A 229,701-nucleotide genomic window follows, 5' to 3' on the forward strand; every position below is an offset into this window, starting at 1 on the left:
CCGCCGCGCCGCGAGCCACGCGTTCGTCGCCGCCATCGAGGACGAGGCCGTCATGCTCGCTGCGTCGGTCCGTGACGCGGTCGTGCAGCGGGTGCTCATCGAGATGGCCCTGGTGCTGATCACCCTGGTGCTGGCGGTGCTGCTGGCGCTGGTCATCGCCCGGTCCATGGCGCTGAGCCTCCGGCAGTTGCGTGAGGGCGCCCTGGAGGTGGCCCACGTGAGCCTGCCCCAGGCGGTCCAGGCGATGCGGGACTCGGACGGCCTCGGCCAGCGCACGCCCGAGGAGATCATCGCCGAACTCGACGACCCGCTGCAGATGGACAACCGCGACGAGGTCGGCACCGTGGCCGGTGCCTTCAACCTGGTCCACCGGGAGGCCGTCCGCACCGCCGCCGAACAGGCGACCCTACAGGCGTCGGTGTCGCAGATGTACGTCAACCTCGCCCGCCGGAGCCAGAACCTGGTCGACCGCCTGATCGGTCACCTCGACCGGTTGGAGCGCGGCGAGGAGGACCCGGACCGGCTGGCCGAACTGTTCCAGCTCGACCACCTCGCGACCCGGATGCGCCGCAACGACGAGAACCTGCTGGTGCTCGCCGGCGCCGACTCCACCCGCGTGGAGCGCAACTCCGCCCAGATCGGTGACGTGCTCCGCGCCGCCCAGTCAGAGGTGGAGCAGTACACGCGGATCGAGTTCGGCACGGTACTGGCCGATTCCGAGGTCGAGGCCGCCGCGGTCAACGACATCGTGCACCTCATCGCCGAGTTGCTGGACAACGCCACCGCGTTCTCCCCGCCGGACACGGCCGTCATCGCCGAGGCGCGCCAGGTCGGGGCCGAGATCCTGGTCCGGATCACCGACCGGGGCATCGGCATGTCGCCGAGCCAGCTCGACGACCTCAACGCCCAGTTGGCCGACATGCCGTCCGTGGGCATCTCCGCGTCACGGATGATGGGTCTGGTCGTGGTCGGGCGGCTGTCGCACCGCCACAACCTGAAGGTCACCCTGCAGGAGGCACCCGGACGCGGCACTGTCGCCGAGGTCGTGTTGACACCGCAGGTGCTCACCGGCGGCGTCGGCGGCCGCATGTTGAACGCCGCGCCCGCACCGGCCGCCGAACTGCCGCCGTACGGCGGGTTCGCGGCGGCCGGCCCGGCCGACTCCTCCCGCAGCCTGTTCGAACCGCTCGACCTGCCTGACACCCCGCAGGTCAAGCCGTTCAGCCCGGACTCCTACCCGACTCAGCCGCCCAACGGCGCCGGAGAACTGCCGCGCCGTGACCGTGACCCGGCCCCGTCCATGGCGGGCTCCTCCGGTGTCTCGTTCGTTCCGGGTGACACGTCGGACGCCGGCGGCCTGCCGCGCCGCAAGATCATGGAGGTCACCGGCGAGATCGTCGCCGAGGGTGCCGCCGATTCCGGAGCCGTGGCCCTGCCGATGATCCGGTTGGACGCGGCGCCGCTGCCGGGGCCGGCCCCGGAGATCCCGTCACCGCGCGGTGGCGACGGGCCGCCGTCCTGGCCGACCGGCGCCAACGGCGCCCGCACCGCCGATCCGGTGGCGCAGGCGGCGGCCAGGTTCCCGGCCATGGACGAGACGATGGAGTTGCCGATCTTCCGCGAGGTCGAGTCGGCGTGGTTCAAGACGAGTACACCACCGCCGCGTCCGGCATCGGCGGACACCGAGTCCGTCGGTTACGGTGGACTCGGCGACAGCATTGGAACGGGGACGCCGGAGTCGTTCCCGGGCAACGAATCGGGGCTCGTCGAGGATTCATCGGCCACCTCCGGTCCGGAACCCGCCGCCGGCGGGTCGGACTCGGGTGGTTGGCGTCCTCCGCCGGACCCGGGGGCGGGGCTGCCTCGGAGGCAGATCGGCACTCCACCGGAGATGCCGGACGTCCCCGAGTTCGACCCGGTCGTCAACCGGCCGGAACCGTCCTATGACGAGAACCGGTGGCGGACGGCCGCCGACCAGGGTTGGCGGATCGCCGCCGAGCTGACCGAGCTCGCACCGGAGGAGTCGACCAGCGCGGGGCTTCCCAAGCGGCGGCCGATGGAGCGCCTGGTGCCGGGTTCGGTGGACAACGGCCCAGAGCCGATGGCCAAGCCGACGCGGCGCGATCCCGAGAACGTACGCGGACTGTTGGCCGCATACCACCGGGGTGTACAGCGTGGACGAGGCAACGACACTTCGATGACGAGCAACCTGAGGAACAGGTCTGACAAGGAGCGCAACTGATGACGACGCAGACGGGCGTGCAGGATCTCGGCTGGCTGCTGGCCGGATTTGCCGAACGTGTGCCAGGAGTGGCGCACGCGGTGGCGGTGTCGGCCGACGGTCTGTTGATGGCCGCGTCCCGCAACCTGCCCCGGGACCGGGCCGATCAACTGGCGGCGGTGGCCTCGGGCATGGTGAGCCTGACTCAGGGCGCGTCCCGCTGCTTCGAGGGCGGCGCGGTGCTCCAGACGGTGGTGGAGATGGACAACGGATTCCTGTTCCTGATGTCCATCAGCGACGGTTCATCGTTCGCGGTGCTGGCGTCGCGCACCTGTGACGTCGGCCAGGTGGGTTACGAGATGGCCCTGTTGGTCGACCGGGTGGGTGCGGCGTTGACGCCAGAGGTCCGCGGCGCCTCCGGCGGAGGGGGTGCGTGAATCGCCCCGGCGCGGTAGAGTCCTTGACGGCTCGCGCGTGGCCGAACGACAACGGAATAACTAGGAATTCAGACATATGTGGCAATTAATGCCAGTTACCTCGTCGTCCTGGACGGATGACAGCGTTGGGAGTAGCGATGGTTCTCGATCGTGATGATTCGATCGGCGTGGGCGCCCTGGTACGTCCATATGCGGTTACACGCGGTCGTACCCGGCCCCGGCTGGATATCGCCATGGAAGCGTTGGTAGAAACGACCGCGAGAGGTCGTTCCGGTGGATTCCTTGCCGGACAAGAACAACAAACGATCGCCGGGATGTGTGGTGTGGGTTTGCAGTCGATGGCGGAGATAGCCGCCCGAATGCAGATGCCGCTTGGAGTCGCGCGGGTGCTGGTGGCCGACATGGCCGCCGACGGCCTGCTGGCTGTGCACGAACCGGCGGGTATTTCCGACGGTGACGATGTGGTCGGCACCGAACTGCTCGAAAGAGTGCTCAGTGGACTTCGGAGGCTTTGAACGTGGCTGACCGCCCTACAAACGGACGGGTAACCTCGGCGAAGATCGTCATCGCCGGTGGGTTTGGCGTAGGTAAGACCACATTGGTGGGTTCGGTTTCGGAGATCACTCCGTTGACGACCGAGGCCATCATGGCCTCCGCGTCGGAGGGGGTGGACAACAACGACCTCGTCACGCAGAAGACCACCACCACCGTCGCCATGGACTTCGGCCGCATCACCATCGACAACGACCTGATCCTGTACCTGTTCGGTACGCCCGGACAGACCCGTTTCTGGTTCATGTGGGACGAACTGGTCCGCGGCGCGATCGGCGCCGTCGTCATCGTGGACACCCGGCGGCTGGCCGACTCCTTCGCCGCGATCGACTTCTTCGAGCACCGTCGCCTGCCCTACCTGGTCGCCGTCAACCAGTTCGACGGTAAGCAGTTCCACGACATCGAAGACGTCCGCGAAGCCCTCGCCGTCGCCCCCCAGACCCCGATCGTGCCCTGCGACGCCCGCCAGCGGGAGTCCACGAAGGCCGTGTTGATCAACCTGGTCGAGTACGTGCTGTCCATGCACCGCTCCCGGACCGCCGGAGCCGGCGTCCAGTAGCCCCGCCGCGGAGGACCGCAGTACCGACGACAGACGTGACCCGACCACCGACCCCACGGTGGTCCGGGTGCCGAGGACCAGCGCCACACCAGGGCCGCTGGTCCTCGGCGTATCACCGCCGGCCGGATCCCGGGAGGGCCGTATGACCGCCGAATCGCCCGTCGCCCCCGACGGCTCACCCGTCGAGGTCTATCTCCACCTGTCCGCCGAACCGGAGTTCACGCCGCTGTTGAGCCGGTTGACGCCACCGGGAAGCGTGCTCGACCTCGGCTGTGGAGTCGGACGGCTCGCCAACCCGTTGGCCGCCAGGGGTTTCGACGTGACCGGCGTGGACGATTCCTCGGACATGCTCGCCCGTCTGGACGCGCGGGTGAACCCGGTCCTCGCGGAACTGGGATCGCTGCGCCTGTCGGCGACCTTCGACCACGTCGTGTTGGCGAGCCACTTCGTCAACGAGGCCGACGCGGTGCAGCGCAACACGTTCCTCACGGCCGCGAGCCGGCATCTCGCCGCCGACGGCCGCGTGTACATAGGACATTATGACGTGGGGCGGATGCGTGGGATCGAGGCCGCCGACGGTGTCAGCGGTGAGGTGAACACCTCATTCCTGGTGCTGGACCGCGACGGCGACCGGTTCCGGGGACGTGTCGAGTACCGGCTCGGCGGCCGGACGTGGCGCCAGGAGTTCGACGCCGAACTGCTCGACGAGACCGCGATGGACCGGGTCCTCGCCGAAGCCGGGCTCGTCGCCGTGGAACGCTGGAGCCCCACCTGGACCGTCGCCGCCCGCGCCTTAGAGGCGAGCCGTCAGAGGCCGCGTCCCCGGCGGTGCAGCAGGCTCAGTACGGTCGGCACCCTGACCAGCCCCAGCGCCGCAGCGGCGCCGATGACCGCCCGCGGCTCCTTCCACTGGGAACGGGTCGCCCGGCCCGCCCACCGCAACGCCGCCCGGCGGTCACCCACCGCAGCGTGCCAACAGGACAACTGGCCGTACACCCGTGCCGCGCCCACCGGTGACCCGTGCAGTTCGGGGTGGCGGTCCAGCATCCACCGCAACGACGAGATCTTGGTGTCGTACCGGGTCTCGAAGTGCGAACCACCCCAGTGGATCTTGGCGTAGGGGGAGTCGACGTGGACGATCGGTCGGCGCCGTGCCGCCCGCAGCAGCAGGTCCCAGTCCTCGTTCTGGCTGCCCGGCGCGTCCTCGGCGACCATCCCGAGCCCGCCCAGCAGGGCATCGCGTCGCAACAGGAACGTCGAGGAGTGCAGCATCATCATCCGGGACCGCAACAGGTCCGACTGCCGGACCCGGGTCTTGCCCGCCAACCGCGGTGTCGTCCTGCCCCGGTAGGCGACGCTGATCGCACAGGTGGTCATCTCGGTACCCGGTTCCATCGCGGCGACCTGCGCGGTGAGCTTGCCGGGCAACCACACGTCGTCGTCGTCGCAGAAGGCAACCAGATCCGTGTCCACGGCGTCGATCCCGGTGTTGCGGGCACCGGCCAGGCCGGGGGTGCGCCGGTTCTTCGAGACCCGGACCGGCCGGTCGCCGTCGCACTCCAGTGAGGTGTCCGGCTTCGCCCGGTCGAACACCACGATCACCGACATCCGGCCCGGATAGCGCTGCGCGAGCACCGAGTCCAGTGCGGCTCGCATCAGGTCGGGACGGTCGTGCGTGGGTATCACCACGCCGATCGACGGCCAGTCGGTCATCGTGCGCTCCATATCGTTCGTGCGGACGTCGTCTGTCGCGGCCGTCGCCGGGACGCCTCGGCGGGCCGTACCGGGGCCGGAGCCGGGTGACTCGGGCCGGATGGTGGGAGGCCGCGTGCGGGAGGACGCCCCGCACGCGCCGGCGTCACTCCGATCGGTAGGCGGTGTGCGGATTGGCCACGCACCGCGACGGCAGCACCTCCTCGGAACCGGCGTCGCCGGACTGCCGTGGGAACGCCGAGTCCCGGCGGACGTCCGAACCCGGTTCCCGGTCGAGGTATCCGTAGCGGCCCAGCAGCGGCCGGGTGATCGCCTCCACGAGCCGCCGGTGGGAGGCCGGAAGCGCGGTCGTCCACGCGTCGTCGTGGCGTAGCGGGATACGCCCCACCGTGAACCGCATCGGGTTCCCGGCGGCGGAGTGACTGGGCCCCAGATCCGCGTAGTCGTCGCCGATGTAGCGCAGCTGCGCGGGCGTCACGGGTATCTCCGCCCACTCCGCCAGCCGCGCCACGACGCCGCGCGGATCCGACATGAGCCGTTCGTACCTGACCCGCCGCACCGGTACGCCCCTCCGCCGCAGCAGGCCGAACGCGGCGTTCTGGGCGTTCCACAGCAGGGCCGCGCGGGTGGGTGAGTAGCGGGTCATCTGGTCGCGGCTGCCGGACTCCGGGCGGGTCACCTCCTTGGTCCACGAGTAGGCGACGCCGCGCGAGTCGCGGACCACGTGGAGGACCCGCAGGTCGATGTCCGGGCACCACCGCAGGACGTACGCCAGCGACGCGTGCTTGGAGGAGTCGATGATGACGCGCGCCCGGGCGTCGGCGGCGGCGGCCGTGTAGATCCGCCGGTAGTAGTCGGCGTACTCGGTGACGAGTGAGTGTTGCTGCGGTTTGAGCTGCCTGGCGGCGAGCGCCGGGATGTGCCGGGTGCGGTCCACCGTGGCCTTGAGCCGGCAGACCCGGTCGAGGTCGAGCCGGTCCCAACCGCCGAAGGCGGTGCGCCCGATCCGCTGCCAGAACTCACACGCCGAGAACGACGCGCCGCACGCGCAGCACTCGTCGTCGCGGACGTCCCGCTCCCACAGGTGCGCCACCTCACCGAGTGGCCAGGCCCCCGGTAGCTGGCCGAGCAGTCGTTCCAGCAGTGTGGTCCCGCTGCGGCCCAGCCCTCCGATGAAGAGCACCTTGGTACGTTCTCTCGCCACTGTCATCTCGATCTTCGCCCCCGGTCGAATTCCGTCACTGTGTATAACGGCGGCGGGTACCCGATAGGACACGCCCACCGGACCGATGATTTCACCGCGGCCGCAGGTGACACGGCTTTTCACGGCGGTGTCGGGATCGGTTGGCCCGAAATCACTCCGTCACGGTGTTCCGGCGGCTAGCGTCATGCGGCGTGAGTGATACGACTACCCGAAGTGGCCACACCCTCACCAGGGTCGTGGTGGGCGGGCTGGCCTTCGACGCGGTGACCCAGGCGGAGGTCGTCGACCGGGTGCGCGCCGAGCTGCGCCGAGGTCGGGGCGGCCGGATCGTCACCCCCAACGTGGACATCCTGCGGCAGACCCGTAGGTCCCCCGAGTCGCGAGACCACGTGACGGCGGGCGACCTGGTGGTGGCGGACGGGGCTCCGCTGGTGTGGGCGTCGCGGCTGGCCGGTTCGGCACTGCCGGAGCGGGTCGCGGGTTCGGACCTGATCTGGAGCCTGAGCCGGGCGGCGGCCGAGGACGGCCGCCGGGTGTTCCTGTTGGGGGGTGCGCCCGGTGGAGACCGCGCCACGGCGGCGAGGGCGGCGGACCGGTTGATCGCGACGCTTCCCGGCCTGCACGTGGTGGGTGCGTGCAGCCCGCCCATGGGTTTCGACGCCGATCCGGCGGTTCTGCGGTCGCTGGTCGACGACATGGTGTCGGCGCGACCGGACGTGGTGTTCGTGGGCCTGGGATTCCCCAAGCAGGAGCGGGTGATCGCGCGGTTGGCGGGCGCGTTGCCGAGGGCGTGGTTCCTGGGTTGCGGTGCGGCCGTCGACTTCGTGGCGGGCAACCGGCGCCGGGCACCCCGTTGGATGCAGCGTGGTGGCCTGGAGTGGCTGCACCGGTTGGCGGCGGAACCGCGCCGGATGTTCACCCGGTACATGGTGCACGACGCGCCGGTGGCGGCGGGTCTGTTGCTCAGTAGCGGGATGCACGGGTTGCGCCGGGGCGGGCGTCCTGCCACGAGAGATTGACACATGTCCATTGATTAAGTAACCTTCTCATGGCAACTGAAAGACTTCTTAACGATTGTTTGGAAGTAACGTCATGCGAAGACTCATCCGTGCCCTCCTCATCATCGGAACCGTGCTGGTGACGGCACTCGGCCTCACCACCACCGCCCACGCCCAGACCGGACTCACCGCCGAGTTCCGTCCCGGCCCCGACTGGGGCACCGGCTACGCCGCCGACTACGTCATCACCAACGACTCCGCCGCCACGGTCTCCGGCTGGACCCTGGCCTTCACCCTGCCCGACGGCCACCGTGTCAGCGCACTGTGGAACGCCTCCTACACCGTCTCCGGACAACGCGTCACCGTCACCAACACCAGTTGGAACGGCGATATCGCACCCGGCGGCTCGCTCACCATCGGCTTCAACGTCGCCTACTCCGGGACCAACTCCCCACCCGTCGACTGCCGGATAAACGACGGCGACTGCACCGGTGGACAGGGACCCGGCGACGACACCGAACCCCCGAGCGCACCCGGAACGCCCACCGTCACCGGCACCACCGCCCGCACCGTCTCACTCCAGTGGACCGCCGCCACCGACAACGTCGGCGTCACCGGATACCAGGTCCACGTGAACGGGCAGGCCGCCACCGAGACCTCCGGCACCACCGCCACCCTCACCGGACTCACACCCGACACGTCCTACCAGGTCACGGTGCGGGCCGTCGACGCGGCCGGGAACCTCTCCCCGTTCAGCGCCGCCGCCACCGCCCGGACCGGCCCCGACTCCGGTGAACCCGGCGGCGAATACCGCAAGGTCGGCTACTTCACCCAGTGGGGCATCTACGGCCGTAACTACCTGGTCAAGGACATGGTCATCACCGGCGCCGCCGCCGACCTCACCCACATCAACTACGCCTTCGGCAACGTCAACCAGCAGGGCCGCTGCTTCATGGCCAACCAGACCGGCGTCGGCGACGCCTGGGCCGACTACCAGCGCCGGTTCACCGCCGCCGAGTCCGTCGACGGCGTCGGCGACGTGTACAACCAACCGCTGGCCGGCAACTTCAACCAGCTCAAGGAACTCAAGGAGCTCTACCCCGACCTGAAGATCATGATGTCGCTGGGCGGCTGGACCTGGTCGAAGTACTTCTCCGACGCCGCGCTCCCACAGAACCGGCAGGCGTTCGTCGCCAGCTGCATCGACCTGTTCATCAAGGGCAACCTGCCGTGCATCGGAGGCGAACCGCAGTGCGGTACCGGTGTCGCGGCGGGCGTCTTCGACGGCATCGACCTCGACTGGGAGTGGCCCGGCAGCGAAGGCAACACCGGCAACGTCATCCGCCCCGAGGACAAACAGAACTTCACCGCCCTGGTACAGGAGTTCCGAACCCAACTCGACGCACTGAGCCGACAGACCGGAGACACCTACGAACTGTCCGCCTTCCTGCCCGCCGACCCCGCCAAGATCGACGCCGGAATCGAGGTCGCCGAGGTCATGGCCGACTTCGACTTCGTCACCGTCCAGGGCTACGACCTGTACGGCGCGTGGGGCAACACCACCAACCACCAGGCGCAGATCTACTCGCCGCCGGACGACCCGTCACCCACCGGCTGGAGCGGCGACCAGGCGATCGGCACCTACCTCGCCCAGGGCGCACCCGCCGACAAACTCGTACTCGGCGTACCCGCCTACGGCCGCGGCTGGGCCGGAGTACCCAGCACCAACAACGGCCTCTACCAGACCGCGACCGGACCTGCACCCGGAACCTGGGAGAACGGCATCGAGGACTACGACGTCCTCAAGAACCGCCCCGGAACCCGGTACACCGACGCCGAGGCGATGGCCGTCTGGTTGTACGTCAACGGCCAGTTCTGGTCCTACGACGACGAGGCCACCATCCTCCAGAAGATGGACTACGTCAAGGCCAACGGCCTCGGCGGCGCCATGATCTGGTCACTCGACGGCGACGACGGCACACTGACCGGGGCCATGGCCACCGGACTCGCCTGATCCCCGCCACCACGTGCGTGGGCGGGTGCCGCACGGAGGCGCCCGCCCACGCCGCTCAACGCCTGCGCCGCGCCACGTACAACACGTCCGACGCCGCCGCCGCGCTCCACCGCCGCCGCGACGCCAGATCGTCCAGCGGCGGCGCCAGCCACGACAACGGGGCACGACTGTAGAAACCCTGCGTCAGCATCGTGAAGCCCTGCCGGGCGACCAGCTCGAAACCGTGCCGGGCGAACAGTTCCATGACGTCGGCGTGACTCAACTCCGCGAACCACCGTTTGGAGTCCGGCCGCCCGAACACCGCCTTCAGATGCCGGATCGACCCCGCGTTGCCGTGGTTCTCGCACACCAGTAGTCCGGCGTCGGCGTCGGGCAGCATCCCGGCGGCGAAGTCCATCGCCCGGTCCCGCACCGACGGGCTCGCGTTGAGCAGCAACCGGAACACCGTCACCAGCGCCGGGCGCCGGTCGTCCACCGGCAGCTCCCCGGTCGCGCCGACCAGGTGCAACCGCGCGGGAGTACGCAACTCCGCCGCCTTGGCGAGCATCGCCTCGGAGGTGTCGTAGCCGTGGGCCTCGGCCACCATCCCCGCCAGCATGCGGATCGCGCGACCCGTGCCGCACGCGAAGTCGTGCTGCACCGGCGGCTCAGGGAACGCCTCGGACACGAACCCCCGCAACCACTGCCGCTGCCGCTCCGACACCCGGGACGAGAACGTGCCCGTCGCGTAGGTCTCCTCGGAGTACTTCGCGACCGCCCCCGGATCCTTGAACACGTCGGTGTAATCGGCCCGCATCTCTTCACTCACTTCCATATCGGAGGGTTCCGGGTGGTCACGACGCCTCACGCCCCCGCATCGCCGTCACCCCTCGGTCGGACAAGACGACGCCGCGACACCAGCGCCGTGGCCGCCGTGGCCACCGCCGACACCGCGAGCGTCTCCGGCAGCGCGGTCGGGCCCCACCACGCCAGCGACACCGCCGGAACCGCGCCGAACCAGAACGCCGCGACCGCCGCCGCGAGCCCGGTACCGGTGCCGAACGGATGCAGCCGGTGCCCGGCCGCGAGCTGTACCAGCGGCACCACGTTGTTCAGCGCCAACGACACCGCCCACGCCACGGCCGCGCCCACCACGCCGTGAGCCGGGATCAGCCACAGGTTCAACACGACGTTCACCGCCAGCGCGGTGACCACGTTGTACAGTTGCCACCGCCCCCGGCCCGCCATCACCAGGACACTGTCGACGACACCGCAGCCGGTCGCCACCAGCATCCCGGCCACCAGCAGCCACACGACCGCGACACCCTGCCAGGACACGTACTCGGCACCGAACACCGACAGGTACCACGGCGCCGACCACCCCACGGCCAACAACAGCGGCCAGCAGACCAGGACGATCCAGCCCGTGGTCACCTGATACAGCGTCCGGGCGGTGGCCAGGTCACCACCGGACATGCTCGTGGCCAGCCGGGGCTGCACCGCACTGCCCACCGCCCCCGACACCAGTTGCGCCACCGTCACGAAGCGGGTCGCCACGGTGTACAACGCCGCCTCCGAGAAGCCCAGCATCGCCGCGACCAACAGGATGTCGATCCGTTGCAGCAGGAGATGCGCGGTACCCGCCACCGCCCGCGGCGAGGTGTACCGCCAGAACGCCGCCGGTGTGACCGGCGCCGACACCGGCCCCGGCGCGACGGTCCGCCGCGACCGGTCACGACGCAGCCCACGCCACCACCATCCCGCCGCCACCGCCGCAGGGACGTAGGGCAGCGCCCACGCCAGGGCCACGCCCAGCGGACCCGTCTCCAGCCACCACACCGTGACCGCCAACAGCACCAACTGGGCGAGGGTGCGGCCCAACTTGTCGACAACGACCGTCGCGCGCATCCGCTGGAAACCGCGGGTCGCGGCCAGCAGCAACTCCATCGCCACCGCCGCCGGGACGAACACCGCCAGCGCCCGCAGCACCGCCGTGTACTCCGGCCCGCCGCCCGCCTTCCAACCCGACAGCACCGGCGCGGCCGTGAACGCCACCACCGCCGTCACCGTCGAGGCCACCGCCACCGGGACCACCGCCGACCGCAACACCGTGTCCAGCCCGGCGGGGTCACCGGTACGGCACCTGGCGATCCAGTAGACCAGGCCGGTGGGGGTGCCCAGCCGCGCGAACGCGACCGCCACCAGGAACGCCGCGGTGGCCGCGAAGAACTGCCCGGCGCCGGTGGCACCCAGCCCGGCCGCCGCCAGCCAGGTGATCGCCAACCCCCCGCCACCGGCGACGGCGGCCCCCAACAGGTTGAGCAGGCCGCCCCGCGCCGTGCCGCGCAACGCCCGGTCCCGGGCGGCACGCGCGGTACGGGCGGCGGTGGCGGTCACGTCCGCCACGAAGGCGGCCCTCCCAGCCATTCGGCCAGCCGTGCGTCGTGGGGAGCGAACTCGCGCCGCAACCTGTCGTCCACCGCCTTGTTCGACGGCGCCGTGCGCGGCCGCGCGTTGTGCCTGGCGAACACCGGGTCGCCCAGCCACGGCAACCCCAGGAAGCGCAACACCCGGTCGTACACCGGTTCCGGGTCGGCGAAGAACTCGCCGCTGTCGACGACGAGGATCCGTTCCCGGGCGATAACCCGTGCGATGCGGTCGAGATGGTCGGCGTACCGGCCGCGCAGCGTGTACGCGTGATGCTGGTGGCTGAAGCTGTAATGGTGCGGATCGCGTTGCAACCGGTCGACCTCGCCGGCGAGTCGTTCCTCCTCCGCCGCCAGCGCCGCCTCGAAACTCGTCAGTTCCTCGAACCCCCGTGCCACCTCGTGGGCGTACTGGGAACGGGCCCGCTCCACCGGGTCGCGGACCAGCACGATCAGCCTCACACCCGGCAGGTCACGGGCGAAGCGTTCGGCGGCCAGCGGGTGGTACAGGTAGTACGGGCTGGACTCGAACGCCTGCGCGGCCAGGCCGGTGTGCTCGCTGATGCGCACCGCCGCCGCCCGGGTCGGGAAGTGGGCGCGATACCAGGTGATCCCGTTGTGGTAGCCGGTGTCGAAGTAGTGGATCCCCTTGTGCAGTATCGGTTTCATGATCGCCGGATGCGTGGACAGTGCCCGGTAAAGCGACGTCGTCCCGCACCGCTGCCCGCCGCACAGCAGGAAACCGGGGAGCAGCCTGCCCTGCGCGGTCATCCTCCCGTACGTGCGGGTACCCGAGTGGATGATCCGCTTCACCGGGGCGGGAACCCGTTCGGCCAGTTTCACAGCACAACGCCTCCTTCGGCCGCGACGTGACGCAGCAGCGTGGGCAGCAGCCAGCGGCCCAGCGCGCCGAGCGCCGCCCCCGCCTCTGCCTGCCGATCGGTCAGGTAACGCACCGCCAGGTCCACCAGGTACAGCAGGGCGCTGACCCGGGCGGCGGCCTCCTCGACGTCGAAGTGCCGCAACAGGTGCGGCGCCTCGGCCAGTACGGCGGCGACCGCCGTCGCCGGATCGCCCCCGGCGGTGACCATGTCGCGTTGCAGCCGGTAGTGCAACGCGTCGAATCCCATCGGGACGTCCTCGGTGAACCGTTCCAGGTCCCACAGCAGGATCTCGTCGGGGAACACCGCCATGTTCCAGGGCGTCCAGTCGCCGTGCCAGCTCCCGAACGCCAGTTCCCGGTCGGCGTGCCGCGACAGGAGCCGGGACCCGGCGTCCAGGAGTGCGGTGGCGTCGGAGTCGGTGCGCGCGGTCAGCGCGTCGAGCCGGGAACGCAACCGCTCGTGGTACCGACTGGCGCCCAGTGTGGAGCGCCGCACGCCGCGGCACTCGGCGAACTCCCGCATCGCGGCGGCGAGCCGGTCCCTCCCCGGTGGGGTCGGGCGCCGCCAACCCGGCAACGCCTCCTGCACCAGGACGGTGTTGTCGCGCCACGTCCCCGCGTGCAGGACGGCGGGCACCCGCACCCGCCGCAGATCCGCGCGCGCCAGTTCCCGCAACGCCGCCGTCTCCGCGCCGACCAGCCGGCGGGTCAGCCCGTTGACGCCCAGCTTCGCGAAACCGACGGTGGTGGCCTCGCAGTTGAGGAGCTGAAGTACCGGCTTACGGTTCGCCCGGGCCGGACCGATGTGGATGCACAGGTGGACGTCGGTGCCCAGCGCCGCCCGCAGGTACCCGTTGACGTCGCCGCAACCCGGCCCGGCGGCCACCGTGAGCCGGTCGGGCAGCAGCAGCCGGTCCACCCCGGTGACGATCGCCGACACCGCGGCGTCGCGTTTCCAGCGGGCCGACCGGCTGGCCGGCCGCGCGTAGTGCCGCAGCGCCGTCGCCGCCAGCCGCCGCGACGCCGAGGGCACCAGCACCCGGGGGCGGCGGATGTCGGGTACCGCGATGTACTCGATGGGAGTGCCGCCGGAACGGGCCGGGTACAGCGCCGTCAGCACCTCGGCGAGGTACGCGGCCCGCCGCCGTTCGTCGTCGTCGGTGGAGATCCGTTCGCTCATCGTGCCTTCCCCTCCATGGCGCGATCCCGGACGTTCCGCCACATCAACGCGTAGACCAGCATCGTGATGACCAGCGGTGCCACCAGTGCGTTGTAGTAGAACATCGATGTCAGTGACAGGACCATCACTACCGATCCAACGATCCCGACGGCGGTGTGGTCGCGGCGGAACCGCCACAGAACGGTGGCGAAGAAACCGAGATAGGCCACCGTTCCCGCGATCCCGTGGGCGAACAGCACCTGCCACAGTTGCCCGTTGCCGCCGAGGGTGCGCCCGCCGCAGCGCGGGCACTCCGGGGTCGGGCCGACCGCGATGGACTCACCGGAACCGATCGTCTTGCGGGTGGAACCGAATCCCAGGACCGGTGACTCGCCGACCGCCTCCACCGCCTCCGCGGTGGCGAAGCCCCGGCCGTCGTCGGAGTGCCCGTTGTCGAGCCGGGCCCGCACCACCTCGCCCAGCGGTGTCGTGACGATCACGCCGACCGCGAGGACGCCCGCCAGCGCCAGTACACCGATCGTCCACAACTGACCGATCACCGCGAGCCGGATCGCGACGACGACCGCGCCCACCGCCAGGTTGAACCACAGGCCCCGGTTCATCGACTGGATCACCGGGACGATCGCGACCGCCAGCAGCGCCACCGCCGCGATCCGCCACCGCCACCGCACCGGGAAGCAGAACGCCGCGACCACGACCCAGCCGACGCAGACGGCCAGGACGTTGCCCCACGTGTTGGTGTAACCCCACGGCGCGGCCGGACGGGGCGTCTCGTATCCGAGGAAGTCCATGACCTGCGCCGCCTGCGGGTGTACGAGGGACTGCACGAAGCCGTCCCGCGCGACCTTGGGCGGCAACAGGGCCTCCACCGGCGAGGTGAACTCCAGGTGCCCGGCGAAGGTGCCGAGCAGGCCGCCCGCGACGGTGACCACGGCGAGCCAGCACAACAGGTTGACCATCCGCCGGCGTGGGAACTCCCGCTCGGACAGGTTGACGGCGTACAACGCGATGACGGTGACGCATCCGTAGCCGGTCGCGCGGTACAGCGCCCCCGGCAACCGGCCCCACCAGCCCTCGGCGACGGTTCCGGCCGGGTCGACGTCCAGGGCCGACAGGCTCAACAGGACCAACAGGCAGAACACCAGCCAGACCGCGAAGCCCGGTGGCACCTCGACGTGCCGCCGCCGCCACAGCGACACCGCCATGGGGATGGCGACGATCGGGAAGATCAACGCCCCCAGGCCCAGCGCCCACCACACCGGATAGAACACGATCAGCCAGGTCAGCAGACTGCCCGGCCCGGTCAGCAGCGTGGCCGCCGACCCCGCCGGGGCACCGCCCGGCACCGGGCGCATTCCCGGTCGCGGGGCGAGGTCAGTGGTCATCGGCCGTGCCGGAACCGGCCGGGGCGCCCTGCGCGTCGACGACGGGCATCGTCTCCGTCGGGGTGTCGTCCGGCGACGGCATCACGTCACGCGGCCGGGGCCGTGGCGCCGGCCGCCGCGCGCCCTGCCGCCGGGACTGGTCCTCGTGCCGGGGCACCGTCAACGGGGCCTCGGTGGGCACACTCGAACGCGGCAGTACCACCGCGCCCAGCAGCGGGACACCGATCCGGTGCACGGCCTGGACCGCGTCGAGCACCTCGTCGACCCGGTCACGTCCACACTCGACGGCGAGGATCACGGCGTCGGCGGGACCCGCCATGAACTGGGCGTCCGCCGAGATCGACAGGGGAGCGGCGTCCACCACGACCCAGTCGGCCCGGTCCTTCAGGCGCGCGTACACCTCGCTCACCATGTCCCCGGTGGGACCGGTGGCCGTCGCGCAGCCGCCGGGGCCGATCACGTGCAGGAGCGGTTGGCGCGCCGCCGGATGCAGCGCCGCCGTCAACCGCGCCCGGTCGGCGAACACGTCGGACAGGCCCGGCACCGCGGGCACGCCGAGTTGCGAGGGCAGCGTGACGGGCCCGCCCGGGTGACTCGCCACCGCCACCACCGGATCACCGGCCCTGGCAAGGGCCGCCGCCAGGTTCGCCGACACCACGCTGGACGCGGAGCCCGGTGCGACCCCGGCGACGACGATGACCCGTGTCGTGTCGCCCATCGCCGCGGCCACCTCGTGGCGCAGCTTCCCGAACACCCGCCCGACCGGGCCGAAGGCGCCGAAGACGTCGGTCGGCTTGATCCTGAGCCGGCCCGGGAGCGTGGTCAACACCTCGACGTCGCAGCGGCGGGTGACGTCGCCCGGGTGCCATATCCGGACCGCGAACCGCATCCGGACCGCCATGACCAGCAGCGCCGCCAACAGCCCGATCGTCGCGCCGCCCGCCATGTTGACGAGGCGGTGCGGGGACGCCGCGGTGGACGGCACGTCTGCCTCGCTGATGATCTTCCCCGAGCCGACCGACTCCGCGGCGGTGCGCAACCGGCTGTTGCGGGCGGTCAGGTCGGCGATCTCGTTGTCGAGGATGTCGCGGTCGTTCTTCAGGGCCGCGTACCGGGAACTCGTGGGCTTGAGCTCGTCCATGGCGGCGCTGAGTTCGTCGCGCTGACCGCGTAGCTCGGTGAGCTCCGTGGCGGTGGCTCCGGCCTGTTCGGACAGACGGGTGTACGCCGACGTGGCGCGGTGTTCGAGGTACGCCGTCGCGAACGCCTGGGCACCGGCCCGGGCGGCACGCGGTTCGGACGCGACGAAGGTGATGTCGAGGATCGACGTGTTGGGCGGCACGGTGACCCTCACCTGGCGGGAGAGCTCGGCCGGCTCGGCGGCGCCCTCGCCCAGCCGGGTCGCGGCCAGCACCGCGACCTCGGTGGACTTGACCAGTTGCGCCTCGGTGTCCAGGTTGATCTCACCCCTGGTGCGGCCCTGCGCCAGGGAGCCCTCCTCCGCGCCGGTCGGTTGCACCAGTACCGAGGTCACGGCCTCGTACTTCTTGGGCGCCAGCGCCGAATAGCCGGCCCCGCACGCGAGCCCGACGACGGTGGCGCCGATCAGCAGCCACCGGTGACGTTTGAGGACGTCGACGTAGTCGCCGAGCGTGCGGCCGGGAACAGGGGCGGCAGTCAACGAACCCGTGGCCTTTCGTGAGGAGATGGCGAGCGAGGGCGTCGAAGGACCAACGACCTCCCACCGGCACGGACACGGCCGGATCGGCATATTGTGTCCGAACATTCACCCAAGGTCACCTATTTGGTCGGCGTGTCGGCTTGCCGACACTTGTCTGCGCCGTGTGTGCCCCGCGGGCATCCGAATGCGACGAATATCGACACTTTCGGGGTGTCGGCGTCACGAAGCCGCATATCAATGGGGTAATAGACGCAGCGAATCCGGCAACCGGCGCAGGGGGCGGCCATGGTGAGGATCGGACGGAGACGGCGCATCGCCATCGGAGCGGGCGCGGCGGCAGTCGTGCTGGCGGTGGTCACGGCCGGCTACGGGCTCGGCCTGTTCGGCGACGGCTTCGTCGCCGAGGCCGACGAGAACGGCGCCCCGGCACGCGGCGACGCCTACACCGTGAGCGGGAGACCCGAGGCGAACACCGGTGAGGCCACCGAACTGCACGTCGGCGTGTCGGAGGCGGGCGTCTCGGTCACGTACCTGCGGTTCGCGGTCGCCGACGCCGGTGTGCCCACGGCGGCCCGGCTGCGACTGGAACTCGTGGAACCCGCCGGGCACGGCCTGCTGGAGGTCACGCAGGTTGATTCGGGGTGGACGGAGACGGCGATCAACCTGCTGGAGGCGCCGCCCTTCGGCAAGGTCCTCGACACCCGCCGGGTGTCGCCGGAGACCACCACCGTCGCCTTCGACGTCACCGAGGCGGTCGTGCCCGGCCGCACGGTGGCGTTCGCGGTGACGACACCCGCCACCGGGGAGTTGTGGCGGCTGCACTCCAGGGAGGCCGACACCGGTGTCCCCCGGCTGCAACTCGAACTGCCGCCGCAGGGTGCCAGGTCCCCGGTGCCGCAGCCGTCGTCGACCACGCAGCCGACCGTCCGGCCGACCGTGCCGCCGGACGGGTTCGACGCCGAGTCCCGCGCCACCGACCAGCAGGCCGCGGCCGGCTGCGTCACCGACGCGCTGCTCGTCCCCACCTGTGGATCCCTGCTGGGCGTCGCCCCCGGCGCGCACTCCCGGGAGGACAAGACCAAGGCGTTGCTGCGGTTCGAGGCCGACACCGGCCGCCACCAGCACATCTACCACGGGTACCACCGTGGACGCGGCGAGGTGTTCCCGACCGCCGCCGAGATCGCCCTGGCGAGCGACCCGGAGCACCCCCGGGTGCTGTTCCTGAACTGGAAACCGGCAGGCGCGAGCTGGGCCGAGATCGCGGCGGGCGACCCCGCGACCGACGAGTACCTCGACGAGCTCGCCGCGCACATCGCCGAGAACTTCGACCGTCCGATGTTCTTCACGGTCCATCACGAGCCGGAGGACGACGTGCGCGACCGCGAGGGCTCCGGATACACCGCCGACGACTACGCCGCGATGTACCGCCACGTCGTCGAGCGACTGCGCGCCGGAGGGGCCGACCGGCTCGTCACCGTCATGGTCTACATGGCGTACCTGAAGTGGACGGACATGCCGTGGCACTCGCGGTTGTATCCGGGCGACGACGTGGTCGACTGGGTCGGTTGGGACACCTACGGGTACAGCGACCCCGGCCACGGACACGGCGACTTCGCCGAACTGGTGAACCGGGTCTCCGACGCCGATCCCGACTGGCCAGGCTTCTACAACTGGGCCGCCACGACGTACCCCGACAAGCCGCTGATGATCGCGGAGTGGGGGGTCTGGTACTCCGAGGACAACCCGCTGCACCAGGCCGCCGTGTTCGAGGACGCGATAGCCCAGATGTCGCACTTTCCGAGATTGAAGGCGATGGTGTACTTCGAGTCGGAGAACGCCGAGGGCCGGGACTCCCGGGTCGACGTGGAGCCGGAGGGCCTCGACTCCTACCGCAGGTTCGTCGGATCCAAACACTTCGCGGTGGACCTGCGCTGGTGACGGGCCTCGCGCCGGGACGTGTGCGGCGTCCGCACACGTCCCGATCGTCGACGGCGGGGCCTCTATAGCCGTTCGATCACCATCGCCATGCCCTGGCCGCCACCGACGCACATGGTCTCCAGCCCGTAACGGCCTCCGGTGCGCTGCAGGCCGTGCAGCAGCGTCCCGGTGATGCGCGCGCCGGTCATCCCGAACGGGTGACCGACGGCGATCGCGCCACCGTGGACGTTCAACTTCTCCAAGGGCACACCCAGGTCCCGGTAGGACGGGATCACCTGGGCCGCGAACGCCTCGTTGATCTCCACCAGGTCCATGTCGTCGACGGTGAGTCCCGCCCGGGCCAGCGCCTGCCGCGACGCCTCCACGGGGCCGATGCCCATGATCTCCGGGGACATCGCCGTCACGCCGGTCGACACGATCCTGGCCAGTGGCGTGATGCCCAGTTCGGCGGCCCTGGTGTCGCTCATGACGACGACGGCGGCGGCACCGTCGTTCAACGGGCAGCAGTTCCCGGCCGTCACCAGGCCGTTGGGCCGGAACACCGGCTTGAGGCCCGCGACGCCCTCCATCGTGACACCGGGCCGGGGGCCGTCGTCGGCGGAGACGACGGAACCGTCCGGCAGGGTGACCGGCGTGATCTCCTCGGCCCAGAAGCCGTCCGCGACGGCCTTCTCCGCGAGGTTCTGCGACCGCACCCCGAACTCGTCCATCTCCTCGCGCGTGACACCGCGCGCCCGCGCCAGGTTCTCGGCGGTCTGGCCCATCGCCAGGTAGATGTCGGGTAGTCCGCCGGCCTCGCGGGGGTCGGTCCACTCGGTGGCGCCCTCGGTGGCCTGCCGCGCGGTGCGGTGGTGCGCGTCGGCGAACACCGGGTTCTGCCAGCCGCCGCCGACCGCCTCCTGCGCCTCCGCGGGGAGGGCGTCGGAGTTGCCGCGCGAGTACCGCGACACGGTCTCCACTCCCGCCGATATGAAGACGTCGCCCTCGCCGGCCTTGATGGCGTGGAACGCCATGCGCGTGGTCTGCAGCGACGAGGCGCAGTACCGGGTGAGGGTGGCCGCGGGGAGGTGGTCGTAACCGAGCATCACGGCCACGACCCGCGCCATGTTGAACCCGGCCTCGCCGCCCGGCAGGCCGCATCCCAGATACAGGTCGTCGATGAGGGCCGGATCCAGGTCGGGCACCTTGTCGAGGGCGGCGCGTACGGCGGTGGCCGCCAGGTCGTCGGGCCGCATGTCCTTCAACGAGCCCTTGACGGCCCGTCCTATCGGAGTGCGGGCGGTGGCCACGATCACGGCTTCAGTCATGCCGCCGACTCTACCGGTGGGTAACCCGACGGTGCGTGGTACCGGCGGCCCCGGCCGGGGCGAGTGGCGACGCCGGCCGGGGCACGCACCGTTCGGTAGTCCTTCACGTCGATGCCGTTCACGGCGGCGGCCATCAGCTCGGGAACGGGGGAGTTGTCGGGGTTGCGCTCCACCGCGAGCCGCTGGTTCAGCCGGACGTACTCGCGCATCTCGGTCTCGTAGGCGCGCAGTCCCGCCGGGTCGCCCGCCGCGGCGGCCAGTTCACCGGCCGGCACGTACCCGCCCACCAGGGCGAGGCTGGTGCCCTGCCCGGTCAACGGCGAACCGCAGTAGGCGGCGTCACCGACCAGGCCGACCCGTCCGGTGCTCCACGCGGGCATGTGGATCTGCGCCATCGTGTCGAAGTAGAAGTCGGGTGCCTCGGCGGCCAGTTCCAGCAGCCGGGGGACCTCCCAGCCGATGCCGGCGAAGCCCGCGGCCAGCAGGCGCCGTTGCAGTGCGACGTCGCGGTGGTCGTATTCGAGGTCCTCGTCCTTGAATCCGATGATGGCGCGGGCCCCGCCGGGCCTGCGGGTGGTGTAGACCATCGCGGTGGTGTCGCCGAGGTGTTGCATCACCTGCCAGCGGTCCAGTCCCAGGTAGTTCGGAATGCTGAAGATGCCGATGTGGGCGTGCAGGGAGCGGATGTAGTCGGATTCGGGGCCGAACGCGATCCGCCGGGTGTGGGAGTGGAGCCCGTCGGCGCCGACGACGATGTCGAAGTCCCGCCGCAGTCCCGATTCGAAGGTGACGTGGGTACGCGAACCGGTCTGCGTGATGGCGGCGATCGAGTCGGCGAAGCGGAACTCGATCCCGTCGTCGAGTGTGCCGTGGATGATCTCGTTCAGGTCGTCGCGGAACAGTTCGAGGTCCTCGCCGTCGAGGCGTCCGCCGGAGAAGGTCTCCTCGGTGGTGCTCATCAGTTCGCGGCCGTCGGCGTCCACCACGGTCATGCCGCGGAATCCGGTGACGTGTTGCCTGATCTGCTCCAGGATGCCCATCCGTTCCACCACTGTCAGGGCGACGCCGCGGATGTCGATCGCCTGGCCGCCGGACCGCAGGCCGGGTGCCTTCTCGACGACGGTGACGGTGAAGCCGTGGCGGCGGAGCCAGTGGGCGGTGGTGAGTCCTGCGATGCTCGCGCCGGAGACGAGTACGTGTGTCATGGGTTCCCTTCCAGGTACGCCGTACGGAGCCTGTCGTCCGTGGTGGCGTCGTCGTCTGTCGTGTACACGCTACGGCGGTGAATAAGCTGGGTATCGGCATCCCTGCACTAGTACAGACGAGAGGGTTTCCGGGGCGACTTGCTGCGAAATCCGCCGTGGCGCTACGCTCTCCGCATCATCTGTACTAGTGCAGGAGTCGGCATGGAGCCACCGCCGTACCGGCGCATCGCCGCCGAGATCGCCCGCCGGGTCGCCGAGGGCGAGCTACGACCCGGCGACCGCGTCCCGTCCGTCCGGCGGATCGCCACCGAGTGGGGCGTCGCCATGGCGACCGCGACCCGGGTACTGCAGGCGTTGCGCGACGACGGGGTCGTCCGCACGGTCCCCCGGGTCGGTACCGTCGTCGCCGAACCCGCGCGGCGGCGCAGTGTGACACCCCGCCCGGCTCCGCCACCGAGGGACACGTCCGACCGGGACCGCGTCGTGCGGGCCGCCGTGGACATCGCCGACTCGGAGGGATGGGAGGCAGTGTCGATGCGCACGTTGGCGGCCCACCTCGGAATGGCCACCATGTCGCTGTACCGGCACGTCGGTAACAAGGACGACCTGCTGCTCCAGATGATCGACCACTGCTTCGCCGACTTCGCCGCACCCGTGCCGCCGCCCCGGGACTGGCGGGCGGGGCTGGTCGCGGCGGCACACCGGCTGTGGGGACTGTTCCGGGACCACCCGTGGCTGGCCTCGGTCGTGACGCTGAGCCGCGTGCAGTCGGTGCCGAACCTGTTCGGCTACACCGAGCAGGTCATGCGGGCACTCCATGAGACCACACTGGACTCCGACACCAAGCTGCTGGTCCACCTGACCGTCTACGGCTACGTCAGCGGACTCGCCGGAAGCCGGGAGGCCGAGGCCCGGGCCGAGGACGTCACGGGAGTCGACGGCGACGAGTGGATGGCAGTGCAGGAGCCCGCGATGGAGGCGCTGCTGACGTCCGGCCGGTTCCCCTGCTTCACGGAGGTCGTCGGCGGACTCGACGGCGGCTACGACCACGACCTGGACCGGATGTTCTCACTCGGCCTGGAGTCGATGCTCGACGGGATGGCCGCCCGGCTGCCCGGACTCCACCGCTGACGCACATCCGGCCCGACCGCCGCTCGCGACGAACGAGGCCCGAGAAGCCAGCGAGACCGCGTCGGACCCGCTGTTCTGTCGCGCGACGAACGAGGCCCGAGGACAGCCTCTAAGCTCATACGGTGCGTTACTCCAACACAGTCATTGACCTGATCGGCGACACCCCACTGGTGAAGCTGAACAAGGTCACCGAGGGCATCGACGCCCTCGTCCTGGCCAAGGTCGAATACGTCAATCCCGGTGGCAGCGTGAAGGACCGCATCGCCACCCGGATGATCGAAGACGCCGAGGCGGCCGGTCTGCTCAGACCCGGCGGCACCATCGTCGAGCCCACCAGCGGCAACACCGGTGTCGGCCTGGCGATGGTCGCGCAGCAGAAGGGATACGACTGCGTCTTCGTCTGCCCCGACAAGGTCTCCGAGGACAAGCAGAACGTGCTGCGGGCGTACGGCGCCCGGGTCGAGGTCTGCCCGACCGCGGTCGCGCCCGAGGACCCCCGCTCGTACTACAGCGTCTCGGACCGGCTGGTCAAGGAGATCCCCGGAGCCTGGAAGCCCGACCAGTACTCCAACCCCGCCAACCCGCGTTCCCACTACGAGACCACCGGTCCGGAACTGTGGGACCAGACCGAGGGGCGGATCACCCACTTCGTCGCCGGCGTCGGCACCGGCGGGACGATCTCCGGCACCGGCCGGTACCTGAAGGACCAGGGCGACGTCAAGGTCATCGGCGCCGACCCGGAGGGCTCGGTGTACTCCGGCGGCACCGGCCGGCCCTACCTGGTCGAGGGCGTCGGTGAGGACTTCTGGCCCGCCAACTACGACCGCGACATCTGCGACCGGATCATCGAGGTGACCGACGCGGACTCCTTCGCCATGACCCGCCGCCTCGCCCGCGAGGAGGGGCTGCTGGTCGGCGGCTCCTGCGGCATGGCGGTCGTCGCGGCACTGGAGGTCGCGCGGGAGGCCGGACCCGACGACGTCGTCGTGGTGCTCCTGCCCGACGGCGGCCGAGGCTACCTGTCGAAGATCTTCAACGACGGCTGGCTCACCGAGTACGGCTTCATGACCGCCGGGAACGTGGACACCACGGTCTCGGACGTGCTGGCGGGCAAGAGCAGCAGCCTGCCCGAGCTGGTCCACGTCCACCCCAACGACACCGTCCGGGACGCCATCGGCATCCTGCGCGAGTACGGGGTGTCCCAGATGCCGGTCCTGAAGGCCGAACCGCCCGTGGTGACGGGGGAGATCGCCGGGGCCGTCGCCGAACGGGACCTGTTGGACGCGTTGTTCTCCGGCGCGGCGGCGCTCCACGACCCGGTCGAGCGGCACATCGGCGCGGCGTTGCCGATGATCGGCGGCGGTGAGCCGGTCGGGCGTGCCGTCGACCTGCTGGCGAAGGACGACGCGGCGGTGGTGCTGGTGGACGGCAAGCCGCGCGGCATCGTCACCCGCCAGGACCTGCTGACCTACCTGCAGGGCCGCTGACCCGCCGTCCTCGGCCGGTCGCACCCGCGTGACGGCTCGGCGGCCCGGTCTCGGCCGGGCCGCCCTGCCGTCACAGACGGTCGAGCCAGTCACCTTCACCGAAGGCGCGCAGGGCCGCGACGCCGGTCGCGATCGCGGCCTTGTCCCGCACCGCGACCGCCCGGTACAGCGCGAAGTACGCGGCGGTCGTCTCACCGTCGGTCCCGGCCGGCTTCCCGGACGGCGCGGGCACGACCTGGGACGGTTCGTACGTGGTGCCGCGCCGGAACCGGGATCGCCGCACGCCGCAGAGCAGGATCGCCTTGCGCAGCAGCAGTCGCGCCTCCTCGTGCCGGCCCGCGACGGCCGCGGCGCGTGCCAGCACGGCCACGGCCGTGGGCATCTGGTGGCAGCTCTTCGGACTGTCCAGCCACAGTTGACCGATCCGTTCACGGTCGGCGGGATCGTCGGGCAGTTCGGCCAACTCCCGCCACAGCTCGACGTGACGCCACAGGCCCGCCCGCAGCGAGTCCTCCAGCACCGCCGCGGCGGCGTCCCGGCCGCCGTCCCGTAGGGCGGTGCGGGCCAGTTCGAGCCTGGCCTCGGCGAGTCGCCGCCGGGGTTCGCCCGGTTCCGGAAGCGGAATCAGGCTGGTGTCGGTCATCTGGTAGCCGGTCATTCTCCGCCCTCCCGTGGTTGCGCGGTGAGATCGATTCGATGTGGAAGGCCCGGCCGGGGGGTTCCGGTCGTCGGGTCGATGGGCGCGGAACCGCCGTGAACGGGCTGGTCGTACCGGACGGGCGATGGCACGACCGCGTGGCCGGGTGCCGGCGGCCGGGCTCTACGGTACGGCATATCGTCCTCAATGGGTTGAACCATCCGGCGCCCGGTGGCCCGGTCGGGGGCTTCTGCATTACAGACAGGTTCGGGACGCCGGGAGGTAATCGTCCGAACCGGTGGTGTATCCCGGCTGAACAGTCGTTGACCGGTCGGGTGCCGCCCGCCGTGGGCACGCGGGAATCCGCGTTCATCGATGTATCGGGAATCGCCGGGCCGCCCGCCGGCCGCCCGTCACGGGTGGACGACCGCCTCGGCCAACCGGGAGGACAACGCCGCCGCGGTCTGTTGCGCCGTCTCCCCGGTGGAGTCCCACCACAACCCCCACCGTGGTGTCTCCTCGCGCAACGCCGACATCAGCAGTTCCGGCGTGATCCGGTCGGTGTACCCGGTCTTGTCGCGGGCCGTCTCTCGCGCGACCACGGTGGCGTGGTCCGGGTCGAGCACGATGAGGTGGACCGGGCCGGCGGCCATCTCCAGCACGTCCGGCAGGGTTGCGCCGAAGATGTTGTCGGTGAAGACCGCGTCGAAACCCGCGTCCCGGTACACCCGCGCCACCGCCAGGCTCCCCCGGTACCGCAGGTACAACTGCTCGGTCGCGCCGGGCGGCGGTGGGACGTCGTAGGGAATCTCCCCCGAGACCACGAAACGGTGCACCGCGTCGCCGTCGACGTGTACCGCCCGGGGAAGCAGCCCCGCCAGCGCACGCCCCACCGTCGTCTTGCCCGCCGCCTGTACGCCCGTGATGATGATCAACCGTCCGGTCACCGCTAGACCATACGAGAACGGTGACCGGACGGGCCAACCGTTATCCGGTGAACGCCGCGGCGTGACGCGCCGCCCAGTCGGCGAACCGGTTCGCGGGCCGCCCCGTCACCCGCGCGACCGTGGGGGACACCGTGTACGCCTCCGGTGGCGGATCGGCGTGCCAACCCACCACGAACTCGGCGTTCTCGCGGTCCACGCCCTCGTCCAGCAACCGTCGCAGCGCCTGTCCCCGGTCGAGTTCGACGAATCGGATCGGCCGACCGACCGCCTCACTCAGGATCCGCACCCTGTCGGGGACGGTCAACGGCTCCGGACCGGTCATCGTGTACCGCCTGCCGTGGTGCCCCGGTTCGGTCAGCGCCTTCGCCGCGACGGCCGCGATGTCGGCCTCGTCGATCACCGCGCTGCGCACCTCGGGGAACGCCTCACGTACCGTGCCGTCCCGCCGGACCGAATCCGCCCAGGTCAACGCGTTCGACATGAACTCCTGCGGTTGCAGCATCGTCCACTCCATACCGGACGCCTCCACCGCGGCCTCGACGCCGCCGGAGAAGCCGCTCCACAGCACCGTCACACGCTCCACCCCGGAACGCTCCGCGAGCGCCGCGATCTCGGGGCCGGTCCGCAGGGGAGTGCCCTCCTCGCCCGAGAGCGTGATCAGGTGCAGCGCGGTCACGCCGTCGAACGCGGCGGCCAGGCCGTCCGGCCGGGTCAGGTCGCCGCCGACCACCTCCACCCCCTCGGGTGGCACCGCGCGGGACGGGTCGCGGGTGAGTGCCCGAACCCGTCGCCCCTCGGCGGCCAGCCGTGCCACCAGTTCCCGCCCCACGTTGCCGGTCGCCCCGGCCACCAGAATCGTCATCTCGACCTCCGAATCTCGTCCCGGCGTCCGCCGGTGACTCCACCATGCGGGCGGGGGGTTCCGGTCGGGTTCCGGTCCGGCACCCGGATCCGGCCCACCGCGCCCGGCGTGTGGCAGGCTGAGGTCACCATCGTGGAAGGGCATCCGATGATCTTCATCGTCGTCAAGTTCACCGTCCGCCCGGAGTTCCGGGACCAGTGGCTGGACCGGCTGTCCGGCTTCACCGAGGCGACCCGCCGGGAGCCGGGCAACCTGTGGTTCGAGTGGTCTCGCAGCGTCGACGACCCGGACAGGTTCGTGCTCCTGGAGGCGTTCCACGAGGACGCGGCGGCGGCGCACGTCGAATCCGACCACTTCGCCGAGGCGATGCGGATCATGCCGACGATGCTGGCCGAGACGCCCGACATCGTGAACGTGACGACACCCGGCGAGGGCTGGTCGAAGATGGCGGAGTTGACGGTGACGCCCGGTTAGCGGCGGCCGGTGGGCGTGACACCCGGCGGGAACGGGTAGGCACAGGCATCCCGACGACGAGACGGAGGTGCCATGGCCGTCGGACTGGCGTTGGCCTCGGCGGCCGTGTACGGGCTCGTCGACTTCTTCTCGGGCGTGCTGTCGCGGCGGGCGAGCCCCGCGTTCATCGCGGTCGTCGGTCAGGGCGGCGCCTTCGCGGTGGGGTGCCTCGTCGCGCTGCTCCTACCGGCCACCGAGGTGGGATGGCCCGACCTGGCCTGGGGTGTCGCGTCCGGGATCGGATCCGGCTTCGGGATGCTGTTCCTGATGCGCGGGACCCGCCGGGGCGCGGTGAGTGTGGTGGTCGCGTTGAGCGCCGTCGGCGGAATCACGCTTCCGGTGCTGGCCGGTGTCCTGCTGCTGGGTGACCGTCCCTCGATCACCGCGTGGCTGGGCATCCTCGCCGCCCTGCCGGCACTGTGGCTGGTGTCCCGGACCGGCGACGACCCCGCCGGCGCGGCCGGCGTCCCCGACGCACTCGTCGCGGCGGCCGCCTTCGCCCTGCAGTACTTCGCGTTGGCGCAGGCCGACGCCGCCGCCGGCCTGTGGCCGGTGGTGGTGGGAAGACTGGCGGCCGCGGTGGCACTGACCCCGACCCTGCGTTCCGTCCGCGCCGACGGCGGTGCCGACCGCGTGACCGCACTGTGGGCGGTCCTGGTGGGCGTGGGAGCGGCCGTCGGACTGGCCCTGTACATGGTGGCGAGCCAGGTGGGCATGCTGTCGATCGTGGTGGTGCTCGCGTCGCTGTACCCGGTGCTTCCGGTGCTTTTGGGCGTGGTGGTCCTGCGGGAGCGGCTGCGCTGGCCGCAACGGCTGGGCCTGGTGGCGGCCCTCGCCGCGACGGTGTTGCTCGGCCTCGGGTGACTGCCGGTCAGCCGAGCCGGGCCGGCGGCCGGATCCGGCGGCGGTCGCCCGGCGCCGGCAGGTGGAGCCGTCGTCCCGGCGCACCGGCACGGCCGAGGTCCCTGCGGTCGAACTCCACCGGCAAGGCGGTGAGGCCCCGCAGTACGAAGTTCTCCCGGTACGTGACCGGACCCGCCAGCCGCCCGCCCATGCGCGCCAGCGCGGTGAAGGCGATCCTGCCCTCCATCCTGGCCAGCGCGGCACCGACGCAGAAGTGCGGCCCGTAACCGAAACCCAGTGTCGGGCGGGCGGCTCGCCGGATGTCGAGCCGGTGCGGTTCCGGGACGCGCCTCGGATCGTGGTTGGCGGCGGCGATCATCACCGTCACCGGTTCCCCCGCCGGTGCGATCAGGTCACCGACGACGGTGTCACGCTGCGGAACCCGGAACGCGACCTGCGCGGGACCGTCGAAACGCAACAACTCCTCGACGGCGTTGCCGACGACGTCGGGTCGTTCGGTCAGCAGCCGCAACTGGCCGGGGTGCCGCAACAACGCGAGGTAGCCGTTGCCGATCAGGTTGGCGACGGTCTCGTGACCGGCGCTCATGATCAACGTGCACAGGCCGGGGAGCCTCGCCACCGGCAGCTCCGGGTCGGCGGCCAGCGCCGATATGAGGTCGTCGGCGGGTCGTCGCCGCCGGAACCTCGCGAGTTCCCGGAAGTACGCGAACGCGGACTCCCGGGCGTCGTCGCGCGCGTCGCGTTGCGTGGGCGTCAACAGGACGTCGGGGTCCAGGCCGCGTGCCAGCGCCTCGGTCCAGCCGCGCAGCATCGCGTGGTCACCCTCGGGCAGGCCGAGCAGTTCACCGATCACGGCCAGCGGCAACCTGAACGCGAACTCCGACATGAGTTCCACCCTGCCGTGCAGCGGCGCCAGCAGATCGGTGACGTGATGGCGTACCCGCGCCTCCAGTCTGGCGACCACGCGGGGTGTGAACGCGCCGGTCACGACACGGCGAAGCCGGTCGTGCTGCGGCGGATTCATGAACAGGAACGACAGCGCGGGCGTGTGCCTGACGAGGCGGCGCACGTCGGTGGTCAACTGCCGCATCCCACCGGTGTGCACGTGCGGGTCGCGAAGCAGCGCCGCCGACTCCTCGTAACCCACGGTGTACAGCCATCCGCCCGGAGCCCGGCCGACCGGCCCCTTCTCGTGCAGCCGCCGGTAATGCGGGTAGGGGTCGCGGACGAACCCCGGATCGAACGGGTCGAACGGCAGGCTCTCCCGGTACCCCGGCTCGCAGGTGACGGTCATGCCGGGGTCTCCGCGGGCCGGCGGCGGTGTGACCGCAGGGCGTAGTCGACGTCCTTCCGCAGGAACCGGCGCAGTGCCCCGGCGTCCGGTGCGGCGGGCGTGCCGGGGACGGTGCCCAGCGAGGTGGGGAACGGCGTGTCACTCAACGGGAGCGCGCCGGCGAACATGTTGCCCAGCCCCCGCCGGGTGCGGGCGTCCAGCGAGTCCCACCCCGGGTAGTCCCGCGCGTCGGTGCCGAACGGGTCGAGGAACCGCGGCGTGGTGAACCGGCCGCCGGAGGCGGTGACGGAGGCGCCGATCTCGGCGACGACCTCCGCCGCGGTCAGTGCGGCCGGTCCGGCGGTCGCCCAGTACTCGGTCGGGACGCGTTCTCCCGCCGCCGCCGCCGACACCAACCCCGTCAACGCCGCCGCCAGGACGTCTCGCGGGATCATGTCGACCCGGTGATCGGGCCGCAGGAACACCGCGGGGAGGTCGCCGGTGGCGATCATCCGCAGTACGAGGTGCGCGTTCTGGGTGGCGGGCATGTCACCTTCGACGGTGTCGGCCATGACCGCCGAGGGACGCACCACACAGTACGGTCGCCCGCACCGGCGGACGACCTCCTCGGCGGCGGCCTTGGACGCCAGGTAGACCGACGGTCGCGCGTCACCGGCGGGGACCGCCGGTTCCCGCGCGGCGGCGGCCTCCCGGTCTCGGACGTAGGCCGACGACACGTACACCAGGGGACACCCGGCGGCCTCGGCCAGCGCCGTCAGCTCGGCGGTGCCGCCGACGTTGACCGCCGTCAACTCCGGCTCCGGTGCCGTGTAGCGGACGTCGCCGGCGGCGTGCAGGACGACGTCGGCGCGTGCGGCGAGCCGGTCGCGGACGGCCTCGGTCAGGCCGAGCCCGGTGACGGACAGGTCGATGGGGATCTGTTCGCAGTCGGCGTCGAGGACTCGCCTGCCGCGCAGCGCGATCACCTCGAACCGCGTGGCCAGCAGCCGGTACAGGGCCGATCCGACGACACCGGACAAGCCGGTGACCACAATGGTGGGACGCATTCGGTGGATCCTCGTGTTCTTCGCGGACGGGCGGGGCCGGGCGGCCCCTCCCCGGTGCGACCCGGGGCGGGGCGGCCCGGAGCGGATCACGCCGCGACGGACTCCCAGGCGCGCCCGAAGAGGAAGTTGCCGGGGGCGTCGGGGTCGGTTCCGGTGTAGTACTGGGAGATCGCCTCACGCAGCTCGTCGGTGGTGATGTGGCCGTCGCGGTCGGTGTCGAGCAGCCGGAAGCTCTCCTCGGCCTCGTCCCGGCGGACGCCGAACGCGTCGCCGGAGCCGATGAACTCCTCGCGTGAGATCCGGTCGTCGCCGTCGGTGTCGATCAACCGGACGCTGGCCTCCGCCATGGCCCGGAAACCGTCCTCCAGCTTCGCCGGGTTGGCGATGGCGGCCCGCATGCCCCGGATGTACTCCTCGGCGGTGATCCGACCGTCGGCGTCGGTGTCGCACTCGGAGGAGACGGCCTCCCAGAACCGGATCAGGCCGTCACGGTACGCGCGGGCCTGCGGAGCGTCGGCGGGGACGCCGAACCTGGCGGGAAGCCGCTCGGCGAGCCGGTCGATGTCGCTGCGTTCCACGGCGCCGTTGCGGTCGGCGTCCAGGTGCGAGAAGCAGACGGCGAACTTGCGATCGAGCAGGTCCATGATGATTACCCCCGTGTGTCAGGATGTGGTTACACGGCAACTATGCCCCAATTCGTCCGGATTCTGCGGAGACGCGCGGGAAATCCTCACGGGAACCGCGACCGTGCCGATGTCCGATCGAGGACGCGGCAAGGCAGCCGTGAGGACCGGGTGCGCCACAGTCAGACATCGCCGTGCGCACGGAGTCCGTGACGGTACGACAGTGCCCCGTCCTCGGACGGACCCGTGCGGGATGTCCGAGACGTAAGGGGTAACGACATGGCCGACCTCGCCTGTGACGGCGTGCCGCACGCGCGCCGCGTGGTCCTACACGGCCACCCGGTGTTCGTCGCCGGGCTCGACTGGCTCCTGCGGCACGACGACGCGGTGTCGGTCACCGCCACCAGCACCACCACGGCGGAACTGGCCGCGCTACTGGCCACGCACCGCCCCGACGCGGTCGTCGCCGACTACGACCGCCCCGGCGGCCCCGCGCTGGACATGTTGCGTACCTGCCGGAACCGCCCCGCCGGGGTCCGGATCCTGCTGATGTCGGCGCACGCCGATCCCGGCGTCCTCATGACCGCCATCCGGCACGGCGCGGACGGGTACCTCCTCAAGAACGCCGAACCGGCGGAGATCCTGTCGGCGGTCCGTTCCACCGCGTGCGGCTCCACGGTGTTCTGCTCCGGCGCGATGGCGGTCATCTCGGCCGGCCTGCTCGCGGCGGCGCGGCCGGTCGTGTTCCCGCTGCTCACCGAACGGGAACACGAGGTCCTGGAACTACTCGCCGTCGGTCTCGACAACCGCGACATCGCGCGCAGGCTGCGGGTGGCCGCCAAGACCGTCCGCAACCACGTGTCCAACATCCTCGGCAAGCTCCAGGTCGCCGACCGGGCGCAGGCGATCGTGCGGGCACACCAGCAGGGCATCGGTGTACCCGCCCGCGACGAGCTCAGTCCTCCCCGGATGTGGCCGGTCGCACATCCAAACCGGGCAGCATGAGCGCGCACAACGCCACGACGCCGAAACCCACCGCCAGGATCCACTGCACGACCGTCGGGGCGTACGCCGCCAGCAGGAAGCCGGCCAGCAGCGGCGCCAGCGGTTGCAGCGCGCTGCCGACGAACGCCGAGGAACTGGACGCCCTGCCCAGCACGTCACCCGGCACCAGCAGCAGCGTCGCCGCCGCCAGGGCCGCCCGCACCACCGGACCGAGCAGCATCACCACCGCCAAGGTCGCCGCGAACAGGAGTTCACTGCCCGAGACCGCCGCGGCGGCCAGGCAACCGCCCCGCACCAACGCGGTGGCGACCAGCAGCGCCCGCAGGCCGATCCGGCGTTGCAGGTACGGCGAGATCAGCGAACCGATGAGACCGGCGCCGGCGGCGGCGCTCATCGCGACACCGAGGACGACGCTCTCGTCGGCCTTGCCGATGATCAACGTGTACATCAACGCCGACACGGCCACGTTCGTCACCGTCGAGTACACCGTCCTGGCGCGGAGGAACCTGTTGCGCCACAGTTCCCTCCAGCCCTCACCCACGTCGGGCAGCAACCGGCGCACGCTGGGCCGCCTCGACGGACGCAGCGGTGTGCGCAGCCGCCCGACGAACCACATCGAGAACAGGTACGACAGCGAGTCGACGGCGAACGGCACGACCCGGCCGGCCGCGTACAGCACACCGCCCACCGAGGGACCGATCACCGAGACCGCGAAGCCGCGTGCCTGGGTGAGGCTGACCGCCTCCGGGATCTGGTCGCGCGGCACGATCTGGCGCACCGCCTGGCTGTGCGAGGCGTTGAACACCACCATCAGGGCTCCACTGACGACGGTCAGCACGAACAGCATCCACACCGAGGCGGCACCCAGCAGCAGACAGACCGTGACGGCGCCGAACAGCACCGCCCGGATCCCGTCGCACCACAGCATCACCGCCCGCCGGTCGCACATGTCGGCCAGGTAGCCGCCGGGCAACTGGGCCAGCCACATCGCGACGAACCCGACCGATCCCAGCAGGCCGGCCACCACCTCCGACCCGGTCAACGCCACCGCCAACAGCGGCACCGCCAGGGTCGTGAGCGACCCGCCGAAGTCCGACGCCGCCTGGCCCAGCCACAGCGACCGGAAGTCCCGGTTGCCGCCCAGCGTCGCCAGCCGCGAACCGGTCCGCGCCGACGTCGTCGTCATGACACGTCCCCCGATCCGGGAAGCAGGTCGTCGAGGACGAGGTTGAACCCGGTCCGGGTGCCGGGGCCGGTCTTGAGCAGCCGGTCGAGGAACAGGCCGACACCGGCGGATCCGGTGGCGAAGTCGGCGGACTCCCGCAGCCCCTGCTCACCGGGGAAGACCACGCCCTCGGGTGCGTCGACGCGGAACAGCAGCACGCCCTCGGCGGTGCGCCACGCCTCGGCCAGGACGTCGGGGCGGCCGGTCAGCTCCGCGACGTCGATCAACACGTCGCCCATGCCCGCCAGTCCGTGGAACAGTTGCGGCATCACCGCGTACTTGCGGGACACGTCGGGCAGCAGCCGGTCGATCCACCCGTCCAGGACTCGGTCCTCCGGGGACACCGCCGCGTACCGGGCCACCGCCGCCAGGACGCCGGCGGTACCGGCGTCCCAGTAGCTGCGGACCGTCGGCACGCCGTCGGGGTCGGCGTCGGCGCGGAACGCGGTCATGAAGTCGTTGTGCCGCACCGCCTGCGCCAACTCGAAGTCCAGCGCCGCCCGTCCCAGGTCGAGGACGTCGGCGCGGCCGGTCGCGAGGTGGTGGTACAGCAGGAAGGACGCCACACCGCTGCCACCGTGGCCGTAGCCCACCGGCAGGTGCGGTTCGCCGTCCGGTCCGACGGTGGACCAGTGGGCACCACGGTCGTCGATCACCGCCCGGTCGGCGAGGTGCGCGGCGATGCCGTCCGCCGTCTCCAGGAACTCCGGGTCCGTGGTGGCCCGCCACAGCCGCAACGCCGCCATGCCGATCCCGGCCGCGCCGTGCAGGACACCGTGTCCCTCCCGCGCCAACGGGTGGTCGGCTGCCCGGCGCAGCAACCGCCCCGCGTACTCGGTGTACCCCAGTTCCGCGAGCACCCAGGCGATCCCCGCCTGACCGAAGTAGAGCCCCGGTGGGCAGGTGCGGTCGTCGATCTCGGGCCGGACCAGCCACGACAGGAACCTGCCGGGAACCTCACCGGTGACCCGGTGCAACGCGAGCAGGCCGCCCGCCGCGCCGTGCGCCACATTGAACGGATTGGTCTCGAACACGCCGACGTCGCCGGGGAACAACCGGTCGGTGCGTTCGGGCGTCGCCGTGGCGCGCAGGTAGTCGACGACACCGGACACCGCCTCGGCGGTGTCGCGGCGGACCCGTTCCGCCCGTTCACCGACCATCACCTCGTGGGCGGGCCTCGACAGCGGGATCACCGCCGGCCACGCCGTCACCGCGCCGACCGGGAGTTCCGCGAGCCGCTTCCCCACCACACCGGCGTCGGGATCGACCGGGGTGGTGTGGTCGGTCAGTTCGGCGACCAGGGAACGCAACTCCGCCGGCAACCCCAGGTCGGCCGACAACGAGTCCAGGAACCGCCCGATCGCGTCCGGCCGGTAACCGAGGAAGCCGTTGGCCAGCACGATCGCGCCGAACATCATGGCGCCCACCGAGTAGTAGTCGTCGGCGGGTGCCGCCACGCCGCTGCGGATGAACCGGGGGCTGGACACCCCCTTGGTGTACATCTGGAGCGGCGGGTCGACGCCCTTCTCGACCGCGGCCTCCAGGTCGATGATGACGAGCCGCCCGGTGTCCTCGTCGACGAGCAGGTTCGTCCAGGACAGGTCGCCCAGCACGACGTCGCGGCGGTGGGCCTCGCCGATGGCGGCGACCAGTTCACCGAACAGGTCGCGCATCCGCCCCCAGTACCCGGCCATCCGCTCGGGCGTCAACTCCAGTGTGTACACCGGATTGTCGCTGATGGACAGTGTGCTCATCTGTGGTCCGGTGACGGCCTCCTCCGCCAGGAACGAGTGCTCCCACTCACGGAACAACGCGACCGGCCGGACGAACCGGCCCGAGTCGGCCAGCGCCGTCAACAACCGGTGCTCCTTGGCGAGGATGTCCACATAGTCCTGATTCCCGGTCGCGGCGTACGAGCCGATGTGCGGTCGCACCTCCTTCAGGATCACCGGCCGGCCGGTGTGCAGGTCGGTCGCCCGGTACACGCCGCCGCGGTTGGAGAACTGCAGGGCCTCGGTCACCTCGAACCGGCCGCCCAACGGCTCGTCGGTGTCGTCGGCGGCCTCGTCGTCGTGGGCGGGCAACCCGAAGGGATCGACGTCTATCCACTCGGGAGCCGTCCAGTAGGGCGCCCGGACGTCGGTCAGCAGAGTCCCGTCGGGCGCGGTGATCACCATGTCGACCGCGCCGTCGTCACGGACCCTCGGCTTGCCGACGAAACCGCCGTAGCGGTAGAACACCGAACGGGAGTCGGGCACCCGGCGGTCGGAGAGGATGTACGGTCCCTCGAACCCGGCCAGCGCCTCCCGCAGACCGGACGCCACGCGGTGGAACACCGTCTCGTCCCGGGGATAGACGGTGATGAACTTGCCACTGGAGCCGCGCGGCCACAGTTTGCCGCCCGACATCATCACCGACTTGGGATCGATGAGGAACTTGAAGTGGACGCCCGCGTCCCGCAGCACCGGCAGCGCCGCGCGCAGCACGGCGACACTCTCCTCGGCCCGCGTCGAGACGTGCAGCTTCCATCCCTGCGCGGTCATCTTCGGGCCGTCCGGCCAGTCGGCCACGAACCACAGGCCCTGCCGCCGCAGCGGTCTTCCCGGCGGCATGAGTTCCCGGTAGACCAGGATGTGGTCCGGTTCCGGGGTGTAGCGGTTCAACGGCTCGAACCAGCGGGGGTGCTGCTGGCAGTAGATGTAGAACGTCTCCCAGGCGTACATGACGGCCCTTTCCGCGGTGTCCGTCGGCGGCCGTCGACCGGTCGCCGTGCTGTAGTGGTCGGAACCGTCCACATGCCGCAGGGGAGACGCCGGCCCCCGGATGGAGGCCGGCGCACACGGCTACTCGATCTCGCTGTTGCAGCTGTGGGAGTCGCAGGAGCCGGAGCTGATGGCGACGACGCTGGGCGTGGTCGCCGAGGCCAGCTTCTGGAGCTTCAGGATCTTCGACATGATGTCCTCCTCTCGGTGCTCGTGGGCGGACGGTCCGGTGTGACCGGACCGGGTCGGTAAACCGACGTTGCGGGCGGTTCCGGAACCGATACTGGCCGTCCCGGTGTCCCGGGCGCATGGGCCGGTGAACCCGGCGGCCCGGGTTTCCCGCCCGGGCCGCAGGATGCGCGGGCCTCATACGATGTGGAGGTGATCGACTTCGCCAACGGATCGTTGTTCAAGCTGTCCGCCGCCAACCCGAAGGACCTGGCGCCCGCCGTCGCGCCACTGCTGATCGAGCACGAGCGCATCGTCGCGTGCTTCAAGTCGGTGCGGGACTTCGTGGTGTTCACCGACAAGCGGCTCATCGCCTGCAACGTGCAGGGGATGACCGGCAGGAAACGCGACTACTCGTCACTGCCGTACCGCAAGGTGCAGGCGTTCTCCGTGGAGACCGCCGGGCACTTCGACATGGACGCCGAACTGGAGCTGTACTTCAGCGGCCTGGGCAAGGTCAGGTTCGAGTTCAAGGGCGCGGTCGACATCCGCCCGCTGGCCCAACTCATCGCCCACTACGCACTCTGACCCCCACCCCACCGCCGCCCCGGGCCCGGCCGTCATTCGCGCTACGGTGGAAGTGGAAGCATGCTGCCCGGTCTTCCTCCCCCCGGTGGTGAGAAGTGGAGCGAGGCATGTGGAAATCGCTGCTCGGTTGGGTGTCGAGGCGCAAACCGGGCTTCTGGATCGCCATGGGTGTCGGGGTCTTCGTCTTCATCGTGGTGGCCAACACTCCACCCACCGAGGATTCCCCGGCTCCGGGCTTCTGGGACGGAGCCGCCGCGGCACTGTTGTTCGGTGGAACGACGATGCTCATCGTGGTGGGGTGCCGCAGAGTCACGTCCTTCGTGCGGGGACGAGGGGGCGATGTCGACGGTGGCGAACCGAAGGCGATCGTCGCGGGAGAGAAGCCGCCCGACAGCCCGGCTGAGTCGATGCCCAAGCCGGTATCGGCCGCGCGGGTTCCCGGTGTTCTCGAGGAGGACGACGATGACGACCGGCTCCACCCGTGGGTGTCGGAGCCGGCGGAGAGGCTTCTGGCTCACGGACACGGTCAAGACGCGGTGCTGGCCGCCGCCCGCTCCATAAACGCTCACGACCAGGAGAAGTTGCGCAGATTCGACAAATCGGACCGCAATCTGTTGGAGGAGGCGTTCGCGGAGACCGAACCGAAAGCGGGTTCGCCGCGACTTCGATTCCCCGGTGATCCGCAAACGGTCAGTTGGAGAAATCGGATGACCGGAGTCAGGAGCCTGGTGGCGGCCAGCTTCGCGGGATTGCGCAACGTATCGGCTCACGATCACGATCTCGACTGGGACCAGGAGACCGCCGGTCAGTACCTGGCCATGTTGAGTGTGCTCGCCCGTTGGATCGAGGAGTGCGAGGTGCACAGGGTCACGCTGGTGCGTGAGTCCAGCGACCAGGCGTCCATCCTCCCGGCGACCAAACGACCAGGTTCATAGCGACCAGACGTCCACGGAGTGAGCGACCAGACGTCCAAGCCCTGGTAGGGGCCTGGCGAAATGACATTCCGGTCGCTCACCCCATATGGTGGCCTTCCCGGAAATCCGTGGAGTGGCGACCGGCCGGGAGACATACCGTTACCGGGCCGATCCGGCCTTCGGATACACCGCAGACACGGGTCACACGGTTCCCGGCGGTACCACCCATTCGGTCTTCTGGCCGGTGACCGCGGCGATGGTGTCGAAGTCCTTGTCGTAGTGCAGCAGGATGAGTCCCTCCTGCATCGCCACCACGGAGAGCAGTAGGTCGACCATTGACGCTGCTCGATGCCGACCGTGCTCGGCCAGCCCGCGTCGGATTCGGAGCGCCGCCTCCCAGGGATCGTCTCCCATCGACGCCCATGGGAACGCGGGAAGGAGGACCTCCCGTATCCGGTCGTAGTCCTGAAGGTTCTTGGCCGAGTACAACAGTTCGTATTCCGTTGCCGCGCATACCGATACGAGGCCACGGGTGATCAATGGTTCGAGCCGTTCACGGACCGGTTCCAGATGTAGCCGTGCCAACGCGCTCTTGTCGGCCAGGTACCGGGTCACGCCCACATCTTTCGCTCTACCTCAGGATCCGTGAGTTCAGAGAACGCCCCGCTCGCGGCGATCTCCACGAACTCCTTGCGGGCGGACTCGGCGACGACTCGCCGCAGAGCCACGTCGATCGTCTCCTTGATGGTCGACGTTCCGAGGATCTCCTGAACCTTTGCGAGTCTGCCCGGGTCGAGATCGACTGTCGTCTTGGCCATGAAAACCTCCGCTTTGTGCGACTACCCGCAAGTATTTCCGGGATCTGCGATTCCGTATGGCGGGAGTCGGCGGAGGAGTATGTCTTCCGCGTGGTCGAACATGCGGCGGGCCTCTAACGCGAAGGCGGGGAGGTGACACCATGCCCCCCGGGGCCGACGGCGATGCACGGGAGCCGGCAGACTCGCAAATCCGTAGCGGTAGCCCTCGGCCGCAGGCGATGTCGTGTGGGGCGGCCGGGAATCGGGGGTGCGGTCAGCGGGGTGGGGCGATGTCCCGTTGGGCGGGGAGTTCGTCCTGCCGCAGGATCCCCACGGGGCAGGTGAGGCCGTTGGGGCCGTGGTTGCAGTAGCCGCCCGGGTTGTGGTGCAGGTACTGCTGGTGCTCGTCCTCGGCGTAGTGGAACGGTCCCGCGTCGACGATCTGCGTGGTGATCGGCCCGTACCCGGCCGCCGCCACCACCGGCGCGAAGGCGTCACGTGAGGCCACCGCCTCGGTCCGCTGCGCGGGGGTGGTGGTCAGGATGATCGAGCGGTACTGGCTTCCGACGTCGTTGCCCTGCCGGTCGCCCTGCGTCGGGTCGTGGTTCTCCCAGAACGTCTTGAGCAGCTGCCCGTAGCCGATCGCGGCCGGGTCGTAGACGACCTGGACGACCTCCGCGTGGCCGGTGGTGCCGGTGCAGACCCGGCGGTAGGTGGGCGCGGGATCGGTGCCGCCCGCGTAACCCGCGGCCGTGGAGTACACCCCCGGCAGCCGCCAGAACAGCCGTTCGGCGCCCCAGAAACACCCCATGCCGAACAGTGCCCGTTCGAGGCCCTGCGGCCACGGGCCGTGCAGCGGGGTTCCCAGTACCGGATGCGTCGTGACGGTCATGCCCCGATTATGACGCGAACCCCGGCCACCGGCGAGTGAGTCCGCGTGAGACCGCGGGCACGGGAACGGGCGGACCCGAAGGTCCGCCCGTTGCCGGGAACGATGCCCAGCGTTCCCGGCGAGGTCGCCCCGGCCGACCGGGTCAGGCCGTCGCGGCAGACCCGGTGGCGGTGCTCACCCCGGAATCAAGCATTCGCGTACGGGTCGTCCGCCACGCCGTCGCCGTCCATGTCGGTGACGGTGGTGTCGATGACGCCGTCGTAGTCCACATCGGCTTCCCAGGTGTCGGTGACGCCGTCCCCGTTGGCGTCGTACGCCTGGACGTCGGCGGTGCCGTCGCCGTCGGTGTCCACGTACATCTCCTCGACGACGCCGTCCCCGTTGCCGTCGATAAACTCCGCGTCGCCGTCACCGTCGGAGTCCAGGTCCACGACCCAGTTGTCCTCCATGCCGTCGCCGTCGGTGTCGGAACCGTAGACGGTGTCGAGGTCGCCGTCACCGTCGAAGTCCTCGGTCCATTCGCTCATTGTGGATTCCTCTTCCCGGAGGTGAAAGTCTGTCTCGTTCTGACGGATACGACGATACGAGGTCGTCCACGCCGCTTGAATCACGGATTCGTGCCACCGTCCACCGGTCCACCAGCGGTCACCGACACGCCACGTCGGGTGCGTGCCACCGGCCCGGCCCCGCACGTGGTGTCGGTTAGCGTAGTGGGCATGACAGCTGATTCCCAGGGCTTCTCGACCCGGGCCATCCACGCCGGGCAGCCCGCCGACCCCACCACGGGTGCCGTGGTCACCCCGATCTACGCGACGTCCACCTACCTCCAGGACGGCGTGGGACGGATGCGGGGCGGTTACGAGTACTCGCGCACCAAGAACCCGACCCGTCGGGCGTTGGAGGAATGCCTTGCCGCACTTGAGGAGGGGCGTCACGGGTTCGCGTTCGCCTCCGGCCTCGCGGCCGAGGACACGCTGTTGCGCGCCGTGTGCGCCCCCGGCGACCACGTCGTCATCCCCGACGACGCCTACGGCGGCACCTTCCGGTTGTTCGACAAGGTCGCGTCCCGGTGGGGACTGGACTACACCCCGGCGAAGATCTCCGACGTCGCGGCGGTGCGCGCCGCCGTCACGCCCCGCACCAGGATCGTCTGGGTCGAGACCCCCACCAACCCTCTGCTGGGAATCGCCGACATCGCGGCGCTGGCGCAGTTGGCGCACGACGCCGGCGCACTCCTGGTGGTGGACAACACCTTCGCCTCCCCGTACCTCCAGCAGCCGTTGGTGCTGGGCGCCGACGTCGTGGTCCACTCCACCACCAAGTACCTCGGCGGTCACTCCGATGTGGTCGGTGGTGCCCTCGTCGTCGACGACGACTCGCTCGCCGATGAACTCGCGTTCCACTCCAACTCCATGGGTGCCATCAGCGGCCCCTTCGACGCCTGGCTGACCCTGCGCGGCGCCAAGACCCTCGCCGTCCGCATGGAACGCCACTGCGACAACGCCGAACGCATCGTCGAATGGCTCGGCGGCCGTGACGAGATCTCACACATCCTCTACCCGGGACTGGAGACCCACTCCGGCCACGAGGTCGCCGCCAAGCAGATGCGCCGGTTCGGCGGCATGGTCAGCTTCCGGATGCGCGCCGGCGAGGAGGCGGCGGTCGCGGTGTGCGACCGCGCCGAACTGTTCACACTCGGCGAATCCCTGGGCGGCGTGGAATCGCTCATCGAACACCCCGGCCGGATGACCCACGCCTCCGCGGCCGGTTCGCCGCTGGAGGTCCCCGGAGACCTCGTCAGGCTGTCGGTCGGCATCGAGGACGTCGAGGACCTGATCGCCGACCTCGCCCGGGCCTTCGGCGGGTGACACGTTGAGCTGGCCCGGCGCCACCGCCCGCCAGATCGCCAGGGCGGTGCGACGCGGCGACGCCACGGCGACCACCGTCGTCGCCGAGCACATCGCCGACCTGACCGCCGACCCGGCCGACGCGACCGCGTTCGGCGCGACCCGGGAGGCGACCGCCCTGGCGGAGGCGGCCATCGTCGACGAACTGCCCGACCTGGCGAGCCTCCCGCTCGCGGGCGTGCCCGTCGCGGTGTGCGAACGGTTCGCCGTCACCGGCGGCCGGGCCCGGCTGGGTTCGGCCGCCACGACACTGCCGGTCGCCGCGGACGACGAGGAACTGGTACGCAGGCTCCGGGGCGCCGGGGCCGTCATCGTCGGCACCACCCGCAGCAGCGAGCTCGGCCTGTGGCCGACCACCGACGACGGCGGAGTGGTACCGGTCAACCCGTGGCGGTCCGACCGCGGCGTCGGGGGGCCGTCGGGAGGCGCCGGTCTGGCGGTCGCCTCCGGCGCGGTACCGCTGGCGATCGGCCAGGACGGTCCCGGCATGGCCGGCGGGGTGCGTACCGTCGCCGCGGCGTGCGGCGTGGTCGGGTTCAGCCCCGAACACGACCCCACCCTGCACGACGACGACGTGACCCGTTGGCTGGCCGGGACGCCGGGCCTGTTGGCCACCACGGTGTCCGACGTCGCCGAGGCGTACGCGGTATTGACCCGTTCGGCGGCGCCCGAGATCGGCGACCCGCCCCGGCTGCGCATCGCCGCCAGCGACCGGCCGTTGATCCCGCCGGTCCCCGGACTCCGCGGGCCGCTCGCCACACCCGACGACGAGACCCGCACCCGGCTGCTGGAGGTGGTCCGCACCCTCACCGACGCCGGGCACGACACCCACCGGGCGACTCCGGGGCTCGGCCCGCGCGCGGCCACCGCCTCCTTCTCGGCGTGGGCCGCCGCGGCGCACCTGCGTGCCCGCCGGTTCGACCGGGACCGCCTGCAGCGCCGCACCCGGCGGCTCGCCGCCATCGGTGAACGGTCGGTCCAGGGCCACTGGTACGGCGGGCTGCTGGGCGACGGCGTCCGCACCCGCGAACACGCCCTGGAGTGGTTCGCGTCCGGAGGTTTCGACGTCCTGGTGACACCGGCGCTGCCGGGTCCGCCGCCGGCCGCGGCGGGCTGGTCCGCGCGGGGATTCCGCGACAACCTGCGCTCCGGCGCCAGGACCGCCGCGTACACCGCGCCGTGGGGCCTCATCGGCCTGCCCGCCGTCGTGGTGCCGGTCGGTGTCCGCGACGACGGCCTGCCCGCGGTGGTGCAACTCGTCGGCAGGCCCGGCCACGTCTCCCTGCTGTTCGACGTGGCGGCGCAGGTGGTGGAGCGGATGAAACCGCGCCGCTACCCGCCGGTCGCCGGACGGGTCGCCTGACCCGCGCACGCCGTCCGGGCGCACCGCCGTGTCGGCCGTCACGTGGCTACCTTGGTGACACCGGTACACCCGCCGGCGGGTCACTCAGGAAGGCGGACGTCGTGGCGCAGTCGAAGATGGAACGCGCGGTGCGCAGAGCACAGGCCGAGGGACGTATCCCGGCGGTCGCGGTGGCGGTACACCGCGCCGACCGGCCGCTGTGGACGTTCCAGGTCGGTACCGCCGGTGACGGGCCGGAACTGGACGCCGACACCCGTTTCCGCTACGGGTCGGTCACCAAGACCTTCACCGCCGTGCTGGTCCTGCAGTGCCGCGACGCCGGGCTCCTGGAACTGGACGACCCGATCGGCAGGCACCTGGCGCTGCCGCGCCACGGCGAGCACACCGTGCGGGACCTGCTCGCGCACCGTTCCGGTCTGCAACGGGAACCCCACGGCGACGTCTGGGACCTCCACACCGGACCGGACACCGAACGGCTGCTGGCCGACCTCGCCAAGGCGGAGCGGGTCCTTCCGCCACAGCGGCGCTTTCACTACTCCAACCTCGGCTTCGCGCTGCTGGGCCACCTCGCCGCCGCCAAACGCGGCGGCGAGTGGGGCGAGGTCCTCCGGGAGTACGTGCTGGACCCGCTGGGCCTGTCCGGCACGTCGTGCGAACCGGGTCCGCGCGCCGCGACCGGTTACCTCGTGTCGGCCTACTCCGACCACGCCAGGCCCGAACCCGCGACCGACTGCGGAGGCATCGCCCCCGCCGCGCAATTGTGGGGCACCGCCTCCGACGTGGCCAGGTGGGCGGCCTTCCTCGCCGACCCGGCGGCCGTCGACCCGGCCGGTGAGGTCCTGTCGGCGGACACGATGGCCGAGGCGCGGCACCCGCACACCGTCCGCGACGAGTCGGTGTGGGCCGGCGGTTTCGGGCTCGGCCTGATGCTGGAACCGCAACCCGAGCGGGTCGTGCACGTCGGGCACTACGGGGCCATGTTCGGTTTCCTGGCCGCCGCGTTCGGGCGCACCGGACCCGACCAGCCCGCCGGTTTCGGCGCGGCGGTGCTCGGTTCCTCCGGCACCGGCGTCGAGGTCAACACACTGGTCCACGAACTGCTGCGGCTGAGCGCCACGGACGACCCCGCCGACATCCCGGTGTGGACGCCGGGGGAGGCACCGCCCGCCGACGTCGCGCCGCTGCTGGGCCGGTGGTGGTCGGAGGGCTTCGGTTTCACGTTCAGCTGGCGGGACGGTGCGCTCCAGGCGCGCGGCGACGGGGCACCGCGCCACGCACCCCCGTCGGTGTTCGCCAGGGTCGGAGAGGACCGGTTCACCACGGTGTCGGGCCGGGAGGCCGGTGAGACGCTGGAACTCCTCCGGGACGGCGACGGCCGGGTCACGGCCATGCGGTGGGCCACCTACCCGGTGACCCGGGGACAGGAGACACCACTGCTCGGCGACTGACCGCCATTCCCGCCCTGAGGCCCACACCCGACCGGACACATCGGTGCGGAACGGGCGCGAAAACGCGCCCGCGGCCACCCGAGGCGCGGAATGTGGGGGTGGTGTCGCGGGGCGTGACGTGCCCGGCCGCCCCGTCACCACGGCTCGGATAAGGCAGAATCGGCAACCGTGGGTCAATCGATGCGGCACCCGGCACGGGTCGTCCCCATGGTGTTCCTGGGGGCGGTGCTGGTGGGTACCGCCCTGTTGCTGCTGCCGATAGCCCGGCAGGGCGACGCCGAGGCGCCCGTGGTCACCGCGTTGTTCACCGCCACCTCGGCCGTGTGCATCACGGGCCTGGCGGTGGTCGACACCGCCGGTTACTGGTCCTGGTTCGGCGAGGGCGTCATCGCAAGCCTGATCCAGCTCGGCGGCTTCGGCATCATGACGATGGCGTCGCTGCTGGGACTGGTCGTGGCGGGCCGCCTGGGGTTGCGGGAACGGCTCGTCGCGCAGGCCGAGAACAAGACGCTCGGCCTCGGTGACGTCCGGCAGGTCATGATCCGGGTGGCGGTCATGTCGATCAGCGTCGAGTTGATCCTGGCGATCATCCTGTTCGCACGGTTCCGGTTCGCCTACGACTACGAATTCGGGGAGGCGGTCTGGCACGGGGTGTTCCACTCGGTGTCGGCCTTCAACAACGCCGGTTTCGCGTTGTACCCCGACAGCCTGGAGGGCTTCGTCACCGACCCGATCGTGATGCTTCCCATCGCGTTGGCCGTCATCATCGGCGGCATCGGTTCACCGGTGATCCTGGAACTGTCGCGGCGGATGCGGCACCCGTCGCGCTGGTCGGTCCACACCAAGCTCACGATCCTGGGCACGGCGATCCTGCTGCCGCTCGGTTTCGTCGCCTACCTCGTGTTCGAGTGGAACAACCCCGCCACGATGGGGCCGCTGGGCTTCGGGGACAAGTTGTCGGCCGCGTTCTTCTCCAGCGTCATGCCGCGCAGCGCCGGGTACAACGCGATACCGATGGGCGAGGTCCAGCCCGAGACCCAGATGATCACGATGGCGTTGATGTTCATCGGCGGCGGCTCGGCCAGTACCGCGGGCGGCATCAAGGTCACCACGTTCATCCTGTTGGCGTTCGTGATCTGGGCGGAGATCCGGGGGGAACCCGACGTGTCGGTGTTCGGCCGGACCATCCCCCACGCCGTGCAGCGGCAGGCGTTGACGATCGCGCTGCTGGGCGTGGCGGCGGTCGCCTCCGGGACGGTGGTCCTGGAACTGACCACGGAGTTCCCGATGAACGACGTGATGTTCGAGACCGTGTCGGCGTTCGGTCCCGTCGGGTTGTCCACCGGCATCACGCCGGATCTGCCGCCGGTCAGCCAACTCGTGCTGGTGGTCCTGATGTTCACCGGCCGGGTCGGCACGGTCGCGGTCGGCACGGCGTTGGCGCTGCGCAGCCGTCGCCGCCGGTTCTCCTACCCCGAGGACCGGCCGATCGTCGGGTGACCACGGCAGAACACGATCTCCCGCCGCCCCGCGACGTGTGGCGTCGGCCGAGCCCTAGAGAACTGGAGTGGAGACAGTGAACAGACGTAGGCGCTCGTTCGCCAGCGACAGTGTCGCGGTGATCGGGCTGGGACGGTTCGGCGGCGCGGTCGCCGAGTCGCTGGTGCGGTTGGGTCACGAGGTCCTGGCGATCGACGAACGTGCCGAGGTCGTGCAGCGTTGGGCCGACACCCTCACCCACGTGGTGCAGGCCGACTCCACCGACACCACGGTGCTGGACCAGCTCGGCATCGGCGAGTTCCACCGGGTCGTGGTCGCGATCGGCACCGACATCGAGGCCAGCGTCCTGACGGTCCTGGCGGTGGAGGAGGCGGGGGTGCCCGAGATATGGGCCAAGGCGATCACCTCCAAGCACGGCCGCATCCTGCACCGGGTCGGCGCGCACCACGTGGTGTACCCGGAGGCGGCGATGGGGGAGCGGGTGGCGCATCTGGTCACCGGCAAGATGATCGACTTCATGGAGTTCGACGACGGTTTCGCCATCGTCAAGACCCGGGCACCCGTTGAGGCGATAGGAAAAACCCTTGCGGAGGCTGGCCTACGGACCCGCTATGGCGTTACAGTCGTCGGCGTCAAACGGCCCGAGGAGGATTTCACCTACGCCCGTCCGGAAACCCTTGTGGAGGCCGGGGATCTGCTGATCGTATCCGGGCCGACACTGAAGGTGGAGGCATTCGCCGCCATAACGTGATCGCGCACGGTTGACGCGCGGTCACGTAGCGACAAAGATGACACCCGGGCTTGGCGAGACCCACCCCGACACGTCAGGATGTCTCGACGAGCCGTCATGCTATGCGCATCGGTTCACCGCTCACGGTGTAGAACATCGTGAACCATTTAAGTATGTGAAAGGCCCACTCCATCATGGCAAATGGCGAGGCCCCCCAGCGCCGCAGCTCATCGGTGCGCCTGCGGCTCATGCTGCCAATCGTCGCCGCGATCGCCGGAGTCCTCACCCTGGGGGTCATCCAGGTCAGCTCCGCGCTCGCCGCCGACACCGACGCGGGACACGCCCGCGTGCTCGCCAACCTGTCCAACGCCACGGCGAAGATCCTTCACGTCGGCCAGGACGAGGTAGCCGAGGCGACCTACAGCCACGAGAGCGACGGCCGCGAATACCACGGCCGCTACGGCGACCAGCTCGCCCGCACCAACGAGTTCGTCGACGTCTTCAACGACGCCGCCGACCAGGCGCGCGAAGCCGTCCCCGCGCTCGACGCGGTCCTCACGACCGCCGCCTCCGCCCTCGACCGGCTCCCCCAGGCCCGAGAACTACTCGACCCCTACGCGAAGTCCTCCAAGGTGTCACTGGAGGACCCCGCCGTCACCCAGGCACTCCAGATCTACCGGGACATCGCCTACCGGATCCTCGACGTCGCCGACGAGATCCACACCCACATCGCCGACCAGAACCTCGCCAACCAGGCACGGTCCGTCGCCGCCCTCGCCGGCGCGAAACAGGCCGCCGCCGACCAGCGGTTCCTGGTGCGCAACATCCTGTCCACCCTCGAGGACACCGGCGACGACATCCCGACCAGCCGGGTCGCCGAACTCGCGGAGTTCCAGGGCGTCGAGAAGCAACGCCTCGGCGAGTTCTACCGTTCCGCCACCGCCCGGGCCAAGGGCTTCTACGCGACCATCGTCGTCGGCCCCTCCCTCGACCAGTCGGCCCTGATCGTCAACCAACTCCTCAACGAACGCGCCGTCGAGTACAGCGCCCGCGACTGGGACTACTCGCAGGCCTACCGGATCAACAAGCTCCACGAGGTCGAGACGGCCATCACCGAAGACCTCGAGAACTCCGCGATCGACCTCAAGAACGCCTCGCAGCAGGACGCCATCGTCACCGGTGCCGCCGTCCTGCTCATCACCGTCCTGTCCGGTGGTGCCGCCGTCATCATGGCGGTCCGGATCAGCCGCCGACTGCGGTCGCTGCGCCGTGAGGCACTGGTCGCCGCCGAGGACACCCTCCCGACCGCCGTGGCCGCGATGACCGACGCCCGAAGCGAACGACAGGTCAACGACGCCGTCGCCGAGGCCGAGGAGGCCGCCCCCACCGAACAGTCCGGACCCAACGACGAGGTCGGCGCGGTGTCCCAGGCGTTCACCGTCGTCCACAAGCAGGCACTGCGGCTCGCCGCCGACCAGGCCATGCTGCGCCTCGACGTCGCGGCCATGATGATCGCCCTCGCCCGCCGAGGCCAGAGCCTCGTACAACGACAGCTGTACATGCTCGACGAGTTCGCCGGAGTCGAACGCGACCCCGAGAGCATCTCGCGCATGAACCAGCTCAACCACCTCGCCTCCCGCATGCGGCGGAACGAGGAGAACCTGCTGCTGCTCGCCGGCGGAGACCCCGGCCGACGCCACAACACCGCGACCTCGGTCGCCAAGGCGGTCAGCGAGGCCGCGGCCGAGATCGAGGACTCCGACCGCGTCGTCGTGGTGGACGCCGCCGAGGCGCCCGTCGTCGCCAACGTCGTCGGCGACGTCGTCCACCTCCTCGCGGAGCTGCTGGAGAACGCCGCGGTGTTCTCGCCGCCCAGCACCAAGGTCCGGGTCGCGACCCGGCACACCGTCCACGAGATCGTCATCAGCATCGCCGACGAGGGCATCGGCCTGCCACCAGAACAGGTCGACGAGATCAACGCCCGGCTCGCCGAGCCGTCGGCACTGACCTCCTCGCTCGCCGGGACGATGGGTCTCCTCGTGGTGGCCCGGCTCGCCGCACGGCACAACATCGACGTGCAGCTCCACTCGACCCCCGGAAAGGGCACGCTCGCGGTCGTCAGGCTCCCCGAGACCCTGATCGCCAAGGAGGCCCTGCCGCCGGCGCGGGTACCCGGCTCCTCGTTCGCCGGAGCCGACCGCACCCGCCACGGCGCCGACACCGGCCGAGGCGGCCCGTTGGCGTTGACCGCCGAACCCTCCGCCCCCCGGACCGGAACCGGCGAACGCCCCGGCGCGCAACCGATGGGCGCGATCGTCCCCCACCAGCGGCAGGCGTACCAGCCGACCCGGTCGGCGCCCGCCCGCCCACAGTCCTCTTACAGCTCCGGCTGGTTCATGCCCGCCACCGGCTCCGGCGACTTCCCGTCGCAACCGCCCGGCTCGCTGAGCTGGCGGCAGGGTGCCGGCGACGTCGCGTACGACCGCACCCGCAAGGCGATCGCGGAGGCCGAGGCCGCCGCGGCGGCGGCGACCAGGCCCATGAGCGCACCGCCGTCGGCACCCCCGCCGCCGGTCGCGCCCGTCCGGACCGCCCCGGCTCCCGTGGCCTCGCAGGAGAACGGCACCGGCGCACTGCCCCGCCGCAGTCCGGGCGCACGCCTGTTGCCCGGTTCGGTCGAGACACCGTCCGAAGCACCCAGTCCCCGCCGCGGCACCGGCGACGGAATCGATCCCGACGAGATACGAAGTCGACTGGCCGGTTTTGCCGGAGGCATCGCCGCCGCGAGCCAGTCATCTCACCTCGACGGCCATGGCGGCTGACCTCCATGGCCGATACCGCCCCCCTCGCGAGTGAAGAAGGACTGTGCACCCGATGACGACATCACACCAGACCGGCCAGATCGGTGAACTCGACTGGCTGCTGACCTCCTTCGTCCAGAAGATCCCCGACGTCGCGCACGCGTTGACGGTCTCCGTCGACGGCCTCGCCCTGGCCGTCTCCGCCGGACTCCCCGGCGACCGGGCGGACCAGCTCGCCGCCATCACCAGCGGACTCGCCAGCCTCACCACCGGTGCCGCCAAGGTGCTCACCGCGGGCAGGGTCCGGCAGTCGGTCGTCGACATGGACGAGGGCGTGCTGCTGCTCATGGCCGTCGGTGACCGCGCCCAGGTCGCCGTGCTGGCCCAGGCCGGGTGCGACCTCGGCCTGGTCGGCTACGAGACCGCCCTGCTGGTGAAGCGGGTCGCGGCCGCGTTGGAGCCCGCCGCCCGCCGCAGCCACCTCAGGTGACCGTCCCGGACCGATCCGGCGCCGCCCCCGCCGGACCGGTCGGCCGTCACCTCTCCGCCCCGGCCGGTCGCCGAGCCGCGACGACCGGCCCATCCGGTGGTACGCGGCGCCGCCCGGCCGTGCCGGACACCGGCGTCACCCGGCGATCCCGTGGAGACGCCCCCGGCGTGCGGTACCGCGACCACGCGACGCGACGACCCCGCGCGGTCGCGTGCGTCGCCGCGGCCTGCCCGCCACCCGCGACCTAACTGCGCCACGCGGCGGTGATCGCCTCCCGGCGGCGCCACGTCGCCGCCGTACCGTCCCTGCGGCGGGACGCCTTCTCCCACATCCACCGGCACTTGGCCACCATCGCCGCCCGCCGCGCCGCCCACGGCGGCATCGCGCCGCCGTACCCGTGATAGAGGTGCGGCAACGCGTCCAGGCAGTCGGGGTGACGGGTACGCACCCGCCACTCACACCAGGCGAGGTCCTCCAACGGCCGCCCGAGATGCGCGAAACCCCAACCCACCACACCGGTGACCGTCAGGGAGTCGGACGCGAACCAGATGCGGTGCGGGCCGAAGTCGCCGTGGACGAGGACGCCCCCGACGCGCGCCGGACCGCCCAACGCCACCTCCGCGTCCACCCGGTGCACGGCGGCCAGAGTCCGCCCGCACGCCGCCAGCACGGCCGCCGCCGTGTCGCCGTCGCACAGCACGGCACCGTTGCGGCCCTCCACCGGATCGCACCTCACCTCGTCCGCCACCACCGCGCGGACCCGGGGCACCGGCACCGAGGGCCACAGTGTCCGGAGCAGCCGGGCGTGCCCCGCCGCGTCGGCGGCCGCGTCCGCCCCACCGAAACGCAGCCGCAGTTCGCCGTCGGTGTGGTCTCCGTTACCCGGGGCCGGTTCGCCGGGGGCCGTGTAGTCCATGTCACGCATCAGATCGGATGGTGCCACACCCCGGCCACTCTCAGCCACGGCCGGATCCGGCCCCGGGAACCGGCGGCCGGCACCGGTTCACCGCGCGTGCCTGGATGTTCGGCCCGCGACCCGCCACGACGACCCCGGACGGACCCACGTGGCCGCGACGCCACGCCGAGTCGCCGTCCACACCCCGTCAATCGGGGAGGAGTCTGGAAGGCTATCCTGCGATCGCCAGACTTGACGTGGCCACTTCCAGGGTGTCCATATCGCTCGACCAGCGACTGGCGATGAGAGTTCAGGAGGCCAACAGGTGACAACGGTTTCGCCGAAGCCGATCGTCGCGCGCCCATGGCCGGTGCGCCGGGAGCCGAAGGGCTCGTGGCTCGCCCGCACACTGCGCACGACCGACGCCAAGCAAATCGGCTTGATGTACCTGGTGACGTCGTTCGCGTTCTTCATGATCGGCGGCCTGCTGGCGTTGCTGATGCGGGCGGAGCTGGCCCGGCCCGGAATGCAGTTCCTGTCGGTGGAGCAGTTCAACCAGCTCTTCACCATGCACGGCACCATCATGCTGCTGATGTTCGCCACCCCGGTGGTGTTCGCGTTCGGCAACTACATCGTGCCGATCCAGATCGGCGCGCCCGACGTGTCGTTCCCCCGCCTCAACGCCTTCGCGTACTGGCTGTACCTGTTCGGTTCCTCGCTGGCGGTGGCGGGTTTCCTCACCCCCGGCGGCGCCGCCGACTTCGGATGGTTCGCCTACCAGCCGCTGTCGGACGTGGTGAACTCTCCCGGCGTCGGCGCCGACATGTGGTTCATCGGCCTGGTCATCTCCGGTCTGGGCACCATCCTCGGTGCCGTCAACATGATCACCACGATCCTGACGCTCCGCGCCCCCGGAATGACCATGTTCCGGATGCCGGTGTTCACCTGGAACATTCTGATCACCAGCCTCCTGGTGCTGCTGGTCTTCCCGATCCTGGCCGCCGCCCTGCTGGCCGTCATGGCCGACCGCACGCTCGGCGCCCACGTCTTCGACAGCGCCACCGGCGGCGCCATGCTCTGGCAGCACCTCTTCTGGTTCTTCGGCCACCCCGAGGTGTACATCGTCGCGCTGCCGTTCTTCGGGATCGTGTCCGAGGTCATCCCGGTGTTCAGCCGCAAGCCGATCTTCGGTTACAAGACCCTGATCGCCGCGACCATCGGCATCGCGGCCCTGTCGATGGCGGTGTGGGCGCACCACATGTTCGCCACCGGTCAGGTGCTGCTGCCGTTCTTCTCGTTCATGAGCTTCCTGATCGCGGTCCCGACCGGCATCAAGTTCTTCAACTGGATCGGCACGATGTGGCGGGGCCAGCTCACCTTCGAGGCCCCGATGCTGTTCTCCATCGGCTTCCTGGTGACGTTCCTGTTCGGCGGCCTGTCGGGCGTGCTGCTGGCCAGCCCGCCGATCGACTTCCACGTGTCCGACACGTACTTCGTCGTCGCCCACTTCCACTACGTGCTGTTCGGCACCATCGTGTTCGCCGTCTACGCGGGCATCTACTTCTGGTTCCCGAAGGCCACCGGCCGCATGTACGACGAACGCCTCGCCAAACTGCACTTCTGGTTGACGTTCCTCGGATTCCACGCGACGTTCCTGGTCCAGCACTGGCTCGGCAACGAGGGCATGCCCCGCCGTTACGCCGACTACCAGGTCGCGGACGGTTTCACGACGCTCAACACGATCTCCACGATCGGCGCGTTCATCCTGGGCGCCTCCACGCTGCCGTTCCTGTGGAACGTCTACAAGTCCTTCAAGGCCGGTCGCGTCGTCACCGCGAACGACCCGTGGGGTCACGGCGGCTCCCTGGAGTGGGCCACCAGCTCCCCGCCGCCGCTGCGCAACTTCGACCGGATGCCCCGCATTCGCAGCGAACGCCCCGCCTTCGACGAGAAGTTCGGGCACCTGCTGGAGGGCAACGGGAAACTCGACGTCCTGGAGGCGTCCGACCTCGGCGAACGCGACACGCCGTCGGAGGAGCCGCCCAGCGTCGAAGACCAGACCGAGGCCAAGCGCCGGGACGAGGAGTCCTGACCGACCGCCGAACGGCCGGACCCGCACGGGTCCGGCCGTTCGCGTGTCCGGAGGTGACCGGGCGCCGGACGTGCCCGCACCCACTAAGAGCTCCTGAATCGTTGAACTGTCTGGCTCGGAACGCTCAGGCGGCGACTGGCGGCGTTGTCGGGTCTTCTGCGTACAACACCGGTACGCACAAGACCCTCCGCCTTGCCATTCATCCACCTGAGGCGCCCCTCCCTGATCAGACGCCAACAATTCAGGAGCTCTAAGCTGACGGCATGGCGCGCGCACTCATCATCGTGGACGTGCAGAAGGACTTCTGCGAAGGCGGCTCACTCGCCGTGGTCGGCGGCACCGCCGTCGCCTCGGGCATCTCCGACCTGGTGGCACGGGAACGGGACCGCTGGGAACACGTCGTGGCCACCCGCGACTACCACATAGACCCGGGACACCACTTCTCCACCGAACCCGACTACGTCGACTCGTGGCCGGTGCACTGCGTCGCGGGGACGCCCGGAGCCGAGATCCACCCCGACATGACCGCCACACCGGAGGCAGTCTTCGACAAGGGCGCCTACGCCGCCGCCTACTCCGGCTTCGAGGGCAGCAGCGGTGACACCTCGCTCGCTGGGTGGCTCCGTGATCACGAGGTCGACGCCGTGGACGTCGTCGGCATCGCCACCGACCACTGCGTGAAGGCCACCGCGCTCGACGCCGCCCGGGAGGGCTTCGACACGACCGTACTGCTCGACCTGACGGCGGGCGTGTCCCAGACGACGGTGGACGCCGCACTCGACGCCCTCCGCGAGGCCGGGGTGACGCTCCGGGGCACCCCCCGCGTCGGCTGACCACCGACGAACAGCCCGACTGCATTCAGCCTGACCCCATTCCGGCTAGTATGCTGCCTGCATGGTGGTAGCCAAGCCCGCCGAGGTGTTCGCGCGCGACCACGAGTGGGACGCACTGTGCCGATTCGTGCAAAGCGACAAACCCGGGTTGACCATCGGCATCGTCCGGGGACGCCGCCGGCACGGGAAGTCGTGGCTACTGGAACACGCCTGCGCCGCCATGTCCGGGGTCTACACACTGGCGCTACGGCAGAGCCGGAAACCGGCACTACGACGATTCGCAGAACAACTGTCACAAGCGGTCGGTCACGAGCTGGGGGAGTTCACATCCTGGACCCAGGCGTTGAACACCGCCGTCACGGCCCTCGCCAGGACCGCTACCGGGAACCCGCTGCTCGTACTGGACGAGTTCCCCTACCTGGTGGCGCACTCACCGGAACTACCCAGCGTGATCCAGGCACTCTACGACGAACACGCGCCGGGCAAGAACGGTCCCCCGTTCCGGCTGATCCTCTGCGGATCGGCGGTCTCGGTGATGTCGACACTGGCACGCGGCGACCAGGCCCTGCGCGGACGCACGATCCTGGACCTGCGCGTGGAGCGATTCGATTTCCGCGAGTCGGCGCGATACTGGGACGTCACACCCGATGTCGGTTTCCTCATCGACTCCGTTCTCGGCGGGGCCGCCGGGTACCGCGACATCGTGGACGGCGTTCCCGCCGATGATGACGCCGACGGATTCTTCTCCTGGCTCGCCACCGGCGTCCTCGACCCGTCCCACGTGTTGTTCACCGAACCCGACTACCTCCTCTCGGAGGACCCGCGAATCGGTGACCGCGCCGTCTACCACTCCATATGGGAGTCCGCGGCCGCCGGCGCCTCCACACCCACCCGGATCGGCGGCGACGTCGGAATGGAGGCGAAGACACTCTCGTACCACCTCGGCATCATGCGAGACGCCGCCTTCCTCCGGTACGAACAGGACATGCTGCTGCAACGCAAACCGGTGATCACGGTCGCCGATCCCGTCGTCCGGTTCCACAACCTGATCGTGCGGCCGCAACTGGCCGCCCTGGAGGCCCGCCACACCGCCCGCGTCTGGGAGAGTGCCGAAGACGTGTTCCGGGCGAAGGTCCTCGGCCCCCACTTCGAACAGATCGCCAGGGACTGGGTATACCGGTACGGTCAATGGGAGGGACTGGCCGACATCGGTCAGGTCGGTACGACACAGGTGCCGTGCCGCCGGCACCGCGGGCATCAAGTCGACGTCCTCGCGCTGAACGCCGGCGGGATCGCCCGCAGCAAGAGCAGCCGCATCACCGTCATCGGCGAGGCGAAGTGCACTCGTGCCGGCTGCGGCACGACCGAGCTGGCGCGGCTCGAACACATCCGGGAGACGCTCGTCGACCAAGGCTGGAACGCCGCCGAAGCCCGGTTGGTGTTGTTCTCTCGCAACGGGTTCGGCGACGAGCTGCGCGGGACCGAGGCCGTGCTCGTCGACCTCGCGACGCTCTACGGGAGGGCGGGCGTGGCCGGCACGCCCGGCAGCAGGTAGGCTGCGTCGGGCAGCGACCTTCGGACTCAGGAGAGGCCATGCGGTGCACCGAACCGGTCACCGGCACGGAGAACACACGGCGGGAACACTGACCCCCACCGTCCGGTGACGACGACTCGACCGTCTCATCATGGCTTCGCCATGCACACCGGAAGGCTTCACCCGAAGTGTCCATCGCAATCCAGGACTACGCCCGCGCCGCCATCGTCAAAGGCGGCCACTCCCACCGGATCGGACCGTTCACCGTCCGCTTCGACCCCGACACCGACCACCCGTTCCTCAACTACGCCATCCCCGACAACGAGGCGCGACCCACCACCGCCGAAGTCGACGCGCTGGTCACCGCCTTCACCACCCGGGGACTCCGGCCCCGCGCCGAACTGCTCCCCGAAGCCGCCCCGGCGGTCGAGGCCGCACTCGCCGCCGCCGGACTCGTCGTCGAGGCCAGGAGCCCACTCATGACCTGCGCCCCCGGGGAGGCCGTGACGGCCGAACCCGCCGGTGTCCGGCTCTACCGCCCCACCCGATCCGACGAATACCTCGACGCCGTCACGATCCAGTACGCCGCCTTCGGAGAGACCGACACACCCGGCGAGGCCGAAGCCCACGCGCAACTGGCCGGACCCGCCGAACGCGGTGCCGTCGTGGTCGTCGCCGCCGTCGACGACCGGATCACCGGGGTCGGACTCTACGGCGCACCCGTCGACGGGATCGCCGAAGTCGCCGGAATCGCCGTCGCACCTTCCCACCAGGGCCGCGGCATCGGGGCCGCCATCACCGGCTGGCTCACCCGCCACGCCCACGACGCCGGGGTGCACACCGCATGGCTCGACCCCTCGGGCGACACCGCGCAACGGCTGTACCGACGCGCCGGCTACCGGGTGTCCGGGACCAAGCTCCACATGTCCGTACCCGCCTGACGGCGACGGGTCGGCGGCCCACCTCGACGGACCGCCGACCCGGCTCCGGCTATGGCAACATCACCACCGGGACCGTCGGGTCACCCGGCGACAGCTTCAAACCCTCCCACGGGATCGCGATCAGGCCCTGCCGCAGCAGGTCACGCGACTCCGTCAACGACGGCAGATCCGCGACGATCTCACCACCCCGCACCAACGGCCGCTGCAACTCACGGTCACCCGGCATCGACTCCGGGCGGCCCTGCGACACCACGACCTCCTCCACGACCGTCCCCGTCGGCTTGTGCCGCCGCACCGCCGTCTTACGGCCCCCCACGGTCCGCTTGTGCTCCGAACGCTTCACCACCGGCCGCCCCGCGACCTCCACGAGCTTGTAGACCAGGTTCGCCGTCGGCGCGCCCGAACCGGTCACCACGGCGGTTCCCGCCCCGTACACGTCCACCGGGGCCGCCGCCAACGCCGCGATCGCGTACTCGTCGAGGTCACCCGACACCACGATCGCCGTGTCGGTGGCGCCCAGCGAGTTCAACAACTCCCGCGACTGCTGCGCCATCACGTCCAGGTCACCCGAATCGATCCGGATCGCACGCAATCCCGGTCCCGCCACCGCGATCGCGTTACGGATCCCCTGGCTGATGTCGTAGGTGTCGACCAGCAACGTGGTGTCGGTCCCCAACATCGCCACCTGAGAGGCGAACGCCGCCGGCTCGTCGGAGTGCAGCAACGTGAACGCGTGCGCCGACGTACCGCCGGTCGGAATGCCGTAGGCGCGGCCCGCCGCCAGATTCGACGTCGACGCGAACCCCGCCAGGTACGCCGCCCTCGCCGCCGCCACCGCGGCGTCCTCGTGAGTCCGGCGCGAACCCATCTCGATGATGGGACGGCCACGCGCCGCCGTCACCATCCGCGCCGCCCCCGCCGCGATCGCGCAGTCGTGGTTGAGGATCGACAGGATCACCGTCTCCAACAGGACACACTCGGCGAAACTGCCCGACACCGTCAGTATCGGCGAACCCGGGAAGAACAGGTCACCCTCGGCGTAGCAGTCGATGTCGCCGCTGAACCGGTACCGGCGCAACCACTCGGCGGTGTCGGCGTCCACCACGCCGTTGCCCCGCAGGAAGTCGACGTCCTCCTCGGCGAACCGGAAACCGGCGAGCCGCTCCACGAGCCTGCCGATGCCCGCGACCACCCCGTACCGGCGTCCGTTCGGCAGCCGGCGCGCGAACACCTCGAACACGCACGGCCGTTCGGCGGTGCCGTCGGCCAACGCCGCCGACACCATCGTGTACTCGTAATGGTCGGTCAGCAGCGGCACCGACGTCGTCGCCCGGCCCGCCGGTACTGCGTCACGCATGACGGGAAGCCTACTGTGCGACCGCACCGCCCACGACCGGTATCGCTCCCCGGCCCCCGCACCGCGACGCCACAATGGACCTCACGTGGCCGATTCCGTTGACCGGATTGGTCACGGCGGAGAACGTCGCAGCCGTTGACACCCCGTGACGGCTGTGGAATATTTCCCCGCGTCAAGATCAGCGCAACAGTGAAGGGGTTCCCATGCGCAAGATCACGAAGGCCGTGGACCGGGTACTGGACCGCATGCTCAACACCGGCAAGGCCCAGGCCAAGCCGTGCGGTGAATGCTGGAACGTCGGCGACTGCCTGGTGTGCAGCCACCCGATCACCTGCGTCGAGACCATCCACTGCGGTCCCTGACCGCGCCCCGCCGGGCTCGGCCCGGAACGACAGTCCCGAGAGCGCCGGAGCCGTCAGGCCCCGGCGCTCTCGCCACGTGCGGAACCCTCACCACACCCGCACCGCCACCACCTCGGGCCCCGGGCACTCCCGGCGACGGTGTTACCGTCCGACGTCAAGGAAGCAACGACAGGAGCGCCAATGACCCTCGAACGTCCGACCGTGACCCCCGACCCCGGACCACCTCCGGCCGAACTCACCGTCACCGACATCACCGTCGGCGACGGCGAGGAGGCCACCACCGGCCGCGAAGTGGAGGTCCACTACGTCGGCGTGTCCCACTCCACCGGCACCGAGTTCGACGCGAGCTGGAACCGCAACAGCGCCTTCCGCTTCCCGCTCGGCGGCGGCATGGTCATCAAGGGCTGGGACGACGGCGTCGCCGGAATGCGCGTCGGTGGCCGACGCCGACTCGTCATCCCGCCGCACCTGGCATACGGCGACCGCAGCCCCACACCGGCCATCAAGCCCGGCGAGACCCTCGTCTTCGTCGTGGACCTGATCGGCGTGCGCTAGACCATCCCGTGGCCGCCCGGAGCCCCGGGCGGCCACGGCACGTCCCCGCGCCGGTCACCACGGGCGCCCACGCGACACCACTCCCAGGGGCCTTACTCCGGCGAACGAATCGCCGAGGTGACGGGGTTTCAAGTGCGGCCCGCGACGCCCCCCCTCCCGTACCCGCAATGCCTCTCACACGGGGATGGCGTTCCGCACCATCCCTGCAATGCCTCTCACAGGGACTGGCGCGTTCCGCGCCACCCCCTGCAATGCCGCTCACACAGGGATGGCGCGTTCCGCACCATCCCTGTAGTGTTGTCGCCGTGTTGCGGATCGACCATGCGCTAGTCAAGGCGATGGTCGCGCATGCCCGCGCCGACCACCCCGACGAGGCCTGCGGCGTCATCGCAGGACCGGCGGACACCGGTACGCCCGTTCGCCACATCCCCATGCTCAACGCCGAACGCAGCACCACGTTCTACCGCTTCGACTCGATCGAACAGCTCAAGGTCTGGCGCGAGATGGACGACGCCGACGAGATCCCCGTCGTCATCTACCACTCTCACACCGCCACCGAGGCATACCCGTCCCGCACCGACGTCAAGTTCGCGGGCGAACCCGATGCCCACTACGTCCTGGTGTCCACTCGACACCCCCAGGTCGCCGAGATCCGGTCATTCCGCATCGTCGACGGCCAGATCACCGAGGAACCCGTCGAGCCGACCGGCGATGCCCGGCTTACGGCGACACAGCACCGGGGCGACGCCGACGCCGTGCAGTCGTACAAGTTCGGGCACAGCCCGGACGCGTTGATCTACGACTGTCAGTAGCGCCGCGTCCCACGACGCGGCGGCTCCGCGCATCCCGCTGAACCTTGAGTGACGAAGGAACCATCATGTCTGTACAAGTGCGTATCCCCACGATCCTGCGCCAGCACACCGGCGGCCAGAAGACCGTCGAAGGCACCGGAACCACACTGGACGAACTCTTCCAGGACCTCGACGGCCGCCACAACGGGCTGCGCGCCCGCGTCGTCACCGACGAGGGCGCCCTCCACCGGTTCGTCAACGTCTACGTCAACGACGAGGACGTCCGCTTCACCGGTGGACTCAAGACCCCGGTCGGTGACGGCGACTCGGTCACCATCCTGCCCGCCGTCGCCGGCGGCTGACCGCCCAGATCGACCGGCACCGCCGGCCGCCCCGCCGGCGGTGCCGCCCACGCCACCGCGACCCGCCCGCCACACGGAGAACAACATGGCACGGTTCGACAGCCTCGCCGACACCGTCGGGGACACGCCACTCGTCGGCCTCCCCAGGCTCTCACCCGGCCCACGTGTCCGCCTGTGGGCCAAACTCGAAGACCGCAACCCCACCGGCAGCGTCAAGGACCGCGCCGCCCGGTACATCATCGACGAGGCCGTCAAGGACGGCCGACTCACCGACGGCGCCACCATCCTCGAACCCACCAGCGGAAACACCGGTATCGCCCTGGCCATGGCGGCCCGGCAACGCGGCTACCACCTCGTGTGCGTCATGCCCGAGAACACCTCGGAGGAACGCCGCCAACTCCTCGCCGCGTTCGGCGCCGAAGTCGTCGACTCCCCGGCCGCCGGAGGCTCCAACGCCGCCGTCGCCAAAGCCCGCCGCATGGCCGCCGAACACCCCGACTGGGTCATGCTCGACCAGTACTCCAACCCCGCCAACGCCCGCGCCCACTACGAGACCACCGGCCCCGAGATCTGGCGCGACCTTCCCACCGTCACCCACTTCGTCGCCGGCCTCGGTACCACCGGCACCCTGATGGGAACCGGGCGTTACCTGCGGGAACGCAACCCCGCCATCGAGATCGTCGCCGCCGAACCCCGTTACGGCGAACTCGTGTACGGCCTGCGCAACATCGACGAGGGCTTCGTCCCCGAACTCTACGACGAATCCGTCCTCACCCGACGGTTCTCGGTCGGCTCCACTGACGCGCTCACCCGCACCCGCGAACTCCTTCACGCCGAGGGACTCTTCGCCGGGCTCTCCAGCGGTGCCGTCACCCACGCCGCCCTCGCCATCGCCGCCGAAGCCGTCCGCCGCGACCGGGAGGCCGACATCGTCATACTCGTGGCCGACGCCGGATGGAAGTACCTCTCCACCGGCGCCTACACCGGAGACGCCGAGGCCACCGCCGAGACCCTCGACGGGCAACTGTGGGCCTGAACCGCGAGAAATATCCCCGCCGAAACACCAGCTCAACCCGCACCCACTCGCGAACCGGGCCGGAAATGTCCTATTTGAGGGTTTCCTCCGCACCGTCTAGTTGGTAGAGTCGGCCAACGTGGGCAACGTACAGACAACACACCAGGCGACGCAGCCGGTCATCACCGTTCCGGCTCACGACCAGGCCGTTCCGGCCCCGCACGCGACCGTCCCCTCGCAACAACACCAGCCACCACCCCCACGACAGGACACCGCCGCGCCCACCGTCAAGGCGTTCCCCGACCTGAGGATGCGCCGCCTCATGGGCGTCAGCGCCTGGGCGCTCGCCCTCGCCGTCACCGGATTCGTCGTCGGAGCCATCGCCCTCATCCGGCTCATGGGCGACATGCCCGGCTGGTTCGAACCCGTCTTCGCCGCCACCGGCGTCTTCGGGCTCCTCCTCATCGTCGCGGCCTTCGTCACCGTCCAGTACCGCCGCATCCCGTGGCTGCTGCTCGGCGCGAGCAGCGTCACACTCGTCGCCGGCATCATCATGCTCGGCAACGCCTGACCAGGTCAGAGGGCTACGGGCCATCGACGAACGTCCACGTGTCGCGCGACACGGTGTCGGGTTCCCGACAAACCCGCCGGAACCTGCCCGGTTACCGCGCCATCACCGCGTAACCTGGCCTGTCATGACGGCTGCCCCGATCGGGATATTCGACTCAGGAGTCGGTGGACTCACGGTCGCCCGCGCGATACACGACCTGCTGCCCGGCGAACCCCTCCTGTACCTCGCCGACACCGCCCACGTCCCCTACGGGCCACGTCCCCTCGCCGAAGTACGCCGTTACACCCTCGCCGCCTGCGACCACCTCGCCGCACAGGGCGCCAAACTCATCGTCATCGCCTGCAACACCAGCAGCGCCGCCAGCACCGCCGACATCCGGGAACGCTTCGACATCCCCGTCGTCGAGGTCATCCGCCCCACCGCCCGCCGCGCCGCCACCGCCACCCGTACCGGCCGGGTCGGCGTGATCGGCACCACTGCGACCATCACCAGCGGCGCCTATGCTGATGCCTTCCACGCCTCACCCGGGATAACCGTCTCGACCGCCGCATGCCCCGCATTCGTCGACTTCGTCGAACGCGGAGTGACAACTGGACGACAGTTGTTGGGCCTCGCGGAGGGCTACCTTGAGCCGCTACAGCGCAACCAGGTGGACACATTGGTGTTGGGCTGTACGCACTACCCGCTGCTGACCGGACTCATCGGCCTGGTGATGGGAGACGAAGTGACACTCGTGTCCAGCGCGGAATCCACCGCGCAGGAGGTCTACCGCCTCCTCACCGAGCGAGACCTGCTGTCCGACGCCGACCACACGACCGTCGCGCACCGCTACCTCGCCACCGGCGACCCCGCCCGCTTCGCCCGGACAGCACGCCGCTTCCTCGGCCCCCAGCCCGCCCGGCTGCGGGTCGAGGCCGTCCCACACGGACGGCATGGACTCGTGGAGGTGGTCACGTGACCGAACGACACACAACCGGGAAGACCGACACCACAAGGCGGTGGCGCCAGTGAAACTCACCGTCATAGGCTGCGCCGGAAGCTTCCCCGGCCCCGACTCGCCCTGCTCCGCATACCTCGTCCAAGCCGAGGACTACACCCTGCTGCTCGACTTCGGCTCCGGATCACTCGGCGCACTCCAACGCCACATCGACCCGTACCGGATCGACGCCATCATCCTCACCCACCTCCACGCCGACCACATCATGGACGCCTGCCCCTACGTCGTCATGCGGCGATACGCCCCCGGAGGTCCCCTCCCACAGATACCCCTCTACGGCCCCACCGGCACCGAGACCCGCCTCGCCACCGCATACGGCGGCGCCGGCGAAACCGGCTGCCCCTCACTGTCCGACGTATACCGCTTCCACACCCTCACACCCGGACAACTCGACATCGGCCCCTTCCACGTCACCGTCGACGAAGTCGCCCACCCCGTCCAGACCTTCGGCGTCCGCCTCGAACACGGCGGCCGCTCCCTCACCTACTCCAGCGACACCGGCACCTGCGAACCACTCCGCCGGCTCGCCAACCACTGCGACGTCTTCCTCTGCGAAGCCTCATACCTCGAAGGAAGACCCAACCCACCCGGCGTACACCTCACCGGCCGAGAAGCCGGCGAGACCGCCACCAAGGCCGGCGCCGGCCGGCTCCTGCTCACCCACCTCGTACGGCGATGGGGCGACCCCGAACGCACCCTCGCCGAAGCCACCGCCGCATACGCCGGTCCCGTGGAACTCGTCGAATCCGGCGCCGTCTACCACATCTGACCGAAACCGCGGACCGGTTGCCCGCCGGAGGCGGCGGGCGACCGGATCATGCCCCCAACAACTCCGCGACCGCCCGGAACGCCTTCCCCCGATGCGAGATCGCGTCCTTCTCGTCCGCCGACATCTCCGCCGTCGATATCTCGAAACCATCCGGCACGAAGACCGGGTCGTACCCGAAACCGTTCACACCACGCGGCTCCCGCAACACCCTGCCACGCACCTCACCCCGCACCACGTGCTCACGTCCGTCCGGGAACACCAGCGCCGCCGCGCACACGAACGCCCCACCCCGGTCCTCGTCGCCGACGTCACCCAACTGCCCCAGCAGCAACGCCAGGTTCGCCGCGTCGTCACCGTGCCGCCCCGACCAACGCGCCGAGAACACCCCCGGCATCCCGTTCAACGCGTCCACCGTGAGACCCGAATCGTCCGCCACACACGGCAGACCCGTGTGCCGCACACCGTCCCGCGCCTTCGCCAGCGCGTTGCCCTCGAACGTCAACGCCGTCTCCGGCTCCTCCGGATACGGCGGCACGTCGTCGAGCCCCACCAACTCCACCGACGTGGACTCCGCCAGGATCCGCCGCAACTCCACCAGCTTCTTCGCGTTCCGCGTCGCCAACAACAACCTCATGACAGCAACGCCCTCACCTGCATGCCCGTCAACTCCTTGCAGCCCTTCGCCGCCAGGTCCAACATCGCGTCCAGCCGCGCCCGGTCGAACACCGCGTTCTCGCCGGTGCCCTGCACCTCGACGAAGTCACCGTCACCGGTGCACACCACGTTCATGTCCACGTCCGCGGCGGCGTCCTCCTCGTAACACAGGTCCAGCAGCGGGACGCCCTTGACCACGCCCACACTCACCGCCGACACCGACCGGGTCAGGATCCGGTCCGGTTTGCGGGCGATCTTCTTGTCCGTGATCCACGAGACCGCGTCCTGCAACGCCACGTACCCGCCGGTGATCGCCGCCGTCCGGGTGCCGCCGTCGGCCTGCAGCACGTCGCAGTCGATCATGATGGTGTTCTCACCGAGAGCCTTGAAGTCCAGGCAGGACCGCAACGCCCGCCCGATCAACCGGGAGATCTCGTGGGTCCGGCCGCCCACCTTGCCACGCACCGCCTCGCGGTCGCCGCGGGTCGTGGTGGCCCGGGGCAGCATCGAGTACTCCGCTGTGACCCAGCCGGCGCCGCTGCCCCGCCGCCACCGGGGGACACCGGTCTCGACGGACGCGGTGCACAGCACCCGGGTGGCGCCGAACTCGACCAGCACGGAGCCCTCCGCGTGCATGGTCCAGTTCCGCTTGAAGGTCACGGGGCGTAGCGCGTCAGCGGCGCGATTATCGGGTCGAGTCACCCGGCCAAGGTTATACGCGGCGGTTCCGGCGGCCTCGCCTGGCCGTGCCGCGAGTAATGCGATGGAGGCGAGACCGGGCCGCCGACTATACTCGGAGCGTCACTCGGCGGGAGTGGTGGAATGGCAGTCACGAAGCGCTTAGGTCGCTTTGCCCGAAAGGGCGTGGGGGTTCGACTCCCCCCTCCCGCACTCGGTCCGCCACCGGTGGATCACTGTCGCGCCAGCCCACGACTGTCGGACCCGCGACGGGTGTCGAATCGACTCCTCCCCGTTGATGTGATCCATGTGGAGCGTCAAGGGATTTCCCGTCGTGCCGGGCCTAGGCCGCGTCCTTCGTTGGCATACGGCCGCCCGCACTCCACCGGTGGAGTCGCCGGCGGTTTCGGCGAGTGGTTCACGTGTGTCCTTCATGGATGGCGGGCTGACCGGTCGGTACCTTCCGCAATGCCTTTAGTCATGTCTATGGCGTCGCCCCGGCCGGGTCCCGGTGCGGGAGGGCGTGGCGGTGTCCCGCCGGTCGGTCGGTGGTTCCGGTCCGGTGCCCCCGGTCACGGTCGGTCGTTTCGCAGGCGCATGAGCATGGCCTGGGCTATGGGGAGTTGTCCTGCGGCGGCGTAGTAGCCGGTGGCGCGTAGTCCGACGGCGAGTAGGTAGCAGCGGATGCGGTGGACGGCGTCGGGTTCGGTGAGGTGGGCCTCCATGTGGTCGGCCTGGGCCTTCATGCAGGGGAGGAACGGCGCCCAGAACCGGAGGTTGGCGAGGTCGTAGAGGGGGTCGCCGATCATGGCGGCCTCCCAGTCGATGACGCCGCTGACGTGTCCGTGGTGGATGAGGAGGTTGTCGGCTCCGTAGTCGCCGTGGATGAGGCGGCGGTGGGTGGGGAGTCCGGTGGCGAGGTCGTGGAGTTCGGTGTGGTGTCGCCGGGCGAGCGCGACGTCGAGGTGTCCCTCGTGGGGTGTGAGGTCGGGGGCGTGGCCGGTGACGACGTCGCGCCAGTGGCGGTGGCTGGTCTCGCCGGTGAGTGGGTCGAAGTCGCCGTAGCCGTCGAAGTGGCTCATGTCGACGGCGTTGACGTGGTGGAGTGCTTCGGTGGCGCGCGGCGTGACGGCTGCCAGAGTGGTGGGGTCGGTGACGTCCTTGACGGTGTGGCCGGGGAGCCGCAGGCTGACGCACATGTGGTGTTCGCCGACGGCGGCGATGTGGTCGACGGCGGGTACGGGGATGCGGTGGCCGAGATGCCGGGCGGCCCAGGCGTCCTTGTGGAATCCCCTGGCGCGCGGATTGACGCGCACGACGTGCGGCGTGTCGTGGTGGTCGAAGGAGAAGGCCTGGGATTCCTCGCCTTCGACCATGGGTGTGAGGGTGACGGGTCCGTAGCGGTCTTCCAGGGCGGCCTGGACGGTGTGCCGGTCGAGACGTGGTTTGGTCACCGGCGGAGGTTATCGCCCGGCGGGGTTGGTTGTCGGCCGGTTTTCGCTGTGGGTGTGTGCAGCCGGTGGTCTGGGTCGAGTGTGGTGTCGATGAACGCCTGGACGGCGGCGCCGGTGGCGTTGCGGTGGGGTGACTCCCCGGAGGCGGCGCGCGGCGATGGAGCGGGCGGTCGGGTTCGTGACGGGTGGGACGGAAACTGTCGGCGGTGGCGGTTAACCTGGCCGGGTCCGTGGTGGCCGTCGGGAGGCGGTCGGGCGTGGGGCGTACCCGCCCCGGGGATGCGGTGCCGTGTCCCGGTTCCAGACGGGGCCGGTGCGGACCGCGGGGGTCCGACGTGGTGTGCGATGCCGCAGGAGGGCACATGGCTGTGGAGGTTCACTTCGCCGTTCCGGCGGTTCGGCGTGCGGTGGTGCGGAACGCCGAGGCGCCGGGGGTCGACGGTTCCAGGGCGGCGGCGGGCTGGTGGTCGGCCCGGCCCGGGCTGGAGTGGCTGCGGGACGGCCTGTTGGTGTCGCTTCCGCTGGTGGTCGCCGGTGTGGTGACGGCCGCAGTGGGATTCGGGGCCGATCGGTGGTGGCTGCCGGCGGCGGCGTTGTTCCAGTCGGCGGCGTTGGTGTTGTGCCGGCGGTATCCGCTTCCCGCCCTGGTGGCGGTGGCGGCGTCCGAGGCGGCGCTGGCGTGGACGGGCTGGTCGTTGTTCGTGGCGGTGCTGGTGGCCGCGATCGGGTTGGGCCGGTGGGGCAGGCGCGGTCAGCGCCGTGCCGGTGCGGTGTTCGGTGTGGCGGTGCCCGCGGTGTTGTCGGTGGCGGGCGTGGTGGCGGGCATGGTGTCGCCGTGGCGCGCGGTGGTGGTGCAGGCGGTGATCACCGTGGTCGTGGCCGGTTGCTGGTGGGTGAGCCGGTGGGACGCCCGGCGGCGCGGCAGGCTGGAACGCGCGGAGGCGCGGGCGCGGGAACGGGAGCGCCGGTTGGTGGCCGATCGCGCGGCGGTCCGGGAACGGGAGTTGTTGGCGGCGGAGCTGCACGACCTGTTGGACGAGGCGGTCGCGGCGATCGTCGCGGACGCGGAGTCGGCCGCCGTGTACAGCGGTGACGACGCGGCGCGTTCGGCGTTGTGGCGGGTGGCGCGTACCGGTCGGGAGTCGTTGGCGGAGTTGCGCCGGTTGCTGCGGGTGGTGGGGCCGGAGCGGGACGCGGCGTCGGCGGGCCTGGCGGGTGTGGACCGGTTGGTGGCGCAGGCGCGTGGCGGTGGGCGGCGGGTCCGGTTGCTGCGGTGCGGGAGGTTGCCGGCGGTGCCGGTGGCGGTGGAGCGGGTGGTGTTCCGGGTCGTGGCGGCCGGGTTGGCGGCGGCGCCGGCGGGGGACGTGTCGGTGTCGGTGACCTGCGTGGGTGACGGGGTGTCGGTGAGAGTGCGGAGCGGGGACGTGGTGCCACCGGACGACGCCGGTGAGTGGGCGGCGGTGCGGGAGCGGGTGCGGCTGTTGGGTGGCGACTGGGCGTGCGATTCCACGGTGGATGGTGTGGTGTTGTCGGTGCTGCTTCCGGTGCGGAGGGTCGCCGCGGTGGCGGGGTGACGGTGACCTCGCCGGCGGCGTGCCCGCCACCGGTGACGGGGCCGGGTGTGGAGAATCGAGGCGTGGCGTCGTTTCCGGAGTTCAGTACCGCTCGGCTGCGGTTGCGGCCGTTCCTGGCCGGGGACGTGTCGGCGCGGCACCGGTATCAGGGGTTGCCGGAGGTGAGCCGGTTCCTGTATCGGCCGCCGTTGACGCGGGACCAGGTCGCCGTCTCGGTGTGGGACGGAGTGACGCCGCACCGGTTCCGGTGTGACGGGGACCGTCTGTTGTTGGCGGTGGAGGAGCCCGGCGGTGAGGTCGCCGGTGAGGTCGTGTTGACCCTGGTGAACGCGGCGGCGGGGCAGGGCGAGATCGGTTGGGTGTTCGATCCGGCGTTCGCGGGCAGGGGTTTCGCCACCGAGGCGGCGCGGGGCCTCGCCGGGTGGGGGTTCTCGCGGGGGCTGCATCGGATCTTCGCGCGCCTGGACGTGCTGAACACGGCGTCGGCGCGGGTGTGTGAGCGGCTGGGGATGCGGCGTGAGGCGCACCTGGTGGAGAACGACCGCGACGGTGACCGGTGGGGGTCGGAGTACGTGTACGCGTTCCTGGCGCGGGAGTTCGGGGCGGCATAGCGGCGGCTCCGCCGCGTGCGTCCCGTGTGGACCAGAGCACGTCGGCCGGATATTCGTTCGCGTCCGGAGGCTGCCGGTCCTACAGTTGTCGCCATGTCGAGTCCCGAGGCGTCCAGACACTAGCCACCGGCCGTGTCCCGGTGGCTTTCTCGGCACCCCGCCGGCGTTCGCCGACGGGTTGATCGCCGTCCACCGTCACGGTCGTCGCCTCGGGCCGACCGTCGTGTGTGCGTCCACGCCGCATCGGCCGGTTCACCTTCTCCGTTTCCCCGCGTCTCGGAGGCCGGCCTCGATCCTCGTTCGACGCGCGGCAGAACAGCGGGATCGCAGCCGGCCTCTCAGGAGGTCTCACCGTGCCGGTGACCGTCTATCTGCTCGCCCTGGCCGTGTTCGCCCAGGGAACTTCCGAATTCATGCTCTCGGGTCTGGGGCCGCGCATCGCCGCCGACCTCGACGTGTCGATCGCGTCGACCGGGTTGCTGACCACCGGGTTCGCCGCCGGGATGGTCGTGGGCGCCCCGGTCATGGCGGCGTTGGCGGGGCGGTGGCCCCGGCGCGCCGCGTTGACGGCGTTCCTGTCGCTGTTCGTGGTGGCGCACCTGGCCGCCGCCGTCGCCGACGACCTGTGGTCGCTGGTGGCGTTGCGCGTGGTGGGTGCGCTCGCCAACGCGGGTTTCCTGGCGGTCGCGTTGACGACGGTGGCCGAGTTGGCGGGTCCGGCGCGGCAGGGCCGCGCGACGGCGGTCCTGTTGGGCGGGGTCACCACCGCGTGCGTGGCCGGGGTGCCCGCCGGTGCCGTGTTGGCGCAGGAATGGGGGTGGCGTGCGTCGTTCCTGGCCGTGGCGGTGCTGGCGTCGCCGGTGTTGTGGGCGATCCGCGTCGGGGTTCCGGCGGGCGGCGCGGCGCGTGCGGCGGGCACGCTGGGACCGGAACTGCGGGCGCTGGCGGACCGGCGTCTGATCGCGGTCCTGGTGTCGGGTGCGGCGGTCAACGGGGCGACGTTCTGCACGTTCACGTACGTGGCGCCCATGGTCACCGGGGTGTGGTCGTCGCCGGAGTGGTTGACGGCCCCGGTGTTGGCGCTGTTCGGTGCCGGTGCGTTCACCGGGGTGGCGGTGGCGGGCCGGTTCGCCGACCGGTTCCCGGCCCGGTTGGCCGTCGCCGGCGCGTGGTGGCTGCCGGTGGGCTGGGCGTCGTTGGCGTGGGCCGGTGACCGCCCCGCCGTGGCGTTGCCGGTGTTGTTCGTCCAGGCCGTCGTGTCGTTCGCGGTGGGTTCGACGTTGATATCACAGACGTTGCACGTCGCCCGGAGTGCCCCGACGTTGGCGGGCGGGTACGCGACCGCCGCGTTCAACGTGGGTGCGGCGGTCGGCCCGGCACTGGGTGGCGCGGCCATCGCGGTGTGGCACTCCGTGGCGGTGGTGCCGTGGACGAGTGCGGGCCTGGCGGTGGTGGCGGTGGTGTCGCTTCCGGTGGCGCGGCGTGCCTTCTCGCGGCCGGGGACGCTGGTGGCGTGACGCGGCCGGTGCCGCCGGGGCGTCAAGAGAACGTCAACGTCGCACTCACCGGGGTCAGGGAACCGTCAAGGACGTGGCAGGCGTGGGCCGGGCCGGTCTTGACTTGTTCACCGTCCCCTTCCGGCGATCGAGACGAGTTCCCCCGTGCCCCTTCCCGCGGCCGCTCCGGTGGGTGCGGCGCGGCGGTTCCGGCCGCCGCGCCGTGCCGGGTTCCGGCGTCCCCCGGCGCATCCGGTCCGCCGGATCCCGTTGGCGTTCCTCGCGGCGATCGTGGTCGGCGCCGGCCTGTTGGCGACTCCGGCGGCGCGCACCGACCCGGGCGACTTCGACGTCATGCCGGCGTTGTTCACGGCCGTGTCGGCGGTGTGTGTCACGGGGTTGGCGACGGTCGACACCGCCACGTACTGGACCGGTTTCGGGCAGGTCGTGATCCTGGCGTTGATCCAGGCGGGTGGTTTCGGGATCATGACCTTGGCGACGATGGCCGCGTCCGCGGTGGGCGCCCGCCTGGGGTTGCGTTCCCGGTTGGTGGCGCAGACGGAGTCGCGCAGTACCGGCATCGGCGAGGTGGCGGTCGTGGTGCGGCGGGTGCTGGTGGTGTCGGTGACCGTGGAGGCCGTGGTGGCGGTGGTCCTGGCCTGCCGGTTCGCCTTCGGTTACGGCTACGACTGGCCGACGGCGTGGTGGCACGGTGTGTTCCATTCGGTGTCGGCGTTCAACAACGCCGGATTCGCGTTGTACGGCGACAGCCTCACGCGGTTCGCGACCGATCCGTGGGTGACGTTGCCGATCGGTGCCGCGGTCATCCTGGGGGGCCTGGGTTTCCCGGTGGTGGCGGCGCTGTGGGCGTGGCGGAGGCGGAGCCCGGGGTTGCACGCCCGCATGTCGCTGTGGGGGACGGCGGTGCTGCTGCTGGTGGGTTTCGTGACGTACCTGGGTTTCGAATGGGACAACCCGGCGACGCTGGGCGGGTTGGCGTGGTGGGACAAGGCCCAGTTGGCGTGGTTCAGCGGGCTGGTGCCGCGTACCGCCGGGTTCAACGCGCTCCCGGTGGGGGAGTTGACCTCGGAGACGCTGCTGGTGACCGACGTGTTGATGTTGGTCGGTGGCGCGCCGGCCGGGACGGCGGGCGGCCTCAAGGTCACCACGGTGATGCTGTTGGGCGCCGTGATCTGGTCGGAACTCCGGGGCCGCCCCGACGTGTCGGTGTTCCGGCGGTCGATCGGCGCGGCGACGCAGCGGCAGGCGTTGACGGTGGTCCTGTCCGGTGTCGCGGTGGTGGGGGTGACGACCTTGGCGCTGTCGGTGTCGACCCCGTACGACTTCGAGGCGGTGTCGTTCGAGGCGGTGTCGGCGTTCGCGACGGTCGGGTTGTCCACCGGGATCACACCGGAGCTGTCGGCCGTCGCGCAGGTGGTCCTGATGGTGGCGATGTTCCTGGGGAGGGTGGGGACGGTCGTGGTGGCGACGGCGCTGGTGCTGCGGGCACGGCGCACCCGGTACCGGTTCCCCGAGGAGAGCCTGTCGGTGGGTTGACGTCAGTCGGGTAGCCGCCGGGCGGCGGCCGCGACGGCGGCGGCGTGTTCCCGGTCGGTGTCGGCGTACCGGGTGGAGAGTGCGACGGCGGTGTCCCGTAGCTCCTGCAGCCGGGCCCGGATCCGGTCCAGTGCCGCCAGGTGGGTGTCGATCCGGTCGTCGAGGAGCCGCGCGGCGGCGTCGCCGGGGGTGGGCGGCCCGGTGACGGGCCGCGGTTCGGGCCGGTGGCGGGTGATCCCGTCGGCCAACGCGGACGCGGCGGTGCCGGCGGCCCGGGTGACGATGTCGCGGATCGCGGCCGGGTCGACGTGGAGCCGGTCGGTCGTCACCGGGACGCCGCCTCCTTCTCCGGTGTGTCGTGCCAGTCGACGGGGGTGGTGATTCCGGTGGACCAGTCGTGGCGCAGCATCGCGTACCCGACCGAGTCGTGGCGGACGCCGTCGGGCGCGGGCCAGGCGCGGCGGTAGTGGGCCTCCTTGACGTAGCCGCAGACCGTCAGGACCCGCCGCATCGCCCGGTTGTCCTGCCGAGTGGTGGCCTCCAGCCGGGTCACGGTGGGGAAGTCGGTGAAGACGCGGCCGGTCAGCCAGGTGACGGCGTCGCGTCCCCGGCCTCGGCCTCGCGCGTTCCGGGTCAGTCGCAGGTCGAACATGGCGGTGTCGTCGGTCAGGTCGTACAGCCGGATCAGGCCGGTGCGTCCGGCCGGGGTCACCTGCCAGTAGGTGCGGGTCTGCGCGTCGTCGAATCCTCCGGCGTCGAACCGTTCCCGCAGCCGGGTGGGGTCGGGGCGTCCTCCGGTGTGGAAGGGCCAGTCCTCGCCGGTGAGGAAGTCGACGAGTGCGTCGCCGTCGTCGGTGGTCAGCCGCGCGTATCGGATGGTCACGGGGGCACCTTAGAGCTCCTGAATCGTCGGCGTCTGATCAGGGAGGGGTGCCTCGGGTGGATGAATGGCAAGGCGGAGGGTCTTGTGCGTACCGGTGTGGTACGCGGGAGGCCCGACAACGCGGCCGGTCGCCGCCTGAGCGTTCCGAGCCGGACAGTTCGATGATTCAGGAGCTTTCAACCGGCGGTGACGCGGGTGACGACCCGGTTTCGTCCGGGTCCCGTGGCCCGGGCGGAGCCGTGAATTCGCAGTGACGCCGCACCGGAGTGGGAACGTGTGGCCCGCTGGTGAGGCACAATGCAGGGACCCGTGTGCCGGCCGACCCTCCCGTGCACGCGTCCACCCCGGTAACGCGGAGGCGTCCCATGTCCGGCAATCCCGACCGCCCCTTGATGCTCGGTGGTCAGCCCATGTACGAGGTCGTGCGGGCGCAGGCCCGTCGGCTCGCGCATCACCTGACCGACATCATCGCGTCGCAGGTCGAGACGTACCGCCGGATGCCGCAACTGGACCTGCACCGCGACATCGTGGCCATAGTGGAGCAGAACCTGTTGCACCTGGCGGACATGTTCGAGCGGCGCCGGGCGCCGACCGCCACCGAGATGGAGTCGCTGAGTCAGGCCGCCGGGCGGGGCGCCAGGGACGAGGTGCCGTTGGAGGACATCCTCGCGGCGTACCACCTGGGCGGGAAGCAGGCGATCAGCATCCTGTTCGCCGACTGCGACCCGGAGGACTACGGCGACGTCGTCGCCGCCTACAACCTGCTGCTGGACTACAACCAGATCGTGTCGGCCGTGGTGTGCAACGGGTACAGCGCGGTCAGGGAGTCGATGCGCAGCCAGGAGCAGGACGCCCGGCACTCGGTGGTGACGGCGTTGTTGAACGGTCAGCGCCCGGCCGACCCGGCGATGCTGGCGGGGGTGCGGCTCGCCGACCGGTACCTGGTGATGTCGACGGCGGTCGGCAGGCATCCCGACGAGGGCGCCGACAACTCCTACGGCGTGCACGCCGGGCGCAGCAAACTCGACCGGATCCGGGTGGCCCTGGACGGGTACGGCCCCGAGCCGGTGCTCACGGTGTTGGACACCGCGGGCGGCCTGTTGCTGGTCCCGGCCGCCGACCCGGAGCGGGACGAGTCCTCCACGGCGCAGTTGGTGTCGGAGTTGACGGCGGCGGCGGGGGCGGGGATCTGGGCGGTGGTGGAGCCCGCCGACTCGATCGGGCAGATCGCCGGCGCGGCGCGGCTGACGCAGGAGGTGTTGGCGGTGGTCCAGTCGTTCGGGCACGGCCCGGGCGTGTACCGGTTGTCGGACGTGTTGTTGGAGTACCAGTTGACGCGGCCGTCGAAGGCGTTGGACGAGTTGGCGAGGCTGCTGGATCCGTTGGAGGACAACCCGGATCTGTTGCAGACGTTGCGGGTGTACATCGACTGCAGCCTGGACCGGCGTGCCGCGGCGGCGCGGCTCCACGTCCATCCGAACACCGTGGACTACCGGTTGCGGCGGGCGGTGCAGTTGACGGGGCTGGATCCGATGGTCCCCGGTCAGTTGCAGCGGATCGGCGCGGCGTTGACCGCGCGGCGGGCGCAGACGACCGGTTGAGCCGGTACGGTGCCGCGCCCCGGCGGCACCCGGCGACCGGTCGTGCGCGTCCGTCTCCGGTACATGATGGCCGGTGGCGTGTGAGAATGCTTGAGCGCGTGGATTTCCGTGGGATACCGCATGATCGATGGTGGAAAATGTGTGAATGCACGTGCATTTGCACCGGGCGCCCCGGCGGGTGAAGATCCAACCGGGGGCCTTACCCTGCAAAGGGGAGCGACGACGCTTCCGTCGCCGGATCCGTTCGGCGACACGGGAAGGACCCACCGGCGGCTACCGATGGGTCCTCGAAGGAGACCCCCCGTACAGATTCCAGTCGACAGAAAGGTCTCGCACGTGACGATACAAGGCCACGACGGCCACCGGCCGCACCGCCGTCTACTTCGGGTACTGTCACATCCCGCGTGGGGCGGCATCGCCGCGCTCGCCGCGGTGATCGCCGCCATGGCGCGGGTCATCGCGATCGGCTGACCGTGGGTGCCGTCCCCGGTCGCGGCGACGGCACCGTCTCAATGCCCCGTGGTGATGGGGACGTACTCACCGCAGAAGCGGCACACGCTGCCCCGATCGGGGCCGCCCTTGACACACGGACAGTGGACCCGGTGCCGGTGCGCGAAGTCCACCAGGTGGTTCAGTTCGCGCCACCGCGCGTCGATCGACGCCGCCATGGCCTCTGACAGGAGATGGTCCGGATCGAGCACGTACTCGTCGTAGGTCCACTCGGCGGGAGCCGGGCAGCGGCCGAACAGCAACCGGTCGGTGCACACCGAACCACCGGGCCGCCGGGCCGGACCGATCACGACGTCCCGTTCGGTCCGGCCGCACCAGTCACAGGTCCCGACCACCCAGCCGTCCTGGTCGCGTACCGCCATGCCACCGTCTTTACCCGACGCTCACGGCGGTACACGCGCCGATGCCGATTCGTGACCGAGTCGTCGGCGAGTCGCCACCCCGGCTCGTGCGGTAGCATCGGCGACGTGAAGCGTGCCGCCATGACGACGACGCCGGAGACCGTCCCGGCGCGCTGAGCGATGTCTTGAACAAGCCCCGGGGCGAGCGCCCCGGGGCTTCGCCGTGTGGTCGCTCGTCCCCTTCCCGAAGGAGACACCATGCGAGACCACCGCAGAATCGGACGCGAACTGGAGATGTTCGACACCGATCCGCTCATCGGCGCGGGACTGCCGTTCTGGCTGCCGGCGGGGGCGACCGTCCGGCATGCCCTGGAGGAGTACATCCGGTCGGTGGAGCGCGCGGCCGGATACCGGCACGTGTACTCGCCGGTGCTCGGCAAACGCGAGTTGTACGAGCTGTCCGGACACTGGTCGCACTACCGCGACGACATGTACCCGCCCATGGACGTCGGTGGGGAGCAGTTCGTGCTGCGGCCGAGCATCTGCCCACACCACGCCGTCATGTTCCGGTCCCGGGCACGCAGTTACCGGGAGCTGCCGCTGCGGATGGCCGAGCTGGGCGGCATGTACCGGGCGGAGCTGTCCGGTGTGCTCGGCGGCCTGACCCGGGTGCGGGCGATCCAGCTCAACGACGCGCACGTCTTCTGCGCCCTCGACCAGGTGCACGACGAGGTCGCCGCCGCGCTCGACCTGATCCGCGACGCCTACCACGCCATGGGTATCGCCCCGGCCAGGTACCGGTTGTCGTTGCCGGGGGAGGGCGGGAAGTACGTGGACGCGCCGGAGGCGTGGCGGCGTTCCGTCGACATGCTCACCGAGGTGTTGCGCGCCTCCGGCCTGCCCTACGACGCCGAACCCGGCGAGGCCGCCTTCTACGGACCGAAGATCGACGTGCAGGTCGCCGACGAGGGCGGCAGGGAGGCGACCCTGTCCACCGTGCAGATCGACTTCCACCAGCCCGAGCGGTTCGGGCTGCGGTACGTGGGGGCGGACGGGCGGCGGCACCGACCGGTCATGATCCATCGCAGCATCATCGGCAGCGTGGAGCGCGCGGTGGCGCAGCTCCTCGAACGGCACGAGGGCGCGCTGCCCGCGTGGCTCGCCCCGGTGCAGGTGGTGGTGTTGCCGGTGTCCGACGCCGAGTGGGACGCCGCCGCCGCGTTCGCCGATCGGTGCGCGGCACTGGGACTGCGGGCCGAGATCGCGCCACCGGAGCACGGTGCGCTGGGTGCCCGGATCCGGGCCGCGCGGCTGGTCCCGTACCAGTGCGTCATCGGGTCCAGGGAGGCCGACGCCGGCCTGGTGTCGGTGCGGTTGCGTGACGGGCGGCGACTGGATCCGATGCCGGCCGGGGAGCTGGCGGCCCGGTTCGCAGACCTGACCGGCGCGCACCGCCCCGAACTGTGGCCCGCCGACTGACCCGCCTCTCGGATCGGCGCGGTTGGCCGAAACGCCGAAAGGGGGGCGGTTAACCTCCGGGAGCCGCCTCAGCCCCCACCCCCCAGGAGGTCAGCGTGATAACGGTGACACCCGTGCTCGCCCTCGTACTGGCGGCGCTGCTGCTGCTCGCCGTGACCGTGGCCGCCTGGTGCCGGTTGTCGCCGGACACCGGCGCGCCCAGGTGGCGGGAGATCCTGGTGGCGGGGCTGCGGGCGGCGGCCCAACTGGCGGCGGTCTCGCTGGTCGTCGTGTGGGCGTTGGAGTCGGCGGCGGTCCTGGCCGGTTTCCTGGTGGTGATGCTCGGTGTCGCGGTCCGCACCGCCGGCCGCCGTATCACGCCGGGGCCGGGATGGTGGTTCACGGCCGTCCCGATCGGGGTCTCGGTGGTGCCGGTGGTGGCCGGGCTCCTCGCCACCGGCGTCGTGCCGTTGCGGGGTATCACCTTGATCCCGGTCACGGGAATCCTGATCGGAGGCGCGATGACGGCCACCACCCTGGCCGGTCGCCGGGCGCTCGACGAACTGGCGGCGCGGCACGGCGAGGTGGAGGCGGGGTTGGCGTTGGGCCTGCGGGACCGGGACGCCCGGCTCGCCGTGGCGCGGCCGTCCGCCTCCGACGCGCTGTTGCCCGGCCTCGACCAGACCCGCACCGTGGGGTTGGTGACGTTGCCGGGCGCGTTCGTCGGCATGTTGCTGGGCGGCGCGTCACCGGTGATGGCGGGTGCCGTGCAACTGTTCGTGCTGGTGGCGTTGTCGGCGGTGCAGGTGGTCGCGGTCGCGGTGACGGTGGAACTGGTCGCGCGGGGCCGGTTGCGGCGGGAGCCGGTGGCGTGACGGGCCGCCGGGACCACAACGACCACAAATGACAACACGACCACAACGGTGACGGGCGGCACACCGCGAGGCGACGATCGGGGCACCTGTCCGCAGTGTTCCGCAAGCACAAGGAGAAGTCGTGCCCATGCCCGCAATGACGCGGCGCCGTCTCGTCGCCCTGGTCGGCGCCACCGCGCTCACGGCCGTCACCACCGGCTGCAACGCCGAGGGTTCCGGTCCCGCCGCCGAATACCCCACCGGCACCATCCAGATCATGGCGCCCGCCGCCGCCGGAGGCGGCTGGGACCTCACGGCCCGTTCGATACAGCAGGGCCTCACCGAGGGCGGCCTGGTCGAGGAGACCGTCGAGGTCTACAACGTCGAGGGTGCCGCCGGCACGCTCGGACTGTCGCAACTGGTCACGAAGAACAGCGGTGACGCGCACCAGCTCATGGTCACCGGCCTGGTCATGATCGGCGGTGTCGTCACCAACGCCTCCGACGTGACCCTGGAGATGGTCACCCCGATCGCGACCCTCACCGCCGAGCAGGAGGTCGTGGTCGTCCCGGCGGACTCCGAGTACGAGACCCTCGAAGACCTGATGGCCGCCGCCGTGTCCGACCCGGAGTCGGTCACCTGGGGAGGCGGCTCGGCCGGCGGCACCGACCAGATCCTGGTCGGGATGCTGGCGCAGGCGGCCGGCGCCGATCCGCAGGCGATGAAGTACATCCCGTACTCGGGCGGTGGGGAGTCGAAGGCGGCGCTGCTGTCGGGCGACCTGACCGCCGCCGTGTCGGGTGTCAGCGAGTACAAGGACCTGGTGGCCGCCGGTGACGTGCGGGTGCTGGCGACCTCGGGCGCCGAGGGCGTCGACGCGGGCGAGGGGAAGCCGTCGCCGACCATCATGGAGGCCGGTTTCGACGTCGAGTTGATGAACTGGCGTGGCATCGTGGCGCCGCCGGGCCTGTCGGACGCCGACCGGGACGCCGTGATCGCGCTCATCGACGAACTGCACGCCTCCGACGAGTGGCAGCGGATCCTGGAACAGCAGGGCTGGGACGACTTCTACAAGAGCGGCGACGACGCCGCCGCGTACTTCGCGTCGGAGAACGAACGCATCACCGAGGTGTTGCGGGAGATCGGGTTGGCGGCGTAGGTGTCGGCCTCCGAATCACCCGCCCGGCCGGAGGCGCCGCGCGACGGCGCCCCGGCCCGGCACCCGGTCGGGCCCCGCGTCTTCGCCGGGGTCCTGTTCGTGTCCGGCGGCGGCCTGTTCTGGTACGCCTTCACCGAATCCGGCGACGATCCGATCACACTGGACAGTCCGCACCTGGCGCCGCTGGTCGTCACGGGACTGTGGACGGTCCTGGCGGCGGTGTTGCTCGTGAAGTCGCTGGTGCGCCCCGACGAGGCGCCGCCCGCCGACCCCGAGACCGACGCCGGAGAGACCGACCCGGCCGACGTGCGGTGGCTGACGCCGGCGCTGCTGGCGGTGGCGTTGGTCGGTTACGTGCTGTTGTTGCCGACGGTGGGCTTCCTCATCACCACGACGGTGTTCTTCTTCGCGGCCGCGGTGATCCTCGGCAGCCGGAGATGGTGGCGGGACGGCGTCATCGCGGTGGTGCTGTCCACGGCGGTGTACTTCGCCTTCACCCGGCTGCTCGACATCTTCCTGCCGAGCGGGGTGCTGCCGATATGAGCATCCTCGACGGGCTCCTGGACGGATTCGCGACCGTCCTGTCGCCGGAGAACCTGCTGTTCGCGGCAATCGGTGTCACCGTCGGCACCTTCGTGGGGGTGTTGCCCGGCATCGGGCCCGCCCTGACGATCGCGCTGCTGCTGCCGGTGACGTTCTCCATGGACAGCCCCACGGGCGCGTTCATCATGTTCGCCGGCATCTACTACGGCGCGATGTACGGCGGTTCCACGACCTCGATCCTGTTGAACACGCCCGGCGAGTCGGCGTCGGTGGCCACCGCCATCGAGGGCCATCAGATGGCGTTGCGGGGGCGGGCCAAGACCGCCCTGGCGACCTCGGCGATCGGTTCGTTCGTCGCCGGGACTCTGTCCACTCTGGCGTTGACGTTGTTCGCGGTGCCGTTGGCGAGCCTGGCGGTGAACTTCCAGGCGTCGGACTACTTCGCGCTGGCGGTGCTGGCGATGCTGTCGGTCACCGCGCTGGTGGGCCGGTCACTCCTTCGGGGGCTGTTGTCGCTGGCGGTGGGCCTGTTCATCGGCCTTGTCGGCCTCGACGAGCTGACCGGCCAGGCCCGCTTCACCTTCGGCACACTGGAACTGTTCGAGGGCATCGGCGTGACCCTGGTGATCGTGGGCCTGTTCGCGGTGGGGGAGACCCTGCACGTCGCGGGCCGGCTGCGTCACCTCCCCGACCACATCGCGCCCCTGGACCCGGGTGGCCGCCGCGTCGGCTGGATGTCCCGGGCGGACCTGTCGAGGTCGTGGCGGCCGTGGCTGCGGGGTACGGCCGTGGGCTTCCCGTTCGGCGCGTTGCCCGCCGGCGGTGCCGACATCCCGACGTTCCTGTCGTACATGTGGGAGAAGCGGCTGTCGAAGCACCGCAAGGAGTTCGGCAAGGGCGCAGTGGAGGGCGTCGCCGGGCCGGAGGCGGCCAACAACGCCGCGTTCTCCGGCGTGCTGATCCCGTTGCTGACGCTGGGAATCCCGACGTCGGCGACGGCGGCGGTCATGCTGGCGTCGTTCCAGGTGTTCAACGTGCAGCCGGGACCGCAGTTGTTCGAGAAGTCGTCGGCCCTGGTGTGGGCGCTGATCGCGTCGCTGTACGTCGGCAACGTCATGCTGCTGCTGTTGAACCTGCCGCTGATCCGGTTGTGGGTGCAGGTGTTGAAGATCCCGCGGCCGCCGTTGTACGCGGGGATCCTGGTGTTCGCGACGATCGGCGTGTACGCGGTGTCGGGCAGCGTGTTCCAGGTGCTGCTGGCGTACGGCGTCGGCGTGCTGGGCCTGTTCATGCGGATGTACCGGTTCCCGATCGCGCCGGTGATCCTGGGCGCCATCCTCGGCCCGATGATGGAGATCCAGTTCCGGCGTGCCCTGTTGATCTCGAACAACGACCTGTCGGTGTTCGTGACGCGGCCTCTGACGGTCACGTTGTTGGCCCTGGCGGTGGTGGCGGTGGTACTGCCGTTCCTGCCGAAGTGGATCGCCCGGCTGCGGGGTCGCTCCCGGGACCGGCTCGCCTTCGGCGAGGACGACTGACCCGCCTTGGGTGGCCTGAGGCCCGCCTTGGGTGGTCTGAGGCCCGGAGAAAACCGGACATCTCGGCATATTCGAGGCATGTCGATGGGCCTGCGCCCACCCAAGGCGGAAAGTAAGGAGGCGTCAGGGCTTCCAGCGGTACAGGCGCTCCGGGCGCCCGGTGGTGCCGTACCGGGGCCGTACGGTGGCGCGGCCCGCCGAGACGAAGTACTCCAGGTACCGGCGGGCCGCCACCCGTGACAGGCCCGCGGCGGCGGCGCACTCGCTGGCGGACATGGTGTCGGCGGCGGCCTTCAGGGCCGCCGCCACCAGGTCCGCCGTGTCGCGGGCCAGTCCCTTGGGGAGTGTGCCGTCGTGCGACCGCATCAACGTGAACAACGAGTCCACCGCCGACTGGTCGACCTGGGCGGCGTCGGCCAGCCCGCGCCGGGCGGTCGCGTACTGTTCCAGCCGCCGCGACAACGCGTCGAAGGTGAACGGTTTGATCAGGTAGTGCACGACACCGCCGCGCATGGCGTCGCGCACGGTGTCGACGTCGCGGGCGGCGGTCACCACGAGCACGTCGGTCGACAGCGACCGTTCCCGCAGCCGCCGCAGCACCTCCAGCCCCGTCATGTCCGGCAGGTAGACGTCCAGCAGCACCAGGTCGGGGCGCAGCTCCTCGGCCGCCCGCAGCGCCTCCGTACCGGTGTGGGCCACACCCACGACGGTGAAACCGTCGACCCGTTCGGTGAAGCCGCGGTGCACCCGGGCGACCATGAAGTCGTCGTCGACCACGAGGACCCGGATCACGGCGCCTCCCTTCGCGGCATGGGGATCCACAACGCGAAACCGGCGTCGGAGACCGAGACTCCGCCGCCCCGCCGGGAGCAGATCAGGCCGACCAGGGCCAGCCCGAGCCCGAGGTGGCCGCCCTGCCGGTCCTTGGTGGTCCAGCCCTGCCGGAACACCTCGTCGGCCAGTTCGGCCGGTACGCCGTCGCCGGAGTCGGAGACCCGTGCCCGGAGCCGGTCGTCGTCGGCGGTGACGGTCACCGCGACCCAGCCTCCGGCGTCGACGGCGTCCAACGCGTTGTCGATCAGGTTGCCGAGGATGGTACCGAGGTCGGCCGCCAGCTCGTCGTCGAGCGCCGTCAGGTCGCTGTCGTCGGTGACGCGGAGCCGGACGTGCTGTTCGGCGGCGACACTGGCCTTGGCGATGAGCAGCGCCGCGACGGCGGGGTCGCGGATCAACCGGGACACGTCGCGGCTGAACTCCTCGTGGACCTGGTTGGTGCGGGTGATGTAGCGGATCGCCTCGTCGTGTTCGCCCAGTTCCAGCAGACCGGCGATGGTGTGCATCCGGTTGGCGAACTCGTGGGCCTGGGCGCGCAGTGTGTCGGTGGTGTGGCGGCTGATGTCCAGTTCGCGTTGCAGGGCGACGAGTTCGGTGCGGTCGCGCAACGTGGTGACGGCGCCGACCTCCCGGTCGCGCACCAGTACGGGCCGCCGGTTCAGCACCACGATCCGGTCGCCGGACAGGACGACGCGGTCGGTGCCGGTGACCTTTCCGGTGAGCACGTCGCGCAGGTGGGGGTCCATGGACTGACTGTGCAGCGACCGTCCTATCTGGTCTCCGGTGAGTCCGAGCAGCCGCAGCGCCTCCTCGTTGGCGAGGGTGACCCGGTCGGCGGAGTCGGTGCCGAACACGCCCTCCTTGATGCCGTGCAGCATCGCCTCACGGTGCTCCACGAGACCGGTGATCTCCGGCGGCTCAAGGCCCAGTGTCTGCCGCTTGACGCGGCGGGCCAGCAGCAGGGAGCCCGCCACGCCCAGTGCCAGGCCCAACGCCAGGTAGAGCATGAGGTCGGAACCGGCCGAGACCAGCCGTTCCACCAGCGTGGGGTAGCCGACCCCGACGACGACCAGGCCGAGGAGGCGCCCGTCCTGGTGGTGAAGGACCGGCACGTGCGCCACCAGGTGCCGGCCGCCCTCGTCGACCACTCCGATCCACGACTTGCCGGTCAGCCCGGTGGATTCGGCGAGCGCGGCGGGACGGCCGGAGTCCGGTCCGGTCATGAGGGTCCCGGCGGAGTCGGTGATGAAGACGTACCCGGCGCCGGCGACGGCGCGGGCGCTCTCGGCCACCGACGACAGTGCCTCGGAACCGACCGGGCTGCTCAGGCCCATCCGCACGGTCGGGTTGATCGCCAGGTTCTCGCCGACCGACCGCAACCGGGCGCCCTCCTGGGCGCGGAAGTCCGCGTCGGATTCGGCGATCGACACCGCCGCCACCGCGATCACGACGACCACGACGATGCATATCTGCAGTATCAGCAGTTGACCGGCCAATGACAGTCGCTGGCGCAAGGGTCCCCTCCCGTCCGGCTGGTGCGGCACTCCGCCGAAGCAGACTACGCTGCTGACCAGCGGCGCAGTGGCCGCCGATATTCACGTGACTCGAAGTGAGGGGGTGGCGACCGGATGCGCCGATCCCTACTCGTCGTGCTGGTGACCCTGCTGGGCCTGACCGCGTGCGCCGGTGGTGTCCGGCCGCCCGCCGACCTTCGCATCCTGGTCCCGAACCTGCCCGGCAGCGGCTACGACGTCACCGCGAGGGTGGCGGCCGAGGCCGCCGGTGAGGCGGGGCTCTACCCGGACCTGGAGGTGTTCAACCTGCCCGGCGGCGGCGGCAACGTCGGCCTGCAACGGATGGGCCTGGAGGCCGGTAATCCGGGCCTGCTCATGTTGATGGGCCTGGGCGTGTTGGGCGGCCAGCACTCCGCGGACTCCCCGACCACCCTGGCCGACACCACGCCGGTCGCCCGGCTGCTGTCGGAGCCGGGGATCATCGTGGTGCGCAGGGAGGCGCCGTACCGCAGCATGTCGGCGCTGGTGGAGGCGTGGCGCGACTCCCCGTCGGCCACGTCCGTCGGCGGTGGCTCCGCGGTCGGCGGACCGGATCACGTCGCGACGATGCTCATCGCGCAGGAGATCGGCATCGCGCCGCCCGAGGTGGACTACCGGCAGTACGACGGCGGCGGCGACCTGTTGACGGCGGTGCTGCGCGGCGAGGTCGCCTTCGGTGTCTCCGGGATCAGCGAGTATCCGCCGCAGGTGTGGTCGGGGCAGTTGCGGGTGCTGGCGGTGAGCGGCGCCGAGCCGACGCCCGGTGTCGACGCCCCGACGCTTCGGGAGTGCGGCATCGACGTGGTGTTCACGAACTGGCGGGGGATCGTCGCGCCACCCGGGTTGACCGCCGCCGAGACCGAGGCGTTGCGGGGCCTGGTCGAGGCGCTGCGTGACAGTGCGCCGTGGCGGAACGCGTTGGAACGATACGGCTGGACCGACGCCTACCTGCCCGGCGACGAGTTCGGTGACTTCATCGCCGCCGAGACCGACCGGCTCGACGACCTGTTGACGGAACTGGACCTCGCGACGGTCCCGTGAGGGCCGGCGGGTCTCCGGCGGGTTCCGTCCATGACCGGGATACAACCGGGCCCGGCGGTGGCCTTCATGCCTTGCATGCATCCATCGGCGTCTATACCGTGAGGTGACGACCGGTCTGCCCGCCCGGCCCATCCATCCACTCTGGAGGACACCTTGTCTCCGAAACCCCTGAGCCGCCGCGCGTTGCTGACCGTCCCGGTGGTGGCGACCGCGGCCGCGACCGTCCTGCCCGCCGCACCCGCGCACGCCGACCCCGCCGCCGCGCGCACCGACACCACCGACGCACCCGTCGTCGAGTGTGCCGCCGACCTGCTGGGGCGGCACTGATGGCGACGATCCCCTGGCTGGCCGACGTACTGCGCGCCGAGGGCGTACAGGTCGTCGAACACGGCGACTGGCGCAACTACATGCGGCCCGGCTCCTTCGACCCGATCGGTGTCCTGTGGCACCACACCGCCGCCTCCACGTCCAGCCCGCAGAACCCCCACCCCGGCCTGAGCGTCGTCATCAACGGGCGCCCCGACCTCCCGGGGCCACTCGCCCAGGCCCTCGTCGACTACAACGGCGTCTTCCACGTCATCTCCGCCGGACGCTGTAACCACGCCGGACGCAGCGGTGGAAGCGGACCGATACCGGTCGGCGACGGCAACACCATGATGGTCGGCTGGGAGATCGACTACAACGGTGTCAGCCAGGAGATGTCACCGGCGCAGTACTGGGCGTCGGTGAAGGCGACCGCCGCGGTGTTGCGACGGCTGGGCCGTGGCGCGGAGTTCGCGCGCGGGCACAAGGAGACCAGCACCACCGGCAAGATCGACCCGGCGTTCATCGACCTCAACGCGATGCGCGCCGACGTCGCCGCCCACCTGGCCGGGTCGGGAGGCGTGTCGGGGACCGCGTACGGCTACGGCGACTCCCAGCACTTCACCGCCGTCAACACCGGCGGGACCTTGACCAACTTCTCGTGGTCGCCCTCCACCGGTGTCATCCGCCCCGACTGGGGCGGCGCCGCCCTGGCCGGCAGGACCGTCGGCTACGTCCACGAGGGACTGCAGCACGTGTTCGCGCGCGGCGCCGACGACACCCTCCGGCACTGGTTCCAGTCCGGTGGCAACCCGCCGGGGCTCGACGACTGGGACACCGCCGGACTCGTCAAGTCCGCCCCGGCTGGGTTCCCCTACGGCAGTCAGCAGCACGTGTTCTTCCGCAACCCGCAAGGCCGTCTTGAGCACCGGTTCTACGACACCTCCGGCCACCACCTCAACGGCGGGGTGTGGGGTGACATCCCCTTCGTCGGGAACCCCGTGGCCTTCGTCCACCGCGACCAGCAGCACGTGTTCGCCCGCACCGCGTCCGGAGGTCTCGCGCACTGGTACTGGTGGCCCGGGATCGATCCCGGGCACGACGACTGGGGTGTCACCTCCGGTGTGGCGTCCGACCCGACCGGGTTCTCGTATCGCGGGCAGCAACACCACGTGTTCTTCCGCAACACCGCCGGGAACCTGGAACACCGGTTCTTCGACGACCCGTCCGGAACCGTCAACGGCGGCGTGTGGCCGGGTGGCGGCTTCGAGGGGAACCCGCACGCGTTCGTCCACCGCGACCAGCAGCACGTCTTCGCCCGGCGCCCCGGCGGCGACCTCGCGCACTGGTACTGGTGGCCCGGGATCGACGCCGGGCACGACGACTGGGGTGTCCGCGGCGTGGTCGCCGGCGACCCGGCGGGCCTGTCGGTCCCCGGGCAGCACCACGTGTTCTTCCGCACCGGTGACGGCTCCCTGGCACACCGCTTCTTCATCGACGACACCGGGCACATCGGCGCCGACAACTGGGGAGGCGGTATCGCCGCCTGACCGCCGGGTGCGGACGGGATGCCTCCCGCCCGCACCCGGCGTGGTTCCCCGCCGACGGTGCGAATGCCCCGGCTCGCGTTGCGGGCCACCGGTCCCGGTTGGCAGACTGGGGACACCGGGCGAGGTGAGGAATCGAGGAACCGTCATGCGGTTTGGCGTACTGGGGCCGTTGGAGGTTCACGGCGACTCCGGCCCCATCGAGTTGACCGCGGGCAAACAGCGCGCCCTGCTCGCGATCCTGATCAGCCGGGGGAACACACCGGTCGGCGCCGACGCGCTCATCGAGGCGCTGTGGCACGACGACCCGCCCGCCTCGGCGCGGAAGGCGCTGAGCTGGCACCTGTTGCAGCTGCGCAACACCCTCGGCGACCGGGACCGCATCCGGTACGGCTCGGCGGGGTACCGGCTGGTCGTCGAGCCGGACGAGGTCGATCACCTCCGGTTCGAACGGGGCATGGCGGAGGCCGCCGCACTGGCCCCGCGCGCACCCGCCGAGGCGTTGGAGTCGTTGCGCCACGCCCTGGACCTGTGGCGGGGACCGGCGTACCTCGGTCTCACCGACAGCCTGTTGCACGAGGAGGCCGACCGGCTCGACGAACTCCACATCACGGCCGTGGAACGCGCCTGCCAACTCGAACTCGACCTCGGCGGTCACGACGACCTGATACCGCGACTGTCCGGACTGGTCGGAGAGCACCCGTTCCGGGAGGAACTGCGTCGCCTGCTGATGCTGGCCCTGTACCGGGCCGGGCGGCAGGCCGACGCGCTGCGGTTGTTCCGGGAGGGCCGCCGCGACTCCATCGACGCGCTCGGCCTGGAACCCGGCCCGGCACTGCGCGACCTGGAGCGGCGCATCCTGTCCGCCGACCCCACGCTCGACCGGTCGCCCGCCTCCGGCGCGGCGCGGCGTCCCGCCACCGCCACGCCCCGGCAACTGCCCGCCGACACGGCGGCCTTCACCGGCAGACAGTCCGAGATGGACGCCGTCACCGCCGCCGCGCTCCACCGGAACCCGGGGACGACGACGGTCGCGGCGATCGACGGGATGCCGGGCGTCGGAAAGACGACCCTCGCGGTCCACGTGGGGCACGCCCTGGCCGACGAGTACCCCGACGGGCAGTTGTTCATCCACATGCACGGCCACTCTCAGGGGGCGTCGCCGGTGCCGCCGTCGGAGGCGCTTCACCGGTTGCTGGTCTCGATGGGCGTCGAGGGGCCGCAGATGCCGTCCCTTCTGGACGACCGGGCGGCGCTGTGGCGGTCGCTCACCGCGGACGGCCGCATCCTGTTGCTGCTCGACGACGTCAGGGACGAGTCCCAGGTGCTCCCGTTGCTGCCCGCGTCACCGGGCAGCCTCGTCATCGTCACGAGCCGTCGCCAGCTCGTCGGACTCGACAACACCCACTTCATCGAGTTGGACGTCATGCGTTTCGACGAGTCGGCGTCGCTGTTCACCCGCCTGGTCGGTGAACCGGGACGGCAGGTCACCGAACACGCCTCGTTCCGTGAGGTCATCCGGTTGTGCGGCGGCCTGCCGTTGGCGACCCGGCTGGCGGCCGCCCGGCTCGCCCGGCAGCGGCACTGGACGTTGCGGGACCTGGAGCAGCGGCTCAGCACCCAGCACGAGGCGTTGCGGACCCTCGCGGTGGGCGACAACAGTGTCGCCGCCTCTCTCGCCATGTCCTATCAGGACTTGAGTCCGGATCTGCGTGACGCCTTCCCCCGGCTGTCCCTGCTGTGGAACGGATCGATCGACGTGGCCGCCACCGCGGCCCTGCTGGACGTGTCACCCGTCCGCGCCGCCGACATCCTCGACGAACTCGTCCACGTGCACCTCCTGCACAGCCGGGGCGCCGAGGAATACGGCTTCCACGACCTCGTCGGCCGGTACGCCGCCCAGATCGCCGCCGGACTGCCGGAGGACGAGCGCCGCGAGATGACGCGGCGACTGCTGGACTTCTACCTGCATCGCGGTCACGCGGCGGCCATCGCGTTGTTCCCGTCCCGGGAACGGCTGTCGTTGAACGCCCCGATCCACCGGTTCGACGGGGAGGAGGTGACGACGGTCGACGCGGCGGTGGACTGGTTCGACCGGAACCTCCGCGCGATGCGCACCGGGGTGCTTCACGCGGTCGCGCACGGCTCGGACGAGTTGGCATGCCGACTGGACTGGACGCTCACCACCTATTTCGAACGCAAACGGCTGTTGGACGACTGGCTCGTCACCGCCGAAGCGGCCTACGCCGCGGCCGACCGGCTGCGGTCGCCGTTCTGGCGGGGAAGGACGGCGTCCGGGCTGGCCAGGGTTCGGTCTCTGTTGCGGCTGCCCGGTGCCGAACGGCTCTACGGCGAGGCCGCGGCCCATTTCGAGGCCGACGGCGATCTGCGCCGAGTCGCGCACACCCACGTCAATCTCGCGCGGGTATACGAAGACGCCGGGGAGTTCGAGGCGGGGATCCGGGAGGTCTCCAAGGGACTGCGGATCTACCGGGAACTCGGTGACGTGGTCGGCATCGGCGAGGCCAACAACAGCATCGCCTGGTACTGGTACATGCTCGGGCGCATCGACGAGGCCCGGGAGCACGCCGTCGTCGCGGTACGGACCATCGCCGCACACGCCGAGGGCACCGCCGCTCACGTGTCGGCGCTCGACACACTCGCACACGTCTACCAGGCGGACGGTGACCACCGCGCCGCGTTGACGCAACTGCGCCGGGCGCTGGACTACAACCAGCGCAGCGGAAGTGTCCTGCTGGAGGCGCAGTTGTGCGCCGCCATGGGGAGCTGCCACGCTGCGCTGGGGGACGGCGCGACGGCGGAACGCTACTGGCAGCGCGCCGCGTCGACGCTGCCCCCGCAGCGGGACTCGGCCGCGCAGGACGTGCTGGACCGGATCGCGGCGGATCGGCGGGCGTTGCGCGCCCGCCGATCCGGTCGCCCCGCCGCCGCCTGACCCCTTACTTCGGCTCGGTGGGGCGGAAGGCGGAGATCAGGGACGGGTCACCAGAACCGCACCTCGGGGAACTCCGGCGACGGCCCGTCCAGCAGCGGTCGGTCCTCGCCGTGCAGGTGCTCGGCCAGGAACGCGCTCACATACGCGCGGGTGATCTCGTCGCACCTGGCGCCCGGCAACTCCTGCAACGGAATGTCCAGGTCGTCGGCGAGCGGGGCGAAGTCGGTGAACGAGCTGTGCGTCATACCGTCCACCGTCAGCCACGCCCGCCATCCGGTCAGGCCCGGCAGGAAGTCGGCCCAGGTCGCCTTCTCGCCGCCGGGTTCCTGATTCGGGTTGCCGATCAACAGGAACGGCCGGTCGGTGCCGGGCAGCGGCCCGCCGTCGGCCGGCGCGTGCAGCGAACCGTCCATGTTGACCCCCGCCGCGATCCGGTCGTCCCGCGCCATCGCGGTGAGCGCCGAGGCGCCGCCGATGGAGTGGCCCACCATCGCGATCCGGTCCTCGTCGATGAGGTGCCCGCCGTACCAGGCGGGGTGGCGACCGGTGAGCCGGTCGAGCACGAAGCTCACGTCGTCGGCCCGCACCTCGGTGACGTCGTGACCGTCCGGGTCGGCGGAACAGGCGAGGCATTCACTCGTGCGCCCGTCGGGGAAGGTGGTCGCGGCGGCCTCGTGATCGTGGCCGATCGCCGCCACCAGGTACCCCTGCGACGCCAGTTCCTGGCCGAGACCGGTCAGGGTGTCGCGGGGCATCGAGAAGCCCGGCGACAACACCACCAGGGGCATCGGGCCGTCCCAGAACCGCAACGGCGCGTCCCGGTGGGACTGCGTGGTCACCTCGTGGAACGTGTCGGCGGGTATGTCGAGTCGCGCCATCGCCACGTAGGCGGCGGACTCCTCGGACGTGAAGTACCCGCCCGGCTCACCGCTCGGCCACGCGGCCGGGTAGAACATCGTGACCATCAGTTCCCGGGGACCGTGCTGCGACCAGGGGTCGATCCGGTCCTCGTCGACGAGGTGCAGATCGGTGGTGCCGACCGGAACCGAGTTGCTCGGCGGCGTCACCGACGGTCCTTCGGCGGGCTCGGCCCAGGCCGACACCGGCAGGGCGATCGCGAGTGCCGCACCGGCGGTCACGGCCGCGAGTCGTCGTCTCACTGTGTCTCCTTCGTTCGGGAAGCCACCAGCCTGCCCGCGCCGGTGCCGGCCGGGTACGGCCTTTGGTGAGCCGATCCGCCCCACTTCGGTAACCCGTGTCCCGGAACCTTCGTCAGGGCGATCCCCGACGCACGTGGGCCGGAGCCGGGTGCTTCGCGGTGAGCGGGGCCGGCCTCGGATGCGGGATCGCGGCCGCCCCGGCGATCGGGGGAACACCGGGGCGGCCGAACCCGGCCGGGCGGAACGGACCGGGCGGTGCCGCCGGGCGGGACGTGGACGCCCACCCGGCGACCGCCACCGTCAGGTGGCGGGGACGGCCACCGGGGAGGCCGCCCGAGACGGGGCCGTGGTCGGTGGACGTCGCGGTCGGTGGTGCGGCGGGTGGCCCCGTACGCCGCACACCGCGCATCCGGCGGCGCGACCACCACGGCGATGCGGACGACGCACGATGGCGCGGGTGGCCGGGATCGGTTCAGCCATCGCACGACCTCGCCGACCTCCACCGGTCGTACACGCGCAGCGCGCCGGACTCGATCTCCCGCCGCCACTCCTCCGGGTTCTCCACCCAGCCCGCGCCCCACCGCGCCTCCGGGTAGCCGTCCGGGCAGGCGATCGTCAGTATCAGCGTCCGCCGCCCACGCCAGGGGCCCCACACCCGCAGCGTGTCCTCGGCGGTCGGCGCGGAAGTGACGGTGAGGACCTGCTGTGCGGTCGCCACCCAGAAGGTGCCGTAGACGGTCAGGCCGCCCCACACGACGTCCGTCGCCGGTGCGGCGTCCCGCGCGGTCACGACCGCCTCCGGGATTGCACGACACCGCAGGGCCAGTCGGTGCGGCAGACCTGACAGGTGACTCCCCGGATCACGTCGGGGAAGTGCGGGCGGGTGTTCACGTCATCTGAAATCCGTCGCGCCGCCGCCGACTGGATCGGTGTCGTCACGCCGCGTATCCTGTCGTTGCCATCCATGGTCGCTCCTAACGCTCGTGGACGGTCCCGGGAGCCGGGCGCGTCGCAACCGCGCCCGGCTCCATTCCTCACGAGACGAACCCCGAAGGTTCACCTCGCACACTCAAAGTAAGTGACCGAAGACGCCACTGTGAAGTATTTCGTCGTGCCGCGTTTTTCGCCACGAGGAGCGCGCTCCTAAGTACGCGGACGACGTGCGATACTGCCACTATGGATCCGGCACCGCCGTTCATCAGTAAACGCGCCCTCGGCGATCTGCTACAACGGCTTCGGGGCGAAGCCGCCATGAGTGTCGCCGAAGCCGCGAGCGAGCTCGACGTCGACCGCGATACGGTGCGCCGCTGGGAAACCGGAGCGCACGTACCCAAGAAGTCCGCGCTCGAACACCTGGGTCGTCTCTACGGCGCTTCGGCCGACGAGGTTCGCCACCTCGTCAAGCTCTCCCGAGACAGCAAGCGCCCAGGTCTGTGGGAGGGTGCGGATGTGCCGCAGCAGATGCGGCAGTTGTACGAGTCGGAGCCGGCGGCCGAATCGATCCAGACTCTCGAACTTGCCTTGATCCCCGGTTTGCTCCAGACCCCGGAGTATCACCTGGCAAGTCAGGAGGTGGAACTCGTGTTGCCTCCAGAGCGGGCCGGGTCGGCCAGACGAGTGCGGGAACGTCGACAATCCGAAGTATTCGGACTCGAATCTCCTCCGAAAATGACGTTCATCATGGCGGCCGCCGCACTTCAAAACTTGTCGAACCATCCTGGTGTTGGCCCTGGGCAAGTCGCCCGACTGCGGGAAGTGAACGCGATGGAGCGAGCTGAAGTTCTGGTCTTGCATGGCTGTTTGCACGCCGGGATGGTCGGGTCATTCACGATCGTGCATCCGCCGGAAGGATTGGCGCGTCCATTCGTCTACGTGGAATCCGTAGACGGGGGAAGGTACGTCGAAGATCGAGACGTAGTGTTCTCATACACGAGAACATTTGACCTGGTTCGCGCATCCGCGATTCCTTTGGAGGAGTATCTGACATGACCCCTGGTAGGTGGCGCAAGTCCAGTCGTTCAGCTCCCAGCGGCGGCAACTGCGTCGAGGTTCGGATGTCCGGCGCCGTGGAGGTTCGTGACAGCAAGGCACCCCGGCTCGGAAGTCTCGCGGTCGCACCCGCCGAGTTCGTCGCCCTGTTGCGTTCGGTGCGGTAGCGCGACGCCGCAAGCCTTGTGAGCCGCCCACACCACGGTGTGGGCGGCTCACCTGTCCGTCTCGATCAGTCGACTTTCCGACACGAGCAACGCCCCGGCCACTCTGCGGCTTTAGGCTGTGACACAACGGGTGCGATGCGAGTGTTGCTGGGAGTGGTCGTGATGGCACATCCGAAGTGGCGAAAGTCCAGCCGTTCTGGGCCCAACACGGGCAACTGTGTCGAGGTCCGGTTGACCGGCCCCGTGGAGGTCCGTGACAGCAAGGCACCCGACCTGGGCAGCCTCACCGTTCCCCGACACGAGTTCATCGCCCTGTTGCGCGGCCTGCACTGATTCCCCGACCGGAAGCCGAGCTCGGTGGAGACCTCCCACCCTACGACGACTGATTTTCGGCTTGGTTGGTTGAAATGCCGGCTTGGTTGGTCATATGACGGTAAAAAATCGGACATCAGGGCTTATTCGAGGCATGTCGATGGTCGTACGACCAACCAAGCCGCGACCGGACGGGCGTGGTGGTGGGGGTGGCGCGGCCTTATCCTGACGCGATGGACCTGACGTTCACCGGCGAGGTGTGGTACTGGCGCGGCCCCGCGCCGTGGCATTTCGTGACCGTCCCCGACGCCCAGTGCGGTGAGATCGAGGCGGCGTCGGCCGTGGTCAGCTACGGCTGGGGCATGATCCCGGTGACGGTGCGGCTCGGTGGTTCCGAGTGGACCACGTCGCTGTGGCCCAAGGACGGCCGCTACATCGTCCCGCTCAAGACCGCGATCCGCCGCACCGAGAAGGTCGACGTCGGTGACACCGTGACCATCCGGTTGACGGTCGGAGCCTGAAGCCGGAACCCGGCCGTTCGACGGGTTCCGTGAGGCGCCGGGCGGCCTGGTCAGCTCGCGCGGACGGGTTCCCAGCCGTGCAGCCGGATCAGGGCGGCGGCGACCCGGACGAAGCGGTCCGGGTCGAGTACCGAACCCTCGCGCCGGATGTCGTCCTCGTCGAGGGCGAACACCCGGTCGAGCCGCAGGTAGGAGTCGCGCCCCTTGCGGTCCCACGAACCCGATCCGACCGGCAGCCAGTCGGGGTGGTCGTCCTCGCCGCGGCTCGACAGCATCATCGCCAGCAGGCGCGGGCCGTGCCTGCCGACCACCAGTAGCGGCCGGTCCTTGCCCTGGGTCGGGTCCTCCTCGAAGGGCACCCAGGACCACACCACCTCGCCGGGGTCTGCGAGGCCGTCGAGGTCGGGGGAGTACTCGATGGTGGCGAAACGTTCCGGGGTGTAGATCTCACGGACGCGGCGCAGCGCGCCTGAGTCGGTCGGCATGCGGTGAGACTAGCGAACCCGGTCCACGGCGGCGGGTGCGGTGGACCGGGTCGCGGCTCCCGGCGGAACGGGTGAACCCGGCGGTGCCCGGCGCGGTCGTGTGGGCCGTACGCGCGTTCCCGTCGTCACCGCACGCCGGTGGCCGCCCGGCGGTACCGGGCGGCCATGATGGACGGTCAGCTGGTGTAGGAACCGAGTTGACTGTCGGCGGAGTCGCCGTCGCCCTCTTCGCGGCTGTCGATGAGGCTCAGGCCGGCGTCGAACAGGTGGAGTGTCGGGGTCGCGTCCCCGGCCGGATGACCGCGCGTGAGGATCTCACCGGTGGGACCGAACACGACCTCCCGGTAGTCGTCCAGGCCGCCGGGCGTGACCTTGCGGTCCGTTACGGTGTCCCAGATGACGTTGCAGTCGAACGAACTCTCCGGCCCGTCACCGGGCTCGAAACCCTCCGACGTCGAGTCGTAGACCGCCAACACCTGGTGGCACACGTAGCGGCCGTCCGGTGAGACACCGGTGATCTCCCAGGGGCGCGCGGTCTTCTCGCCCAGCAGCCAGTCCTCGCAGTCGCTTCCCGGGTTGGCCTCGCGTTCCGCGACGCAGTCGTCCATGCGTTGCCGGTCGGCCTCGGGCATCAGTTCCGACCACTCGCTCGGAAGGTCACCGGCGTCGAAGTCGCGCCGGTTCCCGCCGTCGGGGTCGGCGATGGTCCAGCCGTGGTCGGGATGGCCCCACACCAGGTAACCGCCGTCCGACGTCCACAGTGCGCTGCGGAGTTCACCGACGTCGGCGATCTCCACGGCCGCACCCGTTTCGACGTCGACCACCAGGAGCGAGTTCGCGTCGTCGGAGCACACCCCGACCAGCACCGACCGGGAGTCGGGCGACCAGGTGAGCGAATGGCACAGGCCCTCGCGTTGCAGCACCACCGTCGGCTCGGAACCGTCCAGGGGGCCGATACGGAGCGCGTCGTCGTGGACGACGGTGACCAGGCCGCCGTCCGGTGAGACCGTCCATCGCGCCGGCGGGCGGTCGGCGGTGCCGTCGTCCTCCGAGTACGGCAGTCGGATCGACGTCTCGACACCGTCGGTGACGGAGACGGCCGTGTACTCGTCGTACCACTGGTACACCACGGTCGCGGGAAGTGCGGTCCAGGCGGTGGTCTCGGTCGCGGTCTCCTCGGCCGGTGGTGCGCCGGTCTCACCCGGACGCATCACCGCGTAACCGCCGACGACCCCGGCCGCGACGATCACGGCGGCGAGGCCGGTCATGGAGTTGCGCACCAGGCGCATCCGCCGGCCGGAGCGGATCGCGGCCTCGGTCAGGGACCGGTGTGTGACGTCGTTCGCGCTGTCCCGCAGCGACCGGCGCAGTCGGGTGGTCATGACAGTTCTCCTCTGAGTTCCGGGACGAGTTCGGCCAGTCGCTTCAACGCCCGCTGGAGTTTGTGGTGGACGGTGGATCGGCTCAGCCCGAGGGTCTGTGCGATCTCCGTCTCGGTCTGGTCTTCGAAGAACCGCAGCACGATCACGGCACGGTGGGCGCGGTGCAGTCTCAGCACCGCCTGCCGGATCGCCAGTTCCAGGGCGAGGTCCCGGCCGGGTGCCGGTGTGGTCGGCATCGTGTCGGTCAGTGTCTCGGCGACCTTCCGCCGCCGCCACCAGCTCACCTGCCGGTGGTACATGACCTTCCGGGTGTAGGCGGCGGCGTTGCCGCGATGGTGGAGTCGCCGCCACGACAGGTAGGTGCGGGCGAGCGATTCCTGCACCAGGTCCTCGGCGAGTTGCTGGTCGCCGGTGAGCAGGTACGCGGTCCGCAGTAGTGACATGGTGTTCGCCGCGGCGAACCGGCTGAACTCGGTGTCGACGTCCGTCGAGGTCGTCTCGGCGGTCGTCGGCGGGTCGTGGCCCGGCGCGGCGGGGCCGCGGGCCGCCCGCATGGTGTCCGCTTGCAATCCGTCCTCCAGGTTCGCGGGACCGGGTTCGAGGCCGAACCCACCTATACAGATGTCGATCCCGCACGCGATGCCGGGGACCGTTCGGTCAGAGGATCATGCCCGAACGGTGGAGGCCCCGCCGCGTGATGGAGGCGTCTCCGGGAAGCGCGGCCGGTCACCCAAAGCCATCATTCACTCGACATATATCGATGCCGAGTCTTGAGGCTTGAGGCGGCATCCGTTGCGCGGCCGGGCATATGGTGGTCGCGGAGGCCGCAGGTCCGAAGCCCGTGGTCCTCACTTCTCGAAGGGGTCACCGGTGGGAAGGTACCCCGCCACACTCGCCTGGTACGTCAGATGGTCGGCGTGGGCGTGAGAGCCACGCCGACGCGGCAGCGCGGCGCTCAACGGGTCAGCGGTTCGGATCTTCGGAGACGAAGGTGATCTCACCCTCGTTCTGGTACACCGCCCCGATCGGGGTAAGCGGGACCGTCACGTCGGTGTCTCCGTCGAGTACGGCCTCACCGGCCGTCACGGTGGTCACCCGTGCGATACCGGTGTCGTCCACCGCCACCTCGATCTCCGGGTACGAGACGACGTCCCACGGTCCGTTGAAGAAGGGGTCGTGGGACATCTTCTCGGACTTCCACGGGCACTGCGACGGACGGGACCCGAAGTCCTCCATGACGTCGTATGTGGCGCACGCGTCGACGAGTCGCCTCACCTGCGCCTCGACCTCCTCGGCGGCCTCGGCCCGTACGGTGAGCCCGTCCGCCACGACGGACAGCGGTGGGCGGCCGGTGGCGCCCAGCAGCGTGGAGGTGACCGGGACGTCGTCGGCCATGTCCTCGAACAGCGGGTCGTCGGTGATCGACACCCGGTAGGTGCCCGAGGGCACCCACATGACGCCGGCGCCCTCGGTCGCGGCGACCCGGAACGGCGTGTACTCGTCACCGAGTCGCATCACGCCCAGTCGCACCGAGGTGATCCGCCAGTCGCCGTCGCCACCGTCATCCAGTGTGAACAGCTCGGTCGCGGGCCGTCCCGCGACGGTGTAGGTGGCGACGACGGTCGCGTACTCCCGTTTCGCGTCCTGGTCCATTCCAGGCGGTACGGCCTCCGCCAACAGGGAGAGCGAGACGTCCTCCGGCGGGGTGTAGCCGGCGTCGAGCACGCCGTCGGTCCACATGGGCGAGACGGTGTCGCCGACGGCGTCGGCCACCAGTTCACCCGCCCGCCGGCCGTCGTGGTCGGCGAGCCTCGTGAAGTACTCCGAGACCAGTTCTTCGGCGGCGGACGGACGATGCGCCTCCACGGCGAACAACGCGATCCCGGCCACCAGGGCGACACCCGTGAAGGCGCCGATCAGGGTCCAGGTGTGCGCCTTCCGCCAGCCGGTGTCGCCGAGCGGCGGAGCGATCGGCGGCCCGGTGAGAACGGGTATCTCGCCGGTGTGGTGTGGCGCGGGCGTGATCGGGGCGGTGCCGGACATGGAGTTCACCTGTTCCCTCGTGCGACGGCGGTTCCCACCGCAGTGTGACGGTGACGGAGCGGGAGGGGTCCCGCGCGACCGAGCCATTGAATGAATGTTTAACATATTGAACATGGGTTCAATGCCTGACGATCGATCCACACCCGCGAGGATCCGCGACGCCGCCCTCACGCTGTTCGCCCAGAACGGCCCCGACAAGGTCACGGTCCAGCGGATCGCCGAGGCCGCGGGGGTCTCACCGGGACTGGTGATACACCACTTCGGCTCCAAGGACGGGTTGCGTCACCGCGTCGACGAGTACGTCGGCGGAGTCTTCGACGAACTGTTCGCGAGCGTCGAATCCGCTCCGCCGACCGACGACCTCGGAGGTTCCTTCGCCGACGCGATCCTCGCCGGACTGCCACCCGGCTCCCCCGTACCCGCGTACCTGCGCCGACTGTGGCTATCCGGCGACGAGGGCGGACGACGCCTGTTCCGGCGCTGGTTCGAGGCCGGGGCGGCGTGGATGACACGGCTCGAAGCCGCCGGAGTGGTACGGCCCTCGGCGGATCCGCCGGTACGGGCCGCCGTGTTGATGGTCAACGACCTCGCGGCACTCCTGTTCCGCGAACACCTGACCGACGTCCTGGGCATCGACCTGGCCACCCACGACGGCATGCGCCGCTGGGCGACCGAGGCCGTCGCGTTGTACCGCGGCGGCATGTTCCCCGACGACCGGGCCTGACGGTTCCCGGGCGACCGAATCGAAACGACCCGCGAGAAGGGATTCCCGTCATGTACGGCAGCACCGACCCCTCCATCCCCGCGAGATCACTGGTGACCGCGCTCCACGCGGCCGCCGTCGGCGTCGCGGCCTGGTTCCTGTTCGCGGGAACCGATACCGTCGCCGCCTGGTTCGGTACCTCCCTGCCCCACGCCGACCCGATGCGGCGGTACCTGCTGATCACGCTGTCGGTCGTCTACTTCGTCCGGTTCCTGGTCACCACGTTCGTCACCCTGAAACGCCGCATGGCGGTGACGGAGGCCGTCACGGTCGGCTGCTGGGTCATCGTCATACACGCGACCATGGCGTTCACCGGTGGCGTCGACGATGCGAGCGTGGGAGTGCTGACGTGGGCCGGGGTGGTGTTGTACGTCCTCGGCTCCTGCATCAACACCGGGGCGGAGCTGCAGCGGATGAGGTGGAAGGCGAGGCCCGAGAACCGCGGCAGGCTGTACACCGAGGGGTTGTTCCGCTACACCATGCACCCCAACTATCTCGGCGACGTCACCCTGTTCACCGGTTTCGCGCTCGTGACCGGCAGCCCGTGGGCGCTCGTCATCCCGGCGATCATGGCGGCCATGTTCGTCTTCGTCAACATCCCCATGCTCGACCGCTACCTGGCCGAGCGGTACGGCGACGCCTTCACCCGTTACGCCTCCCGCACCGCGAAACTGATCCCCTTCGTCTACTGAGGACTGTGACGCGCGGTGGCGTGGCCGGTTCCGTCCCCCGTGACCGGAACCGACCACCGGCCGCGCCACGAAGACGCGCGGCGTCCACACCGGGAACCCGAACGGGCGGGATTCCATTCCGCAGGCGGGGACGCGGGACCCCTCCCGCACACGGGGGTGTACAACGGAGGTGTCACGTCACGATTCCGTCACCCGTTCCGCCCGTGCCGGGCGGCGAGAGGAGCCCGGATGTCACGGAAGGCCCTCGTCCTGATCGTCCTGACGGCCACATTGGCCGGTTGCGGGGGATCCCAGACCGGTGAACTCACCGAACCGGTGGACGGTGAGCCCGGCGGACCCGCCGAGACCGGTGCCCCCGCTGAGACCGGATCCCCGTCCGAAGCCGGGTTGCCGGAGGCCGCCGACGGTTCGGACCTGACGGCGTGCGAGGACGGGAACTGCGAAGTCGTGGTCACCGAGTCGGACGAGATCCCGGTGGATCCGGCGTTCGGGGTGGACCTGTTCACCGTCGAGTCGATCGAACAGGACACGGTGACGGTGCAGGCGACCGGTGCGGGTACGTATCTCCGGGTCACCATCAGCCCGTCGGGCGCGGGATCACTCAACGGGATCCTGGTGAAGGTGGTCGCCGTCGACGGCGACCGGGCGGTACTGAACTTCTCGACCTGAGGCGGACGGTTCGTGGTCGCGGATCTCCGGTACGGGGCGTGGGAAGCGGTGCGGGGGTGGCCGGAGTAGTCCGGCCACCCCTGCACCCGGGATTCCGATCGGTGGCGCTGGAGGTTATCCCACCGCGCAGACGCCGCAGGACCAGCCGCCGCAGGTGCCGTCCTGGCAGCAGGTCCGGCGGCACCGCTGGTACTTGCCGACGCCGCAGCTGACGGTCTTGGACTGCGTCCAGCAGCGGAGCGCGGCGTCGGCGGTGGTCTCGGGGACCAGGCGGCCGAGCATGCGGTCACCGATGCGCGTGGCGAGACGGGAGAGTTTCATGGGTCGCTCCTGAATTGGATGGATGAATTTCCATTCATCGTGTGAACGCGGCGGAATGTATCCACACCGGCGCGGCGGACTCAACATCCAGGGTGGCCGGTCCGGTAGCGGTGTGACCGTCGCACACCCGGTGTCCTGCCGAATCGTCGAAGGGCGTCCATCGGGCCACAAGATTGCCACAAGATCGGCGTGAGAACGGTCGTCGCCGGGTCGCGTAGCCCGGTCGCCCGGCAGGTCCGTCCCGTGGCGACTCGTCCCGTTTGTCCACATAGACTTTCGCGGTGTCGCGTGAGAGGATCCTGTGGCCCAGACCCCGATCCGACAGGTGAGCCGATGCCCCCACGTGACTTCTCCGCCGAGTTCGACGACCTCGTCGCGCGGCAACTGGCCGACGTCGCACCGCCGACACCGGGCGAGCCGAGGATCGAGGTGGCGCCGTACGAGGCCCGCTTCATCGAGGAGGCCCTGTCGGGCCTCGAACAGACCAACGGCCAGTGCGAGGGCTTCGACACGGTCAAGGGCCGTCTCCTGCGCAACCTGTGGATCCGCGGCGACGGGAACTGACCCGTCACCAGGACTCGATCAACGCGGCGTCGTGCGCGCGGCGCCGCCATTCCACCGTGAGCCTGCCGAGCCGGGAACGGGACGCGACACCCCACACGGTGCCTATCCCGTCGTCGTCGACACCCAGAACCACCACTCCCACGACGTGGTCGTCGATCACCGCGACGACGGCGGGTGCGCCGTTGACCACGCCGGCGTGGATCGCCGGCGCCCCACCCGCGAGGCGACGTTTCGCGGCCGTCGGCTTGAACCCGGCACGCAGCACGGCGGCGACACGTTCCGCGGTCGTCACGTGCATGAGGTCGGTGGCCAGGCCCGCCCGGTCGGAGACCGCCGCCGCGTCGGCCGTCAACAACGCGACCAGGCGCTCGGTCCGACCCGAGGCGGCCGCGGCGACGAACGCCTCGACGATCCGGCGCGCGGTGGTGGCGTCGGTGGGCCGGTACGTCCGGCCGCCGGCGACGTGCCGGCGCGCCCGGTGCGCGTGCTGCTGGCTGGCGGTCTCGGTGATGTCGAGTATCCCGGCGATCTCGGCGTGGCTGTGGGAGAACGCCTCACGCAGCACGTAGACGGCCCGCTCGATCGGTGACAGCCGTTCCAGCAGCAACAGGACCGCCAGGGTCACCGACTCGCGTTGCTCGACCGTATCGGCGGGTCCGAGCATCGGATCGCCCTCCAGCAGCGGTTCCGGAAGCCAGGTGCCCACCGCGCGCTCGCGCCGGGACCGCGCCGAACGGAGCCGGTCGACCGCCAGGTTGGTGACGACCTTCGTGAGCCACGCCTCCGGTACCTCGATCCGGTCACGGTCGGCGGCCTGCCAGCGCAGGAAGGCGTCCTGGACGACGTCCTCCGCGTCGGCCGCCGAACCCAGTAGGCGGTACGCCAAAGCGGCCAGCCGTTCCCGGCCGGCCTCGAATCGCGCCACGGTGTCCGGATTCATGCGTCACCTCCGAGCCCTCTTCCGGCCCGCCATCCCATCCATGCGCCACGACGGTTCGGCGCCCGTCTCGTGGATTCTCCCGCGACCACACCGTACGCGGGAGAATCCACGCGCCTCGCGAGCCCGTCGTCCGGACCACCGCGCGTCATGGGGTGAACGGGACCGGACGTCAGGCACGCGCCCCCGTGACGGCGCGCCGGCCGGCTTCCGTCGTCCGTCGCCTGCGTGACGGGATTCCGAAGGTGGGGTGCCGCAGGCTGAACACGGTGCCCTTGAGGATGGCGGCCTTGACCACGGCGGCGGTCCGGCCGCGCAACGCCCACCGCCGTGGTGTCGCGTCGCCGTCGACCAGCTGGAAGAGGCCGTCCCGGCGCCCGATGCTGATGTGGTTGCCGTAGTAGGCGAGCGGGGACTTCGGGGCGGGGCTGCCGGTCAGTTCCGACAGGATCGCGGCGGTTGCCCGCCGGCTCGTGAATCCCGCGGTGGCGCAGGACATCGGCAGTGGGCGGCCGTTGTCTCCCACTGCGAGGGCGCCGTCGCCGATTCCGAAGACCTTCGGATGCGACACCGAGCGCATGTCACGGTCCACTGTGATCAGGCCGTCGTCGTCCACCGCCAGGCCGGAGTCGGCGGCGAGCGGGTGGACCGCGAACCCGGCCGCCCATACCGTCGCGTCGGCGGCGAAACCGGTGTCCCCGGCGAACACGCGGTTCTCGGTCACCCTCGTCACGGTGGTGTGTTCGTGGACGGTGACACCCAGCCGGTCACAGGCTCTCGACAGGTGGCGGCGCGCCGCCGGCCCCAGCCCGTCGCCCAGCCGTCCGCCCGTCACGACGGAGACCGACAGTCGTCTCCGGGACTCGGCGATCTCGGTGGCCGTCTCGATCGCGGTCAGGCCGCCGCCCACGACCACCACCGTCCCGCCGTCGCCGAGTCCGTCCAGGTGGGAGTGGAGCCGGAGCGCCGCCGGGCGGCTCGCGACGTGGAACGCGTGGTCGGCGACGCCCGGTACACCGTGGTCGGCGATGCCGCTGCCGAGCGCGAACACGAGCGTGTCGTATCCGATCCGGTCGTCGTCGCTCCCGTCGTGGACGGTCACCGTACGGTGCTCCGGGTCGATCGAGGTGACTCTTCCGATGCGAAGCCGGACGCCGGTGCCCGCGAAGAGGCCGGCGAGCGGATGGCGTGGCAGATCCGCGCCGGCGGCGACCTGGTGGAGTCGCAACCGTTCGACGAAGTCGGGTTCGGCGTTGACGACGGTGACCGTGACGTCGTCGGGATGGAGGTGACGGGCGAGGTACCCGGCGGAGTAGGCCCCTGCGTAACCGGCGCCGAGGACCAGGATGTGGTGCGGCATTGTCTCGCTCCTTCGAGTCGCTTGCACCCTGAACGAGACGGCGGCCCGATTCCTGACAGTCGAGCCGAGTGACGTGCGTCACGGTCTCCGGCGTCGGGGTGGGTGCGCACGGGCCGGCCGTGCGGACGCCGTCCGTTCGAGGGACCGGAACCTGTTGCGGGGCCTTGTATCCTGTGTGTCGAAGCCGGTACACGACTGTCCATTCAGCGCCACCGGGGTCCACGGCGCACCTCGGATGCGGTGGCGCACGGCCCGGTCGCCGCTCACGGGCGCGATCATTCGTCCACAAGTCACGAATCAGCGATACGACGTCCGGCGGAACCGAACGGCACACCGGTCGCATCCCGCCTCGACATACGCCTGAATCCCGCCTACGGTCCGTCGGCACCTCGACGGCAGGCGGTCAACGTAGAACGGAGCCACATCATGAGTGACGAGATGCAGGGGACCGTGTTCGGCGGTCCGTTGGAGCGGCTGAGGCAATGCGCCCGGATAGACCTTCCTCGAATGGCCGACGAGTACGCGGAGGTCCGCAACGGTTGCGAGACCAGTAAGAGCGCGGATTCGGCGCTCGAAAGGGACGCGTACTTCGGTGCCAAGGCGCTGAAGGACCCGTGGGTTCAGTTGCGAGACCTCATCTGGGGCGCGGCCGGTGAGACCGGGGCGAACCTCTGGGCACTCTCCGTGGGACTGGACCAGGCGGTCTCCGATTTCGCCGAGCAGGACACCGCCGCGGGGGCCGAGATGGAGAGGCACCGCCTCGACCTGCAGGGGGACTACGACCCGGGTAACGACGAGTGGAGGGGCGGCTACGACGACGGTGACTACCCCGGCAAACCCTGACCGCCGCAAGACCGATCCCCTTTGGAGTGATACTCGTGAGTGAGTTCCCAGGCAACCTGGAATCCGCGATCACGTCCCTCGTCAACACCCTCGTCAACAAGATGATCCAGGCGGAGGAGGACAGCGACAGTCTGGAGGAGTTCCAGCGGTTGATGGCCGAGGCGGGATTCCCCGGCGGCGTCAACGACGTCAACATCCGCAACTACGCGAACCAGAAGGCGGAGGAGATCTGGGGACCCTTCAAGGAGTTGCCGCAGGTCTCGTCCTTCGACGCCCCCATCGACGCGATCAAGGGCGCGAAGGACCGCATCACCAACACGGGAGTCACGGATCTGGAGTCCGCCGAGAACTTCAGTATCAACGCGCTGATCCCCGGATACATGGAGTCGTTCGAGACCAACCAGCGGGGTTGGCGGGGCTACACGGTCGACGCGATCCGCAGCGACTACCTGAACCGTTGGGGCGGAATGACGTTCCTGCAGGCGAACACGTTGGCGCTGCTCCAGATCCTCCTGGAGGCGTACAGGCGACAGGTCGAGGAGGCCCAGAAGGACGTGGTGCGGCTCGTCACCGCGGCCGAGGAGGTCATCGCGTCGTTCGACCCGGGTTCGTTGTGCGGTGGCGCGGACTCGCGTGCCGACAAGTTCAACATCGCCATCGGTGTCGCCACCGTGGTCTCGGCCGCCGCCGGTGTGGCGTCGTTCGGCACCACGTCCATCGCCGCCGCGATGGCGGTGGGCATGACGGGCTGGGGGAAGGACAAGTTCGCCTACGAGGAGAAGAGCAACGAGTTCAACATAGACGGCGACTCGGTGACGGCGATCTGGCAGAGCATCATCACCAGCACGGAGGAACTCCGGAAGGAGTACGAGGACTCCGAGGCGCAACTCGCGGACATGGCCACCGAGTTCTACAACGGAATCGAAGGCGGCACGGTACGCACCGGCAAGGACGCATACGGCGGCAAGGTGGAGATCGCCGCCACGACACTGATCACCTGCGGTCCCCTGCCGTCCACAGGCGACGTGGACCGGCCGCTCAACGGCGCGGACAACCCGGATCCCGCCCACACCCCGGACCGCACTCCCAACTAGGAGACGCCCGGCGACCACAGTCACACGCGCCACCGGCAGGAAGGGGCTTCTCGATGGGAGACGTCACCGACGACCTGAAGGACATCACCGTCACCGTCACCTCACCGGACGGCCGTATCGAGGGGCACATGCGAGGGCTCCGATCGGTGTCGTTCCGTTTCCGGTTCAACGACTACGAGAACTACTACCGGCACGGGGACGTCGCCGTACTGGAACACCAGCTCGCCAGGGGCGCGACACTGCTGGCGACCACCTACATCAAGAACCGTCAGGAGGTGATGAGGCGTCACGGGTTCACACCCTTCTCGTCATCGAGACAACCGACGACCCGTCGCCACCGCGAGTACCTGGAGAAGGGGGCCGAGCTGAAGGCGACGGGTGGCTCGGCCGGTGGAGAGATCAGGGCCAGGACACGCGCCATGCGGGACTTCAAGGTGAAGATCGACCCGGTGGTGTTCCGCAGGTGCGACCAGGCGGAGTTCCTGCAACTCGCGAACGCCGCGATGGTCGGCCTCCGCAAGGACTACGATCAGGCGTTGAAGTCGTTGCGTCACACGCTATACCTCAAGTACAGGGACCAACCGAATTGGTAGCCGACAAGCCCCGCCGCACACCGTCCCGGCGCGCCCTGATCATCGGTGCGGCCGGTGTCGCCGGTGTCGCCGCGGCGGGCGTCGTCTTCGGCGAGTGGGCGGGACCGTCGCTGGGCCTGTTCGGTGGCGACGCCTCACCCTCGGAGGACGCCTCCACGTCACCCGGCGACGAGGTCGTCGCCGACGACCTCGTCGAGGGCGTCGAACTCGTGGACAGCGGTTTCAGTCGGCAACCGCCACGTGCCGGCCGGGACACGCCCCTGTTGGGTGTGGGCGCGAGACTGCGCAACACGACCGACGCGGCGCTGTGGGTGTCGGCGGTGTACATACCCGTGGACGCCGAAGGCCGGGCGCTTCAGGACGGCGACGGCACCGGGCGGGCCTCCTTCGGATACGGCGAGATCCCCGTTCCGCCGTCCACGGAGCTCGACTCGGTCGGCATCGGCCTGCTGGAGGAGACCGCGTTGCCCACCGAGCGGATCGGCGGCGTGGCGGTCCAGCTCCACCGCCTCGACTTCGAGGCGAAGTACCGGTCCGGAGCCCGGATCGTCCCCGCGACACCGTCCTCACTCGACCACCACTCCGGTGACGGCCCCGGCGTGGACCTCGTGACCTTCGAGGCCGACAATCCCGGTCCGGAAGTCCGTCACGCCGACTACATGGTGCACTTCCGCGACGCCGACGGCGGCACCATCGGTGGTTGGTATGCCGACCGGGCACGGTGGAACGGACTGGAGAAGCGACTGCCGGAAGGCGAGACGGAGGTGTATCCGACCGGTACGAGTTCTCACACCCTGCCCGTCTGGTTGCCACCGGGACTCACACCGCGGCACGTGGACATGTACCTGTGGGAACGCCCCTGAGCGAGGTGTGGCGGCGGGGACACCGCACCACCGTGTGAGTGGCCGCGACACCGTGCGCACGACGGCCGGTCGGCGCCAGGCGTGGGGCGTTCTAGAGCGAGATCCAGCAGAACAGGGACTCGTCGTGGTCGCGGGCCTCTTCGGCGAACGCGACGAACACGGCGAGCCAGCCGGCGAGCTCTTCGGGGACCGAACCCTCCAGGTCCTCCAGGCGGGCCCACCGCTCGCACCATCCGAGGAGGTCGGCCGCCCGCAGATCCGCGAACAGGTCACGGATCCCGTCCGGAAGCTCCTCCACCCACGGCCCCTCGTGCTCTGACAGGGTCTCCTTCCAGGTGTCCTCGGTCCCCGGTTCCGGGAACGGCCATATCAGCCGACTGTCGAGTGTGGCCGGTGTCCACTCGGTGTCCCGGATCAGGGCCACCAGGGTGCCCAGCACCACGCCGGGGTCGATGCCCTTGGCGTCTACCCCGGGAAACACCGGTGGACCGCCGCCGGACGGGTACAGCGGGCTTCCCCGGTCCACGGCCAGCCGCTTCAGGACCGTGTCGGTGTCGGGCGCGCGGAAGTAGTCGTACAGGGGCATCGGGTCTCCGGGGATCGTGAGTGGCCGTGACCATATCCGGCCCCTGCGACACCGGTCCCGGGCACCGGCGGGGTACCCGGGACCGGTGTCGGTCACGGCTCCACGATGAGGAAGTCGGGGTCACCCGGATCCAGTACCGAGGTCAACCGTTCCAGGACCGACGTGTCACCGTCCATGGTCATGCCCGCCGACCGGGCGGCCGCCATGTCACCGGTGGCGAGTCCACCCAGCGCGGTGCGCGGCACCGTCACCGTCAGCCCGGAGTCGCCGTCACCGTCGCGCACGTAACTGAACACGCCGTTCCGCAGTGTGGTGCGGAACCGGGCGTCGTGGTCGGGGAAGACCCACGCGATCGCGAGGTCGAGGTCCCACGCCTTCGGCCCGTCGATCTTGACGGCGAGCGCGTCGAAGAACATCTCCGGCGGCAACTGGTTGAGCATGTCGGGCGAGCTCGACACCGTCGGCGTGCCGAACGGACCGTTGCGCAGTTCCCTCGCCCCCGACAGGTAGCAGTTGCGCCAGGTGCCGTTCTCGCTGCCGAAACCGAGCCGCTCCAACACGTCCGCCAACAGGCCGCGCGCCTCCCGGTGTCCCGGTTCGGCGAAGACGACGTGGTCGAGCACCTGCGCCGCCCACCGCAGGTCGCCCGCCTCGACGGACTCGCGAGCCTTGCCGACCACCGCGTCGGCACCGCCCATGAACTCGACGTAGCGGGCGGCGGCCTCCTCCGGCGGGTGCTGCCACAACCGGGCCGGATTGCCGTCGTACCAACCCATGTAACGCTGGTAGATCGCCTTGACGTTGTGGCTGACCGAACCGTAGTAGCCGTGGGTGTGCCACGCGCGCCGCAGCGCCGGCGGCAGTTCGATCATCTCGGCGATCTCGATGCCGGTGTATCCCCGGTTCAACAGCCGCAACGTCTGGTCGTGCTGGTAGGCGTACAGGTCCCGTTGCAGGCCCATGTACTCCCGTACCTCCGCGGCGCCCCAGGTCGGCCAGTGATGGGAGGCGAACACGACGTCGGCCCGGTCGGCGAACAACTCGATCGCCTCGGTGAGGTAGCGCGCCCACGCGTGCGGGTCACGCACCAGCGCGCCGCGCAGTGTCAGCAGGTTGTGCAGCGTGTGCGTGGTGTTCTCCGCCATGCACAACGCCCGCCTGTCCGGGAACAGGAAGTGCATCTCGGCGGGCGCCTCGGAGCCCGGCGCCATCTGGAACTCCATGCGGACCCCGTCCACCGTGAGTTCCTGCCCGGTGCGCGATATGTCCACGGTGGGCGGTATCAGGCTCACCGTCCCGGTGGAGGTGGTCTGCCCCAGGCCGGAGCCGACCCCGCCGCGCGGGTCGCGTGCCAACACCGCGCCGTACATGTACCCGGCGCGGCGCGCCATCGCGATCCCGGCGTAGACGTTCTCGGAGATCGCGTGCGTGACGAACCCCTCCGGCGCGATCACCGGGACCCGCCCGGCGTCGACGTCCTCCTGCGAGACGACCCCCTTGACGCCACCGAAGTGGTCCACGTGGCTGTGCGTGTAGATCACACCGGTCACCGGCCGGTCGCCGCGATGCGACCGGTAGAGGTCCAGTGCCGCCCGCGCGGTCTCCACCGAGATCAACGGGTCGATGACGATGACGCCCGTGTCGCCCTCCACGAAGGAGATGTTGGAGAGGTCCAGCCCGCGTACCTGGTAGATGCCCTCGACGACCTCGTACAGGCCCTGCTTGGCCACCAGCGACGACTGCCGCCACAGGCTCGGGTGGACCGTCTCGGGGGCCTCACCGGTCAGGAACGCGTACGAGTCGTTGTCCCAGACGACGGTGCCGTCGTCGTCGTGGACGACGCCCGGGTCCAGCGTCGCCAACAGGCCCCGGTCCGCGTCGGTGAAGTCGCGCCGGTCTTCGTACGGGAATCCCGCGTCGGTCATGTCGCCCCCCAAAGACTGATGTGCCCACCGGTCGTGCCCGGTGCCTCACGTCAGGGTATGTAGATCCGCGCCGCCGTCATGGACTTCGCACCGCCGTCCGCGCGCCGCGCCGAAACCACCACCCGGCCGGGCCGTCGCGCCTACCATCCAGGTCACGGGGGTGGGCGATGGGGGAGACGCCGTTGACGCACGGCGAACGCGCCGAACTGGCGGAACTCCGTGCCCGCCACGCCGCGACCCGCCCGGCGCGGCGCCGGTGGCGCTGGATCCTCGCGGTGCCGCTGTTCGTGCTGGCGGCACTGCTGACGGTGACGGTCGGTGGTCGCGGTGTTCGCCCGCAACGAGGTACTCGACACCGACCGCTACCTGGAGAACGTCGCGCCCCTGGCCCACGACCCGGCCGTGCAGGCGGCCGTCGTCGACCGCGTGACCACGGCGGTCACCGAGCGCCTCGACGTGGCGGCACTCACCGCCGACGCACTGGACGCGATCGAGTCGCCGCGGCTGCGCGACCGGCTCGACGCCCTGGCGAGCCCGCTGGCGTCCTCGGTCGAGTCCTTCATCCGCGACCAGGTCGAGGAGCTGGTCCACGGTGACCGGTTCCCGCAACTGTGGACGAACCTGAACCGTGAGGCGCACGAGGGCGTCACGGCACTGCTCACCGGCCGGCAGCCCGAATCGTTGACCGTTCACGACGGCACGATCTTCCTCGACTTGGGGCCGGTCGTGGCGGAGGCGAGGGACCGGCTCGTCGCCCGCGGCTTCGGCCCCGCGGCGGCGCTGCCGGACGTGTCGGCGGAGCTGCCGCTGACCGACGCCGCCCCCGTCGCGCGCGCCAGGAACGTCGCCGCCGCGCTGGACCTGGCGGCCTGGCTGCTGCCGGCCGCCGCCGTCGTGCTGTTCGCCGTGGCGCTGCTGACCGCACCGGACCGTCGCCGTGGCCTGCTGACCGGCGCGCTGTGCGTCGCCGTGGGCGCCGCGCTGTTGTGGGCGGCGCTCACCGTGGCCAGGACGGCGTTCCTCAACCGGTTGCCCGAGACCGTGCGGTCGCCGCAGGCCGCCGCGGCGATCTACGACACCACGACCCGGTTCCTGGTCGCCGCCGCCCAGACCTTGACCGTCCTGTTCCTGATCGTGGCGCTCGTATGCGTACTGGCGGGTCCGGGCCGCGTCGTGACGGCCCTGCGGCGGTCGGCCGCGCGGGGTTGTGCCGCGATCGCGCGGGGAATCACCCTGACGGGGGTTCCGGCCGGTCCGGTACCGGGATTCCTTCGCGTCCACCACGCCGCCGTGCTCACCGGCGTCGTCGCCGCCGCGGTGGTGTGGCTGGTCCTGTGGCGCCACCCCGGCGTGACCGGGGTACTGGTCGTCGCGGCGGTGACGGCGGTGGTGGTGGTCGTCGTAGAGGTCGTGGCGAGGGTCGGACAAGCCCCACCCGCCGACACCGGCACCTGAACGCCACACGCCCGGCGATCGCCGTGGCCCGGAACGAGGGAGGACGTTGTGGGAACCGTCATCGGGGAGCTGCTGCCGTTGGCGGTGGCGGTCGCGATCAGTCCCATCCCGGTCATCGCGGTCATCCTCATGTTGCTGGCACCCGAGGCCACCGCCACCGGTGCCGGATTCTGCGTCGGATGGGTCGCCGGGATCGTGGCCGCGACCGTCCTGTTCACCGTCCTGACGGCGGTCCTCGACCTCGGAGGCGCGGGCGGATCGTCCACCGTGGTGGCGTGGGTGAAGCTGGCCCTGGGCGTGCTGCTCCTGGCGCTGAGCGTCCGGCAGTGGCGATCACGGCCGGGACCGGGCGAGGAACCGGTGACACCGGGCTGGATGCGGGCGGTCGACCGGTTCACGCCGCCGAAGGCGTTCGGGCTGGGCTTCGCGTTGGCGGCGGTCAACCCGAAGAACCTCGCCATGTGCGTCAGCGCCGGCGCCACCATCGGAACCGCGTCGTCGACCGCCGGAGCCTCCGCCGTCGCGGTCGCGGTGTTCACCCTCGTCGCGGCGGCCACCGTCGCCGGCCCGGTGCTCGGCTACGCGGTCGCCGCCGACCGGTTGCGGGGCGCGCTCGACCGGCTCAAGGTGTGGTTGTCGGCCAACAACGCGGCCGTCATGAGTGTCCTGCTGCTGGTGATCGGGGCGGTACTGCTGGGCAAGGGCATCGGCGGCCTCGCCTGACCCCGGCGGGTCTCGTGGCGGATGCGCGGCCGGGTGCCGTATGTCGTCTGTGGACGACGACCCGGGCGGGGCGTCTTCGTTCCCGCCACTTCAACATATGTACCACGCGCCGTGCCCGACGCGACACCGGGGGTGTTTCGGCAGCGTACGCATGGTGCAGAATCTCCGGTCACGAGACAGACGACAGGACCGGAGGCGCGGGATGCGAGTGTTGTTGACGTCGGTGGGTTCACGCGGTGACATCCAACCCCTGGCCGCCTTGGCGCACCGGTTGCGGGAAGGCGGCGCGGAGGTGCGGGTGTGCGCGCCACCGGACGAGGAGTTCGCGGACCTGCTGGCCGGGGTCGGGGTGACCCTGACGCCGATGGGTCCGACGGTGCGGTCGGTCGTCGCCGGTGACCGGCCGCCGACCGCCGAGGACGCCTTCCGGTTCGCGCGGGAGCTGGTCGCCGCCCGGTTCGACGTCCTCGGCGCGGCAGCGCGGGGGTGTGACGTGCTGGTGGCGACCGGCCTGATGCCGGCGGGCGCGCGAGACGTCGCCGAGCGGTTCGGAATCCGGTACGTGTACGCCGGGTTCCACACCTACGGGCTGCCGTCACGGCACACGGTCCCCGGCGCGCGGCCGGGGAAACCGTCCCCCGATGACGAGACCGACAACCGCAGGCTGTGGGAGCAGGACGCCCAGCGCGTGAACGCGTTGTACCGCGAGGCGCTCAACACCCACCGGCTCGCGATAGGGCTGTCGCCGGTCGAGAACGTCCGCGACCACGTCTTCGGCGACCGGCCGTGGCTGGCGGCCGATCCGGTCCTGTGCCCGTGGCGGCCGGGCGTGACGGACCTCGACCTGGTGCAGACCGGCGCGTGGATCCTGCCGGACGCGCGCCCGCTTCCCGACGAACTGGAGGCGTTCCTGGATGCCGGTGAGCCCCCGGTCCACGTCGGATTCGGCAGCATGGCCGCGTACACGCCCGCCGACATCGCGGAGGTCGCGATCGGGGCGGTCCGCGCGCACGGCCGCCGCGTCGTGCTCTCCCGCGGCTGGGCCGGCCTGCTGCCGACCGACGACGCCGGCGACTGCATCGTGGTCGGGGAGGTGAACCAACAGGCGTTGTTCCGGCGCGTGGCGGCCGTGGTGCATCACGGTGGTGCGGGCACCACGACCACGACGGCGCTGGCCGGTGCGGCACAGGTGGTCGTCCCGCACATCGCCGACCAGCCGTACTGGGGCGCGCGCGTCGCGGAGTTGGGAATCGGTGCGGCGCACGACATGTCCGCGCCCACCGTCGAGTCGCTGGCGGCCGCTCTGGAGATCGCGCTGCGCCCCGGCACCGCCGCCCGTGCCGCCACGGTGGCCGGATCGATCCGCACCGACGGTGCCGCAGTGGCGGCGGGCCTGCTCTGAAACCCGCCTTGGGTGGCCTGAGGCCCATCGACGTGCCTCGAATCACACCGAATGTCCGGATTTCGGCGGGCTCACGGCCACCCAAGCCGGGCCTGCGGCCACCCAAGGCGGAACGGTCGGACGGATCCGGCGGTCAGTCCGTGGTGCCGTTCCGCTTGGCGCGGGTGGTCGCGACCGCCGCGAGCACGGCCCCGGTGACGGCGGCGACGAGGTAGACGGCCAGTCGTGCCGCGAAGCCGCCGGGTAGGAATTCCAGCAGTCCCGCGTCCTCGTGGTCGACCAGGAGTCGTATCCCGCCTTGGGCTCCCAGCACCAGTAGGGCCATTCCGGTGATGGCCGTGATCGTGTTCCGCGTGTCCACGTTTCTCTCGTCTCCTGAGTGCGATCTTTTATGGTTCGATCGAACCATAACACGGTTTTGGTACGATCGCACCACGGCATCGGCCGGGCACGACGACGAGAGACGGTGAACATGCCCCGACAGGCGGACCACGACGCGCGACGCCGCCAGATCGCCGAGGCGGTCTGGCGGTTGGCCGCCCGAGGCGGACTGGAGGACGTGACGCTCCGGCAGGTGGCCGCCGAGGCGGGCGTGTCCGCGCGGCTGCTCCAGTACTACTTCGGGACCCGGGACCGGCTCCTGCTCGGAGCCTTGGAGATCCTGAACGCCGACGCGGAGGCCCGGGCCGCGGAACGGCTGGCCGGACTCGGTGAGGCCGCCGGGACCCGCGCACTCGTGCGGGGGGTGCTCCTCGAAATGCTGCCGCTGGACGAGGAACGGCGCAACCGGCAGGTGGTCTACGCGGCGTACTTCGTGCGGTTCCTGGTCGAACCCGCGCTCGCCGCCGTCGCCGGGGCGGCGACTCCCGCCCTGGAGGAACTGGTCACCGGGTTGATCGTGCGAGCCCAGCACACCGGCGAGGCCCGGGGTGATCTCGACGCCGCCGGCGAGGCCGCGTATCTGTTGGCGGGGGCGGAGGGGCTGCAATCGGGTGTCCTGTTGGGACAGCGGGACGCCGACCGCGCGGTCGCGCTCATCGACCGGCAACTCGACCGGATCTTCACCGCTACCACGTGAGTTGCCCGGCGGCCGCCCGTCTCGCGGCGCCGTCGTGCACCGATCCCGTGCGCACTTTTCATCTATGCATTGACATGTGCAAGTGCCTGCGGGCATGCTGTGTGGCGGATCGACCGCCCCTCAATCCACCACACACGCCGGCCCGACGATCCCGCCGGGTCCATTCCGCCCACTCGGCCATGCCGGAACGTTCCACCGGACGCGACGCATACCGCCCCGACAGGACCAGCCGGTCGCCCCACGACCGATCACCGGAGGATCCGCCCATGTCACTCCAGACTCGATTCCGGGCGGCCACGGTCGCCGCCGTTCTCGCCGTACTCGTCGGGACCGGAACGGCCACAGCCGTGTCGGCCGCACCCGTTCCCTCGGCGGGCACCGAATCCGCCGCCGTCGCGGCGATCCCGGCATGGCCCGTCCTACGCCAGGGAAGCACCGGTGCCGACGTACGGACCGCCCAACTCCTGTTGACCGCACGCGGATTCGCCACGACCGCCGACGGACAGTACGGTCCCGGAACCGCCTCCTCGGTGGCCCGGTTCCAGACGTCACGAGGTCTGGCCGCCGACGGGGTGATCGGTGCCCGCACCTGGTCGGCGCTCATCGTCACCATCTCGGAGGGAGCCCGCGGCGACGCGGTACGCGCGCTGCAGGTCCAACTGAACAACCTCGGCGCGAGCCTGGCCGTCGACGGCGTCTTCGGCGGCATGACCGCCTCCACCGTCCGGTTCTGGCAGTCACACATGGGCCTCACCGTCGACGGGATCGTCGGCCCTCAGACGTGGCGGGCCTTCATCGGCCACTGACCCCGGCGACACTTCGCCCTCGTCCAGGCGGAAACGGTGCTCCCCGAACGGTTCGCCCGGGCAGGGGGATCCCCCGATCGCCTTCACAGGTCGTGGAGTGGCCTACCGTGTCTCGCAAGGGACGGCCGGGGCCTCACGTGAGCAGGCGACGGCGGTAGCCCTCGGCCACCGCCGAGGCCCGGTCCCGGACGCCGAACTTGTCGTAGATGTGTTGCAGATGGGTCTTGATGCTCGCCTCGCCGATGAACAACGCCGCGGCGGCCTCACGATTCGAGCTACCGTTCGCGACCAGCTGCAGCACCTGCCTCTCCCGGTCGGTCAGCGTGCCGGCACCGGGCCTGCGGACCTGCCCCATGAGGTGCTGCGTCACCGACGGCGCCAGCACCGACTCGCCACGCGCGGCCGCGCGGACCGCCCGCGCCAGTTCCTCCGGCAGCGCGTCCTTCAACAGGTAACCGAACGCACCCGCCTCGATCGCCGGAAGGACGTCGCTCTCGCCGTCGAAGGTCGTCAGGATCAGCACCCGGGCGTTCGGGGCCTCCTCGCGCAGGATCGCGGTGGCGGCCACGCCGTCCGTCCCCGGCATCCGCAGATCCATGAGCACGACGTCCGCCGCGAGCGCCTTCGCCCGTGCGACGCCCTCGGCGCCGTCACCGGCCTCACCGACCACGACGATGTCCTCGGCGTCCGCGAAGGTGTCCCGTAGGCCGCCCCTCACGATCGGATGGTCGTCGACGATCAACAGCCGGATCACCGGTCGCCCTCCCCTTCCGCTCTCACGCCCCGGGGGCTATCGCCGGAACGCGCGCGCTCACGGACGTCCCCTCACCCGGGGTGCTCTGCACCTCCACGTGACCGCCGACGCCCCTGATGCGTTGGCGCATGCTCGTCAGGCCGAAACCGGTGTCGGCCGACTTCGCGAACCCGCGTCCATCATCCCGCACGTCCAACAGCACCTCGGTGCCCGTGTACGACAACGTGACACCGACCCGCGAGGCGTCCGCGTGTTTCGCCACGTTGGTCAGCGCCTCCTGCGCGACCCGGAAGAGCGACACCTCGATCGCCGGACTCAACGGTTCAGACGCGCCCGTGACCTCCACATGCGCACTCACCCCCTCGTCCCGCGACCATCGCCCGGTCAACGTGCGGAGCGCGTCGGGCAGGTGCGCCTCGGCGAGTTCCCGAGGCGCGAGCGCCCGCACGGACCGTCTGGCCTCGGCCAGGCTGCCGCGTGCGAGCCGAAGGGCACGCGTGACGTGCTCCTCCGTCTCGCCCCGCGCGCTCGCGGCACGCTCCGCCGCCTGGAGCTGCGTGATGATGCCCGCGAGACCCTGCGCGAGCGTGTCGTGGATCTCACCGGCGAGACGCTGACGCTCGTCCTGTGCCCCGGACTCCCGGGCCTGCGCGACCAGCTGCGCGTGGAGCCCGGCGTTCTCGTGCAGGGCCGCCTCCAGTCGTGCGACGAGCTTCTCCCGTTTGCGTTCCTCCGGCTCGCTCCGCGCGGTGAGCAGGATCCCCGCCCCGATCGCCGCGGTCTGCACCGCGACGATCAGCACGAACTCCGCCAACGCGGCCGGGCTCGGGTGCGAGAACGACACGCCCATCGACGCGCCGTTGAGGGCCACGGAGGTGGCCAGGACCCCGACCATCCCCACCGGCCAGGGTTTGAGCAGATAGGCGTGGAAGAAACCCGCGATGGTGAAGACCAGGAAGATGTCGGAGTACGTCATCAGGGTGACGCACAGTGCCAGCAGCCCGACGAAGTAGAGGGCGGTCGGTACGGGCCGCAGCGCCCTCCTCTTGATCGGCAGCGTGTGACCGAACAACATCCACAACGCCGAGACCGCGACCAGCCCGAGGACGGAGGTGCCCTCGGGCCAGAAGCGTTCACCGGAGGCCGGAAGCACCCACGAGAAGTAGATCGTCGTCGAGACCGTCAGCAGCAGCCACGGTGTGAACAACTGCAGCAGGTCCCAGACCCGCAGCTGCTCCTCCTTCCAGGCCAACCGGGAGCGGTTCGCGACCGCGGCCTCTCCCGCGATCGCGGACTCGTGCGCGCTCGCGCGCGGGCGCGCACCGGCCCCGGCGTCGTCGGTCATCCCCACCTACTCCCAGCGGAAGAGCTTCGCGGCGATTCCGCCGGCCACCACCGCCATACCCGCCATTATCGCGATCTGCAGCCAGAACGGCTGCCCACCGGCCGTGGCCGTGATCTCGCCCGCTTCGGGGGACCACGCCGCGGTGAGGGCCTGCAACCCGGGCGGAATGTACTCGCCGGCCTCGCGCAACAGGTCCGGCATGAGGACACGCGGCAGGAAGGCCCCGCCGAAGAACATCAACGCGACGAACAACAGAGTGCCGATCTGGTTCGCCGCACCACTCGTACGGACCACCGCCGCGGAGATCATGCCGAGTCCGAGCAGGGCCGCATAGCCGACGGTGAAGGCGACGACGAACTCCAGGAGGCGTGTGGGCGGCGAGATGCCCAGTACCGCCCACGCGACCAGGATCATGAGTGCCGCGGAGACGACCACGGAGGCGAACGCGACGATCATCTGCGCGAGCAGGATGGTGCGCGGATGGGCCGGAGTGGTCGACAGCCTCCGCAGGACGCCTCGCTCGCGGTACGTCGCGATCACCACCGGGATGTGCTGCACCGCGATCATCACCATCCCGAACACCAGGGCGGTCGGTGCCCAGACGTCGATGGATCTGAGCCCGCCGGTCTCCGGCGACGGCTCCCTGAGCGCCGGAATCGCGCTCAACGCGAGCAGCAGTCCGGTCGGGAACAGCACGCCGAAACCGACGGTGGCGGAGTCCCGGAGGAACAGTCTCGTCTCGACCTCGATCGTCTTCGTGAGAGCGGACACGGGTCAGCCTTCCTTCTGGAGGGGTTCGGGGGATTCCGGGGCGCGACCGGTGAAGGCCTCGAACGCGTCGTCGAGGCCGTGGCGGTCCACGCGGAGGTCCTCCGCGACGACCTGTGCCCTGGCGAGAGCCCCGGCGACGCTGCTCAGGAGTTGTCCGCTGCCGGTGACCGTCCAGCGGCCCTCGGTGATCTGGACGTCGGTCACGTCCGGAAGCCCGGTCAGGACACGCCCGTCGAGCGGCTGCCTCACACGGAACCGGACCCGTTGCACCGCGTTCGCCTGCGCGATCAGTGCCGCCGGCGTGTCCACCGCGGCGACCCGGCCACCGTCGATGACGGCGATCCGGTCGCTGAGGCGTTCGGCCTCGTCCATGAAGTGCGTGACGAGGAGGATCGTGACGCCGGTGTCGCGCACCCGGGCGATGAGGTTCCAGGTGTCGCGTCTCGCCTGCGGGTCCAGTCCCGTCGTGAGCTCGTCGAGGATCGCGATCCTGGGGCCGCCGACCAGGGCGAGCGCGATCGACAGCCGCTGCTTCTGTCCTCCGGAGAGGGCCTTGTACCGGGTGTCGCGCTTGTCGGCGAGACCCAGCAGCTCCACGAGTTCTCGCCAGTCGGCCGGGTTCCGGTAGTAGGAGCTGTAGAGCTCGAGGGCTTCGGCGACCGTGATCGCGTCGGGGAAGCCGCTCTCCTGCAACTGGACGCCCAGTCGTTCACGCACCTCCGCGCGATCCCTGATCGGGTCCAGTCCCAGTACCGAGATCGCGCCGGAGTCGGGCGTTCGCAGCCCGGCGATGCATTCGACGGTCGTCGTCTTGCCGGCGCCGTTGGGTCCGATGACGCCGAATATCTCGCCCTCCTCAACGGTGAAGGAGACGTCCTCGACGGCGACGTGCCGCCCGTAACGTTTGTGCAGATTCCGTACTTCCAGTGCGGTCATACCGCCAAGTTATGGGCGTACCCGACCCGCGACATCGACCGTCGCAGGCGTGCTCGGGTTGATTCGCGTCTCCACCGTTCGGTGGACCGCCGGCCCCCGACCGTCGCCGTGCGTCGATGGGACGGCGAGTCGCACGCCGGGACCCGTCCGGAGGGCGGTGCCCTGTCGGACCCGCGTGGAACACTCCGCGCATGGAGATGACGGTGCAACTCACCATCGACTGTTCCGACCCGCAGGCGATGGTGGCCTTCTGGTCGGAGGCCCTGGGCTACGTGCCGGAGCCGCCACCGGACGGGCACACCACCTGGCGTGCCTACTGGGCGGCGATCGGGGTTCCGGAGTCGGAGTTGCCGTCCGGCGCCGGCGACGTCCCGGAGTCGATCATCGACCCGGCGGGGCGTGGACCGAGAGTGTGGTTCCAGCAGGTTCCCGAGCCGAAGGTCGCCAAGAACAGGTGGCACTTCGACCTCAAGGTCGGCGGAGGCCGTGACGTCCCACTGGACCTCCGCGCGCGGCGTGTCACGGCGACCGTGGAACGGTTGGTCGAAGCGGGCGCCACCCTGCTGAAGATCAAGGACGAACCGGAGGCGGGTCTCTACGCCGCCGCCATGCGGGATCCCGAGGGCAACGAGTTCGACGTCGTGTAGCGCCCCGGTGTGCCCGCCCGCACGCCGGGGCCGTCACCGGCCGACCGGGTCGATCGCGACGGCCGCCTCGGACGGACTCGTCGTGGTCGGGATGTCCAGGAACGGTGAGAGCAGGCCGACGCCCTCCGCGATCCGGCGCCAGAACCGTGGCGAGTCGACGGGCAGGAAACCGCCGACGTGGAGGACGAAGAGCGTGTCGTCGACGATCTCGATGTGCGCGGATCGGCTCAGCGGGAAGACGACCTCGGCGATCCCCGTCGCCAGGAGCCGACCGAGGAGCGGATGATCGGGCCGGGTGCTCCACACCGACCCGCCCGCGGGCCCGGGAACGGGTTCCAGGTGCGCCAGTCTCCGAGGCGGTGATCCGGGCTCCCGTGCGACCACGGTGTGCGGATAGGACTCCCGGAGGGTGAACATGACGTATCCGGCCTCGAAGGACGAGGACCCGTCGAGGTCGTCGTCGTAGACCTCCTGGTAGTTCGCCACCGTGAGGAAGCCGGGTCGAGAGAGACGGTCGAGGTGGCGTTGCCCCACGACCAAACCGCTGAAGATGTGGGCGGCGGGGCGCCGCACGTCCGGTTCCGGCCGGTACTCCAGGCCGTTGCGGCGGGCGAAGCCCGCGAGCCGGTACCGGCGCCGGGTCCGGGTGACCCAGAAGTCGCGCCAGGTCGCCGCGACCGTCGTCGCCCCACCTATAAGCGCGAACCCGGCGATCAGCGCGGCGCCCAGAATCGCTTGCGACGTCGGCCCCTCAACGGTGAGGATGACCACCGGTGCCGCCACGAGGATCGCGAGGAAACCGACGATCACGAGGGAACGTGGCATCCACTGCCACCCGTGCCGGGTGGCCAGGTCGGTGCCGTGCTCGCCGGACGCCGCCTCCCGGCGGAATCGCCGCCACGCCGCGCCTCGTGGGCGGGCGGTCAACGGTGACAGGTCGAACCCGTGCGCCCGTTGCTCGCGTGGGCTCGTCCGGTCGGTCGCGCCGTCGACGTCCATGACTTTCCTACCTGTGCCGCGGTGTGCCGTGGATTCGGCCACCTCAGGATGACACGTGCCCTTCGCGCAGGGAACCCTCGACCTCCGCCGCCCCAACGGTTCACCGATCCCCTGTCCGAATGAGAGCGTGGCGGGTCCTACCATCGGGAACGTGACGACATCCGAGTACGTGCCCCATCTGGACGATGTGGAGGGTGCGGGCCTGTCGCCCACGACCAGCCACCCCGCCTACGTCGCCGCCGTGCCGGACTGGTTCTGGGACTCCGGGGACTGGCGCGCCCCCTTCGGCAACGACGACGGCAACGACACGCTCCGCCACCTGGAGAAGCACTAGGCGACGGGCACGCCCCGGGCGGCATCGCCGACCTGGTGGCGGAGTGGGCACTCGTACCGGAACACCTGTGGGAGAGTTCCCAGGACGACATCGTCGCCTGGCTCGACGCCGACGCGAGCCACATCAGGTTCATCCGCGCCGAGGTCGACGCCTACATCGCGGGAGCGTGCGGGCAGTTCAAGATCTCGGGCTGGATCCATCCGGCACTGCGTTTCTGGGCGGAACGCGCGATGATGCTGCTGGAGCACGTGCTGGACGAATGGGAGCAGCGGACCTTCGCCGTGGAGCCGGGCCGGTACGCCGAACGGCTCGCCGCCACCAGGGCGGTCATCGCCGCGGCACCCGAACCCCCGAGCGAGTTCCGGCTTCCCATGTACGAGGCGGCGCCCGGCGCGTAGCACCGGGGGAGTAGCCGCCCACCGGTGAACGCCTCTCGGTCACCGCCGCCGCCCGCCTTCGTGGCGTGGCCGGGTCCCGGTGCGGCGAAGGAGACCCGGCACCCCGATCGCTTCGACGTGATCCGGAACCGACGGTGCCGCTCAGAAGCGGTAGCGGACGACCCAGACGCCGCGACGTGCCTGGCCTCGCCAGCCGGCGAAGAGACGTGCGAGAAGCCGGTAGGCGAGGTTCAGCTTGTCGCGTTCCGGTGCGGCGTCACCGAACTGCTCATCGATGAAGGTGAGCGCGGGATTGAGTGCGGTGACGTCCTCGGGATCGGAGATGCCGTAGCCCCGGAAGTCGTGCGGCATCCCGACCACCTGGGTGAAGCGGCCGTTCATGCGGGCGGTGAGCCTGGTGTAGGCGTTGAACACGAGCTCTCCCGTTGCGAAGTGATCCGTGATACGGCGCAGCACCCTCCGGTTGTCGTCCTCGGAGAGGAAACCGAGCACGCCGTCGGACAGGATGACGGCGGGCCGGTCGCCGGGAATGGTGTCGGTCCATGTGGAGTCCAGGAGGGACACGCCGACGGAGTGGCCACGGTCGGCCTCGTCCATGAGAGTCTCGCGCAGTGCGATCACCTCCGGGAAGTCCACGTCGTACCAGTCGACGTCGCGCCAGGGTTCGGGTTCGGACGCGGTGAGCCGCCAATGGCGCGTCTCCAGGCCGCAGCCCAGTTCGACCACCACGGCGTCGCGGTGCCGGTGGACGAAGGCCGTCACGGCGCGGTCGAGCATCCTGCTGCGAATGGCGACGGCCTCGGGCACCCCCGCGCCCAGTCGCACAGTGGAGTGGTCGTAGTCGATCCCGCGTGCCAGTTCGACCGCCTTGGCGTCGTCGAGGAGTGGGCGCTTACGGTTCGCGTCGAGGACGCGGCCGTTGAGCGTGATCAGGAGCGTTTTTTGTAGCGGGGTTAGGTGGTCGATCGTGACCGTCGTCATCGTGGTCTCCTGTCGGGGGCGTCGTAGTCTGCGGTGGAGTCCTTGATCCGTTGCGCCGTAGGTGAGGTCGCGAACTCACCCATCGCGGCGTAGAGGTCGAGCATCGCGCCGCCGATCCTGGTGGTGTGGGGACGGTCGAGCGGGTCGGAGCCCATCTGCCTGGCCAGGTGGTCGTGAAGCACGATGGTGCCGCCGTGCATGGCGGCCATGACCGCCGCCGTGTGTCGCGCCGTGGGCGAACCGGCCGGGAATCGGTCCGGCCAGGTCTGACTGAGGAACGCCTCCGCCTCGGCGGAGAGCCGGTCGAACACCGTCGCGGCCGCCGGTGAGCCGTCGACGAGTGCCCGAGCGAGATAGCGCAGTAGCGGCCCGCTGGTGTCGTAGAGCCGGGCCATGAGATTCGGTTCTCCGAGTGTCCCGTCTGCGGCGCTGCGCGTCAGACGGTGACCGAACGTCTCGACCACGTGCGCGTCACAGGCCTCCCGTAGTGCCTCTTTGGAGGTGAAATGGTGTTGGACCGCTCCCAGCGAGACCCGGGCGGCCTCCGCGATGCCGCGCATCGAGGCGCCGGCGAAGCCGCGTTCGGCGAACTGGGCCAACGCCGCGTCTCTGATTCGTGCGCGCACCGTCAGGTCTGACGCCGGGCGGTCTACAGGTGACATGTGAGTACAATACATATGTATCGAAAACAAGTCAATTGTATTGCTTGCCGGGCCATCGATCGACGGCTGTGCAGTCAACGCCGCCGGCGCCGCCCCCACGGGGACGGTCTTGGTGATCGAGGTGCCCGTCCCGAGGGCGACGACATACCCGCGCGGGCTTCGAGGTGTCGACGGTGAGAACCCGCTCCGCGGGTACCCCGTTGATGCGGGAGGGGTCCCGGCCGTCCGGAGTTGGAATGAGACCCATGAAGGCCAACAGAAGCAGTGGAACACGGCTGGTCGTCGTCGCCGCCGTGGCGGTCCTCGCCACGGCGTGTGCGGCGGACCCTTCCGCCGGAGTCGACGGGCGATCCGGTCCCACCGGCTCCGATGCGTCGTCAGAGTCGACCGGGTCGGCGTCACCGTCGCCCACCGGGCCGTGCGCGGACGGGACATGCGAGCTCGACGTCGCCGAGGGCGACGTCGTCGCGGTTCCGCAGGAGTACGGCCTCGGCCCGATCGAGATCATCGCGATCACCGACACCGAGATCGAGATGGTCGCACCGGTGACCGGATCGGGCTTCAGCATCTCGGGCTGCGCGGGTGGTGGAGGTGTCACATCGCAAGGCGGTGGCGGAGTCACACTCACGTGCGCCGAGGGGACGACGGCCACCGTCAACGACGCCATGGCCCTGAAGGTCGTCGACATCCGCGATGGCACCGCCGCGCTGCACATCACGCCCGCGGAATAGGTCGCGGCCGCTGACGTTGCCTCGCGCACCCGGCGACGGCCCGGACCGTCCGGCGTGCCTTACGGGTCCGGGAGGGTCGGGCTGCCGTCAGGCTCCGGCGGTCAGTGCCTCGACGAGTTGACGGGCGCGGGTCTTCTCGTTGAGGAGGGTGTCGACCAGGGGACCGGTGCCCGGGTCGGTCATCGCGTCGCCGGAGGCCGCGCCCCGACCGAGGTAGCCCGCGACGGGCCGTGCGTCGTCCGTCAAGGGGACGCGATTCCCGGTGACGGCCCGGTGAACCGAGGCGTAGTCGACGCCGAGGTGGGCCAGCCGCTCACCGCCGCTGTACCGGGTGCCGGATCCGGCGGCCCGTTCTCTCGCCAGATGCGGGTAACGGAGCGCGACCTCATGGGTGGCCAGGACGGCCAGTAGTACGTGCTCGGTGCCCACCACGCCGTCACCGAGGCGGTGGGCCTGCTCATAGGTCTCCATGCCGACCCATTGGGCCGGCCGCGACGCCAGGTTGACCCCGGTGTTCTTGACCAGCCACCGTTTCCAGAAGGACAGGTGCCGGTAGTGCCCACGGCCGAGGACGACGTCGCGGGTGGCGTGCAGCAGGGGCGGGAGGTCGTCCTCCGGGCTTCCGGCGCCGCCGTCGAGGCGGACGAGTACGGCGTTCGGTGAGACGCCGCACGCGGACAGCAGTTCCACCGCCCGGTTCTCCCCCTCCAGCAGGCCGCACAGCAGGTGGGCCGCGTCGAAGCTCGCGGCGTCGTCCCGCCGTGCGTGCCCCATCGCCGTCGTGAGGGCGTCACGCGCCGCGCCGGTGAAGCGGACGCGCCGATCCGCGTCGTCGCCCAACAGCTCGCGCGCGCCGATGGCGTTCCGGGCGTCGTCACCGTTGGCCCAGGCGTCGTCCCGGCCCGCCCTGTCCCGCAACACCGCGAACAGCGCCGTCTTGGTCGCGCCTTCGGCCGCGAGCGCGTCCCGGGCCGCCCCCTTGGTTCCCGTGACACCGGCGAGCAGGTGCTCGGTACCCACGGTTTCGCTGTCGGTCGCCAACGCGCCGCCGCGCGCGGCCCCGAGGACTCCCGTGACGCTCAAGTCGGGTTCTACAAAGGCTGTCATGCGTTCGCCCCAATCCTCGTCCGGCTCGAACGCCAGCGTACCCAGGCGCGACAAGGCCACCCACTCCGAAGTGGAGCGACTGGGCAGCGGGAGGCGCCGGGTCCCCCGGTCGACACGATGCCCGGCGTCGGTTGCGGGAGTTTTGGGGCGGCGGAGCGTGGATTGTGAGGTCCGGCCGAGGCGAGGTGGTGTCGTGTGTCGGCGTCTGACGGCCGAGGTGCCGGCCGGTGGCGCTGACATTCCGCTGACGCGGCGGGCCTGGAGACCGAAACAGACCGGCACTCGTGTGCCGGTCTGGCTGGTGTTCTGCTTGGTGCCCCATGCAGGATTCGAACCTGCGCTCCCGCCTCCGGAGGGCGGTGCTCTATCCCCTGAGCTAATGGGGCCTTGCGACCTGACGAGGTTACCAGACGGTCCCCGGCTGCCCTCGGTCGCGGCCCCCGGCGGAGCGGGTACGCGCCGCCGGGGGTCCACCTTCCGGGTGACGTTCCGCTGCTCGGCGGGCGTGTCCGACTCCCTTGAACACGCCGATTTATCAATACCTTGGGGTGCCGGACTAGATGAACCACAACATGTATGCTCTCTCGTGCTGATCGCGTGAAGCGTGATCTTGCGGTTGGACAGCAGTATCCATCGCGTCGAGCGGGTCGTTCGTCGTGCCCGTAGACGCCCGCATGAGGGGAAACACCGTGAGCATTTCGACAGCGGCTCCGCTTGCCCGGGACACCGCCGAACTGGTCGCCGATCTGGTCCACCGGCTCTCCGAAGGGCTCGACGGCGTCGACGCCGCCGAGGTCGCCGGTCCGGTCGTCGCCGGCGTCTGGCCCGGCGCCACGGAGACCGACCTGCGGTCCCGGGCGATCGAGATCGCCGCCTCCCTGGTCGTCCGGGAACCCGCCTACAGCCGGCTCGCCGCCCGGCTGCTGAGCCGCCACATCGCCGCCGAGGTCGCCGATTCCGGCATCGCCCACTTCAGCGACTCGGTACGGCACAGCCACCGCGAGGGCCTGCTCTCCGACGGTGTCGCGGAGTTCGTCGCCACCAACGCCGCCGCCCTCGACGCGTTGATCGACACCGAGGCCGACGACCGTTTCGGTTACTTCGGTCTGCGCACCGTCTACGACCGGTATCTGTTGCGGCACCCACACCATCGTGGGGTGTTGGAGACCCCGCAGCACTTCTTCCTCCGGGTCGCCTGTGGACTCGCCGAATCGGTGGCCGACGCCGCCGAACTGTACGCCCTCATGAGCACGCTGTCCTATCTGCCCAGTTCCCCCACGCTGTTCAACTCCGGTTCGCGCCGTTCCCAACTGTCGTCCTGTTTCCTGTTGGACTCCCCACGTGACGAGCTCGAATCGATCTACGACCGGTACGGGCAGGTCGCCAGACTGTCGAAGTACGCCGGCGGCATCGGCATCTCCTGGTCCAAGGTCCGCAGCCGTGGTTCGCTGATCCGCGGGACCAACGGCCACTCGAACGGCATCGTGCCCTGGCTGCGCACCCTCGACTCCAGCGTCGCCGCCGTCAACCAGGGCGGGCGCCGCAAGGGCGCCGCCTGCGTCTACCTCGCCACCTGGCACGCCGACGTCGAGGAGTTCCTGGAACTTCGCGACAACACCGGTTCCGAGGACCGCCGCACCCACAACCTGAACCTGGCCAACTGGATCCCCGACGAGTTCATGCGCCGCGTGGAGGCCGACGCCGAGTGGTCGTTGTTCGACCCCAAGGACGTCCCGGAACTGGCCGACACCTGGGGCGAGGAGTTCGACCGCCACTACCGTGCCGCCGAGGCCGCCGGCAAGGCCGTCCGTACCGTCGCCGCCCGGGAACTCTACGGCCGCATGATGCGCACGCTCGCCCAGACCGGCAACGGCTGGATGACCTTCGCCGACGTGTCGAACCGGACCTGCAACCAGACGGCCAAACCGGAGAACGTCGTCCACCTGTCGAACCTGTGCACCGAGATCCTGGAGGTCACCAGCGACTCCGAGACCGCCGTGTGCAACCTCGGATCGGTGAACCTGGCCGCCCACTGCACACCGGACGGTTTCGACTTCGACCGGCTGGCCGCCTCGGTGCGCACCGCGGTGACGTTCCTCGACCGGACCATCGACCTGTCCTACTACCCGACTCCCGAGGCGGAGAAGGCCAACAAGAAGTGGCGTCCGATCGGACTGGGCCTGATGGGCCTGGCCGACGTGTTCTTCACCCTGCGGCTGCCGTTCGACTCGCCGGAGGCGCTGCGGCTGTCGACCCGGATCTCCGAGCACATCGCCCTGGCCGCCTACGAGACTTCGGCGGAACTGGCCGCCCGGCTTGGCGCGCATCCATCCTATGAGGACACGCGTGCCGCGCGGGGTGTGCTGCACGTCGACCACTGGCCCGACGCCCGGATAAGCGAACCCGCGCGATGGGAACGGGTCCGTGCCGCCGTCGCCGAACACGGCCTGCGCAACTCGCTCATGATCGCGATCGCGCCGACGGCGACGATCGCCGCGATCGCGGGCAGCGCCGAATGCACCGAGCCGGTCGTCACCAACGTGTTCAAGCGGGAGACGCTGTCGGGTGAGTTCATCCAGGTCAACCGGTACCTGGTCGCCGACCTCGCCGCCCGCGGCCTGTGGAACGAGGACGTCCGGCAGGCCATCCTCCGGGCCGAGGGCTCCATCGCGGACATCCCCGGCATCCCCGACGACCTGAAACTGTTGTACCGCACGGCGTGGGAGCTGCCACAGCGCGCGCTCATCGACCTGGCGGCCGGACGCACGCCGTTCATCGACCAGAGCCAGTCCCTGAACCTGTTCATGGCCTCACCGACCATCGGCAAACTGTCGTCGATGTACGCGTACGCCTGGCGGAGCGGCCTGAAGACCACGTACTACCTGCGGTCCCGCCCGGCGACGCGCATCAACCAGACGACCGTCAGCGTTCCGGCCCAGGCGCAGGTCCCCAGCGCCGAAGCGGTCGCCTGCTCCCTTGAGAACCCCGAGACCTGTGAGGCATGCCAATGACACTGCTCGATCCCGGAATGGACCTGACCCTGCGCCCGATGCGCTACCCGGACTTCTACGAGCAGTACCGGGCCGCCATCCGCAACACCTGGACGGTCGAGGAGGTCGACCTCGCGTCCGACCTGGCGGACCTGGCGAAGTTCACCGACGCGGAACGCCACCTGATCAACCGGCTCGTCGCCTTCTTCGCCACCGGTGACACCATCGTCGCCAACAACCTGGTACTCAACCTGTACAAGCACGTCAACTCGCCCGAAGGGCGGCTGTACCTGTCGCGTCAGCTGTTCGAGGAGGCCGTGCACGTCCAGTTCTATCTGACCCTTCTGGACACGTACCTGCCGGATCCGGAGGACCGCGCGAAGGCGTTCGCGGCGGTGGAGCACATTCCGTCCATAAAGGAGAAGGCGGACTTCTGCTTCCGCTGGATCGACTCCATCGACCGGCTCGACGCGTTGCGCAGCCGGGAGGACCGCAAGGCGTTCCTGCTCAACCTGATCTGCTTCGCCGCCTGCATCGAGGGGCTGTTCTTCTACGGCGCCTTCGCGTACGTGTACTGGCTGCGGTCGCGCGGACTGCTGGACGGGCTCGCCACCGGCACCAACTGGGTGTTCCGCGACGAGTCCTGCCACATGAACTTCGCGTTCAGCGTGGTCGACGTCGTCCGCCGCGAGGAACCCGAGCTGTTCGACGACGCGCTCACCGAGTCGGTGAGCCGGATGCTGGACGAGGCGGTCGCGTGTGAGCTCCAGTTCGCCGAGGACCTGATCGGGTCGGGCCTGCCCGGTATGACGGTGCCGGACATGAAGTCCTATCTGGAGTACGTCGCGGACCAGCGTCTCGCCCGGCTGGGGATGCCCACCCGTTACGGCGCCAAGAACCCCTTCGGTTTCATGGCGCTCCAGGACGTCCAGGAGCTGACGAACTTCTTCGAGCGCAGGCCGACCGCGTACCAGGTGGCGGTCTCGGGCACCGTGGACCTCGACGAGGACTTCTGACCGCTCGGGCGTCCATGGCCGACGACGCATAGATCTCGGACCCACTGGTGGCCGGACCCGTTCCGCCCCAGTGGGTCCGACACGTATGGGAATGTATCGGTGACATAAAGTCACCGCATGCCCTCGGATCTACACGAGACGCCGACCGTGCACGTCGCCACCTGGAGGCTATCTTGAGTACTGTGACCTTCCCGTACCACAGCGCCTTCACACAGCGCTACGTCGATCAGGGCAAGTCCGAAGGCTTGGCCGACTCGGTGCTCCGAGCCCTGCGGAACCGGGGTCTGCCGGTGTCCGCCGCGGTGGAGGCCCGGGTGCGCGGTTGTCGTGACGTGTCGCTGCTGTCGGCGTGGTTCGATCGCGCGTTCACCGTCGACGCCGCCGAAGACGTCTTCACCGATTGAGGTGACGACGGCGAAGCCTCGGCCCCCGTTGCGGTTCACCGCGTTCACCCGGCCCTACTACGAGCGGGGCTACGCCGAGGGCTATGCGGAGAGCTATGCCGAGGTGGTTCTCAGGACCTTGCGGATGCGTGACATCGAGGTGTCCGACGAGGTGGCCCGGCGAGTGCGCGGTTGCGGCGATGTCGCGCGACTGCGGACCTGGTTCGATCGCGCGTTCACCATCGACGCCGCCGAAGACGTCTTCACCGATTGACGACCGCCCGGCGGCGGAGCCGCGTGGCACACTAGTCGGCCATGACCGCCATCGCCCGTTTCCGCGCCGCCGCCCGGCGTGCCGTCGCCGCCGGTGACATCACCACCGACCGGATCCCCCGGCCCGGTGGGAGATGGGGTATCAGTGCGATCCTGCGGCCAGGCGAGCCGCTGCGTTCCCGGCTGCACGAGTCGGCGACGGCCGCCGCACGGTTTGCAGGTGCCGGGCATTGGGTCCACCATCCTGAGACGCTGCACGTCACCCTGCGGGCCTTCGAGCCGCACCGGCGGTTGCCCGATCCAGCCGCCGATCCGGCCGTCGCCCGCTACCGCGCGGCGTTGGCCGCCGCCTGCCGTGTCTTGCCGCCGATGGCGGTGACGGCGTCCGGCATGACTGTGCACCGCGGCGGCCTGCTGGCCTTCGTTCACGGCCGCGCCAACGGTCTCGCCCGACTGGACGTCACGCTGACGACCGAGCTGGGGAGGCACGGTGTCACCGACTGGCAGGTCGAGGTCGGATTCCGCCGGAACTTCCACCACATCAACGTGATCCACTTCACCGGCCCGGTTTCCGAGATGGACCGGCTGACCGACTGGTCGGACCGCCACGCGGACCTGGACTTCGGCACGGACGTGCTCCATACGGTCGAGCTGGTGGCCTGGCGGTTCGAGTCCGGTCAGCCGGCCGCCGATGTACTGGACCGGTTCCGTTTCACGGGCTGACCGGGTGACGCATCCGGGCGGGGAATCCACTTGGCGAGTGCGGCGGCCCCCAGGAGACCCACGCCGCCCATGACGAGCACGGCGGGGGCGAGGGCGGTGACGGCGGTGACGGCGCTGATCAACACCGGTCCGCCCGCGTTCCCGGTGTCCGCGCACAATCGCCAGCCGCCCAGGAACGCCGGTCTGCCCACCGCGGGTGAGGCGTCCGCGCCCAGCGTCATGATGATCCCGCTCCCCATCCCGTTGCCCAGTCCCATGAGGATGGCCGCCGCGAGCAGCCAGCCGGGCGTGGTCGTCAACGGGATCAACAGGTGGGACACCGCCATCACCAGCATGCACGGCACCGCGACCCAGATCCGGCCGAACCGGTCCATCGCCTTGCCCGCCGGATAGAACAACGCCATGTCCACCGCGCCGGCGATGCCGAAGATGATGCTGGTGGTCGTCGGGTCGGCCCCGACGTGCTCGGCCCACAACGGGATGACGACCTGACGCGACGCCCGCACCGCCCCGACCGTCATGGCGCCCAGGCCGAGGGTGCGGAACACCGGCAGATGGGTCCGCAGCACGTGGAAGGTCTCGCCGACACTGCTGCCGCCGCGTTCGGAGGCGGTGCCCCTGGCGGGGTCGGGCAGCACGGCCACCAGGGTGCCGGCGGCGATGACGGCGGCCAGCTTCACCCAGTACGCGCCGTCCGTGCCCCACCACTGCATGGCCGCCGCCCCGACGAACGGCCCGATGAACATCCCGATTCGGTGGGTGCCACCGAGTGTCGACATCGCCCTGGCCCGCATCCGGTAGGGCACCACCTCGGTCAGGTAGGTGTGCCGGGCGATGCCCCACACCGCGTTGGCCAACCCGAGGAGCCCGATCGCCAGGCCCAGCATCCACACCTCGGTCGCGGCGATGCAGGCGACCAGGGTCGCCGCGATCAACACGACCGCGAGCAGCATCGCCCGGCGTTCGCCCACCTTGGCGGCGAACGCGCCGGCGGGAAGGTCGCCGATGAGCTGGCCGATCCCGGTGAGGGCGACGATCAGGCTCGCCACTCCGATCGAGGCGCCGAGGTCCCGTGCCGACAGCACGATGACCGGGGCGACGGCGCCCGATCCGACGCCGAACAGCGCGGCGGGCAGGTACACGGTGGGGATGACCGAGCTCAGCCGGAAGCCGTCGGTCGGAGGCGGGGAGGAAGGCATCACGGACATCCTGCTCCGCCTCGGGCGGCGATGGAATGCCGATGTGTCGTCTTTCACCGGCCTGACCCGACGTCGGGTCGCGTCGTGGACGCCGTCCGGTCACCGCGGGTACCGGTTCCCGTCGCCTCAGTGGTGTAGGCCGACCTTGCCGGGGGTCCAGAACGGCTTGACTGTCACCGCGTGGCGGGGTACGGCGTGCACCGTTTCCAGGATGCGCCGGAGTGACTGCCCGGTCCGGGCCTCACCGGCGAGGTAGAAGGCGGTGGCGGCGGGGGCCGCGTCGGGCCGCCACTCCCGGACCGCCTCGCGCAGCGCCACGGAGTCGACCGGGGACCGTCCCCGGCGGTGTACCCGGTGCAGTCGCGTCAACCGGTCGGCGGGCAGCGGCACCTCGTCGGTGTGGTCGTCGCTCTCCACGACGGCTTCGGCGGTGGCGTCGGCGGGAAGCGCGTCGATGAGCGGCCGGAAGGCGGCGGTACCGGTCTCGTCGCCCATGAACACATGGTGGGAGGCGTCTCGAAGGGTGAAGTCGCCCATCGGTCCCCAGTATCGGACCGGGTCGCCCGTTCTGGCCGCCGTCGCCCATCTCAGCCCGATGCCGTCGCCGCCGTAGCGGTGGACGAGCAGGTCGAATCGGGTGACGTCCGGAGAGGTCGTCCAGATGGTGTAGGTCCGCAGCGTCTGTGACGGCCGCATGATCCCGTACGCCGACAGCGGGTCGTTGATCTCGATCCGTACGTGCTGGCCGGGGATGACGCCCTTGTCCGGCAGGGCCGGTGAGGTGATGGCGATCCGGCGCATCCGGGGCGTCAGGTCCTCCGTCTCGGTGACGACGCCGTCCGAGATGTGTCTCGCGAAGGCGTGGGCCAGCGGATTCCAGGAGCGGGAACGGGAACGGGGCATGACGGGACCTCCGAGTTAACGGCGATAACTTCAGTAAGAGGCTATAACAAACGGACATGGCTATGCTGTGCGGGTGGAGGAGGAGGCGAAGCCGCCGGTCACGTCGCGGAGAACACTGAAGCGGGAAGCCGCCATGAGCCGGATTCGCGTCACGGCCAGGGAACTGCTGGTCGAGCAGGGAACCGCCGCCGTCACCGTCAGCGCCGTCGCGCGCCGCCTCCAGGTGACCGGCCCGGCCATCTACCGGTACTACGACAGTCACGAAGCACTGATCCAGGCGGTGACGGCCGACTTCTACGACGAACTGATCGACGTCATCGCGGCCGCCCGCGACGCCGGAACCGACGCCGCCGACCGCCTGCTGCGCATGTGCCGTGCGCTCCGGGCCTGGGCGGTCGCCCACCCGGCCGAGTACGGCTGGATATTCCAGCATCCCGCGACCGCCGCCGGCATGGCCGCCGAGAGCGCCGGCGCCGCCGCCGGTGACCGGTTCGGGGCGGTGTTCCGTGCGGAATTGGCGCGGCTGTGGCGAAACGGGGGCTTTCCGGTACGCGACACCGCCGAACTGCCGCAGGCGCTACGCCGCCAACTGGAGGCGTACAGCGCCGACATCGTCGAGGACCTGCCGCCGCAGGCGGTCCACGTCCTACTCGGCTGTTGGATCCGGTTGTTCGGGACGTTGTCGCTGGAGATGTCGGGTCAGCTGGAATTCGCGTTCGACGATCCGGAACCGGTGTTCGAGGAGTGCCTGGCCGAACTGGCCGACCGGCTCGCCCTGGAGTACCGGCCGCCCCGTTCCCCGGATCAGGTGTAGAGACAGAACGGATGGCCCACGGGGTCGCGAAGTACCCGGACGTCGTCCTGTGGTCGGTGCTCGCACGGTTCCGCCCCCGACGACACGGTGCGGGCGGTCTCGGCCGCCAGGTCGGTGACCTGGAAGTCCAGATGCGGCATCATCTGCTGCGCCCCGGAGGGAGCGGGCCATTCGGGATGGACGTAATCCGGATTGAACCGCACCCCGAGGTAGGCGACGCCCTCGCCCGAATCCGACGCGGATCCCTCTTCGTCCATCTTCCAGATCCGCCGGCCACGCAACGCGGAGTAGAACCTGGTCAAGGTCGGTACGTCGTCGGTGTCCCACACCACGCCCCACCGGTCGGACCGCCGCCACCGCTCGGGAACCACACCGTTCGGGTCCCGTTCCGTGGGGATACCCGGCAGTCTGTTGCCGTGCGGCCCGACCGTCCTGGGACGACCGGGCCGCACGGGTGTCACGGTTCAGTCCGGACGGGGCGGCGTGTTCCGCATGACCGAGGCCAGCAGCGGACGACTGACCGCGCTCGCGCCCACGACCCCGACCACTCCGAAACCGACCACCGTGAACAGCAGCGCCAGATTCCCGGCGATCTCGCCGCCGGAACTGAACGGCATCGCCATGAGCATTCCGCAGGCCAGTGAACCGCCACCCATGACCGCCAACGGAAGCAGCGTCTCCATCCGGCGGGCGGAGTTGAGTACCTTCATCGGGGTGCCCGACAGGTGCAGCAGTCCGTACACCTGCCGCCGGTCGAGTACCGAGGACGCGCCCGACACCGCCGCGCTCACCATCGCGATCAGGATCGACACGCACAACACCACCAGGACACCGGTCTTGACGTCGGTGAACAGCTGATCGTCGAAACGCACCCAGTCGTCGGTACCCATCGTCGGGCTCCCGGGCGCGATCTGCGCCACCTCGGTACGGAACCGGTCGATGGCGGCGGAGTCGACGGGGGTCTCGACGTCCACCAGGGACACGCCCTCGACCTCGTTCGTCCCCGTCACCTTCGCGCCGTCGGGAAGTACCGTCGCCACGGACGCGGTGACCGCCTCCACCTGTGTGGTCGGCACCGACACCGTCAACAGTGTGCGGTCTTCGGCGTACCCGGTCAACTGCGGCGACAACAGCACCGTGAATCCCGCGACGAAGCCCGTCAACGCGATCCCGGCGACGGTGCGCCACGCCGAACGGGGATCGTCGACCAGCCGCCTGCCCGCCAGCAGCGGCGCCGGACGTCTCGCGGCGAGCGCGGTGACCCGGCCCAGCAACGACACCACCCAGGGACCCACCAGGTTTATCGCGCCGAACACACCCGCCAACAGCACCAGCATCAGGAGACTGCCCAGAGCGCCCATACCGAGGAACCGCGACGACATGAACAGGAACGCGCCGACGAAGGCCACCAGCACCAACAGGCGCGCCGCCCGGATGCCCGGCGGCGTCTGCCTGCGCGCCACACCGAGCGGGCTGATGACGACCCGGCGCAGGCCCACGACCGCCGACAGTCCCACCAGGAGCGGGACCGCCACGATCACGGCGCCGGTCGCCCACAGCGGGGGCCACAGGTCCGCGACGAACCACGGCCCACCGTCGATCGGGATGCGTGCCAGCAGCGGCATCACCGCCGTGTACAGGATCGCCCCGGCCACCGCGCCGACCAGTGCCGTCAGGATCGCCTCGGCCACGGTCACCCGCACGACCTGGCCGGGTGTGGCACCCACCAGCCGCAACGACGCCAACCGCTGGTCGCGCCGCGCGACGGTCAACCGCGCCGCGGCACCGCCGAACACCAGCAGTGGCACGACCATGAGGACCGTGGCAACCGCCATGAACGACTGATACAGCCGGTACGTCTCCGAAGCGGCGTCGGTGCCGAACTCCGAGATGCCGACGACCGTCTCGCCGTCGAGGGGCCGCGCCGACAACACGGGGGAGTCGGACGCGACGCCCACGACGGCGACGAGTTCGTTCCCGTGGACGAGGGCGGCGTCGCCCAGCTCCCCGGTGACGGGAGCGTCGAACCGGTCGGCGAGCTGGTCGGCGGGCAGCCGCTCCAGCAGTGCGGCCAGCTCCGGGGACGCCCACAGTTCGCCCGGCGCGGGGAACCCGTCCATGCCCGGGGGGACCGGGGGAGCACCGGATCCGGTGGCGGTCAGGTACACCACCGTCATCGGCCGCCCGTCCACCATGTCGAGCACGCTCAACTGTCGGGCCGTCTCGACCTGTCCGGCCGGGACGGGGGTGCGCCACGCGGTGCGCTCCGCCCGATCGGCGAACGCGAAGTTCCCCGCGACCGCGAACATCAGCAACGTCGTGGTGACGCCGACCGCCGCCAGGGTGAGGACGGAGCCCAGCATCCCCTTACGGCCGCCGCCGCGTAGCAGCGTCCACGCCAGGGTGACGGCGTTCATCGGGCGTCACCTCCACTCGGGTCGTCGGGCCGGCCGTCACTCGGACGACCGAACGGGTACGTCATCGGGTTCACCAGGCACCCGCCCGCTGTGGCAGTTCCGGTTTCGCGGCCCCGGGGCCCGCGTCCACCACGAGGCGGCCGTCGCGCACCTCCACCTTGCGGTCACAGTGGGCCGCGACCGAGGCGTCGTGCGTCACCAGCACCAGACAGGAGTCCTGGCCCTTGGTCGCCTCGACCAGGATGCGCATCGTCTCGGCGCCGTTGGCCTGATCCAGGGCCCCGGTGGGTTCGTCGGCGAACACCACGGCGGGACCGGTGACCAGGGCCCGGGCGAGGGCGACACGTTGTGCCTCGCCGCCGGACAGTTCGCCCGGCCGCCGGCGTTCCAGGCCGGCCAGGCCGAGCGGGCCGAACCACGACCGCGCCGGCGGAAGGGCCTTGGGCTTGGGAGTGCCGTCGAGCAGCAACGGAAGCGCCACGTTCTCCTCGGCGGTCAGTTCCGGCAGGAGTTGACCGAACTGGAACAGGAAGCCGAACCGGCTGCGCCGCAGCCGGGAACGCTGCGCCTCCGACTGGGTGTCGACGCGTTGGCCCAGCAGGGTCACCTCGCCCCGGTCAGGTCGCATGATCCCGGCGAGGCAGTGCAGCAGGGTGGACTTCCCGGAGCCGCTGGGCCCCATGATGGCGATGGTCTCGCCGCGGCGGATGCTCAGATCGACCCCGGCCAGGGCGACGGTACCGCCGAAGCGCTTCTCCAGCCCGGTACCCGACAAGACGGTCTCAGTCATCGCGCGTCACCTTGCGTTCCCGCCGGGACTCGGTGACCTCCCAGAGCGGCAACAGGACGCCGCCGGCCAGCAGGAACGCCGCCCCGATGACGACCCCCAGCAGGGTGCTCAATGTGTTGATCGTTTCCATGTCCACCACCATCCCGATTCCAAGCCTCGCCGACATCGGCCGCCGGACCGGTTGCGTGGCGCGGCCATCGGTCTTTCGGCCGACCCGGCGAATCCGCCGGATAGCGTGGCGGTGTGATCAGCCAAGAGGACGTCCACCGGATCGCCGGGCTGCTGATCCGCGTGGTCCTGGCCGGCGGCCTCGGCGTGTTCGGCCTGTTCGGCGTCTTCGCGTACGGCGTCACGCCGGATGTGCTCGTCGCGTGCCTGCCCGGATTCGCGGCGATCCTGGTGATCCTCGCCGGGCCGGACCGGGTCCTGCGGCTGGGGATCCCCGTCGCCGGGCTGTCGCTGGCGTTGACGCTGTGGGCCATCGTCGCCGGTGACGGCGACCGGGTGCCGATGTGGATGGGCGAGGCCGGCGCGCTGCTCGTCCTGGTCGCCTGGTCGGTCCGCCGCTGGGACGCCAACGTCGGGCCGGCCGTGGTGACGTCCACGTCGGTGGCGATGCTCGCGATCACGTTGCGTGCCGCCGACATGGTGGTCATCCTGGCCGTCGGCATGCTGGAGATCATCGGTCTGTCGATAGCCGTGGCCGTCGGGCTTTACCAGCGCAGCCAGGACAAACGCCGCCAACGGGCACTGGCGGGCGTCCGCCGCGGCGAACGCCTGGAGCTCGCCCGCGACCTGCACGACTTCGTCGCCCACCACGTCACCGGCATCGTGGTCCAGGCGCAGGCCGCCCAGTACATCCCGCCCGACGACACCGAACGGGCGAGGGAGTCGTTCAAGGCGATCGAGGCGGCCGGGTTGGAGGCGTTGACGTCCATGCGCCGCCTGGTCGGCGTCCTCCGCGAGGAGGACTCCGGCCCGGGGTCCCGGCCCACCGGTGACCTGGCCGAGATAGCCGAACTCGTCGACCGGTTCAGCGTCGGAGACGTGTACGCGTCGCTGTACGTGTCGCCGGACCTCGCCGGTCGCGTGCTGCCCCCGGAGGTCGGCGCGACCGCGCACCGCGTCGTCCAGGAGTCCCTGACCAACATCCGCAAGCACGGCGAGGCGGTCACCACGGTGTGGGTGACGTTGTCGGCGGCCGACGGCGGCCTGGAGGTGACGGTCCGCGACGACGGCCGCGCCGGCGGTGGCCGGGGCGGGCTCGCCAGGTGGGGCGGCGGATATGGTCTTGCCGGGCTGCGCGAACGGGTCGCCGCGCTCGACGGCGCCCTCAGGGCGGCACCCCGCCCGGAGGGCGGTTGGGAGGTCGTCGCCTCCATACCCTTCACCGGCACACGTGGCGCGTCGAGAGGAGACACGTGACGATTCGGGTTCTGATCGCCGACGATCAGCAGATGGTCCGCACCGGGTTCCGGATGATCCTGGACGCGCAACCGGACATCGAGGTGGTGGCCGAGGCCGCCGACGGCGTCGAGGCGGTCGAGTTGGCGCGCCGCCACCGCCCGGACGTGTGCCTGCTCGACATCCGGATGCCCCGGCAGGACGGTCTCCAGGCGGCCATGCTGCTCGCCGGACCCGGTGTCGCCGAGCCGCTTCGCGTGGTCATGGTGACGACCTTCGACATGGACGAGTACGTCTACGCGGCGTTGCGCGCCGGTGCGAGCGGCTTCCTACTCAAGGACGCCGGTCCCGCACTGCTCATCGAGGCGGTGCGCGCCGCCGCCGAGGGCGAGGCCCTGGTGTCACCTGCGATCACCGTCAGGCTCCTGCGCCGGCTCGCCGCGCCGGCCCGGCCCCAGACGCCGAACCCGCTCAGCGAGCGGGAACTCGACGTCGTGGAACTCGTCGCCCGTGGCCGCACCAATTCCGAGATCGCCGCCGACCTGTTCCTGTCGGTGTCGACCGTGAAGACGCACCTGGAGTCGGTACGCGCCAAACTCGGCGTCCGTAACCGGGTGGGAATCGCCTCGTGGGCGTGGGAGAACAAGGTCGTCGGGTGAGCCTCAGGGCTGCGGCCCGACCACCCCCAGCGCCCACACCAGCACGAACACCACGCCCATGATCCCGACGAGGATCGCCACGGTGGCTGCGACCCTCGCCACCGAGATGAACGAGGCGTCGGCGGGTTCACCCGGCCGGGGCGGTTCGGGCCGCGGAACCGGTCCACCGGCACCGGGGGCGTCCGGCGCGTCGTCCTCCTCTTCGGTGAACCCGTTGAACCGCCGTGAGAAGTCCGTCTGGGCGCCGCCGCGCCGACCCGGCGGGCGGAAACCGTCCGGCCGGCCACGGCCAGGATCCGGCCGATGATCGTCGTCCCGCCACGCCGGCGGTTCCGGTTCGGGCGGGAGCGGCCGGGACGTCGGAGGCTCGACGTCGATCCGCAGTTCACCGGGCCGCCGCGCCGGTGGACGCCACCGGGTGTGCGGGTCACCGGGTGTGTCCGGCGGATTCCCGGGATGAGACCGGTCGGGTGGCGGCCACTGCGGAGGGGAGTCGTAGTCGTGGGGGTCGGGCCGGGGGCTCATGGTCGGTCGAGGCTCCTCGCGGAGAGGGGTCGTCGCGGCGGTCGGGGAACCGGCGCGGGAACACGGACGCACACGCGTCGGGAACAAGAATATGCGGCGTACGTCACTCCCGGGGACGCCCGGTGTCCCGCCTGGTGGACGCGCCGTCGCGCGCCGAAGCCCCCGGCGAGCGGCCCGTTACGATGGCGTGCGTGACTCCAGAGACTCTCGCCGACAAGGTGCTGACCGCCGCCGACGCGGCCTTTTCCACCGCCGGGCTGGACACCGGTGTGCTGCCCGAGACGACGAGCGTGGAGCGACCCCGAAATCCCGAACACGGCGACTACGCCTCGAACCTGTCACTTCAGGTCGCCAAGCGGGTCGGCCGGCCCCCCCGGGAGGTCGCCGAACTGATCGCCGCCCGGTTGCGTGAGGTCCCCGGTGTTGCCGGAGTCGACGTCGCCGGTCCCGGCTTCCTCAACATCAGGCTCGCCGCCGACGCCACCGGCGTCATCGCCGGTCAGGTCGTCGCCGCCGGAGACGCCTACGGCCACAACGACAGCATGGCCGGTCACCGGCTCAACCTGGAGTTCGTGTCCGCCAACCCCGTCGGGCCCGTCCACATCGGTTCCGTCCGGTGGGCGGCGGTGGGCGACGCGCTCGCCCGGGTGCTTCGCGCCTCCGGCGCGGACGTCGCCACCGAGTACTACTTCAACGACGCCGGCGTCCAGATCGACCACTTCACGGCCTCGCTGCTGGCGGCGGCCAAGGGTGAACCCACGCCCGAGAACGGCTACGTCGGCGGCTACATCACCGACCTGGCGCGTCAGGTGGTCGCCGACCACCCCGGTGTCCTGGAGTCCCCCGACGCCTCCGAGGTGTTCCGGACCGAGGGCATCGCGCTCATGTTCGCCGAGATCCGTGAATCACTCGCCAGGTTCGGCGTCCACTTCGACGTCTACTTCAACGAGAAGGACCTGCACGACCGGGGGGAACTCGACGCCGCCCTCCAACGGCTGCGCGACCAGGGCCGGGTCTTCGAGGCGGACGGCGCCACGTGGCTGCGCACCACCGACTTCGGTGACGACAAGGACCGGGTGCTGCGCAAGTCCGACGGCCAGTGGACGTACTTCGCGGCCGACTGCGCCTACTACCTCGACAAGCGGCAGCGCGGCTTCGACAGGGTCGTCATCATGCTCGGCGCCGACCACCACGGCTACATCGGCCGGATGCGGGCCATGGCGGCGTGCTTCGGCGACGACCCCCAGACCCACCTGGAGATCCTGATCGGGCAGATGGTGAACCTGCTCCGGGACGGCGAGCCGGTCAAGATGAGCAAACGCGCCGGCACCTTCGTCACCCTGGACGACCTGGTCGAGGCGATCGGCGCCGACGCGGGACGCTACGCGCTGGCCCGTTACTCCAGCGACTCCACCATCGACCTCGACCTCGACCTGTGGACGAAGGCCAGCAGCGAGAACCCGGTCTACTACGTCCAGTACGCGTACTCCCGTATCTCCTCCCTGCTGCGCAACGCCGCGGAACTGGGCCTGAGCCGCGGCGACGACTACGACGCGTCGCTGCTGTCCCACCCGAGGGAGTCCGACCTGCTCAAGCAGCTCGCCGAGTTCCCCGCGGTCGTCGCGGCCGCCGCGGAGCTGCGTGAACCGCACCGGATCGCCCGCTACGCCGAGGACCTCGCCGGCACCTACCACCGGTTCTACGAGGCGTGCCGGGTCCTGCCGCGTGGCGACGACGAGTTCACCGCCACCGGCGCCGCCCGGCTGTGGGCCGTGGAGGCTACCCGGGTCGTACTCGCCAACGCGCTGGGCCTGCTGGGAGTCTCCGCACCGGAGAAGATGTGAACCGCCGACCCGGGGAAGGGGAACGCTGATGCGCGCACACGAGGCCGGTGCGATCCACGGCGAGTACGGGCACAGTCCCTCGTGGCTGCGCCCGCCCGTCGACGTCAACGACCTGCTGCCGCAACTGTGGGCGCGCACGGTCAGGCGCGGTGACGACGGGTACCTGCAGGTCGGCGGCGTGTCCGTGGCCGCGCTCGCCGAGGAGTTCGGGACACCGGCGTACATCGTCGACGAGGCCGACTTCCGGCATCGGCTCGCGGAGTTCCGCGACGCGTTCGCCGAGGCGTTCGGGCCGGGCTCCGGCCAGGTCTACTACGCGGGTAAGGCGTTCCTGTGCAAGGCGGTCGCGCGCTGGGTGGCCGAGGCCGGTGTCAACCTCGACGTCTGCACCGAGGGCGAGCTCGCGGTGGCGCTGGCGGCCGGGTTCCCCGCCGAACGCCTCACCTTCCACGGCAACAACAAGTCCGGCGCGGAACTGGCCGCCGCGCTGCGTGCCGGTGTCGGCAGGATCGTCCTGGACTCCTTCGACGAGATCGACCGGCTCACCGGCCTGGCCCGCGACACCGGCAGCACTCCCGACGTGCTGATCCGCACGAAGGTGGGCGTGGAGGCGCACACCCACGAGTACATCGCCACCGCCCACGAGGACCAGAAGTTCGGCATGTCGCTGCCGTCGGCGGCCGAGGCGGCCCGCCGCGTCATCGGTGACGGCGTGTTGCGGCTGCGCGGCCTGCACTCCCACATCGGTTCGCAGATCTTCGACACCACCGCGTTCGAGGTCGCGGCCCGCCGCGTCATCGGACTCCACCAGCGCATCCAGGCCGAGCACGACGTCACGCTGCCGCAACTGTGCCTGGGCGGCGGATTCGGCATGGCCTACACCACACAGGACGATCCGGCGTCGCCCGCCGCGCTGGCCGGTGAACTGCGCAAGATCGTCGACCACGAGTGCGCCGCCCTGGGGATCCCGGTCCCGGTGATCTCGGTCGAACCGGGCCGGGCGATCTGCGGTCCGTCCACATTCACCCTCTACCGGGTCGGGACGGTCAAGCCCGTCGACCTGGACGGAGGACGGGTGCGTTCCTACGTCAGCGTCGACGGAGGGATGAGCGACAACCTGCGGACCGCGCTGTACGACGCCTCGTACAGCGCCACACTGGCCTCCCGCACGTCGGACGCGGCACCGGTCCTGGCCCGGATCGTTGGCAAGCACTGCGAATCCGGCGACATCGTCGTCAAGGACGAGTTCCTGCCCGCCGACGTCACCCCCGGCGACCTCGTCGCCGTACCCGGTACCGGCGCGTACTGCCGCAGCATGGCCAGCAACTACAACCACGTGCCCAGGCCCCCCGTCATCGCCGTAGCCGACGGCCGGGCCCGGGTCGTCGTCCGCCGCGAGTCGGTGGACGACCTGTTGCGACTGGATGTGGGATAGACCGTGAGACTGGCACTGCTCGGCTGCGGGACGGTCGGGTCCGAGGTGGTGCGGCTGCTGCACGACCAGGCCGACGACCTCACCGCGAGAATCGGGGAACCGCTGGAGATCGCCGGTATCGCGGTGCGCCGCGCCGGTCGTGACCGGGGTGACCTGCCGGTGTCCGCCGACCTGTTCACCACCGACGCCGACGCGCTCGTCGCCCGCGACGACGTCGACATCGTCGTGGAGGTCGTCGGCGGCATCGAACCGGCCCGGTCCTGGATCACCGCCGCCCTGCGCGCCGGGAAGGCCGTGGTCACCGCCAACAAGACCCTGCTGGCCGAGGACGGCGCGACCCTGCACGCCGCCGCCGCCGAGGGAGGCGCCGACCTGTACTACGAGGCGGCGGTGGCCGGGGCGATCCCGTTGCTGCGCCCGCTTCGCGAATCCCTCCACGGTGACTCGATCTCCGCCGTCATGGGCATCGTCAACGGCACCACCAACTACATCCTGTCCAGGATGACCGACACCGGTTCCGGGTTCGCCGAGTCCCTGCAGGAGGCGAGCGACCTCGGATACGCCGAAGCCGACCCCACGGCCGACGTCGAGGGGTTCGACGCCGCCGCCAAGGCCGCCATCCTCGCCTCGCTCGCCTTCCACTCCCGGGTGACCGTCACCGACGTGTACCGGGAGGGCATCACCGAGGTCACCGCCGCCGACGTCGCTTCGGCGGCCCAGATGGGTTGCGTGGTGAAACTGCTGTGCATCGCCGCCCGCGACGGCGACTCCATCAGCGTCCGGGTCCACCCCGCGATGATCCCCCGGGAGCATCCGCTGGCGGGAGTCGGCGGCGCCTACAACGCGGTGTTCGTGCAGGCCAGGGCCGCCGGCCAGTTGATGTTCTACGGCGCGGGGGCCGGCGGTACCCCCACCGCGTCGGCGGTGCTGGGCGACCTGGTCGCCGTCGCCCGCAACCGCCGCGGCGGCGCGCTCCCCGTCACCGACTCCGCCTACGCCGACCTCCCGGTCCGCCGCATGGGCGACGTCGTCACCCGGTACCACGTCAGTCTCGACGTCGACGACGAACCCGGCGTGCTGGCCGAGGTCGCCTCGGTGTTCGCGGCCCACCGGGTCAGCATGCGCACCGTGCGGCAGTCCGGCCGCGGTGACGAGGCCGTACTCGTCGCCGTCACCCACACCGCCACCGACGCGCAACTGTCGGCCACGGTCGAGGATCTGGTGAAGCTTCCCGCGGTGCGGCGGGTGGCCAGTGTCATGCGAGTCGAAGGAGAACCATGAAGGCATGGCGGGGCCTGATCGAGGAGTTCCGCGACCGGTTGCCGGTCGGGCCCGACACTCCCGTGATCACGCTGCGAGAGGGCGGCACACCGCTGCTGCCCGCACCGATGCTGTCGCAACGGACCGGTTGCGACGTCTACCTGAAGGTGGAGGGCGCCAACCCGACCGGGTCGTTCAAGGACCGGGGCATGACGGTGGCGGTGTCGAAGGCCGTCGAGGCGGGGGCCAAGGCCGTCATCTGCGCCTCGACCGGCAACACCTCCGCGTCCGCCGCGGCCTACGCGGCACGGGCCGGCATCACCTGCGCGGTCCTGGTGCCGAACGGCAAGATCGCCCTGGGGAAACTCGCCCAGGCGCTCGTCCACGGCGCGCGACTGCTGCAACTGGAGGGCAACTTCGACGACTGCCTGGCGGTGGCGTCGAAACTCGCGATCGACTACCCGGTGTCGCTGGTGAACTCGGTCAACCCGCACCGGTTGGAGGGGCAGAAGACCGCCGCGCTGGAGGTCGTCGCGGCGCTCGGCGACGCGCCCGACGTCCACTGTCTACCCGTGGGCAACGCGGGCAACATCACCGCCTACTGGATGGGATACCAGGAGGAGGCCGACTCCGGGGCGGCGAGCCGCCGACCCAGGATGCTGGGCGTACAGGCGTCCGGTGCCGCCCCGATCGTGACCGGGCAGGTGGTGACGGAACCGCAGACCATCGCCACCGCCATCCGGATCGGCAACCCCGCGAGCTGGACCAGGGCGCTCGACGCCCGCGACCGGTCCGGCGGGCAGATCATCGCCGTCACCGACCGCGACATCCACGCCGCGTACCTGCTGTTGGCGCGGAGCGAGGGCGTGTTCGTCGAACTGGCCAGTGCCGCCAGCGTCGCCGGACTGCTCGCCTCGGTAGCCGCGGGCACCGTGACCGCCGGGTCCACGGTGGTCTGCACGGTCACCGGACACGGTCTGAAGGACCCCGACTGGGCGGTCTCCACCGCACCCCGGCCCGAGACCATCCCGGTGGACGCCGCGGCGGCCGCGCGGGCGCTCGGGCTGTGACCGGGTTTCACGCCCGGCGGTGAACGTCCACCGCCGCGACGGTCAACGGATCTTCGGGATCTGGCCGGTGTTCGTCAACGCCTCGTCCAGCAGCGGACGCACCTGCGCCGCGAAGTGCCCGATCTCGTAACCGAGCTGTTCACGGCTGCACTCCGACACCGCCAGCAGCGACAGGCAGATCTGCGGCCCCACCGGTGCCGCCAACAGCAGACCCTCGGCCATCTCGACCATGATCTGCGTGGCGGTGCCGGTGTTCATCACGTTGCCCGCGCCTTCGGCGATCGACAACATGCCCGCGCCGATGCTCGCCAGTTGCAGCGCGCGTTCCCTCGGCAGGCCCGTCGACATCGCCAACGGCATCCCGTCGACACTCACCAGGACCGCGTGCGACAGGCCGGGAGTGCGCGCCACCAGCGACGCCAGCAGCATGCTCAACGAGCGTTCGTAGACACCCAGGTCAGTCAACTCGCCGCACCGTCCTCATCGGGTACCGGCACCGACGGTTTCACGTCGTGCCCTGGTCCAACCGCGGAAGTAACCGGCCGTCCGGGAGGCCAGCGTCGACGCGTCCCGCTTGATCGGCGCGGGCTTGCCCTCGCCGAGGATCGCCGAACCCGGAACCAGGTTGGCCTGCGGAACCCGGCGCGGCAACCCACTGCCGGTGGATTCGTTCGGGGTGTTCTGACTGGTGGCCGCCGCCGCGGCGGCACGCCAACCGGCGTCGGCCGGGGTCCAGTCGTCGTCGGGGGAGTCCACGGCGGCCGGCCCCTGGAACCACGCCGACCGGGCCTGGCTGAAGATCAGCAGGTCGTCGTCCTCGGCGTCGAGGTCGGTCACCGGGACCGACAACAGGTCCGGCCCCGAGGGCGCACTCGACGACGGCGTCAGGCGCTCGGTCAACGGCTCCACGAACGAGGGGGGCTCCGGCATGCGCGGGAACCCGTGCGACGGGGTCATCGGCTCGGCGACGTCACCGGGCACCGGGATCGTCAACGGTTCCTCGTGCGGCGGTGTCATCTCCGGCCGGGACGGCAACGGGTCGGGAGGGGGCGGCGACGAGTAGACCCGGGGCGGCTCCGACTGCCGGGGCGGTTCGGGTTGCCGGGGCGGCTCGGGGCGGCGCCGTCGCCGGTTCAGTTCCACCACGGGGGTCTCGGTAGTGGGTTGCCCTAGCGGCGTGGGTTCCGGTTCGCGCGGGACCCGTCGGCGCGGCGGGCGCAGTTGCCGGGTCATGGCCTCGGCGAGCGCGTCCAGCGAACGGTCGCAGGACTCGACCATGTCGATGGCCGCCACGATGGCCTCGGCGACACCCGGCTCGGAATCGGTCTTCATCGACTGCGCGACCTCGCCGAGCGACTGCACCAGCGAACCCACGGTCCGGGGATCGGCGACCGAACGCAGCCTCCCGGCCAACTCGGAGGCGTCGGCGTGGGCGGCGTCGGCGGGATCGGGCAACGCCCGCAACACGGCGAGGGCGTCGTCGTCGGTCGGGTCGTCCCAGGCCGTCAACACCGCCGGGTGACACTGCCGCAACAGTTCGGTGAGGCCGCCGCGCGCGTGGTGACGCGAACCCACCAGGGCGTGCGCGGCACCCAGTACCCGGCGCAGCGTCGCGGTGCTGGCGGCGCCTCCCACCATGGTGGGCAGGGACCCGCCGGACAGGGAACGCGCGATGTGGACGGCGATCTCCAGGCCGTCCTCGGTGCCGTCGGGCCGGGGGGCGTCCGTCGCCACCTGCTGCCCGGCCGTGGCGGCCAGCCGGAGAAGCTGCAGTGTGCTGCCGTCGTCTGCGACCGCGATCCCGGGAAGCTCGGCGTGCCGGATCCACATGTGGCACAACGCCAGGTAACCGTGTGGATCGTCGGTCACCTCGGCGGTGGCCACGACACCACCGCGTTCGTTGACCAGGGCCGCCGCGACCGCCTCGTCGACGCTCGCCAGTCCGCAGAATATCCGCACTGTGCCGTGCTCCTCTCAGCCGCCGCGTGAACGGTACACGCCCAAGGCGACAAACCGTCAGCCTCGATGTTCCCGCATGAGGGCTACTTTCGCCAGTCCACGGCGTCGTTGATCTTCACGACGATGCCCCGCCACGCCAGTGACGTCTGCTCCGCGCCCACCTTCCGGGCACGGCGTTTGGCGAACACGGCGCGAAGGCCGCCCTCGGCGACGGCCCGCAACGCGTTGTCGAGGTCGTCCAGCGGCGAACCCTGCGCCAAGGTGGACATCACCGACGGGATGCGCAGCGCGTAACCCAGGTCGCGGGCGACCTCGGCGGCACTGACGATCAGGTCGGGATCCCACGTGTCGTGACCGCCGCGCAGGTTCCGCACCACGAGGTCCAGCTCGTAGGTGTCGTCCTCCGACGCCACCACGTACTCCGGCTTGATCCCCTTGACCAGCTCGTCCCAGGTGTCGATACCGGACAACTCGGTCGGCGGCCGCGACTTGACGAACTTCACCAGCGCCTTCGGAGAGTCGAACAACGGCAACCGGCCCCGCAGGGTCAGGAACACCGGGATCTCCTCCACCGGTTCCTCGACGTCCTCGTCGGACTCCTCGTCGTCGTCCTCGAACTCCTCGTCGAGTTCCTCGTCGACGTCCTCCGGCTCGGGTTCCGGTTCCGGCTTCGTCTTGCCCTTGCCGCGCTTCGGCTTCGGTTCCGGCTCCTCCGCCGGCTCCTCCTCGGCCTCGACCGGCTCCACCGTGTCCGACATCCGGTACGCGCGCAGCGTCAGGCCCACGCCCTTCGGAAGCGCGATCTCCACCGGCTCGACGCCGACCTTCTCCCAGAAGGCATCCGCCTTGGCGCTCCGCGTCGGTGTGGCGTCACTGTCGAGCGCGTCGGTGTCCGTCTCGGTCGCGTTGGACTTGTCGTCCTCGTCCGGTTGGCTGTGCCGTCCCACGGCGGCCTCCGTGTCGTCGTCTGTCGGCTGCGTCTGCGGTCGTCCCGCCCCGCCCCGCACCGTCACCGGGGCAGGGCATGGCCGACGGCCGCATAGAGCTTATGGTGTCCATCTCAGTCGACGGCGATTGGCCCGGCGAGTCCGCCGCCCGCTACACCGCGCGGCACGTCGGCACGGCACTCACCGTGCCCGGCCGCGCACCACCACGCCCCGGACGCGCCCGGTCACAGGCCCGCCGGATGCCACACCGTCTTCAGTTCCACACACGCCCGCAACCGGTCCAGACCCGGTGCCGCCGTCCAGTCCGGCCTCACCGGCCGCCACACCCGCTTCAGGTTCTCCGCGGCGGCGCGCTCACACTCGGCGGCCAGCTCGGCGTCGTCCACGCCCGTCAGGTCGACGGCGTTGACGTCGGAGTGCGACGACAGCCACGGCGCCAACTCCGCGACCCGGCCGCTGAGCACGTTCACCACACCGCCCGGCAGGTCCGACGTCGCCAACACCTCAGCGAAACTGATCGCCGGCAACGGCTGTTCCTGCGCCGCCAACACCACCGTGGCGTTACCCGCGGCGATGACCGGCGCCAACACGCTGACCAGCCCCAACAACGGCTCCCCCTGCGGGGCCACCTGCGTCACCACACCCACCGGCTCCGGCGCGGTGTGGTTGAAGTACGGGCCCGCCACCGGGTTCGCGCCACCCAACACCTGGGACAGCTTGTCCGGCCAACCCGCGTACCACACCAACCGGTCCACGGCGGCGTCCACTTCGGCCGTGGCGGCCTTCACCGTGCCGCCCCGGGCGTCACGCACCTCCGCGACGAACTGCGCGCGGCGGCCCTCCAGCATCTCCGCCACCCGGTACAGGATCTGGCCCCGCAGGTACGCGGTCGCCGCCGCCCAACCGGGCTGCGCCTTGCGCGCCGCCGCCACCGCGTCACGCACGTCCTTTCGGGACGCCAACGCCGCGTTGGCCAGCCCGGAGCCCTCGGCCGACTTCACCGGGTACGTCCTCCCCGATTCGCTGCGCGGGAACTTCCCACCCAGATAGAGCTTGTACGTCTTGCGCACCGTAAGACGATCAGACATCGAGGTATGCCTCCAGTCCCTGGCGGCCGCCCTCGCGGCCGTAACCGGACTCCTTAAGACCGCCGAACGGCGACGTCGCGTCGAACTTGTTGAACGTGTTGGCCCACACCACGCCGGCCTTCAACCGGTCGGCGGCCCACAACATCCGGGACCCCTTCTCGGTCCAGACCCCGGCACTGAGGCCGTACGGCGTGTTGTTCGCCTTCTCGATCGCCTCCTCGGGGGTGCGGAACGTCAGCACCGACAACACGGGACCGAAGATCTCCTCGCGCGCGATGCGGTGCGCCTGCTGCACACCGGTGAAGATCGTCGGCGCGAACCAGTAACCGGTGTCGGGAAGCGGGCACTGCGGCGACCACGGTTCCGCGCCCTCGGCGCTGCCCACCTCGGTCAACTCCCGGATCCGGGTGAGCTGCTCCGCCGAGTTGATCGCACCGATGTCGGTGTTCTTGTCGAGCGGGTCGCCCAACCGCAACGTCGACATCCTGCGCTTCAACCGGTCCAACACCTCCTCGGCCACCGACTCCTGCACCAGCAGCCGCGAACCCGCGCAGCACACGTGCCCCTGGTTGAAGAAGATGCCGTTGACGACGCCCTCGACGGCCTGGTCGATCGCCGCGTCGGCGAACACGATGTTGGCGGCCTTGCCGCCCAGTTCCAACGTCAGGCGCTTCCCGGTCCCGGCGACCGACTTCGCGATCAACCGTCCCACCGCGGTCGAACCGGTGAACGCGACCTTGTCGACACCCGGGTGGGACACCACGGCCGCACCGGTGTCTCCGGCTCCGGTCACGATGTTGACCACGCCCGGCGGCAGGTCGGCCTCCCGGCAGATCTCGGCGAACGCCAGGGCCGTCAAGGGCGTCGTCTCGGCCGGTTTCAACACGACCGTGTTACCGCACGCCAACGCGGGCGCCACCTTCCACGCCAGCATCAGCAGCGGGAAGTTCCACGGGATCACCTGACCGGCGACCCCCACCGGCCGAGGCTGCGGCCCGAACCCGGCGTGGTCCAGCTTGTCGGCCCAACCGGCGTGGTAGAAGAAGTGCGCCGACACCAGGGGCAGGTCCACATCACGGGTCTCCTTGATGGGCTTGCCGTTGTCGATCGACTCCAACACCGCCAACTCCCGGGACCGCTCGGCGATGATCCGGGCGATCCGGTACAGGTACTTGGCGCGTTCGGAGCCCGGCATCGGACCCCACACCTTCTGGTACGCCGTGCGCGCCGCGGCCACCGCCGCGTCCACGTCGGCCTGCGACGCCTCGGCGATCTCCGCCAGCGTCTCCTCCGTCGCCGGGTTCACCGACTTGAAGGCGCCGCCCTCCTTCGGGTCGACGAACTCGCCGTTGACGAACAGGCCGTACGACGGCTTGATATCGACGATCGCCCGCGATTCGGGCGCTGGTGCGTACTCGAACATCACGAGCCTCCGGTGGATGTCAGGGGACGGGTGCGGCGCATCAGTCGACCGTCACGTAGTCGGGGCCGGAGTAGCGGCCGGTCGCCAGCTTCTGGCGCTGCATCAACAGGTCGTTGAGGAGGCTCGACGCACCGAACCGGAACCAGCGGGCCGTCAACCAGTCGGGTCCGGCGACCTCGTTCACGGTCACCAGGTAACGCATCGCGTCCTTGGTGGTGCGGATCCCCCCGGCGGGCTTCACACCGACCTGACGGCCCGTCTCGGCTCGGAAGTCGGCTACCGCCTGCAACATCAGCAGCGTCACCGGCAACGTCGCCGCCGGAGACACCTTCCCGGTGGACGTCTTGATGAAGTCCGCGCCCGCGTACATCGCCAACCAGCTCGCGGCACGCACGTTGTCGTACGTCGCCAGCTCCCCGGTCTCCAGGATGACCTTCAGGTGCGCGGCACCGCACGCCTGCTTCACCGCGACGATCTCGTCGAACACCACGCCCCACCGGCCCGACAGGAACGCGCCGCGGTTGATCACCATGTCGATCTCGTTGGCGCCGGCGGCCACCGCCGCCTGCGTGTCGGCGACCTTCACCTCCAACGGCACCTGACCGGAGGGGAACCCCGTCGCCACACTCGCCAGATTCACACCGGAACCGGCGAGTTCGGCGGCGGCGGTGGGAACCATCGCCGGATACACGCACACCGCGGCCACCTTCGGGCAGCCCGGATCGGAGGGGTCGGGGCGCATCGCCTTGACGCACAGCGACCGCACCTTGCCGGGGGTGTCGGCCCCCTCCAGGGTGGTGAGGTCCACCATGCCGATGGCGGTGTCGATCGCCCACGCCTTGGCGGTGGTCTTGATCGACCGGGTGGCCAGGCCCGCCGCGCGCTGCTCCAAGCCCACCTGGTCGACGCCGGGTAGACCGCGCAGCCTCGCGAGGGCCTCGCCCGAGGCGAGAAGAGAGGTCATGATCGCGATCTTACGGGGCGAAACGGGCGCTTCGTAACCGCCCGACCACCAGCCATCCCGGCCGTGCCCGTCCGTGTAGGGGGCGACGCCCGGCGCGGACGGACCGTCGGAAGCCGGACGGGCGTACCGGTAGAGTCTGCCGCTGTGGACGTACACGTCGTAGAACACCCCCTGGCCGCCGCCCGGCTCACCGTCATGCGCGACGAGCGCAGCGACTCGGTGGTATTCCGGGCCGCCCTGCACGAACTGACGACCCTGCTGGTGTACGAGGCCACCCGCGACATCGACGCCGAACGCTTCGAGATCCGCACCCCCGTCGCCGCCACCACGGGCGTCCGGTTGGCGAACCCGCCGCTGCTGGTGCCGGTGCTGCGCGCCGGGCTCGGCATGGCCGACGCGGCCCACCGGCTGCTGCCCGAGGCGACCATGGGCTTCGTCGGGCTCGCCCGCGACGAGGAGACCCACGAGCCCCGCGCGTACATGGAGTCCCTTCCCGAAGACCTCACCGGCCGCCGGGTCGTCGTGCTGGACCCGATGGTCGCCACCGGAGGATCGCTGCTGCGCTGCTGCGAGATGATCGCCGAACGCGGCTGCACCGACATCTCCGTGGTGTGCGTCCTGGCCGCACCCGAGGGCATCCGCAAGCTCGAGGAGTCCGGGCTGCCGCTGACCGTCACCACCGCCTCCGTCGACGAGGGCCTGAACGAGGCCGCCTACATCGTCCCCGGTCTCGGCGACGCCGGAGACCGGCAGTTCGGCCACTACCGCCGGTTCTGACCGCCTCGACGGCACACCGGGACACACCAGTCCCACCGCTCACCGATCCGCGGCGACCACCCCCGATCCCGGGCTCCGGGGCCGCCCCACTGCCGTAGGCTGCGAAACGTGGCGACATCGTCACGGTTCGCGAGGGCGGGGGGAACCGATGATCCCGATCACGGCCGTCAAACTGGGGCCGGAAGTGGAACGGGCCGTCGTGGAGGTCGTGCGGTCGGGGAGACTCGCGCAGGGCGACCGGGTCGAACGGCTCGAACGGGAGTTCGCCCGAGTCGTGGGCATACCGCACGCCGTGGCGGTCGACAACGGCACCACCGCACTCGTCGCCGCGATCCGCGCCGCCGGAGTCGGCCCCGGTGACGAGGTCGTGACCAGCCCGTTCACCTTCGTCGCCACCCTCAACGCCATCCTGGAGGCCGGAGCCACCGCCAGGTTCGCCGACATCGACGCCACCGACTTCTGCGTCACCGCCGAGACACTGGAGGCGGCGATGTCGGAACGGACCACGGCCGTCGTCCCCGTCCACCTATACGGGCAGTGCGCCGACATGCCCGCCATCCGCGACATGGCCGCCCGCCACGGCGTCGCGATCGTCGAGGACGCCGCCCAGGCGTTCGGCGCGACGGTCGCCGGGACGGCCGCCGGCGCGTTCGGCATCGGCTGCTTCTCCCTGTACGCGACGAAGAACCTCACCACCGGGGAGGGCGGCGTCGTCACCACCTCCGACGACGCGGTCGCCGAGCGACTCCGGCTGTGGCGCAACCAGGGCATGCGGGAACGCTACGAGTACCTGGTGCCGGGACACAACTGGCGGCTCACCGACCTCCAGGCGGCGATCGCACTGCCGCAACTGGCGGCCTACCCGCAGACCCTCAAACGCCGTCGCGCGAACGCCGACCTGCTGACGGAGGGACTGGCGGGACTGCCGTTGACGACCCCCCGCCGGATGCCCGACCGGGAACACGTCTGGCACCAGTACACCGTCCTGGTGGAACCGGACTCCCCGCTGCGCCGCGACGCACTCGCCGCCGCCCTCGCCGAGGCCGGTATCGGCACCGGCGTCTACTACCCCCGCCTCGTCCACGACTACGACTGCTACCGGGGTCATCCCCGGGTGATACGGACGGGTACGCCCGTCGCCGCCGACGTGGCCGCGCGCTGCCTGTCCCTACCGGTACACCAGCACCTCACCGACGACGACCTCGACCGGATCGTCGCGGGGGTGCGCACGGCACTGAGGAGGGAAGATGTTGCACGTCGCGTTGATCGGCGCCGGGACGATGGGAGCACATCACGCCCGGGTGATCAGTCAGTCCGAGCGAAGTGACCTCGCCGCGGTCATCGACCCCGACGAACAGACCGGCCGAGAGGTCGCCGAACGCCATCAGGTGCGGTGGCTGCCCGAACCCGGCGACTGGTCGGGTCTGGACGCGGTGGTGGTCGCCGCACCCACCCCGCTCCACCGCCGCATCGCCGAGTCCGCGCTGACGGCCGGTCTCCCCACCCTGCTGGAGAAGCCGGTGGCCTGCGAACTCACCGAATGCCAGAGCATCGTCGACACCGCCGCCCGCGTCGGCGTCCCGCTGATGTGCGGGTTCGTCGAGCGGTTCAACCCGGCGGTGCTCACCACCCGGCTCATCGTCGAACAGCCGGTGCACGTCAACTCGGTCCGGCACGGGCCGTACGCGCCGAGGATCCGCACCGGCGTCGCCTGGGACCTTCTCATCCACGACGTCGACAGTTGCCTGCGAATGGTCGGAGGCGAGCCGAAACGGGTGTGGGGCAGCACCGGCCGGTACCACCCGACGTCGCTGCCGGGCGCCGAGGACGTCTCCGAGGCGATCATCGAGTTCACCGGGAGCGCGGTCGCCACCGCCTCGGCGAGCCGGATCAGCCACCGCAAGGTGCGTTCGATGACCGTCACCGAACTGGACCGGGTCATCGAGACGGACCTGTTGCGCCGCACCGTGACGATCTACCGGCACGTCGACCACGACTCCGGTGCCGACGCGCACGCCGGGTACCGGCAGCAGACCGTCATCGAGATCCCGGAACTGGCGGCGCACCGGGAACCGCTCGCCGCGCAGTGGGACCACTTCTGTGACCTGGTCGACGGGGCGGTCGACATGGTCGCCGAACGGCAGACCATCCTGCCGCCGCACCGGGTCATCGCCGACCTGTGCGCGTCCCACCGGCCGTGACGGTGACGCGGGCCGACCGCGAGCGACGGACGGGTTCATCGGGGCGACGGCGTGGTGAACCCGCCCCGCACCACCTCGACCGCGCCGCCGGGGCCACAGCGCGGCCGCCACCACCAGCGGTCTGCGCGTCGGCCCGACCGGCCGACCCCGACCGTCTGCGGAACCACCACGGCGGTCGTCCACAACCACCCGGTTATCCACAGGCGGATCGTTTCCCGCTGTACGGGCTCCCCCGGACGGCCTAGGCTCGACGCCATGGGGAGGAGGAGTGGCGGCCCCCGACCACTTCCGCGGCACCGGGTGTCGGCCGTCCGCTCTCCGTCATGCGCGGCTCCGAAAAGGCCGTTCCGGTGGCCGCCGCAGGAGGTTTCACCGTGGAACCGGGCCGTCGTGGGGATTCTTCCCGAGCGGATATGACCGCCCTCCGACTTCGATAGCATCACCGACTGTGAGCACACCGATCGTCAGCGTGATCATCCCGGTGTACAACGTGATGCCGTGGCTGACCGAGTGTGTTCAGTCGGTCCTCGACCAGACCATCGGCGCCTCCGCCGTCGAGATCGTCGCCGTCGACGACGGGTCCACCGACGGCAGCGGCCCCGAACTCGACCGGCTCGCCGCACAGGCCGCGAACCTGCGGGTCACGCACCTCCCCGGCAACTCCGGCGGCCCGGGACTGCCGTGCAACATCGGCGTCGCCCAGGCCACCGGCCGCTACCTGTTCTTCCTCGGTGGTGACGACTACCTCGGCACGGAGGCCCTGGCACGGATGGTCGCCATGGCCGAACGCGCCGGCTCCGACATCGTGCTCGGCCGCACCGCCCCCGTACCGGGCTACGGCACGCGGAGCCACCAACGCATCTGGACCCGCAACCGGCCCCGCGCGGACCTCTTCACCACCCGCGTGTACGACTCCCTGGGCCAGATCAAACTCTTCCGCCGGGACTTCTTCACCGGCCTGAACCGCCCGTTCGAGGTCGGCCGCCGACTCGCGTCCGACCAGCCGGTGGTCGCCTACGCCTACCTGCACGCCGACGTCATCTCGATCGTCGCCGACTACGACTGCTACTACATCCGGGACCGCCGCGACGGCACCAACGCCACCGCCCGGCCCGACGACCCCGTCGAGTTCATCGCCCACGTCGACGGGATCTGCCGGATGCTCGCCGACCACATCCCGCCCGGCCGCGACCGTGACCACCTCGTCGAACGGCACGTCCGCAACGAGGTCCTGAAGTGGGCGGTGGGCCGGTGCTGGGACGATCCCGACACCGACCGGCCCGCGCTCCTGACCGCCGCCGGAGACTTCCTGCGGGACTGGCTCACGCCCGGCGTCGTCGACGAACTGACGCCGCTCTACCGCGTCATGGCCGACCGGGTCCTCGCCGCCGACGAGGCCCGGCTCACCCGGGTCATCCGGTTCCAACAGTCGGACGCGCCCCGCCGCGCGATCGTCGAGGGCGATCGGGTCTACGTCGACCTGCCACTCTTCGGCGACCCCGAGGCGGGCGTCCCCGACCGGTACTACGACGTCACCGAACGGCTCACCGTCCGGCACCGCGTGGACGGCTGCGAATGGCGGGGATCCCGCGTCACCCTCACCGGCGCCGCCTGGACACCGCAACTGCCGGGCGAACCACATCGGACGTACCTGGTGCTGCGGGAACGCGACACCGGAGCCGAACACCGCATCCCGGCACGACCGGGCGAGGCCATCGGCCACGGGGACGAACCCGACGGTGCGGCCTTCCGGGTCGAATGCGACCTGTCGACGGCCGCCGACGGCGGCCCCCTCCCGGACGGCCGCTGGGACCTGCTGGTGGCCGTCGAGTTCGCGGGCGGCACCCGTGACCACCGCATCGGCGCCGTCCACGGCGACGGCTACGACCTTGCGACCAGTCGCCGGGTCGTGGACCTGCCCGGCCGCGACCCGGCGCTGGTGACCGCCCACACCACCAGATTCGGCAACCTGACGTTGCGACTGGAGTCGCGTCCGGGCGCCTCCCGCCGCACCGCGCTGCTCACCGAGTCGATCCGGGCCGGTTCCCGGCTCCGGTTGAAGGTGCGGGCCGGACTGGCGGACTGGCCGACCCCGCTGACCGCCGCACTGTGCCTGCGACGCGGTACCGACGTCCGGCGTGTCCCCGCCCGGTCGCAAGCCACCGTCGACGGTCTCGACGTCACCGGCACCCTGGCCTGGCCTGGGACGGGATGGCTCCGCGCCGCGTGGACCGTCGTGTTGCGACTCGACTGGCCCGGCGGCGGAATGGACCTACCCGTGGCGTCACCCCGGGGCCGTACCGCCGGATTCCCCGCCCGGCCACCACTGCGGCGGATCCTGCGAAGGATCGCGGGGGCCGCCCGCCGCGCCGTCGCCACCACCGCCACGCCGGTCGCGGTGACCCGCGCCGAGACCCGGCCGGGCGGCCGGGGCACCGTAGTCATGCTCGTCGACAACGCCGTCGTCAGTGACTCGCGTGTGCAGAAGACCGCCCGCTCGGCCGCCGAGAACGGCTGGGACGTGACCCTGCTGGGGCGGTCACCCGACAAGCGTCCCCGGACGTGGCGGATCGGCGGCGCGAGGGTGCGGCTCATCCCCATGAGGTCGCCGTTGCGGTTGCGGCCCGCGCAGTTCCGCAAGGACTGGCTGCACCGCCCGCTGGCCTACCCGGCCGGCCGTACCAGCGCGTGGCGGGTCCAGAAGGCGAAGGCCCGCCGGGCCGACCTGGACACCCGGTTGGCCGCGTGGCGGGTCCGCACCGCGCCTGACGGTCCCGGCCCCCTCGACAGGTTGACACTGCTGGGATGGCGGTTCGCCAGCGCCTCCGCGAAACTGTCCCGCCGCTGGGTGGCGTTGCGGGAACGGCAGACCACCGCCGCCAAGCGCGACGCCGGACGCGGCGACCTCCGTGGCCGGGCCGCGTACGCGCGACTGTGGGGCCGGTTCGGTGGCGCACGCGCCTGGCGACACCTCGACCCCTCGTTGTGGGACTACGAACTGGCCTTCGGCCCCGTCGTCGACGCGCTCCGTCCCGACATCGTCCACGCCAACGACTTCCGCATGCTCGGCGTCGGGGCCCGCGCCGTGTTGCGTGCCCGCGCCGCCGGACGCCCGACCCGCCTGGTGTGGGACGCCCACGAGTACCTGCCCGGTATCAAACCCTGGCGGGACGATCCACGGTGGCTGCCCGCCATGACCGCACACGAGACCGAACACGCCCGGTACGCCGACGCCGTCGTCACCGTCTCCGACGAACTGGCCAGCCTGCTCCGCAGGCGCCACGGGCTCACCCGCACGCCCGCCGTCGTCCTGAACGCCCCCGACGTCGACGCCGCACCGCCAGCCGGGGCCCGGCCCGACCTCCGCGCCTCCTGCGGCCTGGGGCCCGACACCCCACTGGTCGTATACAGCGGCAGTGCCGCGCCGCAACGCGGCCTCGACGTCATGATCGAGGGACTGCCCGCGCTGCCGGGCGTCCACGTCGCCCTGGTGGTCAACCGCCCGGAGTCGCCCTACGTGGCCGGGCTGCTGGCGACCGCCGCCGACCTCGGGGTCGCCTCCCGCGTGCACGTCCTGCCGTACGTGCCGCACGAGAACGTCGTCGACTTCCTGTCCGCCGCCGACGCCGGGGTCATCCCCATCCACCACTGGCCCAACCACGAGATAGCACTCATCACCAAGTACTTCGAGTACGCCCACGCCGGGCTGCCCATCGTGGTGTCGGACGTACGCGCGATGGCCGACACGACACTGCGCACCGGAATCGGTGAGGTGTTCGTCGCCGGCGACGCCGACGACTACGTGAGAGCCCTCAAATCCGTCCTCGCCGACCCCGGACGCTACCGCCGGGCGTACGACCCGGCCCTACTCGAACAGTGGACGTGGCGGCGACAGGCCGCCATCCTCGACGAGGTGTACCGCCGCCTGTCGCCCGCCCCGGCGGCACCACAGACCGACCCGCGACGTCCGCACCGGCCCGACCCGGCGAACCGGACGGAACCGGGCGACCGGACCAGTCGAAGCACCGTCACCTGAGGAGCCGCCATGCGCGTCTGCGTCGTCGGATTGGGGAAGATCGGACTGCCGTTGGCCGCGCAGTTCGCCACCAGGGGCCACCGGGTGTCCGGCGCCGACATCGACCCCCGGGTCGTGAAGGCCGTCAACTCCGGCGGCGTGCCGTTCCCGGGGGAGACCGGACTGGCCGACGCGGTGTCGGCGGCGTCGTCGGCGGGGCTGCTCACCGCCACCACCGACGTCGCCGAGGCGGTCGCCGAGGCCGAGACGACCGTGGTGGTGGTGCCGTTGTTCGTCACCGACGACGGAACCCCCGACTTCACCACGATGGACGCAGCCACCGCCTCCGTCGCCGCCGGGTTGCGGCCGGGTTCCCTCGTCAGCTACGAGACCACCCTGCCGGTCGGTACCACCCGGAACCGGTTGGCACCGGCACTGGAGGAGGGGTCCGGTCTGGTCTGCGGGCGGGACTTCCACCTGGCGTTCAGCCCCGAGCGCGTGTTCACCGGCCGGGTCTTCACCGACCTTCGCCGATACCCGAAACTGGTCGGCGGCTTCGACGAGGAGTCGGCGTCGCGGGCCGTCGCGTTCTACTCGGCCGTACTGGAGTTCGACCACCGCCCCGAACTGACCAGGCCCAACGGGGTGTGGAACCTCGGCACCGCCGAGGCCGCCGAGTTCGCGAAACTCGCCGAGACCACCTACCGCGACGTCAACATCGGACTCGCCAACCAGTTCGCCAGATACGCCGACTCGATCGGCGTCGACGTGTACGACGTCATCGCGGCCTGCAACACCCAGCCGTACAGCCACATCCACCGGCCGGGGATCGCCGTCGGCGGACACTGCATCCCGGTGTACCCGCAGCTCTACCTGTGGAACGACCCCGACGCCACCGTGGTGGCCGCCGCGCGCGCCGCCAACGCCACCATGCCCGACTACGCCGTCGCGGCGCTCGCCTCCGCGTACGGCGACCTGCGGGAGGCGAGCGTCCTGGTACTGGGCGCCGCGTACCGGGGCGGCGTGAAGGAGACCGCCTACTCGGGCGTGTTCCCGCTCGTGGACCGGCTCACCGAACTCGGCGCCCGCCCCGTGGTCTCCGACCCGCTGTACGACCCGGACGAACTGTCCGCGCTGCGCCTGCCGCCCTACCGCCGGGAACCGGTGGACGCCATCATCGTCCACACCGACCACGCCCGGTACCGGCACCTGGCGGCGGCGGACTGGCCCGGAGTCAAGGTGCTGATAGACGGCCGCCGCATCACCGACCCGCAACGGTGGACCGGTGTGCGGCGGCTCGTCATCGGTGACGGCGCCATGGCCGAACAACCGGACTGACGCGCCCGCACGACCGGGTGCCGACCCGCCGAGACGACCACGGCGCGGCCGGACTCACAGGCCCAACGCCGCCGACACCTCGGTCCGCAACGCCTGCAACGCCGCGGCGGCGCGTTCCCGGGCCGCCGGGACGTCGTCCTCGGCGACGGGCTCCACGACCTCCAGGTACGCCTTCAGCTTCGGTTCGGTACCCGAGGGCCGCACCACGACACGGCAGGACGCCGTCCGTAGCGTCACCACGTCGGCGTCCGGCGCCAGGTCGTCGTACTCCGTGACCGGTTCGTCCAGCAGGGTCGCCGGGACGTCGGCGCGCAACCGGGCCATGGCGTCGGTGATCTCCCGCAGATCCTCCACCCGCACCGAGAGCTGATCGGTGCGGTACACCCCGAACTCCCGGGCGAGCTCGTCCAGCCGGTCGGAGAGACTCGACAGCGCCGCCTTCAACCCGGCGGCCAGTTCGCACGTCAACAACGCCGCCGACACGCCGTCCTTGTCGCGCACCGCGTCCGGTGCGACGCAGTAGCCGATGGCCTCCTCATAACCGAACGCCAGGTCCTCGTCTGCGCGCACGATCCACTTGAACCCGGTCAATGTCTCGCGGTACTCCACCCCCCGGGCCTCGCACATCGCCCGCAGCATCTGAGAGGACACGATGGTGGTGGCGTAGACGCCGCGCCTGCCGCGCCGGATCAGGTGGTCCGCCAACAGGACGCCCAGCTCGTCGCCCCGCAACGCCCGCCAACCGGACGCGTCGGGCACCGCCACGGCGCACCGGTCGGCGTCGGGGTCCAACGCGATCGCCAGATCCGCGTCCGACCGGTCCGCCAGCCCGACCAGTAGGTCCATCGCCCCCGGCTCCTCCGGGTTGGGGAACGCCACCGTCGGGAACGCCGGGTCCGGGGCCGCCTGCTCGGGCACCAGTGACGGCGGCGCGAAACCCGCCCGTTCCATCGCCGCCACCAGTACCTCGCCCCCGACGCCGTGCATCGGCGTGGCGACGACCGTCAACTCCTTGGGATCGTCCCGGTCGATCACCGACGCGACCGCCGACAGGTACTCCGCCACGATGGAGTCGTCCAACACCGTGCCGGGATCACCCAGCGGTATGTCGGCGAGCGGTCCGAGACCGGCGATCGCCGCCTCGATCTCGGTGTCCACCGGGGAGACGATCTGTGCCCCCGCGCCCGACGCGCCGCCGAGCTCCTTACCGAGGTAGACCTTGTAACCGTTGTCGGCGGGCGGATTGTGGCTGGCGGTGACCATCACCCCGGCGACCGCGCCCAGGTGCCGCACCGCGAACGCCAGCACCGGTGTCGGCAACGGCCGGGGCAGCACCAGGGCGTCACGGCCGGTACCGGTGACGACGCGCGCCGTCTCATCCGCGAACTCCGCCGAACCGTTCCGGGCGTCGTAACCGACGACGACCGGGCCGCTGACGCCCTGCCGGTGCAGCCACGCCGACAGGCCCGCCGCCGCGGCCCGCACCACCGCGCGGTTCATCCCGTTGGGGCCGGCGCGGACCGGCCCGCGCAACCCGGCCGTACCGAACACGAGTCGCCCCGCGAACCGGTCCGCCAGTTCACCGTGGGACTCCGGCAGCCGGTCCAGGAGCCGGTACAACTCGTCCCGGGTGGCCGCGTCGGGATCGTCGGTGATCCACCGCAACGTCACGGCGCGCAGACTGTCCAAGGTGTCGGTCGTCATCGGATCTGCCATGGCTGCGATCCTTTCACAACCGGCTCTCGGAACCGGTACACCCGGAGCGTTTCAGGCGGTCAACTCGTACGTCGCCACCGCGTGTTCGTAGATCGCCAGGCTGTCGGCGAACAGCTCCTCCGGCACCGACATGTACACGTGGTAGTTGTGAGTGTCGGTGTGGACGATCAACCAGATCGCGTGACGGGGCTGCTCGTCGTTGGCGCGGATCCCCTTGTACTCCAACTGGTAGCCGTCGACACCGGCCAGTTGTGCGGGTTCCAGCGAGATCCGTTCGAACGACCCCTTCACGAAGTTGCGGCCGTCGTTCTTGAACCCCTTCTCCGCGTTCTCCAGGACCTTCTGCGGGTCGCCCTCCTTGGGGGGCACGTTCAACCGCAGCCACCGGTCCTCGTTGTCCGGATCGACGACGTCGACATAGGTCTCGCCGCCCTTGACGATGTCCCATCCCTTGGGGATCTCCACCGTGAACCGGCCGTCGGGGTCGGCGTACACCTCGGTCTCGAAGGGAGGTGGTTCCTCCTCGGAGTCGCCGGTGGACGTGATCGGTGGTGGCGTCTCCTCCTCACCGGAGGACAACACGACGATCAGGGTGACGACCATCGCCAGCACGACGGCACCGATCCCCCCGGCCAGCAGCAACGGCGTCCGGTTGGGCTTCGTCGTGGCGGCCGGAGTCTCCCGGTACCCGTCGGGCGCGGTAGGGAAACCGGGCGGTGGCGCCGCGAACGCCGACGTCGGCGACGGCCCCACGGGCGGACCGGCCGGACCCGCCGGCGAGGTCACCGGCGGCGGCATCGGGATGCCGGAGATGGGGCCACCGGAGGTCGGGGGTGAGGCGGGCGACTGCGGACCGTCACCGGCGAGCGGACCGGCCAGCAACGCCGTCAGCGTGTTGCGCACGTGCGCCAGATCGACCCGGCGTTTCGGGTCCTTCTCCAACAGGCCCGCCAGGAGCGGACCGAGCGGACCGGCGTTGCGGGGCGCCTCCGGCGGATCGTGGACGACGGCGTGCATGGTCGCCGAGGTCTCGCCGCGTTCGAACGGCGGTCGGCCCTCCAGCGCGGCGTACATCGTCACACCCAGCGAGAACACGTCACTGGCGGGCTCGGCCGGGCCACCCACCGCACGTTCCGGCGCGATGTAGTGCGCCGAGCCCAGGACCATGCCCGGGGCGGTGTGCCCGGTGCCGGCGGAACCGGCCGCGGCACCGAAGTCCGACAGGACGCACCGGCCGTCACCGCTGATGAGCACGTTGCCGGGTTTGATGTCGCGGTGCAGGATGCCGGCCTCGTGCGCGGCCTCCAACGCACCGGTCAGGGCCAGACCGATCTTGGCGACCACCCGGGGAGGCATCGGACCGTCGCCGCCGATGATCTCGGCGAGACTGCGGGCCTGAAGCAGCTCCATCACGATCCACGGCAGGCCGTTCTCGGTGATGACGTCGAACACCCGCACCACCGAGGCGTGCGACAGGCGTGCCGCGGCCTGCGCCTCACGGAGGGTGCGCTGACACAGTTGGTCGCGTTCCTCCGGGGACAGGCCGGGCGGCAGGATCACCTCCTTGACGGCGACGTCCCGGCGGAGCAGCCGGTCGTGGGCACGCCACACGGTGCCGTGGCCGCCGTCGCCGATGCGGGCGGTCAGCTCGTATCTGCTGGCCAGGACGGTGGACTGGGCTTGTGGTCCGGTCGCAGGGCCGGTGTGGAAGTGGGGCCGCTCATCGGCTTGCGGACCGGGGGGCGGGTAAGTCACGGGGGCGCCTCCTTACGGACATAAGTGTGGCCTGCTTTCGCCACTCCGGCGCATCCAGGTCGCCCCCATCACGGTGAGTGGAGTCGCGGCTACCTGTCAAGGTTCCGGCTGATTTCCGATCCGGCCCCCGTTGCTGTCGCCTCGCCCTCGGACGGCCTTCCGGGGGCGTGTGGGTGGCGTGCGGCCGTACGGCGTCACACGTCCACGGTTGTCCACAACCGCCGGGTTGTCCACAGGCGCGCGTCCACCGGCTCGACAGGGTCCGGATTCTCGTTCTACGCTCAAGCCATGGGGTGGAGGATGGCGGCCCCCGCACCGCGGGTGACCGGGCCGTCCGCCCCGGCGCCCCCGGACGGGTCACCCGGCGGTGATGAGCGCGCCCCCTGTGATCCACAGCCTCTGAGAGGCTGTCCTCGGTCCTGCTGTTCTGCTGCGCGTCGCCCGGTCGGCGCCTCGCGGCGTTGTCGGAGGCCCTGCGTACAACACCGGTACGCAGCGCCTCCTCCGCCTTGCGAATGCACTCGACCGGACACCGCTCGCGACGAACGAGGACCGAGGACAGCCTCTAAGATCGGCGTCATGTCCGTTCGTCACAGTGAGTCAGGCTTCCCCATCGCGCCGGTCTACGGTCCCGACGACGTCGCGCCGGGTCTCGGCGAACGGCTCGGAGCGCCCGGTGAGTACCCCTACACGCGGGGCCCGTACCCGACGATGTACACCGCCCGGCCCTGGACCATGCGGCAGTACGCGGGTTTCGGCACCGCCACCGAGTCCAACCGCCGCTACCACCAGCTGCTGGAGGCGGGCACCATGGGCCTGTCGGTGGCCTTCGACCTGCCGACCCAGATGGGTTACGACTCCGACGCCCCGTTGGCGCACGGCGAGGTCGGCAAGGTCGGTGTCGCGATCGACTCCCTCGCGGACATGCGCACCCTGTTCGACGGGATCCCGCTGGACAAGGTCTCCACGTCGATGACGATCAACGCGCCGGCGTCGCTGCTCCTGCTGCTGTACCAACTGGTGGCGGAGGAGCAGGGGGTCGCGTCGTCGGCGTTGACCGGCACCATCCAGAACGACATCCTCAAGGAGTACATCGCGCGGGGAACCTACATCTTCCCGCCCGCGCCGTCGCTGCGGCTGGTGTCGGACACCTTCGCGTACTGCCGCGACGAGATTCCGAAGTGGAACACGATCTCCATCTCCGGATACCACATGGCCGAGGCGGGCGCGACGCCCGCGCAGGAGATCGCGTTCACCCTCGCCAACGGCATGGAGTACGTGCGGGCCGCCATCGAGTCCGGATTGGACGTCGACGAGTTCGCGCCGCGCCTGTCGTTCTTCTTCGTCGCGCGCACCACGCTGCTGGAGGAGATCGCGAAGTTCCGCGCGGCGCGGCGGATCTGGGCACGGGTGATGCGTGACGAGTTCGGCGCCCGCAATCCCAAGTCGCACATGCTGCGTTTCCACACGCAGACCGCCGGTGTCCAGTTGACGGCGCAACAGCCGGAGGTGAACCTGATCCGGGTCGCGGTGCAGGGCCTGGGGGCGGCACTGGGGGGTACGCAGTCCCTGCACACCAACGGATACGACGAGGCGATAGCCCTGCCGACAGAGAAGGCGGCCCGTCTCGCGCTGCGGACGCAACAGGTCCTCGCCTACGAGACCGACGTGACGGCGACCGTGGACCCTTTCGCCGGTTCGTACTTCATGGAGGCGATGACCGACGAGGTGGAGGCGGCCGCGCAGGACCTCATCGCCCGGGTCTTCGACTTCGGGTCCTCGGTGGCGGCGATCGAGGCGGGATTCCAGAAGGGCGAGATCGAGAACACCGCGTACGCCACGGCCAAGGAGATCGACTCCGGTGAGCGGGTCGTCGTTGGTGTCAACCGGTTCACCGTGGACGTGGAGGAACCCTACGAGCCGCTGCGGGTCGACCCGGCGATCGAGGCGGCGCAACGGGAACGTCTCGCACGTCTGCGGGCCGAACGGGACGGCGACGAGGTGCGCCGGGCCCTCGACGCCGTACGTGCCGCCGCCGCCGGGACCGACAACGTGCTGTACCCGGCGAAGCGGGCGTTGGCGGCGCTGGCGACCGTCGGGGAGGTCTGTGACACGCTGCGCGAGGTCTGGGGCTCCTACCGCCCACCCGAGTCGTTCTGACGGCCACGCCCGCGTCTTCGGGAGTCGCGGACCGGGCGAGGCCGGTGCCCCGCCGGGGCCGCCTGCCGGTCGGTTAGATTGGCCTCGATCACTCCGGCAGGTGATCCGCCCCCGCCCACGTCGCCTGCCCGTTCGGCGACCCCTCTCCGTGGAAGTCATCACGATGAACGCCGACGCCCCAGGCCGCCCTGCCGCACCCGCCGCCGACTCGGCGCACCCCGACGTACCGCCGCCCGCCGGACGCCCCGTCCCCGTGTGGACCGGCACGGGCCGGGTCGCCAACGTGCTGAAGGCCGTGGTGTTGTTGACGAGTGCGGTCGTGTTCGGGCTCACGTTGATCTCCATCGGCGGTGGTCATCCGGGATTCGCGCCGCCGTTCGCGCCGATGCGGACGACACCGGTGGAGGTACTGGACTGTCGCACCGTGACCGGGATCCACTGGTACGGCGTCGGGGAGTGGACCGAATGCGACGTCACCGCGACGATGCCGGACGGTGAGCGGATCACGCGGACACTCGGCCGGTCCGTGGTGTCGCCGGACTCGGTGGGCGACACGGTCACGCTGTGGACCCGCTGCGACGCGACACTGCGGTGGTGTGAGTGGTACCGGTCCGGGGATCCGGCCTCGACCGGTCCCGGGCCGTTCATTCAGGTGGTCGGCAGATCGGTCGCCGCGGTGTGCCTGGTCTCCGCCGCGTGGTGCCTGGCGGCGTCGGTGGTGGGCGGCGCGAGGGTGTCGCGACGGTTCCAGACACGTCGTTCCCGCGCCGGGATCCCGGTCGCGTGGCCCGCGCCCGGGGACGTGCGCCGCGTCGAGTCGCCGGACGGAGTCACGGGGGACGCCCTCGTCGCCGTGCGTTTCGGATACCGGCACGACGGTGAGGCACCGACCCGGCCGCCGCTGCTGTCGGTGAACGGTGTGTCGGTGCCGCTGTCGGAGTGGGCGGAGTACGAGATACCCGTACCGAGCCGGAGACTGTTCATGTTGCGGGCCGGCGTGTGGCGGGCGGACGGCACGACGAATCCGGCGGGCAGGGTGGCCCTGCGACTGCGCCCGGGTGACCGGGTGGAGCTGGACTACCTGGCGCCCAAGGATTTCGGTAAGCCCGGTCGTCTGGTGGGGCGGCCGGTCCGGGCCGTGGAGCGTTCCTGGTGGCGGTTGACGGTGCTGCTGATCGTTCCGGCGGCGATCCTGGCGGTCGTCACCGGGTGAGTGGTCCCGCCCGGCGGTGCGGAGGGTTCAGCCGGTGAGCACGAGCGCGGTGAGGCTGCCCGCCGTGGCCAGCACGGCCAGGACGCCGCTGGTGGCGATGAACCGCCGGATCGGCACGTCTATCCGGTCGGTGCCGCCGTCGCGTCGTCCGGTGGCCAGGTCGAACCACAGCAGGGTCGCCAGCGACGCCCACGGCAGTACGATCGGCGCGACGTTCGTGCCGATGAGCAGTCCCAGCAACGGTGTCAGGTGCCCTTCGGGTACCACCGACTCGACCGCCGTGTACGCCGGCAGGTTGTTGACCAGGTTGGACAGTGCCGCTCCGGTGAGCCCGGCCCGCACGGTCTCTGCGTCGTCGGCCGAGTCACCGACGGCGACCGACAGCAGGTCCGCCACGCCCCAGGACATGATCGCGGGCACCAGGAGGAACAGCCCGGTCACGAACACCAGTAGCCGCCAGGGGAACAGCGACCAGTCGAGCAGGTCACGCCGGCGGGTGAGGCAGTAGGCCAACAGGATCACGGCGGCCGCGGTGGACACGAGTTCGATGTGGACTCCCGCGAGCACGGCGGCGACGAATCCGGCGCACACCACCGCCGCCACCGTGAACAGCGGCCGGTCGGCGACGGGAGGCAGCGAGGGAGACCGGTAGACGTCGAGCTCGCGATGCCTTCTGCGCCAGTAGAACCACCACAGGCAGCCCGCCGTGGCCAGCAGCGCGGCCAGTTGCGGCAGCCACATCCGGCCCGCGAACTCCAGTGGTGTCAGGCCGATCCGGTCGGCGGCCAGCAGGTTCGTCAGGTTCGACACCGGGAGCAGCAGGCTGGCGGTGTTGGCCAGCCACACGGTGGTCATGCCGAGTGCGAGTCCGGGGGCGCCGGTCTCGCGGGCGAGTGCCAGCATCACCGGTGTCAGCAGGACGATCGTGGTGTCCAGGTTGAGGAAGATCGTGGTGGCGGCGGCCAGCGCGACGGTGCAACCGAACAGGACCGCGTGATTCCCCCGGCCGAGCCGGGCCAGACCGGCGGCGGCGACGTCGAACACCTGGGAGTGCTGGAGGATCACCACCATCACCATGACGGTGCCGAGGAACAGCAGGAGCGGCGCCACCCGGGTGAGGCTGGCGACCGCGTCCGCGTGGGGGAGCAGACCCGTGGCCCAACACAGCAGGCCGGCGGCCAGGATGCCGAACCGGACCCGGTCCAGCGGGGCGATGCGGCGTGCGGCGCGCTCCGGTGATGCGTGGGACACGGCGGCAATGGTCTCACAGGGCCGCGAATCGGGGCCGCTGCGCTGAGTGGCCGTCCGACCGTAGAATGTGGCGGCCCGGTCCACCCGTATTCCGAAGGGGACAGTCATGCGGCGTTCCGTGCGCGACCGGATCCGTGGTTTCGCACGGTCTTCCGGTGACTACCTCGACCTGATCGTCGCCTGCGGTATGGCCTTCGTGGTCGCCGCGGTGAGCCTGCTGGACGTGTTCGGCGGTGACGAGTTCATCAACGAGGCGATCCTGCTGGTTTTGGGTTTCTACGCCCTGGCGGTGATCCGGGACCGCCGGGGCCGCCAGAAGGCGCTGGAGGACGCGAGCGCGTTGCGTTGCCTGGACGACGCCGCCGTCGACCGGGTGTTGACGGAGGAACGGGACCACACGACGCACTGGGCGCACCGGGACGGCACAGGGTCGTTGCTGCGCAGGCGGTTGCTGCCACGGCTGGCGGCCGAGGGCGGCCGGCGCGGCGGCGCGTTCGGCCTACAGGTGGAGTTGGCCGACCCGATGGACACGGGGCTGTGCGAACGCTACGCGGCGCAGTTCCGCTCCGGCGGCGAGAACGACTGGCGGGCGGCCGACGTCCGGGACGAGATCCTGGTGACGATCGTCGCCCTGTTCTACCTGGGGCTGCGGACGACGGTGCGTCCCCGGGTGGCGGTGTCCCGGAACCTGTCGATGTTCACCGTGGACCTGACCGACCGCGCCGTGTCGGTGGATCCGTTGCCACGGGGCGCACAGAGCCTGTTGGTGTCCGGTTCGCTCTCCCACTTCCGGGGCTGGCAGTACGATCTGGCCGCCAGCTACTCCCACGGCAGGGAACTACCCTTGGAACAGTCCCGGCACCGCGTGGAGGAGCCCGACGTCGTGGACATCGACGAACTCAACGCGGTGCTGGTCGATCTGGCCGTCCTCCCCGACGACTACCGCCGGGCCGACCTCTCCCGGTTGGCGGCGGCGGTGACCGCCGCGCTTCCGGCACGCGACGGCCGCAACTGACAGCAGCCGCCCGCGCGGCCGACGACGAAGGTGTGAGGCGATGTCCCCGGCGGAGACGATCTCGGTGCTGCACGTGCCCGGTCCCCGGCTCGACGGTCGCGGCGACTGGGCGGCGCAGGCCGCCGGTGTGGTCGCGCACACCGACGCCCTCTGCAACGCCGGCGCGCCCGTTCCCGATCTGGTGGTGGTGTCGGGTGACGTCACCGCCTCGGCGACACCGTCCGGTATGGAGCACGCGTTGCGGTTCCTCACCCAGTTGCGGGACGAGCTGACGACGGCGCCGGGGAGGCTGGTGACGGTGCCCGGTCGCGGTGACATCAGCCTGTCGAAGTGCCGCGCGCACTTCGCGCTGTGTGAGGACGAGGAGGTCCCGGCCCGGGAGCCGTACTACCCGAAACTCGAACGGTTCGCGGCGATCTTCGCCGACCTGTACTCGGACGTCCCCGGTGCCGGTTTCGGTGAACACCAGCCGTGGAGCGAGTTCGGTTACGACGATCTGCGTCTGTCGGTGGCGGCGTTCAACTCGACGTGGTCGATGAGCCATCTCCCGGAGCACGACGGCGGAAGTCTCGGGCAGCGGCAGACGGCCGCGTTCGCGCGGTGGCTGGGCGGGGCCGTCGAGGCCGGTAGGTTGCGGCTGGGTGTCATGAACCACGCGCCCGTGCACGCCGGCACCCGGCTGCGGCTGCACCACGGGATGCTGCACGACACCGACCAGTTCAACCGGCATCTCGCGCCGCGGCTGCACCTGTTGTTCCACGGGCCCGGGGAGGGCGCCCGCCGAGGTGACGCGCCACTGGTGGAGTTGGCGGGCGGCCTGTTGGCACACCAGGCGTCGCCCACGGGTGTTCCCGAGCTGGTGGAGATCGGCGTGGAGGAGGTCCGGGTGTGGCGCGGGCCGGAGGCACCGGTGGTGGCCCGGCCGCACGGCTTCACCGGGCTGGTCGACGTGTTCGGTGCCCCGGATGTGCCCGCCGGTCCCGTGGAGGTGGCGACGGTACCGGTGACGGCCGGGCCGGTCAGAACCAGCGACCCGCATCAGATCCTGCTGGACCGGGTGCACGAGGTGTGCCAGGTGCGGTTCGCCGACGCCCGGATCAACCGCATCGAGGCGGATCCGGCGTATCTGTTGATAACCCGCAGCGAGGGCGGCATCGTCAGCCAGATCCAGGTCGGCGTGGTGTGCGGATCGCCCGACCGCGCGGACCTGACCGACTTCCTGGGGGCGGCGTTCTCCGGCAGCACCGCCTTCGAGTCGTACCTGGTGTACGACTCCGACCGGCCGCCCGGCGACGAGTTGCACGCCGAGGCGCGGCGTCGCGCGGTGCGGATCCAGAGTTTCCTGGAGTTCCAGGGATTGCGCGGCCTGTTCGACCTGAGCCGGTACGTCCGCAAGCAGAACCAGCTCCTGGCGTCGAGCCGCGCCTACGCGCCGGACCTCTACGTGCCGCAGCGGTTCCGCGACCTTGACGCGCAGCAGGCGCGACGCGGTGACACGCTCCTCGAAGAACTGCTGGAACTCGCCGACGATCCGCACGGCCGTTTCGTGCTCCTGCTCGGCGAGTTCGGGACGGGCAAGACGTTCGCGTTGCGGGAACTGGCGCAGCGGATCCCGGAACGCTATCCGCACCTGATGCCGCTCTACATCGAACTGGGGAGGCAGGAGCGGCCCAACACGGTCCCGGCGATGGTGGCCTCGCATCTGGCCAACCACGGTGAGGACCGGATCGACCTGCGTGCCTTCCACTACCTGCTGGAGCAGGGCCGGCTGGTGTTGTTGTTCGACGGTTTCGACGAGCTGGCGGCACGGTTGACCTACGACACGGCCGCCGATCACCTGTCGCACCTCATCCAGGCGGCGAAGGGGAAGGCGAAGATCTTCGTCACGAGCCGCACCCAGCACTTCCGGTCCCACCGGCAGGTCCGTACCGCCCTGGGGGAGCGGGTGGAGTCGTTGCCGCAGCACCGGATCCTGTCGTTGCGCCGATTCGACCACGGCCAGATCGAGGCGTTCCTGGTCAACCACTTCGGCGGCGACACCGCGCGGGCCAGGGAGCGGCTGGAACTGGTGGGCCGGATCGCCAACCTGGAGGAGTTGGCGATGAACCCCCGGATGCTGGGTTTCATCGCCTCCCTCGAAGCGGCGCAGTTGCGCCGGGTCGCGGAGAGCCGGGTGACGTTGAGCCCGGCCGACCTGTACCGGGAGATCCTGCACGCCTGGCTGCGTTTCGAGGCGGAGCGGCCGGGCGCGGCGGGGCTGACCGTCGACGAGCTCATGCACGCGGTCACCCGGTTCGCGACGACACTGTGGACCGAGCGGACGGCGGCGCTGCCGTTGTCGCGGTTGACGGAGGTGGCCGAGACGCTGACCAGCGTGACGGCGCGGGTCCTGTCGACCGATCAGCGAGTCCACGCCGTCGGGTCGGGTTCCCTGTTGGTCCGGCTCGGGGACACCGACGAGGCGGTGGACGAGGTCGACGACGGCGAGGACGAGCCGTTCACCTTCATCCACTCGTCCATCATGGAGTGGCTGGTGGCGGCCCGGCTGGCCGAGGAACTGGCCGAACCGGGCGCGGATCCGGTGTTGCTGTCGGAGCGGCGCCTCACCGACCTGGCCCGCAACTTCCTGTGCGACCTCGCCGACCACGCGCACTGCCGCCGCTGGATCGAGCACGTCCGCGACCACGTCGACGTCGCCCAGGAGGTCGCGCACTTCAACGCCCGCCGGATCGCCGCGGCGCTGCACACGCCGTACAGCAGGAACATGCGCGGCGCGATCCTGCGGGGCGAGGACCTGAGCGAACGGCAGTGGCCCGGTGTGGACCTGCGGGGCGCCGACCTGCGCGACGCCCTGTTGTCGCGAGTGGACCTGTCGGGCGCGGACCTGTCGGGTGCCGATCTCACCGGGGCGCGACTGGAGAACGCGAGACTGAACCGGGTGGACCTCACCGACGCCGTGCTCGACCGGACCAGGCTGCTGCACGTGGACCTGGCGGGAGCGCAGTGGCGGGACAGCCGGTGGGGGCACGCCGCGCTGGTGGAGGTCTCCGCCGACCCGCTGCTGCTGGACCACGCGGTGGCCACCGGGGCGGTGGTGTCGGGCCGGCACCGGGTCGAGGCCCAGCTGTACCCGGCGTCGGTCGGTGTGCGGGTGGGATTCGATCAGCGGATCGGCAGGCTGCCCGCGTCGGTGGCGTACCACGGCACCGGCACGATCGTGGCGATCGGCTCGGACGACGGCGGCGTCCTGTTGTGCGACTCGGCGACCGGGCAGCCGATCCGGACGCTCAGCGGGCACTCGGCACGGGTGTACGCGGTGGCGTTCGAACCCGGCGGCGAACGGCTCGCGAGCGGGTCGGCGGACGGTACGGTGCGGATCTGGAACGTCGCGACGGGCGAACCCCTGGGCGTCACCGGTTCACACCACCACTGGGTGTGGCCCATGGAGTTCGCGCCGCAGGGCGGCCTGCTGGTCACCGGGGACGCCGCGGGGGTGTTGCGGATGTGGGACACCGCGACGGGACGGCCGGTGTGGCGGTTCGACGTGGCGGACGACATCGCCTACTCGGTGGCGTTCCATCCCGACGGCGACGTCGCCGCGGTCGCCTTCCGCAGCGGTGCCGTCCGGGTCCTCTCGACGGTGAACGGGCGGTTGCTCGCCGAGCACCGCATCTGCGACAGGCCGGTCTACCGGGTCGCGTACTCCCCGGACGGCAGGTACCTGGCGGTCGGGGGCGGTGACGGGACGCTCCAGCTCTGGGACGGCCGGGGCCGGGAACGGCTCCGGGTGTTGGAGGAGCCGTCGGGCAGGGTGTACAGCCTGGCCTTCCACCCGACGCGGCCGCTGCTGGCGTGTGGTGACACCGGCGACGCCGTCCACGTCTTCGACACCGACACGGGACGGCCGGTGTACGGTCCGCTCCGGCACGCCGCGCACCTGTACTGGGTGGCGTTCTCGCCGGACGGCCGGTGGCTGGCCAGCGGGGACCGTTCCGGCACCGTGCAACTGTGGGACGCCGAGACCGGCGAACCGCACCGCACCCTGGACGAGCACACCGGTTCGGTGTGGCCGTTCGAGTTCCGGCCGGATTCGGCGCAACTGGCCATCAGCGACGACCAGAACATCACCCGGTTGTGGAACAGCGACGAGGGGCGATGCGAGCACACCATCGCCGGGCACGGCAGGCAGGTCACCTCGGTGAGTTTCGACCGCACCGGGCGGATGCTCGCGACCCGGTGCAGCGACGGGCTGGTCCGGTTGTGGGACACCCGGATCGGTGAGCCGGTGGAGCACGGCCGCGGCGACCACGGCCTGAGCAGTTTCGGCGACGTCGTCCTGCACCCGGTCGAACCGATCCTGGTGACCGTCAGCAACGAGCACCGCATCAGCCTGCGGAACCTGGTGACCGGGGCGTTCGAGCGGCATTTCAGCTTCGACCGCGAGATCTGGGCGATCGCCTTCGACCCGCGTGGCGAGGTGCTGGCGACCGCCAACGACGACGACACGGTGGGGTTGTGGCGCCGTACCACCGGGCAGCAGATCCACGTGCTGCGCGAGCACCGCGGCAGGGTCCGGTCGATCGCGTACAGCCCGGACGGTTCCCTGCTGGCGACCGGTTGCGACGACGGCCGGGTGAGGGTCTGGCTGGCGGCCGAGGGCCGGCTTCTCGCCACCCTGACCGGGCACACCGACCGGGTGTACTCGGTGGCGTTCAGTCCCGACGGCGGGTTGCTGGTGAGCGCCTCACTCGACGGGCGGGCGCTGGTGTGGAACCCGGAGGACGGGACCCTGCAACGCGAGTTCACCGAGCACAACGGACAGCTGTGGACGGTGGCGTTCCATCCGGACGGCCGGGTCGCCACGGCGGGGGACGACCTGGCGATCCGCATGTGGGACCCCGACACCGGCGTGGTGGACCGGGTGCTGCGCGGTCACCAGCGCAGCGTGTGGACGCTGGCGTTCAGCCCGGACGGTTCCCTGCTCGCCTCGGGCGGCGACGACGGTACGACGCGGTTGTGGCGCATCGACGACGATCCACATCTGGAACTGATCCTCTCCGGACTCCCGGAGGGCTGGGCGGCCATGACGTCGGACGGCCAGTACAAGGTGGACGGCAGGGTCAACGGTCACCTGTGGTATGTGCTCGGGGCGTGCCGGTTCGAGCTCGGGCAGTTGGACGCGTTCCTGCCGCAGGTGCGCCGCCTCCCGTTGGGCGCCCCGTTCCGGCCTCGCGAAGCACGCTTAGGCGGGGGCCTGTTACACACCGCTCGCATTATGGGTAACAACGGTCAATGGAATGTAAATTCTCGATAAAACAGTGAATTCGAATCCCACGACGTGGCACGATTTCTCATTACTCAACGTGATGGTTACCCACGGGCGAGTCACGAACCGCATAGACCGTCGTCGTCGCCACCGCGGTCGGCCGCGCCCGTAACCTTGTGCCCTCCGATGCGTTATAGGAGGTGTGGGACGTGGTGTCGATGTCATCGAGTCGTGGACGGTCAACATCTCCACGAATCGACAACGGCCGAACCGAGCCGTCTTCAGACCCAGCGGCGGTTGCGCACCGTAACAATCGTCGGTCTAGGCTGACCGACGTTCCCCGAATCAACCGTTCTCGATGCGAAAGCCGTGGATCAGTGACCACCATGCCGACGCTGACCGCAGAAACAAAGGCGGATCAAGTCATGTATGTCGAGCCAGGGCCGTCGGGCCGCGAAGCGGGATCCTCCGATCCGCTCTCCGGTGTGCTCGACGGCTGGCTCCAGACTCACGAGGCCGAACTCATCGGCGTACGCCGCCACCTGCACGCCCATCCGGAACTCTCCGGCTTCGAACAGGGCACCGCGAACCACATCGCCGAACGACTCCGGGCCGCCGGTCTGGAACCGCGCCTCATCCCCGGTGGCAACGGTGTCCTGTGCGACATCGGTGACAGCGAGGACGGCCGGATCGTGGCGCTCCGCGCCGACATGGACGCCCTCCCCATCACCGACCCCAAGGACGTTCCGTACCGGTCGACCGTCGAGGGCGTCTGCCACGCATGCGGTCACGACGTCCACACCACGGTGCTGCTGGGCACGGGTCTGATGCTCGCCGAACTGCACCGCCGGGGCCAACTGCCGGGCCGGGTGCGGCTGGTGTTCCAGCCCAGCGAGGAGAAGTTCCCCTCGGGTGCGCCGGTCATGATGCGCGCCGGCGCGCTCGACGACGTGTCGGCGATCTACGCCTTCCACTGCGACCCCAAACTGCCCTGCGGCATGATCGGCGTCCGTTCCGGGCCGCTGACCGCCGCCTCGGACATGCTGGAGGTGCAGTTGCGCGGCCGTGGCGGTCACACGTCCCGGCCGCATCTGACCACCGACCTGGTGCACGCGCTGTCGCGGGTCGTCGTGGACGTCCCGGCGCTGCTCGACCGGCGCCTGGATCCGCGCACCGGATGCGCGCTGGTGTTCGGCGCGATCAACGCCGGTTCGGCGGCCAACGCGATCCCGCAGGAGGGGAGCGTCCGGGGTACCGTCCGGATGCTGGACCGGGACGCCTGGAAGACCGTCCCCGACATGGTCACGCAGATCATCGAGGACGTGGTCCGCGCGACCGGTGCCCAGGCCGAGGTCACGTACACCCGTGGCGTTCCGCCGGTCGTCAACGACCGGGTCGCCACCGCCGTGTTCGCGGGCGCCGCCGCGGCGGCGCTGGGCGAGTCGGCGGTCGTCGAGGCCCCGGTCAGCATGGGCGGTGAGGACTTCTCCTGGTACCTGGAGCAGGTGCCGGGCGCGATGGCGCGGTTGGGCGTCGGGCGTCCCGGAGAGCAACTCGACCTGCATCAGGGTGACTTCGACGTGGACGAGCGGGCCATCGCCAACGGTGTCCGCGTCCTCGTGCACACCGCGCTCGCCGCCTGCGGCTCCGCGGCCTACTGACGACCCGGGCCGTGACGTCGCCCGCGACGGCACGGCCCGGGTCATGTGCGACAACCGATCGGGGGGTTATGGCCCCTTTGTGTCAATTTCCCGTCAGTTTCGCGATACCCGGTTCCTCCGGCCCTTCTCTGGTGTTCCATGTGGTGGACGCGTAACCGCTCGGTGACGATACGTCGCGGGCGGTGCGTCGCACGTCTCACACGACAACGAGAGGAATCAACATGACCAACTCATGGGCGCGTAAGACTCTGGCGGTGGCGGCTCTGGCCACGGGCGCGATCCTGTTCGCGGGCGGCACCGCTCAGGCCTCCGAGGCCGCGCCGGTCGTCGAGGGCGGCTGGAGCGACGACCAGAACGCCGGCAACATCTGCGGCAACGTCATGGCCCATGACAGCATCGTCGTCAACTTCGTCGACTGCGACGCCACCAACGTCGACGACAGCTGGGGTCTGCTCGACGTCCTGTAAGGACGGTGGTCAGCGACGGTGCCCTACGTGGCAACGATGTCACCGCCGCTAACCGATTTCGCGGGGCGGTCGCCTTCACCGGGCGACCGTCCCGACGTCGTTACCGACCGGTTGACATCAGGGTACGCGCATACGACCGTCCGCGCGGGGCTTACCCGCCGGAGACACCACCCGGCCTACGAGGGTGTCGTCGGATGCTTGCGGAGCGCCGCGATGTAGTCGGCCGGCGCGCCGGCCTTCTCCGCGGCGGCGGCCAGTTCGGCCAGGTACCACACGCTCGGCAGTCCGCCCTCGTACCCGTTCAGCACGTACAACCAGACCGGCTGGTCGCCGTTGAGGGTCGCGGCGGTGGTGTGGATCCGGCGATAGGTGCCACCGGTGGCGCCTTCGAGTTCGTCGAGGGTTCCCGCGTCGGTCGACTCGACGTCGTACAACGCCACGAAGGTGCGTTCGCCCGCGTCCTCGACGACCGTCGAGACGACGGACTCCCAGCCGAGCTCCCGGCCGCCGAAGGTGAGGCGCCAGCCTTCCAGCCACCCGGTTCCCACCATGGGGGACCGGGGGCAGGTCGCCCGCATGCGTCCGGGATCGAGGTTTGAGCCATAGGCGGCATACAGCGGCACGCTTAAGAAGATAGCGTGAGAGACAATCGGTATGCGGTAGTTGTCGGCAATAACGGAAGTGAGTGGTCGGTCGTGTCGCGGATTGTCATCGTCGGGGGCGGGCCGGCCGGGTACGAGGCGGCGTTGGTGGCCGCCCAACTGGACGCCGATGTGACGCTGGTGGAGGACACCGGCGCAGGTGGTGCCTGTGTACTGAGCGACTGCGTCCCCTCCAAGACGTTCATCGCCTCGTCCACGGCCATGACCTCGATACAACGCGCCGAGGGACTGGGCGTCATGGCGGAGAACATCACCGTCGACGCGGGCGCCGTGCACGACCGGGTGAAGCTGCTGGCGTTGCAGCAGTCGGCCGACATCTGCGCCAAACTGCTGAAGGTCGGCGTGGAATACGTCACCGGGCGGGCGAAACTGCTGGGCCGCAGCGGTGATTTCAGTCACCGGGTCCACATCGTGCCCTCCGCGGGCGAGCCCTACGAGGTCGAGGCCGACGTCGTGCTCCTGGCCACCGGCGCCAGTCCCCGGATCCTGCGGGACGCCCGCCCCGACGGCCGCCGCGTGCTGACGTGGCGGCAGGTGTACGACCTGGAGACGCTCCCCGAGAAGCTCATCGTGGTGGGATCCGGCGTCACCGGCGCCGAGTTCGCCTCCGCCTACCTGGCGATGGGAGTGGACGTCACCCTGGTGTCGTCCCGCGAACACGTCCTGCCGCACGAGGACGTCGACGCCGCCCAGGCGATCGAGTCGGTGTTCGCCGAACGCGGCATGACGATCATCCCCAACGCCCGCGCGATGCGGGTCGCCGCCGAGGGCGACGGTGTCGTGGTCGCGTTGGCGGACGGTCGTGAACTCACCGGCAGCCATGCGCTCATGACCGTCGGGTCGGTGCCGAACACCGCCGGTCTCGGCCTCTCCGAGGCCGGTGTCGCGCTCGGTCCGGGCGGGTTCATCACGACCGACCGGGTCTCCCGCACCAACGTCAACGGCGTCTACGCGGCCGGTGACGTCACCGGCGTCCACATGCTGGCGTCCGTCGCGGCCATGCAGGGCCGGATCGCGATGTGGCACGCACTCGGTGAGGCCGTCAAGCCGCTCCAGTTGCAGACGGTGGCGGCCAACGTGTTCACGAACCCCGAACTGGCGACCGTGGGCGCCACCCAGGCCGACGTGGACTCCGGCCGGGTCCCGGCCAGGACGGTCACGCTCCCGTTGGAGGGCAACGCCCGCGCGAAGATGTCCGGCCACGTCGACGGCTTCGTCAAACTGTTCTGCCGCCCGGCTTCCGGACTGGTCGTGGGCGGTGTCATCGTCGCCCCGAAGGCGAGCGAGCTGATCCTGCCGGTGTCGCTCGCGATCGAGCACCACCTGACGGTCGCGCAGCTCGCGCAGACCATCACGATCTACCCGTCGTTCTCCGGTTCGCTCGCCGAGGCGGCCCGGCAGCTCATGCAGCACGAGTTCCACTGACCCGCCGCGCCCGTGGTGCGCACCGGCCGCCGTGGTGACGCCGCGGCGGCCTCAGACCTCGCGGCTCGACAGCACGCAGAACTCGTTGCCCTCTGGGTCGGCCAGGACGTCCCAGGTCGCCTCCGGTGGCTGTCCCACGTCGACCCGCCTGGCGCCGAGTCCGATCAGGCGGGCGACCACGGCGTCCCGGTCCTCGTCGACATGCGGGGCGAAATCCAGATGGAGCCGGTTCTTCGTACGCTTCGGCTCCGTCACCGGCACGAACACCAGACCCGGCGGGCGCTGCGCGAACTCCAACGTGGGCCCCAGCTCGCCCGCCCACGGCGGCACGACCACGACCTCCTCGTCGGTGTCGAAGAGGACGTCCCAGCCGATCGCCTCCGCCCACCAGGCTCCCAAGGCCCGGTGGTCGACGCTCTCGACGACGGTGGAATACCAGCGCAACGCCATGGGGTCGCCTTTCGTCGGTGTGGCCGTCACCCGGCGCCGGAGGCGACCTCCGGACGTCCCGGCGCACGAACCGGTCACGTCATCGGTGTGGCGCCATTACACATCGACGGTCTGACATCACGGTCGCCCGGACGCACCGCCGGGCCGGCCCGGGTGGTCGCCGGTGGACTCCCGCAGCCGCTCGGCGACCGCGGCGGTGATGAACCGGTGCAACAGTTCACCGCCGACCAGGTCGCGAAGCCGTGACATCAGTTCGGTGGGCAGATCGACCACGAGGACTTCCGTACCGGACCGTGGAGAGGTCATCCCCGGATGCTACCGAGCCGGTCGTCCCGGCGTGTACACGACCGGTCACCAATCCGACAGCGGAGCGCCCTCGGTGAAACCGGCGGCGCTCTGCACGCCGATGACCGCGCGCTCGTGGAACTCCTCCAGATCGGACGCCCCGGCGTAGGTGCAGGCACTGCGGACACCGGCCACGATCGTGTCGAGCAGGTCCTCCACACCGGGCCGCGCCGGATCCAGGTACATCCGCGACGTGGAGATGCCCTCCTCGAACAACGCCTTGCGCGCCTGCTCGAACGGCGAGTCGGCCGCGGTGCGCAGCCGTACGGCCCTTGCCGAGGCCATGCCGAAGTTCTCCTTGTACAACCTGCCGTCGGCGTCGCGTTGCAGGTCGCCCGGCGACTCGTAGGTGCCGGCGAACCAGGATCCGATCATGACGTTGGAGGCGCCCGCCGCCAACGCCAACGCGACGTCGCGGGGATGCCGGACGCCACCGTCGGCCCACGCGTGCCTGCCCAGCCGGCGGGCCTCCGCGGCGCATTCGAGGATCGCGGAGAACTGCGGACGGCCCACACCGGTCATCATGCGGGTGGTGCACATGGCGCCCGGTCCCACACCGACCTTGACGATGTCGGCACCGGCGTCGACGAGGTCGGCGACGCCCTCGGCGGTGACGACGTTCCCCGCCACCAGCGGCGTGTCGGGGACGACGGCCCTGACCAGTGACAGCGCTTCGCGCATCCGTTCCTGGTGGCCGTGGGCGGTGTCGACCACCAACAGGTCCACGCCGGTCTCCACAAGCTGCGCGGCGCGTTTGGCGACGTCGCCGTTGATGCCGATGGCCGCCGCGATCCGCAGTCGCCCGGCGGCGTCGGTGTTGGGACGGTAGAGCGTCGACCGCAACGCACCCGGGCGTGTGACGATGCCGCTGAGCCTGCCGTCGGCGTCGACCACCGGGGCGAGCTTGCGGTTGGCCTCGAACAGCCGGTTGAAGGCGTCCTCCGCCGGTGTCCCGGCCGAGAGGGTCAGGACGTCGGTGGACGCGACGTACCGGAGCTGGGAGAACCGGTCGACACCGACGCAGTCGTGCTCGGTCACGACGCCGACCGGCCGCCGGTCGTCGTCGACGATGATGACCGCGCCGTGGGCCCGCTTGGGCAGCAACGCCAGCGCGTCGCCGACGGTGTGCCCGCCGGTGAGGGTCAGAGCCGTGTCGGTGACGGTGTCGCGGGACTTGACCCACTCGACGGCCTCGGCCACGACGTCGACCGGGATGTCCTGCGGTATCACCGCCAGGCCGCCCCGGCGCGCGAGCGTCTCGGCCATCCGGCGGCCGGAGACGGCGGTCATGTTCGAGGCGACGATCGGTACGGCGGCGCCCGAGCCGTCACGTGTGGAGAGGTCCACCGCGAGCCGGGAGGTCACCGCCGACTGGGTCGGCACCATGAACACGTCGGAATAGGTCAGGTCGGTCTGCGGGACCTCCCCGTTGTGGAACCGCATCGTCGCCCCCGTCAGCCGTCGTTCTTGATCTCGCACAGTGAGGTGCCCGCGGACACCACGTCCCCGACCGAGGCGGTGAGCCCGGAGACGGTGCCCGCCTTGTGGGCGGTGAGCGGTTGCTCCATCTTCATCGCCTCCAGCACCAGCACCGTGTCGCCGGCCTCGACGGTCTGGCCGTCGGACACCTCGATCTTGACCACGGTGCCCTGCATGGGGGACACGAGGGCGTCACCGCCGACGGCGGCTGCCTGACCGCGCCTACCGGCCCGTTTCGGGGCCGCCTTGGTCGCCGGCGCCGCGGTCTGGGCGAGCCCGGCGGGCAGGGTCACCTCGATGCGCTTCCCGCCGACCTCGACCACGAGGCTCTGCCGCTCACCGGGGGCCTCGGGGGCCGCGGTGTCGGTGAACGGGGGGACCGTGTTCTGCCACTCCGTCTCGATCCACCGGGTGTGGACCCGGAACGGTTCGTCGACGAAGGCGGGGTCGGTCAGGACGGCGCGGTGGAACGGCAACGCGGTGGCCATGCCGTCGACCACCATCTCGCCGAGGGCGCGCCGGGCGCGCTCGACGGCCTGTCGGCGGGTCGCGCCGGTGATGATCACCTTCGCCAGCAGCGAGTCGAAGTTGCCGTCGATGACGGAGCCCTCGTCGATGCCGGTGTCCACGCGCACACCCGGTCCGCTGGGAAGCCGCAGCCGCGTGACGGTGCCCGGTGCGGGTAGGAAACCGCGCCCGGGGTCCTCACCGTTGATGCGGAACTCGATGGAGTGGCCCCTGGGGGCCGGGTCCTCGGTGAGGTCCAGGCGCTCGCCGCGCGCGATGCGGAACTGTTCCCGGACCAGGTCCAGACCGGTGGTCTCCTCACTGACCGGGTGTTCCACCTGGAGCCGGGTGTTGACCTCCAGGAAGGACAGCGTGCCGTCGGCGCCGACCAGGAACTCGACGGTACCGGCGCCGTGGTATCCGGCCTTGCCACAGATGGCGCGGGCGGCGGCGTGGATGCGGCCGCGCTGGTCGTCGGTGAGGAAGGGCGCGGGCGCCTCCTCGACTAGTTTCTGGTGGCGGCGCTGCAGCGAGCAGTCACGGGTGCCGACCACGATGACGTTGCCGTGCGTGTCGGCGAGGACCTGCGCCTCGACGTGGCGGGGCCGGTCGAGGTAACGCTCGACGAAGCACTCACCGCGCCCGAACGCGGCCTCGGCCTCCCGGACCGCGGACTCGTACAGGGCGGCGATCTCGGCGCGTTCCCGTGCGACCTTGAGGCCCCGGCCGCCGCCGCCGAAGGCGGCCTTGATGGCGATGGGGAGCCCGTGCTCGTCGGCGAAGGCGATCACCTCGTCCGGACCCGAGACCGGCTCGGAGGTACCGGGGACCAGGGGTGCGCCCGCTGCGGCGGCGATGTGCCGGGCGACGACCTTGTCGCCGAGGTCGCGGATCGCCTGCGGTGTCGGTCCGATCCAGGTGAGCCCGGCGTCGATGACCGCCTGGGCGAAGTCGGCGTTCTCGGAGAGGAACCCGTATCCGGGGTGGACCGCGTCGGCGCCGCTGCGCGCGGCGACGTCCAGCAGCTTGTCGAACCGCAGGTAGGTGTCGGCGGCGGTGAGGCCGTCGAGGGCGTACGCCTCGTCGGCGAGCCGCGCGTGTGGGGCGTCCCGGTCGGAGTCGGCGTAGACGGCGACGCTGGCGAGTCCTTCGTCCACGCAGGCACGGATGACCCGAACCGCGATCTCACCTCGGTTGGCTATCAACACCTTGCGCACTGAAGTCACTCCTCCTGCTGGGTTCGGCCCGCATGGAGTGTAGTCCGCCGCGAGCCGGCCCCTCGGGTCGCTTCGCCCCCGTGACGGACCGCACAGCGGGTGACGTCAGGGCTTCGGCCGGTGCCGCCCGTGCGCGTCGAGTCGTTGTATGCCGTCGCGCCAGTGCGACGCGCCGTCGCGGGTGCGCCGGTCGTCGGATTCGTCGTACAGTTCCCCCGCCTCGATGCGCTTGGCGGTCTCGGCGCTCCAGTCGATCTCGATCTGGGTGTGCCGCAGCATCAGTTGCAGTCTGGCCGTGACGTGCGCGGGCAGGAAGTCCGGTTCGGTGGGGTCGCTGCCGCGGTGTTCCAGTTTCGCCTGGAGTTCGCCGTAGGCGTCTCGCAGCAGCCCGGCCCGGTTGCGGAGCATGGCGGCGGCCTCCCGGTGGGACAGGACGGGCACGAAGCTCCACGCCACCAGGAAGTCCGGGGAGGTGGCCGCCGACCCCCACAGTTTCTCGCGCAGCAGCGTGTGGAAGTGGCGGTCGCCGGCCTCGGTCATGCGGTAGACGGTCCGGGCGGGTCTGTTGTCGACCTGTTCGACCTTGACCACGGCGAGGTCGCCGTCCGCGGCGAGTTTCTTGAGGCCGTGGTAGATCGAGCCGCGTTGGACGCCCGCCCAGTCGGCGACGCCCCAGGACATGAGTTCCCGCAGAACGTCGTAACCGTGCACCGGCTGTAGCCAGCGCACCAGGCCGAGGATGAGGAGACGGGTCGTCCACATGGCCGAATTTTAGTCGACGTTGACCATTCGGCGGCGGCTACCCGGTCGTCACCTCGCAGGTCGGTGCGGATGTCCATCATCATTAATCAACTTTGACCAAGTTCGCACGATGAGGTACTGTCATCCGCGAACATGATGATGTCTAAGTGATGTCGTAAATCGGACGATGTGACACAGAGAGGTATCTCGGCATGTTGATCGAGACCGCCGGCCTGCGGAAGACCTACCGCAGCCGGCAGAAGAAGGAGGAGGTCGAGGCCGTCCGCGGCGTCGACCTCACCGTCAAGGAGGGCGAGATATTCGGCTTCCTGGGACCGAACGGCGCGGGCAAGACCACCACGCTGCGGATGCTGGCGACACTGCTGGAACCCACCGGGGGCACCGCGCGGGTCGCCGGGCACGACCTGTTGAGGGAACCGCACCTGGTCCGCCGCGCCATCGGTTACGTCGGCCAGTCCGGGGGCACGTGGGGCGAGGTCACCGCCCGCGAGGAACTGGTCATGCAGGCGAAACTCTACGAGATGCCCAAGGCCGAGCAGCGGACCCGCGCGCAGGAGGTCGTCGAGGCGTTCGAGATGACGGAGTTCGCCGACCGCAAGATCAAGGGATACTCCGGGGGCCAACGCCGCCGCCTCGACGTGGCGCTGGGCACCGTACACCGGCCCAGGCTGCTGTTCCTGGACGAACCCACCACCGGTCTCGACCCCCAGTCCCGCGCGCACATGTGGGAGGAGGTCCGCAAACTCCGCGAACGCGGCACCTCGGTCTTCCTGACCACGCACTACCTGGACGAGGCCGACGCCCTGTGCGACCGGCTCGCCATCATCGACAACGGCGAGATCGTGACCGAGGGGACCCCGCTGGAACTGAAGCGCCAGATCGCCGGCGACATCGTCGAGATCGGCGTCTCCGGTGACGGGCGGGACGCCGCGGCGGTCCTCGCGGACAAGCCGTTCGTCCGCGAGATCGACACCGACGAGTCCGGCGCCACCGGGACGACGTTGCTGCGCCTGTACGTGGACGAGGGCTCGGTCGCCGTGCCCGACATCCTGCGCACCCTCGACGGCGCCGACATCGCGCCCGCCTCCATCGAGCTGCACCGCCCCAGCCTCGACGACGTGTTCCTGAAGCAGACCGGCCGCTCGCTGCGCGAGTCGGCGGGATAAGGAGATACCCCGATGAAACTGATCCGCGACACCTGGCTGGTGTACTCACGGCAGATGAGCCTCGTGCTCCGCCAGCCCATCTGGGTGCTGGTCATGCTCATCCAGCCCATGTACTACCTGGTGCTGTTCGGGCCGCTGCTGCAGAACATGCCGACCCGGCAGATGGGTTTCGAGTACGGCGCGATGGAGACCTTCGTCCCCGGCCTGGTGATCATGATGGCGATGTTCGGCACCCTGTTCGCCGGGTTCGGGCTGATCGCCGAGATCCGCGAGGGCGTCATCGAACGGATGCGCGTCACCCCGGTCAGCCGGCTGGCGCTGCTGCTGGGCCGGTCGCTGCGTGACGTGTCCACACTGGTGTTCCAGGCCGTGGTCCTGGTACTGCTGTCCGGGCTCATCGCCGGACTCACCATCAACTGGGCCGGACTCGGGCTGATGCTGCTCATCGTGCTGGCGATCGGACTGGCGCTGTCGGCGGCCTCCTACGGAGTCGCCATCATGCTCAAGAGCGAGGACGCCATGGCGCCGCTGCTCAACACGATCACCCAGCCGGTACTGCTGCTGTCGGGCATCATGCTGCCGTTGACGGTCGCGCCCGACTGGCTGCGCACCCTCGCGAAGTTCAATCCGTTCGCCTACGCGGTGGACGCCGCCCGGGCGCTGTTCAACGGCGACCTGACCAACCCGGTGATCTGGCAGGCGGCGGCCCTCATCGGGGCACTCGCGCTCCTGCTGGTGTTCTGGTCGAGCCGGAAGTTCGCACGTTCCACCTCCTGACCTCCCCGTTCCGCTTGGTCCCCGCCCGGTTCCGCTTGGTCCCCGCCCGGCGAAGGCGGCCTGTCCGTTATGGCAACGGAAAGCGCTGTCTGTCTGGATTACAAAGCGAGTGAGCCCCCGACGGCGGGGACCACGCGCGCAATGGCGGGGACCAAGCGGTACGCCGGGGCGGTGACGGGGACGCCACCGCCCACGGTGGGCTTGCTCAGTTCTCGGCGGCGTTCTCCGAGGCGAGCCGCGCGGCTTCCTCCTCGGCGGCCAGGCGGGCGTCCTCCTCCAACACCTCGATGTCGAACTCGCCGTCCTTGACGCCCTCGACGAAGGCGTCCCACTCCTCGGGGGTGTAGATCAGGATCGTGCCGTCGGGTTCGTCGGCGTAACGCAGCGCGACGAGACCGTTGTCGGCGAAGCCGATCTCCAGCTTGCCCGGCGAACCGTCGAGGTTGGTCGTGCGGCGCCATTCCGCCGTCGCGGTGTCGAATTGGCCCTTCAGGGGGTGTTCACGGATCGTGTCGCTCACTGATCGTCTCCTATTCGCGGTGTCTCCACACCGTTCTAACGTACGAATCAGCCGCCGGACACGCGGTGTCTCACCGATCGACGGCGTCCCACAACGCCGACATCGGCACGCCCCACGTGATGAACATCCGCCGCAGCATGGGCATCGAGACACCGATGACGGTTCCCGGGTCACCGTCGATCCGGTCGACGAACGGTGAACCCAGTCCGTCGATCGAGAACGCCCCGGCCACCTGCATGGGCTCGCCGGTGGCGACGTAGGACGCGATCTCCTTGTCCGTCAGATCGGCGAAGTACACGGTCGTCGCCGACGACCGGGTCAGTCGTAGGTCCCGGCGCGTGTCGATGAGGCAGTGGCCGGTGTGCAGGACACCCGAGCCGCCTCGCATCGACTTCCACCGGGTGACGGCCTCCTCCGCGTCGGCGGGCTTGCCGCAGATCCGGCCGTTGAACTCGAGTACCGAGTCACAACCCAGCACGTAGGCGTCGTCCTCCAGCTGCGCGGCGACCTTCTTCGCCTTGGCCTTGGCCAGGGCGCGACTCAGGCCGCCCGCAGTGTCCTCGGTGACGGTCGATTCGTCGAAACCCGAGACGATTACCTCCGGCTTCAGCCCGGCTGCCTGGAGGGTGCGCAACCGGGCCGGTGATGCCGAGGCGAGAATGAACCTCATGGCGGTGAGCCTAAAGTATGACGGCGCTCCCAGCCCGTCCAGGCAACGCCGACGAACGCCATCCGTGTGTCACACCCAGCCGGGCCGCCGGATCCGACCACGCCGACCGGCGCGGTGGTGCCGCCGGGGGCGCGACGGTGGTCGCGGCCGACAGGACCGCGCACACCACCGCCAGCTCGGTGTCGTCGGGAGAGCCCGCGGTCACCGTGATCTGCACTGGTTCACCTCTCGATGTCGAATTCCCGGTTGACCCGCTCCCAGAAGCCGTCGCGGACCCAGATGCGGGCGCCGGGATGGTCGCGCAGCGAGTATCCCAGTTCCTTCTCGGCCTCGACGAGCAGCTCCTTGTCGATGACGGTCGGCAGCGTGGGCCCCGGCAACAGGTCGGCGATGTTCTCCCGTCCCCGGGTGAGGATCCACTTGTGGGCGACGTACTCGCCGATGCTGACCACCGCCTCCTGCTCGAACTGGCCGCCCACGCCGGTGCGGACGAACGACGGCCGGGCCTGTTCGGCCTCCTCCAGCGCCTCGGCCGCGCTCATCGTCACCGCCACCGAGTGCCGTTGCCCGAAGACCGAGGCGGGCGACGGCTGCTGCGGCACCGGCTCGGCCACCGGCGCGCCTGCGATCTTCGCGGACGCGGCCGCGGCGGTGCCCAGCTTGGCGAAGTAGGAGCGGCAGTCCTCGGCGGAGATGATGTCCAAGGTGTCGGCCTCCCACACCAGCCGTTCCGCCTGGTTGGTGCCGTACGGGGGTTCGACGCCCCACACGTGGACCCGCACGCCGTACGCCTGGGCGATCTCGACGGCCGAGACCATGTCCTCGTCACCCGCCAACAGGATGGCCTCGTGGATCGCGCGGTGCCGGGCGAGCTGTTCCAGGTCGGTGCGGATCATCGCGTCCACGCCCTTCTGCTGGCCGCGCGAGTTCAGGTTCCCCAGCCGCACCTTGACCAGTTCCATGTGCGCGATGACGCGCTGATCCACCGTCGGCACCCGGTCTCGCGCGGCGTCGAACCAATACACCCGCAGCAGTTCACCGTCGGGAAGCTGGTGGGCGGCACGTGCGATGAGCGCGCTGATCAGCTTCTCGGCGTCGACCTTGTACTCGCGCCGGGACGTGACACCCAGCAGGACCTCGGCGGCGGCGGCGTACAGGTAACCGACGTCGATGAGGATCGCATACCGGCGGGACACTTTTCCAAAACAATCGTGGTCGAGCAGGGACATCCAAAACTCCAATGTAGATTCCAATGGGCTGGATCCCCGGCCCGGCCGAGCGGCCGGCGAGACCGTCACCACACGGCGACCGGTCGGCCGACGGCCCGGCGTCGTACCGGGAAAGATCACGCGCCCATAACGAAGCTACCGGAATCCGGGCGGATCGGGCACCCGCCACCGCGTGGATGTGCGCGGCATGACCCCCACCGCGGCGGTGTCGTCGCAGGTGGCCGTGCCGTCGAGGGGTCCTCGGACGGCCGCCGCCGGGTGTGGCGTGGTGACGGCACCGGAGGGCGCCGCCACCACGGGTCACAACGGGATGTTGCCGTGCTTCTTGGGCGGCAGCGACTCGCGCTTGGAACGCAGCAGCCGCAGCCCCCGGGTCAGTTCCACCCGGGTCGCCGAGGGCGCGATGACCGCGTCGATGTAGCCCCGCTCGGCGGCCACGTACGGGTTGGCGAGGGTGTCCTCGTAGTCGGTCATCAGTTCGGCGCGCCGCGCGGCCGGGTCGGCGGCCTCGGCCAGTTCCCGGCGGTACAGGATGTTCACCGCGCCCTGAGCGCCCATCACGGCGATCTGCGCGGTCGGCCACGCGAAGTTCAGGTCGGCGCCCAGGTGTTTGGATCCCATGACGTCGTAGGCCCCGCCGTACGCCTTGCGGGTGATGACGGTCAACTTTGGCACCGTGGCCTCGGCGTAGGCGTACAGGAGCTTGGCGCCGCGCCGGATGATCCCGTTGTACTCCTGGTCGGTGCCCGGCAGGAAGCCCGGCACGTCGACGAAGGTCACGATCGGGATGTTGAACGCGTCGCAGGTGCGCACGAAACGGGCCGCCTTCTCCGAGGCGTCGATGTTCAGGCACCCCGCGAAGTGCATCGGCTGGTTGGCGACCACGCCGACGGTGTGACCCTCGATCCGGCCGTAGCCGACGACGATGTTCTGCGCGAACAGCGACTGGACCTCGCAGAACTCCCCGTCGTCGAGCACCGAGGTGATCACGTCGTGCATGTCGTAGGGCTGGTTCGCCGAGTCGGGGACGAGCGTGTCGAGCGCCGCGTCGGACTCGTTGACCGACAGGTCCACGTCCACGGGGTACGCCGGGGCCTCGTCGAGGTTGTTGGCGGGAAGGTAGCCCAGCAACTGCTTGACGTAGTCGATGGCGTCCTCCTCGTCGGTGGCGAGGTAGTGCGCGTTGCCGGAGGTGGTGTTGTGGGTGCGGGCGCCGCCCAGCTCCTCCATCCCGACGTCCTCACCGGTCACGGTGCGGATCACGTCCGGGCCGGTGATGAACATGTGCGAGGTCTTGTCGACCATGACGGTGAAGTCGGTGATCGCGGGGGAGTACACCGCGCCGCCCGCGCAGGGACCCATCACCAGTGAGATCTGCGGGATGACGCCCGAGGCGCGGACGTTGCGGAAGAAGATCTCGCCGTACAGGCCGAGTGAGACGACGCCCTCCTGGATCCGGGCGCCACCGGAGTCGTTGATGCCGATGATCGGGCGTCCGGTGCGCATCGCCAGGTCCATGACCTTGACGATCTTCTCCCCGAACACCTGGCCCAGCGATCCGCCGAACACGGTGAAGTCCTGCGCGAACACGCAGACCTCGCGCCCGTCCACGGTCCCGTAACCGGTGACGACCCCGTCGCCGTAGGGGCGGTTGGCCTCCATCCCGAAGTTGGTGCTGCGGTGCCGGGCCATCTCGTCCAACTCCACGAACGAGCCCTCGTCCAGCAGCAGCGCGATGCGTTCCCGGGCGGTCTTCTTGCCCCGGGCGTGCTGCTTCTCCACCGCGCGGGCGGATCCGGCGTGTACCGCCTCGTCACGTCGGGCGGCGAGATCGGCGAGCTTGCCCGCCGTGGTGTGAATATCGATATCCGGCACGCGGCGATCGTACCGGCTGCCGGGTTCGCCCGATCACCGTCGCCGTGGCCGGGGAGATCCGTCACCGGGGCGCGGGCGACAATGTCGGACGGATCGACAGGGAGGAACGGACATGACGGTGCGCGACCCCTTGGACCCGGCGGGGCTCACCGCGTCGTCGGTCGGCGGCATGTGGCGACGGGTCCGGGTGCGGGAGGAGGTCGGCTCGACCAACGCCGAGGTCGCCCGGCTGGCCGCCGAGGGCGCTCCACACGGCACGGTCGTCACCGCCGAGTCCCAGTCGACCGGTCGGGGCCGTGCCGGCCGGGAGTGGGTGTCGCCGCCGCGCGGCGGCATCGCGGTGTCGATGCTGCTGCGACCGACCGCCCCGCAGGCCCGTTGGAGCTGGCTGCCGTTGTTGGCGGGAGTGGCGCTGGCCGAGACCGTCGAGACCCGCGCGGAGGTGCCGGCCCACCTGAAGTGGCCGAACGACCTGCTCGTGGGGCCGGGACACAAGACCGCCGGCATCCTCGCCGAGGTGGCCGCCGGAGCCGTCGCGCTGGGTGTGGGTCTCAACGTCACCCTGACCCGCGAGGAGCTTCCCCGCCCCGACACCACCTCGCTGCTGTTGGCGGGCGCGCGTCTCCTCGACCGCACCGTGCTGCTCGCGGGCCTGCTGCGGACGGTGGAACGCTGGTACACGGCCTGGGACGCCGCCCAGGGCGACCCGGAGCGGTCGGGGTTGCGCGCGGCGTACTTGCGGTACTGCCATACGGTGGGCCGCAACGTATCCGTCTGGCTGCCCGACGGCGAACGTCTCGACGGTGCCGCCGTCGACATCGACGCCGACGGGCGGTTGTGCGTCGAATCGGAGGGGCGCGTCACGCCGGTGGCGGCGGGGGACGTCCACCACGTACGTTTGCCTTGAACCGGGGCGGGCCGGCTCCGACACGCCCGGCCGGCGACCCCGGTACCGCCCGGCACGCGGCCCCGGAGGCGGGTCCACCCCACACGCGCCGACCCCTTGGAGGTGCAGTTCGTGATCGGCCACTCCCTGCGCGCCCTGGGCTTGACGTCCGGCGAGGAGGGCGCCTATCGCGCCCTGCTGGCCGTCCCGGACTCCGACGTCACGGAGCTGGCCGCGTCGCTGGGAACATCGCAGTCGGCGGCCACGGGCGCGTTGCGGACGTTGACGCAGCGGGGACTCGCGCGGATGGTCACCGACGAGCGGTTCGCCGCCGTGGCCCCCGACGCCTCACTGATCTCCATGTTGTCCGAGCAGTTGGAGGCGCTGCGCACCGGATACGCCGCCTTCGGTGAACTGGAGCAGGTGTACCGGGACGTTCAGGCCCGGCACGGTGTCGTGGCGGGTGTGGAGACGGTGCGCGGTGCGGCGGCCATGCGGTCGCGGATCGGTCAACTCCAGGATCACGCCCGGCACGAGGTGTGCAAGTTCGTCAGGCCGCCGTTGGTCACCGACGGAGACACCCACGCCTCCTGTGACGCCGCGGTCCGCCGGGGAGTCCGCTACCGGCTCGTCTACGAGAAGGCGATGCTCGACGACCCCACCGCGATGGCGACCGTGCGGCGTGCCGCCGACCAGGGGAAACAGGTCAGGTTCGCCGCGACACTCCCGGTGAAGCTGATGCTGGTCGACGGCCGGACCGCGTTGATCTCCGAAGCCGACCAGCCGGTCGCGCTGGTCACCGAGCACCCCTCGCTGGTGCGGTTGGCCTCGGGGCTGTTCGAGCAGGTGTGGCCGACCGCGGTGCCGGCCGCCGGGGGAGTCTCGGCGGGGGATGTCGCCGGCGAATCCGGTCTCGCCGACCCCGACGACCGGTTGTTGTTGTCGCTGCTGCTGGCGGGCCTGACGGACCAGGCGATCGCGGTGCGGTTGGGCGTCGGGCTCCGCACCGTCCAGCGCCGGGTGCGGGACCTGATGGACGCGGCGGGGGTGGACACCCGCATCCAACTGGGCTGGCAGGCCAGCCGCAAGGGCTGGGTCGCCTGATCGCGCCCCGGTCACGCGGGGCTGCGCGATGCCGGGGTACATCCGCCGGATATGCGGTAGCTTGCATACGACGCACCGAAGGAGGTCGCCGTGGGGTTCCCGCAGAACCTGCTCTCCGAGGACGAGCGGGTGGTGTTGCACATGCATCCCCATTGGAAGGAGCTGATCGGGCCGGCGGTGTGGTTCGTGGTGGTGGCGGTGGCCGGCGCGGTGGCGTTCTTCGTCCTCCCCGGCACCCTGGGCGGTTGGTCGGGTGTCGGCCAGGTCGTCGTCGTGGCCGTCGCCGTGGTGCTGCTGCTGTGGCTGTCGGTGCTGCCCTGGGTCGACTGGGCCACCACGCACTACGTGTTCACCACCCACCGCCTGTTGTTGCGGACCGGCGTCATCACGCGCAAGGGGCGTGACATCCCGTACGCGCGGGTCAACGACGTGTCGTTCGAGCAGACGGTGATCCAGCGGATGTTCCGTTACGGGAAGCTGATCGTCCAGTCAGCCAGTGAACAGGGCGCGGTGATCTTCAAGGACATGCCGAAGGTGGAGCTGGTGCAGTCGACGTTGTACCGCCTGGTCGAGGAGGACCGCAACCGGCGTGCCACCGACGACGCGGGCATCTGAGCCGACACGGCCGTCGTGACCGGGGTCAGCCGCGGCGACGCCGGAACCAACCCCGGAAACGCATCCGCAGCACGACCACGCCACGTTGTTCGCAACGCAGCGCGCCCGAGAGCGTCACGGTGCCCAGGCCCGGGCGGGACCGCGACGGCGCCTGCGCCAGCACCCGCAGCGAACCCCGCAACCGGTCGCCCGCGCGCACCGGGGCGTTCCACCGCAGTTCCTCCACCCCCGGGGAGGCGTCGGCGGCCGCGCGCGACAGCACGGCGGCCACGTACAGCCGCATGAAGAGGGCGCTGGTGAACCAGCCGCTGGCGATCACCCCGCCGAACGTGCTCTCGGCGGCCAGCTCGTCGTCCACGTGGTACCACTGTGGATCGAACGCGGTCGCGAAGGCCCGCATCTCCGCCTCGTCCACGACGACCTCACCCAGGTCGAACTCGCGTCCCACCGTCAGGTCCTCGTAGAAGAGGTCGGCGGGGCCACCGGTACCGGATCGCATGAGCCCAGAGCCTACCGGGCCGCGTCTCCCACCACGGTGCCGTCGGCGGAGGTCCGGGCCGTCTCCTCCTCGTCGGGAACCGCCGGCCGGTGGGCGCCGAAGACGAACCGGCGGTACGACCAGAACCGGAACGCGGTGCCCAACGCCAGGCCCCCGAACTTGGCGATGTTGAACGCCAGGACGTCGGTGTGCTCGTCGAAGTGCATCCCGTACCGGGCGATGAACAGGATCATCGACTCGATGATCAGGCCGACCACGTTGAGCGCGAAGAACAGTCCGTACTCACGCCGCAGCGACGACTTCGGGAGGTGACGGTACGTCCAGTGCCGGTTCATGAAGTACGAGCACGTGGTGGCGACGGCGGTGGCGACCACGTTGGCCTTCAACGGGCCGATCGGCAGCAACAGGTTGAAGATCGCCAGGTTCACCACGGTGTTGACGGCCCCGATGCTCGCGAACTTGCCGAGCTCCTGGGCGAGGTTTCGCCACCGGTCGGGTGGTCGCCGAATCAACCGCACGCCGTAACGATACGTGTGAGCCCCACCGCGGCCTCAACGGCGACCAGGTGGCGGCGGGTCGTGCGGCCGGCGGTGTCCTCAACGGGTGGGCGCCGACTCCGGGCGCACCCGGCGGAACACCCAGGTCCGGTAGGCGTGGAACCGGAACAGTGTGCCCAACCCGACGCCCAGGACGTTCACCACCAGGTTGAGAGCCAGCGGGTTATCCAGCACCTCCGGCCACCGTGCCACCGCCACCTGGTACCCGACCGCGACGCCCAGGGTCAGTCCCAGCCCGACGGTGTTGAACGCGAAGTAGGTCAGGTATTCGCGGTGGAGGGCGGCCCTCTCCCGGTCACGCCACGTCCAGAAGCGGTTCCCGACGAATGCCAGGCTGGCGGCGAACACCGTCGACAGCAGTTTCGCGGGGACGGTGTGGACGTGCCATGCGTAGTGCGCCAGGTTGAAGAGACCGGTGTCGACCAGGTACGCGACCGAACCCACCGCCGCGAACCTGGCCGCCTCCCTGCCCAGGTCCGGCAGCCGTTCCCGCCACCGCGCCCAGGCGGTCGTCCGGGAGGTCATCCCGGCACCGGTGTCGCCACGGCCAGCACTCCGACCTCCAACGGATCCCCTCCGGCGTCCAGGAGTAGAACGGTCGGTTCCGGGGAGGTGGTCGTGCGGCACACCCCCACGTCGACGCCGAAGGTGTGCCGCCGGGGCCCCTCCAACGCCCCGTACGCACTGCTGTGGCCGAGGTTCGCGGGAATCCCCAACGGCCTGCCGGCCACCGAGAGGTCGTCGCCCAGGAGCGTGCGGTCGCCGTCCCACAGCGTGTAGGCGACCTGGACCTCGCCGCCGGCGGGTATCCCGACGGTGAGTTCGTCGTCCGCGCGGGGCTGTGCCAGGCCCTCGTACACGGCCGTCTCCCGGGGCGGCGTGCCCGCGACGCGGTACACCACCGTCATGCTCCACCCGGCGTACTGATGCCGTCCCGAGGGGATGTCGGCGGAATCGGTCGCGAGCCAGTAGTCGCCCGCGCCGGTGACCAGCGCCGTGACGTCGGCGGCGGCCTGCCTGACCGGTCGTTCGACACCGGTCCACTCCCGGTCCGCCGCGACGTCGTGCGCGTCGCCGCCGGGGCCGAACAATCGCACCGACGGGGGCGGTGTGTCGCCCGAGTTCGCCCAGTGCAGCCCCGCCCACAGCACCTCGGCGCCCCCCGGCAGGTCGAGACGGGCGCCGCTGGCGGCCGCCGACGGGTCGAGGCCACCGGGCCGGCCGGGCGCGTCGAGGTACGGCTGGAGGTCCACGGTGTGATTGTCCGCCAGCGGGTGAAGGCACATCGGTCCCGGGCGGCAGGTCAGCCAACCGTTCCCGGTCGCGGTGACCCCGGTCGCGTCGACGGCGGCGAACGCGGTGGTGGTGCCGGGCGGCGCGATCGGCACGCGGAGCGCGGCGGCGCCCTCTATGCGCGGGCCGGTGACCTCGGCGTGGATGTCGTGGAACCCGGTGACCCGCGGCGGGATGGTCAACGGCACCCTCGCCACGGTGCTCTGCCCCGGCCGCAGGGCGTCCCGGTGGCATTCGACGCGACCGGTCCCGGCGGTGCAGTCCCATCCGTCCCCGGCGTCGCCACCCGGCCCACCGATGGACTCCGGAAGCGTCAGGACGAGCCGGAGGTCGCCGGACGGCGTGTGGGCCGCCACCGTCGCGACGCGACCGGACCGCGCGGCCTCGGTGACCGTGCCGGTGCGTCCCGGCGGTGCGTCCGGGACGGACAGCTCGACCGGCAGACTGCCGTCCGCGCCGGCCACGAGTGTGGACAGTGTCGGGTCGGTGGTGATGACGTAGTCGGCCGGCGGCGGCGCGTCGTCGGGCTCGTCGGGTTCCTCACCGGGCGGATCGTCGGCGGGCTCCTCGTCCGGTGGCGGGTCCTCGGCGGGCGGGTCGTCCTCCGGTGGGTCCACCGGCGGCTCGGGCTGTTCGGCGGGAGGCTGCACCTGCGGTGGTTCGGGCGCCGGACCGTTCGCCAGCATGACGAGCGCCAGTACGGCCGCGATCACCGTCATCCCGGCGCCGGTGGCGGTGGCCGTCCGGCTGCCGACCCGCTCCACACCGGTGCGGATCCAACCGATCACGTGCCGCACCGCCTCCGCGAGGCCGAGTGTGAGGCCGCCCCACCATCCGATGACGACGGCTCCCTTGACCGCTCCGGCCGCCCCCAGGTACGCGGGCGCGGAGCCGCCGACCACCAGGAACGCCAGCAGTTCCCGGAAACCGGAGTTGATCTCGGCCAGCTCCAGCAGCGCCAGCCCACAAGCGGCGCACCCCCGGAGGTGGTCGTCGACCTTCCCGGCGTCACGCGACGACAGGCCGCCGCGGACCCGCGCCCCGAGCCGACCGGCGGTCCAGCGGCACTCCGCCTCGGTGACCGCGTGCAGATGCTCCTGGAGGTACATCTGCCGCAGCTTCTCCCTGGCGCGGTAGGACAACGCGGCCACGGCGTTGGGCGTCAGGCCCAGCATCGGCGCGATCTCGGCGGCGGACTCCCCCTCGACCTCGGTGTGCCACAACACGACCTGCCAGCGTTCCGGCAACCGCTGGAACGCCCGTGCCGCGAACCTGCGTTCCTGCCCGGCGACCGCGGTGTCCACGAACGCCACTCCCGGGTCGTGCTTGGACATGTCGTCGGTGAACTCGACCCTGCGGTCGCGCCGAGCCCGGTCGTAGAAGGTGTGCCGCAACGTCGTCAACAGGTACGCCCGGAAGGCCAGATCCGGTCCGTTGCCGTTGCGCAACGCCGACAACACCTTGGCGAACGTCTCCGACACCAGGTCGTCGGCCGCGGCGGCGTCCCGGGCCAGGATGCGGCCGAGCCGGCGCGCGGCGGCCACGTGTCGCTCGTACAGCTCACCGTAGGCGGCCGTGTCGCCGTCGCGTGTGGCGGCGATGAGTTCGGCGTCGCCGCGGGGATGCGGAGACTCCGGTGCGGGATCACGGGGGGATCGGCGTGAGGCCATCGGGCATGAGGTCTTTCACGTGTGATGCTCATTGTGGGGAGCGAGACGAACACGGATTGTCGCCACAGATTAGAGGAAAGCGCGTCATCGCGGGCCGAGACGCGCGTCTTTCCTTCGTCGGAAGGGCGACGGCCCTTGGCCTCCGACGGATTCGAGGGGTTGATGAAGCGGCGCAGATGGTTCAGTTGCGGCCGGGTCGTTCCGTCCACCGGTGACGGTCTGCACCGGTTGCGGGAGGTGGTCGTGCGGTTGTGCCGGGAAGGTGCCTCCCCGGGATACGCCCTGGTGGCGGTGGCACCCCCGGCGGAACTGGCCGGCTTCGACCGGTTGGCGGCCCGGCTGGAGTACGCCCGCGTGCTGGCACAGTCGCCCGCCGCGTCGCATGTCACCCTGACCGGCGCGGGGCCGGTCGTGGCGCTGTGGACGCCCGACGGTGAACGGGAACGGTGGCGCGCGTTGCGCGCCCGGCTCCACCGCGCCGACGGATCAACGCACCCGCCGCGGTTGCGGTTCGGACGGTTGCCCGTCGAGCCGGAGGGGGCGCTGCGGCTGCTCGTGGAGTTCTCGTCGTGACCGGGTCCACAGGTCACGGCGTGAACGGCGCTCCGACCCGGCCCTCTAAGCTGGCACGCGTGAAGTCGCGTGTGCCGGTCGTCGTGGCGGCTCGGTCTTGGGGAGGTCACGATGGATGAGCGGACTCAACTGCCGGTGCTCGGCATGGTCGGCGGCGGCCAGTTGGCCCGGATGACGCATCAGGCGGTGATCGCGCTGGGGCAGTCGCTGCGGGTGCTGGCCGAGTCGCCGCAGGACGGCGCGGCCGTCGTCGCCGCCGACGTGTCGATCGGCGGACCGGCCGACGCCGAGGCGCTGGCGGCCTTCGCCGCGGGCTGCGACGTGGTGACCTTCGACCACGAACACGTCCCGGGTGAACTGATCGAGAAGCTGGCCGCCGCCGGTCACGTCCTGCGTCCGGCCGCCGCGGCGTTGCGGTACGCGCAGGACAAGCGGGCGATGCGGCGGCGGTTGGGTGAACTGGGCCTTCCCATGCCACGGTGGCGGACCGTCGACTCCGCCGACGACCTGGTGGAGTTCGGTGTCCCCTGCGTGGTGAAGACCGCGACCGGAGGTTACGACGGCCGGGGTGTGTTCATGGTCGAGGCCGTGGACGACGTCGCGGCGCTGCTGGCGGCGGGAGTGCCGCTGTTGGCCGAGGAGCGGGTTCCGCTGGTGCGGGAGTTGGCGGTGCAGATCGCGAGGTCTCCCGCCGGTGAGACCGCCGTGTACCCCGTCGTCGAGACCGTGCAGCAGGGCGGGATCTGCACCGAGGTCATCGCCCCGGCACCGGATCTGACACCGGAACGGGCGCGTGAGGCGACCGACATGGCGGTGCGGATCGCCACCGAACTCGACGTGGTGGGGATGCTCGCGGTGGAGTTGTTCGACACCGGCGACCGCCTGTTGGTCAACGAGTTGGCGATGCGACCGCACAACAGTGGACACTGGACTATAGACGGTGCCGTGACCTCGCAGTTCGCGCAGCACGCGCGGGCGGTTCTCGACTATCCGCTCGGTGCCACCACGCCGGTCGCGCCGGTGGTCGTGATGGCGAACGTGCTGGGCGGCGAACCGGGGGGACCGCGTCTCGACGAGCGGCTGCAACGCCTGCTGTCCCTGGACCCCGAGATGCGGGTGCACCTGTACGGCAAGGCCGTGCGGCCGGGGCGCAAGATCGGGCACGTGACCGTCACCGGTGACGACGTGGCGGACCTGCGGCGCCGGGCGACCCGTGCCGCGGCGTTGCTGCGCGACGGCGTCTAGCCGCGAATCCGTGATCACCGCCGCGGCGCCGGCGGGGCGGGCCGGTGTCGCCCGCCGGACGACAGGTCCAGCGCCGGTGGAACCGAACGATCAGGAGGACGGATGAGTGACGGGCAGGCCGTTGTCGGTGTGATCATGGGCAGCGACTCCGATTGGCCGACGATGAAGGCGGCGACGGAGGCACTCGACGAGTTCGGTGTGGGCTACGAGGTGAGGGTGGTGTCGGCGCACCGTACCCCGCACGCGATGTTGGCCTACGGAGACAGTGCGGAGGACCGGGGACTGCGGGTGTTGATCGCCGGCGCCGGAGGCGCGGCGCACCTGCCGGGCATGGTGGCCTCGGTGACCGCGCTCCCGGTGATCGGGGTACCCGTGCCGTTGTCGCATCTGGACGGTATGGACTCCCTGCTGTCCATAGTGCAGATGCCCGCCGGTGTCCCGGTGGCGACGATGTCGGTCGGAGGCGCGCGGAACGCGGGCCTGCTCGCGGTGCGGATGCTGGGTGTGGCCGACGAGGTGCTGCGCGCGCGGATGCGCGACTACCAGGTGGACCTGGAACGGTTGGTCGCCGAGAAGGACGCCCGGCTGCGGGCGTCGCTGGACTGACGACTTCGGCGGGGAACCGGTGAGGTTCCCCGCCGGGCAGGTGAACTAAAGGTCGTCGTCGCCCTTCCACACCGTGTAGCTGACGGCGAGGTCGTTCAGGGTTCCGTTGTCCTCCAACTCGACCGTGTCGACGCTGAAGTACCCGGTGCGTCCTTCGGCGGTGGTGAAGCAGAAGATCCGGTACTGCTCCAACCGGCTCAGGTGGACCGTGCCGGACGTGGTGCTCACGCCCTCGCACTGCGACACCGTGGTCGGGGCGGAGGGTTCGACCCACTCTCCGAACTGGACCTGGTTCATGCCCTCCAGGCCGTCCGTGGTGAGCAGGGCGTCGAAGGTCTGCTCGTCGTCGTCGTAGCTGATGTAGTCGTCGCCGCCGTCGAAGTCGAACGCGGAGTCGGGATAGCCCTCCAGCACGCCGGAGATGAAGACCGGGTCCTCCTGTGCCGGGGCGTCGTCCGCGGGGGACTCGCTGCTCCCGTTGCCGGATCCCGTGGCGTCGGAGTCCTCGGTCTCGCCGGTGGTGTCGTCACCTTCCTGAGTGGACTCGGTGGTGGTGTCGTCGCCGGTGTCGGCCACGGTGGCGGGGGCCTGGAACGACCGGACGGCCAGCACGGTGACCGCGACGATCAGGATCACGAGGGTGCCGAGCACGCCCGTCACGATGGCCGGATGCAGCCACAGGTCCTTGAACCGGTTGCCGCTGGCCGGTGGTGGTTCGGCGGCCTGGGGGATGTACCCGGTCCCGCCGGAGACCGGTGTCTGCCAGCCGCCCGGCGGCGACTGCGGGTACTCCGGTTGCGGGGGCGGTGTTCCCTGCGGCGCGCCACTGGAGGGTCCGTCGTATGACATGGCGGTACTTTCATGGTTCGAAAGGCATCGGAGGTGGGCGTCCACACAATACCGGCCGACCTCAACCGGCCGGAGACTGCGGACGGTGTCACGCCGCGGTCGCGGGGACCGGAACGGGGCGGGTACGCGCCGCCCATCCTGCGGCGGCCGGAACCGCCACGCCCGCCACCGCGAACGCGACACCGAACAGCAGCCACCCGGGCAGTCCCCAGCCGATGACCACACTGGTCAACAGCGCGGGCGCGATGATGTCGGCGATCTGGAAGCCGGTGTTGTAGAGGCCCTGGTACTCGCCCTGCGCGTGGGCGGGGGCCAACTCGAAGGACAGTCCCCAGGCGCCGGCGGCCTGCAGCAGTTCCCCGAGAACGTGGACGAGGGCACCCAGCGCCAGGACGATCGTCGCCGTCACGGGTGAACCCTCGGCGGCCAGCGCGTACAGCGCGCAGGCGACCAACAGCAACAGGCCGGCGCGGCGCTGTGCCGTGGCGGCGCCGGTGACGGTCGCGCTGGATCGGCTGGCGCGCACCTGAAGCAGGATCACGAACACGGTGTTCACTCCGGCGAGTACCGCCACCGTCCACGCGGGAGCCTCGGTGCGCTCCACGACCCACAACGGGATGGCGATGTTGAGGACTCCGTAGTGGATGTTGAGCACCGCGTTGAGTGCCGCGAGCGCCACATAGGGCCGGTCGCGCAGTGCGGTCCACCGTCGTGGGCCGTCGGTGACCGGTACCGGTACCGGCCGGGGCACTCGCAGCGTCAGCAACGCCCCCGACATCTGCATGGCCGCGGCCGCGGCGATCAGGGCCGCGTATCCGGTGACGGTGTCGTGGTACAGCGCCAGTCCGGCCAGTGGTGCGCCGACCATCCATCCGACGTTGGTGACGGCGCGCAGGTACGCGCGGGTGCGCACCCGTTCTCCGGGAGGCACACTGCCCGCGATGAGCGCGCCGCGGGCGGCCTGCTGGGCGGCCTGTAGGAACGCTACGACCGAGGCCACCAGCACGAACGTCCACCACGTCCGGACCTGTAGGTACGCCAGGGTTCCGACGGCGGCGACGGCCGCGAAGCACACCGTCATGCCGCGGGCGCCGAACCGGTCGGCGAGGCGGCCCATCGGTATCCCGGCGGACAACGAGACGACGGCGGCGAGGGTCATGCCGGTGCCCACCTCGACCGCGGACAACCCGGCGACGTGGTGGAAGTAGATGACCGATGCCGTCACGAACAGGCCACGCCCCGTGGAGGACGCGAGGGTGGCGTAGGCGAGCGCCCGAGAGGCGCCGGGGGCGGGGAGGAGTCGTGCGGCACGGGTCGCGAGAGTGGTCACGCCGGAACATTAACAGTACGTGCGTACTGTTTAGTGCCGGCCGGGGTGTGATCCGTGCCGCCCGGAGCGGCCCGTCCTCCGTGCCGGACGACGGTTCCCTCCGCCCGGAGTGGACTGTCGTCCGGTCGGGTCCGGCGGCACGGCCCACACCGCCGTCAGGTGAGTCCGGCGGCCGGTGTGGTGGTGCGCCAGTGGTCGACGATGGGGATCAGACCCTCGGCGAGTGCCGGATACGACGGGAGCAGTACCGCGCAGGCGACGATCTGGAGTAGCCGGGTGGCGTCCATCACCGCGAGGACGTCCTCGTCGAGCCTTCGCATCCCCAGGGGCACCGCCGCGGCGTTGTAGGCGGCGACGCCGTCCGGCCCCGTCATGGTCATGTCCCACTCCACCGGACCGCATCCGACGTCCTCGAAGTCGGAGTAGACCTGTCCGCCCTCGGTGGAGATCAGGTTGAACGGGGGAGAGTCACCGTGAATGGCCTGCACCTCGACACCGGGGAACGTGTCCGCGAACGCCTCACGGCTGCCGATCCGGCGGGACAGGATCTCCCACTCCCGGTTCGCGCGTGCCAGGTCGTCCGGGGCCAGCAGTTCCGGGTGGTCCGCCAACTCCGCCAGCGACACCGGAATCATCTCCAGCATCGCCATGAACGGCAGCGTCTCCGGGTACTCGCGCAGTTCACGGTGCAGTGCCGGTATCAGCGCGTAGTGCGCGATGTAGTCGGGCGTGTCCTCGGTCGCGGGCCGTCTCACCGGTTCCCACATGGTGATGTGGAACCCGTTCCGCCGGATCGGCTGCTCCGGAACGAGTGGACTCGGCACCGCCACCGGAAGTCCGCGGCCGGACAGCCATCGGACGACGGCGAGTTCGGTGCGCTGTCGGAGTTCCATGGCCTCGGGGGAGCGAAGCGGCGTAGGGAGCACTGTGGGCACTCGCGCCACGACCGGTGAGGGGTCGAGCCTGGCGACGACCGAGAAGGCGTCGTGGAGGATCACCGGGTCGGTGACCTCCAGTCCCGCGTCCCGGGCCGCCTCGACCGCCGCGGTGAGGGCGTCGGCGCTTCGTGTCGTCGCTGGGGTGGAGATTTCCGGCATTCCGACATCCTGTCACGGGCTCCGTGGCCGGCCACGGAGCCCGTGACAGCCCTCAGCCCGTCCGCGACGTCGCCACGCGACGCGGTGCCGTGCCGGCGCGCAGCGGAGCCGCCTTCGCCGCCCACAGGGCGATCCCGATGTACAACACCTGTTCCGGGATTCTGATCCACAGTGGGGTCGCGGGCGTGCCGTTGAGCGGTATGTCGGCGACCGCGGCGTACACGTTGGCGGGCAGCATGACGGCGAACAGTGCCGCGAGGCAGAGCCCGGCCGCTCTGCGGGTGGTGGGGTGGACCAGCCCGGCGGCTCCGAGCAGTTCCAGGACCCCGGTCGCGTACACGGCGAGGCTCGGCCACGGCACGAACGGCGGCACCATCGCCACCATGTCGTCGTGACTCGGCATCGCGGTGACCGAGTCCGGTACGAAGTGGGCGGCGGCGGTCATCAGCAGCATGACGGCGAGGGCGTGCGCGGCACTGGCGTGCCACGTGGCGAACCGGCGCCATCCGATCGCCCCGAGGGCCCGCAGCACCGGCGTGCCGACGAGTGGGATGAAGACGACCTCCATGGCTCCTCCAATAGGTAGTGGCGCTATCTGCTTTCGATAGTAGCACTATCCATCAGGACGGCAAGCCGATTCCCGGCCCCATCGGGATCGCACCCTCGATCGGTGCCGTAAACCACCGGTAGCTCTTGCCGGTATGGGAACGCCGCCCGCGACGTCACCCCGAACCGGTGCCGGGCTCGCCACACACGTCAGGACGACGCGCCCACCGAGGCGTCGGTGCGTCCGGCCGACGCCCCCCGCCGCATCGTGATGAATCCGGCCGCCGCGAGGCCGGCGCCGATCCCCAGCGCCAACAGGGTCGTCACCCTGGCCACCTCACCCGGCCACGGGGTCGGCACCACGGCGCTGGTGAAACATCCGAACCTGGTCGCACCGGCCAACAACGCCATCGCCGCGCCCGCGACCGCCAGACCGAGATCCGCACCGGATCCCCGCCGCCACGCGTATCCGGCCGCGACCACTCCCGCGAGCCCGGCCAGGGCCGGCCACGCCTGCGCGGACACCAGTTGCCACAGCCAGGATCCCTCCGCGTCCGCGCTCACCACCGCGCGCCCCGCCGTGTCGAACAGGACCGCGACACCCGCCACGGCCGACCCGGCCGCCGCCACCCACCACGATCCCGGATGCCGGCTCACGGCGACACCGGCGGCGGCGGTCGCCGCGGCCAGTAGGAGCGCACCCGCCAGCCAGCTCGGCGTCTGCGGTGGTGCCAGCCAGTCCACCGTTCCGGTGACGGCGTGCAGCCGGATTCCGGTGCGCAACGGGATCGTCCACTCCATGACCCGGTGGTCGCGCGCCGGGTCGGCGACCACGGCCGGAGGCGGTGACTCGCTCATCCAGTGCGCGCGGTGGTCGTACCAGCGGAGCCGCGGCTCGTCGCCCGCCTTCACCCACTGTGGAGCCTGTGCGGCCGACGCCCACTCGGGTACCGGTTCGGCGTCGTCGGCCTGTTGATTCAGGTATGCGGCGGGCGACATCCGGTTGACATACAGCCCGTCCGGGCGAAGCTCGGCGTAGGGTTCACCCGCGTAACCGAGCACCTCGACGGTGACCGTCGTGGTGCTGATCTCCAGCCGGGCGCCCTTCTCGACCGTCCGCACCGTCACCCCCGGGATGTCCGGTACCCCGGTGACCGTGACGACGTAGTCGGACTCGGTCAACACCGACGGTCCGTGCGCCGCGGCCGTAGCGGGCCACAGCGACACGAGGACGAACACCGTGGCGAGGAGCACGGCCGGGACTCCCCCGAAGGGCCTCCCGACCGTGCCGTGCCGCATGTGTGTACCTCAGTCCTGAGTGGTTCCCTCGGAGGCGGACTCGCTCGGCGAAGACGACTCGTCCACGCCCGCCTCGGCGAGCTTCGCCGACAATGTGGTACGGAGCTTCTCGATCACGGCGTCGAGGCCCTGACCCGCCGGTACCTCGATCTGTTCCCCGTCGACGAACACCGTCGGTGTCCCGGTGACGCCGTCGGCGGAGGCGGTGTCGGTGGCGTCCTGCACCCAGCCCCGGTAGGTCTTGTCCTTCACACAGGACTCGAACGACGAGCCCAGGCCGATCTCCTCACCGAGCGCGATCAGCTCCTCGTCGTCCAGGCCGGGGGTCTGCTCCTCCGGCTGATTGGTGAACAACGTGTCGGCGTACTCGACGAACTTGCCGTCGTCGGCGGCACACACGGCCGCGGCCGCCGAGCGGGTCGAGTAACGGGTGCCCTGTGACGCGCCGTCCAGGATCGCGATCGGGTGGACGTTCAGCGTGATACGGCCTTCCTCGGCCATCTGCTTGAGCTCACCGCCGACCTCCTCGTCGAACAGGCCGCAGATGGGACACATGAAGTCCTCGTAGAGGTCCACGGTGACCGGACCGTCCCCCACGACGATCGCGCCGGACTCGGTGTGCTGCGCCTGCGGCGGTACGACCTCCTCGGACTGGTTGAGGTACAGGCCGACGCCGATCAGACCGAGGATCACCACCACGACCCCCACGATCGCGCTTCCCATGATGAGCTGCCTGCGCCTCTGCTCACGTTCCCGCTGTTCCCGCATCACGCGTGCGGCCTGTTGCTTCTTGTCGTAGCGTTTCGCCATGTAAGTCGGATCTCACTTCGTCTTGAAAAGGATGCGGTCGGCGGAGAACGGCGTCCGGGGACGCCAGACGAGCAGGCCGGTCAACGCCAACAGACCGATGTCGCGCAGGATCTCCGCCAGATACTGGGGTTTCTCCCCCTCGCCGAGCTGCCCACCTCCACCGAAGCAGCCGCAGTCGATCTGTAGGCCCCTCGCCCACGCGGAACCGATGCCGACGATGAACGCCACCAACAGCAGCGCGGACACGACGGCGGCCGGTTGCGTCGCCAGGCCGGCGATCAGCAACAGCCCGATGCCGACCTCCACCAGCGGCAGCACGATGCCGACGAACTCGGCCAGCGAGTTCGGCAGCAGTTCGTACACCTGCACCGCGCGAATGGAGGAACGCAGGTCGGACACCTTCAGGCCACCGGCGACGAGCCATACGCCGCCGACGATCAGCCGGGCCGCCAGGCCCACCCACGGGACGGTCCGGTCCAGCAGCGACTCACCCGTCGCCGCTTCCATGGTCTTGCTCATGGTTGATTAGTCGCCTCTCATCACCGAATGGTTCCGGTATCACACGGTAGCGGTACGACTCCAGGCGGCGATCAGGTCATCACGTGCTCGGGCGACCCGCGACCGGATCGTGCCGATCGCCACCCTCTCCACCTCGGCGGCCTCCGCGTAAGACAGTCCCACGACCTGGGTGAGTACGAAGGCGGCGCGCCGTTCCGCCGGCAGTCTCGCCAGCAGATCCGTCACGGCGAGCAGTTCGTCGGTCGGGGGGGTGTCGGTGGGGCGCGGCTGCGCGTGGACGCGCGCGTCCAGCCGGCGTCGCCGGGTGAGGGTGCGGATGTGGTCGGCGCACGTGCGGCGGCCGATGCCCAGTAGCCACGTGCGGACGGTGGAGCGGCCGGCGAACTGCGGCAGGGCCTTCAGCGCCCGCAGGTACGTCTCCTGGGTGAGGTCGTCGGCCGACTGCCGATCGATGAGCGCGGCACACAGTCGCCACACGTCCTGTTGGGTGGCGCGCACGAATGCCGCCACTGCCACCGGATCGCCGTCGCGAGCCGCCAAGGCGAGCCGGGTCGCCTCGTCCTCGGGTGCGGGCTCCACGGGCGAAACCTTACGGGGAGCGAAGCGGTGAATGCCATGTGGTCAAATGTCGATACGTAGAGTCAACGGGTGATCACATGCGGTGAATCGGCACGGTTCGGGAACTTTCCGGCCGTTGCGCGCGACCACCTTCACATGACGTGTGCCAAAGCCCGCGCCGCCGTGTCGGCCCTTCTCGACGGCGAGTCCGTCGACGACCGCCCCGCGGTGTCGGCGCACCTGGCCGCCTGCCCGGACTGCGTCGGCTGGCGTGCCCGCGCCGAGACCGTCGGACTGCGGATGCGTGGCGCGTTCGACGACGTGCCCGACCTGACCACCGCCGTCCTGTCGGCCGCGACGGAGCGGGAACGGCGGGACGCCGTCCGCCGCCGCGCCCAGGTCGCCGGCCGCCGCCGCGTCCTGCGGTGGGCCGTCGGCGTGGCCGCGGTCGTGCAACTCACCCTGGCGATACCGGCGCTGCTCACCGCCGCCGGGGTCACCGACCTGGCCGCGGTGCACACCAGCCGGGAGATGGCGTCGTTCGACATCGCGGTGGCGGTGGGATTCCTGCTCGCCGCCGTGCGCCCGGAACGCGCGCGCGCCTTCGTCCCGGTGGCCGTCGTCCTGGCGGCCTGTCTCGGCATGACCAGCATGCTCGACGTCGCCTCCGGGCTGACCGGGATCGTCGACGAGGCGGGACACCTGGTCGCGCTCGTGCAGGCCGGTCTACTGTGGGCGTTGGGTAGGGTACCGGTCGACACCTCCACCTCCACGAGACCGGTGACCACATGACGCCCACACCCGTCGTCCGTGCCCGTACCCTCCTACCGCTGTCGCTGCTGACCGGCCTGCTGCTGGTCCTGCTGGCCGGCACCCCCGCCCACGCCCACGCCACCGTGGTCTCGACCAGTCCGGCCGCGGACGAGATCGTCGCCACCGCGCCCTCCGAGATCGTCGTCGAGTTCAGCGAGCAGGTCTCCGTGGTCGCCGCCGAGACCGGCGTCATCGCGCCGGACGGTGAACGCGCCGACGCCGAACCCGCCCGTTCCGAGGGCAACGTGCTCACCTACCGGTTGCGCGACGACCTGCCCCGGGGCACCTACCTGGTCAGCTATCGCGTGATCTCCGCCGACGGCCACCCGGTCCCCGGCGGTTACACCTTCTCCATCGGGGAGCGCTCCGCCACCCCCGACTCCGACGCGCTCGACGTCGAGGCCGACCCACTGGTGGGCGCCCTGGTCCTCGTGAACCGGTACCTCGGGTACGCCGGACTCGCCCTCGTCCTCGGTCCCGGGCTGCTGCTGGTCGCCGCGCGAGGCCGCGGCTCCGCCTTCCCACCGCCACGCGGCCCCCGTCTGCTGGCCACCACCGGACTCGCCACCGTCGCCGTCACCGCGGTGATCGGCCTGTACCTGCAGGCCCCCTACACCGCGGGCGCCGGACTGTTCGACGTCTCGGGCGACGACATCGGCATGGTCGTGCAGTCCCGGTACGGCGTGGCCGCGATGGCCAGGCTGTTGGCCGTGCTCATCGCGATACCACTGCTGTACCGGGCGATACGGCCCGACGCCGGAACCGCCGACCGGGTCCTGCCCGGGTTCGCGGCGGTGGCCATGGCACTCACCTGGCCGATGTCGGGGCACGCCACCACCTCGCCCGCGCCACCGCTGACCGTCCTCACCGACACCGTTCACGTCGCCGCCATGGGCATGTGGGTCGGCGGCCTGGTCACGATGGCCGTCTACCTGTTCCGGCGACACCGCCTGCGGGAACTGGAAGACTTCCTGCCGAAGTGGTCGATCTGGGCGACCTGGCTGGTCGCCGCGCTGGCGGTCGCGGGGGTGGCCCAGGCGGTCATCGAGATCGGTACCGTCACCGCGCTCCTGGACACCGACTACGGGCGGCTGGTCCTCGTCAAGGTCGGGCTGTTCGCCGTGCTGCTGGCGGCGGCCTTCCTCGCCCGCCGTACCGTCGCCCGCGCCGAGCACTCCGACACGACCACGCGGATCCGGCGGCTCGTCACCGTGGAACTCGCCGTCGCGGCCGTGATCCTGGCGTGCAGCGCACTGCTGGTGCAGACAGTGCCCGCGCGGGTCGCGGCCGAGACGGGCGAGGGGGTCACCGACGAGGGCCGGTTGTACTCGGTCAAGTTGACCGACGAACTCTTCACCCTCCAGTTCGAGATCGAACCGGTCGCCGTGGGGGACAACACCGCGCACCTGTACCTGTTCACGCCGGAGGGCGAGCCCCTGGAACCGTTGGAGTGGTCGGCGACGTACGGCCGACTCGACGCCGACATCGCCCCCGTGGGCATCGGGCTCGCGCTGCTGTCGCCCAACCACGTGCAGGCCGACGTCGCGCTGCCCACCGCCGGACAGTGGGAGTTCACCTTCACCATCCGGGTCGGTGAACTGGACCGGGCGACCGTGAGCACGGTCGTCACCGTCATGTAAGGAGAGAATCCCGATGTCAACCCCGATCCGCCGCCTGGCAGCCGTGCTCGCCGGCGCCGCCGTCGGCGTGCTGGCCTTCGCCGGCCCGGCCGCCGCGCACGTCACGGTCGACCCCGGTGAGGCCGAGGCCGGCGGCTATGCCCGTCTCGACTTCCGGGTACCGAACGAGTCCGACGAGGCGGCCACCGTCCGGCTGGAGGTCAACCTTCCCGAGGACGCGCCACTGGCATCGGTGCGGACCCTGCCGGTTCCCGGTTGGACCGCGGAGATGGAGGTGCGTGAGCTGGACGAACCGGTGGACCTGCACGGACGGCAGATCACCGAGGCGGTGTCGAAGATCACCTGGACGGCCGACGACGACGCCGGCATCGACCCGGGTGAGTTCGGCGAGTTCGGGGTGAGCGTCGGCCCGCTGCCCGACTCGGGAGTGCTGATCTTCAAGGTGATCCAGGTCTACTCGGACGGCGAGGAGTCGGCGTGGATCGACGAACCGACCACCGACGGCAGTGAACCGCCGGGTCCCGCGCCGGTGTTGACGATCGTGCCCGGCGACGGCGACGGCGACGGTCACGGTGACGACGCCGCGGCGGACGAGGGCGAGACCGACGCGGAGACGGCGGCCGACGCCGAGGACGACGGTGGGACGGTTCCGTTGGTGCTGTCGATCGCCGCGGCCGTGGTGTCGGTGGTGGCACTGGTGTTGGCCGGCCTCGCCTGGCGGCGACGCGACACGTGACGGGTCGACCCTGGTGGCCGCTGAGGGAGAGCGGCCACCAGGATTCGGGGGGAGAGACCGGCGGCCCCCTCAAGGCCAGGAATGAGGGGGCCGCCGAAAGGCCGTGTCCGTGCCGGGTCAGTTGCCCCACTTCCGGCACGGGACGACCTGATGGGGAGGAAACGCGGTCGGGCGGGACTCCAGATGCACCCCCAGTGGTCGACGGCATGTGCGGTAACCGGTACGCGCGGCGAGACGGGTGGTCGTCGGGAGGAACCCCCGCCTCGGCCGCGGCGTTGTGATCACCTTATGACGCTGTGAGCAGGGTCGTCAGTCGAGAATCCGACAAAACCACACATATGAATGTCTACTGTCCCCCCGCCGAGCGGAGCCGCCCCGCCCGGGCCGGTGCGTACAATTGATCGCTCGCCCGCAGCCCGAAAGCCATAGGAGTCCGTGTGTCTGGAGACGACCGTCAGCTCAGTGTCCGCGACACCGAGATGGCCGCCGAGCAGCGGCACGTCGACGTGGTGTACCGGCGGCTGGCGGAGTTGCGAGACGCCGCCGCGGGCGCGCAGCGGGCCGGTTACGGGCACCGCGAGGCCACGGTGCCCGGCGCCCAGTTCGAGCGCGACGTGTTCGTCTACAACGCCGCCAAACGCATCGCCGACATCGACGCCCAGCACGAGGGCCTGGTGTTCGGGCGGTTGGACCTGCGGGACTCCGGGGACGCCGATCGGGTGGACGCCGACGAGCGGCCGCCGGCCGCCGCACCGAAGGACGTCGCCGAGGGCGAGGTGAAGGTGCGGCACATCGGTCGGCTGGGGCTCCGTGACTCCGACTACCGGCCGCTGTTGATCGACTGGCGGGCTCCCGCGGCCGCGCCGTTCTATCAGGCCACGGCCGCCGACCCGCAGGGCGTCATCCGTCGCCGGGTGATCAGGTGCAGCGGTCAACGCGTCACCGACGTCACCGACGACCTGCTCGACCCGACCGAGTCCGGTTACGCCGTCGTGGGCGACGGCGCTCTCATGGCGGCGCTCACCCGCCGCCGCACCGGGCGGATGCGTGACATCGTGGCGACGATCCAGGCCGAACAGGACGCGGCGATCCGGGCGCCCGCGCGCGGCGCCACCGTCATCACCGGCGGACCGGGCACCGGCAAGACGGTCGTCGCCCTGCACCGGGCCGCGTACCTGCTGTACTCGGACCGCCGCCGCTTCGAGGGGGCCGGGATCCTGATCGTCGGCCCGTCCGACGTGTTCATGCGCTACATCGAGCGGGTTCTTCCGTCGCTGGGAGAGGACACCGCCGCGCTGTACTCGCTCGGCGACCTGTATCCCGGCGTCACCACCGACCGGCGTGACTCCCCGTCGGTCGCGGCGATCAAGGGCGGCCTGCGGATGCGGAAGGTGCTCTCTCGCGCGGCCCGCCTCGCTCCGGCCGGTGTGCCGACCGAACTCTCCATCGTCTACAAGGGAGAGGTGTTGCGGCTCGCCCGGGAGGAACTGGCGGCGCTGCGCACCCAGGTGCACGCCAAGGGGATGAAGCCCAACACCGCCAAGCTGGAGGCCGGGCGCGCACTACTGGTCGGCCTGTGGCGCAAGGCCAAGCCGATCGTGCCGGACCTGGTGCCGGCGGAGTTCTCCCGGGAGCTGGGCGGCCGGAACGAGTTCCTCGCCTTCCTCGACCGCTGGTGGCCGATGCAGAGCCCGGTCGACGTGTTGCCGACCCTGGCCGACCGCCGCCGGCTCGCCGAGGCGGCGCAGGGCGCGTTCCACCGTGGAGAACTGGCGGAGTTGGCCGAGTCGTTCGGCAAGGAGTTCACCGTCTCCGACGTGCCGCTGCTGGACGAACTCGACCAACTGCTCGGCCGCGAACCGAAGCAGCCCACGCGGCAGGTCAAGGAACACCAGGGCGTCCAGGAGCTGACGACGATCCAGGACCGCATGTTCACCCGCGCCCCCCGCGCGCACCGGGGCGCCGACTACTCCGAGTACGCCCACGTGATCGTCGACGAGGCGCAGGACCTGTCGCCGATGCAGTGGCGGATGCTGGGCAGGCGCGGCCAGATCGCGGGTTGGACCGTGGTCGGTGACGCGGCGCAGAGCAGTTGGCCGGATCCGGCCGAATCGGCCGCCGCGCAGCGGGCCGCTCTCGGCCGTGGGCCGCAGCACCGGTTCCACCTGAGCACCAACTACCGCAACTCGGCCGAGATCTTCGACTACGCGGCGGAGGTGGTGCGGGAGGCCGTACCGGACGCCGACATCCCCGACGCCGTGCGCCGCACCGGTGTGGCACCGCGACTGTTGAAGGTCCCCGCCGACACGCTCCTCACCGAGACGGCCGCGCAGGCCGGACGCGCCCTGTCCGAAGTCGAGGGTGTCGTCGGTGTGATCGCCGATCCCGACCGGCATTCCGAACTGGCCGAACGCCTGCCGCAGGACGACCGCGTCATCCTGGTGGGGCCGTTGGAGTCCAAGGGGCTGGAGTACGACGCCGTCGTGGTGTGCGACTTCCCGGGCCTGGTGGAGAGGTTCACGATCCGGGTCGGTTACGTGGTCCTGACCCGCGCCACCCAGCTGTTGATCCAGGTGGACCCCGACGTCCGCTGACCACGCTCCGTGCCGGTGCCACGCCGGCGCGCGAGCGCGTGCCCGAATTCTGAAACTGTGACCCGGATCACACTCGGTGCCGGTATCTGACGCGCCCGCCGCCGCTCTATGAGGGCGGAGGCAACGCGCCGACCGGCCGGGATCCCTCACCTGCCAGAGAGATCCCGGCCTCGCCACATGGGGTGCCAAGGAGCCGCGGGATCCTGCCGTCTCGCGGACATCGGGGGCATGGGGCCGCGGCGGACGCACTGGGGAGCGTCCGCCGCATCCCCACGACCACACGGGAGTGGCGATCGGCCGCCAGACTGATTCCACACGACCAGCACAGGAGCGGGAATGAAGATCGTCTTCACCGATGAGTCGGCGAGCCTTGAGCCGCCCAACCCACGCCGGGACCGGTCGTCGGGCGTGCCGTCGCTGCCCGAACACGTCCTCGATCGCCACCGCGCCAGGGTGTTGCGCCCCGGCGACGCACCGGTGGCCGCCGGAACACCGACGCCCGACGGGACCGTCTACCGGTACCAGCGGCTGCTGATGTGCCACAGACTGCTCGGCGACACCGGACGGCTCGCCGCCCTGGACGACGTCCTCACCGGACACGGACTCCGCATCGACCGCAGCCGCATCGCCGACCGCCCGGCCGCTCGCATGCACCGCGCCGAACTGGGGGCGGCGGGTACCCGTCCCACCCGGGTGGACGCCTGGACCGTCCTGCAGACCGTGCGCGCGGCGGTCGAGAACGGCGACTGCGACCGGGGCGTCGGCAACGGCCTGCGCCTGGAACACCTGCTGGTGGCGGCGAAGGGTGGCGGTCCGTCAGCGGGCACCCCCGGTGGTGGCGGGCCCGGTGGCCCGTATCCGTCCTACCCCGACCGGTTCCCCGTCGAGTTCGCCGCGCCGATGCCCACCCGTCGTCCGGTCGCGGCGATGCCGGGTGGCCGGCGTCCCGTGATCGCGGTGCTCGACACCGGCATCGCGCCGGGGCACCCGGCGCTCGACGTCTCGGATCGCAGTGAGGGCAGGGACACCTTCGTCTCGGTGGATACCGAGCTGCAGAAGACCATCACGATCGACTCCGATCCGGAGGGGCCGCCGCTGGACACCCCGTGGGACACCCTGGTGACCGACGAGTCACTGCTGGGAGAGGTCAGCTCCCACTTCGGACACGGCACCTTCATCGCCGGACTCATCCGGCAGATCGCGCCCGACGCCAGGGTGCGGTCGATCCGCGTCATGCACGACGACGGGCTGGTCTACGAACACGAGTGCATCCACGCGCTGAGCCTGTTGGCCGACGAGGTGGAACGCGCCCGAGCCGGTGACGAGTCGGCCGACCCGGTGGATCTGATCACGCTGTCCTTCGGCTTCGTCGACGAGGATCCCTACGACCAGCCCAGTGCCGGCCTCATGCGGGTCGTCGAACGACTGGCGCGGCTCGGCGTCGGAGTCGTCGCCGCCGCCGGTAACCAGGCCACCAGGCGGCCGTTCTACCCCGCCGCCCTCGCCGCCGAGGACCTCGGTGAATCGGCGGCCCCGATCCTCAGCGTGGCGGCGCTCAACCCCAACGGCACGGTGGCGATGTTCTCCAACGAGGGATCGTGGGTCAACTGCTACGCCACGGGCGCCGGACTGGTCTCGACGTTCCCGACCTTCGCGAGCGGTTCGCGTTCCCCCGACCGGCAGTCGGCCGGACTGCGTCGTCGCCGGGAGGGGTTCGACGCCGACGACTTCAGCAGCGGGTTCGCGGTGTGGAACGGCACGTCCTTCGCGGCTCCGGTGGCCGCCGCCGGCGTGACCGCGGCGATGCTCCGGTTGCCCGGTGTCGACCTGTCGGACCGTTCGGCGGAGGCCGCCGCCGGGCGGCTGACCGGTGCGATCAGGGTCTTGAAGGGATAGCGTCGAGTTCATGACCATCGATGTGCCGGACGCGATCACCGGAAACGCCAAGCGATACGCCGACGCCCTGCGGGACGCCCGTGAGGGCGTCGCCCATGCGCTGGACGATCTGGTGGCGGAGTTCAGCCCGATGCTGTGGCGGGTGGCGCGACGCCAGGGGCTCGACCGCGTCGAGGCGGAGGACGTGGTGCAGAGCACCTGGCTCGCGCTGCTGCGCAGTGTGGAGTCGCTGACCACGCCCGCCGCGCTGCCCGGTTGGTTGGTCACCACCGCCAAACGGGAGGCGTGGCGGATCCGGGCGAAGGTGCGTCGGGAGACACCCGCCGACCGGGAGTGGGACGAGTTGGCGGACGGGGAGACGGGTATCGACTTCGACGTGGTGGAGCGGCTCGGGATGGCACCGCGCTACGCGTCGTTGTGGCGGGCGGTCCGGCAGTTGTCGGACCGCTGCCGTGATCTGGTCGCGGTGGTCGCCACCGTGGAGCGACCGGATTACAACGAGGTCGCGCGGGCACTGGGAATGCCGCGCGGCAGCATCGGTCCCAGCCGGGGCCGTTGTCTCAATCAGCTCCGCGAACTCTTGCAGGCTGATCCGGATTGGAACGGTTGAGGGGAGAGAAGGATGGAAACGGCCGGGAGGAACGTCGCCGGGGCGGACGCCCCGCTCGACGAGGTGGACGCCGCCAACCTGGCGGCGGTGCGCCGGTTGCAGGACGCGCTGGACCCGATGCCGGAGGACCTGGTCGCGGGAGTGCGGTTCGCGTTGTCGCTGGAGCAGTTGGACGCCGAGGTGGCGAGTCTGGTCGAACAGTCCAAGGTGGATGCCCGGGCCGGTGTCGACACCGCCGAACAGGCCCGGACCATCATCTTCGAGTCCTCGACGGTCACGGTCATGGTCACGGTGGCCCTGCTCGACGACGACCGGATCCGGGTGGACGGCTGGCTGTCACCCGAGGGTGAATACCGGGTGGAACTGCGCACCCCCAGCGACCAGTTCCGCACCGAGTCCGACGTGATGGGCCGGTTCGTGATCGAGTCGGCACCGCGTGGCATCTTCCGGCTGGTGATCCGGCCGCCGCGCGGCAGGCACGGCAATCCACCGGTGGTCATCACCCCCTCGGTGGTCATCGACTGACCGGCGCCGATCGTCACCGGGTGCCGAGTGAGGCGCCACCCGTGGTCACGATCCGCCGTATGAACGAGAATGTCGGGATGGCATCGCCCGAACCCCATCCCGACCTGCTCGCCGAAGCCTGGCGCCTGCAGGCGCTTGGCGCCGAGACCATGAACCTCGGCAAGCCGGCCGAGGGTGCCGCCCTGCTCAGGCAGGGGCTTGAGCTGGTGGGTTGGCGGGAGCGGGAACCGTTCCATGCGCACCCGACGGTCCGCCATGTCACCGCGCGCCTACTGAACAGCCTGGCGTATGCGGAGTCGGAACAGGGCCGTCATCTGTACGGCTTGCGTCTTCTCGATCTCGCCGAGCCATTGGCCGCCGACGAGCACCGTGGACTCATCCTTCAGCAACGAGGTGTGGTCACTTGGAAGGCGGGACGACTGGAGGAGTCTTTGGCCTGGTATCTGCAAGCCGAGCCGTTGATGGAGCGGCATGCGCCTATGTCGATGTTGGCCATCATGCTGCTCAATCGCAGTGGTCTGCAAGCGGAGATCGGAAGATTCAAGGCCGCTCGGGCAGACTTGAAGCGTTGCATCGACCTGGCTGTACAACACGGACTACCAGTTCGCCTCGCTCAGGCTTGGCATTCTCAGGGCAATGTGGAATTGTATTCGGCCAACATACCCGCAGCTCTCATCGCCTACGACAAGGCACTACGGGGATACGCTGAACACGCACCAGACCTCGTGCCGCAAGTGTTGCTGAACAAAGCGCACGCCCTGATTGAAGTCGGACTTTTCCGGGAGGCCGCTCGGCTGCTCGACTCCGTCATCGGCGATTACGGGAAGTCCGGTCGAACCTGGTGGGCCCTGGCGATCGTGCACATTCATCGGGCTCGCATCGCGTTGGATCTCGACTCTCCTGAGGCGGCATTGGCGACGGCACGCCGCACCGAGGAAGTGGCACACCAGATCGGATCATCGTTCTCGATTCTCCACGCCGAGCGACTGCGGCGTCAGAGTCAACTTCGATTCGGGGAGGTATCGAAGGACTTCGTGGACCAGTTGCTTCGCCTCGCCGACCAGACCGCAGCGGTGGGAGTACCGGACGACGCGGTATTGGTGCGGACGATCGCGGCCAGGGCGTTGATCAGGCAATCACGACTCGACGCCGCCACCGAGATGTTGCGAGAGCCGGTCAGTCGGCAGGGTTTCGACCGCCAACACCTCCCCACCCTCCGCCGTCTCGCGCGTGCCGAGCTGGCGGAGGCCGAGGGGAACCCGTCCGGGGCGTTGACCCAACTCCGGTTGGGGCTCAACGACCTCCACCGGCATCGTTCCAGGCTCGGCAGTGTCGAGATGCAGGCCGGTATGTCGTCGCTGGGTCGGGAACTCGCCCAGATGGGGCTGCGGCTGGCGGTGGACTCCGGCAGGTTCGGCACCGTGTTCTCGTGGGCGGAGCGGTCCCGGGCGCAGACGTTCCGCTCCACGCCGGTGCGGCCGCCCGAGAACGAGGAGGCGGCCGAACTGCTGGCGCGGGTCCGCAAGGCCCGCGACGACATCCGGGAGGGTGAACTGGCAGGCGACGACGTGACCGACCTGCGGGCGCAGTGCCGGCAGTGGGAGCACCGGTTGCGGGAGCACTCCTGGCACTCGACCGGCAGCGGGGAGTCGGTGCCGGTGGTGAGGCTGGGCCAGGTCCACGAACGGCTCGCGTCCGGTGGGCAGATGATGGTCAGCTACGTCACCGACCGGGGGCGGCTGCACGCGCTCGTACTGCGGGACGGCCGCAACTACCGGGTCGAGCTGGGTGGAGAGCCGGAGGTCGCCGAGGCGGTGAGGCGACTCCACGCCGACCTGACCGTGTTGACCGGCCGGCGTCTTCCCGAGCCGATGACCAAGGTGGTGCGCGGGTCGATCCGGAACCAGGCCGACCGGCTCGCCGAGCTGCTGTTCCGGCCTCTGCTGCCGCTGCTCGGTGACCGCGAGCTCGTGATCGTGCCCACCCAGGCGATGAGTTCGCTGCCCTGGGGCCTGCTTCCGCCGTTGTCGGGCCGTCCGGTGACGGTGTCGCCGTCGGCGTCGGTGTGGTGGAGTGCCGCCGGGCGTGTCGTCGCGCGTGGTGTCGGCGTGTTGCTCGCCTCCGGCCCGGACCTGGTCCACGCCGAGCGTGAGTTGTCGGAGATCGCCGGGCATCACACCGGGGCGGAGGTGTTGCAGGGGAGTGACGCCACCCCCGCGATGGTGCTCGCCGGCCTCGACGGTGTCGGACTGGCGCACCTGGCCGCGCACGGCTACCACGAACCGGAGAACGTGCTGTTCTCCCGGTTGGACTTCGCGGGCGGGCCGCTGATGGCCTACGACATCGCGGCCCTGTCGCGGCCGCCCGCGCAGGTCACGTTGTCGGCGTGTGACGTCGGGCAGTCGACGAACGTGACGGCGGGGGAGGAGAGCCTGGGTTTCACGGCGGCGCTGCTCCACGCCGGCACCGGTACGGTCGTCTCCAGCGTGACCAAAGTGGAGCACGGAGCGGCGGCGGACGTCATGACGGCGTACCACGCCGGTCTGGTGGCGGGGGTCTCGCCCGCACGGGCCCTGGCGGACGCGTCGCTGCGGCGACCGCTGTCGCCGTTCGTCTGCTACGGCGCCGGATAGCGCCGCCGGGCGTGAGAGCTTCGTGACAAACCGGGCCGAGCGAGCCCGGAAGGGTGCAAGATTGACATGTGAGACGAATCGTGATCGTCGGAGCGGGCCACGTGGGCTTCTACGTGGCCGACCAGCTGTCCCACCGGCTGCGCAAGGACATCCGGCGTGGTGACGTGGAAGTCATGGTCATCGATCCCCAACAGCACATGACCTATCAGCCGTTCCTCCCCGAGGCCGCCGCCGGCCACATCTCGCCGCGACACGGCGTCATCCCACTGCGGCGGCAGCTCCACCGGTGCCGGATCCTCAACGGCACCGTCACCCGCATCCGCCACGCCGACAAGACCGTCACGGTCCAGCCGATCGTCGGCCCCTCCCGCGACATCGAGTACGACCAGATCGTGGTCGCCCCCGGTTCGGTCTCCCGGACGCTGCCGATCCCGGGACTCGCCGAGAACGCCATCGGCTTCAAGTCGATGGGTGAGGCCATCTTCCTCCGCAACCACGTGCTCGCCCGCCTCGACGCCGCCGCGGCGACCCCGGACCCGGAGGTGCGCCGCCGCGCGCTGTCCTTCGTCTTCGTCGGTGGCGGTTTCGCCGGTGTCGAGGCGATGGCCGAGTCCGAGGACATGGTGCGCGACACCATGAAGGACTACGAGGAACTCGACTTCGAGGAGACCCGCTGGACCCTGGTCGAGGCGTCCCAGCGGATCCTCCCCGAGGTCGGTGCCGAGATGGGCGCCTACACCGTGGAGAAGCTGCTGCAACGCGGCTTCGACATCCGCCTCAACACGCTGTTGAAGTCGTGCGAGGACGGGCACGTGGTCCTGTCCGACGGTGAGGAGTTCGACGCCGACACCATCGTGTGGACCGCGGGGGTCAAACCCCACCCGATGTTGCAGGACACCGACCTGCCGCTGGGACCGAAGGGACACCTTCGCTGCCGCCCGACCCTCCAGGTGGAGGACGACGCCGGGATCGTCGAGGGCGCGTGGGGCGCCGGCGACTCCGCGCAGGTCCCCGACCTGTCGGGTTTCTCCGAGTACTGCTCGCCCAGCGCGCAGCACGCCGTCCGGCAGGCCGCGCGACTCGCCAAGAACATCGCCGCCGTCCTCTACCAGCGGCCGGTCAAGGACTACGTGCACAAGTACGTCGGCTCCGTCGCCTCCCTCGGCCTGTACAAGGGCGTCGCCCACGTGTACGGCTTCAAGGGCAAGGGGCTGATCGCGTGGTTCATGCACCGCTCGTACCACCTGATGCGGGTGCCCGGTTTCGGCCGGAAGGTCCGGGTCGTGGCGGACTGGACGCTCGCCGTCTTCACCAAGCGCGAGACCGTGCAGCTCGGTGAACTGCACGACCCGCGCGGGCCGTGGGAGGACGTGGCCACCGGCCGGACGCCGCCCTCACCGGGCTGACCCCTTCGAACGGCCGGTCCGGTGCCGGTCAGAACAGGGTCGGCTGAGTCTGATCCACCGTGCCGCGCAGGGCGTCGTAGTCCACCGTCACACAGCGGATTCCGCGGTCCTCGGCGAGGACGCGCGCCTGCGGTTTGATGACCTGCGCGGCGAACACCCCCTGCACGGGCGCCAGCAACGGGTCGCGGTTCAGCAGCTCCAGATAACGGGTGAGCTGTTCGACGCCGTCGATCTCGCCGCGCCGCTTGATCTCCACCGCCACCGACACGCCCCCGGCGTCCCGGCACATCAGGTCCACCGGGCCGATCGCGGTCGGGAACTCCCGCCTGACCAGCGTGTAGCCCTCGCCGATCGGGCTCGGGTCGGCGGCCAGCAGTTCCTGGAGATGCGCCTCCACGCCGTCCTTCCGCAACCCCGGGTCCACTCCCAGCTCGTGGGTCGAGTCGTGCAGTACCTCGTCGATCGTGATGCGCAGGCTGTCACCGGTCTTGCTGTTGACGACCGTCCACTCGCCCGGTTCCTCCTTGACGACGCACGGCGGGGTCATCCAGTTGAGCGGCTTGTACGAGCCGCCGTCGGCGTGCACCAGGATGCTCCCGTCGGCCTTCAGCATGAGGAGCCGAGGAGCCATCGGGAGGTGGGCGGTCAACCGCCCGGTGTAGTCGACAGAGCAGCGGGCCACCACGAGACGCATCCCGCGAGACTACCGGTCCGCCGTCACGCCTCCACCGCCCGCCGCCGTCAGCGGGCCGACCGGCCGCCGGTGCGGAACAGTTTGGGGATGACACGTTCGGCGGTGGTCGTCAACGGGTCCCCGCCGTCGTCCTGTCCGGTCGGTCCCGCCCACCGGCGGCGCGGTCGCCGGCCCATCCGGCCGCACACGACGGCGGCGAAGGTGGCGGCGACACAGCCCGGCACGATCTCGTAGATGCCGGTCTCCAGCGGGTCGACCAGCGGCCACACGAGCACGACGAGGGCGCCCGTCACGATGCCCGCCAGCGCGCCCGCCCACGTCATCCCGCGCCAGAACAGCGACAGGATGACGACCGGACCGAACGCGGCGCCGAAGCCGGCCCACGCGTAGGCGACGATCTGGAGCACCGAGCCGCCGCCGAGGGCGAGGGCGTAGGCGACGACCGCGACCACCACGACCATTCCCCGGCCCACTCCGACGAGCATCCGGTCGCCCGCCCGGCGGTTGAGGAAGGCCCGGTAGAAGTCCTCGGTGAGCGTGGTCGCCGAAACGAGGAGCTGACTGTCGGCGGTCGAGATGATCGCCGCCAGGATCGCGGTCAGCAGGATCGCCGAGACCCACGGGGAGGTGAGTTGCTCGGTGACGACGATGAACACCGTCTCCGGGTTCTCCAGCGGCGCGTCGAGGACCGACACGCCCAGCAGTCCCACCAGGGTCGCGCCGAGCAGCACGACCACGACCCAGCCGGTGCCGATGCGTCGTGCCTCTGCGACGTCGGCGACGCTGCGGATGCCCATGAACCTGGCGAGGATGTGCGGCTGCCCGGGATAGCCCAGGCCCCACGCCAGGCCGGACACGATGGCGACGAAGCCGATCGACTCGCCGACGCTCCACGTCCCCTCGACGAAGGCCGCGCCGGTCACCGGGTTGAGCAGCGCCCCGGACTCGCGCGCGAGGTCTTCGCCCAGTCCGCCGAAGCCGCCGATGACGACCAGGCCGCCCAGCGGGAGCGCCACGAGTGCGAAGCCCATGAGGGACGCCTGGAGGACGTGGGTGCGGCTGACCGCCCGGAAACCGCCGAACGCGGTGTACACGACGATCACGACCATGACGGCGGTCGCGGCGACGTTGCTGTCGACGCCGAGGATCGTTCCGAACAGGACACCGCTGGCGACGAGCCCACTGGAGACGTACACGGTGAAGAAGATGAGTGTCACCGCCGCGGAGATGATCCGCAGGACGCGGGTGCGGTCCTCGAAACGTTCCTCCAGGTAGCCCGGCAGCGACACCGAACCCGCGCGTTCGCTGTAGGCGCGGAGCCTGGGTGCGACGAACCGCCAGTTCAGGTACGTGCCGACCGCCAGTCCCACCGCGATCCAGGTCGCGCCCACGCCGGTGGCGTAGACCGCGCCGGGGAAGCCGATGAGAAGCCATCCGGACATGTCGCTGGCTCCGGCGGACAGGCCGGCCTGCGGGCCGGTGAGGTCGCGACCGCCGAGCACGTAGTCGCCGAGGCTCTGGTTCCTCCGGGTGACCCAGACGCCCACCATGATGAGCGCGGCGAAGTACAGGGGGAAGACCACCGCGATGGGCAGGCTGAAGTCGAGCAACGGGTCCTCCGTGGCTGGTGGAGCGGACCGGGAACGTGGTCTGTCGGACGGCGGGTCGGCGAACCTGCGATGAACCTTGACGGAGTGAGGGTGGACAGTCAATAGTGCTTGTGCATATTTGGCTATAACGGAACAGACGAATTCGGCGGGTGTTGGACACCGGCGGGGCCGACGTCGCGTCGCGGGCCCCGGGCACTGGGAGACAACGGAAGCCGTCCGGCTTCGGGACTTCGTGCCGCGTCAGCCGCCGCCGGGCGACCGTGCGGGCACGCACGTGACGAAACCGACATTTCGGGCGCGCGGAGTGTCGCCGAGTTGACGGACTTTCCCGCTGAGTTCCGCCAAGATGACGGTGTGTCCAACATCAGCGTCGAAGAACTGAAGGCGGCGATCCTCGCCGCCATGCAACAGGTGCGGGACGGCCAGGCCGCGATCACCGTCGCGACGGAACGGCTCGACCAGGCCCAACAGGCCCTCAGCGCCGTCCTGCGCGGCAGTGCGCACGCCTCGGTGACGGCCGCCCAGGCGGCACTCGCGCAGGCGAACCAGGAACTGGAACAGTCGATGGCGGCCACCCTCGCCGCCACCGAGCAGGCCGAAGCGTACGCGGCCACGTTGTGATGTCCGATCTGGAGACCCTGGGAGCCCGGCTGCGCGCCGTCGCGGCCGAACTGCCACGCGCCGACACCGCCACCGCCGCCGACCGGCTCGCCGCCGCCCACGCCGGACTGACCGAGGCGTTGCGCGACTCGGTCGAACCCGCCGGAGCCCCCCGGTTGGCCGCCGCCCGTGAACACCTCGACAGGGCGGCCCGCCACCTGGTGGCCGCATGTGACCGGCTGGACGACTACCTCTCCGACATCGGATTGGCTACCCTGGGTGAGAAGCCCGAGGAGACCGTCACGCCCACAACGGTTCCCTCGGACGCACCACCGGGCAGTCTCGATTGGTGGAGTCGCCGGATCAACGAGATCAGCGACGGAGACGCCGAGGCCGAACTCCGGGAGGTGACCGTGACCAGGTTGTTCTCCGAACTGGTCGATCTGGCGGGCAAGGGTGACCGCGACGCGTACCGTGCCAGGCTGCTGTCCGCGGGTCCCTCCCACGGCGTACGGCTCAGTGGCCTGTCGTGGCCGATGATCCGCACCCTCGCCTCCGACGCCCTCGGTCGGCCCGTCACCGGCAGGGACGACGACCTCCTGATCCGTTTCACCGACGAACCGGTGAAACGGCTGCTGCCCAGGCTGCCGCCCGACGTCGCACTCGCGCAACTGCACGGCGCCAGCAGCCTCCCGCACCGGCATCGTGACGCCGAGGGGCGCGAGACCACCGAGCCGCCGCACCCCGCCGACGCCGCGGCGGTCGGTCCCGTCCTGGTGGCCGCGCTCCTGCGTGCCCGGGAACGCACCAGAAAGGACGCCTAGACATGGCAGGCTGGCGCACGCGATTGTCCCGGCAGGTCGCGGAGGACCTGTCAACCGCGCGAGGCGCCGCCCGCCGGCTCGCGCAGCGGGCCTCGGCCGCCGCCGACTCCGCCAGGACCACCGCCGCGGAGGCCCTGGAAGCGGCCCGCGCCAAGCATTCCGGCCTCACCGCCACCCACCGGAAGGTGCTCGACGGCATCACCGTCCGCGCCGAACGGGAGATCGAGTCGGCGGTCGCCGCCCTGTGCGCCGCCACCGGACCCGAGGCCACCGGCCCGGCCGGCACCCGGTGGGAGCGATGGCGTCGCGAGCCCGCACCACGCCGCGAGCCGATGTGGCTGCTGCGCATCGGGGAACTCGCGGTCGGTTCGGCACAGGGCGCCGAGCGGCCGCCCGCGCTGGCCGGCCTGGCGGACCACTCCCACCTGCGGCTCCGGGCCGACGCCGAGTCGGCGTTGCCGGGCATACTGCTGCGCACCCTCGGAAGCGCCGCACCGGGAATGGTCAGGTTCACCGTCTACGACCCGGAACGGCTCGGCGGCAGCCTCGCGGGGTTCGCCCCGCTGGCGCCGTGCGGCCTGCTCGGTTTCGTGGGGCCGCACGGTCTCGGCGACATGCTCGACGCGCACGTCGAACACATCCGCCGCATCAACGCCACGGTCCTGGCCGGCGACCACGCGTCCCTTCTGGACCTCGCCGTACGCACCGGCAGGCGCCCGGAACCGTGGCGCGTCCTGGTCGTCCTGGCCGCGGACATGTCGGAGTGGACGAAGGAACAACGCGCCCAGCTGACCCGGATACGCCGCACCGGCGTCGCCTGCGGAGTGCATCTCATCGTCGTGGGCGACGACCTTCCCGACGACACCGACACCATGACCGTCTCCGCCGCCGCGACCAGCCTCACCGGTGCCGCCCGGGTCGTGCTCGACCCGCCACCCGGCCAGGCGCTCGTCACCGGCACCTGCCGCGAGGTCGCCCGCGAGTACGCGGCCGGACCGCAACCCACCCAACTGACCGACCTGATCCCCGACGTGTTGTGGACCGAGTCCTCCGCCGCCGGCCTGCTGGTCCCGATCGGCGAGGGGCGCGACGGCAGGCTCGCCGAACTGCCGCTCGGCGACAACCCGCCACACGCGTTGATCGGCGGCCCGTCGGGTTCCGGAAAGACCAACCTCCTCTTCGCGTGGCTGGGCGCGCTCACCTCCCGTTACCACCCCGACGAACTGGAGCTGTACCTCCTCGACTTCAAGGAGGGCGTCTCCTTCGCCCGGTTCGCCGGTGGTAAACGGGATCCCAGTTGGCTCCCGCACGTGAAACTCGTCGGCGTCAACATCAACGACGACCGTGAGTTCGGACTGGCGCTGCTGCGTTACCTGCGAGACGAGCTGCGCCGCCGCGCCGAGGCGGCGAAACGCCACGAGGCCACCAAGTTGGAGGAGCTTCGCGCCGTCGATCCACACGGGCGGTGGCCGCGCATCATGGCGGTCGTCGACGAGTTCCAGGTGCTGCTCGACGGACGCGACGGCGTGTCGGCCGAGGCGGTGAACCTGCTGGAGGACCTGGCGCGGCGCGGCCGGTCGCAGGGCATCCACCTGGTACTCGCCAGTCAGGACGTCGCCGGGATCGAGGCCCTGTGGGGCAGGCCGTCGCTCATCGCGCAGTTCACCCTGCGGATCGCCCTGCCGAAGGCGCGGCGGCTGCTCGCCGACACCAATCCCGCCGCCGACGAGATACCCCGCTTCCACGCCGTCGTCAACGCCGACTCCGGTGTCGTCGCCGCCAACCAGGTCGTCCGGTTGCCCGACGCCGGAGGCCGCGCGGTGTGGGATCCCTTGCAGGAGAAGCTGTGGCGGGCACGACCCGCCGACAACGACTCACCACGGCTGTTCGACGGTGACCACGTGCCGCCGCTTCCCGACACGCCCGTCCTGCCGACACCGGAGGCGGGACCCGCCGGCGACGTACCGGTCGCGGTGCTCGGGCAGGCCATCGACGTCACGTCACGCCCCGCGACGCTACGACTGACCCGGACCCCCGGCCGCAACCTCGCGGTCCTGGGCACCCGGACGACGGAGGTCTGCGACATCCTCGCCGGGGCGGCGCTGTCGGTCGCCCGACGTCACCCGGTCCGGGTGACACTGTGCTGCCTCGACCCGGACGCCGCGCCGCGCGTCTACCTGTTGGGAGGCGCCCTGGAGGCGTCGGGCGCGACCGTCGACTGGCGGGACTCGCTGCGAGAGGTCGTCGACACCTGGGATTCGGTCGTGACGGAGGAACCCCACCTGGTACTGCTGTACGCGGTCGACGCCGCCGGAACCACCATGGACGGCCCCGCGCGGCAACGCCTGCGGGACATGCTCCTCACCGGCCCGGAACGCCGCGTGCACACCTTCGGCTGGTGGCGGTCGGTACCCAGGCTCCGCGAGGACCTCGGCGGGTTCGCCGCCCGGTTCGACTCCATCGACGCCTGGGTGGCCCTGGACGTCCAGGGACCGGAGCTCGCGCCGCTGTCACCGCAACCCGGTGGGCCGGCGTGGTATCCCCGGACCCGGCGCGGCCTCTACTTCGACCGGGCCGTGCACCGCAACCCCGAAGTGCTGATTCCCTACGACACGTCCGGCGTATTGCCTACAGTGGATAACCTGTTGACGCAGGAGGCCCGCAGATGAGCACCGAACCACCGGTCCCGGCCACCGACGCGCACGGATCTCCACCCACGACCGGGACGGTCCCCGGAACCGCGCTCGCCGTCATCCCCAGGCCCGGCCTGCCGGCCCGCCGTGAACAGGGCGGCCCGGCGGCGCGTTCGCCTCAGATGGCCGCCTACCAGGCCGCCTGCCGGGCCTACGCGGACGCGGTGACGGCCGCGCATCTCGCCCGTACGGACGCCGAGGACCGCTACCGCCGCGAGGTGGAATCGGTACGCCAGACCGCGTCCCGCGCGGTGGCGGCCAGGGAGTCCGCGGTCCGCGCCGCGGAGGAGGCACGCGCGCTGGTCGCGGAGGCCGACGAGGCCGCTCACGACGTCTGGCGGCGGCTGGCCATGTACACGGGACGCCGCAGTCCGGGCATCACGCCACCACCCGACGACGCGGCCGAATGCGAGGACGCCGCGCGGGTGCGCGCGCTGTTGACCCGAAGCCGGCGCGCCATCGCGCTGGCGCAACGGGGTGAACTGCCGTTCCCGCCGCCACGACACGCGCTTCCGGTCGCGATCGTGGTGGGCATCGCCTGCGGGCTCGCCGCACTGTGGGGCGCCGGGCTGTTGCTGGGCGCGGCCTCGGGCGGTTCGAGCGCGCAGGCGGCGATACAGGCCGCCGCCCTGGTGGTCCTGTTCCTCGGTGCCTTCGCCGCCATCCCCGTCGTGACGGGCTGGCTGGCGGTCCGGCACCGCATGGGAGTGCGACCCGCCCACATCGCCGCCTGCGTCCTCGGTTCGGTCGCCGCCATCTGTGGACTCGCGCCGGTCGTCCTGTTGTGACGCTTTCGGCCGGTGCTCGTCGTGGAAGTGGTCTTGCCGGTCGGTGACGACGGCCGCGTGGGCGCCCGGGTGTTCGACCGGGCGCCCACGCGGTCAGGCCTCGTCGTCGAAGAGCCGGTCGATGTCGGTGATCGTGGCCGCCCGGGCCACGAGGGAGTTGAGCCGGTCGGCGTCGGTGCAGGCGTTGATGCGGTCGACGACCCCGGCGGGGACCTGGAAGCCGCACGCCCGCAGCACGGTGAGAAGCGCCTTGGCCTCGCCTTCGGCTTTACCTTCGGCTTTACCTTCGGCTTTACCTTCGGCCCAGCCCTCTTCCTTGGCTCGCCCGAACAGTCGGCGGCCCAGTTCGCTCTGGAATTCATAGGTCGCGCCCATGGCGGTCATCATAGCCTCCAGTTGTTGTTGGATCGGCTTGCTCAGCTGCAGATAGACGTAATCGAAGTAGAGTCCGGCCTCGTCACCGTCGAGTCGGGGCACCGCCGCCAGCCAGCGATTCAGCACCTCCGTGCCGGCGTCGCCGGGCCCGGCGTGCGCGATGACCGACAGGGCGGCGAGTTCGGGATTTCCGACCATGTGCTCCACGGTGTGCACCAGGGGGATCTGGGACGGGCCGACCACGTGTGGAAACAGGTACGAGCCGGCTCTTCCCAGCTCGATCGGTTGTGCCGCCCACCTGGCGGTCTCGTCGTTGGGGCAGATGACCAACAGGTCGGTGGGCGTGCGTGACTTGGCCCGTTGGTTCGCCACATACGCCGGCCAGCTCCACCGCTTGACGGAGTCGTCGGAGAGTTGTATCTCCACGACGAGCGAATACACCGGTTCGCCCCGGCGGGTCAACGAGATCACCGCGTCGGCCCGGTACTCGGTGGGCGGGCACTCGCCGAGGTCGCTCGGCAGCTGTACCACTTCGTCGTAGTCGGGAATGGCGTAACGGTCGTCGAGCAGATCGACGGCCAGATGAGGATTACGGGTGAACATTCGAGAGGTTGTCTTTGGTCCTCGTTCGTCGCGAGCGGTGTCCGGTCGAGTGCATTCGCAAGGCGGAGGAGGTCCTGCGTACCGGTGTTGTACGCAGGATCCTCCGACAACGCCGCGAGGCGCCGACCGGGCGACGCGCAGCAGAACAGCAGGATCGAAGACAACCTCTACGGGAGCTCATGCCCCAGAGACGGCATGAACAGATGTTACCTATAGTGCCCGGGCGATCTCGCGTCCGGGCACTATGGAGTGAAGGTGGTCGATGCGGCTACTCGCGCAGGAGGGCTGACAGGCCGTCGGGGTAGCCACAGCCGAGGCGCATCGCGGTGTCGATGTCGGTGATCGTGGCGTAGCCGGAGTCGGCCATCGCCTGGCCCTCGGCCACGTGCGGCGGGATGAGCTCACCGACCAGGGCAGCCGTCCGCTGTGGATCCACGTCGGCCTCGGGCCGTTCACCGGGTTCGTAGAATCCGCCGCCGGACTTACGGCCCAGCCTGCCCCGGTCCACGAGGGACCGGAGGATGTCGGCGGCCTCGTGCCTGGGGGAGCCGGAGTCGGCGTGGATGACGTCGAGGATCTCCACGCAGGTGTCCAGGCCGATGACGTCGAGCAGGGTGAGCGGACCCATCGGGAGGCCGGTGGTCCGGATCGCGACGTCGATCTCGGCGGCGGTGGCGGTGCCGCCGTCGACCAGTTTGGCGGCCTGGTTCAGGTATCCCAGTAGCAGCCGGTTCACGATGAACCCGGGGCGGTCTCCGACGGTGACCGTCGTCTTCCCCAGTCCGGCGGCCAGTTCCTCGACCTCCTCGACCACTTTGGAGTCGGACTGTGCGGTGGTGATGACCTCCACGAGCCTCATCACCGGCGCGGGGTTGAAGAAGTGCATGCCGATCACGCGGTCCGGGCGGCCGGTGAATCCGGCGATCTCGGTGACCGACAGCGAACTGGTGTTGGTGGCCAGGATCGTCTCCGGCGGGCACACCGCGTCCAGGCGGGTGAAGAGTTCGCGTTTGACGGGGAGCCGTTCCGGAACCGCCTCGACCACCAGGTCCGCCCGGGCGATCCGGGCGAAGTCGGTGGTGAAGTCGACCCTGGCCATGATCTGGTTACGTTGCACGGTGTCCAACCGGCCGCGATCGACCTGGCGGTCGAGGGACCGGGTCAGGTTCCGCTTTCCGTTGTCCAGGGCGACGTCGTTCACCTCCACGCCGATCACGGTCGCGCCGGACCTGGCGAACACCTCGGCGATTCCGGCGCCCATGGTCCCAAGGCCGACAACGCTCACAGTCTCTATCACGGGATACCTTCCTGCACGGGTTCGGGATTCTGAGTCTGCCATGCCCGGGCCTCCGCTCCCACAGTCATGACGGCGAAGCGTGAGACATCGACCACTGTCCGGGCCCTTCCCGGGCGGCCGTTCCGGCGAGCGATTGTCGTGAAACCCGTTCATCTCTAGGCTGGGAACATGCAGACCGTGACCGGGCCGGAGATCGTCGACGGCCACCTCGTATCCCGACACCCCGCGACCGGTGCCGAGGTCGCCCGGCTGCCGGTCGCCACCGCCGAGACCGTGGCCACGGCGGTCGCCACCGCCCGGGAGGCCTCCCTGTGGTGGGCGGGCCTCGACTTCTCGGAGCGGCGCAGGCTGCTGCTCGCCTGCAAGGCCGCGATGGCGGGCCGCGTCAAGGAGCTCATCCGTCTCATCCGGATCGAGACCGGCAAGAGCGTGTCCGACGCGTTCTCCGAGGTGTCCACCGCGTTCGAGCACATGAGCTGGGCACCCCGCCACGCGCGGCGGGTGCTGGGGCCGCGCCGGGTCGGCACGCCGCTGAGCCTGTTCGACCACACCGCCACGCTCGAATACCGGCCGTACGGGGTCGTCGGCGTGATCGGCCCGTGGAACTACCCGATGCACACGCCCACCGGATCCATCTGTTACGCCCTCGCCGCCGGGAACACGGTCGTCTTCAAGCCCAGCGAGTACACCCCGGCGGTCGGCCAGTGGCTCGCCGACGTGATCTGTGAGACGGTGGGGCGCCCGGTCGTCCAGGTCGTGCACGGTGCCGGCGACGTGGGGGCGCTGTTGTGCGACGCCGACGTCGACAAGATCGCCTTCACCGGTTCGGTCCCCACCGCGCGCAAGGTCGCCGAGACCGCGGCGCGGCGCCTCGTGCCGGTGCTCATCGAGGGAGGCGGAAAGGACGCCGCGATCGTCGACGAGGACGCCGACGTGGCGGCGGCGGCCGAGTTCGTCACCTGGGCGGCGTTCACGAACGCGGGCCAGTCCTGCACCGGCATCGAACGGGTGTACGTGGTCGAGCCGGTGGCCGACCGGTTCGTATCGCACCTGGTCGAGGCGGTACGGGAACTGCGGGTCGGCGCCGACGACGAGGCGCAGATCGGACCGATCACCATGCCGCGGCAGATCGACGTCATCGCGGCCCACATCCGGGACGCGGTGGAACGGGGAGGTGTCGCCGTGGTCGGTGGACCCGACGCGGTGCGGCCACCCTACGTGCACCCGACGGTGCTGCTCGACGTGCCGGAGGACTCCGCGGCGGTTCGGGAGGAGACCTTCGGTCCGGTACTGGTGGTCAACCGGGTCCCCGACGCCGACGAGGCACTGCGCCGCACGAACGCCCTCGGTTACGGCCTGGGCGGGCTGGTGTTCGGTCGCCGCAACGCCATGCGACTGGCACGCGGGATGCGGTCGGGGATGACGGCGATCAACTCCGGTTTCGGTTTCGCGGCCATTCCGGCCCTACCGTTCGGGGGCGTGGGCGAGTCGGGTTACGGCCGTGCCCACGGCGCGGACGGACTGCGGGAGTTCGCCTTCGCCAAGTCGATCGCGCGTCGGCGCGTCCGCCAGTTGCTTCCGCTGATGTCTATGCGCCGCAGACCGGTCCACAACCGGTTGATCGCGCGGTACCTGAAGATCACCGGCGGCCGCTGACCGTCGCCGGGGCGCACCGGGGCGAGAACCCCTCCGGCCCGGCTCCTGTCAACTGATTAACCTAGGGCGCATGAGTCCCCGTCGGCACCGCCGGGCTCCCGGACCGGAACGGCTTGACGAGGCCCGGGCGCGCCACGGCGTTCAGAGTCTGGAGTCCGGTCCGGACGGTGATTGGTACGTGCGCGGCATCGCCGGTGGCCAGGCCGAGAAGGCGTACCGCTGTCCCGGTTGCGACCAGGAGATCGGGCCGGGAGTCGCCCACGTGGTCGCCTGGCCCGCCGACGGACCGGTGGACGAACGCCGCCACTGGCACACGCCGTGTTGGCGGGCGCGTGACCGTCGCGGGCCGCGCCGCACCCGTCGCCGATGAATGGACGGGGTCACGATTCCGGCGGTCCGCGGACCGTCCCGTGCGGGCTTGAGAGACTTGACCGGTGACTCGAATCAGTGCGAACTCGATCCTCCCCGGGCGGCGCGAGGCCCTGACACTTCACACCGCGGACGGCCTGTCGCTGGTGGGGGAGTTGGCGTCGCCCGCCGACCGCGACCCCGTCGCCACCCTCATCTGCGTACATCCGCTGCCCACCCACGGCGGCATGATGGACAGTCACCTGTTCCGCAAGGCGGCGTGGCGACTGCCCGCGTTGGCGGATCTGGCGGTCCTCCGGTTCAACACGCGCGGCACCTCCAGCGTCCACGGCACCAGCGAGGGCGAGTTCGACAACGCCGACTCGGAGCGGTTCGACGTGGCTTCGGCCATCGAGTACACCGAGTTCGCGGAGCTGCCCGACGTGTGGCTGCTCGGCTGGTCGTTCGGCACCGACCTGGTGCTCAAGTACGGCCGTGACCCACACGTCACCGGGATCATCCTGTTGTCGCCGCCGCTGCGGTACACCTCGCGGGCGGAGCTGGCGGCCTGGGGCGAGGACGGACGCCCGGTGGTGGCGCTGGTTCCCGAGCACGACGACTACCTGCGGCCCGAGGCCGCCGCCGAACGGTTCCAGGTGGTCCCGCAGGCCGAGGTCGTGGGTGTGGACGGTGCCAAACACCTGTGGGTGGGGGACGCCGAACGGGTCCTCGACGAGGTCGTGGCCCGCGTGAATCCGCAGCGGTCGCCGCTGCCCGTCGAGTGGGACGGTCTCATGGAGACGGGTGACTCGTCCGCCTACGCCGACCGGACGGTCGCCGCGTTCTCCGACGTGGAGGTACAGGGGCCGCCGCAACGGGACGCCCGCGACGCCGACTGAGTCGTCACCGGCCGCACGCCAGGTACTCGCGCAGCTCCGCGGGCACGTCGGTCTCGCAGCCCGACACGATGCGCCACCGGCCGTCGGCCTGGCGCAGCACCATGCGCCGCGTGTCCTCCTCGGACGCCACGTCCGCGGTGACGGCTACGTAACCGTCCTCGCCGCACAACCGATCGGTGACGACGGCGCGGGCGATGGTGTCACGCACCGCCTCGGTCAGCTCGGCCTCCGACGGGCAGCGGGGTTCGGCGCTGGCGTCGGTCGCGGTGAACGTCAGGAAGCCCGCGCCACCGACCGCCGCGAACGCCAGCACGGTGGCCGCGGCCACCTTCACCGGGCGGGGCACCCGGAGCCGTCGCCGCCTGCGGGGTGTGACGGTGACGGCGACGTCGGCGCCGCCGGGAAGGCTGACCGGCCGGGGTCCGCCTCGCGGCAGCAGACCGGGGGCGACCCGGTGCGGCCGCGTTCCGGGTTTCACGTGGCCGGTGAGGTCGATCTCGGCGAGACGGCGGCCGAGTGTCGCCGCGTCGGGCCGCAGTCTCGGATTGGGGTTCATGCCGTCGCCGAGCACGTCGGTCAGCGAGGTGCTGACGCCGGGGATGTCGGGTAGCGGCGCCGACCGCAGCATCGGTTCGGAGGCGTCGCGTGGTCCCGTCAGCCACGGTGGGCGTCCTCCGAGCGCGCCGTACAGCAGCGTGGCGAGGTCGTAGACGTCGGCGGCCGGACTGCCGTGAACGGACCCGGCCTGGCACGCCTCCAGATGCTCGGGCGAGGTGTATCCGGTGACGGGCAGGCAGTGCGCGAGCGACGGCGCGGTGGTGTCGAACCCGGCGACGATGAGCCTGCCGTTGGCCCCGGCGAGCACGGTCGCCGGTTGCAGCGCGCCGTGGATGAGGCCGGCGGAGTGGATCCCGCTCAACGCGTCGGCGAGGGCGACGCCGAGTGCGCGCACCTGCCCGGCGGGCCGTGGGCCGGTCTCGGCGAGGAGATCGGCGAACGTCCGCCTGGTGGTGTGGACCGCCATGTAGGGCCGACCGGTCTCGGTGAGTCCGGCCGACGCCAACGGCGCGATGTGCGGGTGGGTCGAGAGCTTGGCCAGCCGACTGGCCCAGTCCAGGAACACCCCGCGGCCGGCGCCGTCGGCGCGCCGCTCGGCGACGGTCACTACGACCGGCGCACTGGAGTCCACCACCGTGCCGGAGTAGACGCTGGCCGTGGAGTCCTGGTGCAGTAAACGAACCAGGCGTACCGCTCCGGCGGTCGCGACCGCGCGCATGACTCACCTCCGCTCGTTCGTGATCGGGTCCGCCCCCGTGCCGTGTCGTGGCGGCCCTCAGTGCCGCCCGGTGTCACGGAGTCGCGGACCGGCATCGCATGCGTCCACAGTGCCTGACATCGGTGTCCTCCGCCCGTTCGGCAGGTCGCGTGTGGGGGCCGGGCCGGAATCGGTGCGGGGGCGTGGATCCGGCGCGGACGGTTTCACCCTCAGCCTACGTGGAGACCCGCCCGGCGCGACAGCCGTCCGGCGAACCCGGCACGCCTGAGGCAGCCGTGAACGGGTCACGTCGCGTCCTGCCGGGGGATGTACACCTCGCGCACCAGCAGCTGCACGGTGGCGACGGCCGGGACCGCCAGCAGTGCCCCGACGACGCCCAGCAGGGCCGCGCCGATCAGGATGCCCAGGATCGCCGCCAGGTCGGAGACCTTCACCGACCGGCGCATCACCGCCGGATAGATCAACCAGTTCTCCAACTGCTGGTAGAGGATGAAGAAGACGGCGCACGCCACGCCCACCCACACCGAGACGGTGAGCCCGACCAGGGTGACCACCACGGCTCCGAGTGTGGCGCCGACCTGCGGGATCAGATCGAGGACCGCGACCACGAACGCCAACGCGTAGGCGTACGGCACCCCGGCGATCAGCATGAACACGAAGGAGCAGCCACCCGCGATGGCGGCGATGCTCAACGCGCCGACGGTGTAGCCGCCGACCTTCGCCAGCACCTCGTCGCCGAGTGACCGGGCGCGCTGCCTGCGGCTCGCCGGGAGCAGTCGGTAGAAGCCCGCCTTGAGGCGGTCGAAGGACACCAGGAAGTAGACCGTCAGC

The 229,701-nt window shown here is 70.5% G+C and carries 214 protein-coding genes, 2 tRNA genes and 2 pseudogenes (2 of these 218 cut by a window edge); 119 read left to right on the top strand and 99 right to left on the bottom strand.

All coding sequences use genetic code 11. From position 1 onward, the window contains the following. The 5 genes and pseudogenes from LX16_RS16430 to LX16_RS27650 all read left to right on the top strand — a co-directional run. Window positions 1–2,242 carry the 3' portion of a sensor histidine kinase gene (locus LX16_RS16430; protein WP_158645632.1) on the top strand. Its footprint begins 914 nt before the window's first position, so the window shows 2,242 of its 3,156 coding nt (coding positions 915–3,156); the start codon falls outside the window, past its left edge; its stop codon occupies window positions 2,240–2,242. Next, a complete protein-coding gene (locus tag LX16_RS16435) occupies window positions 2,242–2,658 on the top strand; it encodes a roadblock/LC7 domain-containing protein (RefSeq protein ID WP_147139813.1) in 417 nt (138 codons plus the stop codon). Before LX16_RS16430 ends, LX16_RS16435 begins: the two co-directional genes overlap by 1 nt. 137 nt (window positions 2,659–2,795) lie before the next feature. Next, window positions 2,796–3,173 (top strand): DUF742 domain-containing protein, encoded by a 378-nt coding sequence (locus tag LX16_RS16440; protein ID WP_147139814.1) that lies wholly within the window; start codon window positions 2,796–2,798, stop codon window positions 3,171–3,173. Window positions 3,174–3,175: 2 nt separating this feature from the next. After that, window positions 3,176–3,769 carry a GTP-binding protein gene (locus LX16_RS16445; protein ID WP_147139816.1) on the top strand — a complete coding sequence of 198 codons (594 nt, stop codon included), beginning with the start codon at window positions 3,176–3,178 and terminating at the stop codon, window positions 3,767–3,769. A 142-nt stretch (window positions 3,770–3,911) separates the two neighbouring features. Next, window positions 3,912–4,295 (top strand): annotated as a pseudogene (locus LX16_RS27650) (class I SAM-dependent methyltransferase); the annotation flags it as partial. Window positions 4,296–4,576: 281 nt separating this feature from the next. Here LX16_RS27650 and LX16_RS16455 read toward each other — a convergent pair. Together LX16_RS16455 and LX16_RS16460 are read right to left on the bottom strand one after the other, a co-directional pair. Next, window positions 4,577–5,482 (bottom strand): glycosyltransferase family 2 protein, encoded by a 906-nt coding sequence (locus LX16_RS16455; RefSeq protein WP_147139821.1) that lies wholly within the window; start codon window positions 5,480–5,482, stop codon window positions 4,577–4,579. A 145-nt stretch (window positions 5,483–5,627) separates the two neighbouring features. Next, window positions 5,628–6,692, bottom strand: a complete 1,065-nt coding sequence (locus LX16_RS16460) for a sulfotransferase (protein WP_147139823.1) — start codon at window positions 6,690–6,692, stop codon at window positions 5,628–5,630. Between the two features lie 185 nt (window positions 6,693–6,877). Here LX16_RS16460 and LX16_RS16465 point away from each other — a divergent pair, with 185 nt between their 5' ends. Both LX16_RS16465 and LX16_RS16470 read left to right on the top strand, forming a co-directional pair. Beyond that, the gene (locus tag LX16_RS16465; protein WP_147139825.1) at window positions 6,878–7,705 is read left to right on the top strand and encodes a WecB/TagA/CpsF family glycosyltransferase; all 828 of its coding nucleotides are present in this window, start codon (window positions 6,878–6,880) and stop codon (window positions 7,703–7,705) included. Between the two features lie 73 nt (window positions 7,706–7,778). Then, the gene (locus LX16_RS16470; RefSeq protein ID WP_211354533.1) at window positions 7,779–9,698 is read left to right on the top strand and encodes a glycoside hydrolase family 18 chitinase; all 1,920 of its coding nucleotides are present in this window, start codon (window positions 7,779–7,781) and stop codon (window positions 9,696–9,698) included. A 55-nt stretch (window positions 9,699–9,753) separates the two neighbouring features. On the opposite strand, the gene LX16_RS16475 is transcribed toward LX16_RS16470, so the two are convergent. The 6 genes from LX16_RS16475 to LX16_RS16500 form a co-directional block, all read right to left on the bottom strand. Further along, window positions 9,754–10,506, bottom strand: coding sequence for a class I SAM-dependent methyltransferase (locus LX16_RS16475; protein WP_211354534.1), 753 nt, complete (start codon window positions 10,504–10,506; stop codon window positions 9,754–9,756). A 35-nt stretch (window positions 10,507–10,541) separates the two neighbouring features. Beyond that, window positions 10,542–12,104 carry a lipopolysaccharide biosynthesis protein gene (locus LX16_RS16480; protein WP_147139829.1) on the bottom strand — a complete coding sequence of 521 codons (1,563 nt, stop codon included), beginning with the start codon at window positions 12,102–12,104 and terminating at the stop codon, window positions 10,542–10,544. Continuing rightward, on the bottom strand, window positions 12,071–12,874 hold the full coding sequence (locus LX16_RS16485; protein WP_147140833.1) for a sulfotransferase domain-containing protein: 804 nt from the start codon (window positions 12,872–12,874) through the stop codon (window positions 12,071–12,073). Before LX16_RS16485 ends, LX16_RS16480 begins: the two co-directional genes overlap by 34 nt. Before the next feature lie 68 nt (window positions 12,875–12,942). Further along, a complete protein-coding gene (locus LX16_RS16490; RefSeq protein WP_147139831.1) occupies window positions 12,943–14,166 on the bottom strand; it encodes a fructosamine kinase family protein in 1,224 nt (407 codons plus the stop codon). Further along, window positions 14,163–15,551, bottom strand: coding sequence for an O-antigen ligase family protein (locus LX16_RS16495; RefSeq protein ID WP_244615852.1), 1,389 nt, complete (start codon window positions 15,549–15,551; stop codon window positions 14,163–14,165). The genes LX16_RS16490 and LX16_RS16495 overlap by 4 nt, the downstream gene beginning before the upstream one ends. Beyond that, window positions 15,541–17,232, bottom strand: a complete 1,692-nt coding sequence (locus LX16_RS16500) for a Wzz/FepE/Etk N-terminal domain-containing protein (RefSeq protein ID WP_158645633.1) — start codon at window positions 17,230–17,232, stop codon at window positions 15,541–15,543. The genes LX16_RS16495 and LX16_RS16500 overlap by 11 nt, the downstream gene beginning before the upstream one ends. A gap of 285 nt (window positions 17,233–17,517) precedes the next feature. Between LX16_RS16500 and LX16_RS16505 the strand changes: the two genes are divergently transcribed. Then, entirely contained in the window at window positions 17,518–19,170 is a 1,653-nt protein-coding gene (locus LX16_RS16505; RefSeq protein ID WP_147139835.1) for a CBM96 family carbohydrate-binding protein, read from the top strand. A gap of 62 nt (window positions 19,171–19,232) precedes the next feature. Here LX16_RS16505 and LX16_RS16510 read toward each other — a convergent pair whose 3' ends face one another. Both LX16_RS16510 and LX16_RS16515 read right to left on the bottom strand, forming a co-directional pair. Next, window positions 19,233–20,477, bottom strand: coding sequence for an acetyl-CoA C-acetyltransferase (locus LX16_RS16510; RefSeq protein WP_147139837.1), 1,245 nt, complete (start codon window positions 20,475–20,477; stop codon window positions 19,233–19,235). Then, a complete protein-coding gene (locus LX16_RS16515) occupies window positions 20,474–21,682 on the bottom strand; it encodes an FAD-dependent monooxygenase (protein ID WP_147139838.1) in 1,209 nt (402 codons plus the stop codon). The genes LX16_RS16510 and LX16_RS16515 overlap by 4 nt, the downstream gene beginning before the upstream one ends. A 201-nt stretch (window positions 21,683–21,883) precedes the next feature. Here LX16_RS16515 and LX16_RS16520 point away from each other — a divergent pair, with 201 nt between their 5' ends. Both LX16_RS16520 and LX16_RS16525 read left to right on the top strand, forming a co-directional pair. Beyond that, window positions 21,884–22,813, top strand: a complete 930-nt coding sequence (locus tag LX16_RS16520) for a TetR/AcrR family transcriptional regulator C-terminal domain-containing protein (protein ID WP_147139840.1) — start codon at window positions 21,884–21,886, stop codon at window positions 22,811–22,813. A 122-nt stretch (window positions 22,814–22,935) separates the two neighbouring features. After that, window positions 22,936–24,300 carry a cystathionine beta-synthase gene (locus LX16_RS16525; protein WP_147139842.1) on the top strand — a complete coding sequence of 455 codons (1,365 nt, stop codon included), beginning with the start codon at window positions 22,936–22,938 and terminating at the stop codon, window positions 24,298–24,300. A 70-nt stretch (window positions 24,301–24,370) separates the two neighbouring features. Here LX16_RS16525 and LX16_RS16530 read toward each other — a convergent pair whose 3' ends face one another. The 3 genes from LX16_RS16530 to LX16_RS16540 form a co-directional block, all read right to left on the bottom strand. Beyond that, window positions 24,371–24,958, bottom strand: coding sequence for a hypothetical protein (locus LX16_RS16530; RefSeq protein ID WP_147139844.1), 588 nt, complete (start codon window positions 24,956–24,958; stop codon window positions 24,371–24,373). A gap of 392 nt (window positions 24,959–25,350) precedes the next feature. Then, complete coding sequence (locus tag LX16_RS16535; protein ID WP_147139846.1) at window positions 25,351–25,884, bottom strand: P-loop nucleotide/nucleoside kinase family protein; 534 nt, start codon at window positions 25,882–25,884, stop codon at window positions 25,351–25,353. 40 nt (window positions 25,885–25,924) lie between these two features. Then, window positions 25,925–26,746: an NmrA family NAD(P)-binding protein gene (locus LX16_RS16540; RefSeq protein WP_147139848.1), complete on the bottom strand. Its 822-nt coding sequence runs from the start codon at window positions 26,744–26,746 to the stop codon at window positions 25,925–25,927. A 147-nt stretch (window positions 26,747–26,893) separates the two neighbouring features. Between LX16_RS16540 and LX16_RS16545 the strand changes: the two genes are divergently transcribed. Both LX16_RS16545 and LX16_RS16550 read left to right on the top strand, forming a co-directional pair. Continuing rightward, complete coding sequence (locus LX16_RS16545; protein WP_147140836.1) at window positions 26,894–27,220, top strand: putative quinol monooxygenase; 327 nt, start codon at window positions 26,894–26,896, stop codon at window positions 27,218–27,220. A 72-nt stretch (window positions 27,221–27,292) separates the two neighbouring features. Then, the gene (locus LX16_RS16550) at window positions 27,293–28,123 is read left to right on the top strand and encodes an EamA family transporter (RefSeq protein WP_147139850.1); all 831 of its coding nucleotides are present in this window, start codon (window positions 27,293–27,295) and stop codon (window positions 28,121–28,123) included. Window positions 28,124–28,130: 7 nt separating this feature from the next. Here LX16_RS16550 and LX16_RS16555 read toward each other — a convergent pair whose 3' ends face one another. From LX16_RS16555 to LX16_RS16565, 3 genes are all read right to left on the bottom strand, one after another. Beyond that, the gene (locus LX16_RS16555; RefSeq protein WP_147139852.1) at window positions 28,131–29,417 is read right to left on the bottom strand and encodes a cytochrome P450; all 1,287 of its coding nucleotides are present in this window, start codon (window positions 29,415–29,417) and stop codon (window positions 28,131–28,133) included. Continuing rightward, complete coding sequence (locus LX16_RS16560; RefSeq protein WP_147139854.1) at window positions 29,414–30,463, bottom strand: SDR family oxidoreductase; 1,050 nt, start codon at window positions 30,461–30,463, stop codon at window positions 29,414–29,416. Before LX16_RS16560 ends, LX16_RS16555 begins: the two co-directional genes overlap by 4 nt. Before the next feature lie 86 nt (window positions 30,464–30,549). Beyond that, the gene (locus tag LX16_RS16565) at window positions 30,550–31,107 is read right to left on the bottom strand and encodes an EF-hand domain-containing protein (RefSeq protein WP_147139856.1); all 558 of its coding nucleotides are present in this window, start codon (window positions 31,105–31,107) and stop codon (window positions 30,550–30,552) included. 258 nt (window positions 31,108–31,365) lie between these two features. On the opposite strand from LX16_RS16565, the gene LX16_RS16570 reads away from it, so the two are divergent. After that, on the top strand, window positions 31,366–32,091 hold the full coding sequence (locus tag LX16_RS16570; protein WP_147139857.1) for a LuxR C-terminal-related transcriptional regulator: 726 nt from the start codon (window positions 31,366–31,368) through the stop codon (window positions 32,089–32,091). On the opposite strand, the gene LX16_RS16575 is transcribed toward LX16_RS16570, so the two are convergent. The 3 genes from LX16_RS16575 to LX16_RS27190 all read right to left on the bottom strand — a co-directional run bounded on the left by LX16_RS16575 (window position 32,042) and on the right by LX16_RS27190 (window position 36,270). Beyond that, complete coding sequence (locus tag LX16_RS16575; RefSeq protein WP_147139859.1) at window positions 32,042–33,277, bottom strand: MFS transporter; 1,236 nt, start codon at window positions 33,275–33,277, stop codon at window positions 32,042–32,044. The genes LX16_RS16570 and LX16_RS16575 overlap by 50 nt on opposite strands. Next, entirely contained in the window at window positions 33,274–36,039 is a 2,766-nt protein-coding gene (lanKC, locus tag LX16_RS16580) for a class III lanthionine synthetase LanKC (RefSeq protein WP_147139860.1), read from the bottom strand. Before lanKC ends, LX16_RS16575 begins: the two co-directional genes overlap by 4 nt. A 120-nt stretch (window positions 36,040–36,159) precedes the next feature. Further along, window positions 36,160–36,270 (bottom strand): class III lanthipeptide, encoded by a 111-nt coding sequence (locus LX16_RS27190; RefSeq protein ID WP_211354535.1) that lies wholly within the window; start codon window positions 36,268–36,270, stop codon window positions 36,160–36,162. A 189-nt stretch (window positions 36,271–36,459) separates the two neighbouring features. Between LX16_RS27190 and LX16_RS16585 the strand changes: the two genes are divergently transcribed. After that, a complete protein-coding gene (locus LX16_RS16585; protein WP_147139862.1) occupies window positions 36,460–36,834 on the top strand; it encodes a PH domain-containing protein in 375 nt (124 codons plus the stop codon). 107 nt (window positions 36,835–36,941) lie between these two features. Next, on the top strand, window positions 36,942–37,769 hold the full coding sequence (locus tag LX16_RS16590) for a TIGR02391 family protein (protein WP_147139864.1): 828 nt from the start codon (window positions 36,942–36,944) through the stop codon (window positions 37,767–37,769). 180 nt (window positions 37,770–37,949) lie between these two features. On the opposite strand, the gene LX16_RS16595 is transcribed toward LX16_RS16590, so the two are convergent. From LX16_RS16595 to LX16_RS16610, 4 genes are all read right to left on the bottom strand, one after another. Further along, the gene (locus LX16_RS16595) at window positions 37,950–38,363 is read right to left on the bottom strand and encodes a PIN domain nuclease (protein ID WP_211354536.1); all 414 of its coding nucleotides are present in this window, start codon (window positions 38,361–38,363) and stop codon (window positions 37,950–37,952) included. Further along, window positions 38,360–38,566, bottom strand: a complete 207-nt coding sequence (locus LX16_RS16600; protein ID WP_147139868.1) for a type II toxin-antitoxin system VapB family antitoxin — start codon at window positions 38,564–38,566, stop codon at window positions 38,360–38,362. The genes LX16_RS16595 and LX16_RS16600 overlap by 4 nt, the downstream gene beginning before the upstream one ends. A 253-nt stretch (window positions 38,567–38,819) precedes the next feature. Next, window positions 38,820–39,437, bottom strand: a complete 618-nt coding sequence (msrA, locus tag LX16_RS16605) for a peptide-methionine (S)-S-oxide reductase MsrA (protein ID WP_147139871.1) — start codon at window positions 39,435–39,437, stop codon at window positions 38,820–38,822. 185 nt (window positions 39,438–39,622) lie between these two features. After that, a complete protein-coding gene (locus LX16_RS16610; protein ID WP_147139873.1) occupies window positions 39,623–39,964 on the bottom strand; it encodes a hypothetical protein in 342 nt (113 codons plus the stop codon). Window positions 39,965–40,153: 189 nt separating this feature from the next. Here LX16_RS16610 and LX16_RS16615 point away from each other — a divergent pair, with 189 nt between their 5' ends. The 7 genes from LX16_RS16615 (at window position 40,154) to LX16_RS16645 (ending at window position 49,676) form a co-directional block, all read left to right on the top strand. Beyond that, window positions 40,154–41,305 carry a cystathionine gamma-synthase gene (locus tag LX16_RS16615; protein WP_147139875.1) on the top strand — a complete coding sequence of 384 codons (1,152 nt, stop codon included), beginning with the start codon at window positions 40,154–40,156 and terminating at the stop codon, window positions 41,303–41,305. A 4-nt stretch (window positions 41,306–41,309) separates the two neighbouring features. Beyond that, entirely contained in the window at window positions 41,310–42,707 is a 1,398-nt protein-coding gene (locus LX16_RS16620) for an amidase family protein (protein ID WP_147139876.1), read from the top strand. A gap of 116 nt (window positions 42,708–42,823) precedes the next feature. Then, window positions 42,824–44,155 (top strand): serine hydrolase, encoded by a 1,332-nt coding sequence (locus LX16_RS16625; RefSeq protein ID WP_147140838.1) that lies wholly within the window; start codon window positions 42,824–42,826, stop codon window positions 44,153–44,155. A 168-nt stretch (window positions 44,156–44,323) separates the two neighbouring features. Further along, entirely contained in the window at window positions 44,324–45,655 is a 1,332-nt protein-coding gene (locus LX16_RS16630) for a TrkH family potassium uptake protein (RefSeq protein WP_244615855.1), read from the top strand. Window positions 45,656–45,731: 76 nt separating this feature from the next. Beyond that, window positions 45,732–46,406, top strand: a complete 675-nt coding sequence (locus LX16_RS16635) for a potassium channel family protein (protein WP_147139878.1) — start codon at window positions 45,732–45,734, stop codon at window positions 46,404–46,406. A gap of 173 nt (window positions 46,407–46,579) precedes the next feature. Then, a complete protein-coding gene (locus LX16_RS16640; protein WP_147139881.1) occupies window positions 46,580–49,207 on the top strand; it encodes a sensor histidine kinase in 2,628 nt (875 codons plus the stop codon). Between the two features lie 52 nt (window positions 49,208–49,259). Continuing rightward, window positions 49,260–49,676 (top strand): roadblock/LC7 domain-containing protein, encoded by a 417-nt coding sequence (locus LX16_RS16645; protein ID WP_147139883.1) that lies wholly within the window; start codon window positions 49,260–49,262, stop codon window positions 49,674–49,676. 244 nt (window positions 49,677–49,920) lie between these two features. Here the strand turns inward: LX16_RS16645 and LX16_RS16650 are convergent, their stop codons facing one another. Then, window positions 49,921–50,601, bottom strand: a complete 681-nt coding sequence (locus tag LX16_RS16650) for a phosphotransferase family protein (protein WP_147139885.1) — start codon at window positions 50,599–50,601, stop codon at window positions 49,921–49,923. 295 nt (window positions 50,602–50,896) lie between these two features. Here LX16_RS16650 and ctaD point away from each other — a divergent pair. From ctaD to LX16_RS16670, 4 genes and pseudogenes are all read left to right on the top strand, one after another. Next, window positions 50,897–52,614: pseudogene (gene ctaD, locus LX16_RS16655) on the top strand (aa3-type cytochrome oxidase subunit I); the annotation flags it as partial. Window positions 52,615–52,926: 312 nt separating this feature from the next. Then, window positions 52,927–53,496, top strand: a complete 570-nt coding sequence (locus LX16_RS16660) for an isochorismatase family protein (RefSeq protein WP_147139889.1) — start codon at window positions 52,927–52,929, stop codon at window positions 53,494–53,496. 61 nt (window positions 53,497–53,557) lie between these two features. Next, window positions 53,558–55,051: an AAA family ATPase gene (locus LX16_RS16665; protein WP_147139891.1), complete on the top strand. Its 1,494-nt coding sequence runs from the start codon at window positions 53,558–53,560 to the stop codon at window positions 55,049–55,051. Between the two features lie 167 nt (window positions 55,052–55,218). Next, a complete protein-coding gene (locus LX16_RS16670) occupies window positions 55,219–55,971 on the top strand; it encodes a GNAT family N-acetyltransferase (RefSeq protein WP_147139894.1) in 753 nt (250 codons plus the stop codon). A gap of 49 nt (window positions 55,972–56,020) precedes the next feature. On the opposite strand, the gene LX16_RS16675 is transcribed toward LX16_RS16670, so the two are convergent. Beyond that, the gene (locus LX16_RS16675; protein ID WP_147139896.1) at window positions 56,021–57,328 is read right to left on the bottom strand and encodes a nicotinate phosphoribosyltransferase; all 1,308 of its coding nucleotides are present in this window, start codon (window positions 57,326–57,328) and stop codon (window positions 56,021–56,023) included. Between the two features lie 203 nt (window positions 57,329–57,531). Between LX16_RS16675 and LX16_RS26665 the strand changes: the two genes are divergently transcribed. The 8 genes from LX16_RS26665 (at window position 57,532) to LX16_RS16710 (ending at window position 62,750) form a co-directional block, all read left to right on the top strand. Next, window positions 57,532–57,690: a hypothetical protein gene (locus LX16_RS26665; protein WP_158645634.1), complete on the top strand. Its 159-nt coding sequence runs from the start codon at window positions 57,532–57,534 to the stop codon at window positions 57,688–57,690. Between the two features lie 180 nt (window positions 57,691–57,870). Next, complete coding sequence (locus tag LX16_RS16680) at window positions 57,871–58,245, top strand: FKBP-type peptidyl-prolyl cis-trans isomerase (protein WP_147139898.1); 375 nt, start codon at window positions 57,871–57,873, stop codon at window positions 58,243–58,245. A gap of 305 nt (window positions 58,246–58,550) precedes the next feature. Continuing rightward, window positions 58,551–59,057: a M67 family metallopeptidase gene (locus tag LX16_RS27655; RefSeq protein WP_342210862.1), complete on the top strand. Its 507-nt coding sequence runs from the start codon at window positions 58,551–58,553 to the stop codon at window positions 59,055–59,057. A 65-nt stretch (window positions 59,058–59,122) separates the two neighbouring features. Then, the gene (locus tag LX16_RS16690) at window positions 59,123–59,398 is read left to right on the top strand and encodes a MoaD/ThiS family protein (protein WP_147139902.1); all 276 of its coding nucleotides are present in this window, start codon (window positions 59,123–59,125) and stop codon (window positions 59,396–59,398) included. An 85-nt stretch (window positions 59,399–59,483) separates the two neighbouring features. Further along, window positions 59,484–60,434, top strand: a complete 951-nt coding sequence (locus tag LX16_RS16695; protein WP_147139904.1) for a PLP-dependent cysteine synthase family protein — start codon at window positions 59,484–59,486, stop codon at window positions 60,432–60,434. A 118-nt stretch (window positions 60,435–60,552) separates the two neighbouring features. Continuing rightward, on the top strand, window positions 60,553–60,984 hold the full coding sequence (locus LX16_RS16700; protein WP_147139906.1) for a hypothetical protein: 432 nt from the start codon (window positions 60,553–60,555) through the stop codon (window positions 60,982–60,984). A 124-nt stretch (window positions 60,985–61,108) separates the two neighbouring features. Next, window positions 61,109–61,942: a glutamate racemase gene (gene murI, locus LX16_RS16705; protein WP_147139908.1), complete on the top strand. Its 834-nt coding sequence runs from the start codon at window positions 61,109–61,111 to the stop codon at window positions 61,940–61,942. 49 nt (window positions 61,943–61,991) lie between these two features. Then, the gene (locus LX16_RS16710) at window positions 61,992–62,750 is read left to right on the top strand and encodes an MBL fold metallo-hydrolase (RefSeq protein WP_147139911.1); all 759 of its coding nucleotides are present in this window, start codon (window positions 61,992–61,994) and stop codon (window positions 62,748–62,750) included. A gap of 46 nt (window positions 62,751–62,796) precedes the next feature. On the opposite strand, the gene rdgB is transcribed toward LX16_RS16710, so the two are convergent. Both rdgB and rph read right to left on the bottom strand, forming a co-directional pair. Then, entirely contained in the window at window positions 62,797–63,384 is a 588-nt protein-coding gene (gene rdgB, locus LX16_RS16715) for an RdgB/HAM1 family non-canonical purine NTP pyrophosphatase (protein WP_147139913.1), read from the bottom strand. Next, complete coding sequence (rph, locus tag LX16_RS16720) at window positions 63,381–64,106, bottom strand: ribonuclease PH (protein WP_147139915.1); 726 nt, start codon at window positions 64,104–64,106, stop codon at window positions 63,381–63,383. Before rph ends, rdgB begins: the two co-directional genes overlap by 4 nt. A 106-nt stretch (window positions 64,107–64,212) precedes the next feature. Here rph and LX16_RS16725 point away from each other — a divergent pair. Then, window positions 64,213–64,295: transfer RNA gene (locus tag LX16_RS16725), tRNA-Leu, on the top strand. 359 nt (window positions 64,296–64,654) lie between these two features. Here LX16_RS16725 and LX16_RS16730 read toward each other — a convergent pair. Continuing rightward, window positions 64,655–65,536 (bottom strand): phosphotransferase family protein, encoded by an 882-nt coding sequence (locus tag LX16_RS16730; protein ID WP_147139917.1) that lies wholly within the window; start codon window positions 65,534–65,536, stop codon window positions 64,655–64,657. A gap of 362 nt (window positions 65,537–65,898) precedes the next feature. Here LX16_RS16730 and LX16_RS27985 point away from each other — a divergent pair, with 362 nt between their 5' ends. From LX16_RS27985 to LX16_RS16750, 4 genes are all read left to right on the top strand, one after another. After that, the gene (locus LX16_RS27985) at window positions 65,899–67,110 is read left to right on the top strand and encodes a histidine kinase (protein ID WP_147139919.1); all 1,212 of its coding nucleotides are present in this window, start codon (window positions 65,899–65,901) and stop codon (window positions 67,108–67,110) included. Between the two features lie 62 nt (window positions 67,111–67,172). Beyond that, complete coding sequence (locus LX16_RS16740) at window positions 67,173–67,721, top strand: GNAT family N-acetyltransferase (protein ID WP_147139921.1); 549 nt, start codon at window positions 67,173–67,175, stop codon at window positions 67,719–67,721. A 353-nt stretch (window positions 67,722–68,074) separates the two neighbouring features. Further along, window positions 68,075–69,238, top strand: a complete 1,164-nt coding sequence (locus LX16_RS16745; RefSeq protein ID WP_147139923.1) for a Cmx/CmrA family chloramphenicol efflux MFS transporter — start codon at window positions 68,075–68,077, stop codon at window positions 69,236–69,238. A gap of 144 nt (window positions 69,239–69,382) precedes the next feature. After that, complete coding sequence (locus tag LX16_RS16750; protein ID WP_244615856.1) at window positions 69,383–70,774, top strand: TrkH family potassium uptake protein; 1,392 nt, start codon at window positions 69,383–69,385, stop codon at window positions 70,772–70,774. A 2-nt stretch (window positions 70,775–70,776) separates the two neighbouring features. On the opposite strand, the gene LX16_RS16755 is transcribed toward LX16_RS16750, so the two are convergent. Then, window positions 70,777–71,103 (bottom strand): hypothetical protein, encoded by a 327-nt coding sequence (locus tag LX16_RS16755; protein WP_147139925.1) that lies wholly within the window; start codon window positions 71,101–71,103, stop codon window positions 70,777–70,779. Beyond that, window positions 71,100–71,657, bottom strand: coding sequence for a GNAT family N-acetyltransferase (locus LX16_RS16760; RefSeq protein WP_211354537.1), 558 nt, complete (start codon window positions 71,655–71,657; stop codon window positions 71,100–71,102). Before LX16_RS16760 ends, LX16_RS16755 begins: the two co-directional genes overlap by 4 nt. A 365-nt stretch (window positions 71,658–72,022) precedes the next feature. Between LX16_RS16760 and LX16_RS16765 the strand changes: the two genes are divergently transcribed. Together LX16_RS16765 and LX16_RS27990 are read left to right on the top strand one after the other, a co-directional pair. Next, the gene (locus LX16_RS16765; protein WP_147139926.1) at window positions 72,023–73,258 is read left to right on the top strand and encodes a PucR family transcriptional regulator; all 1,236 of its coding nucleotides are present in this window, start codon (window positions 72,023–72,025) and stop codon (window positions 73,256–73,258) included. A 336-nt stretch (window positions 73,259–73,594) separates the two neighbouring features. Beyond that, window positions 73,595–73,729, top strand: a complete 135-nt coding sequence (locus tag LX16_RS27990) for a hypothetical protein (RefSeq protein ID WP_280176812.1) — start codon at window positions 73,595–73,597, stop codon at window positions 73,727–73,729. Window positions 73,730–73,767: 38 nt separating this feature from the next. Here the strand turns inward: LX16_RS27990 and LX16_RS16770 are convergent, their stop codons facing one another. Continuing rightward, a complete protein-coding gene (locus LX16_RS16770; RefSeq protein WP_147139928.1) occupies window positions 73,768–74,130 on the bottom strand; it encodes a hypothetical protein in 363 nt (120 codons plus the stop codon). A 237-nt stretch (window positions 74,131–74,367) separates the two neighbouring features. Between LX16_RS16770 and thrS the strand changes: the two genes are divergently transcribed. The 5 genes from thrS to LX16_RS16795 all read left to right on the top strand — a co-directional run bounded on the left by thrS (window position 74,368) and on the right by LX16_RS16795 (window position 79,661). Next, entirely contained in the window at window positions 74,368–75,588 is a 1,221-nt protein-coding gene (gene thrS, locus LX16_RS16775; protein ID WP_147139930.1) for a threonine--tRNA ligase, read from the top strand. Window positions 75,589–75,686: 98 nt separating this feature from the next. Further along, window positions 75,687–76,442, top strand: coding sequence for an ABC transporter permease (locus tag LX16_RS16780; RefSeq protein WP_147140848.1), 756 nt, complete (start codon window positions 75,687–75,689; stop codon window positions 76,440–76,442). A gap of 127 nt (window positions 76,443–76,569) precedes the next feature. Beyond that, the gene (locus tag LX16_RS16785; protein ID WP_244615885.1) at window positions 76,570–77,580 is read left to right on the top strand and encodes a Bug family tripartite tricarboxylate transporter substrate binding protein; all 1,011 of its coding nucleotides are present in this window, start codon (window positions 76,570–76,572) and stop codon (window positions 77,578–77,580) included. Next, on the top strand, window positions 77,581–78,123 hold the full coding sequence (locus LX16_RS16790; RefSeq protein ID WP_147139932.1) for a tripartite tricarboxylate transporter TctB family protein: 543 nt from the start codon (window positions 77,581–77,583) through the stop codon (window positions 78,121–78,123). Continuing rightward, window positions 78,120–79,661 carry a tripartite tricarboxylate transporter permease gene (locus tag LX16_RS16795; RefSeq protein WP_147139934.1) on the top strand — a complete coding sequence of 514 codons (1,542 nt, stop codon included), beginning with the start codon at window positions 78,120–78,122 and terminating at the stop codon, window positions 79,659–79,661. Before LX16_RS16790 ends, LX16_RS16795 begins: the two co-directional genes overlap by 4 nt. 123 nt (window positions 79,662–79,784) lie before the next feature. On the opposite strand, the gene LX16_RS16800 is transcribed toward LX16_RS16795, so the two are convergent. Both LX16_RS16800 and LX16_RS16805 read right to left on the bottom strand, forming a co-directional pair. Then, window positions 79,785–80,453: a response regulator gene (locus LX16_RS16800; RefSeq protein ID WP_211354540.1), complete on the bottom strand. Its 669-nt coding sequence runs from the start codon at window positions 80,451–80,453 to the stop codon at window positions 79,785–79,787. Then, window positions 80,450–82,009 carry a sensor histidine kinase gene (locus tag LX16_RS16805; RefSeq protein WP_147139936.1) on the bottom strand — a complete coding sequence of 520 codons (1,560 nt, stop codon included), beginning with the start codon at window positions 82,007–82,009 and terminating at the stop codon, window positions 80,450–80,452. The genes LX16_RS16800 and LX16_RS16805 overlap by 4 nt, the downstream gene beginning before the upstream one ends. Window positions 82,010–82,123: 114 nt before the next feature. Here LX16_RS16805 and LX16_RS16810 point away from each other — a divergent pair, with 114 nt between their 5' ends. The 4 genes from LX16_RS16810 to LX16_RS16820 all read left to right on the top strand — a co-directional run bounded on the left by LX16_RS16810 (window position 82,124) and on the right by LX16_RS16820 (window position 87,895). Next, on the top strand, window positions 82,124–83,089 hold the full coding sequence (locus tag LX16_RS16810; RefSeq protein WP_147139938.1) for a Bug family tripartite tricarboxylate transporter substrate binding protein: 966 nt from the start codon (window positions 82,124–82,126) through the stop codon (window positions 83,087–83,089). Between the two features lie 153 nt (window positions 83,090–83,242). After that, window positions 83,243–83,416: a hypothetical protein gene (locus LX16_RS26670; RefSeq protein WP_158645635.1), complete on the top strand. Its 174-nt coding sequence runs from the start codon at window positions 83,243–83,245 to the stop codon at window positions 83,414–83,416. Continuing rightward, complete coding sequence (locus LX16_RS16815) at window positions 83,416–84,942, top strand: N-acetylmuramoyl-L-alanine amidase (RefSeq protein WP_211354541.1); 1,527 nt, start codon at window positions 83,416–83,418, stop codon at window positions 84,940–84,942. Before LX16_RS26670 ends, LX16_RS16815 begins: the two co-directional genes overlap by 1 nt. A gap of 145 nt (window positions 84,943–85,087) precedes the next feature. Next, on the top strand, window positions 85,088–87,895 hold the full coding sequence (locus tag LX16_RS16820; protein WP_147139940.1) for an AfsR/SARP family transcriptional regulator: 2,808 nt from the start codon (window positions 85,088–85,090) through the stop codon (window positions 87,893–87,895). 47 nt (window positions 87,896–87,942) lie between these two features. On the opposite strand, the gene LX16_RS16825 is transcribed toward LX16_RS16820, so the two are convergent. Together LX16_RS16825 and LX16_RS16830 are read right to left on the bottom strand one after the other, a co-directional pair. Then, entirely contained in the window at window positions 87,943–89,055 is a 1,113-nt protein-coding gene (locus LX16_RS16825) for an alpha/beta hydrolase family protein (protein WP_147139942.1), read from the bottom strand. Between the two features lie 472 nt (window positions 89,056–89,527). Next, window positions 89,528–89,845, bottom strand: coding sequence for a hypothetical protein (locus LX16_RS16830; RefSeq protein ID WP_147139944.1), 318 nt, complete (start codon window positions 89,843–89,845; stop codon window positions 89,528–89,530). Window positions 89,846–90,231: 386 nt separating this feature from the next. On the opposite strand from LX16_RS16830, the gene LX16_RS16835 reads away from it, so the two are divergent. The 4 genes from LX16_RS16835 to LX16_RS16850 all read left to right on the top strand — a co-directional run bounded on the left by LX16_RS16835 (window position 90,232) and on the right by LX16_RS16850 (window position 92,044). Then, window positions 90,232–91,044 carry a helix-turn-helix domain-containing protein gene (locus tag LX16_RS16835; RefSeq protein WP_147139946.1) on the top strand — a complete coding sequence of 271 codons (813 nt, stop codon included), beginning with the start codon at window positions 90,232–90,234 and terminating at the stop codon, window positions 91,042–91,044. Then, on the top strand, window positions 91,041–91,211 hold the full coding sequence (locus LX16_RS16840) for a DUF397 domain-containing protein (RefSeq protein ID WP_147139948.1): 171 nt from the start codon (window positions 91,041–91,043) through the stop codon (window positions 91,209–91,211). Before LX16_RS16835 ends, LX16_RS16840 begins: the two co-directional genes overlap by 4 nt. 135 nt (window positions 91,212–91,346) lie before the next feature. Beyond that, complete coding sequence (locus tag LX16_RS16845) at window positions 91,347–91,544, top strand: DUF397 domain-containing protein (protein ID WP_211354542.1); 198 nt, start codon at window positions 91,347–91,349, stop codon at window positions 91,542–91,544. A gap of 212 nt (window positions 91,545–91,756) precedes the next feature. Further along, window positions 91,757–92,044, top strand: coding sequence for a DUF1905 domain-containing protein (locus LX16_RS16850; protein ID WP_147139950.1), 288 nt, complete (start codon window positions 91,757–91,759; stop codon window positions 92,042–92,044). Between the two features lie 50 nt (window positions 92,045–92,094). Here the strand turns inward: LX16_RS16850 and LX16_RS16855 are convergent, their stop codons facing one another. The 4 genes from LX16_RS16855 to LX16_RS16870 form a co-directional block, all read right to left on the bottom strand. After that, window positions 92,095–92,529, bottom strand: a complete 435-nt coding sequence (locus tag LX16_RS16855) for a type II toxin-antitoxin system PemK/MazF family toxin (RefSeq protein WP_147139952.1) — start codon at window positions 92,527–92,529, stop codon at window positions 92,095–92,097. A gap of 176 nt (window positions 92,530–92,705) precedes the next feature. Continuing rightward, a complete protein-coding gene (locus LX16_RS16860) occupies window positions 92,706–93,911 on the bottom strand; it encodes a hypothetical protein (protein WP_147139955.1) in 1,206 nt (401 codons plus the stop codon). Continuing rightward, on the bottom strand, window positions 93,908–94,480 hold the full coding sequence (locus LX16_RS16865) for a SigE family RNA polymerase sigma factor (protein ID WP_244615857.1): 573 nt from the start codon (window positions 94,478–94,480) through the stop codon (window positions 93,908–93,910). Before LX16_RS16865 ends, LX16_RS16860 begins: the two co-directional genes overlap by 4 nt. Before the next feature lie 394 nt (window positions 94,481–94,874). Continuing rightward, window positions 94,875–95,954 carry a hypothetical protein gene (locus LX16_RS16870; RefSeq protein WP_147139957.1) on the bottom strand — a complete coding sequence of 360 codons (1,080 nt, stop codon included), beginning with the start codon at window positions 95,952–95,954 and terminating at the stop codon, window positions 94,875–94,877. A 121-nt stretch (window positions 95,955–96,075) separates the two neighbouring features. Here LX16_RS16870 and LX16_RS16875 point away from each other — a divergent pair, with 121 nt between their 5' ends. From LX16_RS16875 to LX16_RS27195, 3 genes are all read left to right on the top strand, one after another. Further along, the gene (locus LX16_RS16875) at window positions 96,076–96,678 is read left to right on the top strand and encodes a TetR/AcrR family transcriptional regulator (protein ID WP_211354543.1); all 603 of its coding nucleotides are present in this window, start codon (window positions 96,076–96,078) and stop codon (window positions 96,676–96,678) included. A gap of 50 nt (window positions 96,679–96,728) precedes the next feature. Beyond that, the gene (locus tag LX16_RS16880; RefSeq protein ID WP_147139960.1) at window positions 96,729–97,409 is read left to right on the top strand and encodes a DUF1295 domain-containing protein; all 681 of its coding nucleotides are present in this window, start codon (window positions 96,729–96,731) and stop codon (window positions 97,407–97,409) included. A gap of 228 nt (window positions 97,410–97,637) precedes the next feature. Further along, window positions 97,638–98,078, top strand: a complete 441-nt coding sequence (locus LX16_RS27195) for a hypothetical protein (RefSeq protein ID WP_211354544.1) — start codon at window positions 97,638–97,640, stop codon at window positions 98,076–98,078. Window positions 98,079–98,192: 114 nt separating this feature from the next. On the opposite strand, the gene LX16_RS16890 is transcribed toward LX16_RS27195, so the two are convergent. Further along, entirely contained in the window at window positions 98,193–98,399 is a 207-nt protein-coding gene (locus LX16_RS16890; protein ID WP_147139963.1) for a hypothetical protein, read from the bottom strand. Between the two features lie 333 nt (window positions 98,400–98,732). Here LX16_RS16890 and LX16_RS16895 point away from each other — a divergent pair, with 333 nt between their 5' ends. Then, entirely contained in the window at window positions 98,733–98,963 is a 231-nt protein-coding gene (locus tag LX16_RS16895; RefSeq protein ID WP_147139965.1) for a hypothetical protein, read from the top strand. Between the two features lie 4 nt (window positions 98,964–98,967). On the opposite strand, the gene LX16_RS16900 is transcribed toward LX16_RS16895, so the two are convergent. Then, on the bottom strand, window positions 98,968–99,903 hold the full coding sequence (locus LX16_RS16900) for a sigma-70 family RNA polymerase sigma factor (protein WP_147139967.1): 936 nt from the start codon (window positions 99,901–99,903) through the stop codon (window positions 98,968–98,970). A 169-nt stretch (window positions 99,904–100,072) separates the two neighbouring features. Beyond that, window positions 100,073–101,260, bottom strand: a complete 1,188-nt coding sequence (locus tag LX16_RS16905) for an NAD(P)/FAD-dependent oxidoreductase (RefSeq protein WP_147139968.1) — start codon at window positions 101,258–101,260, stop codon at window positions 100,073–100,075. A 426-nt stretch (window positions 101,261–101,686) separates the two neighbouring features. Between LX16_RS16905 and LX16_RS16910 the strand changes: the two genes are divergently transcribed. Genes LX16_RS16910 through LX16_RS16925 form a run of 4 tightly spaced genes read left to right on the top strand, consistent with a single transcriptional unit; the run spans window position 101,687 to window position 104,653 of the window. After that, entirely contained in the window at window positions 101,687–102,103 is a 417-nt protein-coding gene (locus LX16_RS16910; protein WP_147139970.1) for a hypothetical protein, read from the top strand. A 35-nt stretch (window positions 102,104–102,138) separates the two neighbouring features. Continuing rightward, window positions 102,139–103,197 carry a hypothetical protein gene (locus tag LX16_RS16915; RefSeq protein ID WP_147139972.1) on the top strand — a complete coding sequence of 353 codons (1,059 nt, stop codon included), beginning with the start codon at window positions 102,139–102,141 and terminating at the stop codon, window positions 103,195–103,197. A gap of 53 nt (window positions 103,198–103,250) precedes the next feature. Beyond that, window positions 103,251–103,790 carry a hypothetical protein gene (locus LX16_RS16920; protein ID WP_147139974.1) on the top strand — a complete coding sequence of 180 codons (540 nt, stop codon included), beginning with the start codon at window positions 103,251–103,253 and terminating at the stop codon, window positions 103,788–103,790. After that, complete coding sequence (locus LX16_RS16925; RefSeq protein ID WP_147139976.1) at window positions 103,784–104,653, top strand: hypothetical protein; 870 nt, start codon at window positions 103,784–103,786, stop codon at window positions 104,651–104,653. Before LX16_RS16920 ends, LX16_RS16925 begins: the two co-directional genes overlap by 7 nt. A 91-nt stretch (window positions 104,654–104,744) precedes the next feature. On the opposite strand, the gene LX16_RS16930 is transcribed toward LX16_RS16925, so the two are convergent. Beyond that, window positions 104,745–105,239, bottom strand: coding sequence for a hypothetical protein (locus tag LX16_RS16930; RefSeq protein ID WP_147139977.1), 495 nt, complete (start codon window positions 105,237–105,239; stop codon window positions 104,745–104,747). A gap of 92 nt (window positions 105,240–105,331) precedes the next feature. After that, window positions 105,332–107,164 (bottom strand): alkyl/aryl-sulfatase, encoded by a 1,833-nt coding sequence (locus LX16_RS16935; RefSeq protein ID WP_147139979.1) that lies wholly within the window; start codon window positions 107,162–107,164, stop codon window positions 105,332–105,334. Between the two features lie 318 nt (window positions 107,165–107,482). On the opposite strand from LX16_RS16935, the gene LX16_RS16940 reads away from it, so the two are divergent. The 3 genes from LX16_RS16940 (at window position 107,483) to LX16_RS16950 (ending at window position 110,744) form a co-directional block, all read left to right on the top strand. Then, entirely contained in the window at window positions 107,483–108,619 is a 1,137-nt protein-coding gene (locus tag LX16_RS16940) for a hypothetical protein (protein ID WP_147139981.1), read from the top strand. A 48-nt stretch (window positions 108,620–108,667) separates the two neighbouring features. Beyond that, complete coding sequence (locus LX16_RS16945; protein WP_147139983.1) at window positions 108,668–109,342, top strand: GAP family protein; 675 nt, start codon at window positions 108,668–108,670, stop codon at window positions 109,340–109,342. Window positions 109,343–109,544: 202 nt separating this feature from the next. Continuing rightward, entirely contained in the window at window positions 109,545–110,744 is a 1,200-nt protein-coding gene (locus LX16_RS16950; protein WP_147139985.1) for a glycosyltransferase, read from the top strand. A 133-nt stretch (window positions 110,745–110,877) separates the two neighbouring features. Here the strand turns inward: LX16_RS16950 and LX16_RS16955 are convergent, their stop codons facing one another. Further along, complete coding sequence (locus tag LX16_RS16955; protein ID WP_244615858.1) at window positions 110,878–111,105, bottom strand: hypothetical protein; 228 nt, start codon at window positions 111,103–111,105, stop codon at window positions 110,878–110,880. A 111-nt stretch (window positions 111,106–111,216) separates the two neighbouring features. Between LX16_RS16955 and LX16_RS16960 the strand changes: the two genes are divergently transcribed. Both LX16_RS16960 and LX16_RS16965 read left to right on the top strand, forming a co-directional pair. Beyond that, window positions 111,217–111,822: a TetR/AcrR family transcriptional regulator gene (locus tag LX16_RS16960; protein ID WP_147140866.1), complete on the top strand. Its 606-nt coding sequence runs from the start codon at window positions 111,217–111,219 to the stop codon at window positions 111,820–111,822. A gap of 266 nt (window positions 111,823–112,088) precedes the next feature. Next, complete coding sequence (locus LX16_RS16965; protein ID WP_147139987.1) at window positions 112,089–112,628, top strand: peptidoglycan-binding domain-containing protein; 540 nt, start codon at window positions 112,089–112,091, stop codon at window positions 112,626–112,628. A gap of 133 nt (window positions 112,629–112,761) precedes the next feature. Here the strand turns inward: LX16_RS16965 and LX16_RS16970 are convergent, their stop codons facing one another. From LX16_RS16970 to LX16_RS16985, 4 genes are read right to left on the bottom strand one after another with little or no spacing between them, the layout of a single operon-like run. Beyond that, window positions 112,762–113,382: a response regulator gene (locus LX16_RS16970; RefSeq protein ID WP_147139989.1), complete on the bottom strand. Its 621-nt coding sequence runs from the start codon at window positions 113,380–113,382 to the stop codon at window positions 112,762–112,764. A gap of 22 nt (window positions 113,383–113,404) precedes the next feature. Continuing rightward, entirely contained in the window at window positions 113,405–114,727 is a 1,323-nt protein-coding gene (locus LX16_RS16975; protein ID WP_147139991.1) for a sensor histidine kinase, read from the bottom strand. Between the two features lie 6 nt (window positions 114,728–114,733). Beyond that, window positions 114,734–115,498 carry an ABC transporter permease gene (locus LX16_RS16980; RefSeq protein WP_211354546.1) on the bottom strand — a complete coding sequence of 255 codons (765 nt, stop codon included), beginning with the start codon at window positions 115,496–115,498 and terminating at the stop codon, window positions 114,734–114,736. A gap of 3 nt (window positions 115,499–115,501) precedes the next feature. Beyond that, window positions 115,502–116,434, bottom strand: coding sequence for an ABC transporter ATP-binding protein (locus LX16_RS16985; protein ID WP_147139993.1), 933 nt, complete (start codon window positions 116,432–116,434; stop codon window positions 115,502–115,504). Window positions 116,435–116,625: 191 nt separating this feature from the next. Between LX16_RS16985 and LX16_RS16990 the strand changes: the two genes are divergently transcribed. Next, window positions 116,626–117,081 carry a VOC family protein gene (locus LX16_RS16990; protein WP_147139995.1) on the top strand — a complete coding sequence of 152 codons (456 nt, stop codon included), beginning with the start codon at window positions 116,626–116,628 and terminating at the stop codon, window positions 117,079–117,081. A 33-nt stretch (window positions 117,082–117,114) separates the two neighbouring features. On the opposite strand, the gene LX16_RS16995 is transcribed toward LX16_RS16990, so the two are convergent. Beyond that, window positions 117,115–118,080, bottom strand: coding sequence for a hypothetical protein (locus tag LX16_RS16995; protein WP_147139997.1), 966 nt, complete (start codon window positions 118,078–118,080; stop codon window positions 117,115–117,117). Between the two features lie 151 nt (window positions 118,081–118,231). On the opposite strand from LX16_RS16995, the gene LX16_RS26675 reads away from it, so the two are divergent. Both LX16_RS26675 and LX16_RS17005 read left to right on the top strand, forming a co-directional pair. Beyond that, a complete protein-coding gene (locus LX16_RS26675; RefSeq protein ID WP_158645636.1) occupies window positions 118,232–118,414 on the top strand; it encodes a hypothetical protein in 183 nt (60 codons plus the stop codon). Window positions 118,415–118,449: 35 nt separating this feature from the next. Beyond that, the gene (locus LX16_RS17005; protein ID WP_147140001.1) at window positions 118,450–118,812 is read left to right on the top strand and encodes a hypothetical protein; all 363 of its coding nucleotides are present in this window, start codon (window positions 118,450–118,452) and stop codon (window positions 118,810–118,812) included. 141 nt (window positions 118,813–118,953) lie between these two features. Here the strand turns inward: LX16_RS17005 and LX16_RS17010 are convergent, their stop codons facing one another. Together LX16_RS17010 and LX16_RS17015 are read right to left on the bottom strand one after the other, a co-directional pair. Beyond that, complete coding sequence (locus tag LX16_RS17010; protein ID WP_147140003.1) at window positions 118,954–119,793, bottom strand: class I SAM-dependent methyltransferase; 840 nt, start codon at window positions 119,791–119,793, stop codon at window positions 118,954–118,956. Beyond that, window positions 119,790–120,455 (bottom strand): TetR/AcrR family transcriptional regulator, encoded by a 666-nt coding sequence (locus LX16_RS17015; protein ID WP_147140005.1) that lies wholly within the window; start codon window positions 120,453–120,455, stop codon window positions 119,790–119,792. Before LX16_RS17015 ends, LX16_RS17010 begins: the two co-directional genes overlap by 4 nt. A 245-nt stretch (window positions 120,456–120,700) precedes the next feature. On the opposite strand from LX16_RS17015, the gene LX16_RS27200 reads away from it, so the two are divergent. Continuing rightward, on the top strand, window positions 120,701–121,186 hold the full coding sequence (locus LX16_RS27200) for a hypothetical protein (protein WP_211354547.1): 486 nt from the start codon (window positions 120,701–120,703) through the stop codon (window positions 121,184–121,186). An 87-nt stretch (window positions 121,187–121,273) separates the two neighbouring features. Here the strand turns inward: LX16_RS27200 and LX16_RS17025 are convergent, their stop codons facing one another. After that, window positions 121,274–122,293 carry a Clp protease N-terminal domain-containing protein gene (locus LX16_RS17025; RefSeq protein WP_147140007.1) on the bottom strand — a complete coding sequence of 340 codons (1,020 nt, stop codon included), beginning with the start codon at window positions 122,291–122,293 and terminating at the stop codon, window positions 121,274–121,276. A 311-nt stretch (window positions 122,294–122,604) separates the two neighbouring features. Then, a tRNA-Arg gene (locus LX16_RS17030) sits at window positions 122,605–122,679 on the bottom strand. A 288-nt stretch (window positions 122,680–122,967) separates the two neighbouring features. On the opposite strand from LX16_RS17030, the gene LX16_RS17035 reads away from it, so the two are divergent. From LX16_RS17035 to LX16_RS17055, 5 genes are all read left to right on the top strand, one after another. After that, complete coding sequence (locus tag LX16_RS17035; protein ID WP_147140009.1) at window positions 122,968–125,304, top strand: ribonucleoside-diphosphate reductase subunit alpha; 2,337 nt, start codon at window positions 122,968–122,970, stop codon at window positions 125,302–125,304. Further along, the gene (locus tag LX16_RS17040; RefSeq protein WP_211354548.1) at window positions 125,295–126,299 is read left to right on the top strand and encodes a ribonucleotide-diphosphate reductase subunit beta; all 1,005 of its coding nucleotides are present in this window, start codon (window positions 125,295–125,297) and stop codon (window positions 126,297–126,299) included. Before LX16_RS17035 ends, LX16_RS17040 begins: the two co-directional genes overlap by 10 nt. 173 nt (window positions 126,300–126,472) lie before the next feature. Beyond that, window positions 126,473–126,703 carry a hypothetical protein gene (locus LX16_RS17045; protein ID WP_211354549.1) on the top strand — a complete coding sequence of 77 codons (231 nt, stop codon included), beginning with the start codon at window positions 126,473–126,475 and terminating at the stop codon, window positions 126,701–126,703. A 1-nt stretch (window position 126,704) separates the two neighbouring features. After that, on the top strand, window positions 126,705–126,956 hold the full coding sequence (locus LX16_RS17050) for a hypothetical protein (RefSeq protein ID WP_147140012.1): 252 nt from the start codon (window positions 126,705–126,707) through the stop codon (window positions 126,954–126,956). Window positions 126,957–126,997: 41 nt separating this feature from the next. Continuing rightward, on the top strand, window positions 126,998–127,678 hold the full coding sequence (locus tag LX16_RS17055) for a hypothetical protein (RefSeq protein WP_147140014.1): 681 nt from the start codon (window positions 126,998–127,000) through the stop codon (window positions 127,676–127,678). On the opposite strand, the gene LX16_RS17060 is transcribed toward LX16_RS17055, so the two are convergent. Further along, complete coding sequence (locus LX16_RS17060) at window positions 127,633–128,877, bottom strand: MFS transporter (protein WP_147140016.1); 1,245 nt, start codon at window positions 128,875–128,877, stop codon at window positions 127,633–127,635. The two genes, LX16_RS17055 and LX16_RS17060, sit on opposite strands and share 46 nt — an antisense overlap. 126 nt (window positions 128,878–129,003) lie before the next feature. Further along, the gene (locus LX16_RS17065) at window positions 129,004–129,780 is read right to left on the bottom strand and encodes a siderophore-interacting protein (RefSeq protein ID WP_147140018.1); all 777 of its coding nucleotides are present in this window, start codon (window positions 129,778–129,780) and stop codon (window positions 129,004–129,006) included. A gap of 133 nt (window positions 129,781–129,913) precedes the next feature. On the opposite strand from LX16_RS17065, the gene LX16_RS17070 reads away from it, so the two are divergent. After that, a complete protein-coding gene (locus LX16_RS17070) occupies window positions 129,914–130,594 on the top strand; it encodes a TetR/AcrR family transcriptional regulator (protein ID WP_147140020.1) in 681 nt (226 codons plus the stop codon). Here LX16_RS17070 and LX16_RS17075 read toward each other — a convergent pair. The 4 genes from LX16_RS17075 to LX16_RS26680 form a co-directional block, all read right to left on the bottom strand. Continuing rightward, window positions 130,585–131,046, bottom strand: coding sequence for a VOC family protein (locus LX16_RS17075; protein ID WP_211354550.1), 462 nt, complete (start codon window positions 131,044–131,046; stop codon window positions 130,585–130,587). The two genes, LX16_RS17070 and LX16_RS17075, sit on opposite strands and share 10 nt — an antisense overlap. Window positions 131,047–131,058: 12 nt before the next feature. Next, window positions 131,059–133,011 carry an FtsX-like permease family protein gene (locus LX16_RS17080; protein ID WP_147140022.1) on the bottom strand — a complete coding sequence of 651 codons (1,953 nt, stop codon included), beginning with the start codon at window positions 133,009–133,011 and terminating at the stop codon, window positions 131,059–131,061. 70 nt (window positions 133,012–133,081) lie between these two features. Continuing rightward, window positions 133,082–133,801, bottom strand: coding sequence for an ABC transporter ATP-binding protein (locus tag LX16_RS17085; protein ID WP_147140024.1), 720 nt, complete (start codon window positions 133,799–133,801; stop codon window positions 133,082–133,084). Beyond that, complete coding sequence (locus LX16_RS26680) at window positions 133,794–133,931, bottom strand: hypothetical protein (protein WP_158645637.1); 138 nt, start codon at window positions 133,929–133,931, stop codon at window positions 133,794–133,796. The genes LX16_RS17085 and LX16_RS26680 overlap by 8 nt, the downstream gene beginning before the upstream one ends. A gap of 113 nt (window positions 133,932–134,044) precedes the next feature. Here LX16_RS26680 and LX16_RS17090 point away from each other — a divergent pair, with 113 nt between their 5' ends. Continuing rightward, complete coding sequence (locus LX16_RS17090) at window positions 134,045–135,226, top strand: sensor histidine kinase (RefSeq protein ID WP_147140026.1); 1,182 nt, start codon at window positions 134,045–134,047, stop codon at window positions 135,224–135,226. After that, complete coding sequence (locus tag LX16_RS17095; protein ID WP_147140028.1) at window positions 135,223–135,864, top strand: response regulator; 642 nt, start codon at window positions 135,223–135,225, stop codon at window positions 135,862–135,864. The genes LX16_RS17090 and LX16_RS17095 overlap by 4 nt, the downstream gene beginning before the upstream one ends. A gap of 3 nt (window positions 135,865–135,867) precedes the next feature. Here the strand turns inward: LX16_RS17095 and LX16_RS17100 are convergent, their stop codons facing one another. After that, the gene (locus LX16_RS17100) at window positions 135,868–136,389 is read right to left on the bottom strand and encodes a hypothetical protein (RefSeq protein ID WP_147140030.1); all 522 of its coding nucleotides are present in this window, start codon (window positions 136,387–136,389) and stop codon (window positions 135,868–135,870) included. Between the two features lie 191 nt (window positions 136,390–136,580). Here LX16_RS17100 and argS point away from each other — a divergent pair, with 191 nt between their 5' ends. The 4 genes from argS to thrC are packed head-to-tail and all read left to right on the top strand — an operon-like array spanning window position 136,581 to window position 141,998. Beyond that, window positions 136,581–138,233 carry an arginine--tRNA ligase gene (gene argS, locus LX16_RS17105; protein ID WP_147140031.1) on the top strand — a complete coding sequence of 551 codons (1,653 nt, stop codon included), beginning with the start codon at window positions 136,581–136,583 and terminating at the stop codon, window positions 138,231–138,233. A 28-nt stretch (window positions 138,234–138,261) separates the two neighbouring features. Further along, the gene (gene lysA / locus LX16_RS17110; protein ID WP_147140033.1) at window positions 138,262–139,668 is read left to right on the top strand and encodes a diaminopimelate decarboxylase; all 1,407 of its coding nucleotides are present in this window, start codon (window positions 138,262–138,264) and stop codon (window positions 139,666–139,668) included. Between the two features lie 3 nt (window positions 139,669–139,671). Continuing rightward, entirely contained in the window at window positions 139,672–140,949 is a 1,278-nt protein-coding gene (locus tag LX16_RS17115) for a homoserine dehydrogenase (RefSeq protein ID WP_147140035.1), read from the top strand. Further along, window positions 140,946–141,998, top strand: coding sequence for a threonine synthase (thrC, locus tag LX16_RS17120; RefSeq protein ID WP_147140037.1), 1,053 nt, complete (start codon window positions 140,946–140,948; stop codon window positions 141,996–141,998). Before LX16_RS17115 ends, thrC begins: the two co-directional genes overlap by 4 nt. A 42-nt stretch (window positions 141,999–142,040) precedes the next feature. On the opposite strand, the gene LX16_RS17125 is transcribed toward thrC, so the two are convergent. The 6 genes from LX16_RS17125 to deoC form a co-directional block, all read right to left on the bottom strand. Next, the gene (locus tag LX16_RS17125; protein ID WP_147140039.1) at window positions 142,041–142,463 is read right to left on the bottom strand and encodes a roadblock/LC7 domain-containing protein; all 423 of its coding nucleotides are present in this window, start codon (window positions 142,461–142,463) and stop codon (window positions 142,041–142,043) included. A 15-nt stretch (window positions 142,464–142,478) separates the two neighbouring features. After that, on the bottom strand, window positions 142,479–143,957 hold the full coding sequence (locus LX16_RS17130) for a hypothetical protein (protein WP_147140041.1): 1,479 nt from the start codon (window positions 143,955–143,957) through the stop codon (window positions 142,479–142,481). An 83-nt stretch (window positions 143,958–144,040) separates the two neighbouring features. Further along, window positions 144,041–144,904, bottom strand: a complete 864-nt coding sequence (locus tag LX16_RS17135) for a hypothetical protein (protein WP_211354551.1) — start codon at window positions 144,902–144,904, stop codon at window positions 144,041–144,043. A 224-nt stretch (window positions 144,905–145,128) separates the two neighbouring features. Then, the gene (locus LX16_RS17140; RefSeq protein ID WP_147140043.1) at window positions 145,129–145,992 is read right to left on the bottom strand and encodes an aldehyde dehydrogenase family protein; all 864 of its coding nucleotides are present in this window, start codon (window positions 145,990–145,992) and stop codon (window positions 145,129–145,131) included. After that, on the bottom strand, window positions 145,985–147,415 hold the full coding sequence (locus tag LX16_RS17145) for an aldehyde dehydrogenase family protein (protein WP_147140045.1): 1,431 nt from the start codon (window positions 147,413–147,415) through the stop codon (window positions 145,985–145,987). The genes LX16_RS17140 and LX16_RS17145 overlap by 8 nt, the downstream gene beginning before the upstream one ends. Window positions 147,416–147,455: 40 nt before the next feature. After that, window positions 147,456–148,379 (bottom strand): deoxyribose-phosphate aldolase, encoded by a 924-nt coding sequence (gene deoC, locus LX16_RS17150; RefSeq protein ID WP_147140047.1) that lies wholly within the window; start codon window positions 148,377–148,379, stop codon window positions 147,456–147,458. Between the two features lie 144 nt (window positions 148,380–148,523). On the opposite strand from deoC, the gene upp reads away from it, so the two are divergent. The 5 genes from upp (at window position 148,524) to LX16_RS17175 (ending at window position 156,710) form a co-directional block, all read left to right on the top strand. After that, window positions 148,524–149,156: a uracil phosphoribosyltransferase gene (gene upp / locus LX16_RS17155; protein ID WP_147140049.1), complete on the top strand. Its 633-nt coding sequence runs from the start codon at window positions 148,524–148,526 to the stop codon at window positions 149,154–149,156. 148 nt (window positions 149,157–149,304) lie between these two features. Beyond that, window positions 149,305–150,483: a DegT/DnrJ/EryC1/StrS family aminotransferase gene (locus LX16_RS17160; protein ID WP_147140051.1), complete on the top strand. Its 1,179-nt coding sequence runs from the start codon at window positions 149,305–149,307 to the stop codon at window positions 150,481–150,483. Beyond that, window positions 150,404–151,357, top strand: coding sequence for a Gfo/Idh/MocA family protein (locus LX16_RS17165; protein ID WP_147140053.1), 954 nt, complete (start codon window positions 150,404–150,406; stop codon window positions 151,355–151,357). The genes LX16_RS17160 and LX16_RS17165 overlap by 80 nt, the downstream gene beginning before the upstream one ends. Window positions 151,358–151,805: 448 nt before the next feature. Then, window positions 151,806–155,393 (top strand): glycosyltransferase, encoded by a 3,588-nt coding sequence (locus LX16_RS17170; protein ID WP_147140055.1) that lies wholly within the window; start codon window positions 151,806–151,808, stop codon window positions 155,391–155,393. A gap of 9 nt (window positions 155,394–155,402) precedes the next feature. After that, on the top strand, window positions 155,403–156,710 hold the full coding sequence (locus LX16_RS17175) for a nucleotide sugar dehydrogenase (protein WP_147140057.1): 1,308 nt from the start codon (window positions 155,403–155,405) through the stop codon (window positions 156,708–156,710). 54 nt (window positions 156,711–156,764) lie between these two features. Here LX16_RS17175 and LX16_RS17180 read toward each other — a convergent pair whose 3' ends face one another. Next, window positions 156,765–158,414 carry a phosphohexomutase domain-containing protein gene (locus LX16_RS17180; protein WP_147140879.1) on the bottom strand — a complete coding sequence of 550 codons (1,650 nt, stop codon included), beginning with the start codon at window positions 158,412–158,414 and terminating at the stop codon, window positions 156,765–156,767. 63 nt (window positions 158,415–158,477) lie between these two features. Further along, window positions 158,478–160,181: a serine/threonine-protein kinase gene (locus LX16_RS17185; protein ID WP_147140059.1), complete on the bottom strand. Its 1,704-nt coding sequence runs from the start codon at window positions 160,179–160,181 to the stop codon at window positions 158,478–158,480. A 579-nt stretch (window positions 160,182–160,760) separates the two neighbouring features. Here LX16_RS17185 and LX16_RS17190 point away from each other — a divergent pair. Together LX16_RS17190 and LX16_RS17195 are read left to right on the top strand one after the other, a co-directional pair. Beyond that, the gene (locus tag LX16_RS17190) at window positions 160,761–162,341 is read left to right on the top strand and encodes an acyl-CoA mutase large subunit family protein (protein ID WP_147140061.1); all 1,581 of its coding nucleotides are present in this window, start codon (window positions 160,761–160,763) and stop codon (window positions 162,339–162,341) included. 163 nt (window positions 162,342–162,504) lie between these two features. Then, the gene (locus tag LX16_RS17195) at window positions 162,505–163,554 is read left to right on the top strand and encodes a DUF6346 domain-containing protein (RefSeq protein WP_147140063.1); all 1,050 of its coding nucleotides are present in this window, start codon (window positions 162,505–162,507) and stop codon (window positions 163,552–163,554) included. 27 nt (window positions 163,555–163,581) lie between these two features. Here LX16_RS17195 and LX16_RS17200 read toward each other — a convergent pair whose 3' ends face one another. Further along, window positions 163,582–164,805, bottom strand: coding sequence for an ArsB/NhaD family transporter (locus LX16_RS17200; RefSeq protein WP_211354553.1), 1,224 nt, complete (start codon window positions 164,803–164,805; stop codon window positions 163,582–163,584). 106 nt (window positions 164,806–164,911) lie between these two features. On the opposite strand from LX16_RS17200, the gene LX16_RS17205 reads away from it, so the two are divergent. The 4 genes from LX16_RS17205 (at window position 164,912) to LX16_RS17220 (ending at window position 173,214) form a co-directional block, all read left to right on the top strand. After that, the gene (locus LX16_RS17205) at window positions 164,912–165,820 is read left to right on the top strand and encodes a hypothetical protein (RefSeq protein ID WP_147140067.1); all 909 of its coding nucleotides are present in this window, start codon (window positions 164,912–164,914) and stop codon (window positions 165,818–165,820) included. A 40-nt stretch (window positions 165,821–165,860) separates the two neighbouring features. Continuing rightward, a complete protein-coding gene (locus tag LX16_RS27995) occupies window positions 165,861–171,134 on the top strand; it encodes a WD40 domain-containing protein (RefSeq protein ID WP_147140069.1) in 5,274 nt (1,757 codons plus the stop codon). A gap of 377 nt (window positions 171,135–171,511) precedes the next feature. Then, window positions 171,512–172,747, top strand: coding sequence for an amidohydrolase (locus LX16_RS17215; protein ID WP_147140071.1), 1,236 nt, complete (start codon window positions 171,512–171,514; stop codon window positions 172,745–172,747). A gap of 221 nt (window positions 172,748–172,968) precedes the next feature. Further along, complete coding sequence (locus tag LX16_RS17220; protein ID WP_147140073.1) at window positions 172,969–173,214, top strand: hypothetical protein; 246 nt, start codon at window positions 172,969–172,971, stop codon at window positions 173,212–173,214. Between the two features lie 176 nt (window positions 173,215–173,390). Here LX16_RS17220 and LX16_RS17225 read toward each other — a convergent pair whose 3' ends face one another. After that, window positions 173,391–173,837, bottom strand: coding sequence for a gamma-glutamylcyclotransferase family protein (locus LX16_RS17225; protein ID WP_147140075.1), 447 nt, complete (start codon window positions 173,835–173,837; stop codon window positions 173,391–173,393). Window positions 173,838–173,909: 72 nt separating this feature from the next. On the opposite strand from LX16_RS17225, the gene LX16_RS17230 reads away from it, so the two are divergent. After that, window positions 173,910–175,301, top strand: a complete 1,392-nt coding sequence (locus tag LX16_RS17230; RefSeq protein WP_147140077.1) for an NAD(P)H-quinone dehydrogenase — start codon at window positions 173,910–173,912, stop codon at window positions 175,299–175,301. Between the two features lie 51 nt (window positions 175,302–175,352). On the opposite strand, the gene LX16_RS17235 is transcribed toward LX16_RS17230, so the two are convergent. From LX16_RS17235 to LX16_RS17255, 5 genes are all read right to left on the bottom strand, one after another. After that, entirely contained in the window at window positions 175,353–175,751 is a 399-nt protein-coding gene (locus LX16_RS17235; RefSeq protein ID WP_147140078.1) for a VOC family protein, read from the bottom strand. Window positions 175,752–175,868: 117 nt separating this feature from the next. Next, window positions 175,869–176,057 (bottom strand): hypothetical protein, encoded by a 189-nt coding sequence (locus LX16_RS17240; protein ID WP_147140080.1) that lies wholly within the window; start codon window positions 176,055–176,057, stop codon window positions 175,869–175,871. 45 nt (window positions 176,058–176,102) lie between these two features. After that, window positions 176,103–177,539: a GuaB1 family IMP dehydrogenase-related protein gene (locus LX16_RS17245; RefSeq protein ID WP_147140082.1), complete on the bottom strand. Its 1,437-nt coding sequence runs from the start codon at window positions 177,537–177,539 to the stop codon at window positions 176,103–176,105. Window positions 177,540–177,550: 11 nt separating this feature from the next. After that, on the bottom strand, window positions 177,551–179,299 hold the full coding sequence (locus tag LX16_RS17250; RefSeq protein WP_147140084.1) for an acetyl/propionyl/methylcrotonyl-CoA carboxylase subunit alpha: 1,749 nt from the start codon (window positions 179,297–179,299) through the stop codon (window positions 177,551–177,553). Between the two features lie 105 nt (window positions 179,300–179,404). Then, on the bottom strand, window positions 179,405–180,061 hold the full coding sequence (locus tag LX16_RS17255) for a PadR family transcriptional regulator (RefSeq protein WP_147140086.1): 657 nt from the start codon (window positions 180,059–180,061) through the stop codon (window positions 179,405–179,407). 194 nt (window positions 180,062–180,255) lie between these two features. Between LX16_RS17255 and LX16_RS17260 the strand changes: the two genes are divergently transcribed. Further along, window positions 180,256–181,227, top strand: a complete 972-nt coding sequence (locus LX16_RS17260) for an ATP-binding cassette domain-containing protein (protein ID WP_147140881.1) — start codon at window positions 180,256–180,258, stop codon at window positions 181,225–181,227. 12 nt (window positions 181,228–181,239) lie between these two features. Next, a complete protein-coding gene (locus LX16_RS17265) occupies window positions 181,240–182,004 on the top strand; it encodes an ABC transporter permease (RefSeq protein WP_147140088.1) in 765 nt (254 codons plus the stop codon). A gap of 205 nt (window positions 182,005–182,209) precedes the next feature. Here LX16_RS17265 and LX16_RS17270 read toward each other — a convergent pair whose 3' ends face one another. From LX16_RS17270 to LX16_RS17290, 5 genes are all read right to left on the bottom strand, one after another. Beyond that, complete coding sequence (locus LX16_RS17270; RefSeq protein WP_147140090.1) at window positions 182,210–182,524, bottom strand: DUF397 domain-containing protein; 315 nt, start codon at window positions 182,522–182,524, stop codon at window positions 182,210–182,212. A gap of 70 nt (window positions 182,525–182,594) precedes the next feature. Next, a complete protein-coding gene (locus tag LX16_RS17275) occupies window positions 182,595–183,194 on the bottom strand; it encodes a Maf family protein (protein ID WP_147140092.1) in 600 nt (199 codons plus the stop codon). A 10-nt stretch (window positions 183,195–183,204) separates the two neighbouring features. Continuing rightward, window positions 183,205–183,411, bottom strand: coding sequence for an acyl-CoA carboxylase epsilon subunit (locus tag LX16_RS28105; protein ID WP_147140093.1), 207 nt, complete (start codon window positions 183,409–183,411; stop codon window positions 183,205–183,207). Between the two features lie 4 nt (window positions 183,412–183,415). Beyond that, window positions 183,416–184,423, bottom strand: a complete 1,008-nt coding sequence (locus LX16_RS17285; RefSeq protein WP_147140095.1) for an NYN domain-containing protein — start codon at window positions 184,421–184,423, stop codon at window positions 183,416–183,418. A gap of 300 nt (window positions 184,424–184,723) precedes the next feature. Further along, window positions 184,724–186,298 (bottom strand): acyl-CoA carboxylase subunit beta, encoded by a 1,575-nt coding sequence (locus tag LX16_RS17290; RefSeq protein ID WP_147140098.1) that lies wholly within the window; start codon window positions 186,296–186,298, stop codon window positions 184,724–184,726. 112 nt (window positions 186,299–186,410) lie between these two features. Between LX16_RS17290 and LX16_RS17295 the strand changes: the two genes are divergently transcribed. The 3 genes from LX16_RS17295 (at window position 186,411) to LX16_RS17305 (ending at window position 188,903) form a co-directional block, all read left to right on the top strand. Continuing rightward, window positions 186,411–187,205 carry a biotin--[acetyl-CoA-carboxylase] ligase gene (locus tag LX16_RS17295; RefSeq protein ID WP_147140100.1) on the top strand — a complete coding sequence of 265 codons (795 nt, stop codon included), beginning with the start codon at window positions 186,411–186,413 and terminating at the stop codon, window positions 187,203–187,205. A gap of 111 nt (window positions 187,206–187,316) precedes the next feature. Further along, on the top strand, window positions 187,317–188,288 hold the full coding sequence (locus LX16_RS17300) for a TrmB family transcriptional regulator (protein ID WP_158645638.1): 972 nt from the start codon (window positions 187,317–187,319) through the stop codon (window positions 188,286–188,288). A gap of 90 nt (window positions 188,289–188,378) precedes the next feature. Further along, a complete protein-coding gene (locus tag LX16_RS17305) occupies window positions 188,379–188,903 on the top strand; it encodes a PH domain-containing protein (protein WP_147140104.1) in 525 nt (174 codons plus the stop codon). 25 nt (window positions 188,904–188,928) lie between these two features. On the opposite strand, the gene LX16_RS17310 is transcribed toward LX16_RS17305, so the two are convergent. From LX16_RS17310 to LX16_RS27205, 4 genes are all read right to left on the bottom strand, one after another. Next, entirely contained in the window at window positions 188,929–189,402 is a 474-nt protein-coding gene (locus tag LX16_RS17310) for a MaoC/PaaZ C-terminal domain-containing protein (protein WP_147140106.1), read from the bottom strand. An 11-nt stretch (window positions 189,403–189,413) separates the two neighbouring features. Beyond that, a complete protein-coding gene (locus LX16_RS17315) occupies window positions 189,414–189,920 on the bottom strand; it encodes a GtrA family protein (RefSeq protein ID WP_147140108.1) in 507 nt (168 codons plus the stop codon). Between the two features lie 78 nt (window positions 189,921–189,998). Beyond that, window positions 189,999–190,484, bottom strand: a complete 486-nt coding sequence (locus tag LX16_RS26685) for a GtrA family protein (protein ID WP_158645639.1) — start codon at window positions 190,482–190,484, stop codon at window positions 189,999–190,001. Next, a complete protein-coding gene (locus LX16_RS27205; RefSeq protein WP_211354555.1) occupies window positions 190,481–192,922 on the bottom strand; it encodes a sigma-70 family RNA polymerase sigma factor in 2,442 nt (813 codons plus the stop codon). The genes LX16_RS26685 and LX16_RS27205 overlap by 4 nt, the downstream gene beginning before the upstream one ends. Before the next feature lie 162 nt (window positions 192,923–193,084). Between LX16_RS27205 and LX16_RS17330 the strand changes: the two genes are divergently transcribed. From LX16_RS17330 to purE, 3 genes are all read left to right on the top strand, one after another. Next, window positions 193,085–193,495 carry a hypothetical protein gene (locus LX16_RS17330; protein WP_147140110.1) on the top strand — a complete coding sequence of 137 codons (411 nt, stop codon included), beginning with the start codon at window positions 193,085–193,087 and terminating at the stop codon, window positions 193,493–193,495. A 111-nt stretch (window positions 193,496–193,606) separates the two neighbouring features. After that, window positions 193,607–194,740 (top strand): 5-(carboxyamino)imidazole ribonucleotide synthase, encoded by a 1,134-nt coding sequence (locus tag LX16_RS17335; RefSeq protein WP_147140112.1) that lies wholly within the window; start codon window positions 193,607–193,609, stop codon window positions 194,738–194,740. Between the two features lie 102 nt (window positions 194,741–194,842). Further along, a complete protein-coding gene (gene purE, locus LX16_RS17340) occupies window positions 194,843–195,346 on the top strand; it encodes a 5-(carboxyamino)imidazole ribonucleotide mutase (protein ID WP_147140113.1) in 504 nt (167 codons plus the stop codon). Window positions 195,347–195,391: 45 nt separating this feature from the next. Here purE and LX16_RS17345 read toward each other — a convergent pair whose 3' ends face one another. From LX16_RS17345 to LX16_RS17380, 8 genes are all read right to left on the bottom strand, one after another. After that, window positions 195,392–196,195 (bottom strand): hypothetical protein, encoded by an 804-nt coding sequence (locus tag LX16_RS17345; protein WP_147140116.1) that lies wholly within the window; start codon window positions 196,193–196,195, stop codon window positions 195,392–195,394. A gap of 88 nt (window positions 196,196–196,283) precedes the next feature. Next, entirely contained in the window at window positions 196,284–197,525 is a 1,242-nt protein-coding gene (locus tag LX16_RS17350; RefSeq protein WP_147140118.1) for an MFS transporter, read from the bottom strand. Between the two features lie 155 nt (window positions 197,526–197,680). Continuing rightward, window positions 197,681–198,622: a phosphotransferase gene (locus LX16_RS17355; RefSeq protein ID WP_147140120.1), complete on the bottom strand. Its 942-nt coding sequence runs from the start codon at window positions 198,620–198,622 to the stop codon at window positions 197,681–197,683. A 52-nt stretch (window positions 198,623–198,674) separates the two neighbouring features. Then, entirely contained in the window at window positions 198,675–199,190 is a 516-nt protein-coding gene (locus tag LX16_RS17360; protein ID WP_147140122.1) for a DoxX family protein, read from the bottom strand. A 188-nt stretch (window positions 199,191–199,378) separates the two neighbouring features. Beyond that, on the bottom strand, window positions 199,379–200,467 hold the full coding sequence (locus LX16_RS17365; RefSeq protein ID WP_158645640.1) for a hypothetical protein: 1,089 nt from the start codon (window positions 200,465–200,467) through the stop codon (window positions 199,379–199,381). 9 nt (window positions 200,468–200,476) lie between these two features. Next, window positions 200,477–201,277: a DsbA family protein gene (locus LX16_RS17370; protein WP_147140126.1), complete on the bottom strand. Its 801-nt coding sequence runs from the start codon at window positions 201,275–201,277 to the stop codon at window positions 200,477–200,479. Window positions 201,278–201,289: 12 nt separating this feature from the next. Continuing rightward, entirely contained in the window at window positions 201,290–201,796 is a 507-nt protein-coding gene (locus tag LX16_RS17375; protein WP_211354556.1) for a DoxX family protein, read from the bottom strand. 39 nt (window positions 201,797–201,835) lie between these two features. After that, window positions 201,836–202,375 (bottom strand): sigma-70 family RNA polymerase sigma factor, encoded by a 540-nt coding sequence (locus tag LX16_RS17380; protein WP_211354557.1) that lies wholly within the window; start codon window positions 202,373–202,375, stop codon window positions 201,836–201,838. Window positions 202,376–202,510: 135 nt separating this feature from the next. On the opposite strand from LX16_RS17380, the gene LX16_RS17385 reads away from it, so the two are divergent. The 9 genes from LX16_RS17385 to LX16_RS17425 all read left to right on the top strand — a co-directional run bounded on the left by LX16_RS17385 (window position 202,511) and on the right by LX16_RS17425 (window position 215,207). After that, window positions 202,511–203,146 carry a zf-HC2 domain-containing protein gene (locus tag LX16_RS17385; protein ID WP_147140130.1) on the top strand — a complete coding sequence of 212 codons (636 nt, stop codon included), beginning with the start codon at window positions 202,511–202,513 and terminating at the stop codon, window positions 203,144–203,146. Further along, window positions 203,143–204,807, top strand: a complete 1,665-nt coding sequence (locus tag LX16_RS17390) for a copper resistance CopC/CopD family protein (protein ID WP_147140132.1) — start codon at window positions 203,143–203,145, stop codon at window positions 204,805–204,807. Before LX16_RS17385 ends, LX16_RS17390 begins: the two co-directional genes overlap by 4 nt. A gap of 13 nt (window positions 204,808–204,820) precedes the next feature. Then, window positions 204,821–205,543 (top strand): YcnI family copper-binding membrane protein, encoded by a 723-nt coding sequence (locus LX16_RS17395; protein WP_147140134.1) that lies wholly within the window; start codon window positions 204,821–204,823, stop codon window positions 205,541–205,543. A 479-nt stretch (window positions 205,544–206,022) separates the two neighbouring features. Next, window positions 206,023–208,137, top strand: a complete 2,115-nt coding sequence (locus LX16_RS17400; protein ID WP_147140886.1) for a helicase domain-containing protein — start codon at window positions 206,023–206,025, stop codon at window positions 208,135–208,137. 336 nt (window positions 208,138–208,473) lie between these two features. Next, complete coding sequence (locus LX16_RS17405; RefSeq protein WP_147140136.1) at window positions 208,474–210,033, top strand: S8 family serine peptidase; 1,560 nt, start codon at window positions 208,474–208,476, stop codon at window positions 210,031–210,033. A gap of 10 nt (window positions 210,034–210,043) precedes the next feature. Further along, entirely contained in the window at window positions 210,044–210,643 is a 600-nt protein-coding gene (locus LX16_RS17410) for an RNA polymerase sigma factor (RefSeq protein WP_147140138.1), read from the top strand. 12 nt (window positions 210,644–210,655) lie between these two features. Beyond that, complete coding sequence (locus LX16_RS17415; RefSeq protein ID WP_147140139.1) at window positions 210,656–211,168, top strand: hypothetical protein; 513 nt, start codon at window positions 210,656–210,658, stop codon at window positions 211,166–211,168. A 59-nt stretch (window positions 211,169–211,227) separates the two neighbouring features. After that, the gene (locus LX16_RS17420; protein ID WP_147140141.1) at window positions 211,228–213,801 is read left to right on the top strand and encodes a CHAT domain-containing protein; all 2,574 of its coding nucleotides are present in this window, start codon (window positions 211,228–211,230) and stop codon (window positions 213,799–213,801) included. 68 nt (window positions 213,802–213,869) lie between these two features. Next, the gene (locus LX16_RS17425; protein WP_147140143.1) at window positions 213,870–215,207 is read left to right on the top strand and encodes an NAD(P)/FAD-dependent oxidoreductase; all 1,338 of its coding nucleotides are present in this window, start codon (window positions 213,870–213,872) and stop codon (window positions 215,205–215,207) included. Window positions 215,208–215,235: 28 nt separating this feature from the next. Here the strand turns inward: LX16_RS17425 and nucS are convergent, their stop codons facing one another. Both nucS and putP read right to left on the bottom strand, forming a co-directional pair. Beyond that, the gene (gene nucS / locus LX16_RS17430; RefSeq protein ID WP_147140145.1) at window positions 215,236–215,901 is read right to left on the bottom strand and encodes an endonuclease NucS; all 666 of its coding nucleotides are present in this window, start codon (window positions 215,899–215,901) and stop codon (window positions 215,236–215,238) included. A gap of 47 nt (window positions 215,902–215,948) precedes the next feature. Continuing rightward, entirely contained in the window at window positions 215,949–217,511 is a 1,563-nt protein-coding gene (gene putP, locus LX16_RS17435; RefSeq protein ID WP_244615860.1) for a sodium/proline symporter PutP, read from the bottom strand. Window positions 217,512–217,913: 402 nt separating this feature from the next. On the opposite strand from putP, the gene LX16_RS17440 reads away from it, so the two are divergent. The 4 genes from LX16_RS17440 to LX16_RS17455 are packed head-to-tail and all read left to right on the top strand — an operon-like array spanning window position 217,914 to window position 222,416. Continuing rightward, window positions 217,914–218,132 carry a hypothetical protein gene (locus LX16_RS17440; RefSeq protein ID WP_147140890.1) on the top strand — a complete coding sequence of 73 codons (219 nt, stop codon included), beginning with the start codon at window positions 217,914–217,916 and terminating at the stop codon, window positions 218,130–218,132. Continuing rightward, complete coding sequence (locus LX16_RS17445; RefSeq protein WP_147140152.1) at window positions 218,132–218,935, top strand: hypothetical protein; 804 nt, start codon at window positions 218,132–218,134, stop codon at window positions 218,933–218,935. Before LX16_RS17440 ends, LX16_RS17445 begins: the two co-directional genes overlap by 1 nt. A 2-nt stretch (window positions 218,936–218,937) precedes the next feature. Next, window positions 218,938–221,604 carry an FtsK/SpoIIIE domain-containing protein gene (locus LX16_RS17450; RefSeq protein ID WP_147140154.1) on the top strand — a complete coding sequence of 889 codons (2,667 nt, stop codon included), beginning with the start codon at window positions 218,938–218,940 and terminating at the stop codon, window positions 221,602–221,604. Then, the gene (locus LX16_RS17455; RefSeq protein ID WP_147140156.1) at window positions 221,601–222,416 is read left to right on the top strand and encodes a TMEM198/TM7SF3 family protein; all 816 of its coding nucleotides are present in this window, start codon (window positions 221,601–221,603) and stop codon (window positions 222,414–222,416) included. Before LX16_RS17450 ends, LX16_RS17455 begins: the two co-directional genes overlap by 4 nt. 93 nt (window positions 222,417–222,509) lie before the next feature. Here LX16_RS17455 and LX16_RS17460 read toward each other — a convergent pair whose 3' ends face one another. Together LX16_RS17460 and LX16_RS17465 are read right to left on the bottom strand one after the other, a co-directional pair. Continuing rightward, a complete protein-coding gene (locus LX16_RS17460; RefSeq protein ID WP_147140158.1) occupies window positions 222,510–223,394 on the bottom strand; it encodes an RpnC/YadD family protein in 885 nt (294 codons plus the stop codon). A 268-nt stretch (window positions 223,395–223,662) separates the two neighbouring features. Further along, complete coding sequence (locus LX16_RS17465; protein WP_244615861.1) at window positions 223,663–224,691, bottom strand: 3-hydroxyacyl-CoA dehydrogenase; 1,029 nt, start codon at window positions 224,689–224,691, stop codon at window positions 223,663–223,665. Window positions 224,692–224,859: 168 nt separating this feature from the next. On the opposite strand from LX16_RS17465, the gene LX16_RS17470 reads away from it, so the two are divergent. From LX16_RS17470 to LX16_RS17480, 3 genes are all read left to right on the top strand, one after another. After that, the gene (locus LX16_RS17470; protein ID WP_147140160.1) at window positions 224,860–226,347 is read left to right on the top strand and encodes an aldehyde dehydrogenase family protein; all 1,488 of its coding nucleotides are present in this window, start codon (window positions 224,860–224,862) and stop codon (window positions 226,345–226,347) included. A 70-nt stretch (window positions 226,348–226,417) separates the two neighbouring features. Then, a complete protein-coding gene (locus tag LX16_RS17475) occupies window positions 226,418–226,717 on the top strand; it encodes a hypothetical protein (protein WP_147140162.1) in 300 nt (99 codons plus the stop codon). 64 nt (window positions 226,718–226,781) lie between these two features. Beyond that, complete coding sequence (locus LX16_RS17480) at window positions 226,782–227,594, top strand: alpha/beta hydrolase (RefSeq protein WP_147140164.1); 813 nt, start codon at window positions 226,782–226,784, stop codon at window positions 227,592–227,594. 4 nt (window positions 227,595–227,598) lie between these two features. On the opposite strand, the gene LX16_RS17485 is transcribed toward LX16_RS17480, so the two are convergent. After that, window positions 227,599–228,870, bottom strand: coding sequence for a protein kinase family protein (locus tag LX16_RS17485; protein WP_147140166.1), 1,272 nt, complete (start codon window positions 228,868–228,870; stop codon window positions 227,599–227,601). A 284-nt stretch (window positions 228,871–229,154) separates the two neighbouring features. Next, window positions 229,155–229,701 carry the end of an AI-2E family transporter gene (locus tag LX16_RS17490; RefSeq protein ID WP_147140167.1) on the bottom strand. 629 nt of this gene lie beyond the right edge of the window, so only the last 547 of its 1,176 coding nucleotides appear in the window; its start codon lies off the right edge, out of view — the gene reads right to left on this strand; it ends in the stop codon at window positions 229,155–229,157.

The organism is Stackebrandtia albiflava (genome assembly GCF_007994225.1).
GTDB lineage: Bacteria > Actinomycetota > Actinomycetes > Mycobacteriales > Micromonosporaceae > Stackebrandtia > Stackebrandtia albiflava.

Excerpts from the sequence above, each read along its gene's own strand:
- LX16_RS27985 (WP_147139919.1), top strand. The coding sequence starts at position 65,899 with ATGGCTGTGGAGGTTCACTTCGCCGTTCCGGCGGTTCGGCGTGCGGTG.
- LX16_RS17285 (WP_147140095.1), bottom strand. The coding sequence starts at position 184,423 with ATGTCCCTGCTCGACCACGATTGTTTTGGAAAAGTGTCCCGCCGGTAT.
- LX16_RS16470 (WP_211354533.1), top strand. The coding sequence starts at position 7,779 with ATGCGAAGACTCATCCGTGCCCTCCTCATCATCGGAACCGTGCTGGTG.
- murI (WP_147139908.1), top strand. The coding sequence starts at position 61,109 with ATGACGGCTGCCCCGATCGGGATATTCGACTCAGGAGTCGGTGGACTC.
- LX16_RS17355 (WP_147140120.1), bottom strand. The coding sequence starts at position 198,622 with ATGCCGGAAATCTCCACCCCAGCGACGACACGAAGCGCCGACGCCCTC.
- LX16_RS17310 (WP_147140106.1), bottom strand. The coding sequence starts at position 189,402 with ATGCGATCCGGTACCGGTGGCCCCGCCGACCTCTTCTACGAGGACCTG.
- LX16_RS16765 (WP_147139926.1), top strand. The coding sequence starts at position 72,023 with ATGTCCGGCAATCCCGACCGCCCCTTGATGCTCGGTGGTCAGCCCATG.
- LX16_RS16690 (WP_147139902.1), top strand. The coding sequence starts at position 59,123 with ATGTCTGTACAAGTGCGTATCCCCACGATCCTGCGCCAGCACACCGGC.
- LX16_RS16890 (WP_147139963.1), bottom strand. The coding sequence starts at position 98,399 with ATGAAACTCTCCCGTCTCGCCACGCGCATCGGTGACCGCATGCTCGGC.
- rdgB (WP_147139913.1), bottom strand. The coding sequence starts at position 63,384 with ATGAGGTTGTTGTTGGCGACGCGGAACGCGAAGAAGCTGGTGGAGTTG.
- LX16_RS16930 (WP_147139977.1), bottom strand. The coding sequence starts at position 105,239 with ATGCCCCTGTACGACTACTTCCGCGCGCCCGACACCGACACGGTCCTG.
- LX16_RS16835 (WP_147139946.1), top strand. The coding sequence starts at position 90,232 with ATGGATCCGGCACCGCCGTTCATCAGTAAACGCGCCCTCGGCGATCTG.
- LX16_RS17370 (WP_147140126.1), bottom strand. The coding sequence starts at position 201,277 with ATGGCGAAACGCTACGACAAGAAGCAACAGGCCGCACGCGTGATGCGG.
- LX16_RS16975 (WP_147139991.1), bottom strand. The coding sequence starts at position 114,727 with ATGACCGACGACGCCGGGGCCGGTGCGCGCCCGCGCGCGAGCGCGCAC.
- LX16_RS16905 (WP_147139968.1), bottom strand. The coding sequence starts at position 101,260 with ATGCCGCACCACATCCTGGTCCTCGGCGCCGGTTACGCAGGGGCCTAC.
- LX16_RS16810 (WP_147139938.1), top strand. The coding sequence starts at position 82,124 with ATGCGCCGATCCCTACTCGTCGTGCTGGTGACCCTGCTGGGCCTGACC.
- LX16_RS16495 (WP_244615852.1), bottom strand. The coding sequence starts at position 15,551 with ATGACCACTGACCTCGCCCCGCGACCGGGAATGCGCCCGGTGCCGGGC.
- LX16_RS17405 (WP_147140136.1), top strand. The coding sequence starts at position 208,474 with ATGAAGATCGTCTTCACCGATGAGTCGGCGAGCCTTGAGCCGCCCAAC.
- LX16_RS17345 (WP_147140116.1), bottom strand. The coding sequence starts at position 196,195 with ATGTCATACGACGGACCCTCCAGTGGCGCGCCGCAGGGAACACCGCCC.
- LX16_RS26685 (WP_158645639.1), bottom strand. The coding sequence starts at position 190,484 with ATGACCTCCCGGACGACCGCCTGGGCGCGGTGGCGGGAACGGCTGCCG.
- LX16_RS27190 (WP_211354535.1), bottom strand. The coding sequence starts at position 36,270 with ATGTCGAAGATCCTGAAGCTCCAGAAGCTGGCCTCGGCGACCACGCCC.
- LX16_RS17165 (WP_147140053.1), top strand. The coding sequence starts at position 150,404 with ATGTTGCACGTCGCGTTGATCGGCGCCGGGACGATGGGAGCACATCAC.
- LX16_RS16770 (WP_147139928.1), bottom strand. The coding sequence starts at position 74,130 with ATGGCGGTACGCGACCAGGACGGCTGGGTGGTCGGGACCTGTGACTGG.
- deoC (WP_147140047.1), bottom strand. The coding sequence starts at position 148,379 with ATGACCTCTCTTCTCGCCTCGGGCGAGGCCCTCGCGAGGCTGCGCGGT.
- LX16_RS17415 (WP_147140139.1), top strand. The coding sequence starts at position 210,656 with ATGGAAACGGCCGGGAGGAACGTCGCCGGGGCGGACGCCCCGCTCGAC.
- LX16_RS17040 (WP_211354548.1), top strand. The coding sequence starts at position 125,295 with ATGCCAATGACACTGCTCGATCCCGGAATGGACCTGACCCTGCGCCCG.
- LX16_RS16545 (WP_147140836.1), top strand. The coding sequence starts at position 26,894 with ATGATCTTCATCGTCGTCAAGTTCACCGTCCGCCCGGAGTTCCGGGAC.
- LX16_RS16625 (WP_147140838.1), top strand. The coding sequence starts at position 42,824 with ATGGAACGCGCGGTGCGCAGAGCACAGGCCGAGGGACGTATCCCGGCG.
- LX16_RS16485 (WP_147140833.1), bottom strand. The coding sequence starts at position 12,874 with ATGACCGCGCAGGGCAGGCTGCTCCCCGGTTTCCTGCTGTGCGGCGGG.
- LX16_RS17245 (WP_147140082.1), bottom strand. The coding sequence starts at position 177,539 with ATGCGGTTCCACAACGGGGAGGTCCCGCAGACCGACCTGACCTATTCC.
- LX16_RS17295 (WP_147140100.1), top strand. The coding sequence starts at position 186,411 with ATGACGGTGCGCGACCCCTTGGACCCGGCGGGGCTCACCGCGTCGTCG.
- LX16_RS27995 (WP_147140069.1), top strand. The coding sequence starts at position 165,861 with ATGTCCCCGGCGGAGACGATCTCGGTGCTGCACGTGCCCGGTCCCCGG.
- LX16_RS17330 (WP_147140110.1), top strand. The coding sequence starts at position 193,085 with ATGAAGCGGCGCAGATGGTTCAGTTGCGGCCGGGTCGTTCCGTCCACC.
- LX16_RS16540 (WP_147139848.1), bottom strand. The coding sequence starts at position 26,746 with ATGACGATTCTGGTGGCCGGGGCGACCGGCAACGTGGGGCGGGAACTG.
- LX16_RS17070 (WP_147140020.1), top strand. The coding sequence starts at position 129,914 with ATGAGCCGGATTCGCGTCACGGCCAGGGAACTGCTGGTCGAGCAGGGA.
- LX16_RS16875 (WP_211354543.1), top strand. The coding sequence starts at position 96,076 with ATGCCTGACGATCGATCCACACCCGCGAGGATCCGCGACGCCGCCCTC.
- LX16_RS16860 (WP_147139955.1), bottom strand. The coding sequence starts at position 93,911 with ATGACCACCCGACTGCGCCGGTCGCTGCGGGACAGCGCGAACGACGTC.
- LX16_RS16600 (WP_147139868.1), bottom strand. The coding sequence starts at position 38,566 with ATGGCCAAGACGACAGTCGATCTCGACCCGGGCAGACTCGCAAAGGTT.
- LX16_RS26680 (WP_158645637.1), bottom strand. The coding sequence starts at position 133,931 with ATGGAAACGATCAACACATTGAGCACCCTGCTGGGGGTCGTCATCGGG.
- LX16_RS17365 (WP_158645640.1), bottom strand. The coding sequence starts at position 200,467 with ATGCGGCACGGCACGGTCGGGAGGCCCTTCGGGGGAGTCCCGGCCGTG.
- LX16_RS16575 (WP_147139859.1), bottom strand. The coding sequence starts at position 33,277 with ATGACGACGACGTCGGCGCGGACCGGTTCGCGGCTGGCGACGCTGGGC.
- LX16_RS16510 (WP_147139837.1), bottom strand. The coding sequence starts at position 20,477 with ATGACTGAAGCCGTGATCGTGGCCACCGCCCGCACTCCGATAGGACGG.
- LX16_RS16665 (WP_147139891.1), top strand. The coding sequence starts at position 53,558 with ATGGTGGTAGCCAAGCCCGCCGAGGTGTTCGCGCGCGACCACGAGTGG.
- LX16_RS16505 (WP_147139835.1), top strand. The coding sequence starts at position 17,518 with ATGGTGAGGATCGGACGGAGACGGCGCATCGCCATCGGAGCGGGCGCG.
- LX16_RS17235 (WP_147140078.1), bottom strand. The coding sequence starts at position 175,751 with ATGGCGTTGCGCTGGTATTCCACCGTCGTCGAGAGCGTCGACCACCGG.
- LX16_RS16935 (WP_147139979.1), bottom strand. The coding sequence starts at position 107,164 with ATGACCGACGCGGGATTCCCGTACGAAGACCGGCGCGACTTCACCGAC.
- LX16_RS17410 (WP_147140138.1), top strand. The coding sequence starts at position 210,044 with ATGACCATCGATGTGCCGGACGCGATCACCGGAAACGCCAAGCGATAC.
- LX16_RS16850 (WP_147139950.1), top strand. The coding sequence starts at position 91,757 with ATGGACCTGACGTTCACCGGCGAGGTGTGGTACTGGCGCGGCCCCGCG.
- LX16_RS17275 (WP_147140092.1), bottom strand. The coding sequence starts at position 183,194 with ATGAGGTTCATTCTCGCCTCGGCATCACCGGCCCGGTTGCGCACCCTC.
- LX16_RS16490 (WP_147139831.1), bottom strand. The coding sequence starts at position 14,166 with ATGAGCGAACGGATCTCCACCGACGACGACGAACGGCGGCGGGCCGCG.
- lanKC (WP_147139860.1), bottom strand. The coding sequence starts at position 36,039 with ATGTACGCCTGGGAGACGTTCTACATCTACTGCCAGCAGCACCCCCGC.
- LX16_RS17470 (WP_147140160.1), top strand. The coding sequence starts at position 224,860 with ATGCAGACCGTGACCGGGCCGGAGATCGTCGACGGCCACCTCGTATCC.
- LX16_RS17445 (WP_147140152.1), top strand. The coding sequence starts at position 218,132 with ATGTCCGATCTGGAGACCCTGGGAGCCCGGCTGCGCGCCGTCGCGGCC.
- LX16_RS16695 (WP_147139904.1), top strand. The coding sequence starts at position 59,484 with ATGGCACGGTTCGACAGCCTCGCCGACACCGTCGGGGACACGCCACTC.
- thrC (WP_147140037.1), top strand. The coding sequence starts at position 140,946 with ATGAAGGCATGGCGGGGCCTGATCGAGGAGTTCCGCGACCGGTTGCCG.
- LX16_RS17220 (WP_147140073.1), top strand. The coding sequence starts at position 172,969 with ATGACCAACTCATGGGCGCGTAAGACTCTGGCGGTGGCGGCTCTGGCC.
- LX16_RS17455 (WP_147140156.1), top strand. The coding sequence starts at position 221,601 with ATGAGCACCGAACCACCGGTCCCGGCCACCGACGCGCACGGATCTCCA.
- LX16_RS16590 (WP_147139864.1), top strand. The coding sequence starts at position 36,942 with ATGTGGAAATCGCTGCTCGGTTGGGTGTCGAGGCGCAAACCGGGCTTC.
- LX16_RS16640 (WP_147139881.1), top strand. The coding sequence starts at position 46,580 with ATGGCAAATGGCGAGGCCCCCCAGCGCCGCAGCTCATCGGTGCGCCTG.
- LX16_RS16555 (WP_147139852.1), bottom strand. The coding sequence starts at position 29,417 with ATGACCGTCACCTGCGAGCCGGGGTACCGGGAGAGCCTGCCGTTCGAC.
- LX16_RS17060 (WP_147140016.1), bottom strand. The coding sequence starts at position 128,877 with ATGCCTTCCTCCCCGCCTCCGACCGACGGCTTCCGGCTGAGCTCGGTC.
- LX16_RS16855 (WP_147139952.1), bottom strand. The coding sequence starts at position 92,529 with ATGCCGACCGACTCAGGCGCGCTGCGCCGCGTCCGTGAGATCTACACC.
- LX16_RS16990 (WP_147139995.1), top strand. The coding sequence starts at position 116,626 with ATGGAGATGACGGTGCAACTCACCATCGACTGTTCCGACCCGCAGGCG.
- LX16_RS16815 (WP_211354541.1), top strand. The coding sequence starts at position 83,416 with ATGGCGACGATCCCCTGGCTGGCCGACGTACTGCGCGCCGAGGGCGTA.
- LX16_RS16455 (WP_147139821.1), bottom strand. The coding sequence starts at position 5,482 with ATGACCGACTGGCCGTCGATCGGCGTGGTGATACCCACGCACGACCGT.
- LX16_RS16900 (WP_147139967.1), bottom strand. The coding sequence starts at position 99,903 with ATGAATCCGGACACCGTGGCGCGATTCGAGGCCGGCCGGGAACGGCTG.
- LX16_RS16880 (WP_147139960.1), top strand. The coding sequence starts at position 96,729 with ATGTACGGCAGCACCGACCCCTCCATCCCCGCGAGATCACTGGTGACC.
- LX16_RS26665 (WP_158645634.1), top strand. The coding sequence starts at position 57,532 with ATGCGCAAGATCACGAAGGCCGTGGACCGGGTACTGGACCGCATGCTC.
- LX16_RS16950 (WP_147139985.1), top strand. The coding sequence starts at position 109,545 with ATGCGAGTGTTGTTGACGTCGGTGGGTTCACGCGGTGACATCCAACCC.
- LX16_RS17265 (WP_147140088.1), top strand. The coding sequence starts at position 181,240 with ATGAAACTGATCCGCGACACCTGGCTGGTGTACTCACGGCAGATGAGC.
- LX16_RS16840 (WP_147139948.1), top strand. The coding sequence starts at position 91,041 with ATGACCCCTGGTAGGTGGCGCAAGTCCAGTCGTTCAGCTCCCAGCGGC.
- LX16_RS16550 (WP_147139850.1), top strand. The coding sequence starts at position 27,293 with ATGGCCGTCGGACTGGCGTTGGCCTCGGCGGCCGTGTACGGGCTCGTC.
- LX16_RS17140 (WP_147140043.1), bottom strand. The coding sequence starts at position 145,992 with ATGTCTGATCGTCTTACGGTGCGCAAGACGTACAAGCTCTATCTGGGT.
- nucS (WP_147140145.1), bottom strand. The coding sequence starts at position 215,901 with ATGCGTCTCGTGGTGGCCCGCTGCTCTGTCGACTACACCGGGCGGTTG.
- LX16_RS16610 (WP_147139873.1), bottom strand. The coding sequence starts at position 39,964 with ATGAGCGAATGGACCGAGGACTTCGACGGTGACGGCGACCTCGACACC.
- LX16_RS17390 (WP_147140132.1), top strand. The coding sequence starts at position 203,143 with ATGACGCCCACACCCGTCGTCCGTGCCCGTACCCTCCTACCGCTGTCG.
- LX16_RS16910 (WP_147139970.1), top strand. The coding sequence starts at position 101,687 with ATGAGTGACGAGATGCAGGGGACCGTGTTCGGCGGTCCGTTGGAGCGG.
- LX16_RS17360 (WP_147140122.1), bottom strand. The coding sequence starts at position 199,190 with ATGGAGGTCGTCTTCATCCCACTCGTCGGCACGCCGGTGCTGCGGGCC.
- LX16_RS16985 (WP_147139993.1), bottom strand. The coding sequence starts at position 116,434 with ATGACCGCACTGGAAGTACGGAATCTGCACAAACGTTACGGGCGGCAC.
- LX16_RS16570 (WP_147139857.1), top strand. The coding sequence starts at position 31,366 with ATGGCCGACCTCGCCTGTGACGGCGTGCCGCACGCGCGCCGCGTGGTC.
- LX16_RS16440 (WP_147139814.1), top strand. The coding sequence starts at position 2,796 with ATGGTTCTCGATCGTGATGATTCGATCGGCGTGGGCGCCCTGGTACGT.
- LX16_RS17485 (WP_147140166.1), bottom strand. The coding sequence starts at position 228,870 with ATGCGCGCGGTCGCGACCGCCGGAGCGGTACGCCTGGTTCGTTTACTG.
- LX16_RS17065 (WP_147140018.1), bottom strand. The coding sequence starts at position 129,780 with ATGCCCCGTTCCCGTTCCCGCTCCTGGAATCCGCTGGCCCACGCCTTC.
- LX16_RS16530 (WP_147139844.1), bottom strand. The coding sequence starts at position 24,958 with ATGACCGGCTACCAGATGACCGACACCAGCCTGATTCCGCTTCCGGAA.
- LX16_RS16845 (WP_211354542.1), top strand. The coding sequence starts at position 91,347 with ATGCGAGTGTTGCTGGGAGTGGTCGTGATGGCACATCCGAAGTGGCGA.
- LX16_RS17460 (WP_147140158.1), bottom strand. The coding sequence starts at position 223,394 with ATGTTCACCCGTAATCCTCATCTGGCCGTCGATCTGCTCGACGACCGT.
- LX16_RS16920 (WP_147139974.1), top strand. The coding sequence starts at position 103,251 with ATGGGAGACGTCACCGACGACCTGAAGGACATCACCGTCACCGTCACC.
- LX16_RS17015 (WP_147140005.1), bottom strand. The coding sequence starts at position 120,455 with ATGTCACCTGTAGACCGCCCGGCGTCAGACCTGACGGTGCGCGCACGA.
- LX16_RS16480 (WP_147139829.1), bottom strand. The coding sequence starts at position 12,104 with ATGGCTGGGAGGGCCGCCTTCGTGGCGGACGTGACCGCCACCGCCGCC.
- LX16_RS16560 (WP_147139854.1), bottom strand. The coding sequence starts at position 30,463 with ATGCGTCCCACCATTGTGGTCACCGGCTTGTCCGGTGTCGTCGGATCG.
- LX16_RS17205 (WP_147140067.1), top strand. The coding sequence starts at position 164,912 with ATGCGGCGTTCCGTGCGCGACCGGATCCGTGGTTTCGCACGGTCTTCC.
- LX16_RS16645 (WP_147139883.1), top strand. The coding sequence starts at position 49,260 with ATGACGACATCACACCAGACCGGCCAGATCGGTGAACTCGACTGGCTG.
- LX16_RS17335 (WP_147140112.1), top strand. The coding sequence starts at position 193,607 with ATGGATGAGCGGACTCAACTGCCGGTGCTCGGCATGGTCGGCGGCGGC.
- LX16_RS16660 (WP_147139889.1), top strand. The coding sequence starts at position 52,927 with ATGGCGCGCGCACTCATCATCGTGGACGTGCAGAAGGACTTCTGCGAA.
- LX16_RS16460 (WP_147139823.1), bottom strand. The coding sequence starts at position 6,692 with ATGACAGTGGCGAGAGAACGTACCAAGGTGCTCTTCATCGGAGGGCTG.
- LX16_RS16515 (WP_147139838.1), bottom strand. The coding sequence starts at position 21,682 with ATGACACACGTACTCGTCTCCGGCGCGAGCATCGCAGGACTCACCACC.
- LX16_RS17080 (WP_147140022.1), bottom strand. The coding sequence starts at position 133,011 with ATGAACGCCGTCACCCTGGCGTGGACGCTGCTACGCGGCGGCGGCCGT.
- LX16_RS17145 (WP_147140045.1), bottom strand. The coding sequence starts at position 147,415 with ATGTTCGAGTACGCACCAGCGCCCGAATCGCGGGCGATCGTCGATATC.
- LX16_RS17055 (WP_147140014.1), top strand. The coding sequence starts at position 126,998 with ATGACCGCCATCGCCCGTTTCCGCGCCGCCGCCCGGCGTGCCGTCGCC.
- LX16_RS16895 (WP_147139965.1), top strand. The coding sequence starts at position 98,733 with ATGCCCCCACGTGACTTCTCCGCCGAGTTCGACGACCTCGTCGCGCGG.
- LX16_RS17180 (WP_147140879.1), bottom strand. The coding sequence starts at position 158,414 with ATGACGACCGACACCTTGGACAGTCTGCGCGCCGTGACGTTGCGGTGG.
- msrA (WP_147139871.1), bottom strand. The coding sequence starts at position 39,437 with ATGACCGTCACGACGCATCCGGTACTGGGAACCCCGCTGCACGGCCCG.
- LX16_RS17440 (WP_147140890.1), top strand. The coding sequence starts at position 217,914 with ATGCAACAGGTGCGGGACGGCCAGGCCGCGATCACCGTCGCGACGGAA.
- thrS (WP_147139930.1), top strand. The coding sequence starts at position 74,368 with ATGCGAGACCACCGCAGAATCGGACGCGAACTGGAGATGTTCGACACC.
- LX16_RS27200 (WP_211354547.1), top strand. The coding sequence starts at position 120,701 with ATGAAGGCCAACAGAAGCAGTGGAACACGGCTGGTCGTCGTCGCCGCC.
- LX16_RS17395 (WP_147140134.1), top strand. The coding sequence starts at position 204,821 with ATGTCAACCCCGATCCGCCGCCTGGCAGCCGTGCTCGCCGGCGCCGCC.
- LX16_RS16435 (WP_147139813.1), top strand. The coding sequence starts at position 2,242 with ATGACGACGCAGACGGGCGTGCAGGATCTCGGCTGGCTGCTGGCCGGA.
- LX16_RS16965 (WP_147139987.1), top strand. The coding sequence starts at position 112,089 with ATGTCACTCCAGACTCGATTCCGGGCGGCCACGGTCGCCGCCGTTCTC.
- LX16_RS17375 (WP_211354556.1), bottom strand. The coding sequence starts at position 201,796 with ATGAGCAAGACCATGGAAGCGGCGACGGGTGAGTCGCTGCTGGACCGG.
- LX16_RS17035 (WP_147140009.1), top strand. The coding sequence starts at position 122,968 with ATGAGGGGAAACACCGTGAGCATTTCGACAGCGGCTCCGCTTGCCCGG.
- LX16_RS16520 (WP_147139840.1), top strand. The coding sequence starts at position 21,884 with ATGGAGCCACCGCCGTACCGGCGCATCGCCGCCGAGATCGCCCGCCGG.
- LX16_RS16650 (WP_147139885.1), bottom strand. The coding sequence starts at position 50,601 with ATGCGTGACATGGACTACACGGCCCCCGGCGAACCGGCCCCGGGTAAC.
- LX16_RS16565 (WP_147139856.1), bottom strand. The coding sequence starts at position 31,107 with ATGGACCTGCTCGATCGCAAGTTCGCCGTCTGCTTCTCGCACCTGGAC.
- LX16_RS17085 (WP_147140024.1), bottom strand. The coding sequence starts at position 133,801 with ATGACTGAGACCGTCTTGTCGGGTACCGGGCTGGAGAAGCGCTTCGGC.
- LX16_RS17195 (WP_147140063.1), top strand. The coding sequence starts at position 162,505 with ATGAACGCCGACGCCCCAGGCCGCCCTGCCGCACCCGCCGCCGACTCG.
- LX16_RS16680 (WP_147139898.1), top strand. The coding sequence starts at position 57,871 with ATGACCCTCGAACGTCCGACCGTGACCCCCGACCCCGGACCACCTCCG.
- LX16_RS17175 (WP_147140057.1), top strand. The coding sequence starts at position 155,403 with ATGCGCGTCTGCGTCGTCGGATTGGGGAAGATCGGACTGCCGTTGGCC.
- lysA (WP_147140033.1), top strand. The coding sequence starts at position 138,262 with ATGCGCGCACACGAGGCCGGTGCGATCCACGGCGAGTACGGGCACAGT.
- LX16_RS17475 (WP_147140162.1), top strand. The coding sequence starts at position 226,418 with ATGAGTCCCCGTCGGCACCGCCGGGCTCCCGGACCGGAACGGCTTGAC.
- LX16_RS17215 (WP_147140071.1), top strand. The coding sequence starts at position 171,512 with ATGTATGTCGAGCCAGGGCCGTCGGGCCGCGAAGCGGGATCCTCCGAT.
- LX16_RS17010 (WP_147140003.1), bottom strand. The coding sequence starts at position 119,793 with ATGACGACGGTCACGATCGACCACCTAACCCCGCTACAAAAAACGCTC.
- LX16_RS17100 (WP_147140030.1), bottom strand. The coding sequence starts at position 136,389 with ATGAGCCCCCGGCCCGACCCCCACGACTACGACTCCCCTCCGCAGTGG.
- LX16_RS17450 (WP_147140154.1), top strand. The coding sequence starts at position 218,938 with ATGGCAGGCTGGCGCACGCGATTGTCCCGGCAGGTCGCGGAGGACCTG.
- LX16_RS17160 (WP_147140051.1), top strand. The coding sequence starts at position 149,305 with ATGATCCCGATCACGGCCGTCAAACTGGGGCCGGAAGTGGAACGGGCC.
- LX16_RS17255 (WP_147140086.1), bottom strand. The coding sequence starts at position 180,061 with ATGTGGACGACCCGTCTCCTCATCCTCGGCCTGGTGCGCTGGCTACAG.
- LX16_RS17240 (WP_147140080.1), bottom strand. The coding sequence starts at position 176,057 with ATGACCTCTCCACGGTCCGGTACGGAAGTCCTCGTGGTCGATCTGCCC.
- LX16_RS16795 (WP_147139934.1), top strand. The coding sequence starts at position 78,120 with ATGAGCATCCTCGACGGGCTCCTGGACGGATTCGCGACCGTCCTGTCG.
- LX16_RS17420 (WP_147140141.1), top strand. The coding sequence starts at position 211,228 with ATGAACGAGAATGTCGGGATGGCATCGCCCGAACCCCATCCCGACCTG.
- LX16_RS17385 (WP_147140130.1), top strand. The coding sequence starts at position 202,511 with ATGACGTGTGCCAAAGCCCGCGCCGCCGTGTCGGCCCTTCTCGACGGC.
- LX16_RS16995 (WP_147139997.1), bottom strand. The coding sequence starts at position 118,080 with ATGGACGTCGACGGCGCGACCGACCGGACGAGCCCACGCGAGCAACGG.
- LX16_RS16615 (WP_147139875.1), top strand. The coding sequence starts at position 40,154 with ATGACAGCTGATTCCCAGGGCTTCTCGACCCGGGCCATCCACGCCGGG.
- LX16_RS16820 (WP_147139940.1), top strand. The coding sequence starts at position 85,088 with ATGCGGTTTGGCGTACTGGGGCCGTTGGAGGTTCACGGCGACTCCGGC.
- LX16_RS17025 (WP_147140007.1), bottom strand. The coding sequence starts at position 122,293 with ATGACAGCCTTTGTAGAACCCGACTTGAGCGTCACGGGAGTCCTCGGG.
- LX16_RS17400 (WP_147140886.1), top strand. The coding sequence starts at position 206,023 with ATGGCCGCCGAGCAGCGGCACGTCGACGTGGTGTACCGGCGGCTGGCG.
- LX16_RS16870 (WP_147139957.1), bottom strand. The coding sequence starts at position 95,954 with ATGTCCGGCACCGCCCCGATCACGCCCGCGCCACACCACACCGGCGAG.
- purE (WP_147140113.1), top strand. The coding sequence starts at position 194,843 with ATGAGTGACGGGCAGGCCGTTGTCGGTGTGATCATGGGCAGCGACTCC.
- LX16_RS27195 (WP_211354544.1), top strand. The coding sequence starts at position 97,638 with ATGTCACGGAAGGCCCTCGTCCTGATCGTCCTGACGGCCACATTGGCC.
- LX16_RS16960 (WP_147140866.1), top strand. The coding sequence starts at position 111,217 with ATGCCCCGACAGGCGGACCACGACGCGCGACGCCGCCAGATCGCCGAG.
- LX16_RS27205 (WP_211354555.1), bottom strand. The coding sequence starts at position 192,922 with ATGGCCTCACGCCGATCCCCCCGTGATCCCGCACCGGAGTCTCCGCAT.
- LX16_RS16785 (WP_244615885.1), top strand. The coding sequence starts at position 76,570 with ATGCCCGCAATGACGCGGCGCCGTCTCGTCGCCCTGGTCGGCGCCACC.
- LX16_RS16675 (WP_147139896.1), bottom strand. The coding sequence starts at position 57,328 with ATGCGTGACGCAGTACCGGCGGGCCGGGCGACGACGTCGGTGCCGCTG.
- LX16_RS17190 (WP_147140061.1), top strand. The coding sequence starts at position 160,761 with ATGTCCGTTCGTCACAGTGAGTCAGGCTTCCCCATCGCGCCGGTCTAC.